This window comes from Streptomyces natalensis ATCC 27448 (genome assembly GCF_000935125.1).
Taxonomy (GTDB): Bacteria; Actinomycetota; Actinomycetes; order Streptomycetales; family Streptomycetaceae; genus Streptomyces; species Streptomyces natalensis.
Genome location: NZ_JRKI01000009.1, coordinates 1 through 228395 on the forward strand (window position 1 = coordinate 1; position 228395 = coordinate 228395).

Annotated in this window: 201 protein-coding genes, 6 tRNA genes and 6 pseudogenes (1 of these 213 running past the window's edge); 106 read left to right on the forward strand and 107 right to left on the reverse strand. The window is 71.6% G+C overall.

All coding sequences use genetic code 11. The features are described 5' to 3' along the window. Positions 1 to 162 precede the first annotated feature (162 nt). From rsfS to SNA_RS06715, 5 genes are all read left to right on the forward strand, one after another. Complete coding sequence (gene rsfS / locus SNA_RS06695; protein ID WP_044363812.1) at positions 163 to 597, forward strand: ribosome silencing factor; 435 nt, start codon at positions 163 to 165, stop codon at positions 595 to 597. After that, the gene (locus SNA_RS06700) at positions 594 to 1247 is read left to right on the forward strand and encodes a histidine phosphatase family protein (protein WP_030066614.1); all 654 of its coding nucleotides are present in this window, start codon (positions 594 to 596) and stop codon (positions 1245 to 1247) included. The genes rsfS and SNA_RS06700 overlap by 4 nt, the downstream gene beginning before the upstream one ends. A 123-nt stretch (positions 1248 to 1370) precedes the next feature. After that, a tRNA-Ala gene (locus SNA_RS06705) sits at positions 1371 to 1443 on the forward strand. 327 nt (positions 1444 to 1770) lie between these two features. Continuing rightward, the gene (locus SNA_RS06710; protein ID WP_030066615.1) at positions 1771 to 2016 is read left to right on the forward strand and encodes a hypothetical protein; all 246 of its coding nucleotides are present in this window, start codon (positions 1771 to 1773) and stop codon (positions 2014 to 2016) included. Positions 2017 to 2019: 3 nt separating this feature from the next. Beyond that, a complete protein-coding gene (locus SNA_RS06715; protein ID WP_030066616.1) occupies positions 2020 to 2253 on the forward strand; it encodes a hypothetical protein in 234 nt (77 codons plus the stop codon). A gap of 34 nt (positions 2254 to 2287) precedes the next feature. On the opposite strand, the gene SNA_RS06720 is transcribed toward SNA_RS06715, so the two are convergent. Continuing rightward, positions 2288 to 3655, reverse strand: a complete 1368-nt coding sequence (locus SNA_RS06720) for a glycosyltransferase 87 family protein (protein WP_044363813.1) — start codon at positions 3653 to 3655, stop codon at positions 2288 to 2290. Between the two features lie 153 nt (positions 3656 to 3808). Between SNA_RS06720 and SNA_RS06725 the strand changes: the two genes are divergently transcribed. From SNA_RS06725 to SNA_RS06755, 7 genes and pseudogenes are all read left to right on the forward strand, one after another. After that, positions 3809 to 3881 (forward strand) — tRNA-Ala (locus tag SNA_RS06725). Positions 3882 to 4227: 346 nt separating this feature from the next. Further along, entirely contained in the window at positions 4228 to 6183 is a 1956-nt protein-coding gene (locus tag SNA_RS06730; protein ID WP_044363814.1) for a S53 family peptidase, read from the forward strand. Between the two features lie 282 nt (positions 6184 to 6465). Next, positions 6466 to 9390, forward strand: a complete 2925-nt coding sequence (locus SNA_RS06735; RefSeq protein WP_044363815.1) for a leucine--tRNA ligase — start codon at positions 6466 to 6468, stop codon at positions 9388 to 9390. Positions 9391 to 9560: 170 nt separating this feature from the next. Next, a complete protein-coding gene (locus SNA_RS06740; RefSeq protein ID WP_044363816.1) occupies positions 9561 to 10280 on the forward strand; it encodes a hypothetical protein in 720 nt (239 codons plus the stop codon). 138 nt (positions 10281 to 10418) lie between these two features. Continuing rightward, a complete protein-coding gene (locus tag SNA_RS06745; RefSeq protein WP_030066623.1) occupies positions 10419 to 11264 on the forward strand; it encodes a DegV family protein in 846 nt (281 codons plus the stop codon). Between the two features lie 373 nt (positions 11265 to 11637). Beyond that, a complete protein-coding gene (locus SNA_RS06750; RefSeq protein ID WP_044363818.1) occupies positions 11638 to 12426 on the forward strand; it encodes a ComEA family DNA-binding protein in 789 nt (262 codons plus the stop codon). Continuing rightward, positions 12423 to 15017 (forward strand): annotated as a pseudogene (locus SNA_RS06755) (ComEC/Rec2 family competence protein); the annotation flags it as partial. The gene SNA_RS06750 and the pseudogene SNA_RS06755, both read left to right, overlap by 4 nt. Before the next feature lie 175 nt (positions 15018 to 15192). On the opposite strand, the gene SNA_RS44950 reads toward SNA_RS06755, so the two are convergent. Further along, positions 15193 to 15429, reverse strand: a complete 237-nt coding sequence (locus tag SNA_RS44950; protein WP_030068014.1) for a hypothetical protein — start codon at positions 15427 to 15429, stop codon at positions 15193 to 15195. A gap of 364 nt (positions 15430 to 15793) precedes the next feature. On the opposite strand from SNA_RS44950, the gene holA reads away from it, so the two are divergent. Next, positions 15794 to 16780: a DNA polymerase III subunit delta gene (gene holA / locus SNA_RS06760; RefSeq protein WP_030068013.1), complete on the forward strand. Its 987-nt coding sequence runs from the start codon at positions 15794 to 15796 to the stop codon at positions 16778 to 16780. A gap of 66 nt (positions 16781 to 16846) precedes the next feature. Here holA and SNA_RS06765 read toward each other — a convergent pair whose 3' ends face one another. Both SNA_RS06765 and rpsT read right to left on the reverse strand, forming a co-directional pair. Further along, positions 16847 to 17779, reverse strand: a complete 933-nt coding sequence (locus tag SNA_RS06765; protein WP_241779564.1) for a hypothetical protein — start codon at positions 17777 to 17779, stop codon at positions 16847 to 16849. 401 nt (positions 17780 to 18180) lie between these two features. Then, the gene (gene rpsT / locus SNA_RS06770; RefSeq protein WP_030068011.1) at positions 18181 to 18447 is read right to left on the reverse strand and encodes a 30S ribosomal protein S20; all 267 of its coding nucleotides are present in this window, start codon (positions 18445 to 18447) and stop codon (positions 18181 to 18183) included. A gap of 353 nt (positions 18448 to 18800) precedes the next feature. On the opposite strand from rpsT, the gene lepA reads away from it, so the two are divergent. The 5 genes from lepA to SNA_RS06795 all read left to right on the forward strand — a co-directional run bounded on the left by lepA (position 18801) and on the right by SNA_RS06795 (position 27392). Beyond that, positions 18801 to 20669 carry a translation elongation factor 4 gene (gene lepA / locus SNA_RS06775; RefSeq protein ID WP_078969733.1) on the forward strand — a complete coding sequence of 623 codons (1869 nt, stop codon included), beginning with the start codon at positions 18801 to 18803 and terminating at the stop codon, positions 20667 to 20669. Positions 20670 to 21172: 503 nt separating this feature from the next. Continuing rightward, a complete protein-coding gene (locus SNA_RS06780) occupies positions 21173 to 23062 on the forward strand; it encodes an AMP-dependent synthetase/ligase (protein ID WP_030068009.1) in 1890 nt (629 codons plus the stop codon). 287 nt (positions 23063 to 23349) lie between these two features. Further along, the gene (locus SNA_RS06785) at positions 23350 to 25401 is read left to right on the forward strand and encodes a SpoIIE family protein phosphatase (protein WP_044363820.1); all 2052 of its coding nucleotides are present in this window, start codon (positions 23350 to 23352) and stop codon (positions 25399 to 25401) included. Between the two features lie 68 nt (positions 25402 to 25469). Then, entirely contained in the window at positions 25470 to 26702 is a 1233-nt protein-coding gene (hemW, locus tag SNA_RS06790) for a radical SAM family heme chaperone HemW (protein WP_044364023.1), read from the forward strand. 102 nt (positions 26703 to 26804) lie between these two features. Beyond that, positions 26805 to 27392 (forward strand): Uma2 family endonuclease, encoded by a 588-nt coding sequence (locus SNA_RS06795; RefSeq protein ID WP_030068005.1) that lies wholly within the window; start codon positions 26805 to 26807, stop codon positions 27390 to 27392. Here SNA_RS06795 and SNA_RS06800 read toward each other — a convergent pair. Together SNA_RS06800 and SNA_RS06805 are read right to left on the reverse strand one after the other, a co-directional pair. Beyond that, complete coding sequence (locus tag SNA_RS06800) at positions 27370 to 28203, reverse strand: DUF3097 domain-containing protein (RefSeq protein WP_030068004.1); 834 nt, start codon at positions 28201 to 28203, stop codon at positions 27370 to 27372. The genes SNA_RS06795 and SNA_RS06800 overlap by 23 nt on opposite strands. A 124-nt stretch (positions 28204 to 28327) precedes the next feature. Then, entirely contained in the window at positions 28328 to 29059 is a 732-nt protein-coding gene (locus SNA_RS06805) for an MBL fold metallo-hydrolase (protein WP_030068003.1), read from the reverse strand. Between the two features lie 217 nt (positions 29060 to 29276). Here SNA_RS06805 and hrcA point away from each other — a divergent pair, with 217 nt between their 5' ends. The 4 genes from hrcA to SNA_RS06825 all read left to right on the forward strand — a co-directional run bounded on the left by hrcA (position 29277) and on the right by SNA_RS06825 (position 33501). Next, the gene (hrcA, locus tag SNA_RS06810) at positions 29277 to 30293 is read left to right on the forward strand and encodes a heat-inducible transcriptional repressor HrcA (RefSeq protein WP_030068002.1); all 1017 of its coding nucleotides are present in this window, start codon (positions 29277 to 29279) and stop codon (positions 30291 to 30293) included. Next, a complete protein-coding gene (dnaJ, locus tag SNA_RS06815) occupies positions 30294 to 31430 on the forward strand; it encodes a molecular chaperone DnaJ (protein ID WP_030068001.1) in 1137 nt (378 codons plus the stop codon). Between the two features lie 242 nt (positions 31431 to 31672). Beyond that, positions 31673 to 32761, forward strand: a complete 1089-nt coding sequence (locus SNA_RS06820) for a nitronate monooxygenase (RefSeq protein WP_030068000.1) — start codon at positions 31673 to 31675, stop codon at positions 32759 to 32761. After that, complete coding sequence (locus SNA_RS06825; RefSeq protein WP_030067999.1) at positions 32758 to 33501, forward strand: 16S rRNA (uracil(1498)-N(3))-methyltransferase; 744 nt, start codon at positions 32758 to 32760, stop codon at positions 33499 to 33501. The genes SNA_RS06820 and SNA_RS06825 overlap by 4 nt, the downstream gene beginning before the upstream one ends. Before the next feature lie 96 nt (positions 33502 to 33597). Here SNA_RS06825 and SNA_RS06830 read toward each other — a convergent pair whose 3' ends face one another. The 4 genes from SNA_RS06830 to SNA_RS06845 all read right to left on the reverse strand — a co-directional run bounded on the left by SNA_RS06830 (position 33598) and on the right by SNA_RS06845 (position 39778). Beyond that, positions 33598 to 33783, reverse strand: coding sequence for a hypothetical protein (locus SNA_RS06830; RefSeq protein WP_030067998.1), 186 nt, complete (start codon positions 33781 to 33783; stop codon positions 33598 to 33600). A 236-nt stretch (positions 33784 to 34019) separates the two neighbouring features. Further along, positions 34020 to 36509, reverse strand: coding sequence for a hypothetical protein (locus tag SNA_RS06835; protein WP_044363822.1), 2490 nt, complete (start codon positions 36507 to 36509; stop codon positions 34020 to 34022). A 163-nt stretch (positions 36510 to 36672) separates the two neighbouring features. Beyond that, positions 36673 to 39138, reverse strand: coding sequence for a hypothetical protein (locus tag SNA_RS06840; RefSeq protein ID WP_044363824.1), 2466 nt, complete (start codon positions 39136 to 39138; stop codon positions 36673 to 36675). Between the two features lie 208 nt (positions 39139 to 39346). Then, on the reverse strand, positions 39347 to 39778 hold the full coding sequence (locus SNA_RS06845; protein WP_030067990.1) for an OsmC family protein: 432 nt from the start codon (positions 39776 to 39778) through the stop codon (positions 39347 to 39349). Between the two features lie 238 nt (positions 39779 to 40016). Here SNA_RS06845 and SNA_RS06850 point away from each other — a divergent pair, with 238 nt between their 5' ends. Together SNA_RS06850 and SNA_RS06855 are read left to right on the forward strand one after the other, a co-directional pair. Next, the gene (locus tag SNA_RS06850; RefSeq protein WP_030067989.1) at positions 40017 to 40376 is read left to right on the forward strand and encodes a histidine triad nucleotide-binding protein; all 360 of its coding nucleotides are present in this window, start codon (positions 40017 to 40019) and stop codon (positions 40374 to 40376) included. Between the two features lie 6 nt (positions 40377 to 40382). Continuing rightward, entirely contained in the window at positions 40383 to 41288 is a 906-nt protein-coding gene (locus tag SNA_RS06855) for a ribonuclease Z (RefSeq protein ID WP_030067988.1), read from the forward strand. 15 nt (positions 41289 to 41303) lie between these two features. Here the strand turns inward: SNA_RS06855 and SNA_RS06860 are convergent, their stop codons facing one another. Continuing rightward, positions 41304 to 42128 (reverse strand): HAD family acid phosphatase, encoded by an 825-nt coding sequence (locus SNA_RS06860; RefSeq protein ID WP_030067987.1) that lies wholly within the window; start codon positions 42126 to 42128, stop codon positions 41304 to 41306. Positions 42129 to 42316: 188 nt separating this feature from the next. Between SNA_RS06860 and SNA_RS06865 the strand changes: the two are divergent. The 3 genes and pseudogenes from SNA_RS06865 to SNA_RS06875 all read left to right on the forward strand — a co-directional run. Next, a pseudogene (locus tag SNA_RS06865) lies at positions 42317 to 42664 on the forward strand (enolase C-terminal domain-like protein); the annotation flags it as partial. Between the two features lie 98 nt (positions 42665 to 42762). After that, positions 42763 to 43848: an S-(hydroxymethyl)mycothiol dehydrogenase gene (locus SNA_RS06870; protein WP_030067985.1), complete on the forward strand. Its 1086-nt coding sequence runs from the start codon at positions 42763 to 42765 to the stop codon at positions 43846 to 43848. Next, entirely contained in the window at positions 43848 to 44477 is a 630-nt protein-coding gene (locus SNA_RS06875) for an MBL fold metallo-hydrolase (RefSeq protein WP_030067984.1), read from the forward strand. Before SNA_RS06870 ends, SNA_RS06875 begins: the two co-directional genes overlap by 1 nt. A gap of 41 nt (positions 44478 to 44518) precedes the next feature. Here the strand turns inward: SNA_RS06875 and SNA_RS06880 are convergent, their stop codons facing one another. After that, positions 44519 to 45841 (reverse strand): family 4 glycosyl hydrolase, encoded by a 1323-nt coding sequence (locus SNA_RS06880; protein ID WP_030067983.1) that lies wholly within the window; start codon positions 45839 to 45841, stop codon positions 44519 to 44521. Between the two features lie 65 nt (positions 45842 to 45906). On the opposite strand from SNA_RS06880, the gene SNA_RS06885 reads away from it, so the two are divergent. From SNA_RS06885 to SNA_RS06900, 4 genes are all read left to right on the forward strand, one after another. Beyond that, positions 45907 to 47052: a carbohydrate kinase family protein gene (locus SNA_RS06885; RefSeq protein ID WP_044363830.1), complete on the forward strand. Its 1146-nt coding sequence runs from the start codon at positions 45907 to 45909 to the stop codon at positions 47050 to 47052. Positions 47053 to 47235: 183 nt separating this feature from the next. Then, positions 47236 to 48249 (forward strand): PhoH family protein, encoded by a 1014-nt coding sequence (locus tag SNA_RS06890; RefSeq protein WP_030067980.1) that lies wholly within the window; start codon positions 47236 to 47238, stop codon positions 48247 to 48249. 50 nt (positions 48250 to 48299) lie between these two features. Beyond that, positions 48300 to 48797, forward strand: coding sequence for an rRNA maturation RNase YbeY (ybeY, locus tag SNA_RS06895; protein WP_030067979.1), 498 nt, complete (start codon positions 48300 to 48302; stop codon positions 48795 to 48797). A gap of 13 nt (positions 48798 to 48810) precedes the next feature. After that, positions 48811 to 50139, forward strand: a complete 1329-nt coding sequence (locus SNA_RS06900; RefSeq protein WP_030067978.1) for a hemolysin family protein — start codon at positions 48811 to 48813, stop codon at positions 50137 to 50139. Positions 50140 to 50571: 432 nt separating this feature from the next. Here SNA_RS06900 and SNA_RS06905 read toward each other — a convergent pair whose 3' ends face one another. Then, positions 50572 to 51984: an MFS transporter gene (locus tag SNA_RS06905; RefSeq protein WP_037791554.1), complete on the reverse strand. Its 1413-nt coding sequence runs from the start codon at positions 51982 to 51984 to the stop codon at positions 50572 to 50574. Between the two features lie 195 nt (positions 51985 to 52179). Here SNA_RS06905 and SNA_RS06910 point away from each other — a divergent pair, with 195 nt between their 5' ends. Genes SNA_RS06910 through era form a run of 3 tightly spaced genes read left to right on the forward strand, consistent with a single transcriptional unit; the run spans position 52180 to position 54445 of the window. Further along, complete coding sequence (locus SNA_RS06910) at positions 52180 to 53064, forward strand: helix-turn-helix transcriptional regulator (protein WP_030067976.1); 885 nt, start codon at positions 52180 to 52182, stop codon at positions 53062 to 53064. 27 nt (positions 53065 to 53091) lie between these two features. Next, a complete protein-coding gene (locus SNA_RS06915; protein ID WP_030067975.1) occupies positions 53092 to 53457 on the forward strand; it encodes a cytidine deaminase in 366 nt (121 codons plus the stop codon). 49 nt (positions 53458 to 53506) lie between these two features. Next, entirely contained in the window at positions 53507 to 54445 is a 939-nt protein-coding gene (gene era / locus SNA_RS06920) for a GTPase Era (RefSeq protein WP_030067974.1), read from the forward strand. A gap of 55 nt (positions 54446 to 54500) precedes the next feature. On the opposite strand, the gene SNA_RS06925 is transcribed toward era, so the two are convergent. The 4 genes from SNA_RS06925 to SNA_RS06940 all read right to left on the reverse strand — a co-directional run bounded on the left by SNA_RS06925 (position 54501) and on the right by SNA_RS06940 (position 58671). Beyond that, a complete protein-coding gene (locus SNA_RS06925) occupies positions 54501 to 55751 on the reverse strand; it encodes an MFS transporter (protein WP_044363835.1) in 1251 nt (416 codons plus the stop codon). Continuing rightward, complete coding sequence (locus SNA_RS06930) at positions 55748 to 57190, reverse strand: GH1 family beta-glucosidase (RefSeq protein ID WP_044363837.1); 1443 nt, start codon at positions 57188 to 57190, stop codon at positions 55748 to 55750. Before SNA_RS06930 ends, SNA_RS06925 begins: the two co-directional genes overlap by 4 nt. 89 nt (positions 57191 to 57279) lie before the next feature. Next, positions 57280 to 57546: a protealysin inhibitor emfourin gene (locus SNA_RS06935; RefSeq protein ID WP_030067970.1), complete on the reverse strand. Its 267-nt coding sequence runs from the start codon at positions 57544 to 57546 to the stop codon at positions 57280 to 57282. Between the two features lie 45 nt (positions 57547 to 57591). Continuing rightward, positions 57592 to 58671: a M4 family metallopeptidase gene (locus SNA_RS06940; RefSeq protein ID WP_030067969.1), complete on the reverse strand. Its 1080-nt coding sequence runs from the start codon at positions 58669 to 58671 to the stop codon at positions 57592 to 57594. Between the two features lie 315 nt (positions 58672 to 58986). On the opposite strand from SNA_RS06940, the gene leuA reads away from it, so the two are divergent. Together leuA and SNA_RS06950 are read left to right on the forward strand one after the other, a co-directional pair. Next, positions 58987 to 60765, forward strand: coding sequence for a 2-isopropylmalate synthase (gene leuA, locus SNA_RS06945; protein WP_030067968.1), 1779 nt, complete (start codon positions 58987 to 58989; stop codon positions 60763 to 60765). 306 nt (positions 60766 to 61071) lie between these two features. Continuing rightward, positions 61072 to 61779, forward strand: a complete 708-nt coding sequence (locus SNA_RS06950; protein ID WP_044363840.1) for a TerB family tellurite resistance protein — start codon at positions 61072 to 61074, stop codon at positions 61777 to 61779. A 165-nt stretch (positions 61780 to 61944) separates the two neighbouring features. Here SNA_RS06950 and SNA_RS06955 read toward each other — a convergent pair whose 3' ends face one another. The 6 genes from SNA_RS06955 to SNA_RS06980 all read right to left on the reverse strand — a co-directional run bounded on the left by SNA_RS06955 (position 61945) and on the right by SNA_RS06980 (position 68150). Then, positions 61945 to 63186 (reverse strand): cytochrome P450 family protein, encoded by a 1242-nt coding sequence (locus SNA_RS06955; RefSeq protein ID WP_044363841.1) that lies wholly within the window; start codon positions 63184 to 63186, stop codon positions 61945 to 61947. Continuing rightward, positions 63111 to 64520, reverse strand: a complete 1410-nt coding sequence (locus SNA_RS06960) for a cytochrome P450 (protein ID WP_030067964.1) — start codon at positions 64518 to 64520, stop codon at positions 63111 to 63113. Before SNA_RS06960 ends, SNA_RS06955 begins: the two co-directional genes overlap by 76 nt. Before the next feature lie 562 nt (positions 64521 to 65082). Beyond that, entirely contained in the window at positions 65083 to 65655 is a 573-nt protein-coding gene (locus tag SNA_RS06965; RefSeq protein ID WP_078969737.1) for a GTP-binding protein, read from the reverse strand. Positions 65656 to 65665: 10 nt separating this feature from the next. Continuing rightward, positions 65666 to 66025, reverse strand: a complete 360-nt coding sequence (locus tag SNA_RS06970) for a DUF742 domain-containing protein (protein ID WP_030067962.1) — start codon at positions 66023 to 66025, stop codon at positions 65666 to 65668. Beyond that, positions 66022 to 66456, reverse strand: a complete 435-nt coding sequence (locus SNA_RS06975; protein WP_030067961.1) for a roadblock/LC7 domain-containing protein — start codon at positions 66454 to 66456, stop codon at positions 66022 to 66024. The genes SNA_RS06970 and SNA_RS06975 overlap by 4 nt, the downstream gene beginning before the upstream one ends. Beyond that, positions 66456 to 68150 (reverse strand): ATP-binding protein, encoded by a 1695-nt coding sequence (locus SNA_RS06980; RefSeq protein ID WP_044363844.1) that lies wholly within the window; start codon positions 68148 to 68150, stop codon positions 66456 to 66458. The genes SNA_RS06975 and SNA_RS06980 overlap by 1 nt, the downstream gene beginning before the upstream one ends. Positions 68151 to 68724: 574 nt before the next feature. On the opposite strand from SNA_RS06980, the gene recO reads away from it, so the two are divergent. Both recO and SNA_RS06990 read left to right on the forward strand, forming a co-directional pair. Further along, entirely contained in the window at positions 68725 to 69471 is a 747-nt protein-coding gene (gene recO, locus SNA_RS06985; RefSeq protein ID WP_044363845.1) for a DNA repair protein RecO, read from the forward strand. Between the two features lie 44 nt (positions 69472 to 69515). Continuing rightward, positions 69516 to 70334, forward strand: coding sequence for an isoprenyl transferase (locus SNA_RS06990; RefSeq protein ID WP_044363846.1), 819 nt, complete (start codon positions 69516 to 69518; stop codon positions 70332 to 70334). A gap of 133 nt (positions 70335 to 70467) precedes the next feature. On the opposite strand, the gene SNA_RS06995 is transcribed toward SNA_RS06990, so the two are convergent. The 4 genes from SNA_RS06995 to SNA_RS07010 all read right to left on the reverse strand — a co-directional run bounded on the left by SNA_RS06995 (position 70468) and on the right by SNA_RS07010 (position 73768). Further along, positions 70468 to 70899 (reverse strand): Fur family transcriptional regulator, encoded by a 432-nt coding sequence (locus SNA_RS06995; RefSeq protein ID WP_030072952.1) that lies wholly within the window; start codon positions 70897 to 70899, stop codon positions 70468 to 70470. Between the two features lie 116 nt (positions 70900 to 71015). Beyond that, positions 71016 to 71912 (reverse strand): metal ABC transporter permease, encoded by an 897-nt coding sequence (locus SNA_RS07000; RefSeq protein ID WP_030072950.1) that lies wholly within the window; start codon positions 71910 to 71912, stop codon positions 71016 to 71018. Positions 71913 to 71921: 9 nt separating this feature from the next. Next, the gene (locus SNA_RS07005) at positions 71922 to 72713 is read right to left on the reverse strand and encodes a metal ABC transporter ATP-binding protein (protein WP_030072948.1); all 792 of its coding nucleotides are present in this window, start codon (positions 72711 to 72713) and stop codon (positions 71922 to 71924) included. Between the two features lie 80 nt (positions 72714 to 72793). Continuing rightward, on the reverse strand, positions 72794 to 73768 hold the full coding sequence (locus tag SNA_RS07010; RefSeq protein ID WP_030072946.1) for a metal ABC transporter substrate-binding protein: 975 nt from the start codon (positions 73766 to 73768) through the stop codon (positions 72794 to 72796). Positions 73769 to 73925: 157 nt separating this feature from the next. Here SNA_RS07010 and SNA_RS07015 point away from each other — a divergent pair, with 157 nt between their 5' ends. Beyond that, a complete protein-coding gene (locus SNA_RS07015; protein ID WP_030072944.1) occupies positions 73926 to 75308 on the forward strand; it encodes a glycine--tRNA ligase in 1383 nt (460 codons plus the stop codon). Between the two features lie 67 nt (positions 75309 to 75375). On the opposite strand, the gene SNA_RS07020 is transcribed toward SNA_RS07015, so the two are convergent. After that, positions 75376 to 75816 carry a hypothetical protein gene (locus tag SNA_RS07020; RefSeq protein ID WP_078969738.1) on the reverse strand — a complete coding sequence of 147 codons (441 nt, stop codon included), beginning with the start codon at positions 75814 to 75816 and terminating at the stop codon, positions 75376 to 75378. Between the two features lie 176 nt (positions 75817 to 75992). Between SNA_RS07020 and SNA_RS07025 the strand changes: the two genes are divergently transcribed. Further along, complete coding sequence (locus SNA_RS07025; protein ID WP_044363848.1) at positions 75993 to 77219, forward strand: sensor histidine kinase; 1227 nt, start codon at positions 75993 to 75995, stop codon at positions 77217 to 77219. A gap of 53 nt (positions 77220 to 77272) precedes the next feature. Beyond that, entirely contained in the window at positions 77273 to 77911 is a 639-nt protein-coding gene (locus SNA_RS07030; RefSeq protein WP_044364026.1) for a response regulator, read from the forward strand. Positions 77912 to 77952: 41 nt separating this feature from the next. Here the strand turns inward: SNA_RS07030 and SNA_RS07035 are convergent, their stop codons facing one another. From SNA_RS07035 to SNA_RS07050, 4 genes are all read right to left on the reverse strand, one after another. Then, on the reverse strand, positions 77953 to 78699 hold the full coding sequence (locus SNA_RS07035) for a hypothetical protein (protein ID WP_044363850.1): 747 nt from the start codon (positions 78697 to 78699) through the stop codon (positions 77953 to 77955). A gap of 204 nt (positions 78700 to 78903) precedes the next feature. Beyond that, positions 78904 to 79485 (reverse strand): TetR/AcrR family transcriptional regulator, encoded by a 582-nt coding sequence (locus tag SNA_RS07040; RefSeq protein ID WP_030072934.1) that lies wholly within the window; start codon positions 79483 to 79485, stop codon positions 78904 to 78906. Between the two features lie 183 nt (positions 79486 to 79668). Next, positions 79669 to 80673 carry an aldo/keto reductase gene (locus tag SNA_RS07045; protein WP_030072932.1) on the reverse strand — a complete coding sequence of 335 codons (1005 nt, stop codon included), beginning with the start codon at positions 80671 to 80673 and terminating at the stop codon, positions 79669 to 79671. Between the two features lie 201 nt (positions 80674 to 80874). Further along, positions 80875 to 82329 carry an MFS transporter gene (locus SNA_RS07050; RefSeq protein WP_044363852.1) on the reverse strand — a complete coding sequence of 485 codons (1455 nt, stop codon included), beginning with the start codon at positions 82327 to 82329 and terminating at the stop codon, positions 80875 to 80877. A 179-nt stretch (positions 82330 to 82508) separates the two neighbouring features. Between SNA_RS07050 and SNA_RS07055 the strand changes: the two genes are divergently transcribed. Then, positions 82509 to 83423: a helix-turn-helix transcriptional regulator gene (locus SNA_RS07055; RefSeq protein ID WP_078969761.1), complete on the forward strand. Its 915-nt coding sequence runs from the start codon at positions 82509 to 82511 to the stop codon at positions 83421 to 83423. 24 nt (positions 83424 to 83447) lie between these two features. Here SNA_RS07055 and SNA_RS07060 read toward each other — a convergent pair whose 3' ends face one another. Further along, on the reverse strand, positions 83448 to 84899 hold the full coding sequence (locus SNA_RS07060; protein ID WP_044363854.1) for an MFS transporter: 1452 nt from the start codon (positions 84897 to 84899) through the stop codon (positions 83448 to 83450). A 73-nt stretch (positions 84900 to 84972) separates the two neighbouring features. On the opposite strand from SNA_RS07060, the gene dusB reads away from it, so the two are divergent. The 3 genes from dusB (at position 84973) to ppdK (ending at position 90184) form a co-directional block, all read left to right on the forward strand. Beyond that, entirely contained in the window at positions 84973 to 86103 is a 1131-nt protein-coding gene (dusB, locus tag SNA_RS07065) for a tRNA dihydrouridine synthase DusB (protein WP_044363856.1), read from the forward strand. Positions 86104 to 86241: 138 nt separating this feature from the next. Further along, positions 86242 to 86820 carry a MarR family winged helix-turn-helix transcriptional regulator gene (locus tag SNA_RS07070; protein ID WP_030068765.1) on the forward strand — a complete coding sequence of 193 codons (579 nt, stop codon included), beginning with the start codon at positions 86242 to 86244 and terminating at the stop codon, positions 86818 to 86820. Positions 86821 to 87436: 616 nt separating this feature from the next. Then, the gene (ppdK, locus tag SNA_RS07075; protein ID WP_044363859.1) at positions 87437 to 90184 is read left to right on the forward strand and encodes a pyruvate, phosphate dikinase; all 2748 of its coding nucleotides are present in this window, start codon (positions 87437 to 87439) and stop codon (positions 90182 to 90184) included. Positions 90185 to 90364: 180 nt separating this feature from the next. On the opposite strand, the gene SNA_RS07080 is transcribed toward ppdK, so the two are convergent. Further along, on the reverse strand, positions 90365 to 91444 hold the full coding sequence (locus SNA_RS07080) for a cobalamin-independent methionine synthase II family protein (RefSeq protein ID WP_044363860.1): 1080 nt from the start codon (positions 91442 to 91444) through the stop codon (positions 90365 to 90367). Beyond that, entirely contained in the window at positions 91441 to 91980 is a 540-nt protein-coding gene (locus SNA_RS07085; protein ID WP_030068767.1) for a hypothetical protein, read from the reverse strand. Before SNA_RS07085 ends, SNA_RS07080 begins: the two co-directional genes overlap by 4 nt. A 224-nt stretch (positions 91981 to 92204) precedes the next feature. Here SNA_RS07085 and SNA_RS07090 point away from each other — a divergent pair, with 224 nt between their 5' ends. After that, complete coding sequence (locus SNA_RS07090) at positions 92205 to 92729, forward strand: EF-hand domain-containing protein (protein WP_030068768.1); 525 nt, start codon at positions 92205 to 92207, stop codon at positions 92727 to 92729. 224 nt (positions 92730 to 92953) lie between these two features. Here SNA_RS07090 and SNA_RS07095 read toward each other — a convergent pair whose 3' ends face one another. Then, on the reverse strand, positions 92954 to 93901 hold the full coding sequence (locus SNA_RS07095) for an ornithine cyclodeaminase family protein (RefSeq protein WP_044363862.1): 948 nt from the start codon (positions 93899 to 93901) through the stop codon (positions 92954 to 92956). Positions 93902 to 94537: 636 nt separating this feature from the next. Between SNA_RS07095 and SNA_RS07100 the strand changes: the two genes are divergently transcribed. Continuing rightward, on the forward strand, positions 94538 to 95362 hold the full coding sequence (locus SNA_RS07100; protein WP_044363864.1) for an ArsR/SmtB family transcription factor: 825 nt from the start codon (positions 94538 to 94540) through the stop codon (positions 95360 to 95362). A gap of 188 nt (positions 95363 to 95550) precedes the next feature. On the opposite strand, the pseudogene SNA_RS44955 reads toward SNA_RS07100, so the two are convergent. Together SNA_RS44955 and SNA_RS07105 are read right to left on the reverse strand one after the other, a co-directional pair. Then, positions 95551 to 95781 (reverse strand): annotated as a pseudogene (locus SNA_RS44955) (TauD/TfdA family dioxygenase); the annotation flags it as partial. 34 nt (positions 95782 to 95815) lie between these two features. Then, positions 95816 to 96871 carry an Lrp/AsnC family transcriptional regulator gene (locus SNA_RS07105; RefSeq protein ID WP_044363866.1) on the reverse strand — a complete coding sequence of 352 codons (1056 nt, stop codon included), beginning with the start codon at positions 96869 to 96871 and terminating at the stop codon, positions 95816 to 95818. 258 nt (positions 96872 to 97129) lie between these two features. Here SNA_RS07105 and SNA_RS07110 point away from each other — a divergent pair, with 258 nt between their 5' ends. Next, positions 97130 to 98677, forward strand: coding sequence for an MFS transporter (locus tag SNA_RS07110; protein WP_044364031.1), 1548 nt, complete (start codon positions 97130 to 97132; stop codon positions 98675 to 98677). Positions 98678 to 98731: 54 nt separating this feature from the next. Here SNA_RS07110 and SNA_RS07115 read toward each other — a convergent pair whose 3' ends face one another. From SNA_RS07115 to SNA_RS39225, 4 genes are all read right to left on the reverse strand, one after another. Next, the gene (locus SNA_RS07115) at positions 98732 to 99577 is read right to left on the reverse strand and encodes a carbohydrate ABC transporter permease (protein WP_030068776.1); all 846 of its coding nucleotides are present in this window, start codon (positions 99575 to 99577) and stop codon (positions 98732 to 98734) included. 5 nt (positions 99578 to 99582) lie between these two features. Then, positions 99583 to 100533, reverse strand: coding sequence for a carbohydrate ABC transporter permease (locus SNA_RS07120; RefSeq protein WP_030068777.1), 951 nt, complete (start codon positions 100531 to 100533; stop codon positions 99583 to 99585). Then, on the reverse strand, positions 100530 to 101831 hold the full coding sequence (locus SNA_RS07125) for an ABC transporter substrate-binding protein (protein ID WP_078969739.1): 1302 nt from the start codon (positions 101829 to 101831) through the stop codon (positions 100530 to 100532). The genes SNA_RS07120 and SNA_RS07125 overlap by 4 nt, the downstream gene beginning before the upstream one ends. Positions 101832 to 102078: 247 nt before the next feature. Further along, entirely contained in the window at positions 102079 to 102384 is a 306-nt protein-coding gene (locus SNA_RS39225; protein ID WP_241779566.1) for a hypothetical protein, read from the reverse strand. Between the two features lie 392 nt (positions 102385 to 102776). On the opposite strand from SNA_RS39225, the gene SNA_RS07130 reads away from it, so the two are divergent. Continuing rightward, positions 102777 to 103073, forward strand: coding sequence for a hypothetical protein (locus SNA_RS07130; protein ID WP_051877441.1), 297 nt, complete (start codon positions 102777 to 102779; stop codon positions 103071 to 103073). 57 nt (positions 103074 to 103130) lie between these two features. Here SNA_RS07130 and SNA_RS07135 read toward each other — a convergent pair whose 3' ends face one another. Both SNA_RS07135 and SNA_RS07140 read right to left on the reverse strand, forming a co-directional pair. Further along, positions 103131 to 103961 carry a maleylpyruvate isomerase family mycothiol-dependent enzyme gene (locus tag SNA_RS07135; RefSeq protein WP_030068780.1) on the reverse strand — a complete coding sequence of 277 codons (831 nt, stop codon included), beginning with the start codon at positions 103959 to 103961 and terminating at the stop codon, positions 103131 to 103133. A gap of 61 nt (positions 103962 to 104022) precedes the next feature. Next, the gene (locus SNA_RS07140) at positions 104023 to 105918 is read right to left on the reverse strand and encodes an APC family permease (RefSeq protein WP_030068781.1); all 1896 of its coding nucleotides are present in this window, start codon (positions 105916 to 105918) and stop codon (positions 104023 to 104025) included. 266 nt (positions 105919 to 106184) lie between these two features. On the opposite strand from SNA_RS07140, the gene SNA_RS07145 reads away from it, so the two are divergent. Beyond that, positions 106185 to 106820 carry a hypothetical protein gene (locus SNA_RS07145; RefSeq protein ID WP_241779567.1) on the forward strand — a complete coding sequence of 212 codons (636 nt, stop codon included), beginning with the start codon at positions 106185 to 106187 and terminating at the stop codon, positions 106818 to 106820. 133 nt (positions 106821 to 106953) lie between these two features. Here the strand turns inward: SNA_RS07145 and SNA_RS07150 are convergent, their stop codons facing one another. The 13 genes from SNA_RS07150 to SNA_RS07210 all read right to left on the reverse strand — a co-directional run bounded on the left by SNA_RS07150 (position 106954) and on the right by SNA_RS07210 (position 120839). Further along, on the reverse strand, positions 106954 to 107895 hold the full coding sequence (locus tag SNA_RS07150; protein WP_030068783.1) for an oxidoreductase: 942 nt from the start codon (positions 107893 to 107895) through the stop codon (positions 106954 to 106956). A 56-nt stretch (positions 107896 to 107951) separates the two neighbouring features. After that, entirely contained in the window at positions 107952 to 108290 is a 339-nt protein-coding gene (locus SNA_RS07155) for an ArsR/SmtB family transcription factor (RefSeq protein WP_030068784.1), read from the reverse strand. Beyond that, the gene (locus tag SNA_RS07160) at positions 108287 to 108796 is read right to left on the reverse strand and encodes an SRPBCC family protein (RefSeq protein ID WP_044363868.1); all 510 of its coding nucleotides are present in this window, start codon (positions 108794 to 108796) and stop codon (positions 108287 to 108289) included. Before SNA_RS07160 ends, SNA_RS07155 begins: the two co-directional genes overlap by 4 nt. Positions 108797 to 108949: 153 nt before the next feature. Beyond that, positions 108950 to 109345 (reverse strand): nitrite reductase small subunit NirD, encoded by a 396-nt coding sequence (gene nirD / locus SNA_RS07165; RefSeq protein ID WP_037792233.1) that lies wholly within the window; start codon positions 109343 to 109345, stop codon positions 108950 to 108952. Beyond that, positions 109342 to 111984: a nitrite reductase large subunit NirB gene (nirB, locus tag SNA_RS07170; protein WP_044363870.1), complete on the reverse strand. Its 2643-nt coding sequence runs from the start codon at positions 111982 to 111984 to the stop codon at positions 109342 to 109344. The genes nirD and nirB overlap by 4 nt, the downstream gene beginning before the upstream one ends. 2 nt (positions 111985 to 111986) lie before the next feature. Continuing rightward, the gene (locus SNA_RS07175; protein ID WP_044363872.1) at positions 111987 to 113345 is read right to left on the reverse strand and encodes an NAD(P)/FAD-dependent oxidoreductase; all 1359 of its coding nucleotides are present in this window, start codon (positions 113343 to 113345) and stop codon (positions 111987 to 111989) included. 190 nt (positions 113346 to 113535) lie between these two features. Further along, positions 113536 to 115500 (reverse strand): glycoside hydrolase, encoded by a 1965-nt coding sequence (locus SNA_RS07180; RefSeq protein WP_044363874.1) that lies wholly within the window; start codon positions 115498 to 115500, stop codon positions 113536 to 113538. 122 nt (positions 115501 to 115622) lie between these two features. Then, positions 115623 to 116717: an alpha/beta hydrolase family protein gene (locus tag SNA_RS07185; protein WP_241779568.1), complete on the reverse strand. Its 1095-nt coding sequence runs from the start codon at positions 116715 to 116717 to the stop codon at positions 115623 to 115625. Between the two features lie 122 nt (positions 116718 to 116839). Further along, entirely contained in the window at positions 116840 to 117958 is a 1119-nt protein-coding gene (locus tag SNA_RS07190) for a DUF1648 domain-containing protein (protein WP_044363876.1), read from the reverse strand. Next, on the reverse strand, positions 117955 to 118395 hold the full coding sequence (locus tag SNA_RS07195; RefSeq protein WP_044363878.1) for a GntR family transcriptional regulator: 441 nt from the start codon (positions 118393 to 118395) through the stop codon (positions 117955 to 117957). Before SNA_RS07195 ends, SNA_RS07190 begins: the two co-directional genes overlap by 4 nt. A 112-nt stretch (positions 118396 to 118507) precedes the next feature. Next, positions 118508 to 119722: a M20 metallopeptidase family protein gene (locus SNA_RS07200; RefSeq protein ID WP_030068793.1), complete on the reverse strand. Its 1215-nt coding sequence runs from the start codon at positions 119720 to 119722 to the stop codon at positions 118508 to 118510. A gap of 8 nt (positions 119723 to 119730) precedes the next feature. Then, on the reverse strand, positions 119731 to 120018 hold the full coding sequence (locus tag SNA_RS07205; RefSeq protein ID WP_030068794.1) for a DUF397 domain-containing protein: 288 nt from the start codon (positions 120016 to 120018) through the stop codon (positions 119731 to 119733). Next, positions 120015 to 120839 (reverse strand): helix-turn-helix domain-containing protein, encoded by an 825-nt coding sequence (locus SNA_RS07210; protein ID WP_030068795.1) that lies wholly within the window; start codon positions 120837 to 120839, stop codon positions 120015 to 120017. Before SNA_RS07210 ends, SNA_RS07205 begins: the two co-directional genes overlap by 4 nt. A 160-nt stretch (positions 120840 to 120999) precedes the next feature. Here SNA_RS07210 and SNA_RS07215 point away from each other — a divergent pair, with 160 nt between their 5' ends. Both SNA_RS07215 and SNA_RS07220 read left to right on the forward strand, forming a co-directional pair. Further along, positions 121000 to 121296, forward strand: coding sequence for a hypothetical protein (locus tag SNA_RS07215; protein WP_030068796.1), 297 nt, complete (start codon positions 121000 to 121002; stop codon positions 121294 to 121296). A gap of 9 nt (positions 121297 to 121305) precedes the next feature. Further along, a complete protein-coding gene (locus tag SNA_RS07220; RefSeq protein WP_044363880.1) occupies positions 121306 to 122094 on the forward strand; it encodes a sulfite exporter TauE/SafE family protein in 789 nt (262 codons plus the stop codon). Between the two features lie 131 nt (positions 122095 to 122225). On the opposite strand, the gene SNA_RS07225 is transcribed toward SNA_RS07220, so the two are convergent. Next, positions 122226 to 122591 (reverse strand): cupin domain-containing protein, encoded by a 366-nt coding sequence (locus SNA_RS07225; protein WP_044363882.1) that lies wholly within the window; start codon positions 122589 to 122591, stop codon positions 122226 to 122228. A 367-nt stretch (positions 122592 to 122958) separates the two neighbouring features. On the opposite strand from SNA_RS07225, the gene cutA reads away from it, so the two are divergent. Both cutA and SNA_RS07235 read left to right on the forward strand, forming a co-directional pair. Then, positions 122959 to 123255 carry a divalent-cation tolerance protein CutA gene (gene cutA, locus SNA_RS43655; RefSeq protein WP_241779580.1) on the forward strand — a complete coding sequence of 99 codons (297 nt, stop codon included), beginning with the start codon at positions 122959 to 122961 and terminating at the stop codon, positions 123253 to 123255. Next, the gene (locus SNA_RS07235; protein ID WP_037792237.1) at positions 123255 to 124295 is read left to right on the forward strand and encodes a trypsin-like serine peptidase; all 1041 of its coding nucleotides are present in this window, start codon (positions 123255 to 123257) and stop codon (positions 124293 to 124295) included. The genes cutA and SNA_RS07235 overlap by 1 nt, the downstream gene beginning before the upstream one ends. A gap of 24 nt (positions 124296 to 124319) precedes the next feature. Here the strand turns inward: SNA_RS07235 and SNA_RS07240 are convergent, their stop codons facing one another. Next, positions 124320 to 125027: a SanA/YdcF family protein gene (locus SNA_RS07240; protein ID WP_044363884.1), complete on the reverse strand. Its 708-nt coding sequence runs from the start codon at positions 125025 to 125027 to the stop codon at positions 124320 to 124322. Between the two features lie 150 nt (positions 125028 to 125177). On the opposite strand from SNA_RS07240, the pseudogene SNA_RS07245 reads away from it, so the two are divergent. The 3 genes and pseudogenes from SNA_RS07245 to SNA_RS07255 form a co-directional block, all read left to right on the forward strand. Beyond that, positions 125178 to 125591 (forward strand): annotated as a pseudogene (locus tag SNA_RS07245) (gamma-glutamylcyclotransferase family protein); the annotation flags it as partial. A gap of 140 nt (positions 125592 to 125731) precedes the next feature. After that, a complete protein-coding gene (locus SNA_RS07250; RefSeq protein WP_078969743.1) occupies positions 125732 to 126757 on the forward strand; it encodes an adenosine deaminase in 1026 nt (341 codons plus the stop codon). Between the two features lie 98 nt (positions 126758 to 126855). After that, positions 126856 to 127068 (forward strand): hypothetical protein, encoded by a 213-nt coding sequence (locus SNA_RS07255; protein ID WP_044363886.1) that lies wholly within the window; start codon positions 126856 to 126858, stop codon positions 127066 to 127068. On the opposite strand, the gene SNA_RS07260 is transcribed toward SNA_RS07255, so the two are convergent. After that, positions 127065 to 129200: a molybdopterin oxidoreductase family protein gene (locus SNA_RS07260; RefSeq protein WP_030068806.1), complete on the reverse strand. Its 2136-nt coding sequence runs from the start codon at positions 129198 to 129200 to the stop codon at positions 127065 to 127067. The two genes, SNA_RS07255 and SNA_RS07260, sit on opposite strands and share 4 nt — an antisense overlap. Before the next feature lie 162 nt (positions 129201 to 129362). On the opposite strand from SNA_RS07260, the gene SNA_RS07265 reads away from it, so the two are divergent. From SNA_RS07265 to SNA_RS07290, 6 genes are all read left to right on the forward strand, one after another. Beyond that, entirely contained in the window at positions 129363 to 130328 is a 966-nt protein-coding gene (locus SNA_RS07265) for a sirohydrochlorin chelatase (protein WP_052808887.1), read from the forward strand. 160 nt (positions 130329 to 130488) lie between these two features. After that, complete coding sequence (locus SNA_RS07270) at positions 130489 to 131805, forward strand: deoxyguanosinetriphosphate triphosphohydrolase (RefSeq protein WP_044363888.1); 1317 nt, start codon at positions 130489 to 130491, stop codon at positions 131803 to 131805. Between the two features lie 256 nt (positions 131806 to 132061). Then, positions 132062 to 133324, forward strand: coding sequence for an NAD(P)/FAD-dependent oxidoreductase (locus SNA_RS07275; protein ID WP_044363890.1), 1263 nt, complete (start codon positions 132062 to 132064; stop codon positions 133322 to 133324). 86 nt (positions 133325 to 133410) lie between these two features. Next, the gene (locus SNA_RS07280; protein WP_078969744.1) at positions 133411 to 134430 is read left to right on the forward strand and encodes a pyridoxal-phosphate dependent enzyme; all 1020 of its coding nucleotides are present in this window, start codon (positions 133411 to 133413) and stop codon (positions 134428 to 134430) included. Between the two features lie 80 nt (positions 134431 to 134510). Then, positions 134511 to 136421 (forward strand): DNA primase, encoded by a 1911-nt coding sequence (gene dnaG, locus SNA_RS07285; protein WP_044363892.1) that lies wholly within the window; start codon positions 134511 to 134513, stop codon positions 136419 to 136421. Positions 136422 to 136553: 132 nt separating this feature from the next. Continuing rightward, entirely contained in the window at positions 136554 to 137816 is a 1263-nt protein-coding gene (locus tag SNA_RS07290) for an RNA polymerase sigma factor (protein WP_030068815.1), read from the forward strand. On the opposite strand, the gene SNA_RS07295 is transcribed toward SNA_RS07290, so the two are convergent. The 3 genes from SNA_RS07295 to SNA_RS07305 all read right to left on the reverse strand — a co-directional run bounded on the left by SNA_RS07295 (position 137797) and on the right by SNA_RS07305 (position 140641). After that, positions 137797 to 138591: a troponin gene (locus tag SNA_RS07295; protein ID WP_044363893.1), complete on the reverse strand. Its 795-nt coding sequence runs from the start codon at positions 138589 to 138591 to the stop codon at positions 137797 to 137799. The genes SNA_RS07290 and SNA_RS07295 overlap by 20 nt on opposite strands. A gap of 79 nt (positions 138592 to 138670) precedes the next feature. Then, positions 138671 to 140152 carry an FGGY family carbohydrate kinase gene (locus tag SNA_RS07300; RefSeq protein WP_044363895.1) on the reverse strand — a complete coding sequence of 494 codons (1482 nt, stop codon included), beginning with the start codon at positions 140150 to 140152 and terminating at the stop codon, positions 138671 to 138673. Positions 140153 to 140335: 183 nt separating this feature from the next. After that, positions 140336 to 140641, reverse strand: coding sequence for a hypothetical protein (locus SNA_RS07305; RefSeq protein ID WP_030068819.1), 306 nt, complete (start codon positions 140639 to 140641; stop codon positions 140336 to 140338). A 264-nt stretch (positions 140642 to 140905) separates the two neighbouring features. Here SNA_RS07305 and SNA_RS07310 point away from each other — a divergent pair. The 4 genes from SNA_RS07310 (at position 140906) to SNA_RS07325 (ending at position 141535) form a co-directional block, all read left to right on the forward strand. Then, a tRNA-Asn gene (locus SNA_RS07310) sits at positions 140906 to 140978 on the forward strand. Between the two features lie 5 nt (positions 140979 to 140983). Further along, positions 140984 to 141056, forward strand: a tRNA-Asn gene (locus tag SNA_RS07315). A 5-nt stretch (positions 141057 to 141061) separates the two neighbouring features. Continuing rightward, positions 141062 to 141134, forward strand: a tRNA-Asn gene (locus SNA_RS07320). 324 nt (positions 141135 to 141458) lie between these two features. Continuing rightward, positions 141459 to 141535: transfer RNA gene (locus tag SNA_RS07325), tRNA-Ile, on the forward strand. 1075 nt (positions 141536 to 142610) lie between these two features. Here SNA_RS07325 and SNA_RS07330 read toward each other — a convergent pair. Further along, positions 142611 to 143063 (reverse strand): VOC family protein, encoded by a 453-nt coding sequence (locus SNA_RS07330; protein ID WP_030068820.1) that lies wholly within the window; start codon positions 143061 to 143063, stop codon positions 142611 to 142613. A gap of 21 nt (positions 143064 to 143084) precedes the next feature. Between SNA_RS07330 and SNA_RS07335 the strand changes: the two genes are divergently transcribed. From SNA_RS07335 to SNA_RS43665, 8 genes and pseudogenes are all read left to right on the forward strand, one after another. Continuing rightward, on the forward strand, positions 143085 to 143687 hold the full coding sequence (locus tag SNA_RS07335) for a CGNR zinc finger domain-containing protein (protein ID WP_030068821.1): 603 nt from the start codon (positions 143085 to 143087) through the stop codon (positions 143685 to 143687). Between the two features lie 5 nt (positions 143688 to 143692). After that, a complete protein-coding gene (locus tag SNA_RS07340) occupies positions 143693 to 144085 on the forward strand; it encodes an SRPBCC family protein (protein WP_030068822.1) in 393 nt (130 codons plus the stop codon). A 667-nt stretch (positions 144086 to 144752) separates the two neighbouring features. Next, a complete protein-coding gene (locus SNA_RS07345) occupies positions 144753 to 145163 on the forward strand; it encodes a DUF3995 domain-containing protein (protein ID WP_241779569.1) in 411 nt (136 codons plus the stop codon). 98 nt (positions 145164 to 145261) lie between these two features. After that, on the forward strand, positions 145262 to 145843 hold the full coding sequence (locus SNA_RS07350; protein WP_241779570.1) for a hypothetical protein: 582 nt from the start codon (positions 145262 to 145264) through the stop codon (positions 145841 to 145843). A 45-nt stretch (positions 145844 to 145888) separates the two neighbouring features. Continuing rightward, positions 145889 to 146357: pseudogene (locus tag SNA_RS39235) on the forward strand (helix-turn-helix domain-containing protein); the annotation flags it as partial. A 148-nt stretch (positions 146358 to 146505) separates the two neighbouring features. Beyond that, the gene (locus SNA_RS07355) at positions 146506 to 146976 is read left to right on the forward strand and encodes a pyridoxamine 5'-phosphate oxidase family protein (protein ID WP_044363898.1); all 471 of its coding nucleotides are present in this window, start codon (positions 146506 to 146508) and stop codon (positions 146974 to 146976) included. Between the two features lie 268 nt (positions 146977 to 147244). After that, positions 147245 to 147835: a transposase gene (locus SNA_RS43660; RefSeq protein ID WP_241779571.1), complete on the forward strand. Its 591-nt coding sequence runs from the start codon at positions 147245 to 147247 to the stop codon at positions 147833 to 147835. Next, the gene (locus SNA_RS43665) at positions 147787 to 148068 is read left to right on the forward strand and encodes a transposase (protein WP_338059799.1); all 282 of its coding nucleotides are present in this window, start codon (positions 147787 to 147789) and stop codon (positions 148066 to 148068) included. The genes SNA_RS43660 and SNA_RS43665 overlap by 49 nt, the downstream gene beginning before the upstream one ends. Here the strand turns inward: SNA_RS43665 and SNA_RS07365 are convergent. The 9 genes from SNA_RS07365 to SNA_RS07405 all read right to left on the reverse strand — a co-directional run bounded on the left by SNA_RS07365 (position 148034) and on the right by SNA_RS07405 (position 154851). Continuing rightward, positions 148034 to 148510, reverse strand: a complete 477-nt coding sequence (locus SNA_RS07365; RefSeq protein WP_030068828.1) for a hypothetical protein — start codon at positions 148508 to 148510, stop codon at positions 148034 to 148036. The genes SNA_RS43665 and SNA_RS07365 overlap by 35 nt on opposite strands. A 114-nt stretch (positions 148511 to 148624) precedes the next feature. Further along, positions 148625 to 149386 carry an ABC transporter permease gene (locus SNA_RS07370; RefSeq protein ID WP_030068829.1) on the reverse strand — a complete coding sequence of 254 codons (762 nt, stop codon included), beginning with the start codon at positions 149384 to 149386 and terminating at the stop codon, positions 148625 to 148627. Then, positions 149380 to 150384, reverse strand: a complete 1005-nt coding sequence (locus SNA_RS07375; RefSeq protein WP_104531927.1) for an ABC transporter ATP-binding protein — start codon at positions 150382 to 150384, stop codon at positions 149380 to 149382. The genes SNA_RS07370 and SNA_RS07375 overlap by 7 nt, the downstream gene beginning before the upstream one ends. After that, on the reverse strand, positions 150381 to 151103 hold the full coding sequence (locus tag SNA_RS07380; protein ID WP_051877443.1) for an ABC transporter ATP-binding protein: 723 nt from the start codon (positions 151101 to 151103) through the stop codon (positions 150381 to 150383). Before SNA_RS07380 ends, SNA_RS07375 begins: the two co-directional genes overlap by 4 nt. After that, positions 151100 to 152659 (reverse strand): hypothetical protein, encoded by a 1560-nt coding sequence (locus SNA_RS07385; protein ID WP_044363900.1) that lies wholly within the window; start codon positions 152657 to 152659, stop codon positions 151100 to 151102. Before SNA_RS07385 ends, SNA_RS07380 begins: the two co-directional genes overlap by 4 nt. 151 nt (positions 152660 to 152810) lie before the next feature. After that, complete coding sequence (locus tag SNA_RS07390) at positions 152811 to 153206, reverse strand: hypothetical protein (protein WP_030068835.1); 396 nt, start codon at positions 153204 to 153206, stop codon at positions 152811 to 152813. Between the two features lie 114 nt (positions 153207 to 153320). Continuing rightward, the gene (locus SNA_RS07395) at positions 153321 to 153947 is read right to left on the reverse strand and encodes a YIP1 family protein (RefSeq protein WP_107070864.1); all 627 of its coding nucleotides are present in this window, start codon (positions 153945 to 153947) and stop codon (positions 153321 to 153323) included. Beyond that, on the reverse strand, positions 153944 to 154462 hold the full coding sequence (locus SNA_RS39240; RefSeq protein ID WP_157879867.1) for a stage II sporulation protein M: 519 nt from the start codon (positions 154460 to 154462) through the stop codon (positions 153944 to 153946). The genes SNA_RS07395 and SNA_RS39240 overlap by 4 nt, the downstream gene beginning before the upstream one ends. Before the next feature lie 119 nt (positions 154463 to 154581). Continuing rightward, positions 154582 to 154851 (reverse strand): uberolysin/carnocyclin family circular bacteriocin, encoded by a 270-nt coding sequence (locus tag SNA_RS07405; protein ID WP_030068838.1) that lies wholly within the window; start codon positions 154849 to 154851, stop codon positions 154582 to 154584. A gap of 454 nt (positions 154852 to 155305) precedes the next feature. On the opposite strand from SNA_RS07405, the gene SNA_RS45115 reads away from it, so the two are divergent. From SNA_RS45115 to SNA_RS44655, 6 genes and pseudogenes are all read left to right on the forward strand, one after another. After that, on the forward strand, positions 155306 to 155527 hold the full coding sequence (locus SNA_RS45115; RefSeq protein WP_078969747.1) for a helix-turn-helix domain-containing protein: 222 nt from the start codon (positions 155306 to 155308) through the stop codon (positions 155525 to 155527). A gap of 1124 nt (positions 155528 to 156651) precedes the next feature. After that, positions 156652 to 156801 (forward strand): hypothetical protein, encoded by a 150-nt coding sequence (locus tag SNA_RS42140; RefSeq protein ID WP_157879868.1) that lies wholly within the window; start codon positions 156652 to 156654, stop codon positions 156799 to 156801. 288 nt (positions 156802 to 157089) lie between these two features. Continuing rightward, positions 157090 to 157665, forward strand: a pseudogene (locus tag SNA_RS07415) (Tn3 family transposase); the annotation flags it as partial. 4 nt (positions 157666 to 157669) lie between these two features. Further along, positions 157670 to 158518 (forward strand): recombinase family protein, encoded by an 849-nt coding sequence (locus tag SNA_RS07420; RefSeq protein ID WP_078969748.1) that lies wholly within the window; start codon positions 157670 to 157672, stop codon positions 158516 to 158518. 179 nt (positions 158519 to 158697) lie between these two features. Then, entirely contained in the window at positions 158698 to 160764 is a 2067-nt protein-coding gene (locus tag SNA_RS43110; protein WP_044363905.1) for a hypothetical protein, read from the forward strand. A gap of 197 nt (positions 160765 to 160961) precedes the next feature. Further along, the gene (locus SNA_RS44655; RefSeq protein WP_275041985.1) at positions 160962 to 161084 is read left to right on the forward strand and encodes a hypothetical protein; all 123 of its coding nucleotides are present in this window, start codon (positions 160962 to 160964) and stop codon (positions 161082 to 161084) included. A gap of 652 nt (positions 161085 to 161736) precedes the next feature. Here the strand turns inward: SNA_RS44655 and SNA_RS07435 are convergent. Continuing rightward, on the reverse strand, positions 161737 to 162525 hold the full coding sequence (locus tag SNA_RS07435) for an MBL fold metallo-hydrolase (protein ID WP_030068460.1): 789 nt from the start codon (positions 162523 to 162525) through the stop codon (positions 161737 to 161739). Between the two features lie 150 nt (positions 162526 to 162675). On the opposite strand from SNA_RS07435, the gene SNA_RS07440 reads away from it, so the two are divergent. From SNA_RS07440 to SNA_RS07450, 3 genes are all read left to right on the forward strand, one after another. Then, the gene (locus SNA_RS07440) at positions 162676 to 163038 is read left to right on the forward strand and encodes a cupin domain-containing protein (protein ID WP_030068459.1); all 363 of its coding nucleotides are present in this window, start codon (positions 162676 to 162678) and stop codon (positions 163036 to 163038) included. 312 nt (positions 163039 to 163350) lie between these two features. Next, positions 163351 to 163740: a thioredoxin gene (trxA, locus tag SNA_RS07445; RefSeq protein WP_030068458.1), complete on the forward strand. Its 390-nt coding sequence runs from the start codon at positions 163351 to 163353 to the stop codon at positions 163738 to 163740. Between the two features lie 39 nt (positions 163741 to 163779). After that, positions 163780 to 164388 carry a histidine phosphatase family protein gene (locus SNA_RS07450; protein WP_030068456.1) on the forward strand — a complete coding sequence of 203 codons (609 nt, stop codon included), beginning with the start codon at positions 163780 to 163782 and terminating at the stop codon, positions 164386 to 164388. Positions 164389 to 164513: 125 nt separating this feature from the next. On the opposite strand, the gene SNA_RS07455 is transcribed toward SNA_RS07450, so the two are convergent. The 11 genes from SNA_RS07455 to pgfA all read right to left on the reverse strand — a co-directional run bounded on the left by SNA_RS07455 (position 164514) and on the right by pgfA (position 178771). Beyond that, positions 164514 to 165542, reverse strand: a complete 1029-nt coding sequence (locus SNA_RS07455; RefSeq protein ID WP_044363909.1) for a rod shape-determining protein — start codon at positions 165540 to 165542, stop codon at positions 164514 to 164516. A 134-nt stretch (positions 165543 to 165676) separates the two neighbouring features. Beyond that, positions 165677 to 166294 carry a hypothetical protein gene (locus tag SNA_RS07460; RefSeq protein WP_030068451.1) on the reverse strand — a complete coding sequence of 206 codons (618 nt, stop codon included), beginning with the start codon at positions 166292 to 166294 and terminating at the stop codon, positions 165677 to 165679. Further along, positions 166278 to 167117, reverse strand: coding sequence for an FkbM family methyltransferase (locus SNA_RS07465; RefSeq protein ID WP_044363910.1), 840 nt, complete (start codon positions 167115 to 167117; stop codon positions 166278 to 166280). Before SNA_RS07465 ends, SNA_RS07460 begins: the two co-directional genes overlap by 17 nt. Continuing rightward, entirely contained in the window at positions 167114 to 167350 is a 237-nt protein-coding gene (locus tag SNA_RS07470; RefSeq protein WP_030068448.1) for a Trm112 family protein, read from the reverse strand. The genes SNA_RS07465 and SNA_RS07470 overlap by 4 nt, the downstream gene beginning before the upstream one ends. Further along, positions 167347 to 168315 (reverse strand): DMT family transporter, encoded by a 969-nt coding sequence (locus SNA_RS07475; RefSeq protein WP_044363911.1) that lies wholly within the window; start codon positions 168313 to 168315, stop codon positions 167347 to 167349. Before SNA_RS07475 ends, SNA_RS07470 begins: the two co-directional genes overlap by 4 nt. Positions 168316 to 168378: 63 nt before the next feature. Next, positions 168379 to 169176 (reverse strand): class I SAM-dependent methyltransferase, encoded by a 798-nt coding sequence (locus SNA_RS07480; protein WP_030068445.1) that lies wholly within the window; start codon positions 169174 to 169176, stop codon positions 168379 to 168381. Further along, positions 169173 to 170846 (reverse strand): condensation protein, encoded by a 1674-nt coding sequence (locus SNA_RS07485; RefSeq protein WP_198534994.1) that lies wholly within the window; start codon positions 170844 to 170846, stop codon positions 169173 to 169175. The genes SNA_RS07480 and SNA_RS07485 overlap by 4 nt, the downstream gene beginning before the upstream one ends. Beyond that, a complete protein-coding gene (locus SNA_RS07490) occupies positions 170843 to 175441 on the reverse strand; it encodes an alpha-(1->3)-arabinofuranosyltransferase domain-containing protein (protein WP_044363912.1) in 4599 nt (1532 codons plus the stop codon). The genes SNA_RS07485 and SNA_RS07490 overlap by 4 nt, the downstream gene beginning before the upstream one ends. After that, positions 175438 to 176163, reverse strand: a complete 726-nt coding sequence (locus tag SNA_RS07495; RefSeq protein ID WP_030068441.1) for a class I SAM-dependent methyltransferase — start codon at positions 176161 to 176163, stop codon at positions 175438 to 175440. Before SNA_RS07495 ends, SNA_RS07490 begins: the two co-directional genes overlap by 4 nt. 7 nt (positions 176164 to 176170) lie before the next feature. Further along, the gene (locus SNA_RS07500; RefSeq protein ID WP_044363914.1) at positions 176171 to 177394 is read right to left on the reverse strand and encodes a glycosyltransferase family 4 protein; all 1224 of its coding nucleotides are present in this window, start codon (positions 177392 to 177394) and stop codon (positions 176171 to 176173) included. Between the two features lie 312 nt (positions 177395 to 177706). Beyond that, on the reverse strand, positions 177707 to 178771 hold the full coding sequence (gene pgfA / locus SNA_RS07505; RefSeq protein ID WP_078969749.1) for a cell envelope lipid trafficking protein PgfA: 1065 nt from the start codon (positions 178769 to 178771) through the stop codon (positions 177707 to 177709). 301 nt (positions 178772 to 179072) lie between these two features. Between pgfA and SNA_RS43115 the strand changes: the two genes are divergently transcribed. Then, positions 179073 to 179219 carry a hypothetical protein gene (locus SNA_RS43115; protein WP_198534995.1) on the forward strand — a complete coding sequence of 49 codons (147 nt, stop codon included), beginning with the start codon at positions 179073 to 179075 and terminating at the stop codon, positions 179217 to 179219. A gap of 31 nt (positions 179220 to 179250) precedes the next feature. After that, entirely contained in the window at positions 179251 to 180492 is a 1242-nt protein-coding gene (locus tag SNA_RS07510) for a PucR-like N-terminal domain-containing protein (protein ID WP_044363916.1), read from the forward strand. Positions 180493 to 180564: 72 nt separating this feature from the next. Here SNA_RS07510 and SNA_RS07515 read toward each other — a convergent pair whose 3' ends face one another. Beyond that, positions 180565 to 181509, reverse strand: a complete 945-nt coding sequence (locus tag SNA_RS07515; RefSeq protein ID WP_030068435.1) for a TetR/AcrR family transcriptional regulator C-terminal domain-containing protein — start codon at positions 181507 to 181509, stop codon at positions 180565 to 180567. A gap of 170 nt (positions 181510 to 181679) precedes the next feature. Between SNA_RS07515 and SNA_RS07520 the strand changes: the two genes are divergently transcribed. Next, positions 181680 to 183302: an MFS transporter gene (locus SNA_RS07520; protein ID WP_078969765.1), complete on the forward strand. Its 1623-nt coding sequence runs from the start codon at positions 181680 to 181682 to the stop codon at positions 183300 to 183302. A 27-nt stretch (positions 183303 to 183329) separates the two neighbouring features. On the opposite strand, the gene SNA_RS07525 is transcribed toward SNA_RS07520, so the two are convergent. Further along, on the reverse strand, positions 183330 to 183953 hold the full coding sequence (locus tag SNA_RS07525) for a mycothiol-dependent nitroreductase Rv2466c family protein (protein ID WP_030068433.1): 624 nt from the start codon (positions 183951 to 183953) through the stop codon (positions 183330 to 183332). A gap of 91 nt (positions 183954 to 184044) precedes the next feature. Continuing rightward, complete coding sequence (locus SNA_RS07530) at positions 184045 to 184497, reverse strand: MarR family winged helix-turn-helix transcriptional regulator (RefSeq protein ID WP_030068432.1); 453 nt, start codon at positions 184495 to 184497, stop codon at positions 184045 to 184047. A 124-nt stretch (positions 184498 to 184621) separates the two neighbouring features. On the opposite strand from SNA_RS07530, the gene SNA_RS07535 reads away from it, so the two are divergent. The 4 genes from SNA_RS07535 to rbsK all read left to right on the forward strand — a co-directional run bounded on the left by SNA_RS07535 (position 184622) and on the right by rbsK (position 188748). Next, positions 184622 to 185638 (forward strand): NADP-dependent oxidoreductase, encoded by a 1017-nt coding sequence (locus SNA_RS07535; RefSeq protein ID WP_030068431.1) that lies wholly within the window; start codon positions 184622 to 184624, stop codon positions 185636 to 185638. A gap of 104 nt (positions 185639 to 185742) precedes the next feature. After that, positions 185743 to 186171 carry an organic hydroperoxide resistance protein gene (locus SNA_RS07540; RefSeq protein ID WP_030068430.1) on the forward strand — a complete coding sequence of 143 codons (429 nt, stop codon included), beginning with the start codon at positions 185743 to 185745 and terminating at the stop codon, positions 186169 to 186171. Between the two features lie 291 nt (positions 186172 to 186462). Continuing rightward, a complete protein-coding gene (locus SNA_RS07545; protein WP_030068429.1) occupies positions 186463 to 187467 on the forward strand; it encodes a LacI family DNA-binding transcriptional regulator in 1005 nt (334 codons plus the stop codon). Positions 187468 to 187812: 345 nt separating this feature from the next. Then, positions 187813 to 188748: a ribokinase gene (gene rbsK / locus SNA_RS07550; protein ID WP_030068428.1), complete on the forward strand. Its 936-nt coding sequence runs from the start codon at positions 187813 to 187815 to the stop codon at positions 188746 to 188748. A gap of 49 nt (positions 188749 to 188797) precedes the next feature. Here rbsK and SNA_RS38195 read toward each other — a convergent pair whose 3' ends face one another. Further along, on the reverse strand, positions 188798 to 190186 hold the full coding sequence (locus SNA_RS38195) for a nitrilase-related carbon-nitrogen hydrolase (protein WP_030068427.1): 1389 nt from the start codon (positions 190184 to 190186) through the stop codon (positions 188798 to 188800). Positions 190187 to 190242: 56 nt separating this feature from the next. Then, positions 190243 to 190869, reverse strand: a complete 627-nt coding sequence (locus tag SNA_RS07560) for a TetR/AcrR family transcriptional regulator (protein ID WP_037791982.1) — start codon at positions 190867 to 190869, stop codon at positions 190243 to 190245. Positions 190870 to 191151: 282 nt separating this feature from the next. On the opposite strand from SNA_RS07560, the gene SNA_RS07565 reads away from it, so the two are divergent. Further along, positions 191152 to 193905, forward strand: a complete 2754-nt coding sequence (locus SNA_RS07565; protein ID WP_030068425.1) for a beta-glucosidase — start codon at positions 191152 to 191154, stop codon at positions 193903 to 193905. A gap of 43 nt (positions 193906 to 193948) precedes the next feature. Here SNA_RS07565 and SNA_RS07570 read toward each other — a convergent pair whose 3' ends face one another. Both SNA_RS07570 and SNA_RS07575 read right to left on the reverse strand, forming a co-directional pair. Next, a complete protein-coding gene (locus tag SNA_RS07570) occupies positions 193949 to 194656 on the reverse strand; it encodes a DUF4097 family beta strand repeat-containing protein (RefSeq protein ID WP_030068424.1) in 708 nt (235 codons plus the stop codon). A gap of 349 nt (positions 194657 to 195005) precedes the next feature. Further along, on the reverse strand, positions 195006 to 195926 hold the full coding sequence (locus SNA_RS07575; protein WP_030068423.1) for an SGNH/GDSL hydrolase family protein: 921 nt from the start codon (positions 195924 to 195926) through the stop codon (positions 195006 to 195008). 322 nt (positions 195927 to 196248) lie between these two features. Here SNA_RS07575 and SNA_RS07580 point away from each other — a divergent pair, with 322 nt between their 5' ends. After that, positions 196249 to 196743 carry a DUF3145 domain-containing protein gene (locus tag SNA_RS07580; protein ID WP_030068422.1) on the forward strand — a complete coding sequence of 165 codons (495 nt, stop codon included), beginning with the start codon at positions 196249 to 196251 and terminating at the stop codon, positions 196741 to 196743. 122 nt (positions 196744 to 196865) lie between these two features. Then, positions 196866 to 197741 carry an NAD(P)-dependent oxidoreductase gene (locus SNA_RS07585; RefSeq protein ID WP_052808889.1) on the forward strand — a complete coding sequence of 292 codons (876 nt, stop codon included), beginning with the start codon at positions 196866 to 196868 and terminating at the stop codon, positions 197739 to 197741. Between the two features lie 97 nt (positions 197742 to 197838). Here SNA_RS07585 and fabF read toward each other — a convergent pair whose 3' ends face one another. The 5 genes from fabF to SNA_RS07610 all read right to left on the reverse strand — a co-directional run bounded on the left by fabF (position 197839) and on the right by SNA_RS07610 (position 202920). Beyond that, on the reverse strand, positions 197839 to 199104 hold the full coding sequence (gene fabF, locus SNA_RS07590; protein ID WP_030068419.1) for a beta-ketoacyl-ACP synthase II: 1266 nt from the start codon (positions 199102 to 199104) through the stop codon (positions 197839 to 197841). A gap of 117 nt (positions 199105 to 199221) precedes the next feature. Continuing rightward, a complete protein-coding gene (locus SNA_RS07595) occupies positions 199222 to 199470 on the reverse strand; it encodes an acyl carrier protein (protein ID WP_030068417.1) in 249 nt (82 codons plus the stop codon). Between the two features lie 158 nt (positions 199471 to 199628). Continuing rightward, positions 199629 to 200675: a ketoacyl-ACP synthase III gene (locus SNA_RS07600; RefSeq protein ID WP_030068415.1), complete on the reverse strand. Its 1047-nt coding sequence runs from the start codon at positions 200673 to 200675 to the stop codon at positions 199629 to 199631. Between the two features lie 14 nt (positions 200676 to 200689). Then, positions 200690 to 201646: an ACP S-malonyltransferase gene (locus tag SNA_RS07605; RefSeq protein WP_198534996.1), complete on the reverse strand. Its 957-nt coding sequence runs from the start codon at positions 201644 to 201646 to the stop codon at positions 200690 to 200692. 89 nt (positions 201647 to 201735) lie between these two features. After that, positions 201736 to 202920, reverse strand: a complete 1185-nt coding sequence (locus tag SNA_RS07610; RefSeq protein ID WP_044363921.1) for a PucR family transcriptional regulator — start codon at positions 202918 to 202920, stop codon at positions 201736 to 201738. Positions 202921 to 202977: 57 nt separating this feature from the next. Between SNA_RS07610 and SNA_RS07615 the strand changes: the two genes are divergently transcribed. After that, the gene (locus SNA_RS07615; protein WP_030068409.1) at positions 202978 to 203655 is read left to right on the forward strand and encodes a pirin family protein; all 678 of its coding nucleotides are present in this window, start codon (positions 202978 to 202980) and stop codon (positions 203653 to 203655) included. A gap of 103 nt (positions 203656 to 203758) precedes the next feature. Here the strand turns inward: SNA_RS07615 and SNA_RS07620 are convergent, their stop codons facing one another. Further along, positions 203759 to 204571, reverse strand: coding sequence for a serine hydrolase domain-containing protein (locus SNA_RS07620; protein WP_044363923.1), 813 nt, complete (start codon positions 204569 to 204571; stop codon positions 203759 to 203761). Between the two features lie 185 nt (positions 204572 to 204756). On the opposite strand from SNA_RS07620, the gene SNA_RS07625 reads away from it, so the two are divergent. Next, a complete protein-coding gene (locus SNA_RS07625; protein ID WP_037791976.1) occupies positions 204757 to 205254 on the forward strand; it encodes a MerR family transcriptional regulator in 498 nt (165 codons plus the stop codon). A 130-nt stretch (positions 205255 to 205384) separates the two neighbouring features. Here SNA_RS07625 and SNA_RS07630 read toward each other — a convergent pair whose 3' ends face one another. The 7 genes from SNA_RS07630 to SNA_RS07660 form a co-directional block, all read right to left on the reverse strand. Then, the gene (locus tag SNA_RS07630; protein WP_241779572.1) at positions 205385 to 206704 is read right to left on the reverse strand and encodes an acyltransferase family protein; all 1320 of its coding nucleotides are present in this window, start codon (positions 206702 to 206704) and stop codon (positions 205385 to 205387) included. Between the two features lie 190 nt (positions 206705 to 206894). Further along, entirely contained in the window at positions 206895 to 208061 is a 1167-nt protein-coding gene (locus tag SNA_RS07635) for an alpha/beta hydrolase (RefSeq protein WP_044364058.1), read from the reverse strand. Positions 208062 to 208367: 306 nt separating this feature from the next. After that, positions 208368 to 209048 carry a response regulator gene (locus tag SNA_RS07640; RefSeq protein WP_044363925.1) on the reverse strand — a complete coding sequence of 227 codons (681 nt, stop codon included), beginning with the start codon at positions 209046 to 209048 and terminating at the stop codon, positions 208368 to 208370. After that, complete coding sequence (locus tag SNA_RS07645; protein WP_078969750.1) at positions 209045 to 210580, reverse strand: sensor histidine kinase; 1536 nt, start codon at positions 210578 to 210580, stop codon at positions 209045 to 209047. Before SNA_RS07645 ends, SNA_RS07640 begins: the two co-directional genes overlap by 4 nt. A gap of 175 nt (positions 210581 to 210755) precedes the next feature. Then, positions 210756 to 211634: a DUF4429 domain-containing protein gene (locus SNA_RS07650; protein WP_030068401.1), complete on the reverse strand. Its 879-nt coding sequence runs from the start codon at positions 211632 to 211634 to the stop codon at positions 210756 to 210758. 109 nt (positions 211635 to 211743) lie between these two features. After that, positions 211744 to 212949 (reverse strand): alpha/beta hydrolase, encoded by a 1206-nt coding sequence (locus tag SNA_RS07655; protein ID WP_030068400.1) that lies wholly within the window; start codon positions 212947 to 212949, stop codon positions 211744 to 211746. 214 nt (positions 212950 to 213163) lie between these two features. Beyond that, entirely contained in the window at positions 213164 to 213820 is a 657-nt protein-coding gene (locus SNA_RS07660) for a TetR/AcrR family transcriptional regulator (protein WP_030068399.1), read from the reverse strand. A 115-nt stretch (positions 213821 to 213935) separates the two neighbouring features. Between SNA_RS07660 and SNA_RS07665 the strand changes: the two genes are divergently transcribed. Then, a complete protein-coding gene (locus tag SNA_RS07665) occupies positions 213936 to 215537 on the forward strand; it encodes an MFS transporter (protein WP_030068398.1) in 1602 nt (533 codons plus the stop codon). 531 nt (positions 215538 to 216068) lie between these two features. After that, on the forward strand, positions 216069 to 216494 hold the full coding sequence (locus SNA_RS07670; protein WP_104531931.1) for a peptidase inhibitor family I36 protein: 426 nt from the start codon (positions 216069 to 216071) through the stop codon (positions 216492 to 216494). A gap of 77 nt (positions 216495 to 216571) precedes the next feature. Here the strand turns inward: SNA_RS07670 and aceE are convergent, their stop codons facing one another. Further along, on the reverse strand, positions 216572 to 219319 hold the full coding sequence (gene aceE / locus SNA_RS07675) for a pyruvate dehydrogenase (acetyl-transferring), homodimeric type (protein ID WP_030068395.1): 2748 nt from the start codon (positions 219317 to 219319) through the stop codon (positions 216572 to 216574). A 525-nt stretch (positions 219320 to 219844) separates the two neighbouring features. Here aceE and SNA_RS07680 point away from each other — a divergent pair. The 6 genes from SNA_RS07680 (at position 219845) to SNA_RS07705 (ending at position 224386) form a co-directional block, all read left to right on the forward strand. After that, a complete protein-coding gene (locus SNA_RS07680) occupies positions 219845 to 220267 on the forward strand; it encodes a DUF3052 domain-containing protein (RefSeq protein ID WP_030068394.1) in 423 nt (140 codons plus the stop codon). Positions 220268 to 220414: 147 nt separating this feature from the next. Continuing rightward, positions 220415 to 220873, forward strand: coding sequence for a peroxiredoxin (locus SNA_RS07685; protein ID WP_030068393.1), 459 nt, complete (start codon positions 220415 to 220417; stop codon positions 220871 to 220873). Between the two features lie 175 nt (positions 220874 to 221048). After that, the gene (locus tag SNA_RS07690; RefSeq protein ID WP_030068391.1) at positions 221049 to 221624 is read left to right on the forward strand and encodes a TerD family protein; all 576 of its coding nucleotides are present in this window, start codon (positions 221049 to 221051) and stop codon (positions 221622 to 221624) included. A gap of 128 nt (positions 221625 to 221752) precedes the next feature. Next, the gene (locus SNA_RS07695) at positions 221753 to 222328 is read left to right on the forward strand and encodes a TerD family protein (RefSeq protein ID WP_030068390.1); all 576 of its coding nucleotides are present in this window, start codon (positions 221753 to 221755) and stop codon (positions 222326 to 222328) included. Positions 222329 to 222379: 51 nt separating this feature from the next. Then, entirely contained in the window at positions 222380 to 223543 is a 1164-nt protein-coding gene (locus tag SNA_RS07700; protein WP_030068389.1) for a DUF475 domain-containing protein, read from the forward strand. Between the two features lie 99 nt (positions 223544 to 223642). Beyond that, positions 223643 to 224386 carry a TerD family protein gene (locus SNA_RS07705; RefSeq protein ID WP_030068387.1) on the forward strand — a complete coding sequence of 248 codons (744 nt, stop codon included), beginning with the start codon at positions 223643 to 223645 and terminating at the stop codon, positions 224384 to 224386. 33 nt (positions 224387 to 224419) lie between these two features. On the opposite strand, the gene SNA_RS07710 is transcribed toward SNA_RS07705, so the two are convergent. Then, positions 224420 to 225598 carry a TerD family protein gene (locus SNA_RS07710; protein WP_044363928.1) on the reverse strand — a complete coding sequence of 393 codons (1179 nt, stop codon included), beginning with the start codon at positions 225596 to 225598 and terminating at the stop codon, positions 224420 to 224422. A 218-nt stretch (positions 225599 to 225816) separates the two neighbouring features. Between SNA_RS07710 and SNA_RS07715 the strand changes: the two genes are divergently transcribed. After that, entirely contained in the window at positions 225817 to 226989 is a 1173-nt protein-coding gene (locus SNA_RS07715) for an HpcH/HpaI aldolase/citrate lyase family protein (protein ID WP_044363929.1), read from the forward strand. 27 nt (positions 226990 to 227016) lie between these two features. Continuing rightward, positions 227017 to 228395 carry the 5' portion of a phosphoribosyltransferase gene (locus SNA_RS07720; RefSeq protein ID WP_241779573.1) on the forward strand. The gene runs 1111 nt beyond the window's last position, so only the first 1379 of its 2490 coding nucleotides appear in the window; it begins with the start codon at positions 227017 to 227019; its stop codon lies off the right edge, out of view.

Sequence of the window (228395 nt, forward strand, 5' to 3'; positions counted from 1 at the left end):
CGGTGGCCGCGGGCCCGGTCCACCGGGCGGTCTGCGGTGGTATCGCCCACGGTTCGAAAAGGCATCCGGGAGTGTCGGTGGTCCGTGAGACCCTTGAGGGGTACTCGACCGCCGCTCCGGCCGCCCGGCCGGTGCGGCCGCCCCCGACCCGGAAAGCCGCTTGTGACCGCCACGGACCGCTCCATCGAGCTCATCAACGCCGCCGCCCAGGCAGCAGCCGACAAGCTCGCGCACGACATCATCGCGTACGACGTCAGCGACGTCCTCTCGATCACCGATGCCTTCCTGCTGGCGTCGGCGCCCAGTGACCGCCAGGTCAAGTCGATCGTCGACGAGATCGAGGAGCGGCTGGCCAAGGACCTGGGAGCCAAGCCGGTCCGCCGCGAGGGCGACCGCGAGGCCCGCTGGGTGCTGCTCGACTACGTCGACATCGTGGTGCACGTCCAGCACAGCGAGGAGCGTGTCTTCTACGCCCTCGAGCGCCTGTGGAAGGACTGCCCCGAGATCGACCTCCCCGAGGACGCCAAGGCCACCCGCGGCAAGGCCGCGGCGCATGCCGAGGCCACGGCGGGCGCGCAGGACGGAGAGCTGCACTGAACGGCACGAAGACCGACCGTGGTCGCCGCGTCGTCCTGTGGCGCCACGGTCAGACGTCCTGGAACCTCGAACGCCGCTTCCAGGGCTCCACGGACATCGAGCTGACCGAGGCCGGCCTGGCGCAGGCGCGCCGCGCCGCCCGGCTGCTCGCCGCCCTCAAGCCGGACGCGATCATCGCCTCCGACCTGAAGCGGGCCGCCGTCACCGCCCAGGAGCTCGCGGTCCTCACCCGGCTTCAGGTGACGCACGACGCGGCCCTGCGCGAGACGTACGCGGGCGCCTGGCAGGGCCTGACGCACGACGAGATCCTCGCGCAGTACGGCGAGCAGTACACCGCCTGGAAGCGCGGTGAGCCGGTGCGCCGCGGCGGCGGCGAACTGGAGACCGAGGTCGCCGAGCGCGCCGCCCCGGTGGTGCTCAACCACGCCGACAAGCTCCCCGACGGCGGCACCCTCGTCGTCGTCAGCCACGGCGGCACCATCCGCACCACCATCGGCCGTCTCCTCGGTCTGGACGCCCACCACTGGGAGGGCCTGGGCGGACTGTCGAACTGCTGCTGGTCCGTCCTGGGCGAGGGCGCCCGAGGCTGGCGCCTCCTGGAGCACAACGCCGGCACCCTCCCCGAGCCGGTCCTCGGCGACGACGACTGACCCGGTCCCGGCCCCAGGCGGCCGGCCCCGGCACCCGGATTTCACATCTGGGCAGGTCGCAGGCTAAAGTTCTTCTTGTTCGCGGCGCCGCCGGGGGAAACCCGGGGGACCGGAACAAGACCCGGGGCTATAGCTCAGTTGGTAGAGCGCCTGCATGGCATGCAGGAGGTCAGGAGTTCAATTCTCCTTAGCTCCACAGATCGGATGATCCCGTCCCCTCTTCGCAGGGGACGGGATCTTCGTGTTACGCGGGCTCCGCGCCCATGGATGCCGTGTAGCGTCGGCGACGCCGACACCCGATGCCCTGGCGTCAACTCCGCCCACCATGAAAGGCGGTGGCACCGACAACGGCCCGGCGGTCGGCGCGCGCCCGGGCGAACTGCTCGGCCCGCGCCCGGCGTTCCCGTCTTGCGCGGGTTGCGACGGCCTTCGGTGCCCTCGCCGGAACGGCGCAAAGGCGGGCCTGACCTCGCCGATGGTCCGTGGCAGAATCGGACGGCGCCCAGGGGAGGAGAAGATCGCGATGCCTACGAGCATCCTTGAGGAGGTCAACGACCTGCTCGAATTGGCCGAGGCGCAGGGATATGACTGGCTGCCCGAGTACGCGCTCCGCTTCACCTGCCCCGTCGGCGGCCCCGGTGGCTGCTGTGCGAGCGCCGCTTCGGCCCTTGAGTGTCCCTCGTGCGGTTCCTCCCATGTCGCCCAGGTGTTGGGCGACAACGGTGGGACTTCCTTCGTCTGTACGGCCTGCGGCCATAGTTGGAGCTGACGGATGGGCGCTCACAGCAGAAAATGCGACTGGTGCGGCAGCGGCACGCCCATCGTCCGTGACATGGAGCCGGTCAACTCCGACTACCAGTACTGGTGCGAGGAATGCGCCCGCGCCCTGGTCATAAAGGGCGATCCCATCGAGACCTACCGCGAACTCGACGGGGAGCCGATCTACGGTCGGCTGCTGGACGAGCACTGCACGCTGAAACGCTTCTACTCGTTCGCGAGGGCCTAGGGCCAGTTCCGCGGCCCGCGGGGCCCGTTCGCCGTCATCCTGCCGGAGGTACCGGCACCCCCTCGCCGCCCCCTGGTCCGCCGAGCCGGCGCAGTCGGCGCAGCCGGGTCGCCGCCAGGACGAGCAGCGCCAGGCCGGCGAGTGGGTAGACGTCGGAGAGCAGCATCTGAAGGCCGTTCTGGTGGAGTTCCTCGTGATGGTGCCAGCGGTGCGGTACCCACCACAGGGCGAACGAGCAGAACAGCAGGCCGGCCGCCGCGGTCGTCGCCCACCAGTGGCGCGCGGCCCGGCCGGTGCGGTGCAGCGCCTCGGAGCCGAGCAGGATCAGCGCGGTGACGGCCCACACCCAGTGGTGCGACCAGGAGATCGGGCTGACCAGCAGGGCGGTCACCGCACAGCAGACGGCCGCCCAGGCCCTTCCCCCGTACTCGGCCGGGGGCGCCCCAGCGGCGCGCAGCAGGGAGCCGACCGCCAGCGCCAGTCCGAGCGCGACCGTCGCACCGGCCACCACGAGGTAGCTCGCGCCCGGGTCGTGGGTGTGCAGCAGCCGGGCGAGGGCGCCGCGCAGCGACTGGTTCGCGGTGATCTCCACCTCGCCGACCCGGTCGGCGGCGAAGACGATCTCGGTCCAGAAACGGTGCGAGTCCCGGGGCAGGACGAGCGCCGCGACCAGCGCGGTGACGAGGAAGGTCACGGTGGCGACGGCGGCCTGCCGCAGCCAGGGGTGCCAGGCGGCGCGCGCCCCCGCGCCGGAGCGCAGCAGCTGCCCGGCGCGGACGGCCCCGGCCAGTGCGAGAAAGACCGCGAACAGCGCCGGGGTGAGCTTGATACCGGCCGCGATGCCGATCCCGATGCCCGCCCAGCGGTTGGTGTCCTTACGGGTGAGGTCCCACAGCACCAGCACGGCGACCAGGAGGTTTATCTGCCCGTAGCGCAGGGTCGTCCAGACCGGCTCCACCCACACCAGCAGTGCGGAGAGGGCCAGCGTCGCTGCGGGCCGGGGCAGCCGCCGCGGCCGCCCGGCCAGCCGTAGCGAGAGATGGACGACGCCGACGAACAGCGCGAGATTGCCGGCGGTGGCCAGGGTGCGCATCACGGGGACGCCGACGAGCGTGAGCGGGGTGAAGAGCAGCGCGGCGAAGGGGGGATAGGTGTTGGGCAGGTGAGCGGAGGTCGCCACCATGTCGTAGAGGTCCTCGCCGTTGCGGGCGGTCCAGCCCTCGGCGCGGTAGACCATCAGATCGATCATGGTCACATGGGCGAGCCGCTGCACGGTCCAGAAGACGGTGAAGGAAAGGGCGCAGGCCAGCGCCGCCATGAGGGTCGGGTGCCGGCGCAGGAGGCCGCGTACGGGGGAGGGGCCGCGGAGGTCGGCGGACTGCTCCAGCTCCAGCGCGGTCACGGCGTACGGCTCCCCAGGACGAATCGGGCACGGCCTGTCGACATTACCCCGGGGTCCCGCTCCCGGACCCCGGGAGAACGATTTGGCGAAAGCCCGGGTGGGCCGTGTAATGTAGGCGATGCCGCAGCGGGAAACCGGGCGGTAACACAGCAAGGGGCTATAGCTCAGTTGGTAGAGCGCCTGCATGGCATGCAGGAGGTCAGGAGTTCAATTCTCCTTAGCTCCACAGAAAACGGAGCGGGTCGTCCGAATCGGGCGACCCGCTCCGTTGTGCGTGGATGGGTGCCACAGGTCCGCCGACGGGGAGTTTCTTCCCAGTTGCCCTGATTCCCCCTCAACTGTCCGTCCGTTCGGGCGAGTTGACCCCCTTCGCCTGGTCTATCCCAACCCAATCCTTGCCATTTCTTGGCTCCTTCTTGGTGATCGCATTCCCCTGGCATGAACAGTTCACCGAAAGAGTGACGCATCGCGTGAGCGGCACCACCCATTCACCGCTTGTGCGGTGACGCGTCCCGGCGTCCCGGCGCAGCGCGTCACCCGCAGCGCACCGCATCGCCAATGCAGGGGGTTACATGAGATCAAGCCGCACCAGAACACCGCGCGTCCGTACCGGTCTGGCCTGGGCGGCGGCGCTGCCGCTGGTCGCCGGTACCCTCGCGTTCGGCGCACCGGCGGCCGACGCCGCGGACCATGACGGGGGCCGGCATGCGCTGCTGGGCACCAAGCCGCTGTGGGCCACGAGCAAGGCCGACCAGGGCGCCACCTCCGGCTCCACCGACATCACCGCCCGCGTCTACCTGGCCGGCCGCGATGCCAAGGGCCTGGCCGGTTATGCCAGGGCGGTGTCCGACCCGCACTCCTCCTCGTACGGCAAGTATCTGAGCGCCGCCCAGGTACGCGCCCGCTACGGGGCCACGCACGACCAGATATCCAAGGTGACCGACTGGCTGAAAAACTCCGGCCTGAAGGTCACCGGAACCACCAACCGCTATGTCACGGTCACCGGCGACGCGGCCGCCACCGAGCGCGCCTTCGCCACCGACCTGCACAACTACCGTAAGAGCGGCCACACTTACCACGCCCCGTCGGTCACCGCCTCCGCGCCCGCCTCCCTGGCCGACGCGGTGCTCACGGTCACCGGCCTGGACAATGCACCGCGGTTCTCGCAGCACCACACGCAGCTGCCGCCGCCGTCCCCGGTGTTCCGTAACTCCGGCCCGTTCTCCTCGTACTACGGCTCCCGTACGGACGCCAGCCTGCCGTCGGCATACGGGAGCAAGGCGCCGTACGCGATCAAGGGCTACACGGGTAAGCAGCTGCGCGCCGCCTATGGGGCGAAGAAGTGGACCGGCAAGCGCGTCACCGTCGCGATCACCGACGCCTACGCCTCGCCGACCATCGCCCCGGACGCCGCCAAGTACGCCGCGCGCCAGGGCGATCAGGCCTACCGCGGCGGCCAGCTCTCCCAGGTGCTGCCCAAGGCGTACACGCACATCAAGGACTGCGGCGCGGCCGGCTGGTACGGCGAGGAGACCCTCGACGTCGAGGCCGTCCACGCGGTCGCCCCCGACTCCGACATCGTCTACGTCGGTGCCGCCTCCTGCCAGGACGACGATCTGCTCGACTCGCTCGGCAAGATCGTCGACGGGCACCTGGCCGATATCGTCTCCAACTCCTGGGGCGACATCGAGGCCAGCGAGACTCCGGACTCGGCCGCCGCCTACGACCAGCTCTTCCAGCAGGGCGCCGTCCAGGGCATCGGCTTCTACTTCTCCTCCGGCGACAACGGTGACGAGGTCGCCAACACCGGCATCAAGCAGGTGGACACCCCGGCGAACTCCGCCTGGGTGACCGCGGTCGGGGGCACCTCGCTGGCCGTGGGCAAGCGCGATGCCTACAAGTGGGAGACCGGCTGGGGCACCCAGAAGGCCGTGCTGTCCAAGGACGGCAAGGAGTGGACGGACTTCCCGGGCGCCTTCAACGGCGGCGCGGGCGGCGGCGTCAGCAAGACCGTGCCGCAGCCCTACTACCAGCGCGGAATCGTCCCGGACCAGCTCTCCAGCGTCCTGCTCAAGGGCAAGATGCGCGCCGTTCCGGACATCGCGGCGGTCGCCGACCCCAACACCGGATTCCTGGTCGGCCAGACCCAGACCCTGCCCGACGGCAAGCTCGGCTACGACGAGTACCGCATCGGCGGCACCTCGCTGGCCGCCCCGGTGATCGCGGGCGTCCAGGCGCTGGCCCAGCAGGCGCGGCACGGCGTGCCCCTCGGCTTCGCCAACCCTGCCATCTACCAGCGCTACGGCACCTCCGCCTACCACGACGTCACCGACCACCCGCTGGGTGCCGGCCGTGGCCTGGCGGTCGTCCGGGTGGACTACGTCAACGGCGCGGACGCGAGCAAGGGCACCACGACCTCGCTGCGCAGCCTGGGCAAGGACAGCTCCCTGAAGGCGGTCGTCGGCTACGACGACGTCACCGGGGTGGGCTCGCCCGGTGCCGGCTATGTGAGCTCCTACCGCCCCTGAGGCACTCGGTCCGCCCCTGAGGCGGGCACGGGAATGCGGGGTCCGCGGCCGGGGGAATCCTCGGCGCGGGCCCCGCAGGCCCTGCGGTACCCTGGCGCCATGTGTGCCGTACGCCTTCTGCTTAGCGGGCCGCGCTGATCAGTCCCGACCGGGCCAGACTGCTGTGACCGCCCGGGTCGGCATCGGCGCGGCGTCCCCTCCTGTGTGAGGGGCGTTTTTGTTTCCGCAGAAACCGTGTCGCAGCAGCCGCAGGCAGAGACGAATGATGGAGCTTTGAGGACGATGAGCGAGACGACCAACGCCGCCGAGACGGCAGCGCCGCACCGCTATACGGCCGCGCTGGCCGCCGACATCGAGGCACGCTGGCAGGACTTCTGGGAGCAGAACGGGACGTACGAGGCGCCCAACCCCAGCGGCGGCCTGGCCGGCGACTCCGAGCGGGCGGCCCGCCCCAAGAAGTTCGTCATGGACATGTTCCCGTACCCCTCGGGTGCGGGCCTGCACGTCGGCCACCCGCTGGGCTTCATCGCCACCGACGTCTACGCCCGCCATCTGCGGATGACCGGCCACAACGTCCTGCACACCCTGGGCTTCGACGCCTTCGGCCTGCCCGCCGAGCAGTACGCCGTCCAGACCGGCACCCACCCGCGGGTCTCCACCGAGGCCAACATCGTCAACATGCGGCGCCAGCTGCGCCGCCTGGGCCTGGGCCACGACCAGCGCCGCTCGATCGAGACGATCGACCCGGCGTACTACAAGTGGACCCAGTGGATCTTCCTGCAGATCTTCAACTCCTGGTACGACCCGGAGGCGGACGCCGCCCGCCCGATCGACACCCTGGTCGCCCAGTTCGAGGCAGGCACCCGGCAGACCCCGGACGGCCGGGCCTGGAGCGAACTGAGCGGCATCGAGCGCGCCAACGTCCTGGGCGAGTACCGCCTGGCGTACGCCTCGGACGCGCCGGTCAACTGGTGCCCCGGCCTGGGCACGGTGCTGGCCAACGAGGAGGTCACCGCCGAGGGCCGCTCCGAGCGCGGCAACTACCCGGTCTTCAAGGCCAAGCTGCGCCAGTGGAACATGCGCATCACCGCCTACGCCGACCGGCTGCTGAAGGACCTGGACGAGCTGGACTGGCCCGAGGCCATCAAGCTCCAGCAGCGCAACTGGATCGGCCGCTCCGAGGGTGCGCGGGTCGACTTCCCGGTGAGCGGCTCCGAGGCGATCACGGTCTTCACCACCCGCCAGGACACCCTGTTCGGCGCCACCTACATGGTGCTGGCCCCTGAGCACCCGCTGATCGCCGGCCCCGAGAACGGCGACGGCACCGGCTCGATCGTGCCCGACGCCTGGCCCGAGGGCACCCACGACGTCTGGACCGGCGGCCAAGCCACCCCCGCCGAAGCGGTCGCCGCCTACCGCAAGCAGGCCGCCGCCAAGTCGGACGTCGAGCGCCAGGCCGAGGCCAAGGACAAGACCGGCGTCTTCACCGGCGTCTACGCCACCAACCCGGTCAGCGGCGAGCAGGTGCCCGTCTTCATCGCCGACTACGTCCTGATGGGCTACGGCACCGGCGCGATCATGGCCGTCCCCGCCCACGACACCCGCGACTTCGCCTTCGCCCGCGCCTTCGAGCTGCCGATGCGCTGTGTTGTCGAGCCGTCCGACGGCCGCGGCACCGACCCGTCCACCTGGGACGACGCCTTCGCCTCGTACGACGCCAAGATCGTCAACTCTTCCCCTGCCTCCGGCGGGGGGACCCCCACCGACGACACGGTCTCGCTGGACGGCCTGGGCGTCACGGAGGCCAAGGCGAAGATCACCGAGTGGCTGGCCGACCGGGGCATCGGCGAAGGCACCGTCAACTTCCGGCTGCGCGACTGGCTGTTCAGCCGCCAGCGCTACTGGGGCGAGCCGTTCCCGATCGTCTACGACGAGGACGGTGTGGCGCACCCGCTGCCCGAGTCGATGCTGCCGCTGGAGCTGCCCGAGGTCGAGGACTACTCCCCGCGCACCTTCGATGCGGACGACGCCGACACCCAGCCGGAGACCCCGCTGTCCCGCAACGAGGACTGGGTCAACGTCGAGCTGGACCTGGGCGACGGCCCGAAGACGTACCGCCGCGAGACCAACACCATGCCCAACTGGGCGGGTTCATGCTGGTACGAGCTGCGCTACCTGGACCCGGACAACGACGACGCGCTGGCCGACCCGGCCGTCGAGCAGTACTGGATGGGCCCGCGCGAGGGCCAGCCGCACGGCGGCGTCGACCTGTACGTGGGCGGCGCCGAGCATGCCGTACTGCACCTGCTGTACGCCCGCTTCTGGTCCAAGGTGCTCTACGACCTGGGGCACGTCTCGTCCCGGGAGCCGTTCCACAAGCTGTACAACCAGGGCATGATCCAGGCGTACGTCTACCGGGACAGCCGCGGCATCGCCGTCCCGGCGGCCGAGGTCGAGGAGCACGACGGCGGCGTCTTCTACTACGAGGGCGGCAAGGTCTCCCGGCTGCTGGGCAAGATGGGCAAGTCCCTGAAGAACGCGGTCACTCCGGACGAGATCTGTGCCGAGTACGGCGCGGACACCCTGCGTCTGTACGAGATGGCGATGGGCCCGCTGGACGTCTCGCGCCCCTGGGACACCCGCGCCGTCGTCGGCCAGTACCGCCTGCTGCAACGCCTGTGGCGCAATGTGGTGGACGAGGCGAGTGGCGAGGTCACCGTCGTCGACACCGAGCCCGACGAGGCCACCCTGCGCGCCCTGCACAAGGCCATCGACGGCGTCACCCAGGACATGGCGAACCTGCGCTTCAACACCGCCATCGCCAAGGTGACCGAGCTGAACAACCACCTGACCAAGACGGGCGGCCCGATCTCCCGCACGGTCGCCGAGCGGCTGGTCCTGCTGATCGCCCCGCTGGCCCCGCACATCGCCGAGGAACTGTGGCGCAAGCTGGGCCACACCGAGTCCGTGGTGCACGCCGACTTCCCGGTGGCGGACCCGGCCTATGTCGTGGACGAGGCCGTGACCTGCGTCGTTCAGATCAAGGGCAAGGTCAAGGCCCGGCTGGAGGTCGCCCCCTCGATCTCCGACGCGGACCTGGAGGCGGCCGCGCTGGCCGATCCGGGTGTGGTCGCGGCGCTGGGCGGCGCGGGCATCCGGAAGGTGATCGTGCGGGCGCCGAAGCTGGTGAACATCGTTCCGGCGTAAGCGGCCGGACCGGCGTATCAGGGTTTTCCCCTACGGGCAGGTTGGGGGTTCCGATGGGAACCGCCGACCTGCCCGTGCCGTTTACCGTGGAGAAGAGGGCGCGGGGACACCGGCGCCGAAACCGCTGGGGAACCGCTGGGGGAGTTCATGCACACCGCCCGGGAGAGCTCATGGACGTAGTCGTCGCGGTTTTCGCGCTGCTCTTCGTGCTGTTCGTCGCCGCCGGGGTGTTCGTCACGGTCAAGGCCGTCACGGCGGCCAAGCGCGGTGTGGACCGTACGGTCGCCCAGGCCCGGCGCACCGTCGAGGACACCGGCCTGCGGGCCCGGCAGCTCACCCAGCCGGGCGTGGCCGGTGAGCTGGCCCAGCTGCGGCTCTCGCTGCGGACGTCCATGCACGCCACCCAGGAGGCGCTGCGCACCGGCTCCCGGGACGACGCCTCCCTCACCGAGTCGATACGCCTCTTCGAGCGCCTCAGCGCCCACGGCCGCGAGCTCGACGACGAACTCAAACGCCTGGAGGGCGAGCCCGACCGGGCCACCATCGCGGCCCGCCTGCCCGACCTGCGCGAACGCATGGAGCGGATCACCCACTCCGCGGAGTCCCTGCGCTGGGCGGCCCGGGACCGGGCCCGCAAGTTCGCCGACGACGACCTGGCGGCGCTCGGCGACCAGATCGACCTGGAGGCGGGCGCCCTGCGGCACTGGACGCAGGAGCCGGGGCCGGAGGCCGGCGCGGAGCAGGGGGCGCGGCAGCGTCCCGCGCGGGACGCGGGTTCCCGGGGCCCGGCGGACGAGCAGCCGTCGGCGATCACGGCCCGCGATCCGCACAGCCGGCCGGCGTACGCCTGGGAGAAGGAGGTGCGGAGGCAGGAGGAGCCCCCGCGCTGACGACGCCGGCCGGGGGAGGGGGCGGGGGCGCCAACCCGCCTTACGTGGGCCCCTTCGCGCAGGCTTGGGGAAACATGGAAGATCTTGGGGAGGGGCCCGCACTGTCGGGTGCCGCGTTCCCCGGCTAACCTCCCAGTCATGTCCCGCCATGTCGCCATCGTCACCGATTCCACGGCCTACTTGCCGCCGGCGGCCCTCGTACGTCACCGCATCACGGCCGTACCGCTGACCGTCGTCCTGGGGGACCAGGCCCTCGAAGAGGGCACCGAGATCTCCGCGAGATCCGTCGCCCAGGCGCTCCAGAAGCGCCGTCCGGTGACGACTTCTCGGCCCAGCCCCGCCACCTTCGCGGACACCTACCGCCGGGTCGCCGAGAGCGGTGCGACCGGCATCGTCTCGCTGCACCTGTCCTCGGAGTTCTCCGGTACCTATGACGCGGCGGTGCTCGCGGCCAAAGAGGCGCCGGTGCCGGTACGCGTCGTGGACACCGGGATGGTCGCGATGGCCCTCGGGTTCTGCGCCCTCGCGGCGGCCGAGGTGGCGGAGACCGGCGGGGACGTGGACGAGGCGGTGGCGGCCGCGGAGAAGCGGGCCGCGGGGACCTCCGCCTATTTCTACGTCGACACCCTCGACTATCTGCGCCGCGGCGGCCGGATCGGCGCGGCCCAGGCGCTGTTCGGCTCGGCGCTGGCGGTCAAGCCGCTCCTCCAACTCACCGACGGGCGCATCGAACTGCTGGAGAAGGTCCGTACGGCGTCCAAGGCCATCGCACGGCTGGAGGAGATCGCCGCGGAGCGGGCGGGGGAGGGCGAGGTCGATATCGCGGTCCACCATCTCGCGGCGGCGGAGCGCGCGGACGCGCTGGCCCAGAGGCTTCGGGAGCGGGTGCCGGGCCTTCAGGAGCTGCATGTGAGCGAGGTGGGCGCGGTGATCGGCGCGCATACGGGGCCGGGGCTGCTGGGGGCCGTGGTGTCGCCGAGGTGAGGGAGGCGGGAGCTGGGGGCCGGGACTCTTGTGGGTGACGTAGTTATCCACAACTGGGCCGATATCCACGGGAATTGAGCCGGCTCGGCGAGATCGGCGCGGGATGCCTAGCGTCGGGGGCATGAACTCTCGATCGGCCGCATGGCCTGCGTCATCCGCTGCTGCACCTTCCGCTGCACCTTCTGCCCGGGAGCGGGCCGCCGCCCTCTTCGCGGAGGCCGGAGCCGGGCCCGGCGTCCTGGGTCCGAGCGCACCGCCGACTCCGCCCGACCCGCCCGATCCCCCCGGGCCGCCCCATGCGCCAGAGCCCCCGTATCTGCCGGACCCGCCGGCTTCTCCGGGGCCGCGCCGAGGGGAGCGGGTATGGCTCGCGGTGCGGGAACGGCTGCCGCTCTGGGTGCAGTTACGGTGCGGCACGGACCCCAAGGCGCTCGCCGCGCTGGCCCTGGTGCTCGTGGTGGCCCTCGGGTTCGCCGTACAGCACTTCTGGGGTGCGAGCCCGGAGCCGGTACGTGCCCCGGCCGCCGCAAGAGCGGAGGCGGCGCCAGGCGCCGGCCCCCGGCCATCGTCCTTGTCCCCCTCCCTCTCACCCTCCTTGTCCGGGTCTCTCCCCTCGCCCGGCCCGACGGCGAGACGGGCGCCGGGTGGCACGCCACAAGAGCTGGTCATCGACGTTGCGGGCAAGGTCCGGCACCCCGGGATCCACCGGCTGCCACCGGGGTCGCGGGTGACCGATGCGCTACGGGCGGCGGGCGGCGTGCTGCACGGGGCGAGCACCCTCGGGCTGAACCGGGCGCGGCTGCTGACCGACGGCGAGCAGATCGTGGTGGGCGAGCCACGCGCGGGAGGGGCCGGGGATACGGGGAGCGGGGGGAGCGGGGGGAGTGGGGGGAATGCGGGGACGGCGGCGGGTGCGGGGGGCGCCGCCGCGGGGAACGGCTCCGCAGGCGGGGCCGCGGCCGGCGGGGGCGGGCCGGTCAGCCTCAACGCCGCGACCGAGCAGCAGCTCGATGCCCTCCCCGGCGTAGGGCCCGTCCTCGCCCGGCACATCATCGAATTCCGCACCCAGCACGGTGGTTTCACGTCCGTGGAGCAGCTCCGTCAGGTGACCGGGATCGGCGATCGGCGGTTCGCCGATCTTCGTCCGCTGGTGCAGCCATGACCGCCACCCGTACCCCCGTGCACGCCTCGGCGGGCTCGCCGTACGGCGACTCGGACCCGCAGCAGGAGGGCCCGGCCGATCTGCGCCTGGTCGCGCCGGCGCTGGCCGCCTGGGGCGCCGCGGCGGTCGGTCTGGGGGCACCGGGCGGCGTGGTGGCGGCGCTCTGCGCCGGTGCGGTGGGTCTGGCGGTGATCGCGTTACGGATGGCGGCGGTGCGCCGGAGCGGCGTCGGCCCCTCGCCCGGAGGCCGGTCGGCCGGTGCGCTCGTCGCGCTGGCGGCGGTGCTGCTGTGCGCCGCGGCCGGGGCCGCCTCCGCGGCGCTGCATGCGGCGGATCTGCGGCGCGGCCCGCTGCCCGGCTGGGCGCAGCGGTACGCACGGGTCACGGCCGAGCTGGTGGTCACCGGTGATCCGCATCCGACCCGTCCCACGGTGCGCGGATCCCAACGGACGCCCCCGGCACTGGTGTTCACCGCCGATGCGGTCCAAGTCACCGCACCGGACGGAGCGGTGACCGTCGGCCGTACGCCGACGCTGGTCGTCGTCCAGGGACAGCGCAAGGGAACGGGGGACGACAGCGGGCAGGGCAACGGCGCACCGGACACCGGGGAACGCCCGGCGGACGAGGCGCGGGGCGGGCTGTCCGCCCCGTGGCGAGGGCTGCTGCCGTCGACCCGCATCCGGGTGGTGGCGCGCACCGCCCCGCCGCTGTCGGCGAGCGACCAGGTCGCAGCCGTCCTACGGGTCGACGGCGATGCCCCGCCGGTCCGCACGGGCCCGCCGTCCGCCCTTCAGCGGCTGGCGGGAAGCCTGCGGGCGGGCCTGCGCGAGGCGACCGACGGGCTGCGCCCCGATGCGCGGGCGCTGCTGCCAGGCTTCGTCGTGGGCGACACCTCGCGGGTGCCGCCGGATCTGGCCGATGCCTTCCGCGCCACCGATCTGACCCATCTGCTCGCCGTCTCCGGCAGCAACCTCACCCTCGTCCTCGCACTGCTGATCGGCCCGCCGCATCTCGCCCTGCGCGCCGAACGCCGTGGGCTGGCGCCGCGCCTGGGCCTGTCGCTGCGCACCACCGCTTTCATCGGCGGCGCGCTCGCGCTCGCCTTCGTCGTCGTGTGCCGGCCGGACCCCAGCGTGCTGCGGGCCGCCGCCTGCGGTCTGATCACCCTGCTCGCGATCGGCAGCGGCCGCCGGCGTTCCCTGCTGCCCGCGCTCGCCGCCGCGGTCCTGCTGCTGGTGCTCTACGACCCCTGGCTCGCCCGCAGTTACGGCTTTGTGCTCTCCGTCCTGGCGACCGGTGCGCTGCTCCTGCTCGCCCCGCGCTGGAGCGCTGCGCTCCAACGGCGCCGGGTGCCGCCCCGCTTGGCCGAGATGCTCGCCGCGGCGGCCGCCGCCCAGGCGGTCTGTGCGCCCGTTGTCGTCGTACTCGCCGCCCGGGTCGGACTGGTCGCCGTGCCCTGCAATCTGCTCGCCGAACTCGCCGTCGGCCCGGCCACCGTCCTCGGTTTCGCGGCCCTGGCCCTCGCCCCGGTGGCTCTGCCGGTCGCCAAGGCCGTGGCGTGGTGCGCCGCCTGGCCCACCGAGGCCGTCGCCGTCCTCGCCCGTACGGGCTCCTCGCTGCCGGGCGCCGAACTCGACTGGCCGGGCGGCTGGCAGGGCGGGCTGCTGCTGGCGGCCGTCACCGTCGCCCTGGTCACGGCCGGCCGCCGCCTGCTGCGCCACCGCTGGCTCTGTGTGCTGTGCGCCCTGGCCCTCGTCCTGGCGGTCTGCCGTCCGGCCCCGTTCACTCGTATTCTCACCGGCTGGCCGCCACCGGGGTGGCGGGCGGTGGTGTGCGATGTGGGACAGGGCGACGGCCTGGTCCTGGCGGCCGGAGACGGTACGGCCCTCGTCGTCGACACCGGGCCCGAGCCGCGAGCCATCGACCGCTGCCTGACCGACCTCGGTATCCGCCGCATTCCGCTTCTCGTGCTGACGCATTTTCACGCGGACCACGTGGACGGCCTGCCCGGAGCGCTGCGCGGCCGCGCGGTCGGCGCGATCGAGACCACCACGCTCCATATCCCCTCGGGACAGGCCGAGTTCGTACGCCGCCGGGCCGCGGCGGCCCATGTGCCGGTCGTCCACGCCGTAGCCGGGGAGCGCCGCCGCCTGGGCCCACTGAGCTGGGAGGTCCTCTGGCCGCCCGCCCCCACGCCGCCGGGAGCCCAGGCCCCGGCCGCCGTTCCCCCCGACCCCAACGACTCCAGCGTCACCCTGCTCGTACGGACGGGCGGCCTGACCCTCCTGCTGCTCGGTGACCTCGAACCACCCGCCCAGCAAGCCCTGTTGGCCACCCATCCGCAGCTGCCCGCCGTCGACGTCCTGAAGGTGGCACACCACGGCTCGGCCTATCAGGACCCCGAGCTGATACACCGCCTGGCGCCGCGGCTGGCCCTGATATCGGTCGGCGCCGGCAATCCGTACGGCCACCCCTCGGCCCGCACCGTCGCGGAGCTCCGCGCCCAGGGCGCCCGGGTGCTGCGCACCGACACCGACGGCGCCCTCGCGGTGCTCGGCACCCATGACCGGCTGACCGCCGTGATACGCGGCCGCCGGCGCCGGCTCCACGGGCGCCTGCGGCGCCGGGCCCGGGGCGGCAGACCGCCTCCGGGGAGCGGGCCCTGCCGGTCGGCGCGGGGCCCGTGGCCGACCGCATCCGCCGTCGGTTCGCCGCCGGGCGGACGCACAGCGGGTGACCCCGGGACGGGCCGCCTCCGCCCGCCGCCTATTCGGCCTCGCGCCATCCGTCGTACTCGGCCGCCAGCTCGTCCAGCCGTGCCGGGTCGTGGGCCGCGTCCGGGTCCTCGACCACGACCAGCCACTGCGCGTCCTCGGCGTCGTCCTCGCCGGCCAGGGCGTCCCGTACGAGCTGGGGCTCCTCGGTGAGGCCGAGGAGTTCGGCCAGCTGTTCCGCGAGCTCCTCGGCGGCATCACGGTCGGGCAGAACCAGGACGTGCCGCAGGGGCGGGGCGTGGTGGGGGTGCGGGGCCGGGTGGGCCTGTGCTGCGTCGCTCACCGGTCCATTGTCCGGCAGGGGGCGGGCACCGGGTACGGCGGGCGGGCGAAGGCCGGTCCGGGCGGAAACGACAGACGGGGAGCCCGGCGGGACGGCGGACGGGGGCAGCCAGAGGAGGGCGGGACCGCGGGCGGAATGCCGGGGAGTGAGGCAACAAGGGGAAGGCGGGACAGCGGGCGGAATCGGGAGTGGGGGAGCCGGCGGAATCGGCAGCGGGGGAGCCATGGGAAGGCCGCGACCGCAGGTGGAACGCCCGGGAGTGAGGCAGGCAGGGCGGCGTTGTCAGTGGGGCGTGGGATGCTGGACCGCGATGGCCAGGAAGACAGCTCACGACGACCCTCTCGCCCCCGTCACGCTCGCCGTGGGCCAGGAGGACCTGCTCCTCGACCGCGCGGTGCAGCAGGTGGTGGCGGCCGCCCGCGCCGCCGACGCGGACACCGATGTCCGCGATCTGACCCCCGACCAGCTCCAGCCCGGCACCCTCGCCGAGCTCACCAGCCCCTCGCTCTTCTCCGAGCGCAAGGTCGTGGTGGTGCGCAACGCGCAGGACCTCTCCGCCGACACCATCAAGGACGTCAAGGCGTATCTCGGGTCGCCCGCCGAGGAGATCACGCTCGTGCTGCTGCATGCCGGCGCCGCCAAGGGCAAGGGGCTGCTGGATGCCGCCCGTAAGGCCGGGGCGCGCGAGGTGGCCTGCGCCAAGATGACCAAACCGGCGGACCGGCTGGCGTTCGTACGGGGCGAGTTCCGGGCCATCGGCCGTTCCGCGACGCCGGAGGCGTGCCAGGCGCTGGTCGATGCGATCGGCAGCGATCTGCGCGAGCTGGCCTCGGCCTGTTCGCAGCTGACCGCCGATGTCGAGGGCACGATCGACCCGGCCGTCGTCGCGCGCTACTACACCGGACGGGCCGAGGCGTCGAGCTTCACGGTTGCGGACCGTGCCGTCGAGGGCCGGGCCGCGGAGGCGCTGGAGGCGCTGCGCTGGTCGCTCGCCACCGGCGTCGCCCCCGTCATGATCACCAGCGCGCTGGCCCAGGGCGTCCGCGCCATCGGCAAACTGGCCTCCGCCCCCCGCGGCGCCCGCCCCGGCGACCTCGCCCGTGATCTGGGCATGCCGCCATGGAAGATCGACCGGGTACGACAGCAGATGCGCGGCTGGTCGGCGGACGGCGTGGCGACGGCGCTGCGAGCGGTGGCGGCGGCCGATGCGGGGGTCAAGGGCGGCGGGGACGACCCCGCGTACGCCCTGGAGAAGGCCATCGTCGCCATCGCCCGGGCGGCCCGGTCCCAGCGCTGAGGCCCGCCCGCGCCGTCGTCCCGACCGATGCCGTCGGCACTCGCGGCGCCGGTCCGACCCCGCCGGCTACCTCGCCCCGGACCCCCGTAGCCGCTGGAGGGTCTCCCGGGCGCTGGTCTTCAGCATCGTCGCCACGTCGTCCCCGGTCGGCTGCTTGCCGGAGGCGCTGCTCGACGGGAAATTCGACCAGGTCGACTGGTACGTCATCCAGCCGTCCCGCACCCCGAGGATCACGTACGAGCTGCCGGACCCGCCGTCCTTGTTCTTCTGGCTCACCAGATAGGCATCGTCGCCGAGGCCCGTGACCCGCTCGACCCGGTACTCGACCGAGGACCCCTGCTTCTCGTACGCCAGGTAGCCGGCCGCGAACTCCGGGCCGGGGTCGCTCTTCTTGTGCAGCGTGGCGGTGCTGTAGAGCCAGGCCGACGAGTAGTCGCCGACGCTCGCGTCCTTCCGTTTGAAGGAGGCGTTGCACCACATGCTGTCCATCGCGGTCTGCCGGGACCCGCTGTGCTCCGGATTGGCGGTCCTGCCGTCCGAACCGGCGCTGTGCCGCTCCTCGACGGCGAAGCCGGCGTCCTTGACCGGCGTCAGCGACGTGGCCGCGCACAGGTCGTCGGTGTACGTGTAGCCCGCCAGGTCGGCGCGGGGCTCCGAGGAGAATGCCCCGGTGGCGAACATCACGGACGCCCAAACCGCCGAGGCCGCAATCGCCCCGCCGACCGCCCAGACCCATCCGGAGGCACCCCCGCGCCCGCCACCGGTCCCGCCCATGGGCGCTGCGGGCGGATACCCGTAGCCGCCGGCTATCTGGCCCCCGTACGGGCCGGTGACCTGCCCGTACGGGGCGGCCTGCGGTGCGCCGGGTGCGCTGGGCGGTCCGGGTGCGCCAGGGGGACCGGGGAGCGGCCCGGGTGTGCCGGGTACACCCGGCGTCTCCGATGCCCCGGATGCGGCATAGGGGTTGTACGGCCCGTTCTGATCCCCCGAGAGCGACATGGCGGCAGATTAATGGACCTGCCAGGAACCGAACCCCGTCGGATCGGCACATCTTGGCCCGCTGGGAGCGCGGCCCATCGCCCCGTCGGCTCCGGCGCACGCCCGAAGCCCCACCCGGCGTGCGCCGAAGCCCCAGCCGCCGCACGACAAGCTCCCGGGTGCGGCCGGGCCCCACCCACCGCACGACAAAGACCCCGCCTCCGCCCCGGGGAAGGGGCGTGAGCGGGGTCTTCGTATCAAGCAGTCGTGGCTCCGTCGGCGGATACCGCCGGGCGGGCCGGGAGCGCCGCACCCGCGTGGCGAACGCAGGCCGCGTGCGGCGCGGGGTGCCGGTCAGGGAGCGGTGAGAGGGGCCGCTGGGTCCCTGGCGGCGGAGGTGTTACAGGTCAAGCGGGGAAGGGTCAGCCGTTGAGACCGGCGACCTTCTTGGCCAGCGCCGACTTCTTGTTGGCGGCGGCGTTCTTGTGAATGACACCCTTGCTGACGGCCTTGTCGAGCTTCTTGGCCGCCTCGGCCTGGGCGGTGGTGGCCTTCTGCAGGTCACCGGCCTCCACGGCCTCGCGGGTGCGACGGATCGCGGTGCGCAGAGAGGACTTGACCGCCTTGTTGCGCTGGCGAGCCTTCTCGTTGGTCTTGATCCGCTTCATCTGGGACTTGATGTTCGCCACGAAAGAGCCTTTTCAGGTTCGTTGGAGTTTCGAGTTGCGCCGCGCACGAAAGAGGGCACGAAGCGCAGTGGACCAGGCTACCAGCAGGGCGGATGGCCGCCCAAACCGGCCCGGAGTCGCCCCGCAACCGGCCCGGAGTCGCCCCGCAACCGGCCCGTAGTCGCCCAGGAACCGGCCCGCAGCCACCGCGGGACGCCCCCGGCCCCACCGCCGGACGGCCCCGAGCCCACCCGGAAACCGCTGCGGCCCCGCCCGACCCCGCCGACCCTCACCCTCGCCCCAGGTCATGGGACCATGGGGGAGACGTCACATATCCGAGTCCCGCCTACCCGCGTTCACTGAATGGACCCTGCGTGCCCGCGACCCCTACGAACGTGCCGGAGCCGAGCCGTACCGACCCGGCTCTCCTCCGTAACTTCTGCATCATCGCGCACATCGACCACGGCAAGTCGACGCTCGCCGACCGGATGCTCCAGCTCACCGGTGTCGTCGACCAGCGGCAGATGCGCGCGCAGTATCTCGACCGCATGGACATCGAGCGCGAGCGCGGCATCACGATCAAGTCCCAGGCGGTCCGGCTGCCCTGGTCGCCCTCCGAGGGCGAGGAGCATAGTGGCACCACCCACATCCTCAACATGATCGACACGCCGGGCCACGTCGACTTCACCTACGAGGTCTCGCGCTCGCTCGCCGCATGTGAGGGCTGCATCCTCCTCGTCGACGCCGCCCAGGGCATCGAGGCCCAGACCCTCGCCAACCTCTACCTGGCGATGGAGAACGACCTCACGATCATCCCCGTGCTGAACAAGATCGACCTGCCGGCCGCGCAGCCCGAGAAGTTCGCCCTCGAACTGGCGAACCTCGTCGGCTGCGAGCCCGAGGACGTCCTGAGGGTGTCCGCCAAGACCGGTGTCGGCGTGCCCGAGCTGCTGGACAAGGTGGTCCGTGAGGTCCCCGCGCCCGTCGGCGTCAAGGACGCGCCCGCCCGCGCGATGATCTTCGACTCGGTCTACGACGCGTACCGCGGCGTGGTGACGTACGTGAAGGTCGTCGACGGCACGCTGAGCAAGCGTGAGCGCATCCGGATGATGTCCACCGGCGCCGCGCACGAGCTGCTGGAGATCGGTACGAACTCCCCGGAGATGCTGGCCGCCGACGGTCTGTCCGTGGGCGAGGTCGGCTATCTGATCACCGGTGTGAAGGACGTCCGCCAGTCCAAGGTCGGCGACACCATCACCCAGCTCACCAAGGGCGCCGTGGAGCCGCTGGGCGGCTACAAGGACCCCAAGCCCATGGTGTTCTCGGGGCTGTACCCGCTGGACGGCTCGGACTACCCGGAGCTGCGCGAGGCCCTGGACAAGCTCCAGCTCAACGATGCCGCGCTGGTCTACGAGCCGGAGACCTCCGCGGCCCTCGGCTTCGGCTTCCGCGTCGGCTTCCTGGGGCTGCTGCACCTGGAGGTCATCCGCGAGCGCCTGGAGCGCGAGTTCGGGCTGGACCTGATCGCCACCGCGCCGAACGTGGTCTACCGGGTGGACATGGAGGACGGCACCGAGCACATCGTCACCAACCCCAGCGAGTTCCCGATCGGGAAGATCGACCAGGTGCACGAGCCGGTCGTACGGGCCACGATCCTCGCCCCCAGCGAGTTCATCGGCGCGATCATGGAGCTGTGCCAGACCCGCCGCGGCACCCTGCTCGGCATGGACTACCTCTCCGAGGACCGCGTCGAGATCCGCTACACCCTGCCGCTCGCCGAGGTCGTCTTCGACTTCTTCGACCAGCTGAAGTCCAAGACCCGCGGCTATGCCTCGCTGGACTACGAGCCCACCGGCGAGCAGACCTCCGACCTGGTCAAGGTCGACATCCTGCTGCACGGCGACAAGGTGGACGCGTTCTCCGCGATCACCCACAAGGACAAGGCGTACGCATACGGCGTGCGGCTGGTCGCCAAGCTCCGTGAGCTGATCCCGCGGCAGGGCTTCGAGGTGCCGATCCAGGCCGCCATCGGCAGCCGGGTCATCGCCCGTGAGACGGTCCGCGCCATCCGCAAGGACGTTCTCGCCAAGTGCTACGGCGGCGACATCTCCCGTAAGCGCAAGCTGCTGGAGAAGCAGAAGGAAGGCAAGAAGCGGATGAAGATGGTCGGCAGCGTGGAGGTCCCGCAGGACGCCTTCATCGCGGTGCTGTCCTCGGACACCGACGGCGACAAGAAGAAGTGACGCAGCAGCCAGAAGTGCGGAAGCAGCGGGAAGCGAAGAAGTAGCGGCAAGCGAAGGAGCAGCGGTCGACGCCTTCAGAGGCAGACGCCTTCCGCGGTCAGGGCGCCGTCCCCCAAGGGGCGGCGCCCTGCGCATGTCCGCAGCGGCCCGTGCCCGCCCCACCGCCGGCCCGTGCCCGCCCCACCGCCGCCCGTGCCCCCGTCCGGGTGCGCATCGGGCCGTCCGCGCCGCGCATCCGAGAAACCTGCGGAGCGTCGCATGTCCGGGGCGTGTGCATCGTGATACGGCCAGTGACCTGGAGTTTTGGGCGCGTACTTCGTTATGTCGCCAGTGGTGAGGCTCTCTGGCGGGCGGTGTGTGTGCTATGTGCACCTATCGCACTGGTTACATCCTGAACCAGTCGGCCGCAGCCCCTTACGCGGCGGCGCAACGCGCTCTACCCTGATCTCTGCTCATAGGTTACTCGCGAGTCACCAGCAACGAAGCGGGCCCCGGAGGATGCCGTGACGGACACCCACACGCTGATCGAAAACCGGCCGCCCTCGGTGGCGACCCTCTTCCTGGAGCGGGTGGCGGCCACGCCCGATGCCGAGGCCTACCGCTATCCGGTCCCGCCCGCCCCCGGCGGCGGGCCAGATGGCTGGAAGCCGCTCACCTGGGCCGAGGCCGCGCAGCGGGTCCACGCCGTCGCGGCGGGGCTGATGTCGCTGGGCGTACGGCCCGAGGAGCGGGTGGCCCTGGCCGCCAACACCCGCGTCGAATGGATCCTCTCCGACCTCGGTGTGCTGTGCTCCGGCGCGGCCACCACCACGGTCTACCCCAGCACCAACACCGAGGAGACGGCCTACATCCTGGTCGACTCCGGCAGCCGGGTGCTGATCGCGGAGGACGCCGCCCAGCTCGCCAAGGCCCGCGAGAAGCGCGCCGAGCTGCCCGAGCTCGCGCATGTCGTGGTGATCGACGAGGCGGATGCGCAGTCCGTCGAGGGCGATCCGGACGGCTGGGTGCTCTCGCTCGCCGACCTGGAGAAGCGCGGCGCCGCCTATCTGGAGGAGCACCCGGGCTGCGTCGAGGAGCGGGTCGCCGGGCTGCGCGCCGACCAGCTGGCGACGCTGATCTACACCTCCGGCACCACCGGCCGCCCCAAGGGCGTACGGCTGTCGCACGACTGCTGGGCGTACATGGCCCGCGCGATCCAGGCGACCGGGCTGATCACCGAGGACGACGTCCAGTACCTCTGGCTGCCGCTGGCGCATGTCTTCGGCAAGGTGCTGACCGCCGGGCAGATCGCGACCGGCCATGTGATCGCCGTGGACGGCCGGGTCGACAAGATCATCGAGAATCTGCCGGTCGTGAAGCCCACGTACATGGCCGCCGTACCGCGGATCTTCGAGAAGGTCTACAACGGCGTCGCGGCCAAGGCCCGGGCGGGCGGCGGCGCGAAGTACAAGATCTTCCAGTGGGCGGCCGCGGTGGCCCGCGAGTACGCCAAGACCTCGCAGGACAACTTCCAGCGTACCGGCAACGCCTCGGTGCCCTTCGCGCTCGGCGCCAAGCACAAGGTCGCCGATGCGCTGGTGTACTCCAAGCTGCGCGAGGCGTTCGGCGGGCGGCTGCGCGCCGCGCTCTCCGGCTCGGCCGCGCTCTCCCCGGAGATCGGCTACTTCTTCTCCGGCGCCGGTATCCACATCCTGGAGGGCTACGGCCTGACGGAGTCCAGCGCCGCAAGCTTCGTCAACCCCGGCGAGGCCTACCGCACCGGCACCGTCGGCAAGCCGCTGCCCGGCACCGAGGTGCGGATCGCCGAGGACGGCGAGATCCTGCTGCGCGGCCCCGGCATCATGCAGGGCTACCACGGCCTGCCGGACAAGACCGCCGAGGTGCTGGAGGAGGACGGCTGGTTCCACACCGGCGACATCGGCGAGCTGTCGGCGGACGGCTATCTGCGGATCACCGACCGCAAGAAGGACCTGATCAAAACCTCGGGCGGCAAGTACATCGCGCCGGCCGAGGTGGAGGGCCAGTTCAAGGCGGTCTGCCCGTTCGTCTCCAATGTGCTGGTGCACGGCGCCAACCGGAACTTCTGCACCGCGCTGATCGCCCTCGACGAGCCGACGATCCTGGGCTGGGCCAAGGAGCACGGCCTGGACGGCAAGACGTATGCCGAGGTCGTCGCCGCCGACCAGGTCCGCGAGCTGATCGACGGCTATGTCGAGCGGGTCAACGAAGGGCTCCAGCGCTGGCAGCAGATCCGCAAGTTCCGCATTCTGCCGCGCGACCTGGACATCGAGCACGGCGAGGTGACCCCCAGCCTCAAGGTCAAGCGGCCCGTGGTGGAGCGGGCGTTCAAGGACCTGCTCGACGACATGTACGCGGGGGCGCGGGAGGCGTAGGGCAGGCGGACGGAGGTGGGCGCGGGCGGGCAACGGCAGGGCCGGGGCCTGTGGAATGGGGTGGTCCGGGGTGGCGTGCAGGCCCTCCCGTACCGCCCCGGCACCCGCCGTCCCCACGGGTTCACCCCCGGACATCTGGTACATGTCGGCCAACTCCCTTGGCGTGTCAGCCGAATCACCCCCCTTGAGCACCAACTTCGGTGACTCCGTGCTTATGGCCGCGCTCGGTCTGTCACTCTGTCGGTGGCGCACCCGGCGCTGACGCGGAGCTGCTCGGGAGTTGGTCAATGAGGACGACAACTTCATCACCACCGGACGACGTCACCAGGACGTGGACGACGGCACAGCGCCCCACCCGCGGCGGCTTCTCCCGCGCCGCCTCGCTGCCCGGCGACCCCAGGGCCGCGGCCGCCGCCCGGCAGTTCGTCCGCACCGTGTTCGCCGACTGGAGCGCCCAGGGGCTGCCCGGCTCGGCGGAGCTCACCGACCGGGTGGCGGACGAAGCGGTGCTGCTGGTCAGCGAGTTGGTCACCAATGCGGTGGTGCACGCGGGCACCGCCGTCGAACTGCGCTGCCGCCTGGAGCCGGGCGAGAGCCTCGAACCGTACGGCATCCCGGATCCCGGCCCCGGCGATCCGTGCGACCCCGACGCCTGCGAGGACGCCTCCCGCACCGGCATCGTCATCGAGGTCTCCGACCACCACCCGGCCCGCCCGGTCCGCGCCCGTGAGGAGTCCGCCGCGTCCCCGGTGTCCGAAGGCGGCGGCCACGGGCTCCAGTTGATCAGTGCGGTCGCCGAGTCCTGGGGCATCACCTACCGCCGCGCCCGCAAGACCGTATGGTTCCGGCTGCCCGCCGGGGTCGAGGGCGCCGCCCGCCCGGACCCCGAGGGCGTCTTCGACAACCAGCTGCTCCAGCGGGGACTGCGCGCCGCCGAACTCCTCGCGCCCACCCCGCGCCGCGCCGTACGCAACCCCGCCGAGGGCGACTGGGTCCACCGCGGCGCCCTCTCCTTCCTCGCCGAAGCCTCCGATCTGCTCTCCGGACAGCTCGACGCCGACCAGGTCGCCTCGCTCGCCGCCCAGCTGACCGTGCCGCGGCTCGCCGACTGGTGCGCGGTGTGGCTCTACGACGGCGACGGCGGCGCACCCGGCCGCGGCATCGAGGGCGACGGCGAGGCGCAGCGGCTCGCCCGCGTCTGGCACTCCAACGAGACCCTGATCGATCCGCTGCGCGCCGCTCTGGAGAAGGACCCGCCCCCGATGGCCGGCGGCCTCACCGGCCTGAGCAGCACCCCCGCCGCGGTCCCCTGGCCCTGGCCGCAGGAACCGGGCGGCTACGGCCCCGGGGGCGCGGCGCTCGCCTGCCCCCTGGTGGCGGGCGGCCGCCGGCTGGGCACGCTGCTGCTCGGCCGGTCCGGTCTGCTGCGCTTCCCCGACGAGGTGGTCGGCCTGGTGGAGGACCTGTGCCGCCGGGTCGCCCGCGCGGTGGCCACCGCCCGCGCCTACAGCCGCCAGGAACGCATCAGCCAGGTCCTCCAGCGCCGGCTGCTGCCCCGGGGGCGCGCCGCGGTGCCCGGAGTCGAGTCGGCGGTGGTCTACGAGCCCCGCGAGGGCGCCTGGGCGGGCGGCGACTTCTGGGACCTCTTCGACGCCGGTGACGGCCGCTGGTGCTTCGCCCTCGGCGATGTGTGCGGCAGCGGCCCCGAGGCGGCCGCGGTGACCGGCCTGGCCCGCCCGGTGCTGCGGCTGCTGGCCCGCGACGGCTTCGGTGTCGCCGAGGTCCTCGACCGCCTCAACAAGACCATGGCCCGCGAGGCAGCCGATTCGGTGGCGGCGGTCGCGGCGGCCGTGGCGGCGGCCGGCGCGGGCGCCGAGGCCCCCGTCGAGATCCGCGACGAGGGCGAACAGGCCCGCTTCCTGTCCCTCCTCTACGGCGAGATCGTGCCGTACCACGGTGGCTTCGGCGGCGCCCGCTGTACCCTCGCCAGCGCCGGCCATCCGCTCCCGCTGGTGCTGGGCGCCGATGGCACGGTCCGGGTCGTGGCGGCGCCCCAGATGCTGCTCGGCGTGGTCGGCGAGGCGGCGTACGTCAGCGAATCCTTCGACCTCTGCCCCGGGGAGACGCTGCTGTGCGTCACCGACGGCGTCACCGAGCGCCGCGCGGACGGCCACCTCTTCGACGACGAGGACGGCCTGGCCACCGCCCTCGCCGCCTGCACCGGCCTGGACGCCGCCGCCATCGCCGAAAACATCCGCGGCGCGGTCCACGCCTTCGCCCCGACACCGCCCGACGACGACCTGGCGCTGCTGGTGCTCCAGGCGGCGGGGGAGACGTGACGGGGGCGCCCGAGGGTCGGCAATCCGCCGGGGACGCCCCGCCTCCCGGATGACGGACAATGGACCCCATGCCTTCCGCACTGCCTGATGGTGAGCCGATGCCCGAGGACGGGGCGCTGCCCCGCCATGCGCTGACGGGGGCGGCCGCGCGGCCCCTCGGCTTCTATCTGCATGTGCCCTACTGCGCCACCCGCTGCGGCTACTGCGATTTCAACACCTACACCGCGAGCGAGCTGCGCGGTTCCGGCGGCGTCCTGGCCTCCCGCGACAACTACGCCGACACCGTCGTGGACGAGATCCTCCTGGCCCGCAAGGTGCTGGGCGACGACCCCCGCCCGGTGGAGACCGTCTTCGTCGGCGGCGGCACCCCCACCCTGCTCCCCGCCGCCGACCTGTCCCGCATGCTCGCCGCCATCCGCGACGAATTCGGCCTCGCCCCGGGCGCCGAGATCACCACCGAGGCCAACCCGGAATCCGTCGACCCCCGCTACCTCGCCGACCTGCGCGAGGGCGGCTTCAACCGGGTCTCCTTCGGTATGCAGAGCGCCCGGCAGCACGTCCTGAAGATCCTCGACCGTACGCACACCCCCGGCCGTCCCGAGGCGTGCGTCGCCGAGGCCCGCGCCGCCGGTTTCGACCACGTCAACCTCGACCTGATCTATGGCACACCTGGCGAGACCGACGACGACTGGCGCGCCTCCCTCGACGCCGCCCTCGGCGCCGGCCCCGACCACATCTCCGCCTACGCCCTGATCGTCGAGGAGGGCACCCAGCTCGCCCGCCGGATCCGCCGCGGCGAGGTCCCGATGACCGACGACGACGTCCACGCCGACCGCTATCTGATCGCCGAGGAGCGGCTCTCGGCCGCGGGCTTCTCCTGGTACGAGGTCTCCAACTGGGCCACCACCGAGGCCGCCCGCTGCCGCCACAACGAGCTGTACTGGACCGGCGCCGACTGGTGGGGCGCGGGCCCCGGCGCCCACAGCCACGTCGGCGGCGTCCGCTGGTGGAACGTCAAGCACCCCGGCGCCTACGCCCAGGCCCTCGCCGAGGGCCGCTCCCCGGGCGCGGGCCGCGAGATCCTGCCGGAGGAGGACCGCCGGGTGGAGCGCATCCTGCTGGAGCTGCGGCTGGTCGACGGCTGCCCGCTGGACATCCTCGCCCCGGCGGGAGCGCGGGCGGCCGAGCGGGCGCTGGCCGAGGGGCTGCTGGAGGCGGGGCCGTATGCCGCCGGGCGGGCCGTTTTGACGCTGCGGGGGCGGTTGTTGGCTGACGCGGTGGTGCGGGATCTGGTGGACTGATACGCGTACGAGTGAACCGATGCGGGTGCGCTGAGCATCCGCCTGAGCTGTCCCTAGGCTGCCGTCGTACTAGGACGATGGTGGAAGCGGAGGGCCACGGAGATGACTGCGGTGGATGACCGGCCGATCACGCACATCGTCAAGATGTTCGAGGACCTTGAGGTTCCCGATGGGTTCAAGGCGGAACTCCTGCGGGGGGAAATCGTGATGATGGCGGGGCCGGATCTGGTGCACAACCGGATCGTGCTGAGGGTGCTCCGGCAGATCCCGGACGAGAAGTGGGACTGCCTCCAGACGCAGGACATCGATCTGCTGAGCGAAACCAGTGAGCCCCAGCCGGACCTCGTCGTGCTGGACCGTGACGCGGGGCCGGAATCAGGCCGCCTGCTGCCCGCCCAGCTCATCACGATGCTGGTCGAGGTCGTCTCCAAGAACAGCGTCGACCGCGATTACGGCGTCAAGCGCTCGATCTACGCAGCGGGAAAGATCCCTGCCTACCTCATCGTCGACCCCGTCATGGCTCAGTGCGTGCTGCTCACCGATCCTGCCTATAGGGGCGAGGAGGCCGACTACCGGTGTCAGCGCATCAGTAAATTCGGCGAGACCTTGCCCTTGCCCATGCTTGGAATCGAGCTGGACACCACCGAGTTCGGCACCCTCCCCAACGTCAGGCCGCACCGCCGACCGTAACGAAGTCGATCAGCTCCTCCACTCGCCCCAGCAGTTGCGGCTCCAGGTCCCGGTACGACCGCACGCAGCCCAGAATCCGCTGCCACGCCGCCCCCGTGTTCTCCGGCCACCCCAGCGCCCGGCACACCCCCGTCTTCCAGTCCTGACCGCGCGGCACGGCCGGCCACGCCGGAATCCCCACCGACGCCGGCTTCACGGCCTCCCACACATCGATGTACGGATGGCCGACGACCAGCGCATGCTCTCCGGTGACCTCGGCCGCGATCCGCGACTCCTTCGAGCCCGGCACCAGATGGTCCACCAGCACCCCCAGCCGCGCATCCGGCCCCGGCGCGAAGCCCCGCACGATCCCCGGAAGGTCGTCGATGCCCTCCAGAAACTCCACGACCACGCCCTCGATCCGCAGATCGTCGCCCCACACCCGCTCGACCAGCTCCGCGTCGTGCCGCCCCTCCACATAGATGCGCCCGGCGCGGGCGACGCGGGCGCGGGCGCCGGGGACGGCGAGTGAGCCCGATGCCGTACGCGCCGGACCGCTCGGCGCCGGCCGCCCCTGCGGGCGTACGAGGGTGACGACGCGGCCCTCCAGGAGGAAGCCGCGCGGCGTCATCGGGAAGACGCGGTGTTTGCCGAAGCGGTCCTCCAGGGTGACCGTCGGACCCTCCGCTGTCTTCTCGCAGCGGATCACCGCGCCGCAGAACCCGCTGGTGACCTCCTCGACGACGAGGTCGGGCTCGGCCGGGACCTCGGGGGCCGGGCGCTGCTTCTTCCAGGGAGGGGTGAGGTCGGGGCCGTAGTGCTTGCTGCGCATGGGGGCCTGGGGGTCCTGTTCTCGTGAAGGGGGCGGGTTCCGGGTACGGAGCGGGCGGGGCGGTCAGGAGGGCGGGGTCACGGCGTCACCCGGCACGGCACGGCGACGCCACGAGGTGACGGCGTCACGAGGTCACCCCGAACCGCACCGCCAGCGCGTCCCGCTGCGCCCGTACGAAGGCCGCGTCCACGACCGCCCCGTGCCCCGGTACGTACCGCGCGTCCTCGCCGCCGAGGGCGAGCAGCCGGTCCAGGGCGGCCGGCCACTGCTGAGGGAGCGAGTCCAGGCCGGCGCTCGGTTCGCCGGACTCCTCGACGAGGTCGCCGCAGAAGACGATCTCAGGGGCGCCGCCCCGGCCGGGGACGAGGACCGCCAGGTCATGGGCGGTATGGCCGGGGCCGACATTGGCGAGCAGCACCGGCCGGTCGCCGAGGTCGACGGTCAGTTCGCCGTGGACATGATGGTGCGGCTGGACGAGAAGATCGGCGGCCTCCGCGGCGGCGTCCGGGTCGACGCCGTGCCGTACCGCGTCCCGCCGCAGCTCCTCCCGGTCGCGCCGCAGCAGACCGGCCATCCCGGCGGCGCCGAAAACCTCGACCCCGGCGAACGCGGCGGTGCCCAGGACGTGATCGAAATGCGGATGGGTGAGCGCGATATGCGTCACGCCCCGCCCCAGCACCCCGCGGACCGTCCGGCGCAGATCGGCCCCGTCACGGATCGACGCACCGGTGTCGACGATCATCACGCGGTCCGCTCCGACGATCACGCCGACGGTCTCGTCCCAGCCCGGCATCCGCCGTCTGGCGACACCGTCACCAAGCCGTTCCCACCCGGCCTCTTCCCAAGTACTGCGCATACCGAGACGCTAACTGCATCGCGATAGCGTTGCCTGACAGACCGGGCAAGAACGACCGATCACGGTCACCGGACGCCGCGGCGGCGACCGTTCGTGACGGCTGCCCTTGCCGCAGCCGCGCTACCCGGCCGTACACTGGCATCCGGGTCTGGCACTCGGCCCGTGTGAGTGCCAGGAGTGACCGGACGGCAACACGGCAGGACTGGAGGTGCGCGTAGTGCTCAGTGAACGCAGGCTCGAAGTGCTGCGCGCCATCGTCCAGGACTACGTGGGGACGGAGGAGCCGGTCGGCTCCAAGGCGCTCACCGAACGGCACCAGCTGGGTGTCTCCCCGGCCACGGTCCGCAATGACATGGCGGCCCTGGAGGACGAGGGATTCATCGCCCAGCCGCACACCAGCGCCGGGCGGATCCCCACCGACAAGGGCTACCGTCTCTTCGTCGACAGGCTGGCGGGCGTCAAACCGCTGTCCCTCCCGGAGCGGCGGGCCATTCAGAACTTCCTCGACGGCGCCGTCGACCTCGACGACGTCGTCGGCCGCACGGTCCGGCTGCTGGCGCAGCTGACCCGCCAGGTGGCGGTCGTGCAGTATCCGTCGCTGACCCGGTCCACGGTGCGGCACGTCGAGCTGTTGGCGCTGGCCCCGGCCCGGCTGATGCTCGTCCTGATCACCGACACCGGGCGGGTCGAACAGCGGCTGATCGACTGCCAGTCGCCGTTCGGCGAAACGTCACTGGCGGATCTGCGGGCGCGGCTCAACAGCCGTGTGGTGGGCCGCCGTTTCACGGATGTGCCCCAGTTGGTGCAGGATCTTCCGGAGTCCTTCGAGCAGGACGACCGCGGCACGGTCTCGACAGTGCTGTCCGTCCTGCTGGAAACTCTGGTGGAAGAGACCGAAGAGCGGCTGATGATCGGCGGTACCGCCAATCTCACGCGCTTCGGACACGATTTCCCCCTGACCATCCGCCCGGTGCTGGAGGCCCTTGAGGAGCATGTGGTGCTGCTCAAGCTTCTCGGGGAGGCCAAGGACTCGGGCATGACCGTACGCATCGGGCATGAGAATGCCCACGAAGGCCTGACGTCCACATCGGTCGTCGCGGTCGGTTACGGTTCGGGCGACGAGGCAGTCGCCAAACTCGGCGTGGTCGGACCGACCCGCATGGACTACCCCGGAACGATGGGAGCGGTACGCGCAGTGGCACGTTACGTCGGACAAATCCTCGCGGAGTCGTAAGTGGCCACGGATTACTACTCGGTCCTCGGCGTCGGCCGGGACGCTTCGCAGGACCAGATCAAGAAGGCCTTCCGCCGGCTGGCGCGCGAGCTGCACCCGGATGTGAACCCGGATCCCAAGACCCAGGAGCGGTTCAAGGAGATCAACGCCGCTTACGAGGTCCTCTCCGACCCGCAGAAGAAGCAGGTCTACGACCTCGGCGGCGATCCGCTCTCCCAGTCCGGCGGTGGCGGCGGCGCGGGCGGCTTCGGGGCGGGCTTCGGCAACTTCTCCGACATCATGGACGCGTTCTTCGGCACGGCCTCGCAGCGCGGCCCGCGCTCGCGCACCCGCCGCGGCCAGGACGCCATGATCCGCCTCGACATCGAGCTGAACGAGGCCGCCTTCGGTACGACCAAGGACATCCAGGTCGACACCGCCGTGGTCTGCACGACATGCAGCGGCGAGGGCGCGGCGCCCGGTACGTCCGCGCAGACCTGTGACATGTGCCGCGGTCGCGGTGAGGTCTCGCAGGTCACCCGCTCCTTCCTCGGCCAGGTCATGACCTCGCGGCCGTGCCCGCAGTGCCAGGGCTTCGGTACGGTCGTGCCGACGCCGTGCCCGGAGTGCGCCGGTGACGGGCGGATCCGCTCGCGCCGCACGCTGACGGTCAAGATCCCCGCCGGCGTCGACAACGGCACGCGGATCCAGCTCGCCGGCGAGGGCGAGGTCGGTCCCGGTGGCGGTCCGGCCGGTGATCTCTACGTCGAGATCCATGAGCTGCCGCACCCGGTCTTCCAGCGGCGCGGCGACGATCTGCACTGCACGGTCACCATCCCGATGACGGCGGCGGCGCTGGGCACCAAATGCCCGCTGGAGACGCTGGACGGTGTGGAGGAGATCGACGTCCGGCCCGGCACCCAGTCCGGCCAGTCGATTCCGCTGCACCAGCGCGGTGTCACCCATCTGCGCGGCGGCGGCCGCGGCGATCTGATCGTCCATGTCGAGGTGCAGACGCCGACCAAGCTCGACCCCGAGCAGGAGGAACTGCTGCGACGCCTCTCCAAGCTGCGCGGCGAGGAGCGCCCGACGGGCCAGTTCCAGCCGGGCCAGCAGGGACTGTTCTCGCGGCTGAAGGATGCGTTCAACGGGCGGTAGGCGTTCGCTCGGCGGGCCTTCGTCCGGCGCGCGCAACGGGCGGTAGGGCACGGGTGAGCCCGCCTCCGGGAATACCGGCCGAGGGAATACCGCCCTCCCCCGCCACGTTGTGGCCTGCAAGGGGCGTTCGCGTCCCCTAGGGGAAGTGTGCGAACGCCCCCTAGGGGAAACGCCACCCAGGCCCATACCAGCGCCGAGCCCCTGATGCGGGGGCTCGGCGTTTCCCGTGACACGATGTGCTCATGCCCACCGCACCGACCGATCTCTGCCGCTATCCGATCGTGCAGGCCCCGATGGCGGGGGGTGGCTCGGGTCCCGAGTTGGCCGCCGCCGTCTGCGGCGCCGGGGGCCTCGGCTTCCTCGCCGCCGGCTACAAAACCGCCGACGGTATGTATCAGGAGATCAAACAGCTGCGGTCGCTGACCGACCGGCCCTTCGGCGTCAATCTCTTCATGCCGCAGCCGTCCCAGGCCGACGCCGCCGCCGTCGAGGTCTACCGCGAGCAGCTCGCCGGCGAGGCCGCCTGGTACGAGACCGAGCTCGGCGACACCGATGGGCCCAGCGACGACAACTACGAGGCCAAGCTCGCGATACTGCGGGAGGACCCGGTGCCGGTGGTGTCCTTCACCTTCGGCTGTCCCTCGCGCGCCGTCCTCGATGCGTTCGCCGAGGTCGGTACGTACACCATCGTCACCGTCACCACGGCCACCGAGGCGCAGGCCGCGCAGTGGTCGGGCGCCGATGCGGTGTGTGTGCAGGGCGTGGAGGCCGGCGGCCACCAGGCCACCCACCGGGACGATCCGTACCTGGACGGCACCGGTGCGGGGATGGGGCTGATGGCGCTGCTCGGCCAGGTCCGCGAGGCCGTACAGATCCCGGTGATCGCCGCGGGCGGGCTGATGCGCGGGGCGCAGATCGCCGCCGTGCTGGCCGCCGGGGCGAGCATGGCGCAGCTGGGCACCGCCTTCCTCGCCACCCCGGAGTCCGGCGCCAACCCGATCCACAAGCAGGCGCTGACCAACCCCCTGTTCACCCATACGGAGTTGACCCGGGCGTTCTCCGGCCGGCCCGCCCGCGGGCTGGTGAATCGATTCCTGCGTGAGCACGGCCCGTACGCACCGGCCGCCTATCCCGCGATCCACTACCTCACCTCCCCCGTGCGCAAGGCCGCCGCCAAGGCGGGCGATGCGCAGGGCCTCAACCTGTGGGCCGGGCAGGGGCACCGGCTGGCCCGGGAGATGCCCGCCGGGCATCTGGTCGAGGTGCTGGTGGCCGAACTGGATGCGGCCCGGGTCGTGTTGGGGCTTCCCGCGGCGGGCGGCGCCGTATGACCGCCCCCGTCTTTCTTGCCGAGTCGCTTGCCGACGTGCGCCCCGGCGGCACCGTGACCCTGGACGGGCCGGAGGGCCGGCACGCGGTGTCGGTGCGGCGGCTGCGGGTGGGCGAGGAGATCGTGCTGACGGATGGTCAGGGGACCGGTGTCCACGGCACGGTCGCCGGCGTCGAGGGCAAGGACCGCCTGACCGTCGCCGTCGTGGGCCTGCGCACCGAGGCCCCGCCGGCGCCTGCCATCACCGTCGTCCAGGCGCTGCCCAAGGGCGATCGCGGCGAACTGGCCGTCGAGACCATGACGGAGACCGGCGTCGATGCCATCGTCCCCTGGACGGCGGCGCGTTGTGTCACCCAGTGGAAGGGCGAGCGGGCCGCCAAATCGCTCGCCAAGTGGCGCGCCACGGCCCGCGAGGCGGGCAAGCAGTCGCGCCGGCTCCGCTTCCCCGAGGTGGCCGATCCGCTGACGACCCGGCAGGTGGCCGCCCTCCTGGCCGACGCCGACTTCGCCGCCGTCCTCCACGAGGAGGGCAGCACCCCGCTGGCCACCGCCGAACTCCCCGCCGAGGGCTCGATCGTGCTGGTCGTCGGCCCAGAGGGCGGGGTGTCGCCCGAGGAGCTCGCCGCGTTCGCCGAGGCCGGGGCCCGGCCGTACCGCCTCGGGACGACCGTGCTGCGCACCTCCACCGCCGGTACGGCCGCCACGGCCCTGCTGCTGGGCCGCACCGGGCGCTGGAGCTGACCGGGACCGGGCGCCGGGGCTCAGTGGGCCCGACGCCGACCGGGCGTCGGAGCTGACCGGACCGCCCGTCCCGCGTCCCCGCTCCCCCCGGCCCCGCTATCCCCGGGCCACCGCCCCGGCGGTGGATATCAGCTCGGGGAGGGTGCCCGCGAAGGTCGGCAGCAGCTGGAGGCAGACCGCCCAGGCTTCGACGTCGCCGCCCAGGTGCTCGTCGGTGAGCGCCGTGATCAGCGCGCCCACGGACCGGCCGTCCGCGTCCGGCGGTGAGGAGGGCGCGGCCACGAGGAGATGGCTCAGGGCCGCACGGGCGGGGGCGGCGTGGGCCAGGACAGACCGGCCGGTACATCAACGATCGTGACACGGACCACTGACAACGCCCCGAGAACGGCCACCGACAACGCCCCGAAGGCGACCATCGACAGCCCCCGGAACGGTCACCGACAGCGCCCCCGGAACGGCCACCGACAATGCCCACGGAACGCCGAACGGGCCGCTGCCGTACGGGACATGGCGCACCCTCACGCAGGCATCCGCGTCATCGCCCCGGCCGTGGCGAGGAGTTCGGACAAGGTGCCCGCGAACGTCGGCAGCAGCTGAAGGGAGACGGCCCAGCCCTCGGCGTCCGCACCCAGATGCTCCCGGGCCAGGGCCGCGGTGCGCTCCCGGAGGCGCCGCCAGTCCGTATCGGTGGTCCAGGACTCCTCGAAGTGCCGTTCCTCCAGGCAGCGGAGCAAGAAGCCGTAGGCCAGCTCGGCCGGGGCGGCGTGGGTGAGGAGATCATCGAGGGCGAGCGTGCCGTCCTTCAGGGCAGGTTCGATCCAGGAGTTCCAGTCCCCCCAGCGTCCGGAGAGGGATCCCAGCCCCGCCCGCAGCAGCTCGCCCGGACAGCCAGGGAGTTCGACGAGCGCTTCCACCAGATCGGCCGGGAGCGGGGTGGCGCGGTGCGCCGCCACCAGAGCCGTCCACGGCGGCTCCACCCCCTCGCCGAGTAGCTGCGCCAGCCGCTTTTCGGGCCGCCCGCCCGGTTTGGCGAGGAATGCCGCGATCCGGTCCGGGTCCGCCTCCCTGTCGAGGCGGGCACGCAGCTGCTCCAGCCCGTCCGGGGCGTCCAGCAGTTTCTCCGTCTGCCGGCGCAGGGTGACCGGGAGGCGGTCCATGGCCAGGACCTCCCGGACGGCATCCGGCCCGCCCCGCTCCCACACCGCGACCAGCAGCCGCAGCCGGGTGGCCGGTATGTACAGCCGCAGCCGCTCCAGGACCCGGCGGACCACCCTCAGGTCGCCGGATGCCGCACCGGCCGTCAGCCAGTCGCGGTCCTGGTTGACGATGACCTTGTCCAACTCCGCGAGCAGGTCCTCGGACACCGGGCGGATGCCGCCGCCGCGCAGCCGCCCGGCGAGTATCCGCTCGCGCTCCGGCCGGGGAAGGTCGTAGCGGCGGAACAACGCGATGTCGACCGCCGGTTCGTCGAGGTCCAGGAGGTAATCCAGCGTGTCGGCGTCGAGCCGTCCGCCGGTCATCATCAACGGGGCCGGGAGACCGTGCGCGGCCACCACCGCGTCGCGCACCGCGCAGGACGGGCCGCACTCCCGCAGGAACTGCTGGACGGCCATCGCGTCGAAATGCGGGACGACGGCGGTCTGGGCCTCCTGCGAGGCGCACCGGAACAGACCGAGGAAGGCGGCCCGGGCACCCTGGGACCGCACGCCCGAGGCCGGGGCCTTGCGCGGCTGCGGCCAGCTGGTGTGGCGCTTCTTGCGGGGGGCGGGCGTGAGGACGTCCGCGATCAGCTCGGCGACGGTGCCGGTGGCGCGCCGCAGCGCGGCGTAGCACGTCAGCCAGTTGACGGGGTCCGTGCCCAAGGGCGCCAGCAGAGCGGCGAGGGCCTTGCGGGTCGGTTCATGGTCGTACGGCAGCGCGCGGAGCACCTCCGGCGCCGGTGACACCTCTGTCAGCACCCGGTCGATCGGGAACCAGCCCTCGGGGATGCCGCGCCCGAGGAGAAGGTCCAGGGAGACCTCGCGGTCGCAGGGCTCGGTGAGGACCTCGAAGGGCAGCTCGGCGACGGTCCGGGTGGCCGCGTCGGGATCCGCGTGGAAGGCGTCCTTCACCACGTCGGCGGGGCAGCCCTCCCACTGGATGAGCGTGCTCGGCCAGATGCGTCCGCGGTACATGCCGCGACGGCTGATCGGCAGTCGTTCGTGCTCGCGCCACAGCAGGTCCCAGTCGAGGCCGTCGGGCTTCTGGGGCGCCACCGAAGCGATGGTGCCGTAGCGGAGCGCGATCAATGCGCGCAGGTGTGCCGGGTCCTCCCATTGCCCGGCCGGCCGGTGCTTCCTCAAGAGGGCCGCCGGATCGGGGGCGTCGAGGGCACGGCGCAGCAGATCCGGCAGCCAGGGATGCCCGAGATCCAGGTCCGGTTTCTCCTCCAGCAGGGCGAGGACCTTCGCGAACGGTTCGGTGCCGCCCCAGGCCTCCAGGAGGTGCAGACAGGCGTCCACGACGACCGGGGGCGGCAGGAACGCCGCGCACCCCACGAGCGTGCCGGCGGTCAGCCCGGGGAAGCCGCTGGTCACGATGGGGACGAGATCGGGACCCTTGGGCACCCGGTAGAGGAGGGGCAGCAGGCCCTCGTCGTCGTGCCAGCGCGGGTCGCCGAGGTCGGCGGCGTCCAGCACGGTGGCCAGGAGACCGGGGATGTTGTGCATCGCGCGCCGCCGTTGACCCGCGTCGTCGCGGAACGTCGCGGACCACAGCGCCCGCCCGACCACCGGATCGCCGAGCTGGGCCGCCCCCAGGAGCCATTCCTCGGGATCTATCGTCAGCGCGGCCCGCATCTGCGCGGCATCCGCGCCCAGCAGCTCCTCGACCATCTCCTCCGGCAGCCCGAACCGGTCGGACAGGAGGGCGAGCACCTCCGGGTACTGGCGCGCGGCGAGCGCATCGGCGGTGTCCGGGTCGGCGAGGCCCAGCGCGAGGCGGAGCGTGAAGTGGGGGCTGTCGGTCACGGGTCGGTTCCCTTCGCGGAGCGGTCCGTACGCGCCCGGCGGAGTGCGGTCGTTACGTCACCGCCGGTACGCCATGGATCGTGACACGGACCACTGACAATGCCCGCGGAACGGCCGAGGATCCCCGGGAAACCCCGAGTTCAAAGGTGCGTACGTGGGTCGGTCACAGGTGGTGCCGCGTCAATGCCCCTGCCGTCGCGAGGAGTTCGGGCAGGGTCCCGGTGAACGTCGGCAGCAGCTGAAGGCATACGGCCCAGGCTTCGACGTCCGTGGCCAGATGCTCCCGGGCGAGCGCCGCCGCCCGTCCGCGCACCGCACACAGGGCCCCCGGCGCGGGCCGGTCGTCGGCGTAGCGCCGCAGCAGGCCGAGGGAGGCGCGGGCGGGGGCCGCGTGGGTCAGGACGTCCTCGGGGGTGAGCTTGCCCTCCTTGAGGGCGGCGTGGGCCCAGTCGGGTCCGTCCCCGGGGGCGAACGCCAGGGCCGGCAGCAGTAGTTCGCGCGGGCAGCCCGGATCTTCCGCCAGCGCGACGAGCAGGCCGGACGGGAGCGGCCCGGCGCCCTGCGCCGCCACCAGCGCCGCCCACGGCGGCTCCAGGCCCTCACTGCGCAGCCGGTGCAGCCGCGCCCCGGGATCGGAGGCGGACGCGGTGAGATACGCCAGGAGCCGCTCGGGGGCTTCCTCCTCGGCGAGCTGGGCGCGCAGCAGGGCCAGTCCGTCGGGTGCGTCCAGCAGCTTCCCGGTCCGGCGGCGGAGGGTGACCGGGAGGCGGTCCATGGCCAGGATCTCCCGGACGGCATCCGGCCCGCCGCGCTCCCACACCGCGACCAGCAGCCGCAGCCGGGTGGCCGGTATGTGCAGCCGCAGCCGGTCCACGAGCCTGCGGGCCACGCCGACGTCCCCGGATCCCAGACCGGCCATCAGCCGGTCGCGGCTGTGGGCGACGCTGAGGTCGTCCAGCACCGCGAGCACCTCCCCGGGCACGGGGCGGGTGCCGCCGCGCCGCAGCCGTCCGGCCAGCACCCGTTCCTGCTCGGACCGGTCGAGGTTGCCGTAGCGGAACAACTGGGCGTCCACCTCCGGATCGTCGAGATCCAGGAGGTGGGCCACCTTCTCGGCGGGCAGGCGGTACGCGGCGGACATCGCCACCAGGGCCGGCCGGCCGTGCGCGGTCACCACCGCCTCGCGCACCGCCGGTGACGGGTCGCCGTAGACCAGCAGATGCTGCACGGCCCGCGCGTCGAGATACGGGACGACGGCCCGCTGGGCCTCCTCGGAGGCGCACTGGAACATGTCCAGGAACGTCGGCCGGGTGTTCTCGGGCGGGGCGGCCGGGAACTGCGCCTGGGCCGGACGCGGCCAGGTGGTGTGGCGCTTCCTGCGGGTGTCCGTCGAGACGGCGTCGGCTATCAGGTCCGCGACGCTGCCCTCGGCGCGCCCGATGCGGGCGTAGCACGTCAGCCAGTTGACGGGGTCCGTGCCGAGGCGGGCGAGCAGCGTCCCGAGAGCCTTACGGGTCGGCTCGTGGTCGTACGGCAGCCCGTCCAGCACCGCCTCCGCGGGCTTCACCTCGGCCAGCACCCGCTCCACCGGCAGCCGGCCCGCACGGATGCCCCGTCCGAGGGCCTCCGAGAGGAGGCTCCAGCGGCCGCAGGTGACGCGCTCGGTGAGCGCCTCGAAGGGCAGCTCGGCGCCGGCCCGGGCGGTCTCCACGGGGTCCGTGCGGAAGCTCTCCAGCACCAGGTCGGCGGGGCAGCCCTCCCACCGGACCAGCCGCAGGAGCCGGCTGCCCCTGCGGAAGTCCGGTGTGCCGCCGGTCTCCTGGCCGAACGGCAGCCGCCGGTGCTCGCGCCGGATCAGGTCCCAGTCGAGGCCGGCGGGTGCGGCCGAGGGGCCGTTGCCGCTGCGGAGCATCAGCAGGGCGCGCACCTGCGCCGGGTCGGTCCACTCCCCGGCGGGCCGGCGCTCCCTCAGGAAGGACTCCGGGTCGGGGGCGTCCACGGCCTGGCGCAAGGTGTCCAGCAGCCACGGGTGCCCCAGATCGCCCAGCTCCGGAGTCGTCTCGACGCCGCGGATGAAGGAGGCGAGCCCCTGCGCGCCCGTCAGCTCCGCGACGGTGATCATGGTGTCCAGCATCACCGACGGCGGCAGCCAGCGGCCGAGCATGGCCGCGGAATAGCCGATCAGCCGGGGGAAGTTGCAGGTCAGGGCGGTGAGCAGCGCGGTCACACCGGCCTCGTCCTCCACCGCTTCGAGCAGACCGTCCTCGTCGTACCAGCGCTCGTCCCAGGGATCGGCCGCCTCCAGCACCGCGGGCAGCACGCGGTCGCCCGCGCGCACCGGAACCACCCAGTCGGGCCGGTAGCGCGCGCTCCACAGCGCCCGGCCGACCGCCGGATCGCCCAGCGCGGCCACCCCCAGCAGCCATTCCAGGGGGTCCGCGGTCAGCGCGGCCCGCAGCCCGGCGGGCTCCGGCCCGGCCAGCTCCTCCACCATCTCCGCGGGCAGCCCGAACCGGTGGGCCAGCGCGCCCAGCAGCTCCGGCCGCAGCCGCTCGGCGAGCGCATCGGCGGTGGCCGGATCGGCGAGGCCCAGCGCGAGGCGGAGCGCTCGGTGGGAGCTGTCGGTCACGGGGCGGATCCCTTCGTGGAGCGGTGGACGGCGTGGTGGACGGCGCGGTGGCTGACACCCCACCAGCCGTACGTCCCCGATCGTGCCACGCCCCACTGACAACGCCCGCGGACCGCCCCCGGCCTGCCCTTCCGCACCATGCGGCGGTGCCGCCGACCGGGCCCGAGCTCCGGTCGGCGGCACCGCGTTCACCGCGTCCGACCCGGTGTCAGGCCAGCAGCTCCGCGGCCAGCGTGATGTTCTTGACCCCCGCCAGCGCCTGGCTCACCGGGCAGTTGGCCTTGGCGTCCTCGGCGGCCGCCTGGAAGTCGGCCTCGGACAGGCCGGGAACCCTGGCCTTGACGGACAGGGCGATGCCGGTGATGCCCTCACCGGGCTGGAAGGTCACATCGGCCCGGGTGTCCAGCGTCTCGACGGTGTACCCCTTGCCCGCCAGCCCGTGCGAGAACGCCATCGAGTAGCAGGAGGAGTGGGCCGCCGCGATCAGCTCCTCGGGGCTGGTGACGCCGTTGGGCTGCTCCGCGCGGGCGGGCCAGTTCACGTCGTACGTGCCGACGTTGGAGGACGAGAGGGCTACCTGGCCCTTGCCCTCCAGGAGGTTGCCTTCCCAGTGGGTGTTGGCGGTGCGTGTGGTTGCCATGGTGGATAACTCCCGGTTGTGGGCGATAAGCCTGTGCCGGTCAGCTTAGTGATCCCCGGCCCCCGCGCCCGGCCGATCGCGCCCCCGTACCCGGCCGACCGCGGCCCCGGCGCCCGGCCGGCCGCGGCCCCCGCACCCGGGCGACAGTGCCGCGGCCCGGTAGCATCCGAGGCCGTGCGCACCGTGCGTACGGCGTGTGCGCAGGGCGCATGCGGCGCGACCCCTAAGGAGCCCACCGGTGGCGGGAGATCCGCAGGCCGACTGCCTGTTCTGCAAAATCGTGGCGGGGGAGGTGCCGGCCACCATCGTCCGCGAGACGGAGACCACCGTCGCCTTCCGCGACATCAACCCGCAGGCCCCCACGCACGTCCTGGTGATCCCCCGGGTGCACTACCCGGACGCCGCATCCCTGTCCGCCGCCGAACCGCAGGTGGTCGCCGACATACTGCGCGAGTCCCGTGAGGTCGCCGCCGGGGACAACATCGAGGACACCGGCTACCGGGTCGTCTTCAACACCGGTGCCGGCGCGGGCCAGACCGTCTTCCACGCCCATCTGCACGTGCTCGGCGGCCGCGGCCTCCAGTGGCCCCCCGGATAAGCGGCCGTGTCCGTACGCGAACTGGTCGTCCTCGGCACCGCCAGCCAGGTGCCCACCCGGCACCGCAACCACAACGGCTATCTGCTGCGGTGGGACGGCCAGGGGCTGCTCTTCGACCCCGGTGAGGGCACGCAGCGCCAGATGCTGCGCGCCGGGGTCGCCGCGCACGACCTCAACCGGATCTGTGTCACGCACTTCCACGGCGACCATTCACTGGGCCTCGCCGGGGTGATCCAGCGGATCAACCTGGACCAGGTGCCGCACCCCATCACGGCCCACTACCCGGCCTCCGGGGAGCGCTTCTTCGACCGGCTGCGGTACGCCACCGCCTACCGGGAGACGGTCCGCCTCAAGCAGCGCCCGGTGGCCGAGGACGGCGAACTGGACCGCTCGAAGTCGTACGCCCTGGAGGCGCGCAAGCTCTCCCACCCGGTGGAGTCCTACGGCTACCGCCTGGTGGAGCCGGACACCCGGCGGATGCTGCCCGAGAAGCTGGCCGCACACGGCATCACCGGCCCCGACATCGGCCGCCTCCAGCGCACCGGCGAGCTGGACGGCGTCCGCCTGGAGGAGGTCAGCGAGCTGCGGCGCGGGCAGAAGTTCGCCTTTGTGATGGACACCCGGCTGTGCGAGGGGGCATACGCCCTGGCGGACGGCGCCGACATGCTCGTCATCGAGTCGACCTTCCTGGACGAGGACATCCAACTGGCCGTCGACCACGGCCACCTGACCGCCGGACAGGCCGCCTCCGTGGCCCGGGACGCGGGCGTGCGCCACCTGGTCCTGACCCACTTCTCACAGCGCTACGCCGACCCGGACGAGTTCGAGCGGCAGGCACGCGCCGCAGGATTCACCGGCGAACTCTCCATCGCCCAGGACCTGATGCGCGTGCCCCTCCCCAAGCGGCACTGACCCCCTCCGGGGCGCCTACGGCAGGTAGTACATCGGGTTCGGCAGCTTGAAGGTGCGGTCGCTCGCGCCGCCCTCCAGGTCGCTGTACTGGTCGCCGAAGTTGGCGACGATGTGGTAGCCGAGCGACTCGATGTGCTTGCGGGTGCCCGACTTGTACTCCACGACCGAGCAGTTCGCCCCGCAGGGGAGGTACGGCGGCGGGTGCTCCTTGTCCTTGAGGAAGACATGGCCGTGGTCCAGCGGCACGCCGTAGCCGACGTTCTTCAGGTTGCGCACGCTCCACTCGCGCTGCGCCTCCTTGCGGCCGGTGACGAAGAAGACCTCGGCCCCCTTGGCGTGTGCCCAGTTGACCAGCTTGCCCATGCCGAAGACCGGGTCCATGTCGGTGCCGGCCAGGTAGGCGTCCTGGCTCTCCGGGGTGAAGTGGAAGCCCACCTGGAGCTCGTAGTTGTAGGTGAGCAGGGTGGTGTCGTCCATGTCCAGGACGATGGCCGGCTTGGCGGCCTTGGCGTGGCTGCCGGACCCGGTGCCGGGCCGGGCGAGCGCCTTGGCCAGATAGCCGCGGGCCCGGGCCTCGATGCCGCGGACCTGATGGGCGTAGTTGCTCTTCGGGGAGGCGTAGTGCTGGCCGTCGGGCGTCACGGTGTCGCCGTAGTACGCCTTGATCTTGTCCTGCACCAGGGTGAGGTTGGGAATCTCCTTGTCGGTGCGGGGGACCGCGTGCTCCGCGGACGCCTGGCCGATGCCGAAGAGGGCGGTGCCGGTGACGAGGGCGGCGACCGTCGCGGCGCCGAGACGCGCACGACGGGAGAGGCGGCGAAGGGGGGTGGGACGGGCCATGCGCGGCTCCTTCGGAGGTGGGGGTGTCAGGCCGGGTCCGGGTCGGGTGCCATGACGTCGGATGACATGAACAGGGCCATACGGGCCTCAAGTAGATCTAACAGAGCGCCCTCTGCGTATCTACGCGCGAAGATTCAACGGTTGGTAAAGCCTTACGGGGGTGGGGTGTTGACGGCTGTCGTGCACACTGCCGCACGTTCGGCGTCGGCCTGGCCATGCACTCCAACACCCACCTGGGCATCAGCCTTGACGCCATGACCCACGTCGCCGCCACCGTCCCCCACCTCGATCACGCCTGCGACACCCACTACCCCTGGCAGACCGAGGACGTTCTGACCGAACGCCTCGCCTTCCGTGACGGCCACCTGGGCGTCGGCGACGCCCCGGGCCTGGGCGTCGACCTCGACCGGGACCGGCTCGCCGCGCTGCACCGCCGCTGGCGGGAGGGCGACGGCACCTACCGCTCCCGCGACGACGCCGCGGCGATGCGGGTGGCGGAGCCGGGGTGGGTCACCCCGGCGGTGCCCCGCTGGTGACACCGGCCGCCGTGCGCCGGCCACCCGCGTGCGCTATGGCCCTGCCCGCCGACGGTGCGTCACAGTGGTCCCCTAGGTGATCTTTGGAAGGGGCTGCCATGGCACAGGAAGTGCGCGGCGTCATTGCGCCGGGGAAGAACGAACCGGTCCGGCTGGAGACGATCCTGGTGCCGGACCCCGGCCCCGGCGAAGCCGTCGTGAGGATCCAGGCGTGCGGGGTGTGTCATACCGATCTGCACTACAAGCAGGGCGGTATCAACGACGACTTCCCGTTCCTCCTCGGGCACGAGGCGGCCGGCGTGGTGGAGTCCGTCGGGGCGGGAGTGACGGACGTGGCGCCGGGCGACTTCGTCGTCCTCAACTGGCGGGCGGTGTGCGGGGCGTGCCGGGCGTGTCTGCGCGGGCGTCCCCAGTACTGCTTCGACACCCACAACGCGCGGCAGAAGATGACCCTGAAGGACGGCACCGAGCTGAGCCCGGCGCTGGGCATCGGGGCGTTCGCCGACAAGACGCTGGTCGCCGCCGGACAGTGCACCAAGGTCGACCCCGCGGTCTCCCCGGCCGTCGCCGGGCTGCTGGGCTGCGGGGTGATGGCGGGCATCGGCGCCGCACTCAACACCGGCCAGGTGGGACGCGGCGACGCGGTGGCGGTCATCGGCTGCGGCGGGGTGGGCGATGCCGCCGTCGTGGGCGCGCGGCTGGCCGGAGCGGCCAAGATCATCGCGGTGGACATCGACGACCGCAAGCTGACGACCGCCCTCTCCATGGGCGCCACCCACACCGTCAACTCCCGCACCGCGGACCCCGTCGAGGCCATCCGCGACCTGACCGGCGGCTTCGGCGCGGACGTGGTCATCGAGGCGGTGGGCCGCCCCGAGACCTACAAGCAGGCGTTCTACGCCCGGGACCTGGCCGGCACCGTCGTCCTGGTGGGCGTCCCCACCCCGGAGATGACCCTCGAACTCCCCCTCCTGGACGTCTTCGGGCGCGGCGGCGCCCTCAAGTCCTCCTGGTACGGCGACTGCCTGCCCTCCCGGGACTTCCCGATGCTCATCGACCTCCACCTCCAGGGCCGGATCGACCTCGCCGCCTTCGTCACCGAGACCATCGGCATCGAGGACATCGAGAGCGCCTTCGCGCGGATGCACGCGGGCGACGTCCTGCGCTCGGTGGTGACGCTCTGATGACGGCCCGCATCGAGCATCTGGTCACCTCCGGAACGTTCTCGCTCGACGGCGGCACCTGGGACGTCGACAACAACGTCTGGATCGTCGGCGACGACGAGGACGCCGTCGTCATCGACGCCGCCCATGATGCCGACGCCATCCTGGCGGCCCTCGGCGGCCGCCGGCTGCGCGCCATCCTGTGCACCCACGCCCACAACGACCACATCGGCGCTGCCCCCACGCTGGCCTCCCGTACCGGCGCGCGGATCCTGCTGCACGCCGACGACCTGCCGCTGTGGAAGCAGACCCACCCCGACTCGGCCCCCGACGCCCCGCTGGCCGACGGGCAGGTCCTGACCATCGCCGGTACGGACCTGACCGTGCTGCACACCCCGGGGCATGCGCCGGGCGCGGTCTGCCTGTACGCCCCCGACCTGGGCACCGTCTTCACCGGCGACACCCTCTTCAGGGGCGGACCGGGCGCCACCGGGCGATCGTTCTCCCACTTCCCGACGATCATCGACTCGATCCGCGACCGCCTGCTGACGCTGCCCCCGGCCACCCGCGTACGCACCGGACACGGCGAGTCCACGACCATCGGGGAGGAGGCCCCGCACCTGGAGGAGTGGATCACGCGGGGCCACTGACGGACGCCCCCCGAAGGCGGGCCCCGGGACCCGCCCGTCCCTCACCCCTCCCCGGCCGCCCGCTCCAGGATGCGGGCGGCCACCGCGGCGGAGTCCACCAGTGGATGCAGGGCCAGCGCCCGCAGGGCCGCGGCGCGGTCCTTGAACACCGCGGCCCGGACCGTTGCCCGCTCCACCGCCTTGACCTGGAGCATCAGCCCCAACTGGTCCTCGCGCAGCGGTGCACAGGGCAGCGGGCGGGGCCCCTTCGACGTCACCTCGCACACGGTCTCCACGATCGCGTCCGGCGCCAGCTGCGGCACCGTCGACCCATTGCGGACATTGAGGATCAGCCGGGCCCCGCGGTCGCCCGCGATGGCGTACATCACCGCCAGCGCCACCCGGTCGTAGCCGCCGCCCTCCAGGTCATGACTGTCGCGCTGCCAGCCGCCGGTCGCCTCCCGGCTCTCCGCCATATACGTCTCCTCGCGCTCCAGCCGGGTGCGCTCCCACAGCGCGTGCACCGCCTCCGGGCCGGCCGCCGCCGCGGCCCGCTCGAAGAAGCCGCCCTGCTGGTGGTCGAGGAACTCGCCCCTGGTCCTGCCCGCGGCCCGTACCGAGTCGAGGGTTTCGCGGCGGAAGTAGTAGTAGTGCAGATACTCGTTGGGCAGCGCGCCCAGCGCCCGCAGCCAGTCCGCGCCGAACAGGCGGCCCTCCTCGAAGGACGCCAGCGCGTCGGCATCGGCCAGCAGACCGGGCAGCAGCTCGGCGCCGTCCCGCGTCAACGACCGCAGCCAGCCGAGGTGGTTGAGGCCGATGTAGTCGTACGCCACCTCGCCGGGGTCCGCGCCGACCGCCCGGCAGGCCCGCCGCACCAGCCCCACCGGCGAATCGCAGATCCCGATGACCCGCTCGCCCAGCACCTGCGCCATCGCCTCGGTGACCATGCCCGCCGGGTTGGTGAAGTTGATGACCCAGGCGTGCGGCGCGAGCGCGGCGATCCGCTCGGCCAGATGCAGCGCCACCGGGATCGTCCGCAGCCCGTACAGGACACCGCCCGCCCCCACCGTCTCCTGGCCCAGCACCCCCTCGGCCAGCGGGATGCGCTCATCGCGCACCCGGCCCGCCGTACCGCCCACCCGTATCGCGGAGAAGATGAAGTCGGCGCCGGTCAGGGCCTTGTCGAGGTCGCCGACCACGCGTACGGTCACCGGATCGGGATGGCCCTGCGCCAGGTGTGTCAACACCTCGGCGATCACCGTCACCCGGCGCACGTCGGTGTCGTACAGGGTCACCTCCGAGACGCAGCGTCCCGGGTCCGCCAGCAGCGCGCGGTAGACCAGCGGCACCCGGAAACCGCCACCGCCGAGAATCGTGAGCCTCATGAGGCGGAACGTACCGCAGCATCGGGCACACTGGCGGCACGTGCCAAGAGGAAGGGGCGAGCGCGGTGAGCACAGGCCGACGCGATGTCCAGCCCACGGGCCCGGCCGGGGTGCCGACGGCCCTCGACCCGCTGGCCGAGGTGCGGCGGGCCGGCGATCCGCCCACCGACGTCTACCTCACCGGCACCGTCTTCCTGGACATCATCTTCACCGGCCTGGACTCCGCACCGGTCCGCGGCACCGAGTCCTGGGCCCGCGGCATGGGCTCCAGCCCCGGCGGCGTCGCCAACATGGCCACCGCCCTGGCCCGGTTCGGCCTGCGCACCTCCCTGGCCGCCGCCTTCGGTGACGACATGTACGGCGAGTACTGCTGGGAGGCGCTCTCCGTCGGCGAGGGCATCGACCTGTCGATGTCACGTACGGTCCCCGGCTGGCACTCTCCGGTGACGGTCTCGATGGCCTATGAGGGCGAACGGACCATGGTCTCGCACGGTCACGAGGCACCCGCGCCCGAATCCGCCTTCGACGGCGGCCACGCACCGGGCTGCCCGCCGCCCTCCCGCGCCTGCGTCGCCTCGCTGGTGCCCGGCCGGCGGGAGGGCTGGCTGGGCTGCGCCGCCGGCCGCGGCAGCCGGATCTTCGCGGACGTCGGCTGGGACGACACCGGCCGCTGGGACCCGGCCGACCTCGCCGACCTCGAACACTGCGAGGCGTTCCTGCCCAACGCCGAGGAGGCGATGCGCTACACCCGCACCGACTGCCCGCGCACCGCCGCCCGCAAGCTCGCCGATCGCGTCCCGCTCGCCGTGGTCACCATGGGCGCGGAGGGCGCGTGCGCCGCGGACGGCCGCACCGGCGAGACCGCCGAGGTGCCCGCCATCGCCGTCGAGGCCCTCGACCCCACCGGCGCCGGGGACGTCTTCGTCGCCGGATTCGTCACCGGCACCCTCGCCGCCTGGCCGCTGGCCGACCGCCTGGCCTTCGCGGGCCTGAGCGCCGCCCTGTCGGTGCAGGAATTCGGCGGCTCCCTCTCCGCACCCGGCTGGGCCGAGATCGCCGCCTGGTGGCAGGGCGTACGGATGTGTGACGCGGCGGCGCCGACCCCCCTGCGCCGCCAGTACGCGTTCCTGGACGACGTCCTGCCTGCCGCCTACCGGCCCGTCCCGCTGGCCCGCGCCGTCCCCACCATCGGCTTCCGCCGCCCCGCCTGACCGGCGGCACTCCGCCCCGTCCGCCCCCTCCGGACCTCCCGCCCGGAAAAGCCTTCGGGCTTGTCAGTGCCCCGTCGTACTCTTGTATCCCAAGGAGAGTCAGGCCTCAGGCGCCGCGTTCCGAGCAGCGGGCACCTCTGAACGAGCAAAGGATGGGGGTTGAGCAGGCTCCAGAGCCGGCCCATGACGCAGACACCCATGCAACCGCAGGCGAGCGCCCAGTTCACCGTTCCAGCCAAGCACCCGATGGTGACGGTGCTGGGATCCGGCGACTCGCTGCTGCGGGTGATCGAAAAGGCATTCCCGGCGACCGACATCCATGTCCGGGGCAACGAAGTCAGCGCTGTCGGCGATGCCCGCGAAGTCGCCCTCGTCCAGCGCCTGTTCGACGAGATGATGCTGGTGCTCCGCACCGGACAACCGATGACGGAGGACGCAGTGGAACGCTCCATCGCCATGCTGCGCGCGGCGGACAACGGCGAAGGCGCGGTCGGCGAGACCCCCGCCCAGGTCCTCACCCAGAACATCCTCTCCAACCGGGGCCGCACCATCCGCCCCAAGACCCTCAACCAGAAGCGCTACGTCGACGCCATCGACGAGCACACCGTCGTCTTCGGCATCGGCCCCGCCGGCACCGGCAAGACGTACCTGGCCATGGCCAAGGCCGTCCAGGCCCTCCAGGCCAAACAGGTCAACCGCATCATCCTGACCCGCCCCGCAGTCGAGGCCGGCGAACGCCTCGGCTTCCTGCCCGGCACCCTCTACGAGAAGATCGACCCGTATCTGCGCCCGCTCTACGACGCGCTGCACGACATGCTCGACCCGGACTCGATCCCGCGTCTGATGGCGGCGGGGACGATCGAGGTGGCGCCGCTGGCGTATATGAGGGGTCGCACCCTCAATGACGCCTTCATCATTCTCGACGAGGCGCAGAACACCAATCCCGAGCAGATGAAGATGTTCCTCACCCGCCTCGGCTTCGAGTCGAAGATAGTCATCACCGGTGATGTCACGCAGGTCGACCTCCCCGGCGGCACCAAGAGCGGGCTGCGTCAGGTGCGGGAGATCCTGGACGGCGTCGAGGATGTGCATTTCTCCCTGCTCACCAGCAAGGATGTGGTCCGGCACAAGCTGGTCGGCCGTATCGTCGACGCCTACGAGAAGTACGACAGCCGTAACGGCAAGAGCGGCCAGTAGGCCGCCGGGCCGCGGCTCCGAGCACCCAGAAGCGAGACGAAACACCTCCCATGTCGATCGACGTCAACAACGAGTCCGGAACGGACATCGATGAGCAGGCCGTCCTGGACGTTGCCCGCTATGCCATCGCCCGGATGCGCATCCACCCGCTCTCCGAGCTGTCCGTCATCGTCGTGGACGCCGAGGCCATGGAGCAGCTCCACCTCCAGTGGATGGATCTGCCGGGTCCGACCGATGTCATGTCCTTCCCGATGGACGAGCTGCGTCCGCCGGCCAAGGACGACGAGGAGCCCCCGCAGGGGCTCCTCGGTGACATCGTGCTGTGTCCCGAGGTCGCCAAGAAGCAGGGGGAGGAGGCGCCGACCGGGCATTCCATGGATGAGGAGCTCCAGCTGCTGACCGTCCACGGGGTGCTCCACCTCCTGGGGTACGACCACGAGGAGCCCGACGAGAAGGCCGAGATGTTCGGCCTCCAGGCGGCGATCATCGACGGCTGGCGGGCCGAGCGGGGCCTGAGCGGTCCCTCCCCGGCCCCCACCCTCACCTGACGGGGCGCCCGTCATGACCGCCCAGCTGATCGTGGTCGCGGTGCTGCTCGTCGTGGTCGCCTGGCTCGCCGCCTGTGCGGAGGCGGGCCTGGCCCGTACGACGAGCTTCCGCGCCGAGGAGGCCGTCCGCTCCGGGCGCCGCGGCAGCGCCAAGCTCGCCGCGGTCGCCGCGGACCCCACCCGGTATCTGAACGTCGCGCTGCTGGTGCGCGTCGGCTGCGAAATGGCCGCCGGTGTCCTGGTCACCTACGCCTGTCTGCGCTCGTTCGACAAGACCTGGCAGGCGCTGACGGTCGCCATCGCTGTGATGGTGCTGGTGTCGTATGTCGCCGTCGGCGTCTCCCCGCGCACGATCGGCCGGCAGCATCCGCTCAACACCGCCACCGTGGCCGCCTACGTCCTGCTCCCGCTGGCCCGCATCATGGGCCCGATCCCGCAGCTGCTGATCCTCATCGGCAACGCCCTCACCCCGGGCAAGGGTTTCCGCAAGGGCCCGTTCGCCTCCGAGGCCGAGCTGCGCTCCCTGGTGGACCTCGCGGAGAAGGAGTCGCTGATCGAGGACGAGGAGCGCCGGATGGTGCACTCCGTCTTCCAGCTCGGCGACACCCTCGTACGCGAGGTGATGGTGCCGCGCACGGACCTGGTGTCCGTCGAGCGCTTCAAGACCATCCGCCAGGCGCTGACCCTCGCGCTGCGCTCCGGCTTCTCGCGGATCCCGGTGACCGGCGAGAACGAGGACGACGTCGTCGGCGTGGTCTATCTCAAGGACCTCGCCCGCAAGGTGCACATCAGCCGGGACGCGGAGACCGAGCTGGTCTCGTCGGCGATGCGCCCGGCGGTCTTCGTACCGGACACCAAGAACGCGGGCGATCTGCTGCGGGAGATGCAGCAGGACCGCAACCATGTCGCGGTGGTGATCGACGAGTACGGCGGTACGGCCGGCATCGTCACCATCGAGGACATCCTGGAGGAGATCGTCGGTGAGATCACCGACGAGTACGACCGCGAGCTGCCGCCCGTCGAGGACCTCGGCGACGGCCGGTACCGCGTCACCGCCCGCCTGGACATCGGCGCGCTCGGCGAGCTCTACGGCCTGGCGGAGCTGGACGACGAGGACGTCGAGACGGTCGGCGGACTGCTCGCCAAGCTGCTGGGCCGGGTGCCGATCGCGGGTGCCACGGCCGAGGTCGATCTCTCCGACGATGCCACCGACCCGGATCTCAAGGCGCTCCGGCTGACCGCCGAGTCCCCGGCCGGCCGTCGCAACAAGATCATCACGGTGCTGTGCGAACCGGTCGGCCCGGCGGGCGCCGCCGGGGCCGCCGAGCGCGTCGCGAGCTGATCCGGGATTTCGTACGGGCCTTCCGTCCCACTGTTCCCGCGTACTGTTCCCGAGTTCACTGCAAGTTTTCTGCATTCCATGTTTCGGGACGCTGGATTCCCCGCCGATGACCATGGAAAGATCGCTCACGCCGGTTGGCGGAAACATGCCACGTGAGGGTTGTGGTGGCCCGGCCGCCGAACGGGCGCACCCGCGGAATTCGGGAATTCCGCGGTGCCCCGGCCCGATGATTTCGCGGCACCGGCGAATTCCGCAGGAAAAGAAGGGGCGGGGTGCGAAATGCGGATTGACGAAATGCCGATCGCCACGGATTCCGGCAGGGGCGCCGCTTCCTCCCCCGTCATGGACTGCAGCAACGCCGTCTGACGGCCGTTGCCTGCTGAAGAGCGGTTGCCCCGGCGCAGGGGAGCGGGGCAACCGCCGTCTTCAGCCTCATCCGGCCCGGCCGCGCCGCGCCGTCCGGGCCGTCCGCAGCCCCAGGGCGACCAGTGCCGCCACCGCCGCCACCACGGCCGCGTCCACGCCCAGCCCCAGCTTGATCCCGCCCAGCGTGGCGTCCGCGAAGCCGCCGCCGTCCGCACGCAGCGCCGCACTGTGCGCCGCGGCGACCGCGCTCAGCAGCGGAATGCCGACGGTGAGCCCGATCTGCTGCGAGCTGGTGACCAGACCCGTCGCCAGGCCCTGTTCGGCATCCGGCACCCCGGACGTCGCGATCACCCCGTACGCCACGATCGCCCACAGATGGAAGAGGCTGCCGAGCGTCACCGCGCCCAGGGCCAGCCACATCCCGGCACTGCCGGCCGGGCTCAGCCCCAGTAGCGCGGCGGTGAAGGCGGCCTGGAGGGCCAGCCCGGTCACCAGGGTGGTACGGGCGCCGAGCCGGCCGATGACCTTCGGGGCGATCACGCCGGAGGCCGTCGACACGGCGCCCTGGACGCCGAAGATCAGTCCGGTCTGGAAGGCGGACAGCCGCAGCACCTCCTGGAGATACAGCGTCAGCAGGAAGATGACGGTGCTCATCATCGAAAAGGTCGTCAGGCCCGCCAGATTGCCCCAGGCGACGGTGCGCCGGCGCAGCATCGACAGCGAGACCAGCGGCTGGCCGGACCGCGATTCGACGACCACGAACAGGGCCAGCAGCACCAGGCCCACGACGAGTGCGGCCACCACGTCCGGGCGTCCGAAGCCCTGTTCGGCGGCGGTCGACAGGGCGTAGATCACCGACAGCAGACCTCCGGTGACGGTGACCGCCCCGGGGACGTCGATCCGGCGGCGCGAGGGATGCCGCGATTCGGTCAGCAGGAGTGGCGCGACGACCAGGACGGCGCCGCCGGCCACCGCGAGGACGCCCATCGTGGAGCGCCAGCCCAGTACATCGGTCATCACCCCGCCGAGCACCATGCCGATGGTGAAGCCCAACGAGAGCAGGGTGCCGCTGATGCCCAGCGCGCGTTCGCGCTGCGGGCCCTCGGCGAAGGTGGTGGTCAGCAGGGACATCCCGGTGGGGACGATGACCGCCGCCCCCAGACCCTGGAGGGCGCGCCCGGCCAGCAGCGCGGCCGGCTCCCAGGCCAGCGCGGCCAGCACGGAAGCCGCGGTGAACAGCGCGAGCCCGGTCAGGAACAGCCGGCGCCGCCCGAAGAGATCGGCGATCCGGCCGAACAGCAGCAGGAACCCGCCTGACGGCAGGGCGAACGCGGTGACCGCCCACTGGAGATCGGCCTGGCCCATGCCCAGGTCCTTGCCGAGCACGGGCAGCGCCACGTTCAGGATGGAGAAGTCGAGCGCGACGATGAACTGCGCCGCGCACAGCAGCAGAAGGATCAGCTTGGCACGGGTGGTCATCCCGGTGGGAGCGGGAGCTGAACCGGGAGCGGTGGTGGCCGCGGGGGCGCCCGGGTCCGTGCGCGCGCCGGTGGAGGCGGGGGTGTCGATAACTGGCATGTCCCGAGCCTGCGGCCGCGGAATACGCCGTGGGGAGCGGCAACTTATGGTGGTGTCCGCACCACCAGCCACGCCGACAGGGGGAGACACGTGGCCATGCCGGAAACCACCGCCGCCCGCGACACCTCGCGCCGCCGCCAGGACCTGCGCGACTTCCTGATGAGCCGCCGGGCCCGGGTCACCCCGGCCGAGGCCGGCCTGCCCGACGGCGGCCGCCGCCGCACCCCCGGCCTGCGCCGCGAGGAGGTCGCCGTCCTCGCCGGTGTCGGCGCCTCCTGGTACCAATGGCTGGAGCAGGGCCGCGACATCACCGTCTCGCCGCAGGTGCTGGACGCGGTCGCCCGGGTGCTGCGGCTCAGCGGCGCCGAGCGGCGGCATCTGTACGTACTGGCCGGGCTGAATCCCCCGCAGCCGCGCTCGGAGTACGACCAGGACCATCTGTGCGACGGCCTCCAGCGGCTGATCGACGCCTGGATGCCGTTCCCGGCGCACATCATGGACCCGTACTGGAACACCATCGCCTACAACGAAGCGTCCCGTCTGGTCATGGGCCACGGTGGTCCCGGCGTCTCCCCCAACTGCCTGATCGCGTTCTTCACCGACCCCGTCTACCGTGCCCGCGCCGCCAGTTGGGAGGCCAACGCCCCGCTCGTCGTCGCACAGTTCCGCGCCGCCTGCTCGGCGCGCCCCGGTGACGAGGGTTTCGAGGCGGTCGTACGGGAGACCGCCGGGCGCAGCGAGGAGTTCGCGGAGCTGTGGGCGCGCGGCGACGTCCTCGACGGCGGCCAGATGCACAAGGAGATGGACCATCCGCTGGTCGGCGCCCTGCTCTTCGAGTCCACGCAGCTCCAGGTCCCGGCGCGGCCGGATCTGACCATCGTGCTGCACAACCCGCGCGCCGGGACGGACACCGCAGCCAGGCTGGAGCGGCTCACCTCGCCGCAGGGCCGTCGCGGCGGCATGTACTCGGTGGCGGGCTGACCCACCGCGCCGCTTATGCTCGCCGGTATGACCGACTCCGCAGCGCTGGACCCCGAAGACCGCAAGATCATCACGCTCGCGCGCTCGGCGCGGGCCCGCAACGGTGTTCCCGAGGGGGCCGCCGTACGGGACGAGACCGGCCGCACCTATGTCGCCGGCACCGTAGCCCTGGAGTCGCTGCGGCTCAGCGCGCTCCAGACGGCGGTCGCGATGGCCGTGGCCAGCGGAGCCACCTCGCTGGAGGCCGCGGCCGTGGTCACCGAGGCCGAGCAGGCCGCCGAGGCGGACCGGGCGGCCGTACGCGATCTCGGCGGCGCCGCGACGCCGGTCCTGGTGGCGGGCCCCGACGGCACCCTGCGCAGCACCGTGGCCGCGGGCGGGCCCGGGGCCTGACTCCCGGCGATGGTCGGCGCGGCCCCGGCGATCAGGGAGAATGGGCGCCATGAGCGTCCGTACAGACTCCTCCGCCTCGCACCGCGCCGGTTTCGCCTGCTTCGTCGGCCGCCCCAACGCGGGCAAGTCCACCCTTACGAACGCTCTGGTCGGCACGAAGGTGGCCATCACCTCCAACCGGCCGCAGACCACCCGCCACACCGTGCGCGGCATTGTGCACCGCCCCGAGGCCCAGCTGGTCCTCGTGGACACCCCCGGTCTGCACAAGCCGCGCACGCTGCTCGGCGAGCGCCTCAACGACGTCGTGCGCACCACCTGGGCGGAGGTGGACGTCATCGGTTTCTGCCTGCCCGCCGACCAGAAGATCGGCCCCGGTGACCGCTATATCGCCACCGAGCTGGCCGGTATCAAGAAGACGCCCAAGGTGGCCATCGTCACCAAGACCGATCTGGTCGACTCCAAGGCGCTGGCCGCCCAGCTGATCGCCATCGACCGGCTCGGCCAGGAACTGGGTATCGAATGGGCCGAGATCATCCCGGTCTCGGCGGTCGGCGACACCCAGGTCTCGCTCCTCGCCGACCTCCTCGTCCCGCTCCTCCCCGAGGGCCCGGCGCTCTACCCGGAGGGCGATCTCACCGACGAGCCCGAGCAGGTCATGGTCGCCGAGCTGATCCGCGAGGCCGCGCTGGAGGGCGTACGCGACGAGCTGCCGCACTCCATCGCCGTCGTGGTCGAGGAGATGCTGCCGCGCGAGGACCGCCCCGCCGACAAGCCGCTGCTCGACATCCACGCCAACCTCTACATCGAGCGCCCCAGCCAGAAGGGCATCATCATCGGCCCCAAGGGCAAGCGCCTGAAGGAGGTCGGCACCAAGTCCCGCAAGCACATCGAGGCGCTGCTGGGCACGCCGGTCTTCCTGGACCTGCACGTCAAGGTGGCCAAGGACTGGCAGCGCGATCCCAAGCAGCTGCGCAAGCTGGGGTTCTAGGGCCCGCCCGGGGCATTCGCCGCCGACCGCGGGGCCGCATCGCGCGCCCCGCCCCTCACGCCACGCCCCGTATCCGCCGCACCAGCAGCGCCCCCACCAGTCCGATTGCCGCGGCCACCGCATACAGCACCCGGTATCCGCCGAGGTGGTTCACGAGCGGTGCCGCGAGGGCCGGGGCGGCGACCTGGGGCAGGGAGTTGGCGATGTTGATCAGGCCGAGGTCCTTGCCGCGGTGGGCGGCGGCCGGCAGGACGTCCGTCATCAGGGCGAAGTCGACGGACGTGAAGACGCCGAAGCCGACGCCGAGCAGTGCGGCGGCGCACAGCGCGCCGGTCCAGGTCTGCCAGGTGCCGAGCAGCAGGGTGGCGGCCGCCATGATCACCCCGGCCCACAGGACGAACGGCTGCCGGCGCCCCGTGCGGTCCGACCAGATACCGCCGACGACCACGGTGGCCAGCAGCGTCGCGCCGTTGACCGCGGTCAGGATCAGCACCCCGCCGTCCGGGTCCGGGCGGTGCAGCGCGTCCCGCAGGTAGTACAGCAGGTAGAGCAGCGCCAGCGCGTTGCCGAGGTTGATCAGGAAGCGGGTCAGCCAGGCCCAGCCGAGGTCCGGGTGGCGGCGCGGGCTGAGCCAGAAGCCGGCGAGGAAGCCGCGCCAGGTCAGCGGCGGACGGGCGGCGCGCGGCAGCACCGGGTCCCGGTGCAGGAGGACGTAGGGGAGCGTGGCCAGCAGGGTGAAGGCGGCGCAGGCCGCATAGCCCGCGGCGACACCGCCCGCCACCGTGGCCAGGCCCGTGCCGACGACGACGCCCAGGATCTGCGCCGCGCCCAGCCATCCGCCGACGGCGCCGCGCTGGAGGTGCGGCACCCGGTCCGGGACGGCCGCGGTGAGCGCCGCGAACGCCGCGTTGAGGGTGAGCTGGACCAGGCACCACCCCACCGCCATCACCGCGACCGTACGCGCCCCCGCCAGCAGTGCCAGCGCCGCCGCCCCGCCCAGCGCCCCGGCCAGGATCCATGGCCTGCGGCGCCCGTGGCGCGAGGTCGTACGGTCCGAGAGGGCGCCGAAGAGGGGATTGGACAGCAGCGAGACGGCGGCGCCCAGGCCGGTGACCCACGCCAGCACCGACTCCTTCGACGCGCCGGGCGGGGCGAGCGCGGCGGCCTGGAGGGCGAGCAGGATCTGGATCGGGCCGTACCAGCCGACCCAGACCGCACCCATCGCCAGCGCCAGGGACACCGTCCATCCCCGGCCGACCCGCGCGGCCGGCTCCGCCAAAGGGGCGGGCGGCCCCGGTGCGCTCACCCCCGCGCCTGGTCCCGCAGCGCCGCCTGGAGCCAGCGGTACGACGCCTTCGGCGTGCGGGCCAGCGTCGCATAGTCGATGTGGACGAGCCCGAAGCGCCGGGCGAACCCCTCCGCCCATTCGAAGTTGTCCATCAGCGACCAGACGAAATAGCCGCGGACATCGGCCCCGGCGGCCATCGCCGCGTGCAGCGCCCGCAGATGGCCGTCCAGGAAGGCGATCCGTTCGGTGTCCTCGATGCCCTCGTAGGCGCAGCCGTTCTCGGTGATCACGACCGGCGGCAGGCTCGCGCCGTAGCGCTCGCGGAAGGAGAGGAGGAGTTCGGTGAGGGCCTCGGGGACCACGGGCCAGCCGAAGTCCGTACGGGGATATCCCTCGATCTCGCGGGGGGCGAAGGGGAGTTCCGGTGGCAGGGCGATCCCGCCGAAGTCGGCGGAGCCGGTGGCGGCCGGGTCCTGGGCGCCCACCAGGGTGGGCTGGTAGTAGTTGATCCCGTACCAGTCCAGCGGCTGGCCGATGATCTTCAGGTCGTCGGCGACCGGCCCCGGGAGCATCGACGCGAGGCCCTCGTCCGGGTAGCGGCCGAGCAGGACCGGGTCCGCGAAGAGGCGGTTGAGGAGCAGATCGTAGAAGTCGGCGGCCTCGGTGTCGGCCGTGGAGGGGGACGCCGCCCAGGTGGGGCCGTGGGAGTTGGCGATGCCGATGCTGGTGGCGCCGCGGGCGCGCAGCGCCTGGACGGCGAGGCCGTGGCCGAGCAGCTGGTGGTGGGCGGCGGGCAGCGCATCGAAGAGCAGCCGGCGGCCCGGGGCGTGCTGTCCGAGCCCGTAGCCCAGCAGGGTCAGCTCGGCCGGTTCATTGAGGGTGATCCAGTGCTCCACCCGGTCCCCGAGCCGCGCCGCCACCGCGTCCGCATACGCCGCGAAACGCTCGGCGGTCTCCCGCAGGAGCCAGCCGCCGCCTGCGGCGGAGCCGCCGATGTCACCGGCCTCCAGGGCCTGCGGGGTGTCCCAGTGGAACAGCGTCGGTACGGGCCGGACCCCGGCCGCCAGCAGCGCGTCGACCAGCCGGTCGTAGAAGTCCAGCCCGGCGGCGTTGATCCGCCGGCCGCCGTCCGGCACCACCCGCGGCCAGGCCACCGAGAAGCGGTAGGCGCCGACGCCGAGGTCCTCCAGCAGCGCGACGTCCTCGCGGTAGCGGTGGTAGTGGTCGGTGGTGACCCGGGCGTCGGACCCGTCCTTGATCCGTCCGGCCTGCGCCGCGAACGCGTCCCAGGCGGAGCGGCCGCGCCCGCCCTCGTCGACCGCGCCCTCGATCTGGGCGGCGGAGGTCGACACGCCCCACAGGAAGTCGCGGGGGAAGCGGGGCAGGGGGGAGGCGGGCCGGGACGAAGGCGAGGGAGAGGGTCGGGACGACGGGGAGGACGCCGGCGCGGTGGTCATGCGCCGGATCCTCGTTTACCGCCGGTAACAGCGTCAAGAGGCGTGCCGGGCCGGGCAGTTGGGAGACCGGCCGGGCGGCCGCGGAGGCGTTACGCCCCCTCCTTCATCACCCATGTGATCAGCTTCCGCTGCTCGTCCGTCAGCCGCGGATCGGCGCAGTACACCGTCCGCCCGTCGACGGTGAGCTGATAGCTGTAACCGTCCGGTACCCCGACGGGCGGTGTCTCATGGGCGTCGGCGAGGGACTGTTCGGCCAGGGCATGCCACTCATCGGCATCGGGCCGCACCGCGGTGTCGACCGCGGCGCGGCGCTCGATGCCGGCGAAGCCACCCGTGCGTCGGATCTCAATACGCATGGGGAGCTCCTACCCCGTAGGGCGGCCGGGAAGAGCCCCCGCGGGCTACTTGACGGTCACCCCGACCTCGGTCCACGCCTTGACCGCGGCGCCGTGCTCCGCGCCGGCGCCGTAGCGGGCCTGAGCCGCCTGCACCGTGAGCTTGGCGAAGTCGGCGAACTGGGCGTCCTTGGCGAGCTCGCCGCCGGTCAGCACGTCGTACCAGACCTGTCCGGCCTTCTCCCAGGCGTTGCCGCCCAGCCCGGTGGCGTAGAGGTAGAAGGCGTGGTTGGGGATGCCGGAGTTGAGGTGCACCCCGCCGTTGTCCTTGGAGGTCTTGACGTAGTCCTTCATCTTCGCGGGCTGCGGGTCCTTGCCCAGCACATCGTCGTCGTACGCGGTCCCCGGCGCCTTCATCGAGCGCAGCGCCTTGCCGGTGACGTTCGGGCCCAGCAGCCCGGACCCGATCAGCCAGTCGGCCTCCTCGGTGCTCTGCCCCAGTGCGTACTGCTTGATCAGCGAGCCGAACACATCCGAGATCGATTCGTTGAGCGCGCCGGACTGGCCCTGGTAGTCGAGGTTGGCGCTGTACTGGGTGACGCCGTGGGTCAGCTCGTGGCCGATGACGTCGACCGGGATGGTGAAGTCCAGGAACAGGTCGTTGTCCCCGTCGCCGAAGACCATCCGCTCGCCGTCCCAGAAGGCGTTGTCGTACTTCTGGCCGTAGTGGACGGTGGCGTCCAGCGGCAGCCCGGCGCCGTCGATGGACTTGCGGCCGTAGACCTTCAGATAGAGCTCGAAGGTGGCCCCCAGACCGGCGTGCGCGCGGTTGACGGAGACGTCCTGCGAGGGCCCGTCGGGCTCCGCGTGCACCTTGGTGCCGGGCACGGTCTCCTGGTGGCCGGCGTCGTAGATGGTGCGGTGCGGCTTGTCGGCGTCGGTGCCGGGCTCGCCGGGGGTCAGCCCGCGGCTGACGATGTCGAGGCGGTGGGCGCGGTGGTTCTCGTCGTGCTCCAGGGTGCGGCGCACATGCTCGTGCCGTTCGGCCAGATTGCTGAGGATGTGCGGCGGGACGACGGTGCAGAAGACCCGGTTTCCGGCCCCGGGGCAGCCCGTGAGGTCGTGGTCCAGGTGATCGCGGTCCATGTGAGTGAAGTCCATGAACAAAAAGGTGGCACCCTGTAACGCGGTTGTCACCGCTCGCGGCCGAGATTCCCGAAAACGTGTGGTTCGTCGCAGTTAGGGCGTTACGTCGATCCGGTCCCGCATACTGATACGCATCGACCGGTCACCGCGATCCTCGGATACGCTGCCGCACATCATGCGTTTCGGGCTGCTTCTCCTTAGCTGCCGCGGCGAGGGCCTGTAGTCGAGGCCGACCCCCTCCCCGCGGAGTTCGGTGTTGCGGAAAACCGCCCCGTCGGCCGTGCCCCAATGGACACACGAGGAGCCCCACGCATCATGACGAATCCGTCGAGCCCCGCCGCCCATGCCGTCGGCCGTCGTACCCCCATCACGGCCGCGACCCAGCGGCAGCGCCCCTCCGGGATGCCGATCCACAAGTACGGCCGCTACGAGGCCGTAGACATCCCCGACCGCACCTGGCCCGACAACCGCATCACGGTCGCGCCCCGCTGGCTGTCCACCGACCTGCGCGACGGCAACCAGGCGCTGATCGACCCGATGTCGCCGGCCCGTAAGCGGGAGATGTTCGACCTCCTGGTGCGCATGGGCTACAAGGAGATCGAGGTCGGCTTCCCCTCCTCGGGCCAGACGGACTTCGACTTCGTCCGCTCCATCATCGAAGAGGGCGCGATCCCCGAGGACGTGACGATCTCCGTCCTGACCCAGGCCCGCGAAGAGCTGATCGAGCGCACCGTCGAGTCGCTGCGCGGCGCCCACAGCGCCACCGTGCACCTGTACAACGCCACCGCGCCGGTCTTCCGCCGGGTCGTCTTCCGCGGCTCGAAGGAGCAGGTCAAGCAGATCGCCGTGGACGGCACCCGGCTGGTGATGGAGTACGCCGACAAGCTGCTGGGCGACGAGACCGCCTTCGGCTACCAGTACAGCCCGGAGATCTTCACCGACACCGAGCTGGACTTCGCGCTGGAGGTCTGCGAGGGCGTGATGGACGTCTGGCAGCCCGAGGAGGGCCGCGAGATCATCCTGAACCTGCCCGCCACCGTCGAGCGCTCCACCCCCTCCACCCACGCCGACCGCTTCGAGTGGATGTCGCGCAACCTGTCGCGCCGCGAGCACGTCTGCCTGTCGGTCCACCCGCACAACGACCGCGGTACGGCCGTGGCGGCGGCCGAGCTGGCGATCATGGCGGGCGCGGACCGGATCGAGGGCTGCCTGTTCGGCCAGGGCGAGCGCACCGGCAACGTCGACCTGGTCACGCTGGGCATGAATCTCTTCTCCCAGGGCGTCGACCCGCAGATCGACTTCTCCCAGATCGACGAGATCCGGCGCACCTCCGAGTACTGCAACCAGATGGAGATCCACCCGCGCCACCCCTACGCGGGCGATCTGGTCTACACCGCCTTCTCCGGCTCCCACCAGGACGCCATCAAGAAGGGCTTCGACGCGATGGAGGCCCAGGCGGCGTCCGTCGGCAAGACCGTCGACGAGATCGAGTGGGCCGTGCCGTACCTGCCCATCGACCCCAAGGACGTCGGCCGCTCCTACGAGGCCGTCATCCGCGTCAACTCGCAGTCGGGCAAGGGCGGTATCGCCTATGTCCTGAAGAACGACCACAAGCTGGACCTGCCGCGCCGGATGCAGATCGAGTTCTCCCGGATCATCCAGGAGAAGACCGACTCCGAGGGCGGCGAGGTCACCCCGGCCGACATCTGGGACGTCTTCCAGGACGAGTACCTGCCGACCCCGGACAACCCCTGGGGCCGCATCTCCCTGCGCTCCGCCCAGAATTCGACGACCAGCGACGGCACCGACGCGCTCACCGTCGAGGCCGTGGTCGACGGCGCCGACACCGTCCTGACCGGCTCCGGCAACGGCCCGCTGGCCGCGTTCTTCGATGCGCTGCACGCCGTCGACGTGGACGTACGCCTGCTGGACTATGTCGAGCACACCATGAGCGAGGGCGCCGGCGCCCAGGCCGCCGCGTACATCGAGTGCGCGATCGGCGACAAGGTGCTGTGGGGCGTCGGCATCGACGCCAACATCGTGCGCGCCTCCATCAAGGCGGTCGTCTCGGCGGTCAACCGCTCGGCACGCTGACGCGGACGGGTTTGCACAGCGCGCGCCCCTGTTGCCCGGCCGGGTGGCAGGGGCGCCGTGCGTGGTCCGCCCGCCGGGTTCCGGGACCCACCCGAGGGGCCGACAGGGGGCCCGACCCCCTTCGTTCCGGCCAAGACCGCGGTCCGCGTCCGAACGGCTTTGCCGCCGGTGACCGGGCGAACACCGGTAAACGGACCCTCGCCATCCGGCCAGTTGTCCGGTACGGGGTGCTGACGGCGCATCAACGATGTGGCTAACATCACGTCCCAAACGGGCGACGGAGCCGCGGTTACGGAGGTCTGACGTATGCACAAGATGTGTGTGATGGGCGTGCGCACGTCCTGGCGTACCGTCGCCGACGGCGAGTTCTTCTGTCCCGACTGCGGCGGGGACCGCAACTACCTCCGCCGCGCCGGCCGCCGCCGGCTCACCGTCCTCGGCATCCCCCTCCTCTCGCGCGGCCCTGCGGGCCCGGTCCTGGAGTGCTCCGCCTGCCACGGCCGCTTCGGCCTGGACGCCCTGGACCACCCCACCACCGTCCGGCTCTCCGCGATGCTCCGGGACGCCGTCCACACCATGACCCTCGCCCTCCTCGCCGCCGGCGGCACCGCCTCCCGTGCCGTCCGCGACACCGCCGTCACCACCGTCCGCGCCTCCGGCTTCGCCGACTGCTCCGAAGACCAGCTGCTCACCCTCCTCGCCGCGCTCGCCGCCGACACCGGGGGACTGACCGGCACCTACGACACGGTGACCGGCGGCGACTGCGGCCACCACGGCCTCGACCCGTGCGGCACCGCGCTGGCCATAGAGCTCCATGAGTCCCTGGAGCCACTGGCGCCCCATCTCGCCCCGGTGGGCCGCGAATCCCTCCTGCTCCAGGGCGCGCGGATCGCCCTCGCGGACGGCTCCTACACCCCCGCCGAACGCGAGGTCCTCGCCACCGTGGGCGCCGCGCTGATGCTGCGCCCGGCGGATGTCAACCGCCTGCTGGCGGCGGCACGTACGCCGTCGTGACGGGCTGAGGCGCGGGCGGCAAGCCCCCACCGCAAGCGGCCGGCCGCTCGATGCAACCGAGCGGCCGGCCGTGGTGTTTCCCCTATGACAAAGGAAAACGCGCCGGGGGGAAGTGAGATGGGGAAATCGTGGTGGGACGAAGAGCGCGGATTCCTGTTCCGGCTCCTACGACCCCTGCTCCGATGCCGGGGTGAGCCTGACCGGCAGGGTGCGGTAGCCGCCGGAGATGAAGCCCTCGATGGGGACCAACTCCTCGGTGGAAACGGCCAGTTCGAGGTCGGGGAAGCGGTCGAAGAGGGCCGGCAGGGCGATCTGGGCCTCCATACGGGCCAGCGGGGCGCCCAGGCAGCGGTGGACTCCGTAGCCGAAGGCGAGGTGCTCCTGGCCGGGGCGCTGGATGTCGAAGTCGGCGGCGGTGGCGCCATACTGCTGGGGGTCGCGTCCGGCGGCCACATACGACGGCATGATCGCGTCGCCCTTACGGATGGTCGGGCCACCCGGGATCTCGATGTCCTCGACGGCGAAGCGCAGCGGGAGATTGGCGATGCTGGGGTCCCAGCGCAGGGTCTCCTCGATGACGTCGTTCCAGGAGGCCTTGCCGTTGCGGACCAGCGCCAGCTGCTCCGGGTGCGTCAGCAGGGCGTGCACCGCATTGCCGATCAGATCGACGGTCGTCTCGTGCCCGGCGACGATGACCAGCAGCAGGGTGTCGACGAGCTCCTGCTCGGTCATCCGCTCGCCGTCGTCGTCCCGCGCGGAGACCAGCAGGCTGGTGAGGTCGTCGTCCGGGGTCTCGCGCTTGATGGCGACGAGCTTGCTGAGCAGCGTATGGATGTCGACTGCCGTCTGACCGGCCTGTTCGGGGGTGAGCGTGGGGTCCATGATCGCATCGGAGAGGCGGGAAAGCTCGCTCCGCATCTCACCGTCCGGCACGCCGAACAGTTCACAGATGACCTGCATGGGGAGGGGGTGGGCGAAGGACCCACGAAGATCGACGACGTCACCGGCCGGGGTGGCGGCGAGCCGGTCCAGCAGCGCGGCGGTGATCCGCTCGACGCGCGGCAGCATCGCATCGGTGCGGCGCGCGGTGAACGCCGGGGCGATCAGCTTGCGCAGCCGGCGGTGATCGGCGCCGTAGGCGGTGAACATATTGGTGACGCCGACCCAGGTCTGGAGCCAGCTGTCGTGGTATTCGCCGCGCTGCCAGGCGGGCCAGTGCTGGCGCGGGTCCTTGGAGACGCGTGGGTCGGTCAGAAGATCCTTGATGAGGGAGTGATGGGTAATGGCCCAGGCATGGACGCCGGCCGGTATTTCTATGAGGACCGCGGGGCCTAGGTCGCGGAGGCGGGTCGCCTCTCCGTGGATATCGGCTCCGGTCGGGTCGATGACGACGGGCTGCTGTCCCATGGGGTAGCTCCTGCCTGATCGGGGGTGATGGGCGTGAAACGGGCCGGAAGAGCTGCGAGTGCTCGCTGGAAGGCGCCGGAGCGCCACTCCAACTGGTCGGGTTCCACCGCGAGTTCGATGTCCGAGAGCCATGCGGTGAGCCGCTCGATCGCGGTCATGGCGATCACCAGTGCAGGGCGCTGGACGGGGCAGGCGTGCGGTCCGGACGCCCAGGCCAGATGGGAGCCGCCGCCGGTACGGGTCTGGTCGAGAGTCGTCTCGCCGAACTGGTTGTTGGCGGCCGCGTAGGACACCAGGACCAGCTGTCCCTGACGCACCCAGGTGCCGTGGAAGAAGACATCACGGCGCGGGTAGTGCGCCGAGTAGTTGGCCATCGGCGGGTCGTTCCACAGCACCTCGTTGATGGCGTCCCGCGCGGTGAGGGCGCCACCGGAGAGGGTGCTGTAGTAACGGTCGTCGGACAGCATCCGCGAGAGCGCGTTGCCGATGAGGTTGGCCAGCGGTTCGTTGCCCGCCGCCATCGTCACCACGATCTGCGGGATCACCTCTTCGTCGGACAGCCCGTTGGGGTGGTCCATGAACCAGGAGGTGAGGTCCGGTCCGCGTTGGGCCTTCTTCGCCGCCATCAGTTCCATGATGTAGCTGGTGAACGCGGCGTCGGCGGCGTTGGCCTCCTCGGGCGAGGCGGCGTCCATCAGTCCGCCGATGGCCGATATCAGCCGCTCGCCGTAGGAGTCCGGCATCCCGAAGAGGTCGTTGAACATCATCAGCGGCAGCAGCTGGGCGTACTCGCCGATGAGGTCGACCTCACCGTTGGCGCCGAACGCCTGGATGAGGGTGTCCGCCGCGTGCTGGACCTTGGTGCGCAGGATGTGCGGTTCGACGAGCTGGAAGCTGTCGGAGATGACCTGCCGGTAGCGCCGGTGCGTTTCGCCGTCGTTGAACAGGGCGTTGGGCCGGTAGCCCAGCATCGGCATGACCTGGGAGTCGGGCGCGATGGTCTTCTGCCACTCGCGGGAGTCCTTCGACCAGGTGGCGGTGTCGTTGAGCAGGTCGAGGGCGGCCCGGTAGTCGGTGACGAGCATGGCCGTCACATCCGGGGCGATCTGGACCGGCGCGAGCGCACCGTACTGGCGCAGGTGGTCGTAGTAGCTGTTCGGATCGGCGGCGAACTCCGGTCCGTACAGCTTGAGGGGAGCGTAGGGGTCGGGCCGGTCGAGCGGGTGCACACGCTGCGACGGGCCGCCGTTGTCGGGCCCGCCGTCGAGGCCACCGTGGGCGTGCGCCGGGCAGCCCGGCGGCGGGGTGGCACCGGAAGGGTGCGGGGTGGTCACGAATTCTCCTGGGACGAGGTGAGAGGAGGACAAGGACGAGGACTAGGACAAGGACGAGGGACGAGTTCGGGGCGAGTTGTCGGGGACGAGGTGGGCGGTGGCGGGTGTCGGGTGCGGGGGCGAGATGGGGCTGGTGGGGCGGGGCCGGGGGGGGAGGGAGGCAGAGAGCGACCGGGACCGGCCGGGCCTGCCCGGGGGCGACCAGGTCGTTGCGGGCCGTGGCGGGTGACGCGGCCGCGCTGCGCCGCCCCCGGTCCCGGCCCCCGTCCCCACCCCCTGTGTGCCTGCGAGCCCATGCGTCCGTACGGGCTTGTGCCCGTACGCGTCCTGCCCTCGATGGGGCCTGTGCGCGTACGAGACCTGCCCCCCGATGGGACCTGTGCCCGTACCAGCACACGCGCACGCACAAGATCTGCGCCGAATTCGAGCCCATGCGTCCGTACGAGCTCGTACGGACACCGGCCCCACGAAGGCCGGCCTCACGAGCACCGGCCCGGCCTCACGAGCACCGGCCCGGCCCCGCGAACCCCGGCCCACGACCCAGGCAGGCCGCGAGCTCCCCCTAAGGCCCCTGCTGCGGCGTATGCGCCAGCACGTGCGAGACCAGGGAGATCAGGGCGTCGACGGACTGGTGGCGGTCGCGGGCGTCGCAGAGGACGAGGGGGGTGTCCGGGTGGAGGTCGAGCGCCTCGCGGAGTTTGTCGGTGTCGTATGTCGGGGCGTCGGGGAAGGCGTTGACCGCCACCGCGTACCGCAGGCCGGCCTCCTCGATGATGTCCATCACCTCGAAGGAGTCCGCCAGGCGGCGGGTGTCGGCGAGGACGAGGGCGCCCAGTGCACCCCGCGCGATGTCCGCCCACAGCGGGCGGAAACGCTTCTGCCCCGGCGTGCCGAAGAGATACAGGACCAGATCGCCCGGCAGCGTCAGCCGCCCGAAGTCGATCGCCACGGTGGTGGTGGTCTTGTCCCGTACTCCGGCGAGGTCGTCGACCACCGCGCCGGTCTGCGTCATGACCTCTTCGGTGTGCAGCGGCGGGGTTTCGGACAGCGTACGGATCAGCGTGGTCTTGCCGACTCCGAACGGCCCCGCGACCAGGAGTTTGACCAGTGTCTGGTCGGCACCGGAGAGGTACATGCCGCCGGTGCTAGGACTTGAGAGAGCGGAGTCCATCGAGAACCCTCTCCAGGATCTGCCGGTCGAATTGCTCGGCTTCGGGAATAGGGACACGGGCGAAGAGCCGCCCGGCATCGACGAGATCGGCCACCAGCACCTTCACCACACTGACGGGCAGCGAGAGATGGGCGGCGACCTCCGCCAGAGACAGGGCCCCGGGCTGCAACAGCTCCAGGATGCGCCGTTCTTCGGGGCGCACCTCGCTGGTGATCGGCATCCCGGAGCTGTGCAGCAGGGAGAGCCGGTCGAGGGTGTTGCGGCTGGGGCGCGCACGACCGCCGGTGGCCAGATAGGCCGGTACCAGGCGCCTGTTGCTCTGGCGGGGCGTCATGCGGAGTTGCCCAGGTCCCGGGCCGGGCTGTTCATGACCTTGGCGCCGAGGGTCGACACCTGGACCTGCATATGGTGTGCGACGACGCCCATGTTGACCTCCGGCGCGGCGAAGACGGCCAGGCAGGTGTTCTCGCCGGCGGGTATCGCGAAGACCCAGCCCTCCTCCGACTCGATCACGGTCTGCCGCAGCCGGGCGTCCTGCTGCTCGGTGAAGGCCGCGGTGACCGCCCGGCCGGCGCCCTGGAGCGCGGACATCATGGCCGCCACGCCTTCGGCGGCGTCCCGCTGGAGCCCCGGTGAGCAGCCCTCGATGAAACCGTCGCCGGAGATGACGGCTGCGTGGATAACATGCGGCAGCTCCAGAAGAGGCGCCAGCACCCAGGACTTGTCCTCGATGCTACGGCGGCGAGCGGGGGCGGGGGTGTTCATTACTGGGGGTTCCCTTCGGGACTGCGAGGGGGCTGTGACTGCTGCGCGGCAACCCGGCCGGATTCGGTGCCCTGCTGGAGCGCGGCCCAGCGGGAGGCGGTCTCCTCCGGGGTGCGCTGCGGCGCGGTGCGCGGGGTGTTCTGGTCGAGCTCGGACATCGGCTGACGGCGGCGCCGACGGGGAAGTTCGGGCTCGCCGGCGGAGGCGGCGTCGAATCCGGCACCGGCGTGATCGAACCCGCTACGGGCGGCGTCGAATCCGGCATCCGAGGAGTCGAACCCGGTACGGGCGGCATCGAACCCGTCACCAACGGAGTCGAATCCGGTGCCCAGGTCCGAGCCGCCACCGAGGTCGGAGCCGCCACCGAGGTCCGAACCGCCATCGAGGTCCGAACCGGCGGCCGGAGCCGAACCGGCGTCATGGGCGGCGGCCCCGTACGTCCCGCCGCCCAGTAGCTCCGCCGGGTCGGGCGCCGGTGCGCTGACGGGCGCGGGGGCGGGCGACGGTGCGGGAGAGGGCGCGGGAGCCGGGGGCTGGGCCGCGGCGTGCCCCGGGTTGCGGGTCGGCAGCGTGCCCCGGTCCTGCGCGGGGGACCGATGCGGGGTCGGCGCCATCACGGACATGGGCTGGTGGCTCTCGTCGAGGACGGTCAGCAGGGGGTCGCCGGGGATGTACACGATCGCACGGACACCTCCGTAGGGGGACGACTCGATGTGCACCCGGTAGCCGTACTGCCGCACCAGCTGGCCGGCCGCCGCGAACCCGGAACGCGGCGGGTCGCCGAGCTGGGTGAGCAGCAGCTGCTCGTCACCGGACAGCAGCTTCGCGGCGTGCGCCAGCTCCTCCTCGTGCATCCCGACGCCGTAGTCGTCGATGATGACGGAGGCGCCGCGGTTGCCCTGCTGGAGGGTGACGCTGATGGGCAGTTCCTGGTGCGAGTGGTGCAGTGCGTTGGCCAGCAGCTCGGTGACGGTGATCGCGATCGGCTCGACGGCACGGGCGACCACGGCGATCGGGTCGCGCAGCTGGTTGGTGATCTGGACGCGCTCGTAGCCGCGCAGCCGGGAGGTGGCGCCGACGACCAGTTCGGCCAGGTACGAGTCCTCGCGGGTCAGGCCGGGCCAGGCGCCGCACACCACACCGGTGGCCTGAATGCGCCGCAGCGCCTGCTCGTTGAGGAAGTCGGCGGAGAGCAGGTCCTGGGCGACGTTCGGGTCGTCGTAGCGGTGCTGCATGCCCTGGAGCTGGGTCTGGAGCTGGTACAGCAGCGCCTGGATGGTGGTGGTGGCGCCCCGCAGCGTGGACTGGGCGGCGGCGTCGACCCGCTCGCGCTCCTTCGTCACGGCCTCGGCGATCTGCTCCAGCACCGCGCTCAGCGCCTGATCGGTCTCCGACCCGGCGAACCGGGTGTCCAGCAGCCCCCGTACGGGCACATGCGGATGCGCCAGCGCCAGGGTGAGGTCGGGGAGCCGGGCCCCCGCCAGGTGTCGGATCTCGGCCTCGGTCGCCCGCAGCCGGGCCGTCAGCTCCGTATTGGCGTGCAACGAAGCGGAGTTCTGCTCCTCAGCGGTGCTGAGACGTTGCTTCAAGGCGGCGCTGTGCATCCTCGCGCGGGCCACAAGCGCCGCGAGTACGACGGCGGCGGCCGTTCCAGCGCTGAGGCACCACAACAGCGCCTCGGGTATGGATGTCATCGGGATCCTCGGGTGGGGGAAGGTGACCGCCGGCGGGCCACAGCAGTGTGTTCGCCGATCATCACGCGATGCTACCGGGGACCTGACGTCCTGTGAGGCCCTCACCATGGCCTGCGTGAGAAATTCCGGAAGGTCGTGTTCCGCCCTGTGTGGGTGGACGGGGATACGTTTCAGCACTGCGGTCCGATGCGGACGGCGGGGCCGATGTACGTTTTCGGTCGGTTCGTCAACTACCGTTCAACTCACGGGACTTGACGGCTCGTCGCAGATGAGGCCCACCGGCGTCCGGGATGACCAGGGGCCGGGCCGCCGGACTCCATGAGCTTCGTGGAATGGGGCATAGCCGCGTGGGCATCATGCGCGCGGGGGATCACCTGGCCCGCCGCCCGCCGCCCGCCGCCCGCCGCCCGCCGCCCGCCGCCCGCCGCCCGCCGCCCGCCGACTGCGGGCTGCGGACGAGGGACGCGAGGTGATCGAGAGGCCACCGCTCCGTCACCGCGAAGCCACGAACAGTGAAAGCCCGTGACATCCCACCGGTGCAGGCCCGCCCGCGCCCATGCGCGAGAATGACCCCATGAGTCTGTTCCGCGACGACGGCATCGTGCTGCGCACCCAGAAGCTGGGTGAGGCGGACCGGATCATCACGCTGCTCACCCGGGGGAACGGGCGGGTGCGGGCCGTGGCCCGGGGCGTGCGGCGGACGAAGTCGAAGTTCGGGGCGCGGCTGGAGCCGTTCTCCCATGTGGATGTGCAGTTCTTCGCGCGGGGCGGCGAGCTGATCGGGCGCGGGCTGCCGCTGTGCACGCAGAGCGAGACGATCGCGGCGTACGGCGGCGGGATCGTGACGGACTACGCCCGCTACACCGCCGGGACGGCGATGCTGGAGACGGCGGAGCGGTTCACCGATCACGAGGGCGAGCCGGCCGTGCAGCAGTATCTGCTGCTGGTGGGCGCGCTGCGCACGCTCTCGCGCGGTGAGCACGCGCCACACCTCGTCCTGGATGCCTTCTTGCTGCGGTCCCTCGCCGTGAACGGTTATGCGCCAAGTTTCGACAGCTGTGCGCGGTGCGGAATGCCCGGCCCGAACCGGTTCTTCTCGGTCGCGTCCGGCGGTGTGATCTGCGGCGACTGCCGGGTGCCGGGCAGCGTCGTACCCTCCTCGGAGGCCATCGGCCTCCTGGGCGCGCTGCTGACCGGTGACTGGGAGACGGCCGATGCCTGTGAGGCGCGGCACGTCCGGGAGGGCAGCGGGCTGGTCGCGGCGTATTTGCAGTGGCACCTGGAGCGGGGTCTGCGCTCCCTCCGGTACGTAGAGCAGTAAGAACAAGAGCAAGCAAGCAGTTCGGCAGAGGAGACGTGGGGCGCATGGCAGTACGCGGCATTCTGGGGCGTAACCGACGCGAGTACGAGACGCCCGAGCCGCACCCGTCCGGTGCGCGTCCGCCGAGGATTCCCGGCGAGCTCGTCCCGAACCATGTGGCGATCGTGATGGACGGCAACGGCCGCTGGGCCAAGGAGCGCGGGCTGCCGCGCACCGAGGGGCACAAGGTCGGCGAGGGCGTCGTCCTCGACGTTCTCAAGGGCTGCATCGAAATGGGCGTGAAGAACCTTTCGCTCTACGCCTTCTCCACGGAGAACTGGAAGCGGTCGCCGGACGAGGTCCGCTTCCTGATGAACTTCAACCGGGACGTCATCCGCCGTCGCCGTGACGAGATGGATGCGCTGGGTATTCGTATCCGCTGGGTCGGGCGGATGCCGAAGCTGTGGAAGTCCGTCGTCCAGGAACTCCAGATCGCCCAGGAACAGACCAAGAACAACGACGCGATGACGCTGTATTTCTGCGTGAATTACGGCGGGCGCGCGGAGATCGCGGATGCGGCGGCGGCGATTGCGGCGGATGTGCGGGCCGGGAAGCTGGACCCGTCGAAGGTGAACGAGAAGACCGTCGCGAAGTACATGTACTACCCGGACATGCCGGATGTGGACCTGTTCGTCCGGCCGTCGGGCGAGCAGCGGACGTCGAATTACCTGATCTGGCAGAGCGCGTACGCCGAGATGGTCTTCCAGGACATTCTGTGGCCGGACTTCGACCGGCGGAACCTGTGGCAGGCATGCCTGGAGTACGCGAAGCGGGACCGCCGGTTCGGCGGGGCGCAGCTGGACGACGGCGAGTCCGCGGTCTAGCGACGCGCACCCCCCTGCCCCGGCACGTACGCCACCACGCGTCCGCCGACACGTACCACCGGCACCTGTGCCAAGGGGCCGCCTCCCCAGCCGGGAGGCGGCCCCTGCGACGTATGAGGCGTACGTCGTGTCGCTATTCCGCCGCCTTGGCCTTCTTCTCCGCGCACTCCCCGCACGTGCCGAAGATCTCGATCGTGTGCGCGACATCGCGGAAGCCGTGCTCCGCGGCGATCTGGTCGGCCCACTTCTCGACCGCGGGGCCCTCGACCTCGACGGCCTTGCCGCAGGTCCGGCACACCAGGTGGTGATGGTGGTCGTCGGTGCTGCACCGGCGGTAGACGGCCTCGCCGTCGCTGGTGCGCAGCACGTCCACCTCGCCCGCGTCGGCGAGCGACTGGAGCGTTCGGTAGACGGTGGTCAGCCCCACCGAATCGCCCCGGTGCTTGAGCATGTCGTGGAGTTCCTGCGCGCTGCGGAACTCGTCGACCTCGTCGAGTGCGGCCGACACCGCGGTGCGCTGCCGCGTCGACCGGCCGCGTACCGGAGATCCCGCGCTCGTCGCCACCGTTGCCTCCCTAGGACGTCACGTCTTCCCCCGCTGCGCTTCCCCCCGCGCTGCGTTCCGCCATTGTGCCAGGTGGCGAGCGGGCTCCAGGGAAGACGCCGACACGGGGCCGGAAGCTAGCCGCCCACGCTCACATCGTCGGCCGTCCGGCTGCCGGGTACCTCCAGGGTGCACCCCGCGCCCGTCGCCGCGGCAGCCCTGGCGCGTTTTTTCGCCAGCGGCGCGGCGAGGGCGGTGAACGCCACGAACAGGCCGATGGCGAAGAGGACGATGGTCGCGCCGGAGGGGACGTCGGCGTAGTACGAGGTGGCGGTGCCGGTGAGGGTGACCGTCACACCTATGGCGAGGGCCACCGCGAAGGTCATCGCGAAGCTGCGGCTGATCTGCTGGGCGGCCGCGACCGGGATCACCATCAGGGCGCTGACCAGCAGCAGGCCGACCACGCGCATGGCGACGGTGACGGTGACCGCGGCGGTGACGGCGACCAGGAGGTTCAGCAGCCGTACGGGCAGTCCCGTCACCCGGGCGAACTCCTCGTCCTGGCAGACCGCGAACAGCTGGCGGCGCAGCCCGACGGTGATCGCCAACACCAGCGCGGCCAGGACGCAGATGGCGGTCATGTCCTCGGGCGAGACGGTGGTGATCGAGCCGAAGAGGTAGCTGCTGAGGTTGGCGTTGGAGCCCGCGTCGGAGAGGTTCATCAGCATGACGCCGCCCGCCATACCGCCGTAGAACAGCATGGCCAGGGCGAGATCGCCGCGGGTCTTGCCGTACCAGCGGATCAGCTCCATGACGACGGAGCCGATGACGGCGACGGCGGTGGCGACCCAGACCGGGCTGGTGTTGAGCAGGAAGCCCAGGCCGACGCCGGTGAGGGCGACATGGCCGATGCCGTCGCCCATCAGGGCCTGGCGGCGCTGGACGAGGTAGATGCCGATGGCCGGGGCGGTGACACCGACGATCAGGGCGGCGAGCAGGGCCCGCTGCATGAAGGCGTAGTCGAGGATTTCCACGGTGGGCCCCTAGCTGAGCAGGCCGGTGCGGAGCGGTTCCGCGGCGGCGTCGGCGTGCGGGTGGACGTGATCGTGGCCGGGCAGCGCGTGCTGTCCCACGGCCTCGGGGGGCGGGCCGTCGTGGACGACGCAGCCGTCGCGCAGCACCACGGCGCGGTCGATCAGCGGCTCCAGCGGGCCCAGCTCGTGCAGGACGAGCAGGACGGTGGTACCGCGGGCGACCTGTTCACGCAGGGCGCCGGCCAGGACCTCCTGGCTGACGAGGTCGACGCCGGCCATCGGCTCGTCCATGATCAGCAGTTCCGGTTCGCCCGCGAGGGCGCGGGCTATCAGCACCCGCTGGTGCTGGCCGCCGGAGAGTGCGTTGACGGAGTCCTTGGCGCGGTCCGCCATGCCCACCAGCTCCAGCGCGCGGTGGACGGCGTCCCGGTCGGCCCGGCGCAGGATGCCCAGCTTCGTACGGGCCAGCCGGCCGGCGGTGACGACCTCGCGGACGGTGGCGGGCACGCCGCTGGAGGCGGTGGTGCGCTGGGGGACGTAGCCGATCCGGGCCCAGGCGCGGAACCGGCGGAATTCCGTACCGAAGAGGGACAGTTCGCCGCCGGTGAGCGTGACCTGGCCGATGACCGAGCGGACGGCGGTGGACTTGCCGGAGCCGTTGGCGCCGAGCAGGGCCACCACCTCGCCGCTGCGCACCGTCAGATCGACGCCGCGCAGGACGGGGCGGGCGCCCAGCGAGGCGGTGGCCGCGCGCAGGCTGATGACCGGCTCGCCGGGCCGGGGCGGGGTGGGCTCGTCCATGCTGATCTCCATGCTGGCCTCCGTGGTGCTCGGCATGCTGGCCTCCGTGGTGCTCGGCGTCGCGCGCCGTGCGGCGGGCGTCACTTGCTCTCGCCGAGCGCCTTTTGGAGCGCGGTCAGGTTGGCCCGCATCACGCCGAAGTAGTCCTTGCCGCGGGACTTCCCGGTGATCCCCTCAAGCGGATCGAGGACATCGGTCTTCAGATGCATGTCGCCGGCCAGGGTCTTGGCGGTGGCCGGGTTGGCGAGCGTCTCGAAGAAGACGGTGGAGACGTGGTGCCGCTCGGCGAGGGTGTGCAGATCCTTGATGCGGGCGGCGCTGGGCTCGGACTCGGGGTCGAGGCCGCTGATGGCCTCCTCGGTCAGGCCGTAGCGCTCGGCGAGGTAGCCGAAGGCCGCGTGGGTGGTGATGAAAGTGCCGGAGGCCCGGTTCTTCAGGCCGTCCCGGAAGTCCTTGTTCAGGGCGTCCAGCTTCTTGACCAGGGCGTCGGTGTTCTTCTGGTAGTCGGCCTTGTGCGCCGGGTCGGCCTTGGAGAGGGTCGCGTTCACGCCCTTGGCGACCTGGGCGAACTTCACCGGGTCGAGCCAGATGTGCGGGTCCTTGCCGGCCTCTTCCTCGTCGCCGGTGTGGCCGGAGTGGTTGTCGCCGGTGGTGTGGTGGCGGCCGTCGACCTCGTTGCCGTGCCGTTCGAGGCCGGTGAGGGAGGCGGCGTCGGCGACGTTCTTGACGCCGGACTGCGCGATGGCCTGGTCCACTGCGGGCTGGAGCCCCTTGAGGTAGACGATCGCGCCGGACTCGTCGAGCTGGGCGGTCTGCTTGGGCTTGAGCTCCAGGTCGTGCGGCTCGACACCGGGCCTGGTGAGGTTGGACACCTCGACGTGCGTGCCGCCGATCTGCTCGGCGAGGAACTGCATCGGGTAGAAGGACGCCGTCACCCGCAGCCTGCCGTCCGCCGTACGGGGCCCACCGGAGGAGGAACAGGCGGAGAGGGCCAGCAGACCGGCCACCGAGGCTCCGGCGATGACCGCGGTGGACAGGGAACGGCGTATGTTCATGACAGTCATTTTCAACAAGCTGGAAATGATTGTCAATACAGTGCGCCCCGGGTGTGAGCGGGACGACAGCGGACGGCCGGAACGGATTTGATCCGGGGGGTACGCCCGCCGGTAACCTGAACCATTCGCTGTTCGTCGTCGTAATGAAGAGAGCACCGTGGCCGCCGACAAGATCGATACCATCGTCAGCCTGAGCAAGCGCCGTGGCTTCGTCTACCCCTGCAGTGAGATCTACGGTGGCTCCCGCGCTGCCTGGGATTACGGTCCGCTGGGCGTCGAGCTCAAGGAGAACATCAAGCGCCAGTGGTGGCGCACCATGGTCACCTCGCGCGAGGACGTCGTCGGCATCGACTCGTCGGTGATCCTGGCCCCCGAGGTATGGCAGGCGTCCGGCCACGTCGCCACCTTCACCGACCCGCTCACCGAGTGCACCTCCTGCCACAAGCGCTTCCGCGCCGACCACCTGGAGGAGGCGTACGAGGCCAAGCACGGCAGGCTCCCCGAGAACGGCCTCGCCGACGTCAACTGCCCGCACTGCGGCAACAAGGGCGGCTTCACCGAGCCCAAGCAGTTCTCCGGCCTGCTCTCCACCCACCTCGGCCCCTCGCAGGACACCGCCTCGGTCGCCTACCTGCGTCCCGAGACCGCGCAGGGCATCTTCACCAACTTCATGCAGGTCCAGCAGACCTCCCGCAAGAAGCCCCCGTTCGGCATCGCCCAGGTGGGCAAGTCGTTCCGTAACGAGATCACGCCGGGCAACTTCATCTTCCGCACCCGCGAGTTCGAGCAGATGGAGATGGAGTTCTTCGTCAAGCCGGGCGAGGACGAGCAGTGGCAGGAATACTGGATGGAGCAGCGGTGGAACTGGTACCGCGACCTCGGCATCCGCGAGGAGAACATCCGGTGGTACGAGCACCCGAAGGAGAAGCTCTCCCACTACTCCAAGCGCACCGCTGACATCGAGTACCGCTTCAACTTCGGCGGCACCGAGTTCTCCGAGCTGGAGGGTGTGGCCAACCGGACGGACTTCGACCTCTCCGCCCACTCCAAGGCCTCCGGCCAGGACCTCTCCTACTTCGACCAGGAGGCCGGCGAGCGCTGGACTCCGTACGTCATCGAGCCGGCGGCCGGTGTGAACCGCGCGATGCTCGCCTTCATGCTCGACGCGTACATCGAGGACGAGGCGCCCAACGCCAAGGGCAAGATGGAAAAGCGCACGGTCATGCGCCTCGACCCGCGCCTGGCGCCGGTCAAGGTCGCGGTCCTGCCGCTGTCGCGCAACCCGCAGCTCTCCCCGAAGGCCAAGGGGCTCGCCGCCGACCTGCGCAAGAACTGGAACATCGAGTTCGACGACGCGGGCGCCATCGGCCGCCGCTACCGCCGCCAGGACGAGATCGGCACGCCGTTCTGCGTCACGGTCGACTTCGACACCCTCGACGACAATGCCGTCACGGTGCGTGAGCGCGACACGATGAAGCAGGAGCGGGTGGGCCTGGACCAGATCCAGTCCTACCTGGCCGGGCGTCTGCTGGGCTGCTGATCGCCCAGCCGTACGGTCACTGGTGCCGGGTCCCTCAACGGGGGCCCGGCACCGCGCCGTTGAGGGGTCAGGACCTGGCCCCCGCCCGTGCGGCGAGCACGCCGCACAGGGCCGCGAGGGGCAGTTCGGCGCCCACGGCCATGGCCATCGCGGTGGCCAGTTCCGCGCCGGGGGCGGCCGTGGCCACGTCGATGCAGGCGTCGGCCAGGAGGAGGACGGCCGCGGCGGCCGCGGGGGCGCGATGGCGGGGGTCGGCGCGCAGCAGGCGCGTGCCGGCGGCCAGGAGGCAGACGGCCTCCAGGGCGTCGAGGGTGACCCAGGCGGCCGCCTCGGCCGGCGGCAGGGTGCCCGCGAGGTAGCCGAGCCAGGGGAGCAGGGCCAGGCCCGCGCCCGCCAGGATGCGGCCCTGCCGACGGCGGACGCGGCCGCGGGACACGTCCCCGTGGGCGGCGCCCGCCGTTCCGTAACCGCCGTTGCTGACGGGCGGGTTGAAGGCGATGAGGGCCATGGCGGAGGTCTCTTTCGGTGTCGCGAACCCGGCCTTCGGGCTCGTGATCAAGACTCCGGTTTCCGGCGGCCACAGTCAGTAACGTCGCTGTCCGTCTTGGGGTGGCACCAGGTACACCCCCGGTACGGCAACGGGCTTCATGGCAGGTCACGGCGCCCGCCGCCTACCGTTGAATCATGAAAATCCCGCTCCGGTCGCGGCGTACGCTCACCCGGCTGACCCGCGATACGTCCTTCCTCGCCCTGGGGATCCCGCTGCATCTCCTCACCGGGTTCCTGCTGTTCATGATCTTCGGGCTCGGGGTGGACGTCATCATGGGGGTGGGATCTGACGAGCCGGTGGTCCTGGGGTTCGCCCTGGTGCTGACGGTCTTCTCCACGCCGGCGCTGACCGCCGCCCAGCGCTGGCGCTTCCGGCGGCTGCTGGGGATCGACATCCCCCGCCCGGTATGGCGGCGGCAGCAGCGGTCGTTCGGCTACCACTGCCTGGTCGGGGCGCTGCTCGGCGGGCTCGAAGTGCTGCTGCTGTCCCTGCTGTTGACGGGCGTGGCCGCCGCCACGGTGTACGTATGGTTGTGGGCGGTTCCCTGGCAGTGGCGGGTCGGCCACCCCGGCTACAGCACCCAGGCGTTCTACGTCACCCTCGCCGGTCTTGCCGCGCTGGCCGCCGTCCCGGCCCTCGCCGCGGCCCTGGTACGGCTGGAGACCCACCTCGGGCCCGCGCTGCTGGGGCCCGACCCGAGCGAGGACCTGGAGCGGCGGGTGGCCGACCTCACCGAGAGCCGGGCCGGGGCGGTGGACGCCGCCGATGCCGAGCGCCGCCGTATCGAGCGGGATCTGCACGACGGCGCCCAGCAGCGGCTGGTGTCGCTGGCGCTGAATCTGGGGCTGGCCAAGGCGACGCTGACACAGCTGCCGCCGGAGGCGCGGGAGGTGATCGACGCGGCGCACCGCGAGGCGAAGGACGCGATCGAGGAGCTCAACAACCTGGTGCGCGGGCTGCATCCGGCCGTGCTGGACGAGCGGGGGCTGGACGCGGCGCTGTCCGGGCTCGCGGCCCGGGCGCCGCTGCCGGTGCGGCTGAGGGTGGATCTGCCGCCGGAGCTGTCCCGGCTGGCGACGCCGGCCGTCGAGGCGGTCGCGTACTTCGTGGTCTCCGAGGCGCTGACGAACGTCGCCAAGCACGCACGGGAGGCGACCAGGGCGGAGGTGACGGTCACCCGGCTCGGCGGGATACTGCGGGTGGTGATCGCCGACGACGGAGTGGGCGGCGCCGAGCCGTCCAAGGGGACCGGCCTTACGGGGCTCGCACAGCGGGTGCGATCGGTGGACGGAACATTCCGGATGAGCAGCCCCGTGGGGGGCCCGACCATGATGAGCGTGGAGCTGCCGTGCATGAGGTAAGCCCTGGGACGGACGAGGGAAGCCCCGGGACAAAGGCCGCCGTGCGGCGTGCCGTGATCGCCGAGGACTCCGTTCTGCTGCGGATCGGGCTGGTCAAGGTGCTGGAGATGGCTGGTTTCGAGGTGGTCGCGGAGACGGGGGAGGCTCAGGGGCTGCTGGCGGCGGTCGCCGAACACCGGCCGGACATCGCGCTGGTCGACGTCCGGATGCCGCCGGGCTTCACGGACGAGGGGGTGCGGGCCGCGCTGTCGATCCGTCAGCAGTGGCCCGCGACCGCCGTGCTGCTGCTCTCCCAGTACGTGGAGGAGCGCTATGCGGCCGATCTGCTCGCGGCCAACACCAGCGGGGTGGGCTATCTGCTCAAACAGCGGGTCGCGGACGTCGAGGAGTTCATCGAGGCGCTGCGCAGGGTGGCGGCCGGCGGTACGGCCCTGGACCCGCAGGTCGTCGCCCAGCTGCTGGTACGGCGCCCCAGCGACCCGCTCGAACGCCTCACCGCCCGCGAGCGCGAGGTCCTGGCCCTGATGGCCGAGGGTCGGTCGAATGCGGGCATCGCCGCGCAGCTGGTGGTGAGCGAGAGCGCGGTGGCCAAACACATCAACAACATCCTGGCGAAGCTGGACCTGCCGAAGGCGGACGCGGACCACCGGCGGGTGCTGGCGGTGCTGCGGTTCATGGGGATGGGGGAGTAACGGGCGGGGGCGGGGAGCGGCGGGTTGCGGGGAAGGGCGGGTCATCGCGCCCACGAGGGGGCGAACTCCACGTGGATCTGCTCGCGCCGGTCGGACAGATCCGGCCAGGAGTAGAGCGCGCGGCAGACGTGGTAGTTGCAGCCGCCGTTGAGGTAGAGACCGCTCGCCGCGGCGGGCGGCCCGTCCTTCGTGACGGCGAAGACCTCCCGGGCCGCCTCCCGGAACGCCGTCGGCCCGCCGGTCAGCACCAGCGTCCTGGCGTGGACGTGCTGGCCGAGCCGGTCCTCGCTTCCGGGGGCGTACGGGGCCGGGCGGGCCGCGGCGTCGTGCACACCTCCGTCGTGCTCCGCCTCCGGCAGGTCGCTCGCGGGCACCCGCGCGGTGCGCAGCTCGCGGGGGGCGTTCGCCGCGTTGACACGCGTGCGCAGCTGCTTCCAGAAGGACGGCCGCAACTGCACCGCACGGTGGGCCAGGACGAGATCGAGAGGCTCCTCGTCCCCCCCCCGGCCGAACCAGGGCTCGGGAGCCGTGGCCCGTAGCGGCAGATAGACCACGGAGCGCGGGGAGCGCGCCGCCAGCAGCAACAGGGTGCCGATGCGGCGGCCGTCGGGCCGGTCCACGAGCAGGTCGTACCCTTGGCGCGCCCGGTACAGCGCCCCGTTCTTCAGCGGCCCGGCCGGGCGGATCACCCGGTGGTCGGCGCCGTCCTGCCGCACCCGCTGCACGGCGATCTTCACCCGGAAGTCGTCCCGGGTCAGCGCGGCCCCGGCTGTCTTCGATGCGCTCACGCCACTTCCTCCCTCCCGCCGCCGAGGGTAGCGGTGCCGCGCCCCGCCTCAACGGGGTTTCTGCTACCGGGAGTTGGGCGTGGCGACGTACGGGGGGCGCCCCGGGTACCGGCCCGGCGCGGGTGGGTAGTTCCCCGGGACCGGCCCGGCGCGGGTGGCCGGCGCCCGGGTGACCGGGTGGCCGGCCCGGATCGGGTGGGGTCGCTACGCCTGCAACCCCCGCAGGATCAGGTCGCGTACGGCCTCGAAGTCGGCGGTGATGCCCGGGTGGGACCACTCGGGTGCGTAGCAGGGGTCGTGGAAGCGGCCGGTGGCGGAGAAGACGGCATGGGCGGTGGTGGCGGGGGAGGGGGTGTGGAAGGTGCCCTCGGAGACGCCGGCCTCGATGATCGTGGTGAGCTGGGATTCCAGGTCGGTGACATGGCGGTCGACCACGCCGCCGCTCTCGCCGATCAAGGTCATATAGGTGGCGAAGAGTTCGGGGTCGTCGCCGGCCTTGTGCCGCTTGGCCTCGAAGAGGGCGGCGAGCCAGCGGCGCAGCCGGTCGTCGGCCGGGCCCTCGTCCGCGACGATGCCGGACAGCTCCTGGCTCGTACGGTCCAGCCAGCGCTCCGTGACCGCCTCCCGCAGCGCCGTCTTGGTGCGGAAGTGGCGGTAGACGCTGCCGTGGCTCACCCCCAGGGCGCGGGCGACATCCACGACCGTGGCCTTGGCCGGGCCGTAGCGGCGCAGCACCTCCTCGGTGGCTTCGAGGATGCGCTCGGGGGTCAGTGTCTCGGGGGCCATGGGGCGGGCCGGCCTTTCGGAGGAGAGGGGACGGGCGGGGGAGGGACCGCTGGCGGATACCAGCATCCGGCAGCGGCTCCGCGGACCCGGCGGCGGGCACACCGCACGGGTACGCACACCGGCCGGCCGCCGCGCCGGACAGTACGGACCGTACCCGCCGTGCCCGCCCCTCGCCCCGGGCGGTCACCGCTCGCTGTCGAGGTGAGCCATCTGCCCGGCCGGGTAGCGCTCGCCGGCGGCGGCGCCGGCCGGGACCGCGCGCTCGATCGCGGCCAGATCGTCGGCGTCCAGCGTGACGTCCAGCGCCCCGAGCGCCTCGGTCAGCCGGTCGCGGCGGCGGGCGCCGACCAGCGGAACGATGTCCTCGCCGCGGGAGAGCACCCAGGCGATGGCGGTCTGGGCGACCGTGATCCCCTTCTGCTCGGCGATCTTGCGCAGCGCCTCGACCAGGTCCAGATTGCGGTCGAGGTTCTCGCCCTGGAACCGGGGGCTCATACCGCGGAAGTCGTTCGCGGCGAGCTTGCGGTCGCGGGTGAAATGCCCGCTGATCAGGCCGCGGGACAGGACGCCGTACGCCGTGACGCCGATGCCCAGCTCGCGGGCGGTGGGCAGGATCTCGTCCTCGATGCCGCGGGAGAGCAGGGAGTACTCGATCTGGAGGTCGCTGATCGGGGCGACCGCGGCGGCCCGGCGCAGGCTCTCGGCGCCGACCTCGGACAGGCCGATGTGCCGGACGTGTCCGGCCTCGACCAGCTCGGCGATGGCGCCGATGGTCTCCTCGACCGGGACGTCCGGGTCGAGCCGGGCGATGCGGTAGATGTCGATGTGGTCGCGGCCCAGGCGCTGGAGGGAGTACGCGGCGAAGTTCTTCACCGCGTTCGGCCGGCCGTCATAGCCGGTGAAGCCGCCCTCGACGGTGCGCAGGGCGCCGAACTTGACGCTGACCAGGGCCTTTTCGCGGGCGGCGGCGGGGGCCGTGGCGAGCGCTTCGTTGATCAGCAGTTCGTTGTGGCCCATGCCGTAGAAGTCGCCGGTGTCGAGCAGGGTGATGCCCGCATCGAGGGCGGCGTGGACGGTGGCGAGGGATTCGGCGCGGTCGGCGTCGCCGTAGAGGGCGGACATGCCCATGCAGCCGAGGCCGAGGGCGGAGGTCTGGGGGCCGGTGGTGCCGAGGGTGCGGGTCTGCACGGAGTGCTCCTGAGGGGAGGGGGTGGGACGGGGCCGGGGTCGCCGGCCCGTGCATCCACTGTGACATGACGACTGACAGATTTCAATATTTGTCAGTCGTAAGGGTGGGGGGCGGAGAGAATGGGGAGAGCGGGGTGCCGAGCCCCCCGCGCCCGGCACCCCACCACCCCCCCCCGACCCGCGGCCCCCCGTCCCCTCCCCTCAGCGCACCGCCCGCGGCAGCCGCAGCGCCAGGAACGTGGTGCCTATGACGATCGCCAGCTGGGCGAGGAGCGCGGCGAGCAGTGCATCGCGGATGCCGGCCGACGGCAGCAGGGCGAGGAAAAGGGTGCCGAGGGTGGCCACACCCAGCGCGAGACCGGACTGCTGGGTCGTGACCATGACACCGCCGCCCACGCCCGCCTGGGCCGCCGGCAGTTCGCTCAGCACGATGCGCATCACGGTCGGCAGCAGCAGACCCTGGCCCACCCCCAGGACCGCCATGCTCGGCGCCAGACCGGCCACCGAGATACCGGGCCAGCCGGCGTGCACCGTCAGCGCCAGGGCGATCAGCCCGGTGCCCTGGATCAGCGACCCGGCGATCACCACCCGCCGCCCGAAGCGCTGCACCAGGCGCGGGCCCGCCAGCGAGGCGGCGAAATAGGCGATGCACAGGGGCGCGAGGGACACCCCGGCCGCCAGCGGCCCGTAGTGCAGCCCGCTCTGGAGCGCCACCGCCACCTCGAACATGAAGCCGCCGAACCCGATCGAGAACGGGATCAGCATGGCCAGGCCGCTGCGTACCGAGGGGATGCGCAGCAGGGACGGGGGCACCAGCGGGGTCCGGCCGACGCGTTCGGCGTGCCGCTCGACGAGGACGAACGCGAGGGCGGCGAAGGGGAAGACGGCCAGCAGCAGCCAGGACCACAGGGGCCAGCCGGCCGCCCGGCCCTCGGTCAGCGGCAGCAGCAGGGTGATCAGGGTCAGGGCGAGCAGCGCGGTACCGGGGCCGTCGACCCGGCTCGGATGCGGGGAGCGGGTCTCGGGAACCGTACGGACGGCCAGCAGCCAGGCCACGGCCGCGATCGGGACGTTCACCAGGAAGACGGCGCGCCAGCCGGTGCCCGCCAGGTCGGCCGAGACCAGCAGCCCGCCGAGCACCTGGCCGACGGCGCTGGAGACGCCCGCCGTGCCGCCGTACAGGCTGACGGCCTTCGCGCGGCCCCGCCCGGTGGTCGTGGCCTGGATGGTGGCCAGCACCTGGGGCAGCAGCAGCGCGGACGCGGCGCCCTGGGCCACCCGGGCGGCCACCAGGGTCCAGGCATCGGGCGCCAGCCCGCAGGCCAGGGACGTCAGGCCGAAGGCGGCCAGCCCCCACAGGAACAGCCGGCGGCGGCCGGCCATATCGCCGATCCGGCCGCCGAGGACGAGCAGCATGGCGTAGGCGACGCCGTAGCCGGCCACCACCATCTCCAGCATCGCGGGCCCCGCGTGCAGATCGTGGTCGATGGTCGGCAGGGCGACATTGACGATGAAGAAGTCGATCATCGGCAGGGCCGCGCCCAGGAGGACGGTCAGCAGGCCCGTCGGGGTCAGCAGCGGGGTGGCCGCCGAGCGGTGCCGGGCAGCAGTGGATGGCGCTGCGGGGACGGTAGTTGGGGCTTGGGTATCGCTCACGACATCTAAGATCGCGGCTCGCGCAGACTGGTACCAGAGCTTTCTTATCCTGGTACCAGTGCTACCTGGCAACCGGCTGAGGACTGCGGCAGGCTGGACCCATGAGCGCGAGCACGACCATCGGGAGCACCCGGGCGAAGCCTGCCACGACCCGTCCCGGCACCACCGCCCATCCCGGTATGGCCGGCCGCGGTACCGTCGGTCCCGGTACCGCCGGTCCCGGTGCCGCCGTCCCGCCGTACGGTGCCGCCCCGGGCGACGACACCGCCCGCCGCGCCGAGCTGGCCGCCTTCCTGCGCAGCCGGCGGGAGCGGATCACGCCGGAGCAGGTCGGGCTGCCGCGCGGCGCCCGCCGGCGCACCCCCGGGCTGCGCCGCGAGGAGGTCGCGCACCTGGGGGCGGTAGGCGTCACCTGGTACACCTGGCTCGAACAGGCCCGGGACATCCACGTATCGCCGCAGGTCCTGGACGCGGTGGCCCGTGCGCTGCTGCTGGACCGCGCCGAGCGCAGCCATCTCTTCGCGCTGGCCGGTGCGGTCGACCCGTTGCGCGGCACCGAATGCACGGGAGTGTCCAGGGAGTTGCGGCAGGTCCTCGACCAGCTCGCACCGTTCCCGGCGGTCGTCCAGAACAGCCGGTTCGACATCCTGGCCTACAACAGCACCTACGGGCGGCTGATGTGCGACTTCGACGCGCTGCCCGAGGAGGACCGCAACTGCATGTGGCTGGCGTTCATGAACGCCGAGTGGCGGGCGCGGACGGTCGATGTGGAGGCATCGAAGCGGGTGATGGCCGCCAAGTTCCGGGCGGCGATGGCCGAGCATGTCGCCGAGCCGGCCTGGAAGGCGCTGCTCGCACGGCTGACGGAGGCGTCGCCCGAGTTCCGCGAGATCTGGGCGCAGCACGAGGTCGTCCGCCCGGTGAGCTCCGTCAAGGTCATCCGCCACCCCCGGGTGGGAGACCTTCAGCTGTCCGCCAGCAGCCTGTGGACGGGGCCCAACCCGGGCCCCAAGGTGCTGACGTACACACCCGTGGACGACCTCACCCGCGAACGGCTCGGACAGCTGGACAAGCTGGCCGCCGCCGGGGCGTGAGCGGGCGGCCCGGGTGGCGCGGCCCTACGCCTTCGCCGCCGCGTGCCCGTCCCGCCGCTCCTCCTCGAACAGCGCCGCCGTGGTCCGCGCCGTGGCCCGCGCCCAGGGCCCGGTCGTCAGCGCGCCGAGCAGCAGGATCGCCGCCCCGCACCCCGCGATGATCCACCAGGCGGGCCGCCCCACCGCAAGGAACGCGCCCGTGCCGGCACTGGCCCGCGCGCCGCCGGCCAGTACGGCGCCGATCACCGCGACCCCCAGCGACTGCCCGACCTGGCGGCTGGTCGAGGCGACCGCGGCCGCCACCCCCGCCTGGGCGCGCGGCATCCCGGACACCGCGGTGTTCGTGATCGGCGCGTTGACCAGGCCGAAGCCGATACCGAACAGGACGTACCCGGTGAACAGCAGCGCCGTTGTCTTCTGCGCCTCGAACGCCGCGAACAGCACCCCGCTGGCCCCCATGAACGTCCCCGCGAGCAGCAGCGGAATCCGGGGCCCGCGGCTGCCGACCAGCCGCCCCGACAGCGGCGCACAGAGCCCCGTCATCCCGGCCATCGGGAGCATGTACAGCCCGGCGCTCAGGGCGGACAGCCCGCGCACATTCTGTAGATACAGGGTGTTCATGAAGAGGAAGCCGCCCAGCGCGGCAAAGGCGCACACCGCGATGACGGTGGCCCCGCTGAACGGTGCGCTGTGGAAGAACCGCAGGTCGATCAGGGGTTCGCGACGCCGTCGCTCATAGCCGATCAGCGTCGCCAGCGAGATCAGCGCCACCAGGACGAAGACGAGGATTTCCGCGGAGGCCCCGCCCTCGTCCGGGGCCTCGATGATCGCGTACGTCAGCGAGCCCAGCAGCGCGATCACCAGCAGCTGGCCCACGGGGTCGACCCGGCGCGGCCTGGGGGCGCGGGACTCGGGGACGTAGCGCAGGGTGAGGAAGAGCGCGAGCGCGCCGATCGGGACGTTGATCCAGAAGACCGACCGCCAGCCGACGGACTGCACCAGCAGCCCGCCGATCACCGGACCGGCGGCCATGCTTATCCCGACGACGCCGCCCCACACCCCGATGGCACGGGCCCGCTCACCCGGTTCGGTGAAGGTGTTGGTGATGATCGACATCGCGACGGGGTTGAGCATCGAACCGCCCACCGCCTGCACCATCCGGAACGCCACCAGCCACCCCAGGCCGGGCGCCAGACTGCACAGCAGCGAGCCGACGGAGAACACCACCAGTCCGACCAGGAAGATCCGCCGCCGCCCTAGCCGGTCCGCGGTCGATCCGGCCAGCATCAGCAGCGACGCCAGGACCAGCGTGTAGGCGTCGATCGTCCACTGCATCCCGGAGATCGAGGCGCCCAGCTCGTGCTGCATGGAGGGCAGCGCGACATTGAGGACGGTGTTGTCGAGGCTGACGATCAGCAGGCTCAGACAGCAGATCGCCAGCACTACAAGTCGTCGCCGGGGGCTGAGCTCGGGCATGGTTGAACGCTACAACGATCCGGGACCTGTGGCCCTGGCGAGGCTCGCCGCGTGGTGCGGGACAATGGGGCGCATGACGTCTTCGCTACAGATCGGCCCGCATACGGTGCAGCCCCCCGTGGTGCTCGCGCCCATGGCCGGGATCACCAATGCCCCGTTCCGGACCCTGTGCCGGGAGTTCTCCGGAGGCAAGGGCCTGTTCGTCAGCGAGATGATCACGACCCGGGCGCTGGTCGAGCGCAACGAGAAGACCATGCAGCTGATCCACTTCGACGCGACCGAGCAGCCGCGCTCGATCCAGCTGTACGGCGTAGACCCGGCCACCGTCGGCAAGGCCGTCCGCATGATCGCGGAAGAGGACCTCGCCGACCACATCGACCTCAACTTCGGCTGCCCGGTGCCCAAGGTCACGCGCAAGGGCGGCGGCTCCGCGCTGCCGTTCAAGCGCAATCTCTTGCGCGCGATTTTGCGGGAGGCGGTCACCGGCGCCGGGGACCTGCCCGTGACGATGAAAATGCGCAAGGGCATCGACGACGACCACATCACCTACCTTGACGCCGGCCGGATCGCCGTCGAGGAGGGCGTGACCGCCATCGCCCTGCACGGCCGCACCGCCGCCCAGCACTACGGCGGCACCGCCGACTGGGACGCCATCGCCCGCCTCAAGGAGCACGTCCCCGAGATCCCGGTGCTCGGCAACGGCGACATCTGGTCGGCCGGTGACGCCGTACGGATGATGCGCGAGACCGGCTGCGACGGCGTGGTCGTCGGCCGCGGCTGCCTGGGCCGCCCCTGGCTCTTCGGCGACCTGGTCGCCGCCTTCGAGGGCACCGGCGCGCCCAAGGCGCCCGGTCTGCGCGAGGTCGCCGCCGTCATGCTGCGGCACGCCGCGCTCCTGGGCGAATGGATCGGCGACGAGAAACGCGGCGTCATCGACTTTCGCAAGCACGTCGCCTGGTACCTGAAAGGTTTTGCGGTCGGCTCCGAGATGCGCAAACGGCTGGCCATGACCGGTTCGCTGGCCGAGCTGGAGGACGGCCTCGGTGAACTGGAACTCGACCAGCCCTGGCCGCAGGGCGCGGACGGCCCCCGCGGCCGTACCTCCGGCAACAACCGGGTGGTGCTGCCGGACGGCTGGCTCAAGGACCCCTACGACTGCGCGGGCGTCAGCGAGGACGCGGAGCTGGACACGTCGGGCGGCTGACACGCGGTCAGCGTCCGGCCGGGTGACATCCCGTGGCCCCTCAGGGCGGGGGATCCGGCCCGCGCGGCCCCGGCCGCGGTATCGATTGAGCCCGTACGGGTTCCGCGTACGGAACCGGGCGCGATCGAGGGAGAAGCCGTGGCGAGCGGTTACCGTTCCATCGGGGACACGGAGAAGGCGGTCCAGGCCAAGCTCGGCGACACACCCGTCCAGCACGCGCAGATGGCCGCGGTCGCGGGCATCTACCGCGCCGCGGCCGCCGTACGCCAGCACTTCGAGAACTCCGTCCTGCGCACGGTCGATCTGACCTGGACCTCCTTCGTCGTGCTGTGGGTGGTGTGGATCTGGGGCCAGATGGAGACCCGCCGGGTGGCCGAGGAGGCCGGGATCTCCAAGGGCACGCTCACCGGCGTCGCCCATACGCTCCAGGGCCGCGGCCTGCTGGAGCGCAGCGCCCACCCCAAGGACGGCCGGCTCGCCCTGCTCGCCCTCACCCCCGAGGGCGAGACGCTGATGACGCGTCTCTTCCCCCAGTTCCACGCCGAGGAGTCCTTCGTCACCGATGCGCTGGCCGAGGACGAGGTCCTGAACCTGGCGGACCTGCTGCGCCGGATCGTCGACCAGGTCGAAACGCATGGCGCGGACCGCCGGGCGGAGTTGCTGGGCGGCCAGGACCCACGCCCGCGGCGCAGCGGCCGGCGGCCGAAAGGGGCCTGAGAGCCGCGGAGGTCCTGAGGGCCGCGGAGGTCCTGAGAGCCGCGGAGGTCCTGAGAACCGAAGAGGCCCCAGGAACCGCACGAACTCCCGCCCCGTATACGAAACCGGGCGGCCCGGCGGGGATCCCCGCCGGGCCGGAACTATGGCCGGATCGCGTCACGCCGTGTCTCACAGCACGGGACGAGCAGCCGGTTCCCGGTCGATATGCCCGGGTGCCGACATCGCCGCACACCTTGATCATCTCGCGGAACAGGGTCCAAATGATGGAACCTGGTCACACATGAGCGCGTGATTCTCGCCACCCCTGATAGGGGTGCCGCTCACATGAGCACTTCATGGTCGACTCCACCTCTCCAATGATGGCACTGGGTGCCAGGCGAGAAGCGTTCGACTGATCAAGTGAACGATTGCAGTGAGTAACTGAATGGCCCGTTCCGACTGCGTAGCGGAATGATGACTTCAGATAGTGAACTTAAGCCAGCATGCAAGATCACCATCGATCCGCTGGCTGGCGCTCGGTTACGCACGTATGTCGACCAAGTGGACGTACCCATACGCCTTCGATCTGGGTATGTTCCTCGCCGTCAGGGCAGCCCGTCGGCGAGGAGTCAGTGCCGTGCCGGAAACACAAGATCCCCACGTAAACCCGAACGCGTCCGCGTCCGCGGCGGTGAAGTTCGTCTATGACTTCACCGAAGGCAACAGGGACCTCAAGGACCTCCTCGGTGGCAAGGGCGCCAACCTCGCGGAGATGACCAACCTGGGACTTCCCGTCCCTCCCGGCTTCACGATCACCACCGAAGCCTGCAAGGTCTACCTTGAGAGCGGCGCGGAGCCTGCGGCACTGCGTGCCGAGGTCTCCGAGCACCTCGATGCCCTTGAGCGGCAGATGGGCAAGAAGCTCGGCCAGGCCGACGACCCGCTGCTCGTATCGGTGCGTTCCGGTGCGAAGTTCTCGATGCCCGGCATGATGGACACCGTCCTCAACATCGGCCTGTCCGATGCATCGGTTTCCGGCCTTGCCACGCAGGCCGGCGACGAGCGCTTCGCGTGGGACTCCTACCGCCGCCTCATCCAGATGTTCGGCAAGACCGTGCTGGGCGTCGACGGCGAGCTCTTCGAGGAGGCCCTCGAAGACGCCAAGCGCGCCAAGGGCGTCGTCGTCGACGTCGACCTGGACGCGGCCGACCTTCAGGGCCTGGTCGGGCACTTCAAGGACATCGTCGCCAAGGAGACCGGCCGCGACTTCCCGCAGGACCCGCGTGAGCAGATGGACCTCGCCGTGCGCGCGGTCTTCGACTCGTGGAACACCGACCGCGCCAAGCTCTACCGCCGCCAGGAGCGCATCCCCGGCGACCTCGGCACGGCCGTCAACGTCTGCTCCATGGTCTTCGGCAACCTCGGCCCCGACTCCGGCACCGGCGTCGCCTTCACCCGCGACCCCGCCAGCGGCCACCAGGGCGTTTACGGCGACTACCTCCAGAACGCGCAGGGCGAGGACGTCGTCGCCGGTATCCGCAACACGGTCCCGCTCGCGGACCTGGAGCAGATCGACAAGGCGTCGTACGACCAGCTGATGCAGATCATGGAGACGCTCGAAACGCACTACAAGGACCTGTGCGACATCGAGTTCACCATCGAGCGCGGCAAGCTGTGGATGCTCCAGACCCGCGTCGGCAAGCGCACCGCCGGTGCCGCCTTCCGCATCGCCACCCAGCTCGTCGACCAGGGCCTGATCGACGAGGCCGAGGCCCTCCAGCGGGTCACCGGCGGACAGCTGGCGCAGCTGATGTTCCCCCGCTTCGACCTGGACGCGAAGTCCAAGACGATCGGCCGTGGCATCGCCGCCTCCCCGGGCGCGGCCGTCGGCAAGGCCGTCTTCGACTCCTACACCGCCGTCAAATGGTCGCGTTCGGGCGAGAAGGTCATCCTCATCCGCCGCGAGACCAACCCCGACGACCTCAACGGCATGATCGCCGCCGAGGGCATCCTCACCTCCCGCGGCGGCAAGACCTCGCACGCCGCCGTCGTCGCCCGCGGCATGGGCAAGACCTGCGTCTGCGGCGCCGAGGAGCTGGAGGTCGACACCAAGACCCGCCGGATGACGACCCAGGAAGGGACCGTCATCGAGGAGGGCGACGTCGTCTCCATCGACGGCTCCACCGGCAAGGTCTACGCCGGCGAGGTGCCGGTCGTGCCGTCCCCGGTCGTCGAGTACTTCGAGGGCAAGGTCGACGCGACCTCCGCCGACGCCGACGACCTGGTCAAGTCCGTGCACCGGCTGATGACGTACGCGGACTCCCAGCGCCGCCTGGCCGTGCGCACCAACGCCGACAACGCCGAGGACGCCGCCCGCGCCCGCCGTTTCGGCGCCCAGGGCATCGGCCTGTGCCGCACCGAGCACATGTTCCTCGGCGAGCGCCGCGAACTGGTCGAGCGCCTCATCCTGGCCGACACCGACGCCGACCGGGACGCCGCACTCGACCAGCTGCGGCCGCTCCAGAAGGCCGACTTCACCGAGCTGTTCGAGGCGATGGACGGGCTGCCGGTGACCGTACGGCTGCTGGACCCGCCGCTGCACGAGTTCCTGCCCGACATCACCGACCTGTCGGTGCGCGTCGCGCTCGCCGAGGCCCGCCACGAGAAGCACGAGAACGACCTGCGCCTCCTCCAGGCCGTGCACAAGCTGCACGAGCAGAACCCGATGCTGGGTCTGCGCGGTGTCCGCCTCGGACTGGTCATCCCCGGCCTGTTCGCCATGCAGGTACGGGCGATCGCCGAGGCCGCGGCCGAGCGCAGCAAGGCGGGCGGCGACCCGCGCGCCGAGATCATGATCCCGCTGGTCGGCACCGTCCAGGAGCTGGAGATCGTCCGCGAGGAGTCCGAGAAGGTCATCGCCGAGGTCGCCGCCGCCGCGGGCGTACGGCTCGACCTGGCCCTCGGCACGATGATCGAGCTGCCCCGCGCCGCGCTGACGGCCGGTCAGATCGCCGAGTCGGCGGACTTCTTCTCCTTCGGTACGAACGACCTGACGCAGACGGTCTGGGGCTTCTCCCGCGACGACGTCGAGGCCAGCTTCTTCACCGCCTACCTGGAGAAGGGCATCTTCGGCGTCAGCCCGTTCGAGACCATCGACAAGGACGGCGTGGGCTCCCTGGTCCGCAGCGCCGCAGCGGCCGGCCGGGCCACCCGCCCGGACCTCAAGCTCGGCGTCTGCGGTGAGCACGGCGGCGACCCGGAGTCGGTCCACTTCTTCCACGAGGTCGGCCTCGACTACGTCTCCTGCTCCCCGTTCCGCATCCCGGTCGCACGGCTGGAGGCGGGCCGCGCGGCGGCCGAGTCGCAGGGCAGCGACAGCCGCTGACCGAAACGGGTGCCGCGGCCGGGCCGCGGCACCCCGCCACACCACCGGAGCCGGCATACGCCAGGTACCCGACCCTCAACCTGCTTGGCTGTCGGCTCCGGTCACCCCAACGAGGGCGGCACCTTGTGCGGAGGTGCCGCCCTCGCCCGCATCGCGGCGTGGCCACGTCTCCGCCGAAGCTCAGCCGGCCAGTTCGCGGGCGGCCAGGGCGGTGCCTTCGATGCGGGCGCGGATCTTGGCGAAGGCTGTGTCGCGGGAGGTGGAGGTGTCGTCGGCGAAGGGGGAGAAGCCGCAGTCGTCGCAGGTGCCCAGGCGGTCGACGGGCAGGTGACGGGCGGCGGCCATGACCCGGTCGCGTACCTGCTCGGGTGTCTCGATACGTGGGTCGATCGGGTCGGTTACGCCGATGAACACCCGGGCCTGGCCGGGAAGATGTTCGGCGAGGACGGCGAGGACCTTGTCCGGTTCGGGCTCGCTGGCGAGCTGGATGGAGAAGGCTCCGGCCTTGAGCCGGAGCAGTGCGGGCAGCAGGGCCGTGTAGTCGACGTCCAGGCTGTGGGTGGAGTCCTGATCGCCCCCGGGGCAGGTGTGGATCCCGATCCGGGCCTGTTCGGCAGTGGAGAAACGGTCCAGGACACGGTTGTTGAGGGCGATGAACTGCTCCAGCACGCCCCCGCTCGGGTCGAGCTTCAGCGCGAGGCGGGCTTCGGTGAAGTCGAGCTGGACGCGGTGCGCGCCGGCGTCCAGACAGCCGCGGATGTCGGCCTCGGCCTCGGTGGTGAGGTCGTCGAGGAAGGCTTCGCGGGGGTAGCCGTCGATGCCGTCGGGCGGGTAGAGCAGGCTGAGTGCCGAGGGCGCGATGACGGCCTGTTTCACCGGTACGGTCGCGTGCCGGAGCGCGGCGCGCAGGTAGCGGTCGGCGTGCACGCCGTAGCGCATCGGCCCGGCCGTCAGGCGCGGTAGCTGCCGCTGGTGTCCGTCGGCGAAGGGGATGACGACGCCGTCGGGGGCCAGGTGGTCCAGGCCGGTCAGGGGGTAGGTGGCGAAGCTGGGCTTGGCCTGCTCGCCGTCGGTGACGACCGGGGAGCCGATCTCCTCGAGGCGGCGAATGGTGTCGGCGACCGCGCGGTCCTGGGCGGCGGCGAGTTCCTCGTCGCCGATCCGGCCCGCGGCATGGTCCGCCATGGCGGCGAGCAGCCCGGCGGGCCGGGGGATGCTGCCGATCGGTTCGGTGGGAATCCCGACCTCGGCCCGGCTCATGATCCGATCTCCAGCTGCGCCTTGCCGGTGCTTCCCGTCAGCCCGGAGGAGAGGCACTCGGTCGGCAGCTGACGGGAGAGCGCGGACACGGTCCGCTGTGCCGACCGTCCTTCGCCGCGGCCCTCGACGACCCGGCCCGACAGCCTGGCGATGAGGAGGTCGGCGACGCGGACGCTGGTGCCGCTGGAGTAGGCGATCAACGACCGTTTCCCGTCGGCGTATTTGACGACTTCCTTGAGGTGCGGACCGTCGAGTTGGACGCAGGACGCTGAGGGCGACTCCCCTTCCAGGTAGCCGGTGGCCGGCATCGTCCGGCCGGGCGCGACCGTGCAGTCGTAGCCGGCGTGAGTGCGAACTCGGGTCTTGCGGGGCAGCAGGGTCAGGGGCGGGTCGTACATGCCGGCGCTGGAGCCCGTGCACAGGACGCTCTCTCTGTGCTCGGGCCCGTGGGCCTGGCCGGCTGGAGCCCACACCATCGACGAGCCCACCAGGGGCCGGGAACTCAGCGCCACTGCGGCGCCGTGTTTGCTGAACATCCACCCTCCACGGAATCCGGTCCTCCAACGAGCCGTGACTACCCCGGTCCGCTCCTGCCGCCCCCGGCGCCTTGCGGCACACCACCCGCGCACGACCTGCCCCGCGCGCTGGACGTGCCCCCGCGCCCACCGGATAGGTGCCTTGGCCCTCAAGCCGAGGGGTAGGACAGCCGAACCGGAATACAGCACTCACCCGCGAACTCCCCCCGGCAGAAGGGACCCCCATGAACCAAACAGCCGCGCAGAGGCTCGTCTTCGCCATGCTGGACGCGGACGGAGACGGAATCGTCTCCAGGGACGAATACATGGCGCGCGCCAGGAACGTGGCGCTGGCGACAGGGCGCACGGAGGACGACCCGCTCGTCGTCACCGCACGCACGCTCGGCGAGCGGGCGTGGGCGTCGATGGATGCCGACGGCGACGGAGGGATGACCTTCGACGAGTACGCGGCCTGGGCCGGTGCCGAGGCGTTCGACACCGTCTGCGCACCCGTCCTCGGCGCCCTCTTCGACCTCGCCGACACCGACGCGGACGGTGCCCTCGGCGTGTCCGAGTTCACGGCCCTGCGCACAGCGCTGAACAACCCGGCCACCAACGCCGAAGCGGCGTTCGCGGCCCTGGACACCAATGGTGACGGACGCGTCGGCCGCGACGACTACATCGCGTCGATCCGCGCCCACGTCACCGGCGAAGGCTCTCCCATGGGCACGGCGCTGTACACCAGGCCGCTCTCGTACATCCCGGCGTGATGACCAACGGCATCACTGGATCAAAACTGAGACCGGACAACGACGAGGGCCCCGATCGGAAACCGATCGGGGCCAATCCAACGGGGACTGCCCCGTCCGCTCGCGCATCGCTCACGTAGGGCATCCCGGCCCGGCACCCCGGCTAAACGGGAGGCAGCTCTCCTTCCGGGCGGGCTCTTGGGGCCTGGCCCCGCCCGCGCCGTTGGACTCACCCGGCTCCCGGCTCATCCGAGCAGATCGATCGTGGCGCCGATGCCCAGCCGCTCCGCCCGCCGATACGCCTCCCAGGCCAGCGCGAGATCCTGCCAGGGAAGCCCGACGGGCGCGTAGACGGTCCGGGCGGCGGCCGTCGTACGGCCCGGGTGTGCGCCGCGCAGCACCTCGCCGAGGGTGGCACCGGCGGCGCCGGGCGGCAGATCCGCGGCCGCCAGGGCGCCCATGGCGGCGGCCAGTTGACGGTCGTCGACCACCAGGAGCGCGGCGTCGAGCAGATCCGCGGAGAGTTCCTGCTTGCCGGGTTCATCGGCACCCAGAGTGGTGAGGTGCTGCCCGGGGCGGGTGTCCGAGAGGCCCAGCAGCGGCGTGCGGGACCAGGTCGCCAGCAGCACCACGTCGGCCGCCGCGGCGACCTCGGCCGCCGAGCCCAGCACCCGTCCGCCGTACCGGGTGGCGAACGCGGCGGCGCGGTCGGCATCGGTGTCGTACGCGACCAGGCCCCCGAACCGCCGCAGTCCCCGCAGTCCGCGCACCATCAGCTCGGCCTGCGCCCCCGCGCCGATCACCCCGAGCACCGCGGTGCCCGCCGGATCGGGCGCGGCCAGGACATGGGTGCCCAGCGCGGCGGCCAGCCCGGTCCGCCACGCGGTGATGGTGGCCGAATCCAGCAGCGCGAGCAGCTCCCCGTCCTCGCCGCTGTGCAGACAGATCACCCCGCGCAGCGCGGGCCGGGCGCCCGGGAACTTGGCGTTGACCTTCACGGTGTACGCGGCGACTCCCGGCAGCACACCCGGTATCAGGGCCGTGGCCGTACCGGGGAACGGGAGGTCGCTGCGCACCCGCTGCCCGGCGACCGGCGCCGTGCCGTCGCCGCGGAAGCCCTCGCGCAACGCCGCCGTCGACGAGGCGGGATCGAGGACGGCCAGGAGGTCGCTTCGCGTCAGGATGCGGGTCATAACGGCATGATCCCCCTTCCGGCGCTGGGTGAGCGGGCACCGGGCGGGCAGGCGCGGGGCGCGCGGGCACGGGGCGCGCCGGCACGGGGCGCGCGGGCACGGGGCGCGCGGGCGCGGGGCGCGCGGCGGCCGGCGGCTACCGGGTGAGCGGGGACGGGGCGAGGGCGGCACCTGTGCGGAGGTGCCGCCCTCGCTCTTTCTCCGGGCTCCCCCCTCGGGAGCTGCCGCCACCCCGGTCGGCGCGGGAAGGCGGCTCTTCAACGGGACCGCTGAGCGGCCGGTCATTTGCCCATCACCCCCCACGGGATCGAGCAATCCGTTCCGTTCGCACCGCCGTTGAATTGAGTACAGCATTCCGCCCGCCCGCCCGGTGGCGCGACCCGTTTCAACTCTGGCCAAAAGGGCATGGTGACCGCGCGTGTTGGCGTGCATACTCAGGGCGTACCGGGGGTCAACCAAAGAAACCAAGCTGGGGGTTCGGTGTTACGCGTCCATTTCAGTGGCCTCGATCTGGCCCGGGTGCGCATTGCTGCACGCCCGGACGCGATGTGGGAGACCGTATTGAGCTTTCACCGCCTGCGTGACAGACGCGACGATTCCGCATTCGGCAGATGGCGATCGGAAACGCGGGGAAGGTTGAATGGCGAAACGCGTCTCCTGGCGCCCCTGGTGCCCACCCGGGGCTATTTCCCCGATTTCCTGACGCCCGCCGAAGGGCTCCTGGGCATGGACGAGGCGCTCGCCGCGCTGCGCGACACCCCGGACGTCCGGCTGCACGACGAACTCGCGCGGCTGTCCACCGCCGCCCGTCCGCTCCCGGCATGGATACGCGACATGGCCCAGGGCAGCACCCGCTCGCTCGGCCGCCTCGCCGGCACCCTCCGGAGCTACTACGAGGCCGCCGTCGCCCCGTGCTGGCCGCGCGTCCAGAGCCGTATCGAGGCCGACCGGGCCGCCCGCGGCCGCGCCCTCCTGGACGGCGGCGCCGACCGGCTGCTCGCCTCGCTCCCGCCGATGCTCCGCTGGCGCGCGCCCGTCCTGGAATGCGACTACCCGGTGGACCGCGACCTCCATCTGGGTGGGCGGGGGCTGCTCCTGCTGCCGTCCTACTTCTGTCGCCGCACCCCGGTCACGTTCCACAACCCGGACCTGACGCCCGTTCTGGTCTACCCCGTCGAGCATCAGCTGCCCCGGCTGACCCCGCCCTCCCCGCCCGAGCGCTCCCTGGGCCGCCTCGTCGGCCAGACCCGCTCCGAGATCCTCCAGGGCATCGGCGTCGGCTGCACCACCAGCGAACTCGCCCGCCGTGTCGACATATCGCTGGCCTCCGCCAGCCAGCACGCAACCGTCCTGCGCGACGCGGGCCTTCTGCACACCCTGCGCCAGGGCAACGCCGTCCTGCACACCCTCACACCCCTGGGCGCGGCGCTGCTGCGGGGGGCGCGGCCGGTTGAGGTGTAGGCGGGGCGTGGGGGAGGGGCGCGCCCCCGGGGCGGACGGGAACTCCGCCTGAAATAACGGCAGTTGAGCCGTGAGGTAGAATCTGGCGGATCCGGCCCGGATGATAGTCGGGCACCGCCTGCGTTCAATTTAATCCGTGTCCGGATTTCCGGTGGCAAATAGTTGTAGGTGGCTGCTGTTTCGGCCCACAACGTGTCCCCACCCGCGCTCGGTGCCTCGCGCGGCCGCAACATCGTTCCCCTCGGCGGCCGTTCGCGGAAGGTGACCTCCGTGTGCCATACGTTCTCGAACGCCGCCGCCCGGCAACGGATTCGTCTCCGGCTCTCCCCAATTCCGTGCGAATTCCCGCAGTGGCTCGGAGTTCGGATGCCGTTCTCGTAAGAACAGAGCCTTCCGTTCCACAACCGCCCGGGTTCCACAACCGCCCGGGTTCCCCAACCGCCCTGGTTCCCCCTAGCTCGTCGGACCGCGGCCGTGGGAGGTCCGGCGGGCGGCCGCGGCGGGATGCGGGACCGGGCCCGCCGCCTTGACGGTGCGCAGTACGGGGGACGTCTCCAGGGCGCGGATCGCGTCGAGGGCGCCGAGGCGGTGGGTGAGGTAGCGGTGCAGCGCGGCCGGGTCGGGGCACAGGGCCTGGGCCACCAGATTGGTGGGGCCGGTGGTGGCGGCGACGAACGCGAGCTCGTCGTGCCCGGCCAGGGTGGTCGCGACGTGGTCGAGGTGGGCCGGCGGGACGGCCATCCACAGCATGGCCTGCGTCGTGGCGCCGAACGCCGCGTCGTCGATCTCCACATCGAAGAAGAGCGCGCCGACGGCACGGAGTTCGGCGAGGCGGCGCGCAACAGTGGCCGGCGACCAGCCGGTGGCGGCGGCGAGTTCGGTCTGACCGGCCCGGCCGTCGCGTTCCAGAGCACGCAGCAGGCCGTGGTCGGTGTCGGCCAGGCGCTGCCGGGCCGTCGGGAGAGGGGCGGCCGGGAGAGGGGTGGCCGGGGCATGGGCGGCGGTGTCGGGCCCGTCGGACGGCCGGAGTTGCTGCTGTTGGCGAGGGGTGAGGGCATCGGCCCGCCCGCGCCAGGCGGTGGGGCCGCCGAGGTAGGTGTGGAGCAGGTAGTGGGAGGAGACCGCCGTGATGCCGGAGGTGCGGGGGATGTCGTGCAGCACCAGTGAGTGACCGGCGTCGGTGCCCGTCGGCGTATGGACGACGGCGAGGATCTCGGTGCCGCCGGAAGCGAGCTTGACCCATGAGGTGTCGGCCCGCAGGGACAGGGCGCGGGCGAGATCCTGGGCGGCACGCGGGGTCGCGGTGAGCCGGACCAGCCATTGGGCGCGGTCCGCGCGATGCGGGTCGGGCAGCCCGACGACCCGCAGTCCGGCCTCGGCCCGCAGCCGTCGATAGCGGCGGGCCACCGTCTGGGTCGATACGCCGAGCGCGGCGGCGATCCGGCTGAAGGGTGCCCGGCCGTCGAGGTGCAGGGCGTGCACCAGGCCGCGGTCCAGGTCGTCGAGCATGACGCCACTCAAGCACGGATGCGCAGACGGATGCGGAGAGGGTGGAATCAATCTCGTTCCGCCCGGGGGCCTTTGGAAGAAATCTTCGATCTTCGCGTCCCCGGTGGAACCCGCGCCCGCTGTCTCCGCACCCTCGTCGTGAACGCTCCGGCCGCCCGGACGCCGGTACTCCCCGGCCCGGCACACGTAACCCGGAACACGTAACCCGGCGCACGTACCCGGAACATGTAACGAAGGGACGGACCCATGGACGGACCCATGACGACAGAGGCGCCGCCGACGACACCCCCGCCGACCACGCTCTACCGGTGGCGCTGGGCCGCCCTGGCCACGCTGCTGGTCGCCGAGGCGATGAATCTGCTCGACTGCACCATCACCCCGGTCGCCGCCCCCGTGATCCGCGCCGACCTCGGCGGCCCCGCGTCCGACATCCAGTGGTACGGCGCCGCCTACACGCTGCCGTTCGCGGTGCTGCTGATCACCGGGGGCCGCCTCGGCGACATCGCCGGGCGCACCCGCATCTTCCGTATCGGGGTCGTGGGGTTCCTGCTCGGCTCGCTGGCCTGCGCGCTGGCGCCCTCGGCCGGGACGCTGATCGCGGCGCGGGCCGTCCAGGGCGCCGCGGCGGCCCTGGTGATCCCGCAGACCATCGGCCTGATCCGCGGGATGTTCGACGGTGCCGAACTCGCCCGCGCCATGGGCAGCATCGGCCCGGTCATGGGCCTGGCCGCGGTCAGCGGCCCGGTGCTCGGCGGTGTGCTCACCCACGCCGATCTGCTCGGCTCCTCCTGGCGGGCGGTGTTCCTGGTCAACGTCCCCCTCGGCCTCGGCGTGCTGCTCGCCTCGCCGCTGCTGCGCGAGGACCGCTCCGCGCACCGGCCGCGCCTCGATCTGCCCGGTACGGCGCTGGCGGTCCTCGGCATCGGCCTGACCGTGTTCCCCCTCATCGACGGCGGTACGGCCGAGGGCGGTACGGCCGGGTGGCCGGCGGAGAACTGGGCGGCCCTCGGCGTCGGCGTCACCGTCCTCGTCGCCTTCCCCTGGCATCAGCGCCACCGCTCCCGGCGCGGCCGCAGCGCCCTGGTCGAGGCCGGGCTGTTCCGTCACCGCGGCTTCTTCGCCGCGCTCGCCGCGTCCACGCTCTTCTTCGCCGTCGTCAACGGCCTGACCCTGGTCGTGGTGCTCCAGCTGGAACTCGGCCCGCATATCGACGTCCTGCCCGCCGGGCTGACGCTGCTGCCGTGGTCGGGTGCGATGGCGGTCTCGTCCTGGATCGCGGGCACCCGGCTGGTGCCGCGGTACGGCCCGCGGGTGATGTTCGCCGGGCTGGCGGCGCTGCTGCTCGGTACGGCGGCCGCCCTCGCGGTCTACGCCACCGGCCCGGCGACCTCCTTCCCCTGGCTGCTGCCGCCCGCGCTCGCGGTCTGCGGCCTGGGCCAAGGGCTGTTCGCCGTCCCGTACTTCACCACCGCCCTGCACCGGGTCCGCCCGCACGAAACCGGCTCCGCCGCCGGCCTGCTCAATGCCGTCCAGCAACTCGGCGGCACGCTGGGCGTCGCCTCGCTAGGGACGGTCTTCTTCCGCGGCGCGGCCGTCCACGGGCCGGTGCCGGGGGACGCGGTGCTCAACGGGGCGCGGAACGCCTTCGGGCTGGCCGTCGCCCTCCTCCTCGCGACGGGGGCGGCCGCGGCGTTCATGACCGCTCCGGGCCGTCGAAGAGCGGACGAGGCGACGGAAGGGGCGGAAGCGAAGGGGGCATGTGAAGGGGCGGCATGTGAAGGGGGGCATGTGAACGGGCGGAGCTGAAAGGCCGGGGCTCAGGGGCGCGGCCGCAGGGCGGGGCGCAGCGGGCGGCGGCTCTCAGTCGTCGATACCGCTGCGTTCCACCCCCGCCACGATGTACCGCTGGAGCAGCAGGAAGACGACGATCAGCGGGGCGATCGACACGGCCGCCGCCACGAACAGCTCGTGCAGATTCAGGTTCTGCGCTGTGGTGAACGTCGACAGCGCCACCTGCACCGTCCACGCTTCCTGGTCCTGCCCGATCACCAGCGGCCACAGGAACGCGTTCCAGGCCCCGATGAACACGATCGTCCCGACCGCGGCGAAGACCGGCCGGGCGTTGGGCACGACGATCCGCCAGTACGTCCGCCAGTACCCGAGCCCGTCCACCCGCGCCGCATCTTCCAGCTCTTGCGGAAAACCCAGGAAATATTGCCGGAAGATGAAGCAAGCGAACGCACTGAACAGCGTCGGAATGACCAGCCCGCGCAGCGTGGAGATCCAGCCGAGCGACGACACCAGCACAAAGCTCGGCACAAACGTCACCGCCGCCGGGACCATCAGCGTGCCCAGGATCGCGTAGAAGACGACGTTGGCATGCCGGTACGGGATCCGCGCCAGCCCGTACCCGGCGAGCGAGGCGAGCACCACCGTGCCGACGGTCGTCGAGACCGCGATCACCGCGGAGTTGAACAGGGCCCGCCCCATGGGCAGGCCCGGGTCCTGGAAGACCTCGGCCAGATGCGACCACCGCAGCTCGTGCGGGAAGAACGTCCAGTCGGGCGAGGTGATCTCCCGCTCGGTGGCCAGCCCGTTCCGTACCAGCAGATAGAACGGCACGAGAAACAGCAGGGCGAGGGCGATGAGCACCACCACCCGGATCGCCCGCCCGGCCCGTGCGAGGGCATCGTGGGCATCGTGCACGGCGTTCACTCCTCCTTCCGGCCGAGCCCGAACCAGCGGGCCTGGACAACCGTCGCCACCGCGATGATCAGCGCCAGGATCACCGCGCCCGCACTGCCCAGCCCGAGGTTCTGATCCCGTCCCAGCGCCGTGTAGTAGAGGTAGACCAACGGCGGCCGGGCGTACGGCGGATAGCCGCGGGCATCGCTCAGCAGGTTGTAGAACTCGTCGAACGCCTGGAACGCATTGATCACCAGCAGCAGCACCACCGCCACGGACGTGGCCCGCAACTGCGGGAACGTGATGTGCCGAAAGACCTGCCAGCCGGCCCGCGCCCCGTCGACCGCCGCCGCCTCGTACAACTGCGGTGAAATCCTTTGCAGCCCCGCAAGAAAAAGAATCATGTAGAAACCGGCTTGCAGCCACAGCCGTACGGTGACGATGACCAGCCAGTACCAGGGCGGATGGGTCGTCGACAGCCACGCCGTCTGATCCGCCCCGAACCACCCCAGCACCGTGTTGGCCAGCCCGAACCGCACCCCGTTGAAGATCGACAGCTTCCAGATCACCGCCGCGACGACATACGAGCAGGCAGTGGGCAGGAAGAACACCGAACGGAAGAACGCCCGGGCCAGGCGCAGCCGGTTGACCATCAGCGCGAGCGCGAGCGAGAGCACATAGGTCGCCGGCACGATGAAGGCCGTGAACAGTACAAACGTCCCCAGGCTGCTCAGGAACGCACCATCGCCGAGCATCGCGGTGTAATTGCCCAGTCCCACGAAGTCGTCGCCCGTGGGCGTCACGGTGTTGTGCGCGTCGAAAAAGCTGAGGTAGAGGCTCCACACCAGCGGCACGTACGTGAACAGGCCCAGCCCGATGGCGAACGGCCCGACGAAGACCCAGAACCACAGGTTCCGCCGCTGCGCCCCGAGCGCCCTGGCGACGGGCCCACCGGGCCGGACGTCCGCGGCACTCATGCCCGGGACTTCTTCTTGACCCGCTGCAACTCGGCGTTGACCTTGCGCACCACGCCCTTCAGCTCGGTCTCCGGGTTCGCACCGTCCTTGATGATCCGGCTCAGCGCGTCCTGATAGGCGGTGCGGTCCGCGGTGGTCCACAGCAGCGGTTCGGCATGGCCGTGCTCCGTCGCAAACCGCACCGCATCCGCGGCGGCACCGTGCTGCAACTGTTTGGCGTTCTTTGCAAGCGAGAGCCGCGCCGGGATGTGGAACCCGTAGGACAGCGCAAAGTCTTGCTGAAAGTCAGTCCGCTCCACCCAGAGCCACCGTGCGAAAGCCTTTGCAGCCGCCTTGCGCTTGCTGCGCGCACTGACGGCGGAACCATAGGCGCCCACCGGTACCGCGGGCCTTCCGCCGCTTCCGTCCCGCGGAAACGGCAGCACCCCGAAGTCGTCCCCCAACGCCTTCTTGACCATCGGCAGCGCCCACAGTCCCGACCACTGCATCGCCGTCAGCCCCTGGACGAAGGCGGCCGGATCGGACCAGTCCGTGGGCGCACCCAGCAGCAACGACTTGTCCGCGTACAGCTGCCGGATCTTCCCCAACGCCCGCGCCGCCGCCGGATCGTCGAACCCGGCCCTGCCGTCGTCGCCGATCAGGCTCAGCCCCGCGGCGAACAACGGGGTCCCGGCCAGCACCCCCGCCCCGCCGTCATTCCCCAGGAACAGCCCTTTGGTCTTCTTCGTGGTCAGCGTCCCGGCCGCGTCCACCAACTCGTCCAGCGTCTGCGGCGGTGCCACCCCGCCCGCCTTCAGCAAACTCTTGCGGTAATACAGCAATTGCAGGTCAACGGTTTGCGGAATGCCCCAGATCCGGTCCTGCCAGATCTTGGGCGCCAGTACCGCCTGGTTGAAGTCGTCCTTGACCGGCTCGACTTCGGCGGTCAGATCCACGACCTGTCCACCCTGGATCTGGTCCAGCAACGGCCCGTTGACCTCGAACACATCCGGCCCGGAGTCGGTCAGCAGCGCGGCCGCCGTCTGCCGGTCGTAGTCCCCCGGCCGCCACTGCACGCGGACCTCGGCCTTCTTGTACGCGGCGGCGTACCGCTGCACGGCCTGCTGGGTCCCCGGCTCCCCGTACTGGTGATACCACTGACTGATCTCTGGCCCCGAACCCCCGGCGCCCCGACCCGTGTTGGACCCACAGGCAACGAGCGCCCCGCCGAGCGCGATCCCCCCGGCACCGGCCAGCACGCGCCGTCGGCCCGGTCCATCGCCGACACCCGAACCCGAACCCGAACTCGAACCCGACATGGAAGTCCGCCCCTCGTGGTCATGCGCCTGCCGTCATGCGCCTGTGGTCATGTACCTGTGGTCGTGCGCCTGCGGTCCTGTGCCCGTGGTCGTGGCCCCGCATGATCGTCGATCACATACGCCCGACCACTGTGCCCCACGGGTGTGAAGTACGCATTGCACCTGGACGAATCGGCGCGGGGGACCGGCCCGGGGGACCGGCCCGAGGAATCGGCCTGCGGAGCCCGCGCCTAGGGACCGGCCCCGCTCACGAATCGGGATACGCCACCGCGACCTGCATCCCGCACGCATCGCACCAAAAAGCCCATCCGTTGGCATCCACGGCATGCGAGCCGCACCCCATGCACGGATCGGACACGAAGTTGGCCAGCGTCATCCCCTGACTGGTCCGCCGTGGCGCCGTCTGCCGCTCCAGCGCATAACAGGGAATGCACAGCCCGCCCGCCGTACCGGGAAGCTTCATATTCCGCAGCTCACAGTGCGTACAGCGCATTCTGTTGACGTACTCGGGGGGCAGTGCCCGCAGCCGGTTGCCCTCACGGGGGGTCGTCACGTCCTCGTCCGCCTCCTACGCCGGCACCGTGCCGGTGCCCATGCACCGCGAGCACTGCGTCGTGGTGATGTTGCCGCCCTGTGTCTCCCACTCGACGGCACCGGTTCCCCGGCACTCCTCACACGGCACTTCGGGCGGCATCGTCATACTTCAAGAATTCCACGCCCGGTTACGCCCCGTCAGGGCGTTGTCACTACGGCCTCAACCTCTGTGGGAACGGACAAGGGCGCGAGTTGGACGGTCCGACGACGAGGGCGTGCGCGGCGCGTATGCCGGACGCCGAGGGGGAGTTGGCCTGCCGTGGGGTCATGACGACGGATGCCTGACCCCGTACGGTCAGTCCTCTGCGGGCGGCGACGGACGCCGCCCGCCGCCAGGAGAGAGGGACACATATGCGTCGCACCGTCTTCGCCCTCGGCACCCTCGCCACCGCCGCGGTGTTCGGCCTCGCCGCACCGGGCTCCGCCTACGCGGCCGACGGCTTCCTGATCGTCAACGGCTCCCCGCACTTCCACCCCAGTGGCTGCTACCCGGCCGGCGACGACTCCCCGACCACCGTGGCCAACCGCACCCACGACGCCATCGCCTACATCTTCACGGGACCCCACTGCACGGGTGAGGTCGACTCCACGGTCCGCCCGGGCAGGTTCGCCGAATCCGATGCCGGCGCGAGCGTCTGGATCGACTGACGGGGCGCAATCCCGGGCCGTGTCGGCACAGCGGAGGTCTGCCCGCGGCCGGGACGGTCAGGCGAAGATCACCTCCGCCAGCCAGAAATCGAGGAGCTCCGCGTCCCCCTGGATCTCGTACGACGCGGTGTCGGCCGGGCGACGGCCGTAGACGAGGAGCAGGAGGTCGGTCAGTGGGGCGCTGACCGAGACCGCGGCCGGTCCGGGGGAGCGGCGCCAGGCGAGGCTGTCGCCGGTGAGGTCGACGAACCAGTCGGCGGCGGCTTCGGGCGGGGTGTCGGTGGCGTGGAAGTGGAGGGTGCGGCCGGGGCCGAGGAGGGCGCGGCGCTCGGGGTGGTGGTCGAACATCTCGGGCAGGGAGCCGAGTTCCATCCATTCGTCGAGCGCGTCGAGGGCGACGCGCCGGTCGACGGTGAAGTCCGTGCCGAGGGTCAGTGTGACGTCGGCGCGGTGGATGACCGTTTCGTGGGCCATACGGCGGGCGAAGAAGCGGGTCGTGCCGGAGGGGAGCGGGGTCCAGATCCGGGTGTCGGGGCCGGCGCTGCGGAGGGTGTCGGCGAGCTGCCGGGCGCCCGTGGTGAGCCAGGTGGCCAGCTCGGACGGGGTCTGCGTGGTGTCGCGCGGGAGGGTGCGGAGGGCGGTGTCGGGCGGCGGCTCGGCGGCCCGGGTCCGGACGATCTCCGCTACCCAGCGGTGAGCCTCGCCCAGGTGGTGCAGCAGCTGGGCGAGGTTCCAGTCCGGACAGGAGGGGACGGCGGAGGAGAGGGGGCAGGGGCCGGAGGCCGAGGGCCCGGCGGGCACCGCGGTGGCGGTCAGGGCGGATGCCAGCAGCGTGGTCTGGTGGGTGATTTCGGTGCAGTGGTCGTCATAGCTCAGCGTGAGATTCATGTCTCTCACGGTAAAGGCGACCACTGACAACGGCCGTCATCCCACCCGCGGGGCCACCCCCTCACCCCTCACGCCCCGCCGCCTCCAGCCGAAACCGCAACCGGCAGATGGCCGCATCCGTATGGCGCCGCACCGCGTGGGCGACCACCGCGCCGCGCTGGTTCTGGAGCAGGCGTTGCCAGAGGTGGGCGGGCTCGGCCTCGGGGATCAGGACCGTGATGCGGGTGGCCGATCGATGGGCCGTCAGGGTGCGTACGTAGTCGGCTATGGGGCGGCCGACGGAGCGGGTGCGGGAGGGGAGTTCGAGGAGGTCCACGCCCGGGTTCCACAGTTCCCAGTCGCGGCGCAGGGCATCGGCGGCCGGGCGGTCCTCGGGGTCGTCGTGGGTGACGGTGACCGCGATCACCTCGTCGCCCAGGGACACCGCCGCGTTCAGCGCCTCGGAGGTGAGGAGGGAGAGGTGGGACACGGGGACGACGACGAGGGAGTGGGCGGCGTGCGGGCCCTCGGGGACGCGGCCCAGTCCCAGCCGCTCGCCGATCCGGCCGTAGGCGCGGTGGACGGCCTCGAAGGCCAGGACGAGGAGGGGGAGGGCGAGGGCGATCAGCCAGGCGCCGTCGGCGAATTTGGTGCCGGTGACGATGACGGCCGAGACGCCGGTGAGCACGGCGCCGAAACCGTTGAGGGCGGCCTTGGCGCGCCAGCCGCGGGAGCGCACGCCGTACCAGTGGCGGACCATGCCCACCTGGCAGAGGGTGAAGCCGACGAAGACCCCGATGGCGAAGAGGGGGACAAGGGTGTTGACGTCGCCGCCGGAGAAGACGAGGAGGGCCGCTGCCACGGCGGCGAGGGCGAGGACGCCATGACGGTGCACCTGGCGGTCCGCCTTCAGGCCGAAGACATGGGGGAGGTAGTTGTCGCGGGCGAGCAGGCTCATGAGGACCGGCAGGCCGCCGAAGGAGGTGTTGGCGGCGAGGGCGAGAAGCACCATGGTGGCGAACTGGACGACGTAGAAAGCCCAGTTGTGGCCGAAGGAGGCGTCCGCGAGCTGGGCGAGGACGGTGACGCCCTCGACCGGCTGGAGGTGGAAGCGGCCTATCAGGAGCGACAGGCCGATCAGCATGACGCCCAGGAGGGCGCCGAGGGCGACCTCGGTGCGCTGGGCGCGCTTGCGGGCCGGGGCCCGGAAGGACGGCACCGCGTTGGCGACCGCCTCGACGCCGGTCAGCGCGGAGCAGCCGGAGGCGAACGCCTTCAGGAGGAGCAGGGCGCCGACGCCGGTGGCGTTGTGGGCCAGGACGGAGGCGTGCCCGTCGGCGGTGACGGTGGAGGCCGGGGCGTCTCGGAAGAGGCCGACGACGACCATCGCGAGGATGGCGGCGATGAACACCGCGGTGGGGAGGAGGAACGCCTTTGCCGAGTCGACGATGCCGCGCAGGTTGATGGCGGTGATGAGGACCAGAACGGCGAGGCAGACCCAGAGGCGGTCGCCGTAGAGGGCGGGAAAGGCGGAGGTGAGCGCCGCCACGCCCGCCGTCACCGAGACGGCGACGTTCAGCACGTAGTCCAGGATCAGCGAGGCGGCGGCCACCAGGGCGGTGCGATGGCCCAGATGGGCCTTGGCGACCGCGTACGAACCGCCCCCGTTGGGGAAGGCGGCGATCACCTGGCGGTACGAGGCGACCAGTACGGCGAGCAGGGCGGCGATGGCCAGGGTGACGGGCAGCGTGAAGCCGAGCCCGTACGCGCCGGCCGCGGCCAGGACCAGGACGATCGACTCCGGTCCGTAGGCGACGGAGGCCATGGCGTCGAGGGAGAGGGCGGCCAGGCCCTGGAGGGCGGTGAGCCGGTGGCGGTCGCCCGCCGCGTCTGCGGTGGGGCGCGCCGGGGTATCCGGAGGCTCCTCGGTATCCGGGAGTTCCTCGGGCCGGCTGCCGGACTGGGACACCGTCGACATGGTTCTTCGTACCTCCGTGCGGTACTGGGTGGGACCCGCCCAGCGTCGGGGGCGTTCCGGGCGTGTTCCGCCGCCACTAGCGTCCCCTTGGCGGGGGAGGGGGCGATCCTCACGGTTTTTTGACGCGCGGGACGCCGACGAACGGGAGGCCGACGAGATGCCGTCGTCAACGCCGTGTCATGATTCCGCGGCGTCGTATCAGCGCACCGTCAACGTCTCGGCCCCTGGTCACGGGGGCCGGAACCCGCCGTCCTAGCGTCATCGCCATGCGACAGCGACACGGCCACGGGCCGGACTCGGTACGGGTGGCGAAGCGGCCCGCGATGCGGTCGGCGACACCGCCGCTGCGCGCCGGCGACGGCGGATCGCCCGCCCACGACCGGACCTGGGCGTCCGATCTGCGCGCCGCGCTGTGGTGTGCGGCCGCGCTGCTGGCCCTGATCCTGCTCGTCGACTTCGGCAAGGGGACGCTCACACCGCTGCGCCTGCTGTACTGGACGGCCGTCGCGCTGGTGTTCCCGGCGCTGCTCTGCCCGCCCCGGGTCACGGCCTCCGGGCACCGGCTGGTGTCCCGCGGCCTTCTGCGCACCCGGACGGTACGCACCGATCTGCTGGTCCGCGCCGTGTGCCACGACACCATGGCGCCGCGTCTGCTGCTCCACGACGCCCTCGGCGGCCGGGTCGAACTCGACCTCAAGGTCCTGACCGCGAACCCGCTCCTGTGGCACCACGTCGACCAGGGCGTACGCCGCTCCCGCGCCCGCGGGCTGCTCCGCGGCGGCGCGGCCTCGCTCCGGGCGCTGGCGGACCGGATCGACGGGGCGGGGGCGCGGGCGGTGTTCGAGGCGTCGGGGATGGACGTGCAGGGGCCGGGGCCGGGGCCGGGCACCGACAGGCCGTAGACCGAAGCCGTCAGCCGTCAGCCGTCAGCCGTCAGCCGTCAGCTGTCAGCCGCGGGCCAGGCCCCGGACCGGCCCCGGACCAGGCCCCGGACCGGCCCCGGACCAGGCCCCGGACCGGTCCGCCGGCCCCCGATCAGGCCGCAGCCGCCGGCGAGAAGTCGAACCGCACCCCGGTGAACTCCTCCGAAGCGGTCCACAGCCGCTCCCCCGCCGCGTCCTTCTTCGTCCACGGTGCGCGGAAGCACGGGGCCGGGGCACCCCGCAGTCCGCTCCGCGGGCCGACGAAGGAATCCGGGCGCATATGGGGCGCGGTGGCGGCGCAGAGGGTGCCGAGGGCGCCGCCGTCGGGGGACTGGCCGATCAGGCGGTTGCCGATGGCGATGGCGCGTTCGGCGGAGGTGCGGCCCTCCATACGGGCGCCCGCGGCCTGGAGGTTGGTGGCGGCGTAGCCCGGGTGCGCGGCGGCCGCGACGACCTGCGAGCCGGCCGCGGCCAGGCGGCGGGACAGCTCGTGGGTGAAGAGGAGATTGGCGCTCTTGGAGCGGGCGTAGGCGATCCAACGGCGGTAGGAGCGCTCGCTGTTGAGGTCGTCGAGGTCGATGTCGGACAGGGCGTGCAGCATGCTGGAGACGGTGACCACCCGGGCGCCCGGGGTGGCGAGCAGCTTGGGCAGCAGCAGGCCGGTCAGCGCGAAATGACCGAGGTGGTTGGTGCCGAACTGCATCTCGAAGCCGTCCGCGGTGGTGCGGTACGGCAGCGCCATCACGCCCGCGTTGTTGATGAGCAGGTCGAGACGGTCGCCGTCGAAGGTGTCCAGACCGGCCGCGAAGTCCCGCACGGAGGACAGATCGGCCAGGTCGAGCGGCCGGAACTCGACCTCGGCGGTGGGAACTTCGCTGCGCAGCCGGTCCAGCGCCGCACCGCCGCGCGCCTCATTGCGGCAGGCCAGCACCACGCGGGCGCCACAGCGTGCCAGTTCGCGCGCCGTGACATAGCCGAGGCCGCTGTTGGCACCCGTGACGACCACGGAACGGCCGGTCTGGTCGGGGATATGGCTGGTGTTCCACCGGGTCACGCCGTACTCCTCGGTAGGGGATCACCAGCGTACGCCCAGGGGTGGCGGCTCCCGGGTCAGCTCCCCTCGGCCAGCCGCTTGATGGCCGCAAGACGGGAGTCCCAGTCGGCCGCGACCCGGTCCATCCACCGGGCGGTGTCCTCCAGCCGTTCGGGTATGACCCGGTAGCGGGATTCGCGGCCCGCCCGGTGGCCGGCGACCAGGCCCGCCCGGTCGAGGATGCCCAGGTGTTTGACGATGGCCTGGCGGCTGACCGGCAACTCCGCTGCCAGCGCCGTGGCGGTCGCCTCGCCGCGGTCGGCGAGGGCGTCGAGTATCCGGCGGCGGGTCGGGTCCGCCAGTGCGGACAGCACCTCCGCCACGGCGTCGGCGGGTGCGTCGGGCCGCTGCGTCATACGGTGAGCCGCTCCGCGTACTGCCGGATGTTCTTGACCTGCGCGGACCAGCCCTCGGAGTGGCTCTCGTAGGAGGCGGTCTTCCTGCGCTCCTCGGGGATGTCGAGGCGTGCGAAGCCGGATTCCGCCACGCGCAGGCGGGTGCCGTCGCCCTCCGGGGTGAGGGTGAACTCGACGAGGGTGGAGTTGTGCTCGGTCGCCACGTCGCCGGGGTGTGCGCTGGCCCAGCGGTACGAGAAGAAGCGCGGCGGTTCGACCGTGACGATCACCGTCGGGAACTGGCCGTACTCGCCGTGGTCCAGGTGCATGATGCCGCCCGGCCGCAGATCGACCGGCGTGGGCTCGCCCTGGCCGAACCACGAGCCGACGTGTGCGGGCTCGGTCAGCACCGCCCAGACGCGCTCCACGGGCGCGGCGATGCTGATCTCGCGTTCGATGCGGTCCTTGGTGTCCGACGTGTTCTTGGTGTCGGTGGAGTCGGTGGTGTCCTGAGGATCGGTGGTCATGAGGGGCCTCCCGCCGGTTCACGCGTGCGATGCAGTGCCGGATGCACTGCTCCACGCACTGCTCCACGCACTGCTCCATCTGCTACCCGATGGTTGCACGTGTCGACGGGAGGCGCAACCAAACGGTTGCGAAAGACCGGATCAGGACCAGGATCAGGCGCCGCCCCGGGTCCGTACCGAATAGGTCGGTACGGACACCGACGGATCGTCCAGGCACTCCCCGTTGGCGAGGTCGAAACGCTGCTTGAGCAGCGGCGATGCCACGTAGGGGCGGCCCGTGGCGGTGCCGGTCAGGCCGCGCGAGAGGACCTGGGCGCCGGTGAAGGGGTCGCGGTTGCCGATGGCGTAGGCGCGGCCCGCGCGGTCGGTGAACAGGGCGGCCTGGGTGCCGTCCGGCAGGAGGGCGGCCACGCCGCGCCCGGGGGACAGGCGGTCCAGGGTGCACACGGGGAGCCAGCCGTCGGGGCCGAGGATCTCCACGGTGGGGCTGTCGGCCGCGGCCGTCGTGGCGGCCTCGGTGGCGGTGGGGGTCGCGGTGGCGGTGGTCATCGGGCGGAGGTCCCTTCCAGGGGGCGGACGGATTCGAGGGTGCGCACCGGCAGGGTCGGGCCCGCCAGCAGCGTCAGGTCCGGCTTGATCTGGTCGCGCTCCGGGGTGAAGCGGACGGAGGGGTCCGGGGCTTCGGGCGCGTTGACGAAGGAGACGAAGCGGGCCAGGCGCTCGGGGTCGTTGAGGGTCTCGGCCCATTCGTCGCGGTAGTGGTGGACGTGCGCGGCCATCAGGGCCTCGAGTTCGTCGCACAGGCCCAGGGAGTCGTGGACGACGACGTCCCGGACGTGGTCGAGGCCGCCGTCGATGCGTTCCAGCCAGGCGGAGGTGCGCTCCAGGCGGTCCGCGGTGCGGATGTAGAACATCAGGAAGCGGTCGATCAGGCGGATCAGTTCGGCGTGGGACAGATCCTGGGCCAGCAGGTCCGCATGGCGCGGGTCGGCGCCGCCGTTGCCGCCGACGTAGAGGTTCCAGCCGTTCGACGTGGCGATGACGCCGAAGTCCTTGCCGCGTGCCTCCGCGCACTCCCGGGCGCAGCCGGAGACCGCGGACTTGAGCTTGTGCGGGGAGCGCAGCCCCCGGTAGCGCAGCTCCAGTTGGATGGCCATACGGACCGAGTCCTGGACGCCGTAGCGGCACCAGGTCTGGCCGACGCAGGACTTGACGGTGCGCAGCGCCTTGCCGTACGCGTGCCCGGACTCGAAGCCGGCGTCCACCAACCGGGACCAGATCAGCGGGAGCTGGTCGACGCGGGCGCCGAACAGGTCGATCCGCTGACCGCCGGTGATCTTGGTGTAGAGGCCGAAGTCACGGGCCACCTCACCGATCACGATCAGCTTCTCGGGGGTGATCTCGCCGCCCGGGATGCGCGGGACGACCGAATACGAGCCATTGCGCTGGAGGTTGGCCAGGAAGTGGTCGTTGGTGTCCTGGAGGGCGGCCTGTTCGCCGTCCAGGATGTAGCCGTCGGCGCCGACGGACGGGGCGAGCGAGGCGATGATCGAGCCGACGGCGGGCTTGCAGATCTCGCAGCCGTCGCCGTCGCGCGCCTCCGGGCGGCCGTGCGAGGCCAGCAGCTCCTCGTAGGAGGCCAGCCGCAGCGTCCGGACGACCTCGTACAGCTCGGCGCGGGTGTGCGGGAAGCAGCCGCACAGGCCCTTGTCGACGATGACGCCGCTCGCCTCCAGCTCGTCGTTGACCAGGGAGGTCAGCGCCTTGACGCAGGAGCCGCAGCCGGTACCGGCCTTGGTGCACTTCTTGACCTCGGGCACGGTGGTGCAGGAGTGCTCGGTGACCGCGCCGCGGATGGTGCCCTTGGTGACGTTGTGGCAGTTGCAGATCACCGCGTCGTCGGGGAGGGCGGACGGGCCGAGGGCGACCGGGGCACCGGCGCCCGCCGGGAGGACCAGCTGCTCGGGCGAGACGGGCGGTACGGAGCCGGTCAGCGGGCGCAGCATGCCGTACGCCTCGGCGTCGCCGACCAGGACGCCGCCCAGCAGCGTGCCGTCCGCGCCCACCACCAGCTTCTTGTAGACCCCGGCGCGCGAATCGCAGTAGACGACGTCCAGGGCGCCCTCACTGGCCCCGTGCGCATCGCCGAAGGACGCCACGTCCACGCCCAGCAGCTTGAGCTTGGTGGAGGTGTCCGCGCCGGTGAAGCCGTCGGTGTCCTGCTCGGCGATGGCGGCGGCCGCCGTGTCGGCCATCTCGTAACCCGGCGCCACCAGGCCGTACACCCGGCCGTCGCAGGCCAGCGCGCATTCGCCGATCGCGTAGACCGCGGTGTCGCCGGGGGTACGACAGGTCGCGTCGACGACGATGCCGCCGCGCTCGCCGACCTCCAGGCCGCAGTCGCGGGCCAGCTGGTCACGGGGGCGGACGCCCGCGGAGAAGATCACCATGTCGGTGTCCAGGCGCGAACCGTCCGACAGCTCCATACCGGTCACCGCGCCGTCCTCGCCCGCGGTGATCTCCTTGCCGCCGACACCGGTGTGCACGGTGACGCCCATGTCCTCGATGGTGCGCCGCAGCGCCGCGCCGCCCCCGTCGTCCACCTGCACCGGCATCAGCCGCGGCGCGAACTCCACCACATGCGTCCGGAGCCCCAGGCCCGTGAGCGCACCGGCCGCCTCCAGGCCCAGCAGCCCGCCGCCGACGACCGCCCCAGTGGTGACGTTCTTGGCGTACTCCTCGATCGCCAGCAGGTCCTCGATGGTGCGGTAGACGAAGCAGCCGGTGCTGTCCTTGCCGGGGACGGGCGGGACGAAGGGGTAGGAGCCGGTGGCCAGTACGAGGGTGTCGTAGCCGACGGTGAGACCCGAGCGGGCGGTGACCGTACGGGCCGCGCGGTCGATGGTCTCGGCCGGGTCGCCCAGGTGCAGCTCTATGCCGTGCCGGTCCATGAAGTCCCGCTCGACCAGGGACAGTTCCTCGGCCGAACGGCCGGAGAAGTACGAGGTGAGCTGGACCCGGTCATACGCCGGGCGGGGCTCCTCGCACAGGACGACCACCCGCGAGGTCTCGGTCACGCCGCGTTCGGCGAGGGCTTCGAGGAAGCGCTGGCCGACCATGCCGTGCCCGATCAGGACGATCGTGGGGCGGTCGGTGCGGGCACTGGTGGGGCTGGCGGCTGCGGCCATGATCAGAAGCCTCCGTCGGTGGTGAGCAGATGAAGCAGGGGGGCGGTGGGGAGCGGTTCGTCGCCTTCCCAGGTACGGGCGAGCGCGCCGACAGTGCCGAGATCGCCGAGGAGGATGCCGCCGACCAGCCGGTCCCCGCGGACGACGACCTTGCGGTACGCGCTGCGGGTGGCGTCGGAGAGGCGGACCACATCGTCCCCGGGGAGGGGGACGGTCTCGCCGAAGGCGGCCAGGTCGAAGGGGGCCGGCACGGCGGGGGCCGGGCCGGCGGGCGCCGGGTGGGCGGTGAGGGTCAGCCGGGTCAGCGCCCGGGTCCCGGTGTACGGGGCCGGGTCGGGCACCGGACCGGCCGGAGCACCGGTCAGCACGCGGGCCAGCGCATCGGCCTGTTCCTGGGCCGCGCCCGCCAGGCCGTAGACCGTGCCGTGGTGTTCGGCGCAGTCGCCGATGGCGAAGATGTGCGGGTCGTCGGTGCGCAGGGAGTCGTCGACGCGGATGCCCTGGCCGACGTCCAGACCCGCCGCGCGGGCGAGCCCGGTGCGCGGCCGGACGCCGCAGGCCAGGACGACCACGTCGGCGTCCAGGCGGTAGCCGTCGGCGAGTTCGACGGCGCGCGCCGCCCCGTCGGCGGTTTCCAGGCCCCGTACCCGGCACTGGGTGTGCACCTCGATACCGAGGGCGGTCAGATGCGCCGCGAGCAGCGCTCCGGCGTCCGGGTCGAGATGGCGTTCCATGAGGTGCTCGCCCTGGTGCGCCAGGACGACCTGGGCGCCGCGCCCGGCCAGCGCGCGGGCCGCCGAGACGCCGAGCAGCCCGCCGCCGATCACCACCGCCGGGGTGCCGGGGCGCGCCGTGGCGGCCAGCGCGCGGCAGTCGTCCAGCGTGCGGAAGGGGTGCACACCGTCCGGGAGGTCGCTTCCCCCGGGGGTGAGCAGACCGCGCAGCGGCGGCAGCACGGGGTTGGCCCCGGTGGCCAGCACCAGCGCGTCATACGGGACGTACGCCCCGTCGTCGCACCACACACGCCGCGCGGCCCGGTCGATACGCACCGCCCGCACCCCGCCGCGCCAGTCGACCTCGTCGCCGGGCGTGGGCAGCGCGATGACCTCCGGCGCATACCGGCCGGCCAGGACCTCGGCCAGCAGCACACGGTTGTAGGGGGGATCCGGCTCCTCGCCGATGACGGTGACGCCGACGGAGGCAGGAGCAGAAGCAGAAGCAGAGGCGCTGACGGAGGCGGGGGCGGGCGCGGCGGCGCCGACGGCGGCCGCGCCCGGTCCCGTACCTGCCGTCAGCTGGCGGGCGAGCCGGGCGCCGGCCATCCCGCCGCCGATCACCACCACACGCGTACTCGAGGTCATGCCCGTCAGCCTGCGGCCCGGCTGTTACCCGCCCGCATCTCCTCTGTTTCCCCGGCGGAACGCTGCCCTCAGTGGCGGGGCGGACGCCGTGTGAGGGATCCGAACAGACACGCGCACGCGGTGTGAGGACGGCAGACGGGCATGCTCATGCGGCGTGAGGACGACAGGCATGCTCATGCCATACAGCCGCTCACCCGCCCGCCTGCGCGGGGCACAGCCGCCGCGGATGGGCATCCGTCCGCAGCTTGGCGTCCGCACAGCCGCCCGGCAGCCCGTCGTGCGCCCGGGTGCCGAAGTTGGCGGTGACGGTGAGCGTGCCGTCGCCGAAGACCGTGCGCTGGACGGTACGGTCGCCCGTCAGCCACCGGAAGGACGTCATCCGCTCGGTGCCCGCGGCCCGGTGCAGCGGCGAGAAGTACCGCTGCAACGCGGCCAGTTCGGCCCCGTGCCGCGTGAGCGACGGCCCGTCGAGGACGTAGTTGAGCGGGGTGTTGTAGAGCATCGCGAGCAGCGCGCGGGCGGTCTTCTGCGCCGGCAGCTTCTCGTACGACAGCTCCCAGCGCTCCGCGTTGACCAGCGACCCGTGCAGCGCGGTCTCGTACAGCGGCACGCGGTACTTCGGGTCGTACATGGCGGTGGCCAGCTCGTCGGGCAGCCGCACGGGCTTGAAGAAGATCTTCGGGGCGTTCTGCGGGAAGTAGCCGCCCCAGGTCTGCCGGTCGCCCTCCAGCTTCCACAGGCCGTCGGCGACCGGCGTGCCCGAGCCGTGGTCGAAGGCCAGCACCCGGTTGGCCCACGGCTGGGCGGACTCGGAGCCCAGGACGAGGTCCTTGGACAGCCGCCGCATCCGGGCCAGCCGCATCTCGCGGTCGCCCGCCTTGGTCATCTCATGGCCCGCCGCGTGGTCGCGGAAGACCTCACCGGTCGCATCGACGTCCAGGAAGTAGCTGTCCGCCCCGTTGGCGACCATCGAACGGGTGCGGTCCGCCAGATAGTGCCTGCCGGGCTCGGCCTTCTCGAAGGCGCGCGAGCTGAGATAGCAGCCGCGGCCCCCGAAGCCGGTCTCCGCGCTGCCGTCCGCCCTCCGTATACAGAAGTCGGGGTAGACCCGGCCGGGCCAGGACGAGGTGGGGCTGTCGGCGGTCCTGGGATCCTGGCCGTTGTCGAACGAGTCGTACGGGCCGACCAGATAGCCCGCCTTCTTCGCGGCCCGGACGGCCTGCGCGTTCATCGGACCGGGACCGGAGTCGTAACCGAGCCACATCCGGTCCACGCCCAGCTGCCGGAGCCGGTCGACCCCGGCGGCGGTACGGGCCTGGCCCCACACATAGGCATGGAACGCGCCCAGCAGCTTCGCAGTGGCCGGATTGTGCCGGATCTTCTCGCGCAGGCTGCCGAGCTGTCCGTGCTGGGCGAGGTAGGAGCGGTAGTCGGCGGCGGGCGCGACGGGGTTGCCGTCGGTGAGGGCGAAGCTGACGGCGTAGTCGCGGGTGCCCTCACCGGCCGAGAAGGCGTGCGCGGCGGTGGCCCGCAGCCGGCCCCCGGTGGAGGCGAAGCGCAGCGACGTCCCGATGTCGGTGGGCGTCAGATAGCTGACTCCGTGACCCGCGCCCCCCTTCATCGCATACCCCCACAGCGGCAGGGCCAGATCGGCGCCCACGTCCACCGTCGAGCCCGCCAGCCCGCCCTTCGCCGAGTTCCAGAAGGCGTCGCGTACGGGGATGTCCAGGCCCTCGCCGCGCGGCAGCTGGACGGCGGAGGCGGCCGGATCGGTCCCGGTCACCGGCCAGTTGACGGCCTCGTCGCGGTCCGCCCGCAGACCGATCCGCAGCCGTCCGCGCTCGGTGCGCGCCGTCACCTCAAGTCCCTTGGCGGGATAGCTCCAGCGCGCCCCGTCGGCCGTACGGGTCACCGGACCGGGCTTGCCGAGCCCGCCCGCGGCCCCCTCCGACAGCACCAGGTGCCGCCCGTCACCGGTCCGCGCGGACACCGCCAGGGACGAGGTGTCGACGACGGCCGTACCGCCGGTGACGGGAAGTTCGAGCCGACTGCCCTTCAGTGCCCCGGCGGCGGCACTGCCACAGCCCGTCAGGCCCAGGGCCGCGGCGCCCAGCGCGAGGGAGGCGGCGACCGCTCGGGTGATCTTGGATGTCATGCGTCCTGGATAGTGAGCGGGTTTAAGAACGTTCTAAGAACGCGTCCGGGCAAGGCCGTTGACCGCCGACCGCCAGGTACCCGGGCCCGCTCATCGCCGCAGCAAAGGCCACGGCCCGGTCGTCATCCCGCCTCCCGCCGCCAGGGCCGGACGAAATCGTGCAGGGCGCGGCGCGCCGCCGGGGCGAGGGTGCGGTCGTCGGCGGGGGATCCGGCACGGTGCAGCAGATGGTCGACGCCGGGCAGGACCCGTAGCCCGGTGCCGGTGGTCCCGGCCGCGGCGAGGGCGCCCAGCAGTGGGGGAGTGGTCCGGCACGGCACGTTGCTGTCGGCCGTGCCGCAGGTGACGGTCACCCGCGTCCCCCGGGCGACGCCCCGGGCGGCCGTCGGTGGCGAGATCGCATCGTCACTGCGGACGAAGGCGGCGTTGACCGGACCGAACATCCCCTGGAGGAGGGCGGAGACGGACGGCAGCAGCCCCGAGGTGTCCACCGGGCGCCCGGCACGGAAGTCCGCGATGGCCCGTGCCACACCGGCCTTGTTCAACTGCGCCTGCCGCACGGTGAGTTGACCCGCCGCGACCGCCCGGTCCAGCTCGTCCGCCAGCTGCTGGTTCACCGTGTCCAGCAGCCGCATGTCCTGCGGGGCGATCAGCGCGAGCCCGGCGGGCTTGACCCGCACGGCGCGGTCGACCAGCACGGCCTGAAGACCGCCCTCGCTGTGCCCGACGACGAGCAGCGCATGCGGATCGGCCTCCGGCCGGGCGCGCAGGGCGTCGTACGCGGCCACGGCCTGGCGGGTGTAGGCGGCCATCTCGGGGGCGGTGGCACGGCCGCCCATGCCCGTGCGCCCGGTGCCGTACTTGTCGAACCGGAGGGTCATCACCCCGTCACGGCCGAGGACGTCCGCGAAGAGCGCCAGGGTGTGCGGGGTGAAACCGGGCGGCTCGTCGCCGTTACGGTCGGTCGGCCCGCTCCCGGGAATCAGCAGCGCCGCGGCCAGCCGCCGCCCCGCGCGGTGGGCGGGTATGTGCAGCGTGCCGTACGCCGTGGTGCCGTCCGCCGCGAAACGCACCTCGCGGTCGACGGCGGGCACGAGCGCGGCACGGGGAGCCCTGGCCGCCTCGGTCGTTCCTGACGCCGGGCCGGTCGTGGCGACGGCGACCAGCGCCGTGAGGACGGCGAGCATGCTGCTGCGCCGAGAAGCGTGTAAACGCATGGTGTCTCCTGGGGAGTTGGGAAAGGTGGAGAGGAAGAGATACGGGGTAACGAAGGTGGATGGTGATGCCGGGGCGGCGGCGCACGGGCCGTCAGAGGCGGTGAGGCCGAGCGCCGGACCCGTCAGCGGAACAGCAGCGGCAGCACGACCACCGGCGACAGCAGCAGCCCGAACACCAGCAGCGCCCGCGGATTGCCGAAGTTGACCGTCCAGCCGATGCCGAAACGCTTCGCTACGAAGATCGCCGGATCGGCCCGGTTGACGTACAGCGACCCGAACCCGTGCCAGTACCGGTCGTCGTCGCGCCGCACCACGCCGGTGTCCTCCTCCGGCTCCGCGCCCTCCGGCGCGGGCAGCCGACTGCCGCCCTGGCCCGTACGGAACGCGACCACCAGGGTGACGACGAGTCCGGCCAGGATCGGCAGCAGCGCGAGGACGACGGAGACCTTCTGATCCCGGTGCCACATCGCCCACGCCCCGACGAACATCGTGAGATTGACGCACGCCGCCAGCACCAGCAGGGAAACCGCGGTGCGGACCGTGAACCGCCGGTGCCGGCGGGCGGAGTCGGCCGGGCGTGCCGGGTCGAGATCCGGCCGGGACCGGAAGGCCAGCCAGGTCACCACGAGGATCAACGCGGTGGTGGTGATCTGCGCGAAGACCGGGAAGAACGCGGTGCCGACCGACTTGGCGCCGTAGCGGTCGGCGGCACCGGAACTGCCGAAGTGCAGAGGGAGCCGGTCGGGCAGCGACGGGTAATACAGGACGCCCGCCACCGCCGTCCCGGCGCAGATCAACAGCGCAGGCAGGGACCACAGCCAGGGGAAGCGCTCCGGATCGGTACGCAGCGAGGTGTCCGCCGCCACGCCCTGGCGCAGCCCGCGGTACCAGTCCTCGCGCCGCTTGACCGCCATGATCGCCACCCGTGCCCGGTGGTAGCAGACCAGGCAGACGACGGCGGTCAGCAGGGGAACGACCGCGGGCAGGACGACCGGCGTCACGACGGACACCGGAAGCACGGCCGACAGCAGGAGACCGGCCGCGATCAACCCCGCGCCGCCGAGGGCGACCCGCCACCGGTAGCGCCCGCGCTGTTCGGCGATCACCGGGGCGTCGGCCCGCTCGGCGGGAGTCCGTACCCCGAAGGGCAGGGTCGAGCTGATCAGCGACGGCATCAGCCACGCCAACGCCGTGAGCAGTGCGGGGGTGACCCCGTCGACCACTATGACTGCGGTGTTCATGTCCCCGTGTCTCCTAGCTCTGCGCCATGGTCCGCGCCGCGTGCGGCGGGTGCGGATGACGTGAACGAGGCGAGGACGGTCCGGCAGCTGTCCAGTACGGCCGGATCCCCGCTCCCGTGGGCGACCGCTTCGGCGAGCAGGGTCCGCAGCCGGGTCTCCCACTCGGCGGCGAACCCCGGCTCGGGCGGGCCGCTGCGGGCGTCGCGCTGCACCACGGCGCCGCTCTTGCGGTTGACCCGCAGCAGCCCCTCCCGTCGCAGCAGGTCGTACGCCTTGTTCACGGTGTGGAAGTTGATGCCCAGATCGACGGCGAGCTGCCGGGTCGAGGGCAGCGAACTGCCCTCGACCAGTTGGCCGGACGCGATGGCCTCGACGATCCGGTCCCGGATCTGCTGATAGATCGGCACTTCGCCGTCCATGTCGAGGGTGAGGATCACGGTCGCTCCTGCTGCGCTGTCGCTCTGTTATAGCTTTTATAGAACACGGGGGTCGGGCGAGGCTACGGGAAAAGCGTCAAGGACGCGTCAAGGGGGCGCTTCAGGGCGGGGGTTACGCCTCCACCGGGGCGTGCGCGGGCCCGCGTTCCAGTCGACGCACCGCCAGCTCCGCATACATCGCCGCCCCGTCCGCCAGCACCGCATCGTCGAACTCGGCCAGCGGGGAATGGTTGTTGGGGCTGCGCTCGGGGTCGGCCCCGGCGGGCGGGGCACCGAGAAAGATCATTGCTCCGGGGACCTCGGCCAGCACCCGGGAGAAGTCCTCCGCACCGGCCAGCGGCTGCGGCAGCGGCGCGAATCGCTCCTCGCCCATCGCCTCGCGGACCGCGTCCCCCACGAAGGCCGCCTCGCCGTCATCGTTGACGGTCACCGGATACAGGGCCGTGAACTCCGCGTCCACGCCCACCCCGTAGGCCGCCGCGATGCCCCGGCACACTTCCACCGTGCCGTCCTTGACCCGCGCCTGGGCGGCGTGCGAGAAGCTGCGGACGGTCGCCTCGAAGACCGCGGTGTCCGGGATGACGTTCGACTTGGTGCCGGCGTGAAAGGTCCCGACCGTCAGGACCACCGGGTCGAAGACGTCGAACGTACGGGTGATCCATGCCTGGAGCGCGCTCACCATCGCACACGCCGCCTGCACCGGGTCCTTCGCACGGTAGGGCATCGCCCCGTGCCCGCCCTCGCCGCGTACGGTCACCCGCAGCACGTTGGATGCGGCCATCGCCGTGCCGCCGCGGGTGCGGAAGGCGCCGCCGGGCAGTCCGGCCGACAGCACATGGAGCGCGTACGCCGCCTCCGGGCGCCGCCCCGCCGCCTCCAGCAGCCCCTCGTCCAGCATGTGCCGCGCGCCGTCGTAACCCTCCTCGCCCGGCTGGAACATGAACACCACATCGCCCGCGAGCCGGTCCCGGTGCGCCGACAGGAGCCGGGCGGCGCCGGTGAGCATGGCGGTGTGCAGGTCGTGCCCGCACGCGTGCATCCGGCCGTTACCGGCCGCGAAGTCCAGCCCGGTGCGCTCGGCGACGGGCAGCGCGTCCATGTCGCCGCGCAGGAGCACCACCGGCCCGTCGGCCGGCCCCCGCAGCACCGCCGTCACCGAACTGAGCGAGTCGCCGGTGCGGATCTCCAGCGGCAGGCCGTCCAGTTCGGCCAGCACCGCCTCCTGCGTACGGGGCAGATCCAGCCCCGTCTCGGGCGTACGGTGCAGCGCGCGGCGCATCCGCACGAGGTCGTCGGAGAGGGCACGGGCGTCGTCGCGGAGGTTCATGGGGCTCCTTACATGGGGAGCTCACCATTCTTGACCGCGTCGACGAACGAGGACCAGTGCGCCGCGGGGAAGATCAGCGCCGGGCCGTCCGGGTCCTTGCTGTCGCGGACGGGGACGAGGCCGTGGGCGGCGGTGAGGGCGCGGGAGAATTCGAGGCATTGACCGCCACTGCCGTCGCTGTACGACGACTTGACCCAGGCGAAGTCGCGGGAGAACTCGACGCAGTCCCCGCCACTGCCGTCGCTGTACGACGAATTGACCCACGTGGCGGCGGCCAGATCCAAGTCGGGGATCATGGGCGGTACTCCTTCAGCAGGGTCTTGATCAGGGCCAGTGAGGCATCTGGTGACAACGCATGCGCCCTGAGCAGATCATAGTCATCGAGAGCCGCGTCGACCGTTTGTGCGGAGTCATGCATTCGGCCTCCTACCCGGGTCTCGGTGTACAGCAGCGAGCGGGAGTCCGTGAAGTGCAGCACAGTGAACGGCTTCATATGTGCGGTCGGTGCTCCGGCCGAGAACGGCATGACCTGAAGCACGATGTGGGGCGACTCGGCAGCCTCCAGCAGGTACTCAAGCTGAAGGGACATGACCCCGGCGTTGCCCACGACCGTTCGTAGACACGCCTCGTGGAGGATGGACCACAGAAGAGGCGGATCGTCTCGCTTGAAGACCTCACGCCGCCGCACTCGCGAGGCAACCTTGCCTTCGATTGCCTCCGGACTCGCCCCCGGATTGGACACCCGAAAGATGACCCGCGCGTACTCCTCTGTCTGGAGGATGCCCATCACCAGGGTCGCCGAATAGTCCAGTATGCGCGTCGCCTTCCGCTCCAGGTTCAGGTACGGGACGAACCACGATGGGTTGTCCCCTTCATCGATCCTCCGCAGCAGCCCCGTGAAGAGCCCGTTCGTCCCGAACGCCACATCGCAGCCCTTGGCGAACTTCTGGCTCGCCTTCTGCTTTCCCGACTCCACCATGGAGACGTACGCCTCGGTGTAGCCCGTGGCCTTGCCTAAGTGCTTCTGAGTGAGCTTGCGGCCCAGGCGTACCTGCCTGACGTCCTGGCCGAAGCGCTGGAGCGGATTGAAGAGCTCGGGAGGGGTCGTCTCGTCCAATGCTGTGACCTCTCGTCCTGTGCTTGCGGCCAGCATCGCGGCAGGCCAGCGACTTCAGCCGCTGCGCCTTAAGTGCCCCGATTCTATTGCCCGTTGCGTTGCCCAGGTGACCGAATGACTACATCCAGTCACCCCGCAACACTCCCAGGAGGTCGGCAACATGACGGACGCAACGGACGGCGCACGACTGCTCCCGTGGACGAACCCCGACGGCAATCCGTGCTTCCTCGTGAGCGACGGGACCGGCTACGTGGCCCGGCTCGCCGACGACGTCGAGGACGCACTGCTCGGGCTGGCCGCCGAGCTGATCGAGGAGGCGCGGCGCGTGCTGGGCGCGCGGGCGTGGACGCCCGGTGAACTCCACCTGCTGGCCATCGAGTTGACCGAGGCGCTCACCGCCATGTACCGGGTCGCGGAGAGTCGAGGTGCCCGGCTGCCCGTACCGCCCGCTCCGTAAGATCAACCAGTGCCTCCTGACATATCGCTCCTTACCCTGACCCTGCTCTGCCTGGCCGCCCTCGCCGCCGGCTGGATCGATGCCGTGGTGGGCGGCGGTGGGCTGCTGCTTCTGCCCGCCCTGCTGGTGGGGCTGCCGCATACGCCCGTCGCCTACGTCCTCGGGACCAACAAGTCGACGGCCGTCGCCGGCACCACCGCGGCCGCCATCACCTACGCCCGCAAGGCGCCGATCGACGTACGCATGGCGCTGCGCATCGGTCTCGCGGCGGCCGCCGGATCGGTCGGCGGGGCGTTCTTCGCGGCGGGGATCAACAGCGCGGTGCTGCGGCCGCTGATCATGGCCGTCCTCCTGGCGGTGCTGCTCTTCATCCTCTTCCGGCCCGCCTTCGGAACCGCGCCCGCGCCCGCGGAACCGGTCACCCGGCAGCGGATGCTGGCGGCGATCCTCGCCGCGGGGCTGGGCCTCGGCTTCTACGACGGCCTGATCGGACCCGGCACCGGGGCGTTTCTCGTCGTCACCCTCACCGCCATCCTGCATATGGATCTGGTCACGTCCTCCGCCACCTCCAAGGTGATCAATGTCTGCACCAACCTCGGTGCGCTGACGATGTTCGCGATCCAGGGCACCGTGCTGTGGCAACTCGGCGCGCTGCTCGCCCTGCTCAATCTCACCGGCGGCCTGATCGGGGCCCGGATGGCCCTCAAACGCGGCGCCGGATTCGTGCGTGGGGTGCTGGTGGTCGTGGTCATCGGGCTGCTCTGCAAGCTGGCCTTCGACCAGTGGCTGGCTACCTAAGAATGATACGGAACATTCAGAAAAATGTGAAGAGAGAAAATGCAGGGAGGGGGAGAGTCGAAGGGGAAGAGCCGAGGGGGGCCGCGGAGGGGAGGGGCGCGGGGTAGCAGAGCGGGTTTTCGGCCCCGGCCTCAGCCGCGTACCGCCACCAGCGGCGGTGGTCCCAGCGGCCGTGGCGCCACCGTCAGCACGGCCGTCAGCAGCACGGCCGAGTCCTCCAGGGCCACCAGCCCGTGCCGCTCGTGGGTGATCGCGGCGACCTGACCCGCCCTCAACTCCTGGCTCGCATGCGCCCGGGTGACCCGGACCCGGCCCTTCAGTACCTGGAGGCTCGCGGCCGGCGGGGTGTTGTGCTCGTCCAGAGAGGCCCCCGCGATCAGCGCGATCACGGTCTGCCGCAGCGGGCCGTCGTGCAGGAAGAGGTGGGCGCTGCGGCCGTGTGCGGAGGCCCTGGCATCGTCGAGCTGATCGCGGACGAGGGCGTTGAGGTCGTTCATGGCGGGCCTTTCCGTGCGAAGCGGCGGCGGGGCTCCCCTTCCATCCTTGCCGTTGTTCGAGTTGCCGCAACCGGGAGGATCCCGTATAGGCCGGGTGTTCGCCATGAAACGGGCGTCCGGGTGGATGCGTTCCAAGGGCGGCCCGCCATGGGCAGGACGATCACCACGGTCCGTACGATGCATGGCGATCACAGGACGGATACGAGGCACCCGCCGTAGTCCACCTCCACCCCTCGGCCGAGATCCGTCCCATCCCCCACACGAAGGATGCACACCCGTGGCAGACCCCGAGCCGTACCGCCCGGACAGACCGGGCGGCCCAGAACTGTCCGATCCGGGCGGGCAGTCGGCCCGTTTCCTGGCCGTCATGACGACCACCGACTCCGAGCAGAAGGCCGAGCGGCTGGCGCGCGGTGCGATCGAGGGCCGGTTCGCGGCCTGTGCGCAGATCGGTGCGCCGGTGACCTCGGTGTACCGGTGGGAGAACGCCGTCGAGACCGCCCGGGAGTGGCAGGTGCTGTTCAAGACGTCGACCGCCCGGTACGAGGCGCTGGAGGGCTATCTCCTCGGCGCCCACGACTACGAGACGCCCGAAATCATCGCCACCCCCATCGTGCGGGGCGGCGCCGGCTATCTGGACTGGATCACGAAGGAGACGAGCTGATGCGGCAGCGATGGGGTAGCGCGGCGCTCGTGGCGCTCGGCGTCACACTGGGCCTGGCGACGGCACCGGCCCACGGCGCGGTGGCGGCACCGGGCCTCGCCAAGGCCGATGACACGGGCGAGACCACGCCCGACAACGGGGCCGGGACCAAGCCCGCCGACGCGGGCGAGACCAAGCCCGTCGACAGGGGCGATCAGGCCACCTGGACCGGCAAGGACGCCGCCGCCTACTGGACGCCGAAACGCATGGCCGCCGCCATAGCACCGGCACACGGCCGGCCGCAGCCCCAGCACTCGGTGGTGCCCCCCGAGGCCGAGGCGCTCGCCCACAACCCCGGCGCCGCGTCCAAACTGTCGCCCGTCGCCCGGCACTTCGACGGCATCGCGTCCGTCGGCGTGCTGTTCTCCGTCGACGGCAACTCCAAGGCGCACCACTGCACCGCCAGCGTGGTGCACAGCCCCCGCGGCAATCTGATCCTGACCGCCGGCCACTGCAACCCGGGCTCGCGCGCCGCGTTCGTCCCCCAGTACACCTCCGGCGCGGCCACCCAGCCGTACGGGGTCTGGGCGATCGACGCGGTCTACGACTACCCGAACCGCGGCACCACCGGGCCCGGTGCCGACCTCGACTTCGCCTTCGCCACCGTCCTGCCGGACGACCAGGGCCGGGTCGTCGAGGACGTCACCGGGGGCAACACCCTCGCCGCCACGCCCGGTTACCAGAACGACGTCACCGTCGTCGGCTACCCGAGCGTGCGCAACGACCCGCAGGACAAGGCCGTACGCTGCAACACCCGCACCACCCGCCTGTCGGGTACCCGCCAACTGCGGATGGACTGCGGCGGGTTCTACGGCGGCACCTCGGGCAGCCCCTGGCTGGCCGATTTCGACGAGGGGTCCGGCACCGGCCGGATCGTCGGCCTGATCGGCGGTCTCAACGGTGGCGGCCCCAAGGGCCCGCACAGCGACCGGACCTCCTACAGCCCGTACTTCGGGCCGGAGATCCTCGCCCTGTACAACCGCGCCACCCAGGACAGCTGACCGGCGGGAGCTCGGGCGGAGGCGCTAACGCAGCGCCTCCGCCACGCCCTTCTCCCGCGGCCCCAGAAAGCGCGGATCGGGCCGCAGCGCCGCGTCCGCCGCCGCCTTCCCCGCCGCGAAGATCTCCCGTACGCCGCCATAGGCCCAGGTCACATCGTGTGTGGCGGCCACCCCGACGCCATACGCATCGATCCCGGCCGCCTCGCACAGCGCCAGCGCCCGCCGGATGTGAAAGCCCTGGCTGACCAGCACCGCCCGCTTCACCCCGAAGATCCGGCGTGCGCGGCTGCACGAGTCCCAGGTGTCGAATCCCGCGTAATCGCCGACGATCTTCCGGGCCGGGACGCCGTGCCGCACCAGATAGCCGCGCATCGCATCCGGTTCGTCGTAGTCGTGGGTGCTGTTGTCGCCGGTGACCAGGATGGCGCGGACCGTTCCCCGGGTGTAGAGCGCGGCGGCCGCGTCCAGACGGTGGGCGAGATACGGGGACGGCTCGCCGTTCCACAGGCCCGCACCGAAAACGACGGCAACGGGGGCGGCGGGCGCATCGGCGACCGTGCGGACACGGGGGCCGCCCGTGGCGTTCATCCAGGTCGCGGGGGCCAGCGCCAGGACCGTCAGGACCACCACGGCCTGGTAGGCGAGGCGCCGGCCACGCCTGGTCCGCGGCAGCCGTACCCGGCGCGCGCCGCTGCGTATGAGCCCTATGAGACCCGGCCCCTGTCCTCGCATGCCTGCCCACCCCGTTCCGACCGATTGTCGCCAGTTGCGACGCCCAGGGGCCTGGCATGGTTGCAGTAAGGGCCCAACGTCACAGCTCAGAGGGCACAGCTCAGTCGTCACAGCCCAGCCGGCACCCGACCCGGAGAGGACCGCCCGCCCATGACCACCGAGCCCGAGCGGCTGCCGTTCTTCGTCTACGGAACGCTGCGCCCCGGTGAGGCCAACTACGCCCGGACGCTGCGCGGCAGGACCGCCGCGGAGGAGCCCGCCCGGATGGCCGGCGCGCTGCTCTACGACGGCCCCGGATACCCGTACGCGACGGCCGGGCCCCCGGACGCGGTCGTCCACGGCACCCTGGTGTGGCCCCGCGCCGCCGACTACGACGCGGTGCGCGCCGTGCTCGACCGGCTGGAGGGCTATGCGCCCGGCGATCCGCGGAACCTCTACGAACGGGTGGTCACCGACGCGCTCCGCCCCGACGGCAGCCGGGTCCGGGCCTGGGTCTACCTGGCGGCGCCACCGCTCGCCGCCCGGCTGCGCGCCACCGGGACCGTCATCGAGGGCGGCCGCTGGGGCGCCCTTACAGCGCCGGTCCGGGCCCCCGTTAACCTGGACGATCCATCCCGTACCGGAGATCCGTCCCGTACCGAGGGCCCGTCCCCTGCGGGCGGCCCGCCCCGTACCGAGGACCCCTCCCGTCCCGCAGAACAGGTGTGACCCGCGTGCCTTCCTCCTCCTCGCCCGCCCCCTCCGCCGCCAGGCCCCCGCTCCCCAAGGCGGAGCTGCATCTGCACATCGAGGGCACCCTGGAGCCCGAGCTGGCCTTCGCGCTCGCCGCACGCAACGGCGTCACCCTGCCCTACGCCACCGAGGACGAACTGCGCCGCGCCTACTCCTTCAGCGACCTCCAGTCCTTCCTCGACCTGTACTACGCGCTGATGGCCGTCCTGCGCACCGAGGACGACTTCGCCGACCTCGCCCACGCCTATCTGGCGCGCGCCGAGGAACAGGGCGTACGGCACGCCGAGATCTTCTTCGACCCGCAGGCGCACACCGCCCGCGGCGTCTCCCTCGGCACGGTCATCCGCGGGCTCTCCCGCGCCCTGGACGCCGCCCAGGAGACCTACGGCATCACCACCCGCCTCATCATGTGCTTCCTGCGCGACGAGAGCGCCGCATCGGCCCTGGAGACCTTCGAGGCGGCCCGCCCCTACCTGGACCGGATCACCGCCGTCGGGCTGGACTCCGCCGAGGTCGGGCACCCGCCGTCGAAGTTCAAGGAGGTCTACGCGCTGGCCCGGGAGGCCGGGCTCAAGTGCGTGGCGCACGCGGGGGAGGAGGGGCCGCCCGCGTATGTGTGGGAGGCGCTGGACGTCCTGGGCGTGGACCGGATCGACCACGGGGTGCGCGCCCTGGAGGACGAGCGGCTGGTCGCGCGCCTGGTGGCGGACCGCATCCCGCTCACCGTCTGCCCGCTGTCCAACGTCCGCCTCCGCGTCATCGACGACCTCGCCGCCCATCCGCTGCCCGCCATGCTCGACGCCGGCCTCCTGGTCACCGTCAACTCCGACGACCCCGCCTACTTCGGCGGCTACGCCCACGACAACTTCGCCGCGGTACGCGACGCCCTCGGCCTCGACGACGCGGCGCTGCGCACCCTGGCCCGCAACTCGTTCGAGGCGTCGTTCCTGGACGAGGCGACGCGGGCGGCCTATCTGGCGGAGGTCGACGCGTACTAGGGAGCGGAGGTCGACGCGTACTAGGGAGAGGTCGACGCGTACGCCCCCCCGTATGGTGACTTGTGGTGACAACACCGCTGCCGACTCGTTGGCATGGCATGCCATACACACGTCATGTACTCACCGGATTCGCGCTTGCGACCGCTCTTCTCGCCACCCTGCCGGCACCGGCGGCCGTGGCTGCCACCGAGGAAGACTCGACCCCCATCACGCCTCATGTCGTGATGCCTCTGGGCGACTTCCTGACGGGGCACGGCACTCCGGCCAACTGGAGCGTCCTCGGGGTGGGCCTCACACCCGTCGCCCACTAGGGCCGTTCCACCTGCTGGGCCCGTTCCACCCGTACCGCGCACACCTTGAACTCCGGCATCCGGGACGTCGGATCGAGCGCCGGATTGGTCAGGGTGTTGGCGCGGCCCGGGCCCGGCCAGTGGAAGGGCATGAAGACCGTGTCGGGGCGGATGGCGGCGGTCACCCGGGCCGGGGCGGCCGCGCGGCCGCGCCGGGACTCCACCGCGACCAGCTCGCCGTCCGCTATCCCGAGCCGCGCCGCCAGTTGGGGGTGCAGCTCGACGAACGGGCCCGGCGCGGCGGCGTTCAGCTCGGCCACCCGCCGGGTCTGCGCGCCCGACTGATACTGCGCCAGCACCCGCCCGGTGGTCAGCAGCACCGGGTACGCCTCGTCCGGCTCCTCGGCCGCCGGGCGGTGCACCACGGGGACGAACCGGGCCCGGCCGTCGGGGGTGGCGAAACGCTCCAGGAAGAGCCGCGGCGTACCGGGGTGCGCCCCCGCCTCCTCGGGCTGCTCCGGGCACGGCCAGAACACGCCGTCCTCCGCCGCGATCCGCCGGTAGGTGATCCCCGAGTAGTCGGCCGGTCCGCCCGCCGAGGCCCGGCGCAGCTCGTCGAAGACCTCCTCCGGGTCGGCCGGGAAGCCCTTCTCCCGGCCCAGCCGCGCCGCCAGCGCGCCGAGGACCTCCAGGTCGGTACGGACACCGGGCGGCGGATCCAGCGCCCGGCGGCGCAGCAGGACCCTGCCCTCCAGATTGGTCGTGGTGCCGGTCTCCTCCGCCCACTGGGCGACCGGCAGCACCACATCCGCCAGCGCGGCCGTCTCCGAGAGCACCACATCGGCGACCGCCAGGAAGCCCAGCGACCGTATGCGATCCTCCACATGGGCGGCCCGCGGCGCCGAGACCACCGGGTTGGAGCCCATCAGCAGCAGCGCGCGGATCTCGCCGCCCAGCGCGTCCAGCAGCTCGTACGCGCTGCGCCCGGGGCCGGGCAGCGCGTCCGGATCGACGTCCCACACCTGCGCCACATGCCGCCGGGCCGCCGGGTCGTCGAGCTTGCGGTAGCCGGGCAACTGGTCGGCCTTCTGGCCGTGTTCGCGGCCCCCCTGGCCGTTGCCCTGGCCGGTCAGGCACCCGTAGCCGGACAGCTCGCGGCCCGCGCGCCCGGTGGCCAGACACAGATTGATCCAGGCGCCCACGGTGTCGGTGCCCTTGGCCTGCTGCTCGGGCCCGCGCGCCGTCAGCACCATGGACGACTCGGCGCCGCAGAACATCCCTACCGCCGCCCGGAGGTCGGGGACGGGAATGCCCGTGATGCGTTCGACCATTTCCGGCCAGTGCGCCATCGCCGCGGCCCGCGCCTTCTCCCACCCGTCGGTCCGCGCCGCGATGAACTCCTCGTCCGTACGGCCCTCGGCGACCACCAGGTGGAGCAGCCCCAGGGCGAGCGCGAGATCGGTGCCCGGGCGCGGCGCCAGATGCAGATCGGCCTGTTCGGCGGTGCGGGTGCGGCGCGGGTCGACGACGATCAGCCGGCCGCCGTTCTCCCGCAGCTCGGTCAGATAGCGCAGGGCGGGCGGCATGGTTTCGGCCAGGTTGGAGCCCACCAGGATGACGCAGCCGGTGCGGGCGACATCGGCCAGCGGGAACGGCAGCCCGCGGTCCAGGCCGAACGCGCGGGCGTGCGCCGCCGCGGCCGAGGACATGCAGAACCGGCCGTTGTAGTCGATCTGCGAGGTGCCGAGCACGACCCGGGCGAATTTCCCCAGCGTATACGCCTTCTCATTGGTCAGCCCGCCCCCGCCGAAGACCCCGACGGCGTCCCGGCCGTGCTCCGCGCCCGCCCGGCGCAGGCCGTCCGCGACCCGGTCCAGCGCCTCGTCCCAGGTGGCCGGGGCGAGCTCCCCGGTGGCGGGATCGCGCACCAGAGGGGAGGTCAGCCGTGCCCCCGGGGCCAGCAGCTCGGCTGCCGTACGGCCCTTACCGCACAGCGCGCCCCGGTTCACCGGGAACGCGGTCCGCTCGACCACCGTCACACCGGGGCCGTCACCGGACGCCCCGGAGGCCCGCTCGACGGGCCGCAGCCCCATGCCGCATTGCAGGGCACAGTAGGGGCAGTGGGTGTCGACGGTGGCGTTCGCGGCGTTCATGCGCGCCAGCGTGGTACGGGGGTGTTACCGGGCGAGGTTCGCGCCGGTTTCGGGCGCGCGGCGGGGACCTCCGACGGGGCGCACGCTGCGGGGAGGCCGGGCGGTACACGGATTTCCCCGCGGCGAAACGGAACCGCAACGACCGGCTGCCAGGCTCCCGCCATGACGGAGTGGATATCGTCCCAGCCCACGCCGGACCCGGTGGCCCCCGCCGGGGCCGCCCCCCTCGTCCTCGCCGCCGAGATCACCGCCCGGCTGAGCACCCAGCTCAGCCACGTCCGGCTGCACGGCTACCGGAGCCCCGGCCCGCGGCGCCCGGCGTCCGGCTCCGGCGGCGCCCCCGGCGGCGCCCCCGACGGCGCCCCCGACGGCGCGACCCCCACCCTGGTCGCCGTCGCCCACGGCAGCCGCGACCCGCGGGCCCTGCCCACCGTCCGCGCCCTGCTCGACCGGGTCCGCGCCCTGCGTCCGGATCTGCCCGTACGCCTCGGCCATATCGAGCTCAACCGGCCGCGGCTCGCCGACGTCCTGGCGGAGCTGTCCGGCCGGGCCGTCCTCGTACCGCTGCTTTTCGGCCACGGTTACCACGTCACCCACGATCTGCCCGCCGCCCTGGCGGCCGCGCCCCACCTGGACGGCACCGTCGCCGCCCCCCTGGGCCCGCACTCTCTCCTGGTGGAGGCGCTGTACGGCCGCCTCCTGGAAGCCGGGTTCCCCGACGCCCCCGCCCGCGCCCGTACGGCCGTCGTCCTCGCCTCGGCCGGCTCCCGGGCGGCGCGCTCGGGCGAGGACACCGCGCGTCTGGCCCGGCTCCTGTCCGCCCGGCTCGGTGGCGTCCCCGTCCTCCCCGCCTTCGCCTCGGCGGCCACGCCCACCGTCCCGGAAGCCGTGCGCCTGCTCACCGCCCGCGGCTACGACCGCATCGCGCTGGCCTCCTGCTTCACCGCCCCGGGCCGCTTCGCCGCCGAGTGCGCCGCCCACGCCCCCGGGGCCGCCGCCGCACCCCTGGGCGACCACCCGGCGCTGGCCCGCCTCGTCCTGCACCGCTACGACGAGGCCGTCGCCCGGGTATCCGGCCACGCCCCTGCCCCGGCACACCACCGCGCGCTCGCACCGGCCCACGGCTAGGGCGATGGGCCCTGGCCGGGCCCACGGCACCCCCACCGCGCCCGGGCCCCGGCCCACAGGCCGCCACCTGACCCCGCCACTTGACCCCGTCACCCGACCCCGCCGCCCTCCCGCGCCCCGGATCCGGCACCGACGGCACCAGGGCGGCTACCGTCGCTGTATGACGGGCACACCATCGACAACCGGCCAGGCCCCCGGCACCCTGGGCTACACCGACGCGGACGCCGAACGCTGGGTCGCCGAGCCCGACAAACGCCCCGGCCGCACCGCCTTCCAGCGCGACCGCGCCCGGGTCCTGCACTCCGCCGCGCTGCGCAGGCTGGCCGGCAAGACCCAGGTCGTCACCCCCGGCACGCTCACCCACGCCTGGGACGCCAGCCCCCGCACCCGCCTGACCCACTCCCTGGAGTGCGCCCAGGTGGGGCGCGAACTGGGCGCCGCCCTCGGCTGCGACCCCGACCTCGTCGAGGCCGCCTGTCTGGCGCACGATCTGGGCCATCCGCCCTTCGGGCACAACGGCGAGCAGACGCTCAACCGTGTGGCCGCCGCCTGTGGCGGCTTCGAGGGCAACGCCCAGTCGCTGCGGCTGCTGGCCCGTCTGGAGCCCAAACGGTTCGTCCCCGCCCCGGACGGCCCGGCGCTCAGCGTCGGCCTCAACCTCACCCGCGCCACCCTGGACGCCGCCACCAAATACCCCTGGCCGCGCGGCGCCCACCCCACCGACCCCGACTCACCCAAATTCGGCGTCTACGCCGACGACCTGCCGGTCTTCGACTGGTTCCGGAAGGACGCGCCGCCCGCCGCACGCAGCTTCGAGGCGCAGGTCATGGACTGGTCGGACGATGTCGCGTACTCGGTGCACGACGTCGAGGACGGCCTGCACGCCGGCCATCTCGATCCCAACCTCCTGCTCGCCGACGCCGAACGCGCCGAGATCTTCGCGGTCGCCGCCGCCCGCTACGCCCCCGGCGCGGACCCCGCGGAGCTGGCCGCCGCCCTGGACCGCCTCCTGGAGCAGGAGTGGTGGCCGCACGGCTACGACGGCACCGCACTCGCCCAGGCCCGGCTCAAGGACGCCACCAGCCAGCTGATCGGCCGTTTCTGCCTGGCGGCCGAGGGCGCCACCCGGGCCGCATGGGGCGACGGACGGCTCACCCGTTACGCGGCCCAGCTGATGGTTCCGGACGAAACACGGCTGGAATGCGCCGTTTTGAAGGCCGTCGCCGACCGGTACGTCATACAGCGTCCCGACCAGGAGGCGGTCCGCGCCGACCAGCGCGTGGTGATCGCCGAACTGGCCGAGGCGCTGCTCGCCCGCGCCCCCGACGGCCTTGATCCGCAGTTCCGTTCGCTGTTCGACACCGCCGCCGACGACACCGCCCGGATGCGCGTCGTCATCGATCAGATCGCCTCCCTGACGGACGCCTCCGCACGCTCTCTGCACGCCCGCCTCACACATCGCCCTGGTAACGCTTAGGGCAACCCAGGGTGACCCTGGGCAGACAGTCCCCCTTCCCCCCTCACCCTCCGTGCGGGACGCTCGGACCGGGCCGTCTTCGAACGGGTACGGCGTACCGGGAACCACCACCGCACCGGAGACATCAACGGGGGGAGAAGCACGCCGGTGAAGGACACCGGTACGCGCACGGAGGGGGCACCGCACACGGGGGCACGACCGGGGCGTTCACGGACGCGGGACGCGTCCGTACGGCACCGCAACGAGGAGGAAGCAAGTGGTCGACGCACACCAGACGTTCGTCATCGTCGGAGGTGGCCTGGCCGGGGCGAAGGCCGCGGAGACGCTCCGCTCGGAGGGCTTCACCGGCCGGGTGATCCTCATCTGCGACGAGCGCGACCACCCCTACGAACGCCCCCCGCTCTCCAAGGGGTATCTGCTCGGCAAGGAGGAGCGGGACAGCGTCTTCGTCCACGAACCCACCTGGTACGCCCGGGCCGACATCGAGCTCCACCTGGGCCAGCCCGCCGTCCACCTGGACCCCGCGGCCAGGACCGTACGCCTCGGGGACGGCACCCTGATCGCCTACGACAGGCTGCTGCTCGCCACCGGCGCCGAACCGCGCCGCCTGGACATCCCCGGCACGGCCCTGGCCGGCGTCCACCACCTGCGCCGCCTCGCACACGCCGAACGGCTGCGGGGCGTCCTCGCCTCCCTCGGCCGGGAGAACGGCCACCTCGTCATCGCCGGCGCCGGCTGGATCGGCCTGGAGGTCGCCGCCGCGGCCCGCTCCTACGGCGCCGAGGTCACCGTCGTGGAACAGGCCCCCACCCCCCTGCACGGCGTTCTGGGCCCCGAACTGGGCGCCATGTTCGCCGAACTGCACCGCGAGAAGGGCGTGCGCTTCCACTTCGGCGCCCGCCTCACCGAGATCATCGGCCAGGACGGCATGGTCCTCGCGGCGCGCACCGACGACGGCGAGGAACACCCCGCCCACGACGTCCTCGCCGCCATCGGCGCCGCCCCGCGCACCGCCCTCGCCGAACAGGCCGGGCTCGCCCTCGTCGACCGCGAGGACGGCGGCGGCATCGCGGTGGACGCCGCGCTGCGCACCTCCGACCCGCACATCTACGCCGCCGGTGACGTCGCGGCCGCCCACCATCCCCTCCTGGGCAGCCGCATCCGCGTCGAACACTGGGCCAACGCCCTCAACGGCGGACCGGCCGCGGCCCGCGCCATGCTCGGCGAGGACGTCCGCTACGACCGCATCCCGTACTTCTTCTCCGACCAGTACGACCTCGGAATGGAGTACTCCGGATACGCCCCGCCCGGCTCCTACGACCAGGTCGTCTGCCGCGGCGACGTCGGCAAACGGGAGTTCGTCGCCTTCTGGCTCGCCGGGGGCCGCCTCCTGGCCGGGATGAACGTCAACGTCTGGGACGTCGCCGAGCCCGTACGGCAACTGATCCGCGAGGGGCGGCCGTTGGACGCCGACGCGCTGGCCGACCCGGACGTTCCGCTGGAGTCGCTGCTCCCGTAGCGTGCCCGTGTGAGCGAGCGGAGAGAGAGAACAATCAGGAGGTGCGCGCCTCGCGCATGCGAGGCCGAGCGCAGCGAGGTTTCGGTATGAGCGCCCCCGAGACCACAGGTCCCACCGGTCCCGCCCGTAGCACCGCCCCCGGCGCGCCCGTCCCGGCCGTCACTCTCGACGACGTCCGGGACGCCGCCGGGCGGCTGGCGGGCGTCGCCCACCGCACGCCCGTCCTGCGCTCCCGCACCCTCGATGCGCGCCTCGGCGCCGAGATCCACCTCAAGTGCGAGAACTTCCAGCGCATCGGCGCCTTCAAGTTCCGCGGCGCCTACAACGCGATCTCGCGCCTCTCCCCGCAGCAGCTGGCCCGCGGGGTCGTCGCCTACTCCTCCGGCAACCACGCCCAGGCCGTCGCGCTGGCCGCCCGCGAGCTCGGCACCCGGGCCGTGATCGTCATGCCCGAGGACGCACCGCGCTCCAAACGGGACGCCACCGCCGGCTACGGCGCCGAGATCGTCTCCTACGACCGCTACACCGGCGACCGCGCCGCCCTCGCGCAGCAGCTGGCCGACGAGCGGGGCCTCGCCCTGATCCCGCCCTACGACCATCCGCACATCATCGCCGGTCAGGGCACCGCCGCCCTCGAACTGATCGAGGAGACCGGCCCACTGGACGCGCTGCTGGCGCCGGTCGGCGGGGGCGGCCTGATGGCGGGCTCGGCCGTCGCCGCCACCGCCCTGGTACCCGGCATCCGCATGATCGGCGTGGAACCGGAGGCGGGCGACGACACCCTGCGCTCCCTGAAGGCCGGCCATCGCATCACGATCCCCGTGCCGCACACCATCGCCGACGGCCAGGCCGTCGAGTCCCCCGGCGAACTCCCCTTCGCGATCAACCGCCGTCTCCTCGACTCGATCACCCTGGTCACCGACGACGACATCCGCGCCGCCATGGCCTTCGCCTTCGAACGCCTCAAGATCGTCACCGAGCCCAGCGGCGCCAGCGCGCTCGCCGCCCTCCTCGCCGGCCGTATCGACCCCCTCCCGCCCCGCATCGGCGTGATCGTCTCCGGCGGCAACATCGGACTGGACCGTTTCCTGGAACTGCTGCGCTGACCTGCGACAACGCCCGCCGCCACGCGCACCGGCCCGGCCGGGCGGCAGGGACTGTCCTACCCCCACCGTAGAATTCACGCGTGGCAGGCAGGATCAACGATGACGACGTGAAGGCGGTACGGGACGCGGTCCCGATCGACGCCGTCGTGTCCGAGTACCTCCAGCTCCGCAACGCCGGCGGCGGCAATCTCAAGGGCCTGTGCCCCTTCCACGACGAGAAGTCCCCCTCCTTCCACGTGAGCACGGCCAAGGGGCTCTACCACTGCTTCGGCTGCCAGGAGGGCGGCGACACCGTCGACTTCATCATGAAGATCGACCACCTCTCCTTCGCCGAGACCATCGAGCGCCTCGCCGCCCAGGCCGGCATCACCCTGCGCTACGAAGAGGGCGGCTACACCCCCGGCCGCCAGCAGGGCGAACGCACCCGCCTGGTGGAGGCCCACAAGGCCGCCGCCCAGTTCTACATCGAGCAGCTGGACGGCCCCGAGGCCGAGATCGGCCGCCGCTTCCTCGCCGAGCGCGGCTTCGACCAGTCCGCCGCCCAGCACTTCGGCGTCGGCTACAGCCCGGCCGGCTGGGACCACCTCACCCGCTTCCTGCGCGGCCGCGGCTTCAGCGACCAGGAACTGGTCCTCTCCGGCCTCTCCCAGGAGGGCCGCCGCGGCCCCATCGACCGCTTCCGCGGCCGCCTGATGTGGCCCATCCGCGATATCGCCGGCGAGGTCGTCGGCTTCGGCGCCCGCAAGCTCCGCGACGACGACAACGGCCCCAAGTACCTCAACACCCCCGAGACCCCCCTCTACCGCAAGTCCCAGGTCCTCTACGGCATCGACCTCGCCAAGAAGGAGATCGCCAAGACCAACCGCGCGGTCGTCGTCGAGGGCTATACGGACGTCATGGCCTGCCACCTGGCGGGCGTCACCACCGCCATCGCCACCTGCGGTACGTCCTTCGGCGAGGGCCACATCAAGATCCTCCGGCGCCTGCTGATGGACAACGCCAACGCCGAGGTCATCTTCACCTTCGACGGCGACGCCGCCGGCCAGAAGGCGGCCCTGCGCGCCTTCGAGGACGACCAGAAGTTCGCCGCCGAAACCTCCATCGCCATCACCCCCGGCGGCATGGACCCCTGCGAACTGCGCCTGGCCAAGGGCGACGACGCCGTCGCCGGGCTGGTCGAATCCCGCACCCCGCTCTTCGAGTTCGCCCTCCGGCACGTCGTCGCGCGCCACAACCTCGACACCGCCGTCGGCCGCGCCGCCGCCCTCGACGAAGCCGCGCCCATCGTCGCCCACATCAAGAACAGCTCCATCCAGCACGAATCCGCCGTCCAGCTGGCCGGCATGCTCGGCATCCTGGACACCCAGTTCGTCGTCAAGCGCGTGTCCCAGCTCGCCCGCTGGGCCCGCGAACGCGGCCGCGACGGCCAGGACCGCCCCCGTACGCCGCACCGCGCCTCGGCCGCCGCCGAGGCGCCCCCGCAGCCGGCCGGCTCCCGCGGTCCCGCCCTCAACCTCCGCAGCCCCGCCCACCGCGTCGAGCGCGAACTGCTCAAACTCGCCCTCCAGCGCCCCGACCTGGTCTCCCCGGCCTTCGACGCCTACGGGATCGACGAGTTCACCGCCCCGCCCTACGCCACGGTCCGCCAGTGCATCGAGGACGCCGGCGGCGCCACCGCCGGGGCCGCCGACCCCGGATACGTCCCCCGCGTCCGCGAGGCCGCCCCCGACGACACCGTCCGCGCCATGGTCACCGAACTGGCCGTGGAGCCCCTGCACACCCGCCGCGACCCCGACGAGGCATACGCCGGCGTCCAGCTCGTCGCCGTCCGGCTGGCCGCCGTCAACCACCGCGTCACCGAAATCCGCGGCACCCTCCAACGCCTGGGCCCCCGCGCCGACCCCGACCACCTCGCCGCCGTCCAGAACGAACTCTGGATCCTCCAGCAGTACGGCCAGTCCCTCCGCGAACGCGGCTACGCCGCCCTCTAGGGCCGCCCCCCCCGGGGCAGGCCGTAGAGGGCCCACAGCACCCCCCGGTAGCCATCCGGTCACGGACCGGACTCAAAAAGTGGCCGCACGCCCCTCGTGGCGGGAGTGTGTCGTACTCCACACTGAGGGGCGGTGCCTGAGTCCTCGGAGCGCGGCGGGTCCGGTTGCCCTGATCCGGAATCCCCCGCGCAACCGCTCGTGACGTACGGGACGGACGGCGGCTCGGCCGCATCCGTACCCGGCCCTTCTGCCGCCCTCGCAGCGATCACCCTGGAGGTCGCCCCCGTGCAGACCCAGACCCTCGCCGACGCGCCGGCCCCCGCGGCACCGGACCTGGATCCGGTCACCGTGCCACAGCAGTCCGGGGCACCCGCCGCAGAGTCGCTCGCCGGGGAGGCCGCCGCCCAGGAACTCCCCGAACCGGCCGACCCTCCCGATCCCCCCGACCCCGCACCCCGCCCCGATGCGGCCGGCCCCTCCGCCGACCTCTTCCGCCAGTACCTCCGCGAGATCGGCCGCATCCCGCTGCTCACCGCCGCCGAGGAGGTCGAGCTCGCCCGCCACGTCGAGGCCGGCCTGTTCGCCGAGGAGAAACTCACCGGCACCCCCGACCTCGACTCCCCTATCGACTCCCAACTCGCCTACGACCTCGACAAGTTGGTGGTCCTGGGCCGGATGGCCAAACGCCGCCTGATCGAGGCCAACCTCCGCCTGGTCGTCTCCGTCGCCAAACGCTACGTCGGCCGCGGGCTGACCATGCTCGACCTCGTCCAGGAGGGCAACCTCGGCCTCATCCGCGCCGTCGAGAAATTCGACTATGCCCGCGGCTACAAGTTCTCCACCTACGCGACCTGGTGGATCCGCCAGGCCATGTCCCGGGCCCTCGCCGACCAGGCCAGAACCATCCGCGTCCCGGTCCATGTCGTCGAGCTGATCAACCGTGTGGTCCGCGTCCAGCGCCGGATGCTCCAGGAACGCGGCTACGAACCCACCCCCGACGAAGTCGCCCGTCACCTCGACCTCACCGAGGAACGCGTCAGCGAGGTCCTCCGCCTGGCCCAGGAACCGGTCTCCCTGCACGCCCCCGTGGGCGAGGAGGACGAGGTGGCCCTCGGCGACCTCATCGAGGACGGCGATGCCGCCTCCCCCGTCGAATCCGCCGCCTTCCTCCTGCTCCGCGAACACCTCGACGCCGTCCTGTCGACCCTCGGCGAACGCGAACGCAAGGTCGTCCAGCTCCGCTACGGCCTCGCCGACGGCCGCCCCCGCACCCTCGAAGAAATCGGCCGCCTCTTCGGCGTCACCCGCGAACGCATACGCCAAATCGAATCCAAAACCCTCAACAAACTCCGTGACCACGCCTTCGCGGACCAGCTCAGGGGGTACCTGGATTAGGGACTGTCCGAGGGGCCGGCCGTCCCCGCTCTCCTCGCGCCCCGTACCCCTCGGGCCGCTCTATCGGCAGTTCCGTGATTCCCAGATCCCGCCGCATGGTCTGGCGCACCTCATAGAGCCCCTCCGAGGCGCGCTTCAGCCCGTCCCTCGCCTCGGTCAGCCGGGCCTCCCGGCCGGCCGGGTCCGGCGCCTCCGGGTCGAGCAGCCGCTGGATCCTGGACATCAGATGAACCAGGCCGCCACCGGCCGCGAGGACCCCGTCGGACGCCACCATCTGCGCCTCGGCGTAGACGTCCCGCAGCCCCTGCCGCGCCTCCTCGACCTCGGGACGGGGCCGGGAGTGCGGCCAAGGCCCTTCGCCGGCGGGTCCGCCGGCGAGATCCGTACCGAGATCCGTACCGAGATCCGTACCGAGATCCGTACCGAGATCCGTACCGAGATCCGTACCGAGATCCGTACCGAGATCCGTACCGAGATCCGTACCGAGATCCGTACCGAGATCCGTACCGAGATCCGTACCGAGGTCCGTACAACGACGGAACAGCACCGCGTGGTACTGCCGCAGGCTCTGGTTGAAGCTCGCATACGACACCCGCCGCGCCTCGATCAGCTCGCGGTGCTCCGCGGCGCGCCGCTCCTCGCGCTGCTCCTGGGCTACGTGCGCGAGTTCGACTGCCTTGGAGCGGAGCGTGCTGCGGTGTGTGAGGAGCCCGGACACCAGGGTCCCGAGGACGCCGACCACCGCCACGACCAGGGAAGTCGTCGAAGCATCCATGCCCCGACGATAGCGGCCGTCAAGGAGTGCGGGCGAGCAACTTCCCTGCAAGGAGAGGGGGTTGGGTGTCCGGCCGTGCTCACTCCTCCCGCCGGAACGCCCCGGGATGGGCCTCGTCCCGTACCGCCGTGAACTGCTGGCGGACCGCCTGGCCGACGGGCAGGGTCTCGCCCGGTTCGAAGATCTGGCTGGCGGCCGCCGGCCACTGGGGCGGGTCGATCCAGGGGGAGCCGCCGCCCGGGGCGGGCTCGGTGCCGGGGGCCGGGGCGAGGGTGCCGTGGGCGACGCCCCAGGCCCAGGCGGCCTGCCGGGCCGCGCCCAGGGCCGCGTACTCGGCCGGCTGCGGCACCACGACCTGCACCCCGAAGATCCCGGGCGCCGCCGCCTGCACCGCGCCCAGCTCCGCCGCCGCGCCCAGCAGGAACACCCGGCGCACCGTCATGCCCCGCCCGCGCAGCACATCCAGCGCATCCGCCAGCCCGCAGAGCATGCCCTCCACGGCCGCCCGCGCCAGATGCTCCGGCTTCATGCTCTCGCGCCGCATACCGTGCAACGACCCTGCGGTGTGCGGCAGATGGGGCGTACGTTCACCCTCCAGATACGGCAGCAGCACCATGCCGTACGCACCGGGCGACGACTTCAGCGCCTGTTCGGACAGCCCCGCCAGATCCGTGCCGAGCATCTCCGCCGTACCGCGCAGCACCCGCACCGCATTGGTCGTGTGCACCACGGGCAGATGCCGCCCGGTGGCGTCCGCGAACGAGGTGATCGTCCCGGTGGGGTCCGTCAGCGCCTCGTGATGGATCCCGAAGACGGACCCCGAGGCGCCGAGCGACACCACCGCGTCGCCCTCCACGGCGCCCAGCCCGAAGGCGGCCGCCATCGTCTCGCTCGTACCGGCCGAGATCAGCAGCCCCTCCGGCGTGAACCCGGCCGTCCCGGACGGCCCCAGCACCTCCGGCAGCCGCACCTGATGGCCCAGCGCCAGCTCGATCAGATCCGGCCGGTAGGAGCCGGTCGCCGCCGACCAGAAACCCGTCGTCGAGGCCCCGCCCCGGTCCGTCGTACGTCGCGCGGGCCGCCCCAGCAGCTGCCAGGCCAGCCAGTCGTGCGGCTGCATGACCTCCGCGATCCGCGCCGCGTTGTCCGGTTCCGTACGGGCCAGCCAGCGCAGCTTGGTCACCGGATGCGCCGCCTGCGGCACCGTCCCGACGGCCTGCGCCCATGCGCTGCGCCCGCCGAGCGCGTCCACCAGGTCCGCGGCCGCGGACTGCGCCCGCTTGTCGTTGCCGACCAGCGCGGGCCGTACGAGATTCCCCTCCGCATCCAGCGGCACCAACCCGTGCTGCTGCGCGGAAACCCCGATCGCCTGGACGCCCTCCAGCAGCCCGCCTCCCGCGGCCTCGCCCAGCGACATCAGCCACGCCTGCGGATCGGTCTCCGGACCCTTCTCGACGGGGTGTGGTGCATACCCCTGCCTGATGACGGCACCCGTGTCCGCATCGCAGACCACGATCCGTGTGCTTGTGGACGAACTGTCCAGTCCGGCGACTATCCCCATGGTCCAAGATTTTGCCCCATGGGGCGATGGGGTGCATAAGGAGGGCGTGCGGGGCAGAGTGCCGGGTTTGCCCGGACCCGCCCCCCGGTTCCCCCTGGCCTCGCCCACGTCGTACGGGCCCGCGGACCCAGATGCTCCTGGGCCCGCGGGCTCCGGCCGTATCCCGTCGTCACCTACGGGGCGTCACGTATTGCTGGTGCCCCACTCGTCCTCGTCCTCGTAGCCCGTGCGCTGCTCCCGCAGCGAGCGGACCCGGTCCGTGACGGACGGCGGCAGGCGGTCGCTCACCTTGGCCGACACCGCACCGAAGGCCCGGGTGGCGACCTGGCGTCCACCGAGAACGGCGGACTCGGCGGTGTTGCGGACGGCGGGGTTCTCCGCGATCCGCCGGGCGGCCTTGCGCATCTGCTCGTACCGCTCCCGGCCGGCCCGGGTGCCGAGCACATATCCGACGGCCAGCCCCGCGATGAACGTGAGCCGGTAGCGCATCGCTCCACCTTCCCTCTCGTCGCTCCCGTGCGCGAGGGCCGCAGCCGCCGCGCTCCGATGGCGTCCGAACCCGTCCGGTGCCGTCCCGCACCGGACCGCCGGGCCGTGCCACCCGCCTACCCGTCAGGACCGCGGATCACCCGAGGCCACCGGCGGGGATACCGATTGGCGGAGCACCCCCCTGCTTGCGCTAATGTATGTGTCGCAGCGAGCGCGCGCCGTCCGGAGCACCGGAAGGAGGCGCATTCGAGGCACACAGAGCAATCCCCTGTAGCTCAATTGGCAGAGCAGCCGGCTGTTAACCGGCAGGTTACTGGTTCGAGTCCAGTCGGGGGAGCTCGGTCCCCTGTAGCTCAATTGGCAGAGCATTCGGCTGTTAACCGGAGGGTTACTGGTTCGAGTCCAGTCGGGGGAGCTCGGTCCCCTGTAGCTCAATTGGCAGAGCATTCGGCTGTTAACCGGAGGGTTACTGGTTCGAGTCCAGTCGGGGGAGCAGAGAGAACGAGGGCCCCGGAAGGGGTCCTTTTTCTTGTCTGTCTTCGTGTTCGCCGTGCGCGCCTGCTTGTCCGCCCCGTCGGTCCTGTGCCCGTCTTCCGTGGCTTCCTTCCGCGCTCCGTTCGGTGCCGCGGACCTGCGACGGAAGCGAATGTGCGGCGCGAGGGAACCGAACCACCGGTGATCGAAGTCCTCTTGGGCATGCACGGTCGCACGACGGCAGCCCAAAGGAAGCCCAACGGCAGCCCACACGGGCAGCAGATCGTATGAGCGGCTATGCTGCGGCAGACGGCGCGCACAAATGTGCGCGGCGCGCCGTGAGGGGGCGGTAGCTCAGCCGGTTAGAGCAGCGGACTCATAATCCGTCGGCCGTGGGTTCGAGTCCCACCCGCCCCACCAGCGCAGGTCTCTGACCTGCAAAAACGTCCCTCCTCGGCGGAGAGATCGCGAACTCTGGCTCAACGAGAAAATCCGCTGCTCAAGGGTTCTGCCCGAGGTGTGCGGGCGCGACCTGGTTGATCGCGACAAGCGTCTGACCAGCAGTTTTGGTAGCTCCTCCGTGTGCTGGAAGGTGAGCCACGGTGCCGGGAACCAAGATCGAGGGGACGTGCAGGGGACGCGAGGGCGGGCGTGGGGCCGGTCGTGAGGTGGCAGGGGCCTGTCGCTCCAAGAGGGAACAGCAGTGCTAGGTCGATTCGGTGATCTGCACCACGCGGGAAGGCCATGGCTCTGTTGGAGGAGGTACCTCGCCAGTCTCGGCGGGACGAACCTCGACTTCGCCGCCGTGCCGCTGATGTCCCCGCCCGATGGGCTGGAGCGAGTCGAGGTCGCATTCGCCGCTGCCCGCGCTACGGCCTCTGCGGACCAGCGGTGGCTGGCCCGCCTTGGAGTTGTATGAGCCGGTACTCGACGCACTGGAGACCTCCCGGGCCGCCTGCAAGACCGGCAACAGCGCGACGGCGCTCGGCTTGATCCTCACCGTCTTCGAGTGGCACCTGGGCGAGCTGGTCGAGGCTGGTTCGACGCGGCCATGGGAGAGGCGACCCGGGCGGGCAGGGCGTCTCTGGAGACGGTGTTCGGTGTCCGGGACGTGTCGGCGGAGACGGCGTACTCGTGAACCCGGATATCCGAACCTGGGGAATGCGTCGTCTGGCGTCGGTGTGCGTGTTCGACGCTGGATGCTGGTTGACCGAGCTAGTAGTGCTTTGTTAGGTGGTGTCGTAGGGCTGCCATGGGTTGGATTGCGTTGGTGGCAGGTGGGGCAGGTGTCGGCCCAGGTGGCCAGCGGGTGTTGGAGGAGGTCCAGGGCCTGGTAAGGGCTCAGAAGCCATCCGCATACCGAGCGACAAGGCTGCCGGGTCGAACGAAGGCGTTGATGGGCGGAACTGGGTGGGAGGTAGGTAACTGGCAGGTATCGGCGCCCCAGGGCCGGTTTTGGTAGACGGGCGGTGTCGATCAGGTCGGGGCGTGGTTCTCACGCGGCGCAGAACTCGTTGCCTTCCGGGTCCTGCATGATCCACCAGTGGCCGGCTGGCCCCTTGTTCACCTCAGAGACGCGGGTCGCGCCTAGGGCCTCCAGCCGTGTCACCAGGGCGTCGAGGCCGCCGGACTCGCTGTGGACGTCGAGGTGTAGGCGGTTTTTGCCGGTCTTGCTGTCGGGGACGTCTTGGAAGAGCAGGCGTCGCCCGCGGCCGATGCCGCTTATGGGGTCGAACGGATCCTCGGGATGGCGGATGGCCGCGTAGCCACGGAAGGTCTTGCGGCCGCGGTGCTCGGCGACTGCTTCCTCGCCTAGGTGGCCGGCCGCCAGCAGCTGATCGATGAGCACGCTGGGGTCTTCCACCTCGTACTGCAGGGCTGCGGCCCAGAAGTCCGCGAGGGCGGGTGCGTTCGTGCTGTCGACGACCAGTTTCCAGTTCAAAGCCATGTAACCGGTTATATTAGTTACATGGACTCCGCCGCAAACCGAGGGCTCGTACTGCGCTCCCACACCGGCGCCGCCTACCGGTTCGACCCCGGCGCCCTGTGCCTGGAACTGCTCCCCACCGGAGGCCCTGGCCCCTTCAGTCGGTACGAGGTACTCCACGAACCCGCCGACCTGGCCACCTGGGCCGAGCGGTCACGCCTCACCCCAACCCCCGACCTACGGATCACCGACGGCGAGGTGGCCGACGCGCGCCGACTGCGCAACGCCCTGTTCCGGGCAGCCGCCGCCCGCACCCGCAACGAACCGCCCACGCCCAGCGATCTGGACGTGATCAACGACGCGGCCGCGCATGCACCACTGGCGCCCGCCATCAAAACGGACGGAACGCGGCACTGGGCCGGCACCGGCGATGGCACCCAGCTGCTCGCCACCATCGCGCGCGACGCCGTGGACCTCCTCACCGGCCCCCTCGCTCCTCGTATCCGGGTGTGCGCGGCCGAGGACTGCCACCTGATCTACGTCGACACCTCGCGCCCCGGCCGTCGCCGCTGGTGCTCCATGGAGCACTGCGGCAACCGCCACAAAGTCCGCGCCCTGCGCACCCGTCGCTTCGAGGAAGGATGACCGCGATGCCCACCGGACTCACCAAGGACGCCGGCTGGCAGATCGGCGTCTCCCGCACCCTGCCCCACCCCCCGTCCGTCGTCTGGGACTTCATCAGTGGGCCCGAAGGGCTCGCGCTCTGGCTCGGCCCTGGTGCCACCCTCACCCCCGAGCGCGGCACCCCCTACCGGACGACCACCGGCGCGGCGGGCGAAGTACGCGGCTACCGGCCGGGCGACCGGATCCGCGTCACCCACGACACCACCACCGTCCAGGTCGCTCTCCGCCCCACCGCCGACGGGGACAGAACCATGCTGCGGTTCCACCAAGAACACCTGGCCAACGCCGACGAACGTGAACGGCAACGGGCCCACTGGCAACAGGTCATGGACAAGGTGGTCACTGCCCTCGACCAGTAGCCCGCCACACCACCCACGCCCACCGGCCCGGGCACCCGTCGAGACCGGGGTGCCGCTGGCTCGCTGCTCGTGCCCGGAGCTGGCCCGCGAGGCATCGCCGCTTCGTGTCGGCCTCCACCTTGCGCCGCTCGCCGGCCCAGGGCGCGCTCAAAGCCTGGCAGCACCGCTCCTGGATCTTCATCACCGACTCCGAGCCTTCGAAGACCGCTACAACGCCACGGCACAGCCGTTCCAGCGGAAGTTCACCACCTCCGACCTGAACGTTCTGCTTGCCAGGCTCGACCGGCACACCGCTGACCGTCAGGAAGAATCCTCCGTCGCACTGACAGCATGATCAACCCTCGAAGGACCTCCAGAGGCGACCACTTAGAAGCCATCCGCATTCCGATCGGTGGAGTTGCCGGTCGAACAGGGTTACTGCTCGGGTGCTCGCGACGGGGGCGGTGCATGAAGGCAGGACCTCCTGGTAGCTCGGCGATGTGAGTCAGGTCGAGCTTCCGGAGGCCCGTTGCCACAGTCTTGCGTGAGCGTGTCCGTACGGGTGCTCTGACCGCATAGGTCTCGCGCGAGGGGTCAACTGCCTTCGATGAAGGGGTCGTTGCCATACTAGATCCGCACGCGTCGGCACGGGATTGGAGCACTGAGTATGGTCCGCACTGTGGTCCCCATGGCGTTGACGATTGTCCTCGTGGCAATTGGCCTGTTGCACTTCATCTGGGCGTTCTCCCCCTGGCCGATGAGCGATGCGGTGACGTTTTCCAGGACGATTGGTGGCGTCGATGATGACAAGATGCCGCCGGCACCGAGCACCGTTCTGGTGGGCCTGGCACTGATCGGTGGCGCTGCGCTCACCCTTATGGTCAATGAGTCCATCCCGGGGATCGGCCCGGGCTGGCTGCGGTTGGTGGGCATGTACGGCCTGACGGTCGTTCTGCTCGCCCGCGGCCTGGGCGGATACTTCATGAACTCCGGAGCCGCCATCGAATTCCAGCGGCTGAACACCTTCCTGTACTCACCGTTGTGTGTGGCACTCGGCGTCCTGAGTGGAATTGTTGCGGTAGCCGCGAGCAGGCGTTAAGGGTTGTCCCGTAACTGATCTCCGATGAGTGACTCCGAGTCTTTGCTGACCGTCAACCGCCGATGCGATCAACGGATGGCTCCCCCATGTGGGGGATCGTGATCGTCCGCGCGGCTGACGCCCTGTCGCCGAGGCTCGGCGATGGTGGAGTCATGCCGATCCACCTTTCTCTGGGCGACACCGAACGTCCGGTTCCGCGTTGGGCGCTCCAGCTCGCGAAGGCCCTTCCGTTCATCCTCCTGCCGCACTGCCTGTGGCGGCTGCCGTTCGCCTTCGACTTCTCGATGGGAACGGTGGATCCGTCGGCACCGTCCATGCAATGGTGGGCCCCGGCCTACGTGTTCGGGCTGAGCGTGCTCACAGAGGCACTGGCGCTGCTCTGTACCGGCCTGGTCAGCGGGTGGGGCGAGAAAGTCCCGGACTGGGTGCCGCTGATCGGCAGTCGGCGGGTCGCGCCGCTCGCCGCAATCATTCCGGCGACCTTGGGCGGACTGGGCCTGATCGCACTGTGGGACCCCATGCCCCTCGCCTGGTTCGGTCTGCTGGGCTTCCACGAGGTCGCCTTCAGCAACGGCTGGTGGATGCTCTTGGCACGTGTGTGCATCAGCCCGGTGATGCTGTGGGGCCCGATCGTGCTCGCCCTTACCTACGCTTACTACCGACGTCGCCGAGCTGTCTGACTCCCGCGGGCCAGGCCAGGTCGGTGTGGATGCGATGACCTCGACGTGGCTGGTGTGATCACGGCGTCGGCCGTCCGGGATGGCCCCGTTCACCGGGTTGAGCCCACGTGCCTTCGGGAAGTGGTGACGGTTCTGCGGCGCGAGGGTGCGGATGCGGTCCGCAAGGGCCGGCTTTGGAGTCTTCCGCTGGAGGACCGGGCGTTGCTAGTAGCGGCTTACTGGTGCACGAATTTGACGACGAGGCAGCTCGCCCCGCTGTTCGGGGTGTCCAAGTCACGGCGGACCGGATCATCGACCACCTCGGGCAGATGCTTGCGCTCCAGCCCCGCAAGAGGTTCGCCAAGGACATTGTGCTCATCGTGGATGGCACCTGGTCCCCACCCGCGACCACACCATCGCCGCGCAGTCGAAGAACTATCGGTACTCCACCAACCACCAGGTCGTCATCGACGCCGACACCTGCGAGGTCGTCGTGGTCGGCCGACCGCTCGCAGGGAACCGCAACGACTGCAAGGTAGGCATGTATCGAAGGTCCCGCCCGGCACGCCCGCTGCTGCATTGTCGGGTTATTTGAGTACGCCCGGTACGAGGACGCCCCTCCGCCTTGCGACCTAGTTCCGCCGCCGGATGTGACCGGGCGCCTCATGCCATAGCCTCCCCGCATGACGGCAGTTGACTCTCACCCCAGCGGCCCCCGCAGTCCGGAGCAGCGCAAGCGCGAGGCGCTTGAACGGCTCGCGCGGGACGACGACGTATGGGCCGCCACGGCCGACGCCACCGGCGAGCCGTGCCTCGTTCCGCTGGCCTTCTGGTGGGACGGCGAGGCGGTGTGGCTGTCCACCCGCGACACCAACCCGACCGGGCGCAACCTGTGTGCCTCGGGTCGGATCCGGCTCAGCTTCGGCCACAGCCGGGACGTGGTCCTGGTCCACGGCACCGCACGCATGCTGACCCGAGAGGAGCTCCCGGCCGAGGTGGGCGACGCCTTCGCCGCCAAGGATGGCTGGGACCCTCGCAAGGACCACCCCTCGTACGTCTTCTTCCAGGTCACCCCGCAGGTGCTGCAGGCGTGGGGCACGGTTCCCGAGATGGCCGGACGGACCCTGATGCGCGACGGGAAGTGGTTGGTCTAAGAAGGCTTCGCTGATCGGTCACCCGGGTTGTCAGTTCGAACGAGGTTTTCCTGATCGGGTGATCGCGGCAGCTTCGACGCGTGAAGGCAGAATCCCTCGGTAATTCGGGGTTGCGAAGCCATCCGAGCACCGGGAGTCCCTGTTGCCGCAGTCTTGCGTGAGTGCGCCTGCCGCGTCCGACTACCGCGTGTCGCCATGTGATTGCCTCGCGCACCGGTTCGGAAATGCCGCGGATCGTCCGGTCCGGACACCGTGCTATGGCTCCGACATGACCGAGGCTGAGTGGCAGGTCATCCGTGCGTCAATGCCGGTGCCGGCCTGGCTGGAGGGGCGGGGCGGCCGTCCGGAGGGCTACTGCCACCGGCAGGTGATGGACGCGGCCCGCTACGTGGTCGACAACGGGGTGAAGTGGGCGAACCTGCCCAGGAACTTCCCACCGTTTCGGCGGGTGCACGCCTTCGTCCGCCGCTGGTGCATCACGGGCCTGCTGGCCGAGCTCCACGACCGGCTGCGCGACCGCGTACGGGAGAAGGAAGGGCGCTCGCCGGACCCGACAGCAGCGATCATGGATTCGCAGTCTGTGCGGGCGGCATCGAATATCCCGCGCTCGACGTCGGGCTGGGACGGCGGGAAGAAGACGGCAGGCCGCAAGCGCCACGTGGTCACGGACTGTCTCGGGCTGGTCCTGGTGGTGCTGGTGACCGCAGCCGACGTCCAGGACCGGGATGCGGCGGTGGGGCTGCTCGAGCGGTTGCGCGCGCTGTATTCTCGGTCCGTCTCGTCTGGGCGGACGGCGGCTATGCCGGGCGTCTGGTCGACTGGGCAGCCGAGAAGATCCAGCTCACTCTTGAGATCGTGAAACGCTCCGACGACACACGCGGGTTCACGGTGCTGCCGCGAAGGTGGGTGGTGGAGCGAACGCTGAGCTGGCTGGTTCGCTCGCGTCGCCTGGTGCGTGACTACGAGACGCTGCCCGCCATGCACGAGACGATGGTGCTGTGGTCCATGACCATGCTGATGAGCGGCCGCCTATCCGGGCGCCGCCGGGACGCCTTCCTCAGTCGGCCGCCGACACCGGCGGCGGCGCAGTGAACACGTTCGGCCGCAGCTCGGTGGCCCAGCCCCGCGCGGCCAGCCGCCTGACCCGTGAACGCACCCCCTCGATCCGGGCCGGCGTCATCTCCCAGCCCAGCGCGAGCGCGATCGGCTTGATCCGCAGCCCACCGGCCGCGTCCCGCGCGGCCAGGACCTGCATGATCTGCTGGTACTCCGGCGCGAGTACCTCGATGCCGACGCCCTCGGCCCGCTCGGGCACGACCCGGCCCGCCACCACGGCCCTGGCCTGCCCGACCTCTTCAGCCAACGGCTCGGCCAGCACCTCCGCCACCGTCGCGCGGGCATCGGTCAGCCGCTGAAGTGCGCATTCGGCGGCGTCCAGTGCGGCCTGCACACGTTCGGCCTCCTCCCGCAGCTGGGCGACTTCCTCACGGACCTTCTTCTCCCGGGCCTCCAGCAGACCGAGCACCGACGGCATTCGCCACCTCCACGAGCGACACGAACATGAACCGCCCGAACTCTCCCGCCACCGAACGCAGTTCATGCCCGTCGGCAAAAACTCAGCGATCACGTTCGGAAAGCGGAAGCCTTCTTAGGTAACTCTGGTCGTGCGAGAGAGGTACCAGATACTTCCGGACAGGAGCACTGCGCACCAGGCGGCGACGGAGAGGGCGGCCGGAGCCCAGTGGGCGTCGGAGGCGAGCCGCGTGAGTGCAGAGCCTGGCAGCCATGCAGACACGGCCCAGCCTTGAGCTGCCGCGAAGACGGTCAGGGCGGACTCGCCCACCAGGATCCACACAAAGAGGACACTGAGCGCGGCCCCGGTACTGCGTAGCAGTAGCCCCGCGGCGGAACCGTAGACCGTGGCGGCGACCAGCGCCGCCAGTACTCGCAAGGCGACGGATACGCTGCCGAGCCATACCGGACCAGACGTCCAGGCCGAGGTGTCCAGATGGCGAAGGCAGGCCGCGATCCACGTCGTTGCGACGGTTGCCAGGCAAGTGGTCGCGGCTACGAGTACCGCCAGTACTGCCTGCCCGGCCACCTTCCCCAGGAGGAGCTCGGGCCGGTCGGGCAGGCGGACGAGCAGATTGCGCCACGTGCCGTATCGGTACTCCTTTGTGAAGGAGTTCGCCGCCACTGCCATGAGGATCAAGCAGATGAACGACGTGGCCGTCTGCAGGGGTTTCAGGGGCCCGCTGATTCCTGCCGTGGGGGAGTCGGTGAGAGCGACCAAGGTGGCTGCCGCGATCGCGGCTACCGCGCCCGTACCGATGAGGAGGGGGATCAGTACGCGGGGGCGTAGGGTCTTCACCCGTTCGCTGCGGTAGGCGTGTACGAGGGCGGTCAGCACTGCGATTCCTGACGGAGGAGGGAAAAGAAGGCTTCTTCGAGCGTGGGGCGTCGCACCGTGAGGTGGGACAGGGTGATGCCGTGGGCAGCCGCGGTACGGTTCAGCTCGCCCGCGTGCTCGGCTGCGGTATCGACCAGCAGGCGGTCCTCGTGCCGTCGGACGTCGTAGCCTGCCTCTGTGAAGGCGCTGGTGAGAGCGGTGAGCTGGTCCTTCCGTTCCGGGGCCGCCTCGATGGACGAATGCTGGGAGGCGGCAAGGGCGTTTCGGTCCCCTTGAAACAGCGTGGCGCCCTGGTACAGGAAGACGAAGTGGTCGCAGATGGCGTCGAGTTCGTTGAGCTGATGGCTGGATATCAGCACAGTGGTGCCGTCGGACGTCAGGCTGCGCAGAAGCTCGCGTAGTTGTGCGGTGCCGACCGGGTCGAGGCCGTTGGTGGGCTCGTCCAGGATCAGCAGGCGCGGTTCGGTCAGGAGGGCCACGGCGATGCCGAGTCGCTGGCGCATGCCGAGCGAGTAAGTAGCAACCGGGCGGTCGGCTTGCTGCTCCATGCCGGTCCGGCTCAGGGCGCGGTGGATGTGGTCATCGCCGAGGCCTGCGAGTTCGGCCAGGACGCGGAGGTTCTTGCGGCCGGTGAGCTGGGGGTAGAGGGCGGGTTGTTCGATGAGAGCGCCCACCTGGGGAAGGTATCGGGCGGGGTGGTTGAGGGGAGAGCCGAGTACGGTGCCCGTGCCTGCCTCGGGCTGGTCCAGGCCCAGCAGGAGCCGCATCGTGGTGGTCTTGCCGGAGCCGTTGGGGCCGATCAGAGCCGTGAGCGATCCGGCGGGCACGGTGAGGTCGAGCTGGTGCAGGCCAGTGTGGCCGGGATAGGTACGTCGCAGGCCCGCGACGTGCACAGCGGGTTCGGCCGTAGCGTCGGGCGTGGTGGCCATCGGGGGCGGTGCCGTGACGGACGGAGTTGTCGGAGTCACCTGACGGGCTTGTGGGGTGGTCTGAGTCATGGGGTGGACTCCGCGGTGGTTGGCTCCGGGCGAGTGAGGGCGTCGGTGGCGCCCAGGCGTCGCAGGGCGGTGGTGACGGTTTCGTCCGCCAGGCGCACGTCGTGCACGACGCAGCCGTGCTGGAGGACGAGGAGACGGTCGGCGAGGTCGTCCGCCCAGGCGAGGTCATGGGTGCACAGGACGACGGTCCGTTTCTGGGCGTGCCAGTCCCTCACCGTTTCCCGCAGCGTGGTGACGGCCGTGGCGTCGAGCGCGTTGGCCGGCTCGTCCATGAGGACGAGAGCGGGGTCGTGGAGGGTGGCCGCGACGAGGCCGAGCTGTTTGCGCATGCCCAGGGAGAGCTCTCGGACCAGGGCATCGTGGCGGTCCGCCAGCACCGTGTGCTCCAACCGCTCCAGGGCGGTCGCCAAGGGGGCTCCGTGCAGCCGGCAGATGAAGGACAGCTGCTCGCGGACCGTGAGGTAGTCGTACAGGGGAGGCTCGGCCTGGACGAAACCACGGACGGTCCGCGCGGCCAGGTTGGTCGCGGCGTGGCCGGCGATGCGTACCCGGCCTGCGCTGGGTTCGGACAGCCCGGCCAGCAACCGCAGTAGGGTCGTCTTGCCGGAGCCGTTGCGGCCCACCAAGCAGACGAATTCGCCGTCGTCGACGGTGAAGTGCGCCTCGTGCAGGGCGGTGTGGTCGCCGAAGCGTACGGTGACGGATTCGACGTCGATCACGGTGTTGCCTTCCTGAAGTGCAGGTCACGACGGGCCAGGGCGCCCAGCCCCACGCCCATGACGAGTAGGGCGGCGAGGCCGGCTCCGGTATCAATCGCAAGTGCGGTGCCGCCCTGCGCTCCGGTCGCGCCGCGGAGCACAGGGCCGAGCGCGGTAGGGGAGGCCAGCAGCGCGGCGAGCACGCCCTCGACCGTCTCAGCGACACCGGAACGGCTCGTCCGCTCGTCGTCGAACCTCTCAGGCAGCGGTACGAGGAATGCCGTCGCCACGATCGCGCAGCTTCCGGCGAGCAGCGCGACCGGAAGCGCCAGGAACGTACTGGGGACCATCGGTCCACCGCCGGCGAGCAGCAGCCCGAGGTAGCCGGGTACTACCGGCAGCGCGGCGATGACGGTGCAGGCCGCGACCTTGCCGACAAGGACGCGGCCGAAGGGGACCGGCGCCTGACGCAGCATCTCAATGGACCTGTGCTCGGCCTCCACGCCCGCGACCTGGGCGACGATGCCGGAGATGGCGAGGTACATCGCGACCGCCGCTGTGGTACCCCATGTGTCGGCGGGCAGTGACCACGGGAGATGAGTGCCGTAGCGGAGCCGTACACCGCAGCCGAGTGCGGCCAGGCCGAGGCCGAGTACACACACGCGGTACAGCGGGCCGGTCACGGCCGTGGGGCGGCGTTGCGCCGACAGCAGGTCCTTGATGACGACAGCGGTGATCAGCCCCGTGGCGTGGAGGGGGCGCGAAGCGGTCCGGCCAACGGTGGCCCTCGGCGCCGTCGGGCCGCATGGGTGCAGTGCACTGTGCCGCTCGGCGCGCCGCACCAGTCCGCAGGCCAGCACGACCAGCACCACCACGGAGACGGACCACACCGCCCATGTCCAGCTCAGATGCCCAGGCAGGAACAGCTCATCCCACCACTTTGGACGGAAGTCCGAGGCGGTGCGCCGGAAGGAGGCGGACATCGCCTCCGGCTTCAGCGTGGCGGATGGAAGGATGCCCGCCACGAGGGGCGAGACGAGATAGCCGAAGGTGAACGCCGCCGCCGTCGTCCAAGCAACTCTGCGGCCCACCGAGTGCATACCGCGGGACGTGGCCAGAGCAGCGGTTGCGCAGACCCGCGACAGGGCCGCCGTCAGTGCCGTACCCGCTGCTGTCACCAGGACGGCAGGCAGCACACGTGCGCCGTCCTCGGACGCCGACAGCCAAGGGACCGCGACCAGGACCGCTGAGAGGAACACGCCGGTGGAACCTACGAGTTGGGGCAGCCACAGGCGGGCCAGGGAGACCGCCCGGGGCGGGACACGCCAGGCCATCAGCAGGCTGCGGTCCGGTGGCTCCAGCAGCATCCGCGTCTGGGAAGGCCGCGCCGCAAGCAGGTTTGCCATCACGATCACCATGACCACGGGCCAGCACACTCCGGCCACCGTGGACGCACCAGAACCGGTCACCGGAAAGACCCGCCCCACGGCGGTACTGATCGCCCAGAGCAGCGCAGCAACGAACAGCAGACCACTTACCCCGACGACCAGCACGAAGGTCCGCAAGGGGGCCGACATATCACGGTATCCCGGAAGCCGGTTGCGCCGGCGCCGCAGATCTCCCTCGAGCACGGTCAGACCGGCCCGCCACGCATACCGCCGGTCGGGCGAGGCCCGCCTGCGCGGTGCCTGGACTCCTGGCTGACGCTCCATCCTCTGCCCCTGCCGCTCAGACAGGCCGACGCCACAGCAGCGCGACGGCGCTTGCCACCACCACGCAACCGATGAACGCGAGCGCCACGGCGTCCAGCCCCTCCGCCGCAGGAAACCGCCAACCCGCGACGCCCAGGGGTACACACACCAGCGCGGAGACACCGAACAGCAGCCAAGTGCCGAACGACGCCAACCCGACCAGCACCGCGAGCACGACCAACAGCACCGCGACCGCGAACCAGCCCCAGTTCAGCAGGTCCTGCGTACGCAGGACCCCGGCACGAGCGTGGTCGGTGATCTGCGGAGCCTGCTCGATCGCGGTCTTCGTGGCGTCCCGTGTCAAGCGGTACCAGACACCGCGTACCACGGCCAGCAGGGCGGCTGCTGCGCACAGGGCACCCGTAACGGCCATAGCGGAGCGTGGGTTCCGCTGGCGAGAGGCCGGCATGGCATTCCTTTCATGGAGGGGATCTCGTGGACAGTGTCGCGCGGGGGTACCGCGGCGTGGGCCGTCCGGCGATCAGGGTCAGGTGATCAGGCAGACCGCCGTGTAGAAGGCCGTGGGGACCATGGCGCAAGCCACGCTCCGTGGCCACGACAACTGCGCGGCGTGCCGCGCGGCAAACACGCAGGCGGCGGCCAGTACAGCCAGTGCCGGATCGGCTCCGCCCAGGACGGCGACGATGTGATCGGTGGCGGGCAGGGAGAACAGTACTGAACCCAGCACCAGCACAAGGAGCTTGCCAAAGAGGAAGCCCGTAACCGCGAGCCCGAGGAAGGTCCGGTCGTCGGCAAAGGACCCACGGCTTCCGGCGAGTCGACACGCGACGGCGCCGACCGCTCCCGCGATCAGCACGATGAACAGTACGCCAAGGGCGTTGAGTACCGAACCGAAGAGCCACGCCGCAGCGACTCCGGCCTTGACCGCTCCTGCGTCCGCGTCCGGGACCCGGTGCACCACGCCGTCGCGGTACTGGCCGAGCAGTGTGAGGTTGACCAACGGAATCGCCAGCATGAGTAGCAAGATGAGGAGCCGGTACGTCCGGCGCGGGGTGTTCCACGACTGGTTGGACTCTGCTGCTGCCTCTCCTTGTGGGGCCATGCCCGAGAAGGCACCGCCTTGCAGACCGGCTCGTGCCACGTCGGAGTTCACCTCGCACTCACCCAAGTTTCTACGCACGCAGCCACGACGAGCATGGCCATCGACAGCCCGAGCAGGGCTGCCGCATCGACAAGACTTTGATTGATCTGCACCTTTCGCCCGGCCAGAAGGGCTCGAGCCGCAGCCAGGGCGGGAACCAGCCCTGCTGCGATGGCCACGCCGAACGCGGGCAGTTCCAGCACCGCGTGCGGCAGCACGGTGCGCGCGAACGGCGCGGCACCGAGAGCGTAGGCGTGCGCGATGAACAGACCGCTGCTGAGCCCGGCGAAGAGCGAGACCAGGACCGCGCCGAGTCCGAAAGTGACGACTCCGCTAAATGCCACCGCGGCAATCCCGCAATTGTTCGCCAGAATTTCTGTGAACAAACCTACGCTTGGTTGTTTGGGCGCAACATGGACGGACTGCGACGTCCGGTCGGCGAAGAGAATTCCGCACAACAGGCAGCCCAGCCACAACACTTGACCACAGACAAGCGTCAGGCGTTGGCGTCGCGCGATCGAAGCCATAAAGGCCATCACGGCCCTCTCCCAAATTTCTCGGATGCGCAGCTGGGGATTCCTGGACGCGTGACTCTTGCGAGGCCCCGGAGTCCGGGGCCTCGCAAGAGTTCACCTATTCACCGGGATTAGGCGACGGCAGCGGTACGCCCGGCCCGCGCGATGGCCTTCTTCAGGATCCAGAGGCCAATGCCGCCAGCCGCGGTCACGCCGCCGAACATAGCCAGCGCGGAGGCAATGTCCGTCCCGGCCATAATGGCATCAAAGGCCTTGTTCGCAGCGGCGGTCGAGAGACCGAAGTAGCTGGTCAGCGCGTCGGGGGCGGACAGCGCCAGGGTGAACGGCGCGGCGATACCGACGACGGCGGCGCCGGCCGCGGCCATACGCTTCTTGGACATGGCAACAACAGACATGTATTCTCCACTAACTGCTCTGATGAGTGGTTGGCTGCATGGCAGCCGCGGGGTGCGTCAGTCTTGGTAGGGCGGCGCACCCCATTTTCGTACCGTCAAGAGATGAAATCAGGCGGGAATGCAGGATCACCTGCGGGCAACACCCGGCAAGGAATCGACAGGAACTTGTCAGTACCGTGGTCAGCGATACTCGCCCTGAACTCCCCCTGTTTCTCACCCCGTGACGACCGGACCATGTAATCATTTCGTCAAGCAACCGTCAACTCCACCCAGCCAACCCGAAATCGGACCTCACAAAGCGCAGCCCGAAGCCAGGCGCCCCCATAAAGGCACAGCTGATCCTTGCTCCATTCCTCTTGACCGCGACGCGAAGGTATCGATGTACTGATCTTTGAGTCGTGGTTGACGAGTGGGCGGCCGTGCGCGGCATACCAGATGTATGAGCACTCGAACTCGCAAGCAACTGAGTCTGGTTGGGCCGGAGCGGCGGCGTTCACACAGGGACGATTACTCGTACACGGGATGCGGCAGAGCAAGGTCGCAGAGGCGCTCGGAGGTCTGGCGTCTGCTGCACCGTCTGGGCTGGGCCTGGCAGGTACCCAAAGCGCAGGCCATTGAGCGCAACGAGGAGGCGATCGCCGCATGGTGCACGGAATCATGACCGGCAGCCTCCCATCCGCGCCTGGGGTAAGGCCGGACATACGCCGGCACTGCGGATGCCCGGCAAGCACAACGACAAGATCAGCATGTTCGCTTGGGTGTGCTCTCTCCTGTTCCGTTTGTTCGGTGAGTGGTCACTCGTCGGTGACGGGTGCCTCGTGCGGGAGTCGGTCGCCCGGTGCGGCTCGGTGGTAGGCCGCGAGTTGTGCGGTGGCGATCCGGTCCCAGTCCAGGTGGGTGTCCGGGAACATCGCGGTGACACCCGGAGAGGTTCTGCTGATCGTGGTGGGTAGCAACTTCGGACACGGCGGTGGTACCTCTTACAGCGGTGGCGGTATGAGCGGGGTGTACAGCACACAGTTCCGCCAGGTGCTCCTCATTGCTGGCGGTGGTGGAGGGGGAGGCACGAGCAGCGGCGCTGGTGGGGCGGGCGGTGGGGCCTCCGGAGGCGATGGGACCTTCGCCTCCGGCAGCGGTACCGCGGGACGCGGCGCGTCGGGCGGGACCGGCGGCGAGGGGGCACGGTGGGCAGACAACTACGCTGGCAGGGGAGGCAATACCGGGCAGACCGGCGGCCTGAGCAGGGTTAATTCCGCAGCCGGTTACCCGCCACTCCCCGGCATGGGGGGCGGCGGCGGGGCAGACTACGGCGGCAACGGGGGCGGTGGCGCCGGCTACGCGGGCGGTGGCGGCGGGATGGCTGGCGGCGGCTTTTTCGCTGGCGGTGGCGGCGGTTCTGGTTTCGCATCAGGCCCCGGTGTCTCGGGCGGGGTGACAATCGCAGGTTCGGGCCGCAGTGTGGCGGGAAAGAACGACCCCCTCTACCAGGCAGGCATCGGGGACGGTGGTAGTCAGTCGTACGGTCAGCCCGGGCAGGTGGTGCTGCAGTGGTAGGCACCTGTCTTAACGGTCGCTCAGGTCGACCCGAATCCCGTGGACATGGTGCCGGAAGTCACCACGCAAATGGCATTCACGGTGTCCGCGGACACCACGGTTCCCGCCGGCCGGACCATCACGCTAACCTTCCCGCCAGGCGTGACCTTGGCGCCGGGCGGCACTGTCCGCTACATCTGCCCACCCGGCAGCAACCTCCTACTGACCCCCACGGTCGGCCCTGGCGGGTCCATGAGCTTCACAGCCTGGGAGATCAACCCCTCGACGGCATGCTTCTACTCCGTCGACGTCCAGGCATCGACAACCACCCCCGGCCCCCTCCAGGGCAGCATCACCGTCGACGACACCACTGCGACAACTCAATTCAACATCATCAACTAACTGAGCCCGCCCCCTCGCGCTGTCGCTGGCCACTGTCACCGGCATCTCCGTTCCCCGGGCCGGCCGAAATGCAGGGGAAACGTGCTGCTGAGGCAAGGGGCCGCACGTCAGGGGCTCTGACGCCGTGCCGACCTGTCGCGGTAACCCCTCGATGCTGTCCGCCCCGGCGCACATCGCCGCCGCCAGCGACGTCACCTTCGCGGTCGAGTTCGCCCTTGCTGCCGCACAAGCGAGGGCCACAACGGCAGCCAGCTGCCTGGCCGGCAGACGCACGATCCCGGCCGGGTGGACGCCCTGCTGAACCTCGACGGCGGGGTGAAGCCGGAGATGGTGGCCACCGACAACGCCTCGTACTCCGACATGGTGTTCGGCCTGTTCAAGATCCTCGGCTACAACTTCAGCCCGCGCTTCCGCGACCTGGACGACCAGCGGTTCTGGCGGGCCACCATGCCCGGCGTCGTCACCGGCACCTACGGCGCTCTGGAAGACCTGGCCCGCAACCGCGTGAACCTGAACAAGGTGATCACGCACTGGCCGGACATGCTGAAAGTCGCCGGTTCCCTGGTCACCAACCAGGTCCGCGCCTACGACCTGCTGCGCATGTTCGGCCGCGAGGGGCGCCCCACCCCACTGGGCGCGGCGTTCGCGGAGTACGGGCGCGTCGCCAAGACCGAACATCTGCTGCGGGTGGTCGACCCGGTCGATGACACCTACCGCCGCCAGATGAACCGGCAGCTCACCGTGCAGGAATCCCGCCACAAGCTCGCGCGGGACGTGTGCCACGGCAAGCGCGGCACCATCCACCAGGCGTACCGGGACGGCATGGAGGACCAGCTCGGCGCGCTCGGCCTGGTCCTCAACGCCCGGCATCGAGGACCCGGTCGTCTTCGAGGAGGACCCGGGCACCTCCAGCCGCCTCCACCCGCTCCAGCGGCCGAAGTTCCGCGAGCTGCTGAACTACGCGCGGCCGGGTGACACCGTGCACCTCTCGGAGATGTTCCGCCTCGTACGGGGCACCGGGCACATCCTCGACGTGCTCGACGTCCTCCACCGCGACCAGGTCGCGCTGCGCATCCACGACGGAGCGTTCTCCGCGATGGACCTCACCGCCCGCCACCCACGCACCGGCGAACCGCTGTCCACCGTGAAGTTCATGGTGCAGACCCTCGCCGCCGCCGGCGAACTCCAACGCGACCTCCAGCGCGAGCTGACGTACGACGGTCTGCGCGCCGCCGAGGCCAAGGGCAGCAAGGGCGGGCGCCGCCCCGCCGTGGCGGCCGCGAAGACCGATGCCGTACGCACCGCGTACCTGGAGGGCCGCTCCATCGCCGCCCTCGCCCGCGACCACAGAGTTAGCCGCGGCGCGATCCGCACGGCCGTCGCCGACCTCCTGCCCGACCACACCGTCAGCGAGCAGGAGGGCGGCCCGGCTCCGGAGACGCCGGTCACCCTCGACATGCCGGGCAAGGTCGCCGACTTCCTCCGCGCCACCGACCTGGAGCCCGCCGAGCGCGCCGCGCTCGACCTGGGGGCGACTGTACGGCGCGGCCAGGGCTACACCCTGCGCGTCACGGCTGTCGCTGCGGTCCACCGCCGGCTCCTCCACCGCTCCCAGCCCCTCGACGGCGGCGAAGGCGTCCCTGCGGTCCCGGCCCAGCGCAAGGCCCGCCGCGAGTACGAGAACCGGGTCGGCGCGCTCACACCGACCGGGCCTTGATCTTTCTTACCGGGATTTCCTGTACTGCAACTACTCGTACCCGGCCAGGCGATGCAGGCTTTACGCCATCTTTCAAGCCTTATGCGTGTCATGTCCTTTTGGGGGAGTTTGGCTGGGCAGGCTGGGCCGCGTCGATCGGTGCACCCGGATGGTGCGTGTGAGTGGGAGGACGGGTTCATATGGCCGGTATCCAGCAGGAGGAGCGGATCGAGCGGCTGAAGGCGTTGCTGGTGGGTGAGAGCAGAAGCCGGCGGGCGGGCGCGGCGCTGTCTTCTGCTCCTGACCGGTCCAAGAACCTGATGCTGGGGGTGTTGCTGCACGGCGCGAACCGGTTGCGGGAGGGCTTTGAGCTGACCGACCTGGAGCAGGTTCTGGTGGATGCGCTTTCCACGATCGTTGACACCGAGGAGGTGAAGGCGTGGGGCGGGGCCTACCGGGAGACGGTGGCTGCCGCCGGGGCGGACAAGCTGATCCTGCCCCTGCTGATCACCTTGCGTTGGCCCAGGTATGGGTACTCCTTCAATGACCTGAGGTCTCAGCTGCCGAAGCTCAGGCAGGAGGCATGGGAGGCGCCGAATGTGTCGCTGGTCCCGTGGGAGGACCTGGTGTCCGGCCGCGTCGAGGAGGATGAGGCGTTCGTGGAGGCGATGCGGGAGACCGGCTTCGCCATCACCGGCATCGCCCGCTACTCCTCTCCCTCCTCCAGCGCGTCCTCCGAGGACGCCTTGGGTGCACAGGCCGAAGTGGCGGCACTGGAGCCGTGGCGGGTGAAGCTGGAGATGGAGAGCTTCTACGTCGAGCGTGAGGTCGGTGATCAGTGGAACAGCCGCGACGAGATCTACTTCGCCGCCTCCTCCGGTGTCGGCGGCGGCGTGGGGGAGACGTTCATCTCCGAGGAGTTCGGCGCCGTCGAGAAAGGCCAGACCCGCGAGTTCTCCAGCAGCCGCAAGGTGTTCCTGAACAAGATGTGCTCCAGCGGCACGGTCCTGACCGGCATCCAGGTCTGGGAGGCCGACCAGTCCAACTCCGCCTGGTACGACAAACTCCAGCTCGCCCTGGAAAGCACCGTCGAGATGGTCGACGAGTACGTCGACAAAAACCCCATGAACAACCTGGTCCCGGTCCCCGACACGGTCGCCATCGGCTGGGAGATCGCCAAGCTGTTCATCGCACTGATGGACACCCTGCGCAACCACGACGACCTGTCCTGCTCGCGCACCTTCATCCTGACCCGCGAGGACATGACCGCCCTGCACGGCGGGCGCGAGCTGGAGTGGAACTTCAACGGCGACGGCCACCACAAACTCCGCGTCCGCTACACCGGCGAGCGCCCTCCCTACCCCACCGGCAGCGTCTACTGCACGTTTAGGGACCAGGACGGCTCTTCCGGACAGGGCGGCGAATGGAGTACGCCGATGCCGCTGGGCGGGCGGGCGCAGGGCGCACCCCGCGCGGCCGTCCACGACGGCAAGCTCCATGTCGTCTACGCGAACGCGCATCAACAGGGGCTCATGACGTCGGGCTGGTATGACGGCACCGGGTGGAAGGCACCGACATCCACTGGAAGATCGACGCCACAGCCGGTGGGACTGGCCGTATGGAACCAGAAGCTGTGGAGCCACTGGTACGTCCCCGTTGGGCCCTGCCTCTGGGGCACCTCGTGGGACAGCGACCACTGGCATAACTACACCTTCCAGCTGACAGAGCTGGACACCAGATTCGGTTCCGGCCTGGCCGAGCGCAACGGAAGGCTCTGGGTGGCCCGCAGCTCCCACCGGCAGAGAACAGAAGGCAACGCGCTGGTCCTCTGCGGCAGCACGGAAGACGACGGCGGCCACTTCGGCGACGAGAAAGAGCTGGCGACGTCCTCGCACGCTTTCGGTACCGTCTCCATGGCCTACGGCCTGGACCGCATGTGGGTAACGGCCCGCCAGGACCGACAGGTACGCACCTACTGGAGCGCCAGGGGCCAGAGCCCCGACACGGCACAATGGCAGTCGGAGGCCGGCCCGCAGGCAGGAAGCAGCAACAACCCCGCCCTGCACTTCGACGGCCAGAACCTGTGGTGCGCGTACACCGACACCAGCGGCAAGCCCCACCTCAGCCGACGTGTGAACGAAACCAGCACCTCCGCCGGCTCCTGGAGCACCCCCGTCCCCATCGGAGACGGCACACACCCCACCGTCCTCGACGCCCCCGGCATCGCCACCTACAAGGGACGCATGTACGCCTTCTACCACGCCTGAGCAGGCAGCTGACCCGAACGAGGACACCGCACAGCCGCCAATCCGCATGCTCACCCCCGGCCTCGACGAACTCGCCCAGCCCCCACGTATCCGGGGCACGCACAGGGCACCGACCAGACCATGATCGTTCTCGGCGCCAACGGCTGTACCGGTGTTCCCTGAGGCCGTACACCCTGCGCGTCAGCGCCGTTCCCGCCGTGCACCGCGGGCTCCTCGCCCGCTGCCAGCCGCTCGACGGCGCCCAGGGCGGCCCGGCGGTCCCGGCTCAGCGCAAGGCCCGCCGCGAGTACGAGAACAGGGGCAGCGCCCTCACACCCTGAACAAGATCGTTCTCACCGATAACCGCTGTACCGATGTTCCCCGAGGCCGGGAACCCAGGGTGGTGCCCTTGGATCGGTAAGGCATTCCGCTGCGCGAGAGTTCCAATCCGCGCGACCGCGGTGCCGCAACTTGCGTCTATGTCGTAACGCACTTCAGCGCCTTCGGCGGTAACAGCTCTCGGGGGACCGCCAGGGGACGCGCAGGGGACGGAAGGACCCGGAAGGATCAGGAAAACCGACGCACGACCGGAACGGCTACAGGTCTCTGACCTGCGAATATAGGAAGATCGAGGCAAGATCGGGAAGTGTTCGGAAGATCCGTAAAGGACTCATAATCCGTCGGCCGTGGGTTCGAGTCCCACCCGCCCCACCACCGCCTGGCAGCGCAGAAACGATCAGACCCAGGCGCAGCGCACGGACGAGGGTCGTCACGCGTCGCGTGGCGGCCCTCGCGTTCGTTCCGGCCCCGGCCCGCCCCCGACCGTCATCCGTCGGCCCCTCCCCTGTAGATCTCCTGCGCGTCCTCTGCATGACACTACTCATGGTTATGGTGCGGCTACCCACTGCGACGGCGATGTAACCGTCCCTCGTGCCGATACGAGGGCGTGCGTCGGTACGAGGAGGTGTGCCGGTACGAGGACGATCCGCCGGGTCACGTCCGCGGGGCGGCCTCGCCCGCCAGGGCGCTCGGGCGGGCGGCGAATTCGGGTTCCGGGCTGAAGCGTGCCTGCATGCCGTCGGCCAGGGCGTGCAGGGCCGCGGCGCCGTCCCCGTGGAACGAGGAACCGTGCATCACGGCCAAGGTCTTGGGCGCGAGTGCGGCGAGCTCGTGCAGGGTTTGCACGGCGGCCGTCAGGCAGGAGGTCTGGCGGAATACCGCTTCCGCCTCCAGGGCCGGTTCGACCAGATCGTCCCCGGTGACCGGGGGCCCGTTGCCGATGTGGGTGAACAGGTCGCCGCACAGCAGCGTGCCGGTCGTCTCCTCGTACAGCACGCGGGCCTCCCAATTGTGCGGCACATGCGGGGTGTTGAAATGCCGCACCCGGCGCCTGACCTGCTTGCCGCCCAGGTCGAGCAGCTCGCCGTGGGCCATCGGGCGCGGCGGGCGGTCGGCCAGGTCGTTGAGGGAAACCAGGCAGCCCTGGAGGCCGTGCGCCACCTCGGCGTACGGGGCCGCGGCCAGGAAGTCGTTCATCGCGCCGCACTCGTCCGCCTCGACGTGTCCGAAGGTCAGCCAGCGCAGCCGTTCGAGGGGCAGGACGCGGCCGACGGCCGCCGAGACCATGGGGAACAGCGCGCGCATGCCCGTATGGAAGAGCAGCGGTTGTTCCGCGTCGATCAGGAACTGGTTGAAGGTGAAACCGGCGGGTGGGGCCACTTCGGGGATGAAGGTGGAGATCCGGTAGATGCCGTCGGCTATCTCATCGACGCGTGTCTCCATGGTGCAGCACGTCCTTCCGTCCGTCCGGCAGCGTGCACCCCGATCCATCCATCGTAGGGGCCGGTCGGGGCCTCCTCCTGGTGCCGATTTCCTGTGGCCGGGGGGTGTGGGGCGGCGCACCATGGAAGGGCCGGGAAGGAAGTGGTCCTGATGATCGAGGTCAAGACGATCGACAAGCCGGATGAACGGCGTGACTTTCCGCGCGGCCACCTCAACGCTCTGCACCTGACCGGACTGGACTTCGCGGTCGGCGTCTTCGAGCCGGGCTGGCGCTGGTCGGAGTCGGTGGGGCCGCTTGCCGGGACCGAGAGCTGCGAGGTCCACCACAACGGCTTCGTGGTCCAGGGCCGGATGAGGATCCGTATGAACGACGGTGCCGAGACCGAGGTCGGGGCGGGCGATGTGTTCGTCTGTCCTGCCGGGCACGACGCCTGGGTGGTCGGCAGTGAGCAGGTCGTCGTGTACGACTTCGCCGGCGGGATGGCGAGGGACTACGCCAAGTCGACGGGGTGAGGGGCGAGGGATGGATGGGGGGACGGGGCGGGGGTTGCGGGCTGCGGCTCTGCGGGTCGGTTCCGGGGCGGAGGTGGGGTTCCTCATGCGCGTGGGGTTCCTCACCCACTCCGGTCCGGATCGAATCTGAATCGGATGTCTAGGACGGCGCGCGCTGGGCAGGGGAGCCGGATGGTTCGGTGCGCCAGGTCGGTTCGGTGTGCGGAAAGTGCGGAATACGGCGCGGACGGCGACCGTTAACGCAGCTGGACACCGGCGGGACCGACCGGACCAACCGACAACGACCCCAGACCGGAAGCAGGGAAAGCACGCATGAGCACCGTAGAGCTCACCAAGGACAACTTCGACGAGATCGTCTCCGGCAACGGCTTCGTCCTGATCGACTTCTGGGCCGAGTGGTGCGGCCCCTGCAAGAGCTTCGGCCCGATCTTCGAGCGGTCGTCCGAGAAGCACGACGACCTGGTGTTCGCCAAGGTCGACACGGAGGCCCAGCCCGAGCTGGCGCAGGCCTTCCAGATCCAGTCCATCCCCACGGTGATGATCGTCCGCGACAACATCGCGGTGTTCGCCCAGCCCGGGGCGCTTCCGGAGGCCGCCCTGGAGGACGTCATCGGTCAGGCCCGGAACCTGGACATGGACGAGGTCCGCGCGTCGGTCGCCGAGGCGCAGCAGGCCGAGCAGGCGCAGCAGGCCGAGGCGTAGTAGGCGGCGAGCAGGGGCAGGGGCAGGTGAGGCGGGCACGTGAGCGAGCTGCTGTTGATCCGGCACGGCGAGACCGAGTGGAGCCGGAACGGCCGCCACACCGGCCGGAGCGATCTGCCGCTCACCGCCGACGGCGAGGAGCAGGCCCGCGCACTGCGGCCCCTGCTGTCGGGCCGGAAGATCGCGTATGTGTACTCCAGCCCGATGCGGCGCGCCCTGCGCACCGCCGAACTGGCCGGGCTCCCCACCCCGCAGATAGAGCCTGAGCTGCGTGAATGGGACTACGGCGGCTACGAGGGCGTCACCACCGCCGAGATCCACCGCGACCGGCCCGACTGGTACCTCTTCCGCGACGGCGTCGCCCCCGGCCCCGCCGGGCACCCGGGGGAGTCGCCCGAGGAGGTCGGGGCGCGCGCCGACCGGGTGCTGGCACGGATCACGCCCCGGCTGGATGTGGGAGATGGGGCCGATGCGGGCGATGTGGTCCTGGTGGCGCACGCCCACTTTCTGCGCGTACTGACCGCCCGCCGGCTCGGGCTGCCCCCGTCCGCGGGCGGGCTGTTCACGTTCGAGACCGGCACGGTCGGCGTCCTGGGCACCGAACACGAACGGCCCGCGGTGGTCGCCTGGAATGCGCGGAGTCTGTGACGTCCGGTGGTCCGTGACGTCCGGGAGTCCGTGACGTCCGGGAGTTCGTGAAGCCGGGAGGCGCGGAACGGGCGGTGCTGCGCCAAGGGGCGCGGCGTACGGCTACGGGGCCGTGGAGACGGCGCTCACGGAGCCAGCGGATCGAGATGCAGCGGTTCCACCTTGCCCTCGATCATCGCGCCCAGCCCATGGACGGCACAGGTGTCGGGGCGGTCCGCGACATGTACGGGCATGGCGGTGGCCTGCTCGATCATCGCCTGAAGGCCCGGGGTCAGCGCACTGCCGCCCGCGAGCATGATGCCGCGGTCCGCGAGGTCGGCCACCAGGTCCGGCGGGCAGTTGCGCAGTACCGCCCCGATACCGTCGAGGATCGCGGTCAGCGGCGTGGTGATGGCCTTCAGTACCCGCTCGGTGTCGACCTGTACGGAACGCGCCAGCCCGCTGACCACGTCCCGGCCGTGCACCTCGGTCGACGACGCCTGCGCATCGTCTCCGGACAGCATCACCTGGAGGGGGCGGACGGCCTGGTTCGGCACCATCAGCTCATGGTGCAGCCGCATGTGCTGGATGACCGCATGATCGATGGTGTTGCCGCCCACCGGAACGGTCTCGGCGGCGACGATCGAGCCGACCGACAGCACCGCGACCTGCGTGGTACCCGCCCCGCACATCACGATCATGGTCGCTTCCGGCTGCTCCACCGGCAGCCCGCAGCCCACCGCCGCTGCGATCAGCGTGTCGACCAGCTCCACCCGTCGGGCGCCCAGCCCGGTGAGGGTCTCCACGGCGGCCCGCTGTGCCAGCGGCTCGCTGCCGTACGGCATGCACACCGCCGCCCGCATCGAGGGCTTGCGCCGCCACGTCCTGCGCAGCTTGTCGCCGACGAGGTTGCGCAGCAGCCGCTGGGCCATGTCGATGTCCACGACGGTGCCGCCGGAGACCGGATGCATCACCCGGATGTAGTCGGGCGTGCGGCCGTCCATCACCTCGGCCTGCGCGCCGACGGCCAGCAGGGCTCCCGTGCGGACGTTGACCGCGGCCACCGACGGCTCGTCGACGATCATTCCCTGATTCTTGAGGTACACCCTTGTACGGGCCGCGCCGAGGTCGACGGCAACGGAGCAGCGCCGCAGCTGGGTGAGGCTTATGGTCATGGCGGATGACTCCCCTTTGGGCCGGGTGGGTGGAGTGGGCGCAAGAGTCGCTCCTGGCCATCGTGCGGCGAGCGGACGTCAGCGGCCCGTTGGGGAGGTCCGGTTGGGGGACGGGGCGGCCCGGACGGCGGCGTTTACGCGGTCCGGTCGACCAGTCTCTGGAAGAGCCCCCAGGTGAATTCCGTGACCAGGGCATGCGGCGCGGCATCCGGGTCGGGATCGGGAACCGTGCAGGCCAGCGCCCAGCGGGTGGGGGCGCTGCCCTCCATCGGGCGGGCCGGCGGGAACGCGCGGGCGACCTCGTCGACCGTGCAGGACCAGGGGGCGAGGTCCGCGGTGGTACGGAGGGCGGGGGCGGGGGCGCCGGGGGCGCGGACGAGCCAGGCGTTCCAGACGGCGCCGCGCTCGGTGGTCAGGATCTCGAACCGCAGATCGGGCCAGAGCGGCACCGGCCAGGTCAGCGCCTCGCAGGTCATATCGCCCAGGCGGCGGGCGGTGACGGACTCGGGGGCGCCGAGCAGCGCGCGGTAGGGCCGGAGGCCGCCGGGTGCGCGCGGGGCATGCATCCGCGCCTGCCAGCGGCGGTTGGCCTCGAGCAGATCGGCGCGGGAGGCCCCCAGCGTATGCAGCGCGTCCTCGACGAGTCCGGGCTGGTGGTCGGCCATCCGGCGCAGCAGAACGAGCTGGAAGGCGACGGGTCCGGGCGGGCCGGAGGGGCCGGTCGGAGGGTCGTTGTCAGTGGCGGCGTTCATGATGGACATCGTCGTGGATGTCGCGGGGGTGGATGTCGTGGTGGCGGATCTCGGGGCCTTGGCGGTTGCCGGGGCGGGTGCCGGCGGGGAGGAAGAGCACGGAGTTGACATAGCGGCGGTGCGGGGCGAGGGAGCGCCTCAGCAGGCCGTGTTCGGCGACATGGGAGGTACGGGACTGATGAGCGGGCAGATCGAAGTCGGCCAGCGGCGTCCAGCGGTCGTGCGGCAGGACCCAGCCGCGATAGCCGCGCGCCGCCGTCCACTCCAGGACGGGCGCCAGCGGCTGGATACGCGTCTCCAACTCCACGAACAGCGCCGGGAGTTCCCGCTCGACGGTGCGCGCGGCGCCGCGCAGCACGGCCAGCTCGCCGCCGTCCACATCGATCTTGATGAGGGTGACGGAGTCCAGCTCCAGCGAGTCCAGGGGGAGGCAGGGCACGTCCAGTCCGCTGCCGTGCAGCTCGCGGCGCACCAGCGAGGAGACCCCGCGCTCGCCCCGGCCGTCCGCCGGCAGCCAGAGGGTGGCGCGACCGGTGCGGTCGGCGGCCGCGGCGGGGACCACCTCGACATGCGGCGGGGTGACGGAGTCGATCAGCCGGGCCAGGTGTGGCACGGGCTCCAGGGTGACCACCCGCTCCGCACGACGGGCCAGCCGCCGGGTCCAGGGGCCCAGCCAGCCGCCGACGTCCACGGCCGTACCGCCCGTCGGGCAGAAGTCGGTCAGCCGCCCGAGTTCCGGCTCGAACCGCGGGTACAGCCCGCCCGCCAGCGCGGCCACCAGCCGCCCGGGCAGCCACGGCCCCACCCGCGCGGCGAGCGTCACGACGGCACCTCGGCTTCGGCCAGCCGCCGGAGGATCCGGTCGTGCTCGGCGTCGGTGACCTCTTCCCCCGAGGAGGGGAGGAGCTGCGGGATACCGTCCCGGATCGGATAGCGGCGGCGCATCCGTGGGTTGTAGAGCGAGCTTTCGCCCTCGCCCTCGCCGGTGAGGAGCGAGAGCGGCCCCTTGTCCAGCGGGCAGGCGAGGATCTTCAGCAGCGGGTCATCGAGGTTCATGGCTCAACTCCGTTGGCGAAAGGGGGAGTTACGGGAGGGCGAGCTATCGGAGGGTGGGTTGCCGGAGGGGGAGTTGCGGGAGCTGGGGGCTCATGGCGGGGGAGGGCCAGCAGGACGGTCAGGGCCACGGCCGTACCGCCGAGCCGTAGCGCCAGCCGCAGGGGATCGGCCGGCAGCGGTTCGCCGAAGGCGACGGTGCCGCAGGCGACGGTGAACACACAGGTGATGGTGGAGCAGACGGGGACGATGACGGAGGCGCGACAGCGTTGCAGCGCGGTCTGGGAGAGCACCAGCCCGGTGGCGCCGGTGAAGAGGAGGAGATAGGGGTACGGCGAGCGCAGCAGGTGCCCGGCCGCGGCCGGGATGTCGTGGGTGGTGAGCAGGCCGGAGACGCCCTTGATGGCCAGTGAACTGACGCCGTAGAGGAGACCGACGGCCACCCCGTAGGCGACGCCTGCCGTCGGCAGGCGGTGGCGGCGTCGTGCGCGCCGTTCCGCCGACCCGTACAGCAGCAGGCCCGCGGCCAGCGACGGCACGGCGATGGTGAGCAGCGTGGCGGGCGGGGCGGTGCGGGCGATGGTCCGGGCTTCGTCGCCCTGGAGGGAGGCGACGACCATCACCAGCGCGACGAGGATCGCCACCATGCTCTGGCGCTCCCGGCCGCTGGTCCGCTCGCCCAGCACCACCGACGACAGAATCAGCAGCAGGACCAGCCCCGAGACGAAGATGCCCTGGGCCGCGGCGATCGGGAGGGCGCGGTAGACGGCGAGTTGGGCGGCGAACCCCGCGGCCAGGGCGAGCGAGCCGCCGAGCCACCGCGGGCTGCCGAGGAGATGGCGTACGACCAGGGCGGGACGGCGGGTGCTGAGGGCGGGCAGCGTGGCCAGCGCGCGTTTCTCCAGCACGAAACCGGTGCTGTACAGCACGTTGGCGATCAGAGCCGATGCCACGCCCCACCACAGCATGGGCCTGCTCCCTTCTCCGCGTTCGGGTCGGCATCGGTGTGCGGTGGCTCCTGTGGACGGCGGTCAAGGGGCCTGGAGGGAGCGAGGGGTTCTGCGGCGGGCGTGGGCCAGGAGGATGGAGGAGAGGGACGGCAGATGGCAGGCGGCGCGGTCGAGGGGGCGCAGGGGGCGGGGGACGTCGTGGTAGGGGGCGCCGGTCAGGCGGATGACGTCGAAACCGGAGGCGGTCAGGAAGGCGCGCAGCGCACGGGCGGTGTAGAGGCGCAGGTGGCCGACGACCTGGGTGCCGGGGCGGCCGTGGATATGGCGCAGGCTCACTTCCGAGAAGACGGGCTGGATCCCGGCGAGCAGCAGGCCGCGGTTGTACCAGGCGGCGAGATTCGGGGTGGAGAGCATGAGGTGGCCGCCGGGGCGCAGGATGCGGTGCAGTTCGTCCAGGGCGGCGTCGGGGTCGACGAGATGCTCGATGACCTCGCTGAAGAGCACGGCGTCGGCGGAACCGGTCGCGAACGGCAGCCCGCCGTCGGTCAGTTCACCGCGTACGGCGGTCAGCTCACCGGGGGCGCTCGCGGGGATACGGGTCCGGGCGCGGCGCAGGGCGTCCTGGGACCAGTCGACGCCGACCAGGCGGTGTCCGGCCAGGAGGCGCGCCGCGGTGGCGGCCGCGGTGCCGTCGCCGCAGCCGATGTCCAGGATGGTGGCGGGCGGCGCCCCGGTGCGGCGGGGGCCGAGGGCGCGCGCCAGGAGTGCGGCCTGGCGGGTGCTGCGGGCGGGGCCCGAGGCGACCGGAACGGCGGGGTTCTCGTAGAAGTCCCGCAGTCCGGCCGGGGGGTGGGCGGCGCCGGTGGTGGGCCGGGTCATGGGGCGGCTCCTTCGGTGGCGGCGAGGGAGGCGGCGAAGAGGGCGCCGAAGCGGGCGCCGGCCGCATCGTCCAGCAGAGCGCGCGACCAGCGCAGCGCGAGCTGGATACGGCCGCCGACCGAAACGGTGGTGACCGTCAGCCCGCGCGGCATCCGGGCCGGGGCCGAGAACCACACCGCGGTCGGCCGTCCGGCGTCGCCGAAGTCGAGGGGATAGGGGAGGCGGCCGATGTTGGAGAGGAGGGTGGTGGAGGTCCAGGGGGCGGCGGCCGTACGGAGTGCGCGGGTGGCTGCGCCGCGCAGGCCGACGGGCGCGACGGGGAGCGTCAACAGGGTGCCGGGCAGCCCGAGTTGGGAACCCCGGGTGGCCTTGAGGGCGCGGGTACGGGCGGCCGTACGGCGCAGCAGCAGGGCGACCGCCTCGGGATCGGGCGGATCGGCGGCGAGCAGGTCGGCGTCCCGTTGCTCCTCCGGGCCGAAGCCCACCGGGATCAGCCGGGTGCCGTTGCCGATGGGCATCTCGCCGCCGCGCGGCCGGTCGTCGACGGGCATGGTGACGATGACGGGGCGGGTGGGCCGGCCGTGCAGCCGGTTCCAGCGGGCGACCGTGAGGCACGTGGCGACCAGGAGCTGGTCGTTGACGGTGGGGGGCGTGGTGCGGGGGGCGGCATGGGGGGTGTTCGGTGCCGGGGTGTCCTCGCGGGGTGGTCTGGTGGGGACGGGAAGTTCGGTGATCAGCATGCCGTTGGTGTGGTCCGTGGGGCCAACGGGGGCGGAGGTGGTGACGAGGACGGTGGCAGGTACGGGGCTGGGGCCCTCGGTGTGGGAGTGGTCTCGGGGGTGCGGGGGACGGCCGGGGTCGTCGTGGTCGGGGGCGATACGGGCCGGGCGGACGAGACCGGGGCGGGCAGCCGGGGCGCGGTGCCGGGGTGGGGCGGTGCGCTCCGGGGTGCGTACGGGAGGCGGGGCGGGGGAGTTGTCCGCGCCCCCGTACAGCTCGGCGGTCGTGGCAAGGACACGGAGGCAGGCCGGGCCGTCCAGGGCGGTGTGGTGGAGGGTGAGGACGAGGACGGTGCCGTCGGCCGCGTCCGGATGGCGTTCGACCACCTCCAGGCGGACGGGGGGAGAGGCATCCAGGGGCGGGCATGCGGTGAGGGCGCGCTCGCGGGCGCGGACGAGGGCGTCCGGGCCGGGGGGCGGGAAGACGACGGGGTCGACGTCCGGGGTGGCGGTCAGCTCCCACTCGTAGCGGCGGCGCCACCAGCTCACCGGGGCCTGGCGCATCAGGATCCGGGGGTGGCGCAGGAGGGCCCGGTGGAACGCGGTGCGCAGGCGCGTGTGGTCGATCCGGCCGGGCAGATGCACCTCGATATGCACGGTTTCGGGCTCGTCGTCCCGCAGACAGTGCCGGGAGATCTCGTCGACGAGGGGGAAGGGGAGACGGGCGACGGCCGGGGGGCGGGGGGTGCTGGTGGGGGAGGGGACCTGGCTGTCCGGTTCCTGCCCGTCCGGTTCCCGCCCCTCCGGTTCTGCCCGGCCTTCGGGCTCGCGCCGGTCCGGTTTCTGCCCGTCCGGTTCCCACCCGTCCGACTCCGCCCGCCCGTCGGGAGCCCGCCCGTCGGGCCCCCGTCCGTCCGGCTCCCGCCGCGGCGGCTCCCGCAATGTGGTCACTCTTCCGTCTCCTCCCCCAGGGGCCGTGGGCCCGGACGTCGTTGCCGGTGGGCCCAGTTGGGGCCGTTGCCCGGTGTCCGGCCCCGGGCCTGGAGGGGGCGTCCGGCGATGGTCGGCGCGTCGGGCCCCGGCCGCGCCGTGTCCCGGTCGCGGCGGGGAAGCGGGGGGAGGGACGCGCCCGGCGTGCCCGAAGCGCCGTCCGTCCGGGCCGCCGCTCCCCCGGGCACACCAGGCGCACCAGGCACACCGAGCACACCAGGCGCACTCGGCACACCCGCCGCCCCCGGCGCCTCCCGCACCGTCACCACCGCCGCCGCCAGCGCCGCCAGCGCACACCCCTGCGCCACGGCGCCGAACGCCCCCCGGCCCGCGGCGACCGGTTCGCCCGCGCCGAAAGCCGCGGTGATGCCCGCGCCCGTCATGGCCGCGAAGGCGACCGGTGCCAGGAACCGCGGCCGGAAGCGGGCCACGAGCGCCAGCAGCGGCACCACCACCGCGAACGGCCCGGACGCCAGGGCCACCACGCCCGTGAGCGCCACCACGCCCAGCACCCACGACGGCGCGGGCGGCGCCACCGGAGCCGGCGGCGGGGTGCGCGGGGTACGCCGTATCAAGGCCGAGACGACGAGCAGCAGGACGCCCGCCATCCCGCCGATCAGCCCCAGGTCGTAGGCGGTCGCCGGAGCGTAGGACAGCTCGACGGTGCCGCCCGCGCCGGCCGGGACGAGGAAGCCCTGCTGCCAGCCGTCCACCCGGAGCGGGGTCAGCGGCCGTCCGTCGAGGGTGGCGTGCCAGCCGTCGTTGGCGTTCTCGTACATCTGGAGGTAGACGGCCCTGCCCGCTCCGACGGCGACCGTACGGTGGTCCCCCGACCAGTCCTCGGCCCGCACGGTGCGGGCCTGCGCGGCCGACCCGGGGGCCGGCGCCGCTCCTCTGCTCAGCGTCACATCCGTGAGCGCCAGCGGCCCCTGGTCGCCGGCCTCCACCCGGTGCCGCCCGGAGGGCAGCGTCAGCCGTCCGTCGGGGGCCTCCCCGGCGCACAACTGCACGGTGACCGGCCGCCGTTCGGTCAGATCGCGGAGGTACCCGGAGGCCCTGGTGGCGTGCAGGACGCCGTCGACGGCGAGCATCGGGCCCTGGCCGCAGCCGACCGAGAAGCGCTTGTGGGCGGGCGGGGGCGGGGTGCGGTACGCGTCGAGGGCCGGGATGTACACCTCGCTGAGGCCGACCGGGAGTTGCAGGGCCTGGCCGGCGACCGGGTTGTGGAGGGTCAGTTCCTTGACCTTGCTGATGGTGATGTCGAGGCGGTCGGTGGTGATCGGGTCGAAGCGGGCCTGCCCGTACTCGTCGACCCCGGCGGTGGCCGCACCGTCCGGCGAATTGATCAGGATCTGCTCGGGCCGGGTGGAGATACCGCCGGCCGCGGCCAGCACGATCTGGTCGATCTTCTTCCTGCCGGGCCAGCGGAGGTGGAGCGTGGGGCGGTCGCCGGCGATCCAGGCGGTGGTCAGATCGCCGTCGACGAGATTGCGGGGGCTGAGCGACTGGCCGAAGCCGAAGCTGGTGGAGTCGGCGGTGGCGGTGATGCGGTCCTTCTGCTCGGGTGCGATCTTGTCCATCAGTGTGTCGAGCGCGGGGCCGGGGACGGCCAGGGCCTTACCGGAAACGGCGTAGGACGCGCCCGCGTCGGTATGGAACTGGCGGTGCAGACCGGTCTCGGCGGAGACGGGGGAGAGGCCGCCGGGGTCGCTGCCGCGGTGCAGGGAGACGGTCTCGGCGGGCGCATCGGCCCCCTGGCCGCTCGCGTCCCCACCGAGGGAACTCCCGGAACCTTCCGAACTCCCCGAACCTCCCGAACTCCCCGGACCGGTCCGGGAACTCCCCGAACTCCCCGCACTCCCTGTGCCGCTCCGGGAACTCCCCGTATCCGTCGGGAGTTGAAGAAGACGAGTGACCTGCACGCCGGGTACGGAGATCTCGCGGAAGCCCGCACCCGAGAGCCCCGCTCGCGGCGTCTGGGAGCCCAGGATGGTGAGTTTCAGCCAGGTCGCGGTCCCGGCAGGGGCCTTGACCTGCTGGGGGGTGCCGTCCGGGCGCAGCGGGCTGACCGCGCTGCCGCGGTCGGTCTCGATGCGTACGGACGTCGGGGCGGCGCGCAGGCCGTCGCCGGGCAGCGGGGTCAGGAAGAGCGACGAGGGGACAGCGGTGGGCTTGGTGAAGGCGATACGGATCCACTGACCGACGGGGTCGCCCGCGCTGCCCTCCGCCCAGGCGGTGTCCGGGTTGCCGTCGAAGGCGTTGACCGGGTCGTACTGGGGGAGGTGGAAGAGCCAGTTGCCGCTGGTGGAGGCGGTGACGGAGGCGGCGCCGCGCAGGACGGCGGTGGTCTGGTGCGCGATGCCGGTGGTCGGCAGGATCTGCCGCGGCGGCCGGCCGGGGTCCTGGACGCTGTCGGGGTGGTTGGTTTCGGTGGCCGTATAGGTATAGGACGTATTGCTGTTGACCAGGCCGAAGCGGGTGTCGGCGCGGCGCAGCCCGTCGGCGGTCAGCTGGAGCGGCACGTTGCCCAGGCCGGGGTGGTTGTCGCCGGTCAGGACGGTCGGCCGGTCGCGCAGGGTGGGGTCCGCCGAGAGCTGGAGCAGTGATTCGGGGCCGCCGCTGAGCTGGGCGGTGTCCGCGACGGCCTTGGCGGTGACGGGTCCGGGCGCGGGCGTGCCCTCGGGCTCGTAGATCTCGACCGAGCGCTGACGCGGATACAGGCCCTGGACCTGCACCGGCGCCTCGGCGGGGATCTTGCCGCTGGTGGTCAGCGGGCCGAAGGCGACGGCCTTGCGGTAGCCGGACGCCTCCAGGGTGCGTTTGACGGTCTGGGGCGGCACATAGCCGATCTGGTCCGGGTCGAGATCATTGCGTACGACGACGTCATGAATGCCCGCACGGCCCAAGTAGTCGCGCAGTCCGGGGACTTGGGCGCCGGTCATCAGGGCCTGCTCGACGGCGTCCAGGGTCCGGCGGGCGCCCGGGGTGCCGAACGGGACGAAGTCGCGCTGTGCCCAGGGGGACCGGGCGAGGACGTCGAGGGGTTCGTCGATGGGCGAGCCCCAGGTGTAGATGCCGTGGGCGGTGGCGGGAACGACCAGGGCGCGGCTGTGCGGGGTGTGGGTGCGCAGCCAGCCGGCGGTGCGTTCCCAGTAGCCGGGCAGCCGGGTGAAGGCGCCGGGCTGGAGGACGGTGCCGGTCAGGAAGGGGAGGGCGAGGGCCGGGAGGACGAGCACGGCGGCCAGAAGGGCGACCCATCGCGAGGGGAGCGGTCCACGGCACGATAGACGGTGACCGGCGGCGGTGCGGCGGGCCCCGCTCCCTTCGGCCCGGCTGCCACGTCCCGCGGCGGCCACGGCAAGGACATGCGCCAGCCCGAGGGTGAGCGCCAGGGCCAGGCCCGGGGTGAATTTGTAGATGTTGCGGAACGGCCGCAGCCAGCCGTTCAGCCAGTCCTGCCACAGCCCGTGGACGGGGCCGCCCAGCGCACCGCCGTATCCGGCCAGCGCGATCAGGGCGACGCTGAGCACGGTCAGCAGCAGCCAGCGGCGTTCGGGCAGATCGCGGCGGGCCAGCCCGGCCAGGCCCAGCGCGGCGGCCAGCGCCGAGCCCGCCACCGCGCACCAGTTGGCGGTCATGGTCCAGCCGGCCGGCAGCCAGGGCTGTCCGAAGTTGAGGTAGCCGACCCAGTTGCCGGCGCCGCGCAGCAGCTCGGTGGCGGACATGGTGCCGGTGGTGGTGTCCGCCTGCTCGATGAACGGCATGAAGTTCTCGCCGTGGATGCCCAGCAGCAGGAGGGGGACGACCCACCAGGCGGTGGCCAGGACGACGCCGGGCAGCCACCAGGCGAGCAGCTGCGGGCGCCGGGGTCCCGTACGGGAGAGCAGATACAGGCCGACGGGTAACAGGGAGGCCAGCGTCGAGGCCGCGTTGACGCCGCCCATGAAGGGGATCAGCAGTGCCGACCGGGTCGCCGCGATACGGGCCCCGGTCCGCGGGTTCGTCAGCGGCAGCAGCACCCAGGGGAGCAGCGCGCCGGGGAGCGCGGCGGCGGAGGTGGAGCCGATGACGACGGTGTACGTCGGCCACAGCGCGTAGCAGGCGGCGGCGAGCAGCCGGGTGGGCGGGGTGCCGAAGCGCAGCCGTTCGGCCAGCCGCAGCGCGCCCCAGAAGGCGGCGGTGACGATCAGCGACATCCACAGGCGTTCGGCGAGCCAGACCGGCAGCTGGAGCAGATGCGTCAGGCCGTAGTAGGGCAGGGTCGGGAAGGCGTAGCCGAAGTACTGGTCGGCGAGGCCGCCGAAGCCCGCCCGGTCGTGCCACAACTGGCCCAGGTCGGCCAGGAATCCCCAGGGATCGGTGGTCACCCCCAGCTTGGTCTCGAAGGTCATCTTGCCGGGCGAGGGGGCCAGGAAGCCGATCAGCGCGAGGGCCCAGAAGGCGACCAGCCAGCGCCTGCCGCGCGGTGCGTCCGGTGGCGGGGCGGAGGTCGGCAGGGCCCGGTCGCCGGTGTCGGGCGATCCCGGGGACGGGGAGGGCCGCAGGGTCTGGGTCATGGCAACCGCCGGAGGATGAGGAGAAGGTTCCAGGTGGCGACCTCCCGGACACCCGGGAGGCGGGGGAGGGCCTCGGCGAGGAACGGTGCGTAGCGGGAGCGCGCGGTGACGATCGCGACGTCGTCCCGGGCCCGTACCTGCCGCAGGGTGCGGCCGATGTGCACGGCGAAGAGATTGACGCCCAGGGTGTGCTTGGCCGGTCTGCCGGTGCGCCGGAGGTAGCGCCTGCGGGCCCGCTCGGCGCCCAGATAGTGCCACGGTGCGGTCTCATGGCCGCCCCAGGGGGACAGCCAGTTGGTGAAGGAGACGTAGATCAGCCCGTGGGGTCGGGTGACGCGGACCATTTCGCTCAGGAAGGTCTGCGGATCGGCGACATGCTCCAGGACGTTGGAGGAGAAGCAGATGTCGGCGGCGCCGTCGGCGAGCGGCAGCAGATAGCCGTCGGCGACCACCGCGCCCTCGGGGATGCGGCCGCGTGCGGTCAGTTCCGCCGTATCGGGCTCGAAGAGCAGGCCCTGGGCACCGCGCCGCCGGAACTCCTCGGTGAAGTGCCCGCTGCCGCCGCCGACATCGGCGACCACCGCCCCCTTGAGCGGGGCATGGCGCTCCACCTGGTCGGCGGCGTCCCGGGCGAGCAGCCCGTAACAGTGTTCCGGTGCGCTCTGCTCGTCGAGGAAGGCGCGGAAGAGGGCGTAGGACCTGCGCAGCGAGGGGTCGCGCACCGGGCCCTCACCGCCCGGGCGGAGCGGTGAGGAACGCCTCCGCGGCGACCGCGCGGAAGTCGGCGACCGTATGGCTCCACCGGAAGTGGGCGGCGCGCTGCTCCGCGGCCAGTGCGAAGGTCTCGCGGCGGCGGGAGCTGAGCGCGAGGGTGCACCAGTGCGCGGCGAAGGCGCTCTCGCCGCGGGCCAGCAGGCCGGTGACGCCGTGCTCGACGGAGTCCCGCAGCCCGGGGATGTCGAAGCCGACGGCGGGCGTACGGCGCGCGGCGGCCTCCATGACCACCAGCCCCCAGCCCTCCACCAGCGAGGGATGCAGCAACAGCCAGGCGGAGCACAGGAGTTGGTGTTTGCGGTGTTCGGAGATCCGGCCGGTGAAGGTGACGTCCGGACCGGCCAGCGCCGTCAGCCGGGCCCGCTCCGGGCCGTCGCCGACGATCACCAGCCGGCCGCCGGTCACCGGGCGGACCCGCTCCCACAGCCGCAGCAGCAGATCGATCCGCTTGTACTCGACGAGCCGGCCCATGGCCACGAAGAGCGGTTCGGGCGCCTTGGGGGCGAGCCGTCCCGGCTCCTCGACTCCGTTGTGGACCAGGCGGATACGGTCGCGGTCCACGCCGAGGGTGTGCAGCGCGGCGGCGGTCGAGCCGGAGACGGCGACCATCAGATTACGGCGATGGGTGCCGGCCAGCGCCCAGTGCTCCAGCCTGCGGCCGAGCCGGGCGGCGGGCCGCGGATAGCGCATCCCCCACAGATCCGTATGGACGTGGTTGACCAGGCACAGGGTCGGGCCCCGGTGCCACAGCGGCGCCAGGTACGGCATCCCGTTGCACACCTCGACCAGCAGATCGCAGTCGCCGACCCGGCGGGGCAACTCCCGTGGCGCGCGCAGGAAATGCCCGGCGTCGCCGCCCGCAGAGATCACCCGGTAGCTGCGTTCGACGGGGGTACCTCCCTGCTCGCGAGGAGCCGAGAGCTTGGGGGCCGGCCCGCCGCACAGCAGGGTGACGTCGTGACCGTGCGCGGTGAGCCCGTCGGCGATCTTGTCCACCAGGAGCTCGGAGCCGCCGGCGGCGGGATTGCCCAGGTCGCGGCGGGCGAGGAAGACGATACGGCGGGGGAGCGGTGGCCCGGAGGGGGACGGGCCGGGGGCGGGCGGCGCGAGCGGGGCCGTCCGGACGGGGGACGGGACGGGGTGGAGAGGCGGCGGGGACGGTTGTACGTGCTGGGGCATGTGCGCTCCAACTCGTCTCAGGGTGCGGTACCAGCGGTGGGGGACGTACTGCGTGCTGAGTCGTACTGAGTCGTGCGGGGCGGAGCGGGCGGTGCAGGCCGTGCGGGGCGTTGCAGGCGGTGCGACGCGGGTGGTGCGTGCGGTGCGACCCGGATGGCGCGGGGCAGGCGTGGTGCGGGTGGTGCCGATGAGGGTGGTGCCCGGGTGTGGTGCCGGTGTGGGGTGGTCAGTGTTCGCCGCCCCCGGGCGCCGGGGCTACTCACCGGGGTGACAAAATCCCCGGCCGATTGTGCTGACGGTTCATCACTTCGCTCAGGACCGGCCGTCCGGATCCCCCAAGTTCTCGGCTTCGCTCGAACAGGGAGGTGCCCCCACCCCCCGCACCACCAGCACCACCCCCACCAGCGCCAGCAGCCCGCCCGCCCCCGCCGCACCCCACGGCAGCGTCCCGCTCACCAGCGCCAGCTTGTCGCGGTCCGCCTCCGCCAGCCGCACCTGGGCCCGCCGCGTCGCCGGCGTGAACCGCAGCCGCTCACCGCGCAGCAGGGTCACCGCATCGGACCGCGCCCCGGGCGCCCGCAGCGTCTTGAGCGGCGAGATCGCGGCATCGATGATCCGGCCCGTACGCGGCTCCGCGACCAGCTCGATCCGGGAGTTCGCATACCACTCCTCGGCCTGGATCTGCCCCTGCCGCGGCCGCCCCACCAGCCGCCCCGGCACCTGCCGGCTGCCCGTCCGGGTGGCCGGCACGCTCCCGGTGAAGCGGTATCCCGTCACCCCCCAGGCCGTCGTCGTCCCGGTGAAACGGAGCGGCACGGCGGCCCCCAGCGTGTTGTCCCACCAGCGATAGCCCCGCTTCTCCAGATCGAAGGGGAATTTGAGGTAGGCATCCCCGTCGAACCGGGTCGGCGCCTCCCCGCAGCAGTGCACCGGTCCGTTGCTGCGCCGGTCGGTCACCCACCGCTCGGTGGTCCACTGGAACGCCCGCCGCGGATCGTGCAGCGCCAGCGTCCCGGGGGTGTCGACCGTCGTGGACACGTCCCACACCGCCCGCCCGCTGCGCTCGCTCGCCGCGACATCGCCCAGCACATGCCGGGTGATGGTGATCTTCTGCCGCTGCCGGGTCAGCAGCGCCTCGGCGTCGAAGTAGCTCCCGGTGCCGGTGAAGACGGTGGTGACATCGACATCGACCGGGGTGACCTTGGCCCGCGGGGTGACGTACCAGGCCAGCAGCGGCGCCAGGACCAGCAGAAACACCCCGATGCCCAGGACGAGCAGCGAGAGCGGCGAGGCCCTGCGGGCGGCGGCGGGCGCCCCCGGCTCGGGCGCACGGGAAGGCGGGTGGGCAGGCGTACGGGCAGACGGATCGGCAGACATACGAGCACTCCTGGAAGCGGGTGAGGGGACACGCTCTGGTGCACGTGCGGCGGCGCCGGGTCCCGTCCGGCGAAAGCGGGCCGGACGGCCCTGGTGCCATGGGCCGGGAACGTAAGCGAACTCTTGACAGGGCGTCAATGCCCTTCCACACTCGGCAGTCGCCACGACTGCTGTGTGCCGCGCTGTGGGACGCGGCGCCGGGCCGGCCGCGATGCCCGCGCACCGCGGCCGCGCCGTGTGCCGTACCAGCCCCGACGGGGACCGGCCATGGTCCCCGGCATCGACGAAGGGCCGCCGCGCCATGCACCGACTGCTCGCCGCCGCACTGACCGCCCTGGCCGCCGCCGCACTCGCGCTCGGCGCCGCGCTGGCCGTCGTCGCCGCCCTGGATGCCGCCCCGCGGCAGCCCAATGTGCCGCTGGTGACGTTCGGCCGTACCGGCGCATAGGACGCATCGGACAGACGGAGGAGGCCCGGCCATGGTGACCGCCGTACGCTCCGCCTGGCGGGAGGTCCCGCCCCGACAGGTGCGCCGGTTCGCCGCGCTCGCCCTGGGCGAGGTGCCCGCACTGGCCGAGGGCATCCTGCACGAGATCCGCCGCGAATTCCCCCAACTTCCCCTGGTACTGGACGAGTTCGGGGAACCGCGCGCCCTCGTCGGCATCCGTCAGTCGCTGGAACACTTCGTCGCGCATATGACCGAGGGCCTCGACCGGCCGCATGTCCACCCCCAGGTCTTCCAGGAGTTCGGCCGCGACGAGGGCATCCAGGGCCGCAGCCTGGACGCCCTCCAGGCCATCTACCGCCTCGGCGTCAAACTCGCCTGGCGCCGCCTCGCCGAGATCGGCCAGCAGGTCGCCATCCCGGCACCGGCCATGTACGAACTGGCCGAATCGGGCTTCGAGTACCTCGACGGACTGGTCGCCGCATCCGTACGCGGCTACGCCGAGGCCGCCGCCCGCCAGGCCGGGGAGCGGCTGCGGCTGCAACGCCGCCTGATGGAGCAGCTGTTCGCGGCCCGCGGCATACGGTCCCGGCCCGGCCGCGGCGGACCGGCGCCGGCCGGCCGGCACGCCACGCTCGCCGAACGCGCCGCCCGCATCGGCTGGCCGCTGCCCGAACGCGTCGCCGTCGCCGTCCTGCTGCGCCCCGCCCGCGCGGCGGTCGCCCCCGCCGTCGCCTCCGACGTCCTGCTGGACATGGACGGCGAACGGCCCCGGATGGTGGTCCCCGAACCGGACACCCCCGGGCGCCGCGCCCTGCTGGCCCGCGCGGCGGCCGGCTGGTCGGGCGCCATCGGGCCCGCCGTACCGCTGCTGGACGCCGCCAAATCGCTGCGCTGGGCCGGGGCCGCGGTCGACCTCATGGAACGCGGACTGCTGCCCGCGGGCGAGCTGTTGCAGTGCACCGACCACACCGAGGCGCTGGTTCTGCTGCCGCCCGAGGAACTGATCGAGGACCTCACCCGCCGCCGCCTCGCCCCCCTCGCCCGCTGCGGCCCCACCCACGCCCGCCGCCTCGCCGAAACCCTCCTGGCCTGGCTGGAAACCCGCGGCGGCGCCCCCGACGTCGCCGCCCGCCTCGGCGTCCATCCGCAGACCGTCCGCTACCGGCTGCGCCAGATACGGGAGCTGTGGGGCACCGAGGTGGACGACCCGGACCGCCGCTTCGAGCTGGAACTGGTGTTACGGGCGCGGAGGTTACGGGGGGAACTCGGCTGACGCCCCTCGCCCCGGCTGCGGCGTGCCGCGCCCAGCGGGTCACGCCCGGCAGCGCCGTGCCGCACCTGGTGGTCACGCCCGGCCCGACGCCATCCGCGTGACCAGCACCTCCATCCCGTCCAGCAGCCGCGCCAGCCCGAACTCGAAGAGCGACTCCAGGTTCACCACGTCCTCCTCGATCCCGTCGACCCCCGCATACATCGGATACGTACCGGACCTGAGGATCCCCTCGAAGGCCGGCTCCATCGCCGCCATCCACTGGTCCTGGTCCATTCCGGTCTCCTGCTGGGCCTCCAGCTCGTCCTCCAGCCCGGCGGCCGTGGACAGCACGAAGCCCAGCAGCGTCATCGCCATGTGGATCAGCGTCACCGGGTCCATCCCCGCCACCCGCGCCATCGTCCACTCGATCAGGGCCATCGCCCGCGGCATCGGCTGCGGCCGGGTGATCGACAGATACTGCGCCAGCCACGGATGCCGCTGATAGAGCGCCCATTGCAGCCGAGCCCCCGCCTCCATGCGCTCCCGCCAGCCCTCCGGCGCCGGTTCGGGCAGCTCGACCTCGGCGAACGCCGCGTCCGCCATCAGCACCACCAGCTCGTCCTTACCGGCCACATGCCGGTACAGCGCCATCGAGGACGCCCCGAACTCCGCGGCCACCCGCCGCATCGACACCGCCCGCAGCCCCTCGGCATCGGCCACCTTGACCGCGGCCCGCACGACGCGTTCGCGGCTCAGCCCCGTGTCGGTCTCCCGGGGGCGGCGCTCACGCGGCGGTTCGGCGCGCGGGGTGCGCGGCGGTTCGGCCACGACCGTCCCCACGCCCGGCACGGCCCGTACGACCCCCTCCTGACGCAGCGTCGTCAGCACCTTGGTGGCGGTCGCCATCGCCACGCCCCACTCCTTGGTGATCCGCCGCGTCGAGGGCACCCGGTCCCCCGGGCCCAGCTCGCCGGCGTCGATACGGCGCCGGATCTCCGCGACGATCCGGCGGTAGGGCGGCGGGGCGGACGGCTCCACGGGGCGACCTCCGTACTAGTGCACCAGGGGATATGCGGCTGCGGTGAGCGTAGCAGCGGGGGTGCCGGACCGCCTTTGCCGAGGGCCAGTGCACTAGTGTGACGTACCCCTAACTCCCTTTCCCTGCCTGCTGTTTGCGCCGTAAGCGGCGCATGCTTACCGTGTCCACCATGACGTTTACTCCGTACACATCCGCACCCCGGGCGGGCCGCCGCGAATGGACCGCCCTCGGCGTCCTCCTGCTGCCCTGCCTGCTGGTCTCCATGGACGTCTCGGTGCTCTACTTCGCCGTGCCGTTCCTGACCCAGGAGCTCAAGCCCAGCAGCGTCCAGCAACTGTGGATCCTGGACGTCTACGGCTTCGTCCTGGCCGGCCTCCTGATCACCATGGGCGCGCTGGGCGACCGCATCGGCCGCCGCCGGCTGCTGATCTCCGGCGCCCTCCTCTTCGGCCTCGCCTCCGTCCTCGCCGCCTACGCACAGAGTGCCGAAACCCTCATCGCCGCACGGGCGTTGCTCGGCGTGGCCGGTGCGACCCTGATGCCGTCCACCCTCGCCCTGATCCGCAACCTCTTCCGCGACGCCACACAGCGCGGCAAGGCCGTCGCCATCTGGTCGGTGGCGATAACGGGCGGGATCGCCGTCGGCCCCGTGCTCAGCGGCGCGCTGCTGGAACACTTCTGGTGGGGCTCGGTGTTCCTCATCAACACCCCGGCGATGGCACTGCTGTTGATCTGCGGGCCGCTGTTGCTCCCCGAGTTCAAGAACCCGGCCGCCGGCCGCTTCGATCTGCCCGGCTCCCTGCTGTCGCTGCTCGCCATGCTGCCGGTCGTCTACGGCATCAAGGACCTCGCCCGCAACGGCCTGTCCGCCCCGCCGCTCCTCGCCCTCGCCGTCGGCCTGCTGGCCGGCGCGGCCTTCGTCCGCCGCCAGCGCACCGCCCGCCACCCGATGCTCGACCTGGAACTCCTCCGCCACCGCGGGTTCAGCCTCTCGGTGCTGATGAACCTGCTGGCGATGTTCGCCGTCGTCGGCTGCGCGGTGTTCTTCACCCAGTACCTCCAGTCCGTACGGGGCATGCGCCCCCTGGAGGCGGCGCTGTGGAACCTGCTGCCGACCCTTGCCGTGGGCGGCACGGCGGCCGCGGGCGCCGCGCTCGCCCGGCGGATGGACCGGGGGTACGTCATCGCCCTGGGATTCGTCATCGCGGCCTGCGGCTTCTTCTGGCTGTCCTGGCTGGAGCCGCACTCGGCCCTGTGGTTCGTGCTGGTCGCCTCCTCCGTCTACGCCTCGGGCCTGGTGATGGTGATGTCGCTGGGCAACGAGCTGGCCCTCGGCGTCGCCCCGCCGGAGCGGGCCGGGTCCGCCTCGGCGGTGCTGGAGTCGGGTACGGAGCTGGGCGGTGCGCTGGGGATGGCGCTGCTGGGGAGCCTCGGCAGCGCCGTCTACCGGGGGGACATGGACGGTGCGCTGCCCGCCGGGCTGCCCTCGGGGGCGGCGGATGCGGTGCACGAGACGCTGGCGGGCGCCGTGGCGGTGGCCGGCCATCTGCCGGGCCGGGCGGGCCGGGCCCTGCTGACATCGGCCCGCGCGGCCTTCACCGACGGGCTCCAGTCGGCGGTGCTGGCCGCGGCGGGCGTGATGGTGTGCGCTGCGGTGCTGGCGGTGGCGCTGTTGCGGGGCGTGCGGATGGGGACGGCGGAGCCGGAGGGGGGCGATCGGGAGGGCGCCGAACGGGGTGCCGAGCGGGAGGCGCCCGTTACGGATCCGGCCGGCGCCGCGCCCTTGGGGTGAGGCCGGGCCGCCGATCGCCTCCGGCCGTCAGCTGAAGTCGAACTCCCCGGTCCGCGTCCGCTTCAGCTCGAAGAACTTGTCGTAACCGGCCAGGAGGCGGGCGCCGTCGAAGACCCGTACCGCCTCCTCGCCCCGCGGAATGGCCATCAGGACCGGGCCGAAGAACGCGACGCCGTCGATATGGATCGTTGGGGTGCCGACGTCCTCGCCGACCGGGTCCATCCCCTGGTGGTGGCTCTTGCGCAGCGCATCGTCGTACGCGTCGCTGCCGGCCGCGCGGGCCAGCTCCGCCGGCAGCCCGGCCTCGGCCAGCGCCTCCTCGATGACGGTCGCGGTGTCCTCGCGGCCGTCGTTGTGGATACGGGTGCCGAGCGCGGTGTACAGATCGCGCAGCACCTCCTCGCCGTGCTCCTGGGCGGCCGCAATGCACACCCGCACCGGGCCCCAGCCCGCATCCAGCAGCTCGCGGTACCTCTGGGGCAGGTCCTCGCGCCCCTCGTTGAGCACCGACAGGCTCATCACCCGGAACCGCAGGTCCAGGTCACGGTGACGCTCGACCTCCAGGATCCAGCGGGAGGAGATCCAGGCGAACGGGCAGATGGGGTCGAAGTAGAAGTCGACGGTGTGACGGGCGGGATTCTGGGACGTCATAGGGATCAGGTTAGAGGGCCGACCGGCCCGGCCACCTGGGACATTCACCCCTCTTTTTCCTGGGCCACTTCCCCGGGACGCGGGCCGCGGCTCAGCCCGCGGCCGGACTGTCGGGAGGCGGCGCCATGCCCAGCATCCGCTGGAGCAGCTGCTTGAGCAGGGTGCGCTCGGCGACGGTCAGCTGGCCCAGCGGTTCGCGTGCGAAGTCCAGGGAGGTGCGCAGCCGTTCGGCCGTACGGGCGCCCTCGGCGGTCGGGGCGGCCAGCTTGATGCGGCGGTCGGCGGGGTCGGGACGGCGCTCCACCAGGCCGCGGGACTCCAGGCGGTCCACGATCCCGGTGACATTGGACGGCTCGCACTTGAGCCGCTCGGCGACCTTGCGCATGGGGAGCGGCTCCACGGTGAGCAGGCTCAGCACCCGCGCCTGCGCCCCGGTGAGGGAGTGCTCGGCCGCGGCATGCTCGTACTCCTCGTAGTAACGGGCGACGACGGTGCCGATCAGGTCGACGACCTCGACGGTCAAGGAGTCTGCGCGCGCTGTCATGCCACCAGGATACCCAATTGCTTGACAACATGAAATATCGAGGGGCATCATTGTTTCATCACCTGAAGTATTGACGTGTTGGGCCCGAGGTATTCGGGCCGAAGCAAGCTGGAGGATCGCGCTCATGTCCGCACTGCCCGCAACCGGCCGCGAATGGCACCTCGTCGCCCGCCCGCACGGCTGGCCCACCCCCGCTGACTTCGCGCTGCGCGAGACCGCGGTCCCCGAGGTCGGCGAGGGCCAGATCCTCGTCCGCAACCAGGCCTTCTCCGTCGACCCGTACATGCGCGGCCGGATGAACGACGTGAAGTCCTACGTCCCGCCGTTCCAGCTGGACCGGCCGATGGACGGCGGCGCGGTCGGCGAGGTCATCGCCTCGCGCGCCGACGACATCGCCGTCGGCGACCATGTGCTGCACGCCCTGGGCTGGCGCGAGTACGCGGTCCTGGACGCCCGGCACGCCACCAAGGTCGACCCGTCGCTGGCCTCACCCACCGCCTACCTCGGCGTCCTGGGCATGCCGGGGCTGACCGCATACGCGGGCCTGCTGGAGGTGGCGTCCTTCAAGGAGGGCGACGTCGTGTTCGTCTCCGGCGCGGCCGGCGCGGTGGGCAGCGAGGTCGGCCAGATCGCCCGGCTCAAGGGCGCCTCCCGCGTCATCGGCTCGGCCGGCTCCGACGAGAAGGTCAAGCTCCTGGTGGAGGAGTACGGCTTCGACGCCGCCTTCAACTACAAGAACGGCGATGTCGCCCAGCAGCTGAAGGAGGCCGCGCCCGACGGCATCGACGTCTACTTCGACAACGTCGGCGGCGACCACCTTGAGGCGGCCATCTCGGCCCTCAACGTCCACGGCCGCATCGCCGTCTGCGGAATGATCTCGATGTACAACGCCACCGAGCCCAGCCCCGCCCCGCGCAACCTCGCCATGGTGATCGGCAAGCGCCTGCGGATGCAGGGCCTGCTGGTGAGCGACCACTCCGCCCTCCACCCGAAGTTCGCCGAAGAGGTCTCCACCTGGATCCGCTCCGGCGAGCTCAAGTACAGCGAGACCGTCGTACCCGGCATCGAGAACGGCGTGGAGGCATTCCTCGGCATGCTCCGCGGCGAGAACACCGGAAAGATGGTCGTGAGCCTGACCTGACCCGGCCCCCGTCCCGCCGCCCTCTTGCCCCCGCCCGTTAGGCTCGGCGGCAGGCCGTCGCGATCCGTGGGCGCGAGTCGCGGCGAATCACTGGAGGATTGTGTATGTCCATCCCGACTGTTGACGTCGTCTACACCGCCGTCGCCACCGCGGAGAACGGCCGTGACGGCCGCGTCGCCAGCGATGACGGCAAGCTCGACGTGGTCGTCAACCCGCCCAAGGAGCAGGGTGGCAGCGGCGCCGGCACCAACCCCGAGCAGCTCTTCGCGGCGGGCTACAGCGCCTGCTTCCAGGGCGCGCTCAGCGTCGTCGCCCGCCAGGAGAAGCAGGATGTCTCCGGGTCCCGGGTGACCGCCAAGGTCGGCATCGGCAAGACCTCGGAGGGCGCCTTCGGCCTCACGGTCGAGATCTCCGCCTCGATCCCGAACGTCGACGCGGAGACCGCCAAGGCCCTGGTGGAGAAGGCCCACCAGGTCTGCCCGTACTCCCACGCCACCCGCGGCAACATCGACGTCAAGCTGACCGTCGCCTGACGCATCCGCCACACGGGCCGCACTCCACCGGGGTGCGGCCCTCGGCCGTTGCCGTAGGAAAGGGCGCCGCCGTACCGGACCCGCTGACATGGGCCGCCGTAACGAACCCGCGCCATGTGACGCAGGCCATAGTGGCCGCATCTTGACGCCGCCACCGTGTAATCGATTACGTAGAGCTCTCGCGTAATCGATTACACGCATCGATTGCACGAAGCACCGCAGCCAGGGCCACGTACAACACGGCCACGTACAAGCGGCCGTCGGCCGCACGAACAGGACGGCAACGGCGCCATGGCGAACATCAAAGATGTGGCAGAGCGGGCGGGGGTCTCCGTCGCCACCGTCTCGCGGGTCCTCAACGGTCACAGTCCGGTCGCCGCAACGCGCGAGCGGGTCCTCGCCGCCGTACAGGAGCTGGGCTACCGCCCCAACAACGTCGCCCGCGCCCTGCGCACGGCCCGCACCGGCGCGCTCGGGCTGATCATCAGCGATCTGACCAACCCCTTCTTCACCGAGCTCGCCGACGCCGTCGAGGACGAGGCCCGCAGCCTCGGCTACAGCCTGGTCATCGGCAACGCCGGCGAGCGCCCCGCACAGCAGGACGACTACATCCGCACCCTGCTCGACCGCCGTATCGACGGCCTGCTGGTCAGCTCCGCCGGGACCGGTTCGGCGATGCTCGCCGAGGTCGTCGGCTCCGGCACCCCGCTGGTCCTGCTCGACCGCAGCGTCCCCGGTATCGACGCCCCCTGCGTACGCGCCGACGGCCGCGCCGCGATGTCCGACCTCGCCGCCCATCTCGCCGCCCTCGGCCGCCGCCGCCCCGCGATCATCGTCGCCCCGGCCGGGACCCCCACCGGCGAGGAACGCCTCGGCCTCTTCCGCGGCGCCTTGGCCGCCCACGGCATCGACCTGCCCGACGAACGCGTCGGCGCCGCCCCCGATCTCCAGCACACCGGCGGCCGCCGGGTGATGAGCGCCCTCCTCGACCTGCCGCAGCGGCCCGACATGGTGCTTGCCACCGACAACCTGATGGCCCTCGGCGCGATGGACGAACTCAAGGCGCGCGGGCTGCGCGTCCCCGACGACGTCGCGCTGGTCTCCTACGACGACGTGCCGTGGTTCGCCCACACCGATCCGCCGCTGACCGTCATCGCCCAGCCCACCCGCGAACTGGGCCGTGTCGCCGTCCACACCCTGCTGGAACGCATCGAGCGCCGCCCCGCCGACTCGGTCCTGCTGCCGGCCCGCCTGGTAACCCGCCACTCCTGCGGCGAGCCGCGCACGGCCCGCTGACCTGGCGGGGCAGCCACATGGCGGCGAGCAGCATCCGCCGGTACCGGGAACGGAACCACCCGACGAAGAAGACGAAGAAGACGACGAAGAAGAAGACGACGAACAAGACGACGAAGAGACGACGAACAAGACCAACCGCCGGCGGGGCCGGCCGATGACGGATTCCAGCTGGTGAAGGAAAGGGAAGAAGAGCAGATGGAAGGGCAGATGGAAGTCCATACCGAAACCGAGGGCCAAACCGAAGGCCGAACCGAAGGCCACGCACAGGGCCGTGCGCAAGGCCGTGCGCAAGGCCGTACAAAAGGCCGTACAGAACCCCATGCGGAAGCCCAGCCGGACGGCCCCGTGGAGGGCCCCGCGCAAGGCCCCGCCTACGACGTCCTGGTGGTCGGCTCGGCCAACGCCGATCTGACCGTACGGGTCGAGCGGCGGCCCGGCGCGGGCGAGACCGTGCTCGGTACGGACCTGGTCGAATCGGCCGGCGGCAAGGGCGCCAACCAGGCGGCCGCCGCGGCCCGGCTCGGCGGGCGCACCGCGCTGCTGGCGCGGGTCGGCGGTGACGCGTTCGGTGAGCTGTTGCTCGACGCCCAGCGCGCGGCGGGCACCGACACCACGCCGGTCATCGTGGACGAGACCGCCCGCACCGGCACCGCGATGATCATCGTCAGCCCGGACGGCGACAACAGCATCGTGGTCTCGCCCGGTGCCAACGCCGCTCTCACCCCGGCCGATGTGGCCGCCGCCAAGGACGTCATCGCCGCCTCCGCGGTGGTCTCCCTCCAGTTGGAGATCCCGATGGAGTCGGTACGGGCCGCCGCCGCGGCCGCCGAGGAGTCCGGCACCCGCGTCGTACTCAACCCCTCCCCGGCCCCTGAGGCGGCCCTGGCACCCGAACTCCTCTCCGCCGCCGACCCGTTGGTGGTCAACGAGCACGAGGCGCGGCAGCTGTCCGGGCTCACCGACGGCACCCCGGGCGAGTGGGCCCAGGCGCTGCGCGAGAAGGGCGCCCGCTCGGTCGTGGTGACGCTCGGCGGCGAGGGTGCGCTGGTGCTGGACGGCTCCGGGGTGAGCGAGGTCCCGGGCGTACGGGTCAAGGCTGTGGACACCACCGGCGCGGGCGACGCCTTCACCGGCGCCCTCGCCATCCGGCTGGCCCGCGGCGACGCCCTCCCCGAGGCGGCGCGCTTCGCGGTACGCGTCGGCGCCGCCGCCGTCACCAAGCCGGGTGCCCAGCCGTCCTATCCGACCCTGGACGAGCTGAACGCCCTCTCCGGGGCCTGAGCCACCGGCGCCGCCCCACTCCGGGGCGGCGCCCCGCGGTCCCCAGGGCTCAGCGAGCCGGCTCCTCGGGCCCGTGCGGTTCCTCGGGCCCGTACACCGCCGCCTCCGCACCGGTCATCAGCGCCCAATAGCGGTCCCCGTACGACCAGTGCCACCACTCGGTCGGATAGTTGACCAGTCCCGCGGCCGACAGTGCGGCGCTCAGGACCCGGCGGTTGGCGCGGGCGGCGGGCGTCAGCCCCGGTGCACCGGTGTAACAGGCGCCGTCGCTCTCCTCCGGAGACGCATCGACCGGTGTCCCCATGTCGACATACTCCCCGTCCGCCGTGACCAGGGTCAGATCCACCGCCCCGCCCGTGCTGTGCGGCGCGACCTCAGGCGGCGAGACATACCGACTGGCGGCCCGACGGACCCGTGCGGCGTCCCAGTCGGGGTGCGCGGCCCGCAGCCCCTCCGCGTACTCCTCGAAATACCGCCGCTGCAACGCCGGTGGCCGGTAACCCTCCACGAACTCCAGCCGCAGCCCGTCCGGCAGCGCCTCCTGTGCCGCCAGCAGCCGCCGCACCACCCCCTCGCGCAGACGGGTATGAGCGCCCCGCTCATCGCCGCGCGCATCGGCCACGAGCAGCGCGGGCGCCGCCTCCCGTACGTCCACCAGGGCTTCGCCGCACTCCCGCACCGGAACCGCGGCGACCTCCGGATCCGCCAGCACCGTGATCCGGTCCCGCACATCCGTCAGCACCAGTTCCGGGCCACCCTCCGCCCCGGCCGCCGCCACTCGCTCCCCACTGGGCAGCCACGCCGCGCTGCCCCCGCACGCCGCACCGACGCTGCCCACACCGGCCCCGTTGGCGAGCAGCACATGCAGCCCGTTGTCCCGCGCCAGCTCCGCATACCGCGCCACCCGCTCGGGCACACCATGGAACGAACTGGCCAGATACACCCGGCACCCGTCCGCCACCGCCCGCTGCGCGACCTGCGGAAAGCTGGTGTCGAAGCAGGTGGCCAGCGCGAACCGCACCCCGCCCAGCGTGAACCGGCCGTCCGCCGAACCCGCCGCGAAGACCGCGTTCTCGTCCCCGTACAGATGCCGTTTGTCATAGCGCGTGAGCAACGCGCCGTCCGGCCCGTAGACGAACGAGGCGATCCCCGGCGCCGCCCCCTCGGCCGTCCGCCCCGCCGCATTCACCACCGCCGCGACGCCCGCCGCCCGGCAGACCTCCCGTACGGGCGCGAGCCGGGCGTCGTCATGAGTGACCGTCATCTTCTCCGGATCGCCGGCTATCCCCGGCAGGTCGTACTGCGTCAGCGCCAGCTCGGCGAAAACCACCAGCCCGGCACCCCTCCTGGCGGCCTCGGCGATGAGCGCGGCCATCTGCGCGGCGTTGGCATCGATATCGCCCCGTACGGGGGTGAATTGTGCGGCAGCAATGATCATGGGGCCATGATGCCCCTGGGTACGGGAGACGGCTGTGCAGGGCGGCCGTTCGTCCGTCAGTCCTCGCCCCGCCGCCCGGTGGCGGGGGCGAGCAGCGCCACGAAATCCCGGAACGCCGCGGGCATGTCCACCTGTTCCGGATCCAGCAGCCACTGCAACTGCAACCCGTCCATGACGGCGACCAGCAGCGGCGCCGCCCGTTCCGGCGTCAGGCCGCCGGGCAGCGACTCGCCGAACTCCGCGCGCAGCGCCACCGCCATCGCCTCCCGTACGGCGCGGAAGCGGGACTCGAAGAAGGCGCGGGCGGGATGGTCCTCGGTGACGCTGTCGGCGGACAGCACCGTGTACGTCTGGACGATGCCGGGGCGGGTGGCGTTGTAGTCGACCAGCTGGGCCAGCGTGTCGGTGCCCAGGCTGCCGGGGCCCGCCGCGGCCGAACTGGCCAGATCCCAGCGGTCGCGCGCCTCCAGGACGGCAACCAGCAGATGTTCTTTGGTGGGGAAGTGGTGCAGCAGCCCCTGCTGACTGAGCCCGGCACGCTCGGCCACCGCGGCGAGCGAGGTACGGCGATAGCCACGCTCGGCGATGAGCTCCATGGCCGCCTCCAGGATCGCCGCCCGCCGCTCCGCGCGCTGCGCCTGCCGCCCGCCACTCGGCCGCGCGCCGTGATCTTGTGCAGTCATCGGCAGAGGGTAACTCCCTGAGGTAAGAGCTCATATGACAGCGTATGAAGATAACGGAATGGATACTTCACCTACTGCTTGCCCGGCGAAGTGGGTAGGGAGGGGTAAGGATTCGGCCAGATGTGTCGGAGAGGGGTTCGCCGGGGATGCGCGGCTGGGGATCCGTGATCGGATCCCCCCGTCCGGCCCGGGACCCCGCGCCCGGCCCCGGATCCCCTCGCGCGGGATGCGCCGGGCATTCGCCGGCAGGGCCTCGTCGTCCATTCACTCAGGGAGAGCCGCATGACCGACCCGTTCGACCGCACCGCGGCACCGGAGCAGGCGACGGTGCTGCCGTCCGAAACGTCACCGGGGCGGCAAGCGGAGCATGCCGGGGAGTGGGAGCGGGAACAGGCCGTGGACCGGGCCCTCGCCGCGCTCGACCTCGACACCAAGGCGCGGCTGCTCTCCGGCCAGGACATGTGGACCCTGCCCGCCGTACCGGAGATCGGTCTGAAGTCGCTGGTGATGTCGGACGGACCGATCGGCGTACGGGGCCGCCACTGGAGCGCCGCGGACCCCTCCGTCGCCCTGCCCAGCCCCACCGCACTGGCCGCCACCTGGGACCCCGAACTGGCCCGCCGGGCCGGGCACCTGCTCGCTCAGGAGGCCCGCCGCAAGGGTGTCCACGTCCTCCTCGCGCCGACCGTCAATCTGCACCGCTCGCCGCTGGGCGGCCGCCATTTCGAGTGCTACTCGGAGGATCCGCTCCTCACCGGCGCGATCGGCGCCGGGTACGTACGCGGCGTCCAGGAGGGCGGCGTCGGCACCACCGTCAAACACTTCGTCGGCAACGACGCCGAGACCGACCGCTTCACCGTCGACAACCGCATTGCCGCCCGCCCCCTGCACGAGCTCTACCTCGCGCCCTTCGAACACATCGTCCGCCACGCCCGCCCCTGGGGCATCATGACGGCCTACAACCAGGTCAACGGCTCCACCATGACCGAGCACCGGCACCTCGTACGCGACGTCCTGCGCGGCGCATGGGGCTTCGACGGCTGCAACGTCTCCGACTGGACGGCCGCCCGCCATACGGTGCGCGCGCTGCGCGGCGGCCTCGACGTGGCGATGCCCGGCCCCCGTACCGTCTACGGCGCTCCGCTCGCCGACGCGGTCCGCGCCGGCGCGGTGACCGAGGCGGAGGTGGACGACGCGGTCCGCCGCGTGCTGCGGCTGGCCGCCCGCACCGGCTGCCTGGAGGACGCCCCGGCCGCCGTCGCTCCCGACGAGGTCCCCGGGGGAATCGACGGCCCGGCCCTGGCCCGCGACCTCGCCGGCCGCGCCTTCGTCCTCCTGCGCAACGAGCCGACGCACGAGGCGGCCACACGTTCCGCACACGACGCACCGGATGCCGCGGCCCAGCAGCCGACGAACGGAACGCCGGGCGATGCGACTGCCGCGCCGGCCTATGCACCGCCGACGGCCGCGCCCGCCCACCCGGTGGGCGGCAGTGCGCGCCCCGGCATCCTTCCCCTCGACCCCACCGCACTCCGCAAGGTCGCCGTCATCGGGGCGGCCGCCCGCGACGCCCGGGTCCTCGGCGGCGGATCCGCGACCGTCTTCCCGCACCGGATCGTCTCCCCGCTGGAGGGCCTGCGCGCCGCGCTGCCCGCCGACGTCGAGGTCACCTTCGCCCTCGGCGCCGACCCCCGTACCCGCATCCCGCAGGCGCGCGACGGCTTTACCCTCCGCGCCCGCTACCTCGCCGAGGACGGCCGGCTCCTCGCCGAAACGCCGCAGTTCGACGGCATGGTGCATGTCGTCGGGAGCTTCCCCGAGGGCGTCACCCCGCAGCACCTGCACGCCGTCGAACTCACCGGCACCTTCACCCCGCAGAACACCGGCAGCCACACCTTCGCCGTCTCCGGCACCGGCGCCCTGCGCCTGACGGTCGGCGGTACGGTCGTCTTCGACGAGTACTGCGCACCCGCCGGCAGCGACCCGTTCGACAGCCTCTTGCATCCGGTGGAACGACGGGTGTCCGTACCGCTCAGCGCGCACGAGCCGACCGAGGTGACCCTGCGCTACGTCCCCCGCAGCACCGGCATCGGCGAGAACACGGCCGCCCTGAACTTCACCCTCGGACACCGCGAAGCGCAGCGCGATCCGGACGCCGAACTCGACGAGGCGGTGCGCGCGGCGGCCGCGGCCGATGTCGCGATCGTCGTCGTCGCCACGACGGACGAGGTCGAGTCCGAGGGCTTCGACCGTACGGACCTCAGGCTCCCCGGCCGTCAGGACGAACTCGTCACCCGGGTCGCCGCCGCCAACCCGCGCACCGTCGTGGTCGTCAACGCCGGCTCCCCGGTGGAACTGCCCTGGCGCGAGCGGGTCCCGGCCGTCCTGCTGACCTGGTTCCCCGGCCAGGAAGCGGGCGGCGCGCTCGCCGATGTCCTCCTCGGCGCCCGGGAACCCGGCGGCCGCCTCCCCACCACCTGGCCGGCCCGCCTGGAGGACGCGCCGGTCAGTGGGGTCACTCCGACGGAGGGGCGGCTGGAGTACGCGGAAGGGGTGTTCATCGGCTACCGGGCCTGGCACCGGGGCCCCGCCCCGGCGCCCGCCTACGTCTTCGGGCACGGACTCGGTTACACCGACTGGGAGTACGAGTCGCTGGACACCACCCCCGACTCGGTACGGGTCCGGCTCCGTAACGCGGGGCAGCGCACCGGCCGCGAGGTCGTCCAGATCTACCTCGCCCCCAAGGATCCGGCCGCCCCCAAGGATCCGGCCGCCGTCGGGCGCGCGGCCCGCTGGCTCGCCGGGTTCGCCACCGTCGAGGCCGGGCCCGGCGAGAGTGCGGAGGTCGAGATCCCGCTACCGGCCCGCGCCTTCGAGGTCTGGAGCTCCTCTTCGGAGGGCGCGGCAGCGAACGGAGACGAAGCACAGGGGAGCGAACAGACCGGCCGCTGGCACCGCGTCCAGGGCGACTACATCGTCGAGGCCGCACACAGCCTCGCCGACCGCCGCCTGACCGCAGAGGTCACCGCCATCTGACGCCGACTCACCCCCTTCCCCCACGCCATGCCCGTCCCCGCCCTCAGGAGGTCGCCGGCTCCACCGACACATCCCCGCCGCTCGTCCGCGCCGTGATCTTGTGGGCCGAGCCGCCGTCCGTGGGTACCGAGACCTTGCGGGTGCCGCCGCTGGTCGAGGCATCCACCGCGTACGAGGTCTTCGGCAGGCGGATGGTGACGTCACCCCCGCTGGTCTGGCCCGACAGCTTGTCGGGCGCCGAGGCCATGGTGACGTCGACATCCCCGCCGCTGGTCTTCACCTCCGCCGTGCGCGCGGTGGAGTCCGCGACCGTGACGTCACCGCCGCTGGTCTCGGCCGATATGGCACCCGAGGTGCCGCGCACCGTGATGTCCCCGCCGCTGGTGTGCAGATCGACCGATGCCTTGCGCGGCAGCAGCACCCGATAGGCCACCGAACACCGCTCCCCGGAGCCCGAGCAGTCCGCAGCTTCGAGGGTGAGCCGGCCGTTCTCGACCGTGTGCGCGGGGTGCGGCTTGGTGTCGTTGTACTCGTACTTCTCCGTCACCTTGACCTTGCCGCCCGCCGCTATCGGCACGATCTCGATGTTCCCGCCGTGCGTCGTCGCCGTCAGGGCCGTGATCTTGTCGTCCACGGTGTACGTACGCTGCGCCCTCTGCGTCGGACCGAACGCCGAGCAAGCGGTCAGCGATCCGCCCACCGCCAGTGCGGCGCCGAACACAACGAGGGGGAAGGAGCGGAGGCGGGCCATGACGAAATATCTCCCGAGGCAGTGATGAGTCGGTAGGTCGGTCGGTCAGAAAGTCGGTCAGAGAGGCGGTCAGAGGGGCGGTCAGCGCGGAAGCCGGTAAGGCAGTTGGGGAACCTTGCGTGCTTCGTGCTTCGCGCCTCGTGCTTCATGATCCGGCCTCCCTCACCCCTTCCGCGTCACCATTCGGGATGAATCCGAGCCCCCGTACCCCTAAGGGATCTCCCGGTCCGCACATCGGGGTATGAGGGCCGGAAACCGCCGGTCGGCTCCGGGACGACCACCTCCGACCAGCCACTTTCCCCCGAGGAGCAGCCGCTTCCCCCAAGCCCCTCCGCTGCCCGGCAGACCGTCAGCTGCGGGAGGAAACGCGGGTGATGGTGCGGAACGCCAGCTCCGCCAGCTCGCGCTGGCCGTGCAGGCCCGGGTGGAACCAGTCCCACGTGCTCAGCTGGCGGTCCGTGAAGCGGTAGTCGAAGACCGACCCGTCGAACCGGCACAGCGCGTCCTCGCGGCACACCCGCGCCAACGCCCGGTTGTAGGCCATCACCCGGCCGCGTACCGTCTCGCGCCGCTGCTCCGCCGTCCACGTCAGATCGTCCGGATCGCGGAGCATCGACCCGCAGATCCCCAGCTTCCACACCTGCTTGCCCAGCGTGTTCTTGCGCCCCTCCGACCACAGCCGCAGCAGATCCGGCACCGCGGCGACATACACCTGGGTGTGCGGCAGGGCGCGCCGCAGCTGCTTCATCGCGCGGGCGAAGTCGGCGCGGAACACCTTGGTCGGCGTCATCGCCCGTACGTCGCTGCGGCAGGCGTCGTTGGCGCCGATCAGGATCGTGACCAGCTCGGGCCGGTGGCGGGCGGCGGCCTCGATCTGGTCGGGCAGTTCGCTCATCAGGGCGCCGGTGCGGGCGTAGTTCCAGCTGTGGGCGGCCGGGTTCCGTACGAGCCGGCGGGCCAGGCTCTCGACCTTGGGGTTGGTGCCGGTGGCCCAGGAGACCTCGGGGCAGTCGGAGAGCACCGTGCAGGCGTCGAAGCCGACGGTGATGGAGTCGCCGAGCGCCGCGAGGGAGCCGGGATGGGTGCGCCAGACCGGTCCCGCCTTGGCGGCGGGGCGTTGGGTGGACGGGCCGGGACGGGGGCCGGCGGAGCCGCCGGAGCCGCATCCGGCGAGGGCGAGCGTCAGGGCGCCGACGACGGCCGCGGCACGGGAGGCGAGGCCGGTGCGCAACCGGTGCCGAGGGCGAAAGGGCCGGTCGATCCGCGTCATCCCCTGTCCCCTCCGGCGTGCGAGTGATATCTCTTCGGGTACCGACGGTACGTCACCCCCCGACCGGCACCGCGCGGTAGCTTTGCCCCGTGCCTGCCGGGCGGTGACGCAAAGTGGCACATGCAGTCGGCACAGATAAATTACATCACGTCATTTCCTGTCCCATTTGCGGCAAATTACGGCTAATGGTGTTTACTGTAGGTCACCTCGCATGCTGGTGCCGAAGTGATCAATGGGGCAGAATGTCGACTGTCCCGGCCGCAACCGCAACGGGCACGAGGCCGCTGGGGAAGGCGAACCTCGAACCGCACTGGAGGTCCCGGTGACGACACGTGGAGTTCTGTACGTCCACTCCGCTCCGCGCGCCCTGTGCCCACATGTCGAATGGGCCGTGGCGGGCGTCCTCGGTGTGCGCGTCAACCTCGACTGGATCCGGCAGCCGGCGGCCCCGGGCACCTGGAGAGCCGAGTTCTCCTGGCAGGGCGAAGCGGGTACGGCCTCCAAGCTGGCCTCCGCGCTGCGCGGCTGGCATCTGCTGCGCTTCGAGGTGACCGCCGAGCCGTGCGCCACCGCCGAGGGCGAGCGCTACAGCTCCACCCCGGACCTGGGCATCTTCCACGCCGTCACCGGCATCCACGGCGACATCCTCATCCCCGAGGACCGCCTGCGCGCCGCGGTCGCCCGCTCCGCGCGGGGCGAGACGGAACTGGCCGCCGAGGTCGCCAAGCTGCTGGGCAAGCCCTGGGACGACGAGCTGGAGCCGTTCCGGTACGCGGGCGAGGGCGCCCCGGTGCGCTGGCTGCACCAAGTCGTATGAGGAGCCAGGCGCAGGTCCGCTGTCTCCACCGGGTCGTCTGAGGAGCGGACCCGACGGGCACGGCCCGCGCCGCCTCGTGCGGCCTTGACCTGGAGCGCACTCCAGCACCTAGCGTTCACCCCATGCCTGACACCATCTCAGTCGCGGTCCTCGGCACCGGCATCATGGGCGCCGCCATGGCCCGCAACCTCGCCCGCGCCGGACTCGACGTCCGCGCCTGGAACCGCACCCGAGCCAGGGCCGAACCGCTTTCCGCCGACGGGGTCCGCGTCACCGACACGCCCGCGCAGGCGGTGGACGGCGCCGATGTGGTCCTCACGATGCTGCTCGACGGCCCGGCCGTCCTCGACGCGCTGCGGCAGGCCGCCCCGGCACTGCCCGCCGGCGCTCTGTGGCTCCAGATGAGCACGGTGGGCGACGAGGCGCTCGCCGCGCTCGCCCGCTTCGCCGACGACCACGGACTGCGGTTCGTGGACGCCCCCGTACTGGGCACCAAGGCACCCGCGGAAAAGGGCGAGTTGACGATCCTGGCGGCCGGCTCCCCGGACGTACGGGAGCGCGCCGAGCGCGTCTTCGGGATCGTCGGCAGCCGCACCCAGTGGGTGGGGGAGGACGGCGCGAGCGGGGCCGCCAGCCGTCTCAAGCTGGTCGTCAACAGCTGGGTGATGACCGTCGTCACCGGCACGGGGGAGACGCTGGCGCTGGCCAAGGGGCTGGGTCTGGACCCGCGCGAGTTCCTCGCCGCGGTCGCCGGCGGACCGCTGGACCTGCCGTATCTGCGGATGAAGTCCGAGCTGATCCTGGCCGGTGACTATTCGGCGAGCTTCACCGTCTCCGCCGCCCGCAAGGACGTCCGGCTGATCACCGAGGCCGCCCGCCGGTCCGGAGTCCGGGCGGATCTGGCGGAGGCGGCCGCCGAGCGCCTCCGCCGGGCCGAGGAACAGGGCCACGGCCACGAGGACGGCGCCGCGGCCCACTTCGCCAGCTTCGAGGACTGAGCGCGCGCCGGTCGCCGGCGCACGGGAGGCGAGCACGGCGAAGGGCCCGCCCGGTAGGTGTACCGGGCGGGCCCTTGTGCGTCGGCCGGGGCGGGCCTCAGACCGTGCGGAAGGCGAGCACGACGTTGTGGCCGCCGAAGCCGAACGAGTCGTTCAGCGCCGCGATGCGGCCCTCGGCCGGCAGCGGGCGGGCCTCGCCGCGGACGATGTCCGCATCGGCCTCCGGGTCGAGGGTCTCGACGTTGATCGTCGGCGGGGCGACACGGTTCTTCAGCGCGAGGACCGTGGCCACCGTCTCGACACCGCCGGCGCCGCCCAGGAGGTGACCGGTCATCGACTTCGTGCTGGTGACCGCCATGTGGTCGAGGTCGTCGCCGAATGCCTTGCGCAGCGCCTTGAGCTCGCCGACGTCACCCGTCGGCGTCGAGGTCGCGTGCGCGTTGACGTGCACGATCTCGGCGGGATCGAGGTCGGTGTTGCCGAGCAGGTTCTGGAGCGCCGCCGCGATGCCGTTGCCGGACGGCTCGGGCTGCGTGATGTGGTGGGCGTCGGAGGAGATGCCCTGGCCGACGGCCTCCGCGTAGATCGTGGCGCCGCGGGCCCTGGCGTGCTCCTCGGACTCCAGGACGATCACGCCCGCGCCCTCGCCGAGCACGAAGCCGTTGCGGTTGACGTCCCAGGGGCGGGAGGCGCCCTGCGGGTCGTCGTTGTTCTTGGACATCGCCATCATGTTGCCGAACGCGACGATCGGCAGCGGGTGAATGGCGGCCTCCGTGCCGCCCGCGACGACGACGTCGGCGCGGCCCGAGCGGATCATCTCGATGGCGTAGCCGATGGCCTCGGCGCCCGACGCGCACGCCGACACCGGCGTGTGGACACCGGCGCGGGCATTGAACTCGATGCCGACGTTGGCGGACGGCGAGTTCGGCATCAGCATCGGCACGGTGTGCGGGGAGACGCGGCGGACGCCCTTCTCCTTGAGCACGTCGTACTGGTCGAGCAGGGTCGTCACCCCGCCGATGCCGGAGGCGATGACGGCCCCCAGACGGTCGGGGTTGATCGACGTGTCCTCGCCCGCCTTGGCGGTGAAGCCCGCGTCCTTCCATGCCTCCTGGGCCGCGACCAGCGCGAACTGCGCCGAGCGGTCCAGCTTGCGGGCCTGCGGGCGCGGCAGGATCTCGGTGGGCTCCACGGCGATCTGCCCGGCGATGCGGACGGGCAGCTCGGCAGCCCAGTCCTGTTCGAGGGTGCTGACACCGGAGCGTCCGGCGAGCAGGGCCTCCCAGGTCGAAGCGCTGTCGCCACCCAGCGGTGTGGTTGCGCCGATACCGGTGACGACCACGGTGCGATTGGTCGCGTTCACGGGAATTCTTACTCCACGGGTAGAGGGGTCTGAATCGACGGCGCCACCGCCAGGTGGCGACAGGCGCCGGAGCCGGGTCGGCTGCCGAAGGAGCCGGTCAGCTCCGGACGAGCTGGATCAGCTCTGGTGCTCGAGGATGTACTTGGTCGCGTCGCCGACCGTCTTGAGGTTCTTGACGTCGTCGTCCGGGATCTTCACGTCGAAGCGCTCTTCGGCGGCGACGACGACCTCGACCATGGACAGAGAGTCGACATCCAGGTCGTCGGTGAAGGACTTGTCCAGCTTGACGTCCTCGACGGGGATGCCGGCGATCTCGTTCACGATGTCGGCGAGACCCTTGACGATCTCTTCCTGGGTGGCGGCCATGGTGGCGCTCCTTCGGTCATAGGGGAAACCGCAGGTTCCTGCGGTTCACTGCGGTTGTTGCGATGTACTGCGGTATTTACGGTGAAGCGGTGAAGCCCTGCACAACGGCCCGTACGCGACCGGTAAGGACGTTCTCGTACGGCGCTGTGCACTCTTGCCTAGGGGAGGGTAACGACCGTCGCGGCGTAGACGAGACCCGCCCCGAAGCCGATGACCAGCGCGGTGTCCCCGCTCTTGGCCTGTCCGGTCGCCAACAGCCGCTCCATGGCGAGCGGAATCGAGGCGGCCGAGGTGTTGCCGGTGGTCTCCACGTCGCGGGCGACCGTCACGCTCTCCGGCAGCTTCAGGGTCTTCACCATCGAATCGATGATCCGCATATTGGCCTGGTGCGGAATGAAGACGTCCAGGTCGTCCGGGCTGACTCCGGCCGCGTCCAGCGCCTGCTGGGCGACCTTCGCCATCTCGAACACCGCCCACCGGAAGACCGCCTGGCCCTCCTGGGTGATGGCGGGGTACCGGATTTCCTCGGGAGCGGGACGCTCCTGGGGCCCCTCGCCACCGGGGACCGGAGTGCTCCGGTACACGTCCCAGGCGAGGGTCTGCTTGATGGTCTCGGACTTGTCGCCCTCCGAACCCCATACGGTCGGGCCGATCGCGGGCTCCTTGCCGGGGCCGACGATGACCGCACCCGCGCCGTCACCGAAGAGGAAGGCCGTCGCACGGTCCTCCAGATCGGTCAGGTCCGAGAGCCGCTCGACGCCGATGACCAGGACGTACTCCGCGGAGCCGTCGGTCACCATGCCCTTGGCCAGGGTCAGCCCGTAGCCGAAGCCCGCACAGCCCGCCGAGATGTCGAAGGCGGCCGGCTTGCCCGCGCCGACACGGTGCGCGATCTCGGTCGCGATCGCCGGGGTCTGCTTGAAGTGCGACACGGTCGAGACGATGACGCCGCCGATCTGCTCCGGCGTCAGGCCCGCGTCGGCGATCGCCTTGCCGGCGGCCTCCACCGACATCATCGCGACGGTCTCGTCCGGGCCCGCCCAGTGGCGGGTGGCGATGCCCGAGCGCGAACGGATCCATTCGTCCGACGAGTCGATGTGCTTGAGGATCTCCTCGTTGGGCACGACACGGGTCGGGCGGTAGCCGCCGACACCCATGATCCGCGCGTACGGGGCGCCCTTGGCCGGCTTGATCTTCGAGGTCATGCTCTTCGGTCTCCTTATTCGGCCGAGAGGTCGGCTGCGGGAGAAGCGTGCTCGGCGATGAGCGTGCGGGCCGCGTCGAGGTCGTCCGGGGTCTTGAGCGCAAGGGTCGCCACACCGGGCAGCGCGCGCTTGGCCAGACCCACCAGGGTGCCGCCCGGAGCCGCCTCGATGATCGCGGTCACCCCGAGCTCCTTGAAGGTCTCCATGCAGCGGTCCCAGCGCACCGGGTTGGCCACCTGGCCCACCAGCCGCTGCACCAACTCCTGGCCGGAGGTGACGACCTGGCCGTCGCGGTTGGAGACGAACGGCGTGTGCGGATCGGCGGCCGGCAGCTCGGTGACCGCGGCCTCCAGGACCGATACGGCGGGCGACATGTGGTGAGTATGGAACGCACCGGCGACCTTCAGCGGCACGACCCGACGGGTGCCCTCCGGCTTGTTCTCGGCCAGCGCGGCCAGCTGTTCGGCGGTGCCCGCGGCGACGATCTGACCGGCGCCGTTCACATTCGCCGGGGTCAGGCCCAGCTGCTCCAGATGCGGCAGGACGACGGACTCCTCGCCGCCCAGAAGGGCCGCCATGCCCGTCTCGGTGACGGCGGCGGCCTCGGCCATTGCCAGCCCGCGGCGGCGCACCAGCTCCATCGCCGCCGCGTCGGTCAGCGTTCCCGCCAGCGCGGCCGCGGCCAGCTCGCCCACGCTGTGCCCGGCGACGGCGCCGGCCAGGCGGGAGACGTCCTCGCCGGTCGCGCACAGCTGCCGGGCGGAGACCAGGGCGGAGGCCACCAGCAGCGGCTGCGCCACCGCGGTGTCGCGGATCTCGTCCGCATCCGCCTTGGTGCCGTAGTGGATCAGATCCAGATCGATGGCGGAGGACCACTCACGGAGCCGGTCCTCGACACCGGGAAGGTCGAGCCAGGGGATCAGGAAGCCGGGCGTCTGAGCGCCTTGGCCGGGAGCGACGAGTACGAGCACCCTCACACTCTCTCTTGTGGGAGGTCCCGCCCGCCCGTGGGGACAGGGACGAAGAACCATCGGGGGAATTGTTGGTGTCGGACAAAAGTCTAGGGTTGCGCCTCACCGTCAGCCAGACGCCCCAGAATCAGCGCGATACGGAGGGTGAACGCCGAGCGCACATCGGAAGGTGACCATCCGGTGACGTCCGTCACACGTCGCAGCCGATAGCGCACGGTGTTGGGGTGGACGAACAACATCCGCGCCGCACCCTCCAGGCTGCTCGCCTGCTCCAGATACACGCTCAGCGTCTCCAGCAGCGCCGAGCCCGCTTCCTCCAGCGGTCTGTAGATCTCCTCCACCAACTGCTCCCGCGCCACCGGGTCGGAGGCCATCGCGCGCTCGGGCAGCAGATCGTCGGCGAGCACCGGCCGCGGGGCGTCCGGCCAGGCCGCGCTCGCCCGCAGCCCGGCCGCCGCCGCCTGCGCGGACCGGGTCGCCGCCAGCAGATCGGAGACCACCGGACCGGCCACCACGGGGCCCGCCGCATACGGCCCGATCAGCGCCTTCGCCGCCTTGAGCGGATTGTCCGAACCGCCCGCGATCACCACCAGACGCGTCCCCAGCACCCCCGTCAGCACCTGGAGCTTGGCGTGCCGCGCCGCCCGCCGGATCGCCTCCACGGTCAGCTCGCTGTCCCCGTCGGGAGCCGTCCCGAGCACCACACACACATGCTCGGGCGAATTCCAGCCAAGGGCCGCGGCCCGCGATACGGCCCCCTCGTCCGCCTCCCCGGACAGCACCGCATTGACCACCAGCGACTCCAGCCGGGCGTCCCATGCGCCGCGCGCCTCGGCGGCCTGCGCATAGACCTGGGCGGTGGCGAAGGCGATCTCCCGCGCGTAGACCAGCAGCGCCTCGCGCAGTACGGACTCGTCGCCCGGAGCCGCGACCTCGTCGATCGCGGACTCCATGACCTCGATCGTGGTGCGGACCATCTCCACGGTCTGCCGCAGTGTGATCGCCCGGGTCAGCTCGCGCGGCGCCGTGCCGAAGACATCGGTGCTGATCGCCTGCGGGGTCTCCGGGTGCCGGAACCACTCGGTGAACGCGGCGATTCCGGCCTGCGCCACCAGGCCGATCCAGGAACGGTTCTCCGGAGGCATCGCGCGGTACCACGGCAGCGTGGCATCCATGCGGGCGATGGCCGCGGCCGCCAGTTTGCCGGACGACTGCTCCAGGCGGCGGAGGGTCGCGGAGTGCGGGTGCGCGTCGCGCGATGCGGGTTCAGACACGGGACAAGCCTGCCCTATCGGGATGGGGAGCGGACGCGGCGGGGCTACGGTGGCGGGATGATCGAGGTGCACAGAGGCGAGGAACGCTATCGGGGCGGCGACCCGGATGCCGGTATCAGGACGTTCCACGCGTTCTCCTTCGGGCCGCATTTCGACCCGGACAACCTCCGCTTCGGTGCGCTGATCGCCTGCAACGAGGAGCGGCTCGCACCCGGGGCCGGTTTCGACGAGCATCCGCACCGCGACACGGAGATCGTGACCTGGGTGATCGAGGGCGAGCTGACCCACCGCGATTCGGCCGGCCACGAGACCACCGTACGGCCCGGCGACCTCCAGCGGCTCGGCTCCGCCGGTGGCGTGCGGCACATCGAACGCAACGACTCCGCGGCGCCGCTGCGCTTCGTCCAGATGTGGCTGGCCCCCGGCTCCTTCGGCGGCGAACCGTCCTACGAGGTGGTCCGCGGTATCGCCGACGGCACCCCGTACGCCCTCCCGCAGGCCGGCGCCACGCTGCATGTGCGCCGTCTCGCCCCCGGGGAACGCGCCTTTGTCCCCGATACCGCGCGGGCCTACGTCCATGTCGTACGGGGCACCGTGCGGCTCGGCGAGGAGAGCCTCGGGTCCGGCGATGCGGCCCGGATCACCGACGGCCGGGGCCTGGAACTGCTGGCCACGGACGCGGCGGAATGCCTGATGTGGGAGATGGGGGCGGAGCCGGAGCGGGTTTACGGGTAGGCGGGGGGCTGCCACGGCCGGAGCCGGAGGCCGAGCGGGTGCCGGTTCACGGGTGGCCGGAGCCGGTTCACGGGTGGTTCGGTGGCCGGGTGCGCGGTCCGGTTCAGCCGAGTTCGGCCAGCACCGCGTCGGTCAGCTGCGGCCAGACCTCGATGGCCCACGGGCCGAAGGCCCGGTCGGTCAGCGCGATACAGGCCGCGCCCGCCTCCGGGTCCACCCACAGAAACGTCCCGGACTGCCCGAAGTGCCCGAACGTGCGCGGCGAGGACGCGGACCCCGTCCAGTGCGGCGACTTCCCGTCCCGGATCTCGAACCCCAGCCCCCAGTCGTTGGGCTTCTGGTGCCCGTAGCCCGGCAGCACACCGCTGAGCCCGGGGAAGACCACCGAGGTCGCCTCGGCCACCGTCTGCGGCGCCAGCAGCCGCGGCGCCTGGAGCTCGGCCGCGAAACGGATCAGGTCGCCGACCGTGGAGACGCCGTCCTTGGCGGGCGAACCGGCCACCTCGGTCGCGTCCATGCCCAGCGGTTCGAGCACCGCCTCGCGGACATAGTCGGCGAAGGGGATGTCGGTCGCCTTGGCGATGTGGTCGCCCAGCGCCTCGAAGCCGGTGTTGGAGTACAGCCGCCGCGTGCCCGGCTCAGCCATCGTCCGCTGCTCGTCGAACGCCAGCCCCGAGGTGTGCGCCAGCAGATGACGGACCGTCGATCCCTCGGGCCCGGCCGGCTCGTCCAGCTCGACCGCGCCCTCCTCGACGGCCAGCAGCGCGGCGTACGCGGCGATCGGCTTGGTCACGGACGCCAGCGGGAAGCGCCGCTCCAGCGGCCCGTGGGCGCCGGCCACCGTGCCGTCGGCCCGTACGACAGCGGCCGCAGCGGTGGGCACCGGCCAGTTCTCGATCATCCGCAGGCTCTGCATGTCCCGAGCCTACGGGGTGCCCCGGCCGCCTCAAATTCCGGTCAAGAATGATCGGGATCCGCGCTTGCCGGGAGTGCACTCGAAGTCTTTAGCGTTGGGGGGTTGAGAGCGTCGGAATTGCCGCCGGAGTTGCCGTCGGACTTTCCGGCAGGCACACGGGCACACGGGTACATGGGGGTGGATGCATGACGATCACGACGGTGACGCCGGTCACGCAGGACGAACGGGGCTCGCAGGACGAACCGCAGCTTCTGTCCCAGCCGAGCGGCTGCGCCCCCACGCCCCCGCACCCGCGCCCGACCGGGCGCGATCGGTACACGATCGGCGAGGTGGCCGAGCACACCGGCCTCAGCGCCCACACCCTGCGCTGGTACGAACGCATCGGGCTGATGCCGCATGTGGACCGCACCCACACCGGCCAGCGCCGCTTCACCAACCGCGATCTGGACTGGCTGCACCTGGTGAGCAAGCTCCGGCTGACCGGTATGCCGGTCGCGGACATGGTCCGCTACGCCGAGCTCGTACGCGAGGGCGACGCCACCTTCGCCGAACGCGAGCAGCTGCTGGCCGCCCATCGCGAGGATGTCCTGGAGCGGATAACCGAGTTGCAGAGCACGCTGCTGGTCCTCGACTACAAGATCAATATCTATGCCGATGCCCGGCGGGGGGCCGAGGGGGCCTGAGCTCGCGGTTGAGTCCTTGGGCTGAGTCCTTGGCCTGAGTCCTTGGGCCGAGCTCCCGTCCGGAACTCTCGTCCTGAGCCCGCGGGCTGGGGCCATGGCGCGCGGCGGTTCGCGCCGCCCGCCGGGGGTCCTACGCGAGCCCCAGCGCGAAGACCGCGAATCCCGCGGCGAGCAGCGCGGCCGCGGTCCGGCGGGCGGCGGTCGCGCCGGTCCAGGGGGCCTCGAAGCGGCGGGTGAGGCGCGCGAGGAGGACGAGGGTGAAGGCGAAGAGCGGCATCCAGGCCAGCCGTGCCAGGAGCCAGCCCGGCGCATCGGGGACGGAGGTGAGGCCCGGGACGGCACCCAGGAAGGGTGCCGCCGGCACGGCCGAGGCGAGCATCGCCGTCTGGTGCCAGCACAGGATCGTCATCGCGCAGAGGTTGATGACGACTACGGGCGCCCAGACGGTGGGCCGCCGCAACAGCCGCGCCATCCGGTCGCGGAGCAGGACGGCGGCACCCGACTGCGCCGCCGCCAGGGCAAGGACCAGCAGCGACGGCGGATGGGAGTTCGTACGGTCCTGGCCGGGTACGCCGACCATGCTCGTGGGATAGCCGAACGCCAACAGGAGCAGCGCGAACAGGGCGCCGCCGCCCGCCAGGAGCACCCAGGCCGCACGCTGCCCCAGTCTCTTCTCGCCCCAGCAGACCCCGAGTTGGTAGGCGAACAGCCAGCCCGGCAGCAGATTCAGCAGGCCCAGCCAGCCGGGCAAGGCCGCGGCGTACGGCCCGTAGCGCAGCAGGTCGACGGCTCCTACGGACACCAGCAGCGGTGCCGCGGACCACGCGCCCAGCCGACGCGCGGCACGGATGCAGCACGGCGTCAGCGCCGTCACCACCGCGTACACACCGACGAACCACAGGGGCTGGATGACGAGCGTCGCCGCCGTCCGCAGCGTGGCGGTGGGCACGCCCAGCCGGTAGAGCAGGGGCAGCAGCGCGGCCCACACCGCCGTCACCCCGATCACCGGCCGCCCCAGCCGGGCCAGCCGCCCTCCCAGCCACCGGGCCGTCGATATGCCCCGCCCGGTGGCGCGCCGGTACGACAGCACCGAGGCGTGGCCCCCGACGAGAAAGAAGATGCCGAGCAGTTGCAGCACCCAGGTGAGCGGCGCCAGCACGCGGAGGGCGGTCAGCAGGCTGGCGTTGTGCAGCGCACCGTCCGCGTCCCGGGTGAAGCCGCAGATCAGCCAGTGCCCGGTGGGTACGGAGAGCAGCGCGAGCGCGCGCAGGCCGTCGATGGCCCGGTCGCGGTGGGCGGGGGTCCGGTCCTCTATGGAGCGGATTGCTGTGCGGAGCGCGGCGCGGGCGGTACGGGCGGTACGGGATGCACGACCGGCATGACCGGCCCGGCCTGTTCGGCCGGTGGGGCCGGGGTAGCCGGCTGGTACGAGAGGAGCGACGGTGGCCATAAGACGTCCTTGGTTCTCGTAGGAGATATGGGATATATGGGATATATCTGAACTGTGGGGGGTGGGGGAGGTGTGGGAGGCATGGGGGGACGAGGGAGGAGCGACATAGTTCTCGCGGGGTAGTGACGGACTGCGTACGGGGGCGGGGACGGGGAAAGGCGCGCGGCTCCGGGGCCACCTGCGCCGGGGCTCAGCGCACCTCGCCGTAGCGGCCCAGCGCGATGGCCGCGAAGTTGCGGAGGGAGTCCGTACCGGGGGCGAGATAGCCGGTGTGGCCCTTGGCCCGCGCGGCGGGGACCCGGCGGGCGCCGAAGGCCGGGTCGGTGGGGTCCTCGCCATGGCCCAGGCCCAGGAGGTCCACGTTCGGGATGTCGCCGATCCAGTCGGATGCGTCCCGCGCCGCCCACACCCGTGCCGGCGTATGCAGCTCCGCCACGCTCTCCCGCCGTATCCCGGGGGACGCGAAGACGACCAGATCGGCGATCTCGCCGCGGCGGGTCGTCGGTGCGGCCAGCCCGCAGACCACCGAGCCGTAGCTGTGGCAGAAGACGGCGGGGGCAGGTACGCCGGTGGCGGCGAGGCCGGACAGGAGACGGGCCAGCCGCGGCGCCCCGGCCTCGGCCAGCCGCCCCGTGGCGGCGTCCGGCCCGAGACCGACCGGCGTGGTGTACCCGGCCCAGGCGATCACCGCGCTACGGGTCCCGGGCGCGCTGGCCGCCATCTGCCGGCGCAACGCCGTGGCCATACCGGTCGGCGTGCCGTACGGGTCCTGGGCGCGGTCGAAGGAGCCCAGATCGATGTCCGAGCCGGGCACGATCACGGCGACGCGCTGGGCGGTGGTGATCTCCCCGTGGACCTCTGCCACTTGGCCCCGGCCGCGCGGGTCGAAGGCGAGGATATGACGGCCGGGCGCGAGCAGTTCGGCGCATCGGTCGGCGGCCTTCCGGGCCTGTTGGCGGTCCTGGGGGGTGCCGGCCGGGTCGGTTGCCCGGGCCAGCTGCCGGGCCCGTTCCGCCTTCAGCGCAAGGGAGTTGGCCTCGTATCGCAGGGGGACGGGCGTGCCGTCGAGGTTTCCCACGGTGAGCGGGTGCCGGGCCGCGAGCGTATGCCGCTGGGCGTCGGTCAGCGAGGCGAAGAAGCGGGCGACGGCGGCGGGTGCCGCGGTCGCCGGATCGGGCAGCGACCGTCCCAGGGAGTGATCCGCCCGCCAGGCGGCGGCCCCCGGCGCAGGGCCGGTCACGGCGGTCTGCGCCGAGCCGGCCGCCCAGCCGCCCGTCCCGGCGACGACCGCCACCGCCAGCCCGGCGGCGATCAGCGTGCGCCTGCTGCGGAGTGCAGCGGTGCGCAGTACGGACATGGCGGTGCGCGGCACGGGCATGGGGGTGCTCGGCACGGGCATGGTGGTGTCTCCCTCTTCCGGTGGTGCGGCGGAGGGAAACGTACGGAACGGACGTATGACGCGGCGTCACACCAGGGGGCCAACTCCTGGGTGCTACCGGGGTATGAGGCCGCGGACCCGGTCGTCCTCAGGACGTAAGGGCAGGCCACACCCCCTTACTGGGGCTGTCCCCCCTTTCACCGGGCAGCCCTTCACTGGGGCAAGCCACACCTCTCGGCGGGTCCGGCCACCTCTCTCGGCGAGGCCGGCCCCACCCGTCACGCGTCACCGGTCCCCGGGCGCGACCAGTCCCGACTCATACGCGAAGATCACGGCCTGGGCGCGGTCCCGCAGCTCCAACTTGGCCAGGACGCGGCCGATATGGGTTTTCACGGTCTGTTCGGCCAGGACCAGCGCATCGGCGATCTCCTGGTTGGACAGGCCGCGGGCGATCAGCTCCAGGACCTCCGTCTCGCGCGGGGTGAGGCCGTTGAGCTGGAGCCCCGCGCGGCTCTTACGGGGCGCGGGGCGCCGTCGGGCGAAGTCGGCGATCAGCCGGCGGGTCACCGAGGGCGCGAGCAGCGCCTCACCGGCGGCCACGACGCGAACGGCGGAGATCAGATCGACCGGCGGCGCGTCCTTCAGCAGAAACCCGGACGCGCCCGCGCGCAGCGCCTCATAGACGTAGTCGTCGACATCGAAGGTGGTCAGCATCAGCACCTTCGGGCGGTGGGTGACGCCGGGGGGTGGATCGAGCAGCCGACGGGCCGCCTCCAGCCCGTCCATCTCCGGCATCCGTACATCCATCAGCACCACGTCCGGATGCACTCGGCGGCTCAGCTCCACGCCCTGCACCCCGTCCGGCGCATCACCCACCACATCGATATCGCTCTGCGCGGCGAGCAACGCGGCAAAACCCGCCCGCACCATGGCCTGGTCGTCGACGATGATCACCCGAGTGGTCATGCGGAGTCCGAATCCTTCGGTGAGAGGGGCGGGTCGGGGCGCAGGGACGGCGACCCGGGAGACGCGGAACCGGCAGACTGGGAGTCCGGAGGCGCGGGATCCGGAGACGTGGGTTCGGGAGGCGCGGGATCCGGAGGCGCGGAGCCGGGAAGCGCGGCGCCGGGCGTGCCCGCCGTCGCCGAGGCCGTGGCCCCCGTCAGGGGAAGCCGGGCCGCGACCCGGAAGCCGCCGTCGGGCAGCGGCCCGGTGTCCAGCGAGCCGTCCACCAGCCGCACCCGCTCCCGCATCCCGATCAGTCCGTGCCCGGTGCCATCGGGCTCCAGCGGCGCGGACGGGGCGGGCGGGGCGGAGTTGACGACCAGTACGGTCAGCCGCGAGCCGTCCGCCGTGGCCGTCACCGACACCCGGGTCCGCGCGCCGGGGGCATGCCGCACCACATTGGCCAGCGCCTCCTGCACGATGCGGTACGCCGACAGGTCCACCGCCGGCTCCGGCACCACCGGTTCCTCGGGCAGCGTCAACTCGACCGGCACACCGGCCCGTACGGTCCCCTCGACCAGCTTCGGCAGCTGTGCGATCCCGGGCTGAGGAGCCCTTTCCGGGTCGTGGTGCCGTTCGGTCTCCTCGCTGCGCAGCACCCCAAGCAGCCGGCGCATCTCCGCCAGCGACTCCCGGGCGGTCGCGGCGATCGCCCCGAACTCCTCCTGGGCCTCCTCGGGTATCCCCTCGATGCGGTAGGGGGCACTGGCGGCCTGGACGGTGATCACGGACATGTGGTGGGCGACGACATCGTGCAGCTCGCGGGCGATACGGGTGCGCTCCTCCAGCAGTGTCCGGCGGGCGCGCTCGGCCTCGCTGATCGTCTCCTGTTCCCTCAACTTCCGCTGGGCACGGCCCCGTTCCCGCAGCGCGGCGCCCAGGGTCAGCATCACGCCGGAGAGGACGAAGAGCAGGACCCAGGTGCTGATGCTGTGCTCCGGCGCGAAGGGCCCGAAGAGTATTCCGGCCGCTCCGGTGGCCAGCCATACGGCGACCAGGGTGCGATTGCGCTCCCGCAGCGCCAGCGCGAGCATCAGCACGAGATACCCGACGATCACCGTCGGTGGCCAGGGCCACGGGCGCCCCACCGCGCCGTCGGCGCCGGTCAGGGCGATGGCGCCGAGAACGTCCGCCGCGAAGATCACCCACCATGCCTGGAGCGGCCGCGTCACCGCGAGCAGCAGCGGCACGCTCTGTGCGGTGGCCAGGGCGCCCGCCAGGCCGTCGTTCATGCCGTAGTCGTGGCTGAGGACGCTGATGCCCGTCGGCAGCAGGGTCACGGTGAAGGCGAAGGCGATGAGGTAGGGAAGCCGGCGCAGCCAGCGGTTCTGGACCGTGCCGAACAGGGGGGTGCCGGGGTCGGTCGGGGTGCCGAGCTCGACGGCGAGGACGTGCAGCGCCTGCCGCGCGGCGCGCAGCGCCCGGCCGCGGGCCGACTCGTGCCCGGCGCTGCGGGTCGGCTCGCGTTCTGGGGTGAGTGATCGCTTGAACATCGCAAAATCAATGTAAGCGGGCCGTTCCGGGCCGGGCGTCATACCAGGGTTCGGGCTTTCGAGCCGTACCACGGTATGACTCCCTGCCAACCCCACGGGGCTTACCGGCCCAACGGGGGCCTACCGACCCCACCAGCCCCGCCGCCCCATCGACCCCGCAGCGGCACCCAGCCCCCTAAAGCTCCGCCAGCAGCTCGGCCTTCTTCGCGCTGAACTCGTCGTCCGTCAGCAGCCCCGCGTCGTGCAGGTCGCCGAGATGCCGTATCCGGTCCGCGATATCGGCCGGGTCCCGGCGGGTGTCCCCGGCCCGGCCCGCCCGCTCGCGCTCGCGGGTGTCCACCGCGGGCTCCGCGGCCCGTACCGCCTGGAGCACCGAGGCCGCGAACGGCAACGACTCATGGACCAGCCCGTACCCCAGCCCGAAGACCACCGCGGCCGGATCCTGATCGGCCGCGCCGGGCCCCGATTCGGGCGCCCCGCGCTCCAGCAGCCGCAGATGGCCGTTGAAGATCTCCGGTGAACGCCACTCGACCCCGGCCAGTTCACCGACGGAAAAGCTCTGGTCGCCGCTCTTCCACTTCGCCGACGACGCCCCCGTCCAGAACCAGCGGAAAGCGACCGAGTTCCCGTCGAAGGACGCCTTGCCGTCGTAGGCCTTGAAGTGCAGCGGAGGCTCCGGCGCGGCCACGAGATGGCGGTCGGCGGGCTCCTTCGCATCGGGCCCGAGCGCGGTGCGCAGCTCGTCGGCGTAGTACTCGGCGAGCGTCGCGCGTTCGGCCGGCAGCACCAGCCGGTAGGGGTCGGCGTCCTCCTTGAGCTGCCCGTCGGCCGCTTCCATCAGGGGATCGGCGCCCTGCCGCGGCACGGCATGCAGCACCACCGTGCCGCGTCTGCCCTCGGTCAGCTCGATCGACCTCAGCGCCTCGTACGGAATACGTCGCTCGCCGAGCGCCTGGAACAGCCTCGGCCTGCGGATCCCCCGTTCGAAGCGGATGAGCACGGAGTCCGTGTCGAACTCCCAGACGGCGTGAAAACCGGCCAGCACATCACCCATGCGGCTCATCGTATGCGGGCGGTTGCCTGCGCGTCGCCCTTCCGACACGTTGCGCTACGCGCGTCACGGGCCCCGCCGCCCCGGAATCGCGGCCTCCGGGGCCCTGAGGTCAGGCGCTGCAATGCGGGTCGGAGGTCGCACAGTCCACCGAGTTGAGCGCGCCGACCCCGACGAGCGCGAAGTTGCGCAGGCTGTGGGTGCCGGGTGCGAAGTAGCCCGCGTGCCCGTGGGCACCCTGTGCGGACAGGATCCGGGACCCGAAGGCCGGATCGACCGGGTCGGCACCGTGGCCGAGCCCGCCGACCTCCATGTACGGCACGTCCTGGATCCAGTCGTCGGCGTCCCGCATCGCCCAGACCCGGGCGTGCGTACCCAGTCCGGCGAGGTTGTCGGCGCGCATGCCGGGGCTGCCGGCCACCGCGATGTCCTCGACGTTGGACGGCAGACGGCGCGCGGCGACGCCGCACACCACGGAGCCGTAGCTGTGGCAGAACAGCGAGACGGGGGTGGCCGACGGCAGCGTTTCGGTGAGCGCGCGCAGCCGGACCGCGCCGGCCTCGGCGAGCTGCCCGGTGGCCGCCTCGACGCCCAGTCCGGCGGGCGTGGTGTAGTCGGCCCAGGCGATCACGGCCGTACGGGCGCCCGGACGCGCCGTGCGCTCGGCCTGGTACAGGGAGTGCGCCATGCCGACCGGGGCGGTGTTCGCCTTCGCGGTGCGCTCGAACGTCGACAGGTTGGTGTCCACACCGGGCACCACGACGGAGACCCGGCGGGCCGTCGCGAGATTGCCGAAGACCTCGGCCGCCCGTCCGTCGCCGGCGGGGTCGAAGGCCAGGATCTGGCGGCCCGGGCTCATCATCGATTCGAGGCGGTGCATCAGCTGGCCCGCGGTCTGACGGCCGACGGGGGTGAGCCGGCGGTCGCCCATGCGGCGTTTCTCGATGACGCGGTCCTGGTCGATCGCCATCCGGTTGGCGCGGTAACGCAGCTCCACCGGGGCGCCGCCCATGTTGCCGACGACCAGCGGGAACCGGGACGCCAGCTGCTTCTGCTCGGCGCGGTCCAGGGAGGCGAAGAAGGCCCGCACGGTGGCCGGGGCGGCCTTCGGGCCGGGCAGCGGGCGCCCGTGGAAGGTGGCGTGCTGCCAGGCCGATCTGGCGGTGGCCAGGGGGTTGGCGTCCTCGTTGGTGTCTCTGATGGCCGTCCAGCCGGTCAGCGCAAGCATCACGAACACCACCACCAGGGCAAGTGCCGCGCGCCAGGCGGTGGACTGGAGGAAACCGAAGGAGGGGCTCAGGCCCGGGAAGGAAGTCACCGCGAGCCACCCTAAAAGACCGAAGAGGGTCCCTTCTGCGGCCGTGAGCCATATCACGTTTCGCGCCGGGTATTTCGACCAAACCGGACAACGAGTCGGCGGCCGGGCTGCTCGGCGCGCGGACCTGCACACATCCTGGCCTGGAGCGATCCCCCAACGGCCGCCGTACGCCGTCACATGGTGAAAAAGGTCACCACGTTCCGCGCCCCGCACCTCACCGGTCCCGCCAGGTGTCGGCGATGGCCGGCCCGATGTGATCCAGATAGGACTGGGTCAGCCTGCGGATGGATGCCACGCTGCACTCCTGCCCCTCGCCCCAGACCTTCCCGGCCACCCGCATCACCCCGCAGAACGCCGCGACGACCACCCGGGGCCGAGGATCGGCGTCCACGTCCAGCCCCTCGCGCCCGGCGATGAGTTGAGCTATCTGCTCCTCCAGGTCGGAGGAGCGGCGCAGATGCGCGGCGACCAGCGCGGGCGTCGACTCGATCATCCGGTAGGCGCGCATGTGCAGCTCCACCGGGACCATCGACTCGATCGCGCTGCCGATCTCGTCCCAGGCGGTCATCACGGCGCTGCGCAGCGCCGTCAACGGGGCCTCGTCGGCGGGCCGTTCGCGCAGTTCCTGGAGGAACCGCGCCTCCACCATCTCCTGGACGGCGAAGGCGACCTCCTCCTTGTTGGCGAAGTACCGGAAGTAGGTGCGCTGGGAGACGTTCACCGCCTCCGCGATCTCGTCGATCGTCGTCGCCTCGTATCCCTGCTCCGTGAACAGCTCCAGTGCCGCACGGATCAGGGCATCGCGGGTGCGCTGCTTCTTGCGCTCACGCAGACCGCCCGGGGGTGCCGCCTGCGGCGTCGGGGTCGCCATCCTGCGCCGCCTCTCCATGGTGTTCTCGCTGCTCAGAATACCTGTGAGCTAAATGACAGTTACCGACTGATGAATCGCTTTGTCAACTGTCAGCCACTGACATTAGCCTCGCGGTATGAGTTCTCAGACCCCGGTTGCCGACGTCGCACCGGAACGTTCCGTACCGGAGCCCCCCAAGGGGCTGCGAGGCCATCCGTGGCTGACCCTCTTCTCCGTGGCCATCGGCGTCATGATGGTGGCCCTGGACGGCACCATCGTGGCCATCGCCAACCCCGCCATCAAGAAGGACCTGGACGCGTCGCTCGCCGACGTCCAGTGGATAACCAACGGCTACATGCTCGCCCTGGCCGTCTCGCTGATCACGGCGGGCAAGCTGGGCGACCGCTTCGGCCACCGCCAGACCTTCCTGATAGGCGTCCTCGGCTTCGCCGCCGCCTCCGGCGCCATCGGCTTCTCCCACGAGGTCGCCTTCGTCATCGCCTTCCGCGTGGTGCAGGGCCTCTTCGGCGCGCTGCTGATGCCCGCCGCGCTCGGACTGCTGCGCGCGACCTTCCCCGCCGAGAAGCTCAACATGGCCATCGGCATCTGGGGCATGGTCATCGGCGCCTCCACGGCCGGCGGCCCCATCGTCGGCGGCCTGCTCGTCGAGCACGTCAACTGGCAGTCGGTGTTCTTCATCAACGTCCCCGTGGGCATCCTGGCGCTGGTGCTGGGCCTGGTGATCCTCAAGGACCACCGCGCGCAGAACGCCCCCCGCTCCTTCGACCTCCCCGGCATCGCCCTGCTCTCCGGCGCGATGTTCTGCCTCATCTGGCCGCTGATCAAGGCCACCGACTGGGGCTGGGGCGATATGAAGACCTGGGGCTTCCTGATCGGCTCCGCGGTCCTCTTCGCGCTCTTCGCCTTCGTGGAGACCCGCGTCCGCGAACCGCTGATCCCGCTGCGGATGTTCCGCTCGGTGCCGCTGAGCGCGGGTACGGCCCTGATGGTGCTGATGGCCTTCGCCTTCATGGGCGGCCTGTTCTTCGTGACGTTCTACCTCCAGAACGTGCACGGCATGACCCCCGTGGACAGCGGTCTGCACCTTCTGCCGCTCACCGGCATGATGATCGTCGGCTCGCCGCTCGCCGGCGCCCTGATCACCAAGTTCGGCCCGCGGATCCCGCTGGTGGGCGGCATGGTCCTCACCGCCGTCGCGATGTACGGCATGTCCGGCCTGGACACCACCACCGGCACCGGCCCGATGTCCGTCTGGTTCGCGCTGCTCGGCCTGGGCCTGGCGCCCGTCATGGTCGGCGCCACCGAGGTCATCGTCGGCAACGCCCCGCTGGAGCTCTCCGGTGTGGCGGGCGGTCTCCAGCAGGCCGCGATGCAGGTCGGCGGCAGCCTCGGTACGGCCGTGCTCGGCGCGGTGATGGCCTCCCGCGTCGACGACGACCTGCCGGGCAACTGGCAGAAGGCCGGTCTGCCGCCGGTCCCGCCGGCGCAGGCGTCCCAGCTGTCGGACGCGGTGTCCATGGGCTATGCGCCGGTGCCCAAGGGCGCGCCGCAGATGATCGCCGAGAAGATCACCTCCGTCGCGCACGACACCTTCGTCTCCGGCATGGGGGTGGCCTTCACGGTCGCCTGCGGTGTGGCGGTCGTCGCGGCCGTGGTGGCGCTGTTCACCAAGCGCGGCGCGAACGCGGAGGCGGGCGCGGGCGTCGGCCACATCTGACACCCGCCCCGGCGGACGGATCACACCCGGCGCGCGGCGGTCGAGGCACTCCCTCGGCCGCCGCGCGCCGTCGCGTCGGGCGGGCGCCGATGTCCGTACGGGTCCGGGACAGGGGGCGTACGGCCGTCCGCAGGCGTCAACTGAGCGTCATGGGCCGCCGGATGGCCTCTGCCGCCGAAACCCAAGGGACGCCGGGCCTGTGCACTCGCCGTCACATCGCTCATCGTGATGACGCGCTCCGGGGAACCTGCCTGCCCGCCGGACAGGAGCCGACGGACATCGAGCCCGGCGATCCGTTGCGCGGCCGCGGGAGGAACGGTTCTGCCGCCCCGCCCGCCACCGGGACGGCGTCAACATCGCGTCCACAAAGGCGAGTTACCCACCCTGCGGTTATCCACATCCCTGATCCGGATGGACTCCCCGTCACGGCCTTGGCAACCGCGCCGCGGCCTCGCGAAGCTCGATGCACAACCGCCGCGGGCAGCCGGCCCGCGCATGTGCCGCACGGCACGCTTCACGGGGGAGATTCCTATGCGTCTGCGTCTGCGTACGCCCCACACCACCGCCCTGCTGATCGGCCTCGCCGCCCTCACCGCGGCCCTGGCCGCCCCGCCCGCCCTCGGCGCACCGGCCGCAGGTGCGGCCGCCGTTGGCCGCAGCATGCACGCGCCCGCCTCGGGTGACTGCGCGCCGGGCCAGCTGTGCCTGTGGCCGACGGCGGACTTCGGCGGCAAGCGGTGGACCCATGAGCTGTCCGACACCGACATCGAGAGCTGCATCCCACTGCCGAAGGGAAGCAGCGCCGCCTCGCTCGCCAACCGCACCGGCCGGCCGGTCACCACGTACCAGAGCGCACAGTGCGCCGAGACCGGTGAGTACGACACCTACCCGGGCGGCGGCAGCTGGGTGCCCCGTTCCCCGTACCAGGTACGGGCGTTCAAGGTGTGGGAGCGGTGAGGCGGAATGCGCGACGCCCCCGGCAGCGGGGCGCTGCCGGGGGCGTCGCACTCATGATGCGGTGTGCCGTCAGGGCGTTACGCGTCGCCGCCGGCCTCGCCGGCCTCGGCCGCCGCGACGTCCAGGAGCTGGTAGCGGTCGATCGCCTGCTTCAGCAGCGACCGGTCGACCTTGCCGTCCTTGGCGAGCTCGGTGAGCACACCCAGGACGATCGACTGCGCGTCGATGTGGAAGAAGCGACGGGCCGCGCCACGGGTGTCCGCGAAGCCGAAGCCGTCGGCGCCCAGCGACTGGTAGGTGCCCGGGACCCAGCGGGCGATCTGGTCCGGGACGGCACGCATCCAGTCCGAGACCGCGACCTTGGGGCCCTCGGCGCCCTGGAGCTTCTGCGTCACGTAGGGGACGCGCTGGTCCTCCTCCGGGTGCAGCAGGTTGTGCTCCTCGACCGCCACGGCCTCACGGCGCAGCTCGTTCCAGGAAGTCGCCGACCACACGTCCGCCTTGACGTTCCACTCGTCCGCGAGGATCCGCTGGGCCTCGACCGCCCACGGGACCGCCACGCCGGAGGCCAGGATCTGGGCGGCGTGTTCGCCCTTCTCGCCGGCGCTGATGCGGTGCAGACCCTTCAGGATGCCGTCGACGTCGACGTCGGCCGGCTCCGCCGGGTGCTGGATCGGCTCGTTGTAGACGGTGAGGTAGTAGAAGACGTCCTCGCCCGGCTTGCCGTCCGGGGTCTCGCCGTACATCCGGCGCAGACCGTCCTTGACGATGTGCGCGATCTCGTAGCCGTAGGCCGGGTCGTAGGCGACACAGGCCGGGTTGGTCGACGCCAGCAGCTGGGAGTGGCCGTCGGCGTGCTGAAGACCCTCACCTGTCAGCGTCGTACGGCCGGCGGTGGCGCCGAGCACGAAGCCGCGCGACAGCTGGTCGGCCATCTGCCAGAACTGGTCACCGGTGCGCTGGAACCCGAACATCGAGTAGAAGACATAGACCGGGATCAGCGGCTCGCCGTGCGTGGCGTAGGACGAGCCCGCCGCGATCAGCGAGGCCGTGCAGCCCGCCTCCGTGATGCCGTCGTGCAGCATCTGGCCGGTCGGCGACTCCTTGTACGCCAGGAGCAGTTCGCGGTCCACGGACTCGTACTGCTGGCCCAGCGGGTTGTAGATCTTGGCCGACGGGAAGAACGCGTCCATGCCGAAGGTGCGGTACTCGTCGGGCGCGATCGGCACGAAGCGCTTGCCGATCTCCTTGTCCCGCATGAGGTCCTTCAGGATGCGGACGAACGCCATGGTCGTGGCGATCTTCTGCTGGCCCGAGCCCTTCTTGGCGCCCGCGTAGGCCTTGTCGTCCGGCAGCGGCAGCGGCTTGGCCCGCACGACACGGGTCGGCACATAGCCGCCCAGCGCCTTGCGGCGGTCGTGCATGTACTGGATCTCTTCGGAGTTCGGGCCCGGGTGGTAGTACGGCGGCAGGCCGTCCTCGAGGTCCTTGTCCGGGATCGGCAGGTGCAGCCGGTCGCGGAAGCCCTTGAGGTCTGCGACGGTCAGCTTCTTCATCTGGTGGGTCGCATTGCGGCCCTCGAAGTTCGGGCCGAGCGTCCAGCCCTTGACGGTCTGCGCGAGGATCACCGTCGGCTGGCCCTTGTGGGCCTTGGCCGCCGCATAGGCCGCGTAGATCTTCTTGTGGTCGTGACCGCCGCGGCCCAGGTGCAGGATCTGGTCGTCGGTCATGCTCTCGACCATCTTGCGCAGGCGCTGGTCGTCGCCGAAGAAGTGCTCGCGGATGTACGAGCCGGTCTCGGTGGCGTACGTCTGGAACTGGCCGTCGGGCGTGCTGTTGAGCTTGTTGACCAGGATGCCGTCGCGGTCCTGCGCGAGCAGCGGGTCCCAGCTGCGGTCCCACACCAGCTTGATGACGTTCCAGCCGGCGCCGCGGAACTGCGACTCCAGCTCCTGCATGATCTTGCCGTTGCCGCGGACCGGGCCGTCGAGGCGCTGGAGGTTGCAGTTGACGACGAAGGTCAGGTTGTCCAGGCCCTCACGGGCGGCGATGGACAGCTGGCCGAGCGACTCGGGCTCGTCCATCTCGCCGTCGCCCAGGTAGGCCCACACATGCGACGCGGAGGTGTCGGCGATGCCGCGGGCCTCCAGGTAGCGGTTCATCCGTGCCTGGTAGATCGCGCCGAGGGGGCCGAGGCCCATCGAGACGGTCGGGAACTCCCAGAAGTCCGGCATCAGCCGCGGGTGCGGATAGCTGGACAGGCCGTGGGGCGCCTTCGACTTCTCCTGGCGGAACGCGTCGAGCTGGTCGGAGCTGAGCCGGTCGAGGAGATAGGCGCGGGCGTAGATGCCGGGGGAGGCGTGGCCCTGGAAGAAGACCTGGTCACCGCCGTCGCCCTCGTCCTTGCCCCGGAAGAAGTGGTTGAAGCCCACGTCGTAGAGGGAGGCGGAGGAGGCGAACGTGGCGATGTGGCCGCCGACGCCGATACCCGGGCGCTGGGCGCGGGAGACCATGACGGCCGCGTTCCACCGGGTCGCGTTCAGGACCTTGCGCTCGATCTCCTCGTTGCCCGGGAAGAACGGCTCGTCCTTGGTCGCGATGGTGTTGACGTAGTCCGTGCTGCGCATCTCGGGTACGGCCACGCGCTTCTCACGGGCCCGCTCGATCAGCCGGAGCATGAGGTAGCGGGCGCGTTCCCGGCCCCGCTCATCGACGGCTGCGTCGAGCGAGTCGAGCCATTCCTGGGTCTCTTCTGGATCGAAATCCGGGACCTGGCTGGGAAGGCCGCCAATGATGATCGGGTTTCGATCGGATCCGGAAGCCACGCTGTTCCTTCGGTGTTCGGTTCGTACCGTGCTCTGCACGCTATTGATGTGCGTGCGCGGACGAATGCTGTGTCTGCCTTGTGTCGCGCCGTCTTCCATCGTGTACCGAGTCACTGGGATACGTCATCTCTACCGTCGGGTAACCCCCCGCCGAGAGATGGGCGCTGGAAAGACCGGTTCTCAGGTCGGCCAAATCGCAACCATACGCCCATGTCGGGGGTCCTTCGCGTACGGCCGTACGCCTCTCGAATCCGCGCCCCGTCCGTATCCCGCGCCCCACCTGCGCCCCCCGATGGACCAGTCTCGCGCGAGTACCCGAGAAACCCGGCGAAACGCTGTGGCGTGAATCACTTCAGGCTGTCCTAATGGGGTCGTGGTTGCGGTGAGACGCGTCCAATCGTCACCGTTTCGGCGGTCTCGGCCGCCGGGTACTTGCGCGATCCGCCCGGCCCGTGTGGACTACGCCCAATGCTCCGCGCACGCGCGGGGTCCCAAAACTTTCCGAAAGATGACAGGAGGCAATCCGTGAGCGCGACCGCGGACCACGCGGAGGAGCGGACCAACCCTGCCGCCAGGCTGGGGTTCGAGCCCGGACAGGTGGTCCAGGAGATCGGCTACGACGACGACGTCGATCAGGATCTCCGCGAAGGCATTGAGGCCGTGATCGGCCAGGATCTCGTCGACGAGGACTACGACGACGTCGCTGACGTCGTGCTGCTGTGGTTCCGTGACGAAGACGGCGACCTCACGGACGCGCTGGTGGACGCCATCGGGCTGATCGACGAGGGCGGGCGGATCTGGCTGCTGACCCCCAAGACCGGCCGCGAGGGCTATATCGAGCCCAGCGACATCAATGAGGCCGCGCAGACCGCGGGTCTGTCCCAGACCAAGAGCATCAACGCGGCCAAGGACTGGACCGGTAGCCGCCTGGTCACCCCCAAGCGCTGAGCCACCCGGCCCCGCCACGCCCCGCCGAGCCCCCTCCGGCCCGTTCCGGAGGGGGCTCGGTGCTGTTCGGGAGCGGATTCCGGGGCGTTCGGCGCGGCGCGTAGGGTTGGTCACGTCCAGTTGTGCGCGAGCGGAAGGGAAGCACCCATGGCGATCGAGGTCGGCACGAAGGCTCCGGATTTCGAGCTGAAGAACCAGCACGGCGAGCTGGTCAAGCTCTCCGACTTCCGCGGCGAGAAGGCCGTCGTCCTCCTCTTCTACCCCTTCGCCTTCACCGGCGTGTGCACCGGTGAGCTGTGCGCGCTCCGCGACGAGCTGCCCAAGTTCGTCAACGACGACGTCCAGCTGCTGGCCGTCTCCAACGACTCCCCGTTCTCGCTCCGCGTCTTCGCCGAGCAGGAGGGCCTGGAGTACCCGCTGCTCTCGGACTTCTGGCCGCACGGCGAGGCCTCGCGGGCGTACGGAGTCTTCGACGAGGACAAGGGCTGCGCGGTGCGCGGCACCTTCGTCATCGACAAGGAGGGCGTGGTGCGCTGGACGGTCGTCAACGGCCTGCCCGACGCCCGTGACCTGAACGACTACCTCACGGCCCTCAAGGCCCTCTGAGCCGCCACCGGGCGCCTGCGGGTGCCTCCGGGCGCCCGCGGGACGGCATCCGTGTGCTTCCGAGTGCGATATCTGCAATCGGTGGGAACCCGTCACTAGGATCAATTCGTTGATCCGATGCCATGCACGATGGGGGCGGAAGTCTTACGTACCCCTCGAATCTATGGGAGGACTCGTGGGAGTCAGCCTCAGCAAGGGCGGCAACGTCTCGCTGACGAAGGAAGCCCCCAACCTGACCGCCGTCCTTGTCGGCCTGGGCTGGGACGCCCGTACCACCACCGGTACGGACTTCGACCTGGACGCCAGCGCCCTGCTGACGAACGACCAGGGCAAGGTCGGCAACGACCAGAACTTCGTGTTCTTCAACAACCTGAAGAGCCCGGACGGTTCGGTCGAACACACCGGTGACAACACCACCGGTGAGGGCGAGGGCGACGACGAGGCGATCAAGGTGAACCTCGCCGGCGTGCCGGCCGATGTCCACAAGATCGTGTTCCCGGTGTCGATCTACGACGCCGAGACCCGTCAGCAGAGCTTCGGCCAGGTCCGCAACGCCTACATCCGCGTCGTCAACCAGGCCGACGGCAACGAGCTGGCGCGCTACGACCTCAGCGAGGACGCCTCGACCGAGACCGCCATGGTCTTCGGCGAGCTGTACCGCAACGGCGCGGAGTGGAAGTTCCGGGCCATCGGTCAGGGCTACGCCTCGGGGCTGCGCGGTATCGCGCAGGACTTCGGCGTCAACGTCTGAGCGAGCACATACACCGCACCCGGCGCCGTACACCCCGACCGGGGAGTGCGGCGCCGGGCGCGCGTGGGAAGGGACGCGGGCCGGGCAGGAGCGCGGCCCGTACCGACACCGGGGAGGAAGCGAACACAATGGGCGTCACACTCGCCAAGGGGGGCAATGTCTCCCTGTCCAAGGCCGCACCGAACCTCGCGCAGATCATGGTCGGCCTCGGCTGGGACGCGCGCTCCACCACAGGAGCGCCGTTCGACCTCGACGCCAGCGCCCTGCTGTGCCAGTCGGGCCGGGTGCTGGGGGACGAGTACTTCGTCTTCTACAACCAGCTCAAGAGCCCCGAGGGCTCCGTCGAGCACACCGGTGACAACCTCACCGGCGAGGGGGAGGGCGACGACGAGTCGATCCTGGTGGACCTCACCGGGGTCCCCGAGCACGTCGACAAGATCGTCTTTCCGGTCTCCATTCACGAGGCCGATGTGCGTGGCCAGAGCTTCGGCCAGGTCAGCAATGCATTCATCCGCATCGTCAATCAGGCCGACGGCAGCGAGCTCGCCCGCTACGACCTCAGCGAGGACGCCGCCGGCGAAACCGCGATGATCTTCGGCGAGGTCTACCGCTACAACGGCGAATGGAAGTTCCGCGCCGTGGGACAGGGGTACGCGTCGGGCCTGCGGGGCATCGCTCTAGACTTCGGGGTCAACGTTTCGTAAAGCGCCGCGCGCTGCGCGCGGGGGACCCACACAGCGAGGGATTGGGTAGCAGTGCTCCTGAAAACCTTTGGCTGGTCGTTCGCCATCACGGTGCTCGGCCTGGCCTTGGCCGGCGGTCTCTGGGGGTGGCAGGGGCTCGCGATTGTCGGGATCCTGTCCGTCCTGGAGATTTCGCTCTCTTTCGACAACGCCGTCATCAACGCAGGAATCCTGCGCAAGATGAACGCCTTCTGGCAGAAGATCTTCCTGACGGTCGGCATCCTCGTCGCGGTATTCGGCATGCGGCTGGTCTTCCCGGTCGTCATCGTCGCGATCACCGCGAAACTGGGGCCGATCGAGGCGGTCAATCTCGCCATCAACGACAAGGCGCATTACCAGGAACTGGTCACCAGCGCCCATCCGGCCATCGCGGCATTCGGCGGGATCTTCCTGCTGATGATCTTCCTCGATTTCCTCTTCGAGGAGCGCGACCACAAATGGCTGGCGTGGATCGAGAAGCCGATGGCCCGGATGGGCAAGCTCGACATGCTCTCCGTCATCGTCGCGCTGGTCGCCCTGCTGGTGGCCTCGATGACCGTGGCCACCGCCGCGGCGCACGGCGCCGGTGACAAGAGCGCCACGGTGCTGCTGTCGGGCGTCGCCGGCCTGATCACCTATCTCGTCGTCGGCGGTATCTCGGGCTACTTCGAGGACAAGCTGGAGGACGAAGAGGACGACGACGAGGACGAGGCGGGCGAGGATGCGGAGGCCCGCGAGGCCGCCGCCGCGCCCGCGAAGAAGGGCGTCTCCACCGGCGCGGCCGTGGGCCTGGCCGGCAAGGCCGCGTTCTTCATGTTCCTCTACCTTGAGGTCATCGACGCGTCCTTCTCCTTCGACGGCGTCATCGGAGCCTTCGCGATCACCAACGACATCTTCATGATGGCGCTGGGCCTGGGCATCGGCGCGATGTACATCCGGTCGCTGACGGTCTTCCTCGTCCGCAAGGGGACCCTGGACGACTACGTCTACCTGGAGCACGGCGCGCACTACGCGATCGGCGCCCTGGCGGTCATCCTGCTCATCACGATCAAGTACGAGATCAACGAGGTCATCACCGGCCTGATCGGCGTCGTCCTGATCGGACTGTCCTTCCTCTCCTCCGTGGCGCGCAACCGCCGCGAGGGCAAGCCGGGAAACGAGGAGGACTCCCGGCAGGAGGTCGCGTCCGGGGTGTGACGCGGCGCTGAATGAGGAACGCTCTCTGCGGGGCGGCCATGGGGTACGGACCTCGGGGCCGCCCCGCGGCAATTGGGGTCGAGCAATGGGGTGGGCAGGGTGTCGTTCCTGGGGAACTTGTGGCGCGGCGGGTCGCCGAAGTACGACTTCGACAGCGGCGGGGCGTCGTATGTCGTCGAGCTGACCAAGCGGAACCCGGTCGTCTCGCTGACCAAGCAGGGGGCGGCCGTTGGGCATCTGAGGGTCAACCTGAGCTGGCAGATGCGGACCTCGGATTTCGACGAGCCGGGCCGCCGGCGCTCCGGCAGCCTGCTGCGGCACCCGGGCAAGCTGTTCAAGCCCGAGGTCGTCCAGGCGCAGGGGCCGGCCATGGTCAATGTCGACCTGGACCTGGCCTGTATGTACGAGCTCAAGGACGGCACCAAGGGCGTCGTGCAGCCGCTGGGGAACTTCCTGGGCGACCTCAACGGCCCGCCCTTCGTGAAACTCAGCGGTGACGACCGGTTCGGTTCCGGTTCCGGCGAGACGCTGTACGTCAACCTGGACCACCGCGACGAGTTCAAGCGGCTGCTGATCTTCGTCTACATCTACGACGGGACGCCCGCGTTCGACCGTACGCACGCGGTGGTGACGCTCTACCCGACCACCGGCCCGCGGATGGAGATCAAGCTCGACGAACGCGCGCCGCAGGCCCGTTCCTGCGCCGTCTTCACGCTGGAGAACGGCAAGGACGGCCTGACGGTGCGCCGCGAGGTGAAGTACGTCTACGGCTTCCAGGCGGAGCTCGACCGGCTCTACGGCTGGGGGCTCCAGTGGGGGCGGGGCTACAAGTCGCAGGTCTGACGCCTTGACCGGGGCCCGCCCCCGGAGGCCGGGCTACCGGCGCTGGAACTGCGGGCCCTGCGGCGGCAGGACGAAGGACGGGTCCGGGACGAACGGCTGGTGCTGTGTCGGATAGCCGTAGCCGTAGGTCGGCGCGGGCTGTTGCTGGGGCGGCTGCGGATAGCCGTAGGCGGACGGCGGAGGCTGCTGCGGGTAGACCGGCTGCTGGGGCGGCGGGCCCGGGTAGCCGTACCCGTAAGCCGGCTGGGCCGGGGGCTGCTGCGGCGGGGGCGGCACGTTCTGCGGGTAGCCGTAGCCGCCGGCCGGTGGCGGCGGAGGGGCGGTCGGCGGCTGCGGGGGCATGGCGGACGGCTCGGCCGCCGGGTCCGGCATGTGCTGGGTGACGGCATCGGGGTCCGGTCCCGCGGACGCGGCGGCCGGCTGCTCGGGCCAGGCGCTGGGCGGCGGGGTCGGCGCGCTCGCGGGCTCCGCGGACGGGACGGGGCCGGAGACCGGAGCGGCGGACTCGGGCGGCGCGGGCGCGGGCACGGCGGGCGGCGGCGGAGGCGTGGCGGGGGCGGTGGTGGCCGAGCCTTCCGGGGCCGGGGCCGGGGCCTGGGCTGGTGCCGCGGTCGACGCCGCAGACCCGGCGGACGGCGTCGCAGCCGATGCGGTGGCCTTCGAGCCGTTCTCCTCCTCCACGGAGATGCCGAACTCGTTCGCCAGCCCCGTCAGCCCGCTCGCGTACCCCTGCCCCAGCGCCCGGAACTTCCAGCTGTCGGCCCGGCGGTAGAGCTCCCCGCAGATCAGCGCCGTCTCGTCGCCGGTGTCGGGCACCACATCGAAGACCGCGAGCGGATCGCCGCCGTCCGCCGCCGCGTCGAAGAGCATGATCCGCAGATCCGCGACCAGCCCGAAGGCGCCGCCGTCCGACGACGCGGCCAGCACCACCCGGTCCACCGACGGGTCCAGGGGCGCCAGATCCGCCTCGATGGTCTCGGTCATTCCCTCGGTGACCTGGGCCTTGGGCAGATGCCGGACCAGGCCGCTGGGATGCCGCGGCTGGTTGTAGAAGACGAAGTCCTCGTCGGAGCGCACGCGTCCGTCGGGCCCCACCAGCAGGGCCGAGGCATCGACATCGGGGACGCCGGCACCGGGCGTCCAGCGCAGGACGGCCCGGACCGCCGTGGCGTCGAGGGGTACGTTCGACCCTTTCAGCATCGCGTGCGTCATGCCGCAATCCTGCCTTCCCAAAGGTCGCACCGACAACGCGGGGGCCCGTCGGGCATCGTCGCGTCGCGCGCCGGGACACCCCGGCGCCGCCTGGGGGATACGTGATTTTCATGCGCGCGGGAACTAACGACACCACCCCGCACGTACGATTACCGGCTGGATCCAGACAGCGGGACACAGCGGGGGCGCCGGGTCCCGCCTGTAGACGGGGGAGTTCTATGCGCCACTTCGGGCATCTTGCGCCGGACATCCGGAAGACTTTGTTCCACAAGGAGCCGGTGGAGTTCACCGCCGATTCCCCGGCCCGTACGCTCGCAGCCGCCCTGGGTGCCACCCTCTACAGCCCCGCCACCCGCCCGCGGCTCGCCGCCGATGTCCGCAAGCAGGCCGGCCGGGGTGTGAGGTCCATGGTGCTGTGCCTGGAGGATGCCATCGGGGACGGCGATGTGGCGGCCGGCGAGGAGAATCTCGTCCGGCAGTTGGGCCTGCTGGACGAGGCGGCCGCCGAGGGCGCGGATCTTCCGCTGCTGTTCATACGGGTCCGCGAACCGGCTCAGATACCGGATCTGGTGCGTCGGACAGGCCCGGCGGTGCGCATATTGTCCGGGTTCGTTCTACCGAAGTTCACCGCCGAGCGCGGAGTGCCCTTCCTGGAGGCGCTGGCCGCGGCCGAATCGGCCTGCGCGCGGCGGCTGTTCGCGATGCCGGTGCTCGAATCCCCGCAGCTGCTGCATCTGGAGAGCCGGGCCGAGACGCTCCGGGGCATCGCCGAAACCGTCGACACCCACCGCGACCGCGTGCTCGCCCTGCGGCTCGGGGTCACGGACTTCTGCTCGGCCTACGGGCTGCGCAGGGCACCGGACATGACGGCCTATGACGTCCACCTCGTCGCCTCCGTGATCGCCGATGTGGTCAATGTGCTGGGCCGCGCGGACGGCACCGGCTTCACGATCACCGGCCCGGTGTGGGAGTACTTCCGGCTGCACGAGCGGATGTTCAAACCGCAGCTGCGCCGCAGCCCCTTCCTCGGCCGGGCCGAGGAACTGCGCACGGCACTGATCGAGCACGACATGGACGGGCTGCTGCGCGAGATCGAACTGGACCGGGCCAACGGCCTCCAGGGCAAGACCTGCATCCACCCCTCGCATGTCGCCCCGGTGCACGCCCTCTCGGTCGTCAGTCACGAGGAGTTCAGCGATGCGGCCGACATCCTGCGGCCCGAACGCGGTGACGGCGGCGTCCTGCGCTCCGCCTACACCAACAAGATGAACGAAGTGAAGCCGCACCGCGCCTGGGCCGAGCGCACCCTGCTGCGCGCCGAGGCGTTCGGCGTCGCCCGCGAGGGCATCGGCTTCGTGGAACTGCTCACGGCGAGCGTCCCGCAGACCTGAGATCCGGCGGTGGACATGGACGAAACGATGGGGAAGACCGAGCGCGTGGTGTGGACCGGGGACTGGGTGGCCGAGCGGCTCGGTGTGTCGCTGAGCGGCGGCGGCGATCTGCCGGAGCTGCTGGGCCTGGCGCTGCGGCGCAATCCGAAGCGGGCCCATCTGCTGGTGTCGAACGTCCTGGGCAAGCACGTCCCGCAGCGGCCCGGTGTGGTCCACGGCGCGGGCCACGGGCTGGGGCGCCGGGTGCGCGAGCTGCTGGGCGACGAAGCCGCCGCCCGCTCGGTCGTCCTGGGCTACGCGGAGACCGCCACGGGCCTGGGGCATTCCGTCGCCGACGGCCTGGCCCTCGCGCCGTATCTGCACTCCACCCGCCGGCCGGTGCCCGGCGTCGCGACGGTGGGCGGCTTCGAGGAGGAGCACAGCCACGCCACCTCGCATCTGCTGCTCCCCGAGGACCCGGACCTGCTCGCCGGGGACGGGCCGCTGGTGCTCGTCGACGACGAGTTCTCCACCGGCCGCACGGTCCTCAACACCATCGCGGCGCTGCATGCGCGCTTTCCCCGCGAGCAGTACGTGGTCGTCGCGCTGGTCGACATGCGCTCGGACGCCGACCGCGGCCATCTGGAGAAGTTCGCCGCGGACCTGGGCGCCCGCGTCGACCTGATCTCCCTGGCCGCGGGCGGCGTACGGCTCCCGGCGGACGTCCTTGCACGGGGCCAGGAACTCGTCGCCGCCCATGAGGCCGCCAAAGTCCCGTCGCCGGTGGCCCCGTCGTCGCCGGCCGGCCGCGGTAACGACCTCGTACGGAACGACCTCGTACGGGTCGACCTCGGCTGGCCCGCCGGGCTGCCCGACGGCGGGCGGCACGGCTTCACACCGGCCCATCGCGCCCGTCTGGAGTCGGCCCTGCCGGACATGGCGGCCCGCCTCGCCGGCCGGCTGGAGGGCGCCCGCCGCATCCTCGTCCTCGGCAACGAAGAGCTGATGTACGCGCCGGTGCGCCTCGCCGAGGCCCTGGACGCCCGCCTCGCCGCCACGGCCCCGCCCCACGGCGCTCCGGCGGTCCGCTTCTCGACCACCACCCGGTCCCCGGTGCTCGCCGTGGACGACCCCGGCTACGCGATACGCACCCGGCTGGCCTTCCCGGCCCACGACCGGCCGGCCGACGGCCCCGGGGAGCGCTACGCGTACAACGTCGCACCCGGCGGCGACCCGGCGCGCCGCTTCGACGCCATCGTGGCCGTGGTCGACTCCGCGGGAGACGGCCCCGAACTGCACGCCGCCGGCGGCCTCCTGGACCGCCTCGCCGACCACACCGACCGGCTGCTGCTCGCCGTGATCCCCTCGTACACCCCGCAAGAACAGGCCCGCCCCATGCCCCTGCCCGAGCCGCTGCGTGGCCCCGC

What these genes read in the sequence shown, in the direction of transcription:
- SNA_RS06710 (WP_030066615.1), top strand. Translation starts at nt 1,771, where the DNA reads ATGCCTACGAGCATCCTTGAGGAGGTCAACGACCTGCTCGAATTGGCC.
- SNA_RS06715 (WP_030066616.1), top strand. Translation starts at nt 2,020, where the DNA reads ATGGGCGCTCACAGCAGAAAATGCGACTGGTGCGGCAGCGGCACGCCC.
- SNA_RS06730 (WP_044363814.1), top strand. Translation starts at nt 4,228, where the DNA reads ATGAGATCAAGCCGCACCAGAACACCGCGCGTCCGTACCGGTCTGGCC.
- SNA_RS06735 (WP_044363815.1), top strand. Translation starts at nt 6,466, where the DNA reads ATGAGCGAGACGACCAACGCCGCCGAGACGGCAGCGCCGCACCGCTAT.
- SNA_RS06740 (WP_044363816.1), top strand. Translation starts at nt 9,561, where the DNA reads ATGGACGTAGTCGTCGCGGTTTTCGCGCTGCTCTTCGTGCTGTTCGTC.
- SNA_RS06745 (WP_030066623.1), top strand. Translation starts at nt 10,419, where the DNA reads ATGTCCCGCCATGTCGCCATCGTCACCGATTCCACGGCCTACTTGCCG.
- holA (WP_030068013.1), top strand. Translation starts at nt 15,794, where the DNA reads ATGGCCAGGAAGACAGCTCACGACGACCCTCTCGCCCCCGTCACGCTC.
- SNA_RS06765 (WP_241779564.1), bottom strand. Translation starts at nt 17,779, where the DNA reads ATGTCGCTCTCGGGGGATCAGAACGGGCCGTACAACCCCTATGCCGCA.
- SNA_RS06785 (WP_044363820.1), top strand. Translation starts at nt 23,350, where the DNA reads ATGAGGACGACAACTTCATCACCACCGGACGACGTCACCAGGACGTGG.
- hemW (WP_044364023.1), top strand. Translation starts at nt 25,470, where the DNA reads ATGCCTTCCGCACTGCCTGATGGTGAGCCGATGCCCGAGGACGGGGCG.
- SNA_RS06795 (WP_030068005.1), top strand. Translation starts at nt 26,805, where the DNA reads ATGACTGCGGTGGATGACCGGCCGATCACGCACATCGTCAAGATGTTC.
- SNA_RS06800 (WP_030068004.1), bottom strand. Translation starts at nt 28,203, where the DNA reads ATGCGCAGCAAGCACTACGGCCCCGACCTCACCCCTCCCTGGAAGAAG.
- SNA_RS06805 (WP_030068003.1), bottom strand. Translation starts at nt 29,059, where the DNA reads ATGCGCAGTACTTGGGAAGAGGCCGGGTGGGAACGGCTTGGTGACGGT.
- SNA_RS06820 (WP_030068000.1), top strand. Translation starts at nt 31,673, where the DNA reads ATGCCCACCGCACCGACCGATCTCTGCCGCTATCCGATCGTGCAGGCC.
- SNA_RS06825 (WP_030067999.1), top strand. Translation starts at nt 32,758, where the DNA reads ATGACCGCCCCCGTCTTTCTTGCCGAGTCGCTTGCCGACGTGCGCCCC.
- SNA_RS06845 (WP_030067990.1), bottom strand. Translation starts at nt 39,778, where the DNA reads ATGGCAACCACACGCACCGCCAACACCCACTGGGAAGGCAACCTCCTG.
- SNA_RS06860 (WP_030067987.1), bottom strand. Translation starts at nt 42,128, where the DNA reads ATGGCCCGTCCCACCCCCCTTCGCCGCCTCTCCCGTCGTGCGCGTCTC.
- SNA_RS06870 (WP_030067985.1), top strand. Translation starts at nt 42,763, where the DNA reads ATGGCACAGGAAGTGCGCGGCGTCATTGCGCCGGGGAAGAACGAACCG.
- SNA_RS06875 (WP_030067984.1), top strand. Translation starts at nt 43,848, where the DNA reads ATGACGGCCCGCATCGAGCATCTGGTCACCTCCGGAACGTTCTCGCTC.
- SNA_RS06880 (WP_030067983.1), bottom strand. Translation starts at nt 45,841, where the DNA reads ATGAGGCTCACGATTCTCGGCGGTGGCGGTTTCCGGGTGCCGCTGGTC.
- SNA_RS06890 (WP_030067980.1), top strand. Translation starts at nt 47,236, where the DNA reads ATGACGCAGACACCCATGCAACCGCAGGCGAGCGCCCAGTTCACCGTT.
- ybeY (WP_030067979.1), top strand. Translation starts at nt 48,300, where the DNA reads ATGTCGATCGACGTCAACAACGAGTCCGGAACGGACATCGATGAGCAG.
- SNA_RS06900 (WP_030067978.1), top strand. Translation starts at nt 48,811, where the DNA reads ATGACCGCCCAGCTGATCGTGGTCGCGGTGCTGCTCGTCGTGGTCGCC.
- SNA_RS06905 (WP_037791554.1), bottom strand. Translation starts at nt 51,984, where the DNA reads ATGACCACCCGTGCCAAGCTGATCCTTCTGCTGCTGTGCGCGGCGCAG.
- SNA_RS06910 (WP_030067976.1), top strand. Translation starts at nt 52,180, where the DNA reads ATGCCGGAAACCACCGCCGCCCGCGACACCTCGCGCCGCCGCCAGGAC.
- SNA_RS06915 (WP_030067975.1), top strand. Translation starts at nt 53,092, where the DNA reads ATGACCGACTCCGCAGCGCTGGACCCCGAAGACCGCAAGATCATCACG.
- era (WP_030067974.1), top strand. Translation starts at nt 53,507, where the DNA reads ATGAGCGTCCGTACAGACTCCTCCGCCTCGCACCGCGCCGGTTTCGCC.
- SNA_RS06930 (WP_044363837.1), bottom strand. Translation starts at nt 57,190, where the DNA reads ATGACCACCGCGCCGGCGTCCTCCCCGTCGTCCCGACCCTCTCCCTCG.
- SNA_RS06935 (WP_030067970.1), bottom strand. Translation starts at nt 57,546, where the DNA reads ATGCGTATTGAGATCCGACGCACGGGTGGCTTCGCCGGCATCGAGCGC.
- SNA_RS06940 (WP_030067969.1), bottom strand. Translation starts at nt 58,671, where the DNA reads ATGGACCGCGATCACCTGGACCACGACCTCACGGGCTGCCCCGGGGCC.
- leuA (WP_030067968.1), top strand. Translation starts at nt 58,987, where the DNA reads ATGACGAATCCGTCGAGCCCCGCCGCCCATGCCGTCGGCCGTCGTACC.
- SNA_RS06950 (WP_044363840.1), top strand. Translation starts at nt 61,072, where the DNA reads ATGCACAAGATGTGTGTGATGGGCGTGCGCACGTCCTGGCGTACCGTC.
- SNA_RS06955 (WP_044363841.1), bottom strand. Translation starts at nt 63,186, where the DNA reads ATGGGACAGCAGCCCGTCGTCATCGACCCGACCGGAGCCGATATCCAC.
- SNA_RS06965 (WP_078969737.1), bottom strand. Translation starts at nt 65,655, where the DNA reads ATGTACCTCTCCGGTGCCGACCAGACACTGGTCAAACTCCTGGTCGCG.
- SNA_RS06970 (WP_030067962.1), bottom strand. Translation starts at nt 66,025, where the DNA reads ATGACGCCCCGCCAGAGCAACAGGCGCCTGGTACCGGCCTATCTGGCC.
- SNA_RS06975 (WP_030067961.1), bottom strand. Translation starts at nt 66,456, where the DNA reads ATGAACACCCCCGCCCCCGCTCGCCGCCGTAGCATCGAGGACAAGTCC.
- SNA_RS06980 (WP_044363844.1), bottom strand. Translation starts at nt 68,150, where the DNA reads ATGACATCCATACCCGAGGCGCTGTTGTGGTGCCTCAGCGCTGGAACG.
- recO (WP_044363845.1), top strand. Translation starts at nt 68,725, where the DNA reads ATGAGTCTGTTCCGCGACGACGGCATCGTGCTGCGCACCCAGAAGCTG.
- SNA_RS06990 (WP_044363846.1), top strand. Translation starts at nt 69,516, where the DNA reads ATGGCAGTACGCGGCATTCTGGGGCGTAACCGACGCGAGTACGAGACG.
- SNA_RS07005 (WP_030072948.1), bottom strand. Translation starts at nt 72,713, where the DNA reads ATGGACGAGCCCACCCCGCCCCGGCCCGGCGAGCCGGTCATCAGCCTG.
- SNA_RS07010 (WP_030072946.1), bottom strand. Translation starts at nt 73,768, where the DNA reads ATGAACATACGCCGTTCCCTGTCCACCGCGGTCATCGCCGGAGCCTCG.
- SNA_RS07020 (WP_078969738.1), bottom strand. Translation starts at nt 75,816, where the DNA reads ATGGCCCTCATCGCCTTCAACCCGCCCGTCAGCAACGGCGGTTACGGA.
- SNA_RS07025 (WP_044363848.1), top strand. Translation starts at nt 75,993, where the DNA reads ATGAAAATCCCGCTCCGGTCGCGGCGTACGCTCACCCGGCTGACCCGC.
- SNA_RS07040 (WP_030072934.1), bottom strand. Translation starts at nt 79,485, where the DNA reads ATGGCCCCCGAGACACTGACCCCCGAGCGCATCCTCGAAGCCACCGAG.
- SNA_RS07055 (WP_078969761.1), top strand. Translation starts at nt 82,509, where the DNA reads ATGGCCGGCCGCGGTACCGTCGGTCCCGGTACCGCCGGTCCCGGTGCC.
- SNA_RS07060 (WP_044363854.1), bottom strand. Translation starts at nt 84,899, where the DNA reads ATGCCCGAGCTCAGCCCCCGGCGACGACTTGTAGTGCTGGCGATCTGC.
- dusB (WP_044363856.1), top strand. Translation starts at nt 84,973, where the DNA reads ATGACGTCTTCGCTACAGATCGGCCCGCATACGGTGCAGCCCCCCGTG.
- SNA_RS07080 (WP_044363860.1), bottom strand. Translation starts at nt 91,444, where the DNA reads ATGAGCCGGGCCGAGGTCGGGATTCCCACCGAACCGATCGGCAGCATC.
- SNA_RS07085 (WP_030068767.1), bottom strand. Translation starts at nt 91,980, where the DNA reads ATGTTCAGCAAACACGGCGCCGCAGTGGCGCTGAGTTCCCGGCCCCTG.
- SNA_RS07090 (WP_030068768.1), top strand. Translation starts at nt 92,205, where the DNA reads ATGAACCAAACAGCCGCGCAGAGGCTCGTCTTCGCCATGCTGGACGCG.
- SNA_RS07095 (WP_044363862.1), bottom strand. Translation starts at nt 93,901, where the DNA reads ATGACCCGCATCCTGACGCGAAGCGACCTCCTGGCCGTCCTCGATCCC.
- SNA_RS07105 (WP_044363866.1), bottom strand. Translation starts at nt 96,871, where the DNA reads ATGCTCGACGACCTGGACCGCGGCCTGGTGCACGCCCTGCACCTCGAC.
- SNA_RS07110 (WP_044364031.1), top strand. Translation starts at nt 97,130, where the DNA reads ATGACGACAGAGGCGCCGCCGACGACACCCCCGCCGACCACGCTCTAC.
- SNA_RS07120 (WP_030068777.1), bottom strand. Translation starts at nt 100,533, where the DNA reads ATGAGTGCCGCGGACGTCCGGCCCGGTGGGCCCGTCGCCAGGGCGCTC.
- SNA_RS07125 (WP_078969739.1), bottom strand. Translation starts at nt 101,831, where the DNA reads ATGTCGGGTTCGAGTTCGGGTTCGGGTTCGGGTGTCGGCGATGGACCG.
- SNA_RS07130 (WP_051877441.1), top strand. Translation starts at nt 102,777, where the DNA reads ATGCGTCGCACCGTCTTCGCCCTCGGCACCCTCGCCACCGCCGCGGTG.
- SNA_RS07135 (WP_030068780.1), bottom strand. Translation starts at nt 103,961, where the DNA reads ATGAATCTCACGCTGAGCTATGACGACCACTGCACCGAAATCACCCAC.
- SNA_RS07140 (WP_030068781.1), bottom strand. Translation starts at nt 105,918, where the DNA reads ATGTCGACGGTGTCCCAGTCCGGCAGCCGGCCCGAGGAACTCCCGGAT.
- SNA_RS07145 (WP_241779567.1), top strand. Translation starts at nt 106,185, where the DNA reads ATGCGACAGCGACACGGCCACGGGCCGGACTCGGTACGGGTGGCGAAG.
- SNA_RS07155 (WP_030068784.1), bottom strand. Translation starts at nt 108,290, where the DNA reads ATGACGCAGCGGCCCGACGCACCCGCCGACGCCGTGGCGGAGGTGCTG.
- SNA_RS07160 (WP_044363868.1), bottom strand. Translation starts at nt 108,796, where the DNA reads ATGACCACCGATCCTCAGGACACCACCGACTCCACCGACACCAAGAAC.
- nirD (WP_037792233.1), bottom strand. Translation starts at nt 109,345, where the DNA reads ATGACCACCGCCACCGCGACCCCCACCGCCACCGAGGCCGCCACGACG.
- nirB (WP_044363870.1), bottom strand. Translation starts at nt 111,984, where the DNA reads ATGGCCGCAGCCGCCAGCCCCACCAGTGCCCGCACCGACCGCCCCACG.
- SNA_RS07175 (WP_044363872.1), bottom strand. Translation starts at nt 113,345, where the DNA reads ATGACCTCGAGTACGCGTGTGGTGGTGATCGGCGGCGGGATGGCCGGC.
- SNA_RS07180 (WP_044363874.1), bottom strand. Translation starts at nt 115,500, where the DNA reads ATGACATCCAAGATCACCCGAGCGGTCGCCGCCTCCCTCGCGCTGGGC.
- SNA_RS07185 (WP_241779568.1), bottom strand. Translation starts at nt 116,717, where the DNA reads ATGCGTTTACACGCTTCTCGGCGCAGCAGCATGCTCGCCGTCCTCACG.
- SNA_RS07190 (WP_044363876.1), bottom strand. Translation starts at nt 117,958, where the DNA reads ATGAACACCGCAGTCATAGTGGTCGACGGGGTCACCCCCGCACTGCTC.
- SNA_RS07200 (WP_030068793.1), bottom strand. Translation starts at nt 119,722, where the DNA reads ATGAACCTCCGCGACGACGCCCGTGCCCTCTCCGACGACCTCGTGCGG.
- SNA_RS07205 (WP_030068794.1), bottom strand. Translation starts at nt 120,018, where the DNA reads ATGATCCCCGACTTGGATCTGGCCGCCGCCACGTGGGTCAATTCGTCG.
- SNA_RS07215 (WP_030068796.1), top strand. Translation starts at nt 121,000, where the DNA reads ATGACGGACGCAACGGACGGCGCACGACTGCTCCCGTGGACGAACCCC.
- SNA_RS07225 (WP_044363882.1), bottom strand. Translation starts at nt 122,591, where the DNA reads ATGAACGACCTCAACGCCCTCGTCCGCGATCAGCTCGACGATGCCAGG.
- cutA (WP_241779580.1), top strand. Translation starts at nt 122,959, where the DNA reads ATGACGACCACCGACTCCGAGCAGAAGGCCGAGCGGCTGGCGCGCGGT.
- SNA_RS07235 (WP_037792237.1), top strand. Translation starts at nt 123,255, where the DNA reads ATGCGGCAGCGATGGGGTAGCGCGGCGCTCGTGGCGCTCGGCGTCACA.
- SNA_RS07240 (WP_044363884.1), bottom strand. Translation starts at nt 125,027, where the DNA reads ATGCGAGGACAGGGGCCGGGTCTCATAGGGCTCATACGCAGCGGCGCG.
- SNA_RS07255 (WP_044363886.1), top strand. Translation starts at nt 126,856, where the DNA reads ATGCCATACACACGTCATGTACTCACCGGATTCGCGCTTGCGACCGCT.
- SNA_RS07260 (WP_030068806.1), bottom strand. Translation starts at nt 129,200, where the DNA reads ATGAACGCCGCGAACGCCACCGTCGACACCCACTGCCCCTACTGTGCC.
- SNA_RS07265 (WP_052808887.1), top strand. Translation starts at nt 129,363, where the DNA reads ATGACGGAGTGGATATCGTCCCAGCCCACGCCGGACCCGGTGGCCCCC.
- SNA_RS07270 (WP_044363888.1), top strand. Translation starts at nt 130,489, where the DNA reads ATGACGGGCACACCATCGACAACCGGCCAGGCCCCCGGCACCCTGGGC.
- SNA_RS07280 (WP_078969744.1), top strand. Translation starts at nt 133,411, where the DNA reads ATGAGCGCCCCCGAGACCACAGGTCCCACCGGTCCCGCCCGTAGCACC.
- SNA_RS07295 (WP_044363893.1), bottom strand. Translation starts at nt 138,591, where the DNA reads ATGGATGCTTCGACGACTTCCCTGGTCGTGGCGGTGGTCGGCGTCCTC.
- SNA_RS07300 (WP_044363895.1), bottom strand. Translation starts at nt 140,152, where the DNA reads ATGGGGATAGTCGCCGGACTGGACAGTTCGTCCACAAGCACACGGATC.
- SNA_RS07305 (WP_030068819.1), bottom strand. Translation starts at nt 140,641, where the DNA reads ATGCGCTACCGGCTCACGTTCATCGCGGGGCTGGCCGTCGGATATGTG.
- SNA_RS07330 (WP_030068820.1), bottom strand. Translation starts at nt 143,063, where the DNA reads ATGGCTTTGAACTGGAAACTGGTCGTCGACAGCACGAACGCACCCGCC.
- SNA_RS07335 (WP_030068821.1), top strand. Translation starts at nt 143,085, where the DNA reads ATGGACTCCGCCGCAAACCGAGGGCTCGTACTGCGCTCCCACACCGGC.
- SNA_RS07340 (WP_030068822.1), top strand. Translation starts at nt 143,693, where the DNA reads ATGCCCACCGGACTCACCAAGGACGCCGGCTGGCAGATCGGCGTCTCC.
- SNA_RS07345 (WP_241779569.1), top strand. Translation starts at nt 144,753, where the DNA reads ATGGCGTTGACGATTGTCCTCGTGGCAATTGGCCTGTTGCACTTCATC.
- SNA_RS07355 (WP_044363898.1), top strand. Translation starts at nt 146,506, where the DNA reads ATGACGGCAGTTGACTCTCACCCCAGCGGCCCCCGCAGTCCGGAGCAG.
- SNA_RS43660 (WP_241779571.1), top strand. Translation starts at nt 147,245, where the DNA reads ATGACCGAGGCTGAGTGGCAGGTCATCCGTGCGTCAATGCCGGTGCCG.
- SNA_RS07365 (WP_030068828.1), bottom strand. Translation starts at nt 148,510, where the DNA reads ATGCCGTCGGTGCTCGGTCTGCTGGAGGCCCGGGAGAAGAAGGTCCGT.
- SNA_RS07375 (WP_104531927.1), bottom strand. Translation starts at nt 150,384, where the DNA reads ATGACTCAGACCACCCCACAAGCCCGTCAGGTGACTCCGACAACTCCG.
- SNA_RS07385 (WP_044363900.1), bottom strand. Translation starts at nt 152,659, where the DNA reads ATGTCGGCCCCCTTGCGGACCTTCGTGCTGGTCGTCGGGGTAAGTGGT.
- SNA_RS07390 (WP_030068835.1), bottom strand. Translation starts at nt 153,206, where the DNA reads ATGGCCGTTACGGGTGCCCTGTGCGCAGCAGCCGCCCTGCTGGCCGTG.
- SNA_RS39240 (WP_157879867.1), bottom strand. Translation starts at nt 154,462, where the DNA reads ATGGCTTCGATCGCGCGACGCCAACGCCTGACGCTTGTCTGTGGTCAA.
- SNA_RS07405 (WP_030068838.1), bottom strand. Translation starts at nt 154,851, where the DNA reads ATGTCCAAGAAGCGTATGGCCGCGGCCGGCGCCGCCGTCGTCGGTATC.
- SNA_RS45115 (WP_078969747.1), top strand. Translation starts at nt 155,306, where the DNA reads ATGAGCACTCGAACTCGCAAGCAACTGAGTCTGGTTGGGCCGGAGCGG.
- SNA_RS42140 (WP_157879868.1), top strand. Translation starts at nt 156,652, where the DNA reads ATGAGCTTCACAGCCTGGGAGATCAACCCCTCGACGGCATGCTTCTAC.
- SNA_RS43110 (WP_044363905.1), top strand. Translation starts at nt 158,698, where the DNA reads ATGGCCGGTATCCAGCAGGAGGAGCGGATCGAGCGGCTGAAGGCGTTG.
- SNA_RS07435 (WP_030068460.1), bottom strand. Translation starts at nt 162,525, where the DNA reads ATGGAGACACGCGTCGATGAGATAGCCGACGGCATCTACCGGATCTCC.
- SNA_RS07440 (WP_030068459.1), top strand. Translation starts at nt 162,676, where the DNA reads ATGATCGAGGTCAAGACGATCGACAAGCCGGATGAACGGCGTGACTTT.
- trxA (WP_030068458.1), top strand. Translation starts at nt 163,351, where the DNA reads ATGAGCACCGTAGAGCTCACCAAGGACAACTTCGACGAGATCGTCTCC.
- SNA_RS07455 (WP_044363909.1), bottom strand. Translation starts at nt 165,542, where the DNA reads ATGACCATAAGCCTCACCCAGCTGCGGCGCTGCTCCGTTGCCGTCGAC.
- SNA_RS07460 (WP_030068451.1), bottom strand. Translation starts at nt 166,294, where the DNA reads ATGAACGCCGCCACTGACAACGACCCTCCGACCGGCCCCTCCGGCCCG.
- SNA_RS07470 (WP_030068448.1), bottom strand. Translation starts at nt 167,350, where the DNA reads ATGAACCTCGATGACCCGCTGCTGAAGATCCTCGCCTGCCCGCTGGAC.
- SNA_RS07475 (WP_044363911.1), bottom strand. Translation starts at nt 168,315, where the DNA reads ATGCTGTGGTGGGGCGTGGCATCGGCTCTGATCGCCAACGTGCTGTAC.
- SNA_RS07480 (WP_030068445.1), bottom strand. Translation starts at nt 169,176, where the DNA reads ATGACCCGGCCCACCACCGGCGCCGCCCACCCCCCGGCCGGACTGCGG.
- SNA_RS07490 (WP_044363912.1), bottom strand. Translation starts at nt 175,441, where the DNA reads ATGACCCAGACCCTGCGGCCCTCCCCGTCCCCGGGATCGCCCGACACC.
- SNA_RS07500 (WP_044363914.1), bottom strand. Translation starts at nt 177,394, where the DNA reads ATGCCCCAGCACGTACAACCGTCCCCGCCGCCTCTCCACCCCGTCCCG.
- pgfA (WP_078969749.1), bottom strand. Translation starts at nt 178,771, where the DNA reads ATGTCTGCCGATCCGTCTGCCCGTACGCCTGCCCACCCGCCTTCCCGT.
- SNA_RS43115 (WP_198534995.1), top strand. Translation starts at nt 179,073, where the DNA reads ATGCACCGACTGCTCGCCGCCGCACTGACCGCCCTGGCCGCCGCCGCA.
- SNA_RS07510 (WP_044363916.1), top strand. Translation starts at nt 179,251, where the DNA reads ATGGTGACCGCCGTACGCTCCGCCTGGCGGGAGGTCCCGCCCCGACAG.
- SNA_RS07520 (WP_078969765.1), top strand. Translation starts at nt 181,680, where the DNA reads ATGACGTTTACTCCGTACACATCCGCACCCCGGGCGGGCCGCCGCGAA.
- SNA_RS07525 (WP_030068433.1), bottom strand. Translation starts at nt 183,953, where the DNA reads ATGACGTCCCAGAATCCCGCCCGTCACACCGTCGACTTCTACTTCGAC.
- SNA_RS07530 (WP_030068432.1), bottom strand. Translation starts at nt 184,497, where the DNA reads ATGACAGCGCGCGCAGACTCCTTGACCGTCGAGGTCGTCGACCTGATC.
- SNA_RS07535 (WP_030068431.1), top strand. Translation starts at nt 184,622, where the DNA reads ATGTCCGCACTGCCCGCAACCGGCCGCGAATGGCACCTCGTCGCCCGC.
- SNA_RS07540 (WP_030068430.1), top strand. Translation starts at nt 185,743, where the DNA reads ATGTCCATCCCGACTGTTGACGTCGTCTACACCGCCGTCGCCACCGCG.
- SNA_RS07545 (WP_030068429.1), top strand. Translation starts at nt 186,463, where the DNA reads ATGGCGAACATCAAAGATGTGGCAGAGCGGGCGGGGGTCTCCGTCGCC.
- SNA_RS38195 (WP_030068427.1), bottom strand. Translation starts at nt 190,186, where the DNA reads ATGATCATTGCTGCCGCACAATTCACCCCCGTACGGGGCGATATCGAT.
- SNA_RS07560 (WP_037791982.1), bottom strand. Translation starts at nt 190,869, where the DNA reads ATGACTGCACAAGATCACGGCGCGCGGCCGAGTGGCGGGCGGCAGGCG.
- SNA_RS07565 (WP_030068425.1), top strand. Translation starts at nt 191,152, where the DNA reads ATGACCGACCCGTTCGACCGCACCGCGGCACCGGAGCAGGCGACGGTG.
- SNA_RS07570 (WP_030068424.1), bottom strand. Translation starts at nt 194,656, where the DNA reads ATGGCCCGCCTCCGCTCCTTCCCCCTCGTTGTGTTCGGCGCCGCACTG.
- SNA_RS07575 (WP_030068423.1), bottom strand. Translation starts at nt 195,926, where the DNA reads ATGACGCGGATCGACCGGCCCTTTCGCCCTCGGCACCGGTTGCGCACC.
- SNA_RS07585 (WP_052808889.1), top strand. Translation starts at nt 196,866, where the DNA reads ATGCCTGACACCATCTCAGTCGCGGTCCTCGGCACCGGCATCATGGGC.
- SNA_RS07595 (WP_030068417.1), bottom strand. Translation starts at nt 199,470, where the DNA reads ATGGCCGCCACCCAGGAAGAGATCGTCAAGGGTCTCGCCGACATCGTG.
- SNA_RS07600 (WP_030068415.1), bottom strand. Translation starts at nt 200,675, where the DNA reads ATGACCTCGAAGATCAAGCCGGCCAAGGGCGCCCCGTACGCGCGGATC.
- SNA_RS07615 (WP_030068409.1), top strand. Translation starts at nt 202,978, where the DNA reads ATGATCGAGGTGCACAGAGGCGAGGAACGCTATCGGGGCGGCGACCCG.
- SNA_RS07620 (WP_044363923.1), bottom strand. Translation starts at nt 204,571, where the DNA reads ATGCAGAGCCTGCGGATGATCGAGAACTGGCCGGTGCCCACCGCTGCG.
- SNA_RS07625 (WP_037791976.1), top strand. Translation starts at nt 204,757, where the DNA reads ATGACGATCACGACGGTGACGCCGGTCACGCAGGACGAACGGGGCTCG.
- SNA_RS07630 (WP_241779572.1), bottom strand. Translation starts at nt 206,704, where the DNA reads ATGGCCACCGTCGCTCCTCTCGTACCAGCCGGCTACCCCGGCCCCACC.
- SNA_RS07635 (WP_044364058.1), bottom strand. Translation starts at nt 208,061, where the DNA reads ATGTCCGTACTGCGCACCGCTGCACTCCGCAGCAGGCGCACGCTGATC.
- SNA_RS07640 (WP_044363925.1), bottom strand. Translation starts at nt 209,048, where the DNA reads ATGACCACTCGGGTGATCATCGTCGACGACCAGGCCATGGTGCGGGCG.
- SNA_RS07645 (WP_078969750.1), bottom strand. Translation starts at nt 210,580, where the DNA reads ATGTTCAAGCGATCACTCACCCCAGAACGCGAGCCGACCCGCAGCGCC.
- SNA_RS07650 (WP_030068401.1), bottom strand. Translation starts at nt 211,634, where the DNA reads ATGGGTGATGTGCTGGCCGGTTTTCACGCCGTCTGGGAGTTCGACACG.
- SNA_RS07660 (WP_030068399.1), bottom strand. Translation starts at nt 213,820, where the DNA reads ATGGCGACCCCGACGCCGCAGGCGGCACCCCCGGGCGGTCTGCGTGAG.
- SNA_RS07665 (WP_030068398.1), top strand. Translation starts at nt 213,936, where the DNA reads ATGAGTTCTCAGACCCCGGTTGCCGACGTCGCACCGGAACGTTCCGTA.
- SNA_RS07670 (WP_104531931.1), top strand. Translation starts at nt 216,069, where the DNA reads ATGCGTCTGCGTCTGCGTACGCCCCACACCACCGCCCTGCTGATCGGC.
- SNA_RS07685 (WP_030068393.1), top strand. Translation starts at nt 220,415, where the DNA reads ATGGCGATCGAGGTCGGCACGAAGGCTCCGGATTTCGAGCTGAAGAAC.
- SNA_RS07695 (WP_030068390.1), top strand. Translation starts at nt 221,753, where the DNA reads ATGGGCGTCACACTCGCCAAGGGGGGCAATGTCTCCCTGTCCAAGGCC.
- SNA_RS07710 (WP_044363928.1), bottom strand. Translation starts at nt 225,598, where the DNA reads ATGACGCACGCGATGCTGAAAGGGTCGAACGTACCCCTCGACGCCACG.
- SNA_RS07715 (WP_044363929.1), top strand. Translation starts at nt 225,817, where the DNA reads ATGCGCCACTTCGGGCATCTTGCGCCGGACATCCGGAAGACTTTGTTC.